This window comes from Streptomyces sp. NPDC046716 (assembly GCF_040645755.1).
Classification (GTDB): Bacteria; Actinomycetota; Actinomycetes; order Streptomycetales; family Streptomycetaceae; genus Streptomyces.
The window spans coordinates 1-219565 of sequence record NZ_JBEYYU010000006.1 but is presented as its reverse complement, the minus strand read 5'-3'; the positions used below and the strand labels follow the sequence as shown (position 1 = coordinate 219565).

Sequence of the window (219565 nt, the reverse complement as noted above, 5' to 3'; positions counted from 1 at the left end):
GGGCGGCCGCCACGGCCGCCGCGACCTCGTCCTGGATCTCGCTGTTGCACAGGGCCAGGTGCTTCAGGGCCGGCAGCCGACCGCCCGTCAGAAGGGGCTCGACGTCGGCGACCGTGGAGTCGCCGCCGTAGTCCGAGGTGCCCAGCCACAGGGTCAACCGGGTCAGGGCGGGCAGGTCGCTCGCCGCGATGCCGCGCACCACCTCGGCGGGCAGACCGCCCGTCTCCACGGTGAGGGACCGCAGCCTCTCGTGGCGCACCGCCGGGAACGCCAGGCTGGTCCCGCCGCGCACCGCGAACTCCGTCAGCTCCGGGAAGCCGTCCAGCAGCGGGGTCACGTCGCCCTGCGTGATCCAGGAGATCTCGCACTCCTCGAAGACGATGTCGCCCAGGAACAGCGCGCGCAGCGCCGTCAGCCGGTCCCTCGCCTCCAGCAGCGCTTCGATGACCGGCTCCGGCCCGTTCTCGTACGGGTCGCTCCACGAGCCGACCACGATCGCCTTGACGTGGCCGAGGTCCACGGCCTTCGCGAACCGGGCGAACGCCTCCGGCCACGACTCCTCGCTGTCGTACGACTCGACGGAGATCCGCCACGCGACGGCATCGGCGGAGGGCAGCGCCGCCGCCGGCTCCGCGTCCAACGCCGGGAAGTCGAAGGTGGGCAGGCCGTGCAGCTCCTGCAGGTGGTTTCCGATGGCCATGTCCGCCCCGTTCCCGATCTGTTCGCGCCGTCCGCGATCTCCGCTGGAACTGAAGTTGTACCAACCGGCACTGACAACGGCTGCCGCGGGGCGCCCGGCCGCCGTTGTCAGACCCTGCCTCTACCGTCGGAATCGACGCGGCCGCACTCGGCGGACCGTGGGACGGGAGAGTCATGTTCCGGCAGGGAGACGTGCTGATCGTGCCGCTCGCGGAGGGCGCGGTGCCTCCGCACGTCGCGGACGCCCCGGACGAACCGCGGGACGCCCGCGGGCGGTTGGTGCTCGCGCTGGGCGAGGTCACGGGCCACGCCCACGCTGTCGTCGGTCCCGGTCGGCTGGTCCGCGAGCCGGGCCCGTTCGGACCGCTGCTGCTCCAACTGCCCGACGGCGGGCGGGTGGTGCACGAGGAGCATGCGGCGATCCCGCTGCCCAAGGGCTGGTACCGGGTGATCCGGCAGCGCGAGTACGTGCCGGGCTCGGTGCGGATCGTGGCGGACTGAGCGGGCGGGACGCGGGGGAGCGGGCCGGGAGGAGGACGACGAGTGAGCGCGGGGACGAGGGAGACGCGGGGGATGAGCGACATGATGAGGGCGCAGCAGATGACGGCAACGACGGGGACGGAAGCATCGGTCGGGGTGGGTGCCCAGGAGGACGGGGGGAGCGCCGCGGCGGACCTGGCGCACTGGCGATCGGTCGCCGCCGCCACCGGACCCGCCGACCGGGAAGCGGCCGAGGCCGGTGTGCGGCTCGCCTACCGCGGCGCCGGGCTCGCCGAGCCCGCGCGCATCCTGTGGGCGGACTCGCCGCGCGCCGCCGTGACGTTGCTCGTACGGCTCGCCGAGGCGAAAGAACTGGGCGCTTCCGTAAGGGATGCGGTGCGCAACCGGCCATGGGCACAGGCCCGTGAGCGGCTGCACGCGCGGCTCGGCCCGGGCGGCTGGGGCGCGCACTGGAACGCCACGGGAGGCCGCCTGTGGGACACCACTCAGATGCTGGTCGACCGGATCAGAACGGGCATCGTGGAGGAACTGGCGGCGCCGTCCCGCACGGTCGCGGGCGCACGGGACCGCAGGAGCGAGACGGCGATCCGGCTCCTGCTCCTGGACGCCGTGCTGGGCCAGCACGAGGCAGCCTGGCTGAGTGCTTTCGGGTCGTCCGGCGAGGAGTCGGACTCCCGGCTGGACGGGTTGGCGCAGATCGCCCGATCGGCCGGCTGGTGGTGGCCGTACGAGCGAGTGGCCGTGGTGTGCGAGCGGCCCGGCGAACTGCACCGCGACGAGGCCGGCCGCCTCGACAGCGCCATCGGACCCGCCCTGGCCTTCCCCGACGGGTTCGCGCTGCACGCCTGGCGCGGCATGCCGGTGCCCGCCGACTTCCTGGCCGGGCTCGCCGGGCTGACTCCGCAGCGCATCCGCGACGAGGAGAACGCGGAACTGCGCCGCGTGATGCTGGAGCACTTCGGCTACGACCGCTATCTCACGGAGTCCGGTGCGGAGCCCGTGCACCGGGACGCGACCGGCGTCCTGTGGCGCGTCCAGCTCTCCGGCGATGAGGACGTGGTGATGGTCGAGGTCGTCAACTCCACCCCGGAGCCCGACGGCACGCACCGCACCTACTGGCTGCGGGTGCCGCCGCGCACGAGAACCGCGCGCGAGGGCGTCGCATGGACGTTCGGCCTGCAGGCCGACGCGTACGAGCCGCATCGCGAGACGTGAGCGGCGGGTGAACGAGGGGCCGTTCGCACCGTTCACCGACAGCATCTGACGGGCGGTGTGCCCGGAGCGGGGAAGGAGGCCCGCCCGCCGGCCTCCGCAGGGGGAGCCCCCGGCACCGTACGGGGCCGGCGCACCGGTACGGCAGGGGAAAGCCGGCTGGGGCGATTTTCTCTCCGCTGGTGGGACGGTCGCTGACCGTCGGCTTCGGGGGTCGGAGAGGCGTGGCCGTTACTCCGCCCGTGGGCGCAGCGCGTCGACGATCAGGTCGAGCGCGCGGCCGGTCTGCTCCGATGACCTGCCGGACGCCGCGGCCAGCGAGACGCCGAGGAGCAGGGTGGTCACGTCGTCGGGGTCGACGTCCGCGCGCAGGGAGCCGTCGCGGGCTCCCGCCGCGAGCAGCTCGCCGACCGCGGAGGCGATCCGCTCGCGGGTCGGAAGCGTGGGCACGGACGTGGGGGCGGGGCCGGAGCGCAGCATGTCGATCATGCCGTGCTTGGTCGCCGCGAACGCGGTGTAGCGGTCCAGCCACGCCCGCAGCGCCGGGACCGGCGACAGTTCGCCGAGGAGCTCGGGCGCGGCGGCGGCGAGTGCGTCGAGCTCGGCGGCGTAGACCGCTTCGACGAGTGCCTCCCGGGTCGGGAAGTGGCGGTAGAGCGTGCCGATGCCGACCCCTGCCGCGCGTGCGACGGCTTCGAGCGTGACCGGCCCTTCGGTGGCCGCGCCGAACACGGACCGGGCGGCCGTGAGCAGCTTCTCGCGGTTGCGCCGGGCGTCGGAGCGGCCCGCCCGGCCCGTGCCGGCGGGGCGGCCCGTACGGGCGCCGGACGTGTCGCCCCCGGGGTGGTCCGGTGTGGGCGGTTCGAGTGCGGTCAAAGCGGAGGCTCCTCCGGTTTGTGCTACGGTTGTTTTAACGGAGGCTCCTCCGTTTCACCTCGATCATCTCACGAGGACAGGACTCCCATGGCTTCTCCCACCTCTTCTCGCTCCGAGTCCGCGATCGGCTCCGAGGTCACGGCTTCCGGTGCCCCGCGCGCCGGAGGCGCCGGACGGTTCGCCGGGCGCACCGTCTCTCGCGTCGGCTTCGGTGCCATGCAGCTGCCGCGGCTGGCCGAGGACCGCAAGGCCGCCCTCGGCGTGCTGCGCCGCGCGGTCGAGCTCGGCGTCGACCACATCGACACCGCCCAGTTCTACGGCAACGGCTTCTCCAACGATCTGATCCGTGAGGCGATCCGCCCCGAGGACGACGTGCTCGTCGTCAGCAAGGTCGGCGCCACGCCCGACGACGGCCCGATCCACCTCCGCCTCGCCCAGCGTCCCGAGGAGCTGCGCGCGAGTGTCGAGGACAACCTCGCCAGCCTCGGCGTCGAGCAGGTCCCCGTGGTCAACCTGCGCCGCGCCGACCACGGTCCCGGTCTGCGCGCCGAGGGCGACCAGGACGTCGACCTCGACGACCAGCTCGCCGTCATGACCGCTCTGCGCGACGAGGGCAAGATCGGTGCGATCGGCCTCAGCAGCACCACCATCGACGTCCTGCGCCGCGCGCTGCCCGCGGGCATCGTCTGCGTGCAGAACGCCTACAGCATCGTGTCCCGCGAGGACGAGGACATGGTCGAGCTGTGCCGCGCCGAAGACATCGCCTGGGTGCCGTACTTCCCGCTCGGCAGCGCCTTCCCCGGCCTTCCCAAGGCGACCGAGGAGCCCGCCGTCCTCGCCGCCGCCGAACGGCTGGACGCCTCGCCCGCGCAGATCGCCCTCGCCTGGCTGCTCCACCACACCCCCAACACGCTGCTGATCCCCGGCACCGCCGACGCCGACCACCTCGCGGCCAACGTCGCCGCGGGCGCGATCCGGCTCGACGAGGCGACCCTCGCCACGCTCGACGCGATCCCGTCCCGCACGGGCGACATCGAGATGCGCTGACGTCCCTACGGGGCCCCTGGGCTGTCCCTCCTCCGGACCGGGCCGCCTCGGGGACGACTCCGCCGGACTCCCCACCACCCCGCCCGACGAGAGCGCCGCATGTCACTGAACGCCGAAGAACGCCGCCGCACCGGCGAGGAGCTCAGGGGCAACCTTGCCCTGACCGGCCTCGCCGAGCGGCAGGTCGCGGCCGACCTGGAGTGGACGCCAGGCCGGCTCGCGAACGCCCTCGACGTGGCGGACGCCGACCCCGTGGACGTGTGGCAACTGCGCGACTACCTCGCGCAGGCCGTGCGTGACGCGGGACGCGATCCCGTCCCGTTCACCGTCCTGACCGACCGGTCCCGGACGATGGCCCGCGCGTGGTTCGGGCTGCGCGCGGCGCCGCGCCACGACTTCGGGCCGACGGGCTGAGACACCGCGGGTCGTCGTCGACGTGGCCTGGGCGGGCGAACGGCCGCGATCGCCTGGCCGTGATCGGAATCAGACGGCAGGCGGGGTGTCGCTCCACGCTGTGACCGAGAGACGGCCGTTGTCGACGTCCTGCTCGAAGGGGACGACGCTGTGCGCGTTGCTGCCCGTCGGCGATATCTGGAGGTAGTGGGCCGCGGCGGTGTCGGCTCCGGTGTGCGTCCACACCAGATCCGCGTAGGCCGAGTCGTCGGCCTGCAGGGTCACGGTGTGGCTGCCCGGGTCCTGGGCGAAGTAGGTGTTGCCGTGGTCGGGGTGTGTCGTCAGGGCGGTGTGGCCGCTGCCTTCGAGGGCGAGCCCCGCGTAGCCGGAGACGGTGCAGGTGGCGTCGCCGGTGTTGGTGACCTTCAGGAACGTCCCGGCGTGGTTCATGCCCGCCTGTTCGGTGCCGAGCTGCGTCGTGGTCGCCTTCAGAGTGCCCGGCTGGCATTCCTGCGTGGACCGGGTCGAGTCCGATGCGGCACTCGACGCGAGGGCCGTCCCCGTTCCCGCAGCGGCGAAAGCGAGTGCGGCGGCGGTGACTGCGATGGTGGCGCGGGTGATTGCCATGTCGTTCCTCCTTGCAGTTCGTGCTCACGTGCAGAGGCGGACGCGGCTGCCTCTGCACAGACGCCTTGCCCTCCACCGCGCCCTCAATGTCACCAAACAGTCACAAGTGATCAGAGGTGACATTGTTCCGCTGGTGGCCACCTCCCCGCACGGCGTCCCTGCGGACCGCCCCGCCCCACCCTCGTACGTGCGTTGTCCACTGTCGTGTCGTGGCGTAGAGCCCCCGGGGTCAGAGGCCGACGATGAGCTGGATGCAGACGATCTTTACGAGGATGGCGAGGGCGAAGAGAGTGGAGTACCCGGCGTTGACGCGGCTGTCGGTGGCCCGGCCGTTGGCGTACGCGAGGATCGCGGGGTTGCCGACGTAGCCGGAGAGCAGCCCCATGGTGCGTTCCCGGCTCTGGCCCAGGAGACGGGCGACGAGGATCATCAGGGCGTAGCTGACGACGGCTCCGATGGCGAGAACCGCGAGCAGTTTCAGCCCGAAGACGGAGAAGGCGTTCTGGCGGAAGGAGTATCCCGAGGTCAGGCCGACGACCGCGAGGAAGAGCAGCAGACCGATCTGCCTCAGGGTGAGGTTGGCGCGGGTGGGGAGGGTCCACACGAGGGGGCCGGTGCGACGGCGCCAGCCGAGGACCATGCCCATCACGAGCGGTCCGGCGCCGGTGCCGAGGGCCAGGGTGGTGCTGCCGAGGGTCAGGGACGGGATGCCGATGAGGAAACCGAGGGCGAGACCGAGTCCGAGGCTGACCGCGTTGACCTCGCTGACCTTGGTCTCGGTGTCGCCGAGGTAGTTGCTGACGGCGGAGGACTGCTCGCGGGGCATGACGACCCTGAGCCGGTCGTCGAGCTGGAGGACCAGATCGTCGTGGGCCAGCATGTCGAAGTCGCCGCGCCGGACCCTGCTGACGAGGGCGCCGTAGCGCTTCTCGAGATCCAGCTCGGCAACGGTGTGGCCCGCGAGAGCGGGGTCCGTCAGCAGGATGCGGCGGTAGTCGACCGTGTGCCGGTCCTCCAGAAGGTCGCTGGCGGCGGGGACGCCGAGGTGTGTCGTGGCGGCCTGGAGGTCGTCCTCGCCTCCGACCAGGACGACCTGGTCGCCCGGGACCAGTCGGTCGAGGGCGTGGGCGACGGCGGTCTCGCCGCCTGCCGGGCGGTACTCGGTCGCCAGTACGCGCCCGTCGGCGATTCCCGGCACGTCGGCCCAGCGGGCCTCGCGGGTCACCTGCACCGTGCGAGTGACGAGTTTCGACGGGAGGCCGGAGTCGGGGTCGCGGCGGGCTCTCCATGTGCGACGGGCGGCGATCGCCGCGACGAACACGATGGTGATGACGACGGCCAAGGGATAGCCGATGGCATAGCCGACCGCCGGCTGCGCGGGGTCGTCGGAGGCAGCTTGGGCGGCGGCGAGACCCGGAGTGGTGGTTCCGATGCCGGCATAGCCGCCGGCGAGGAAGGGACCGCTGATCCCGAAGCCCTGGTGGCCGACGAGTCCGACGACGGCCGCGGTGAGGGCGAGGGCGACGATCGCACCGGCCATCACCGCGAGCTGGCCGCGCAGTTCGCGGAAGAACGCCGGGCCCGACTCGAGGCCGACCGTGTAGACGTACAGGGCGAGCCCGAGTGCGGAGACGCCCGCAGGGACGGCCGGGCCGATGTCAGGGTCGAGCGCGCCGACGAAGAGGCCCACGAACAGCACTCCTGCCGCGCCCAGTTTCACCGGGCCGAACCTGACCATGCCCAGGAGCGCGCCTGCTGTGATCACGGCGAAGACGGTTACCCACGGATTGTCCGCGAAGAACTGCCACACGGCTGGGCCCTTCCCCTGCTGTGACGTACATGTGCCTGACATGATCTTCCAGACCTGGAAGGGCCGCCATTCGGGCCGCGGAGATGCTGAGCGCGGCTGACCAGGCGACCCCGATCAAGATGTGCACACGTGTCGCGTGGTTCCAAGGTGAGAACTCACCCCATGGGCGCCTTGCGCCTTCTCCGTGGCGCACGCGACCCCTAGGGGCGTGTGCGACCCAAGGCATACAGCGAAACGCCTCAAAGTATGACGATCAAGGATTGATGGGGCACGAGAATAGAAGCAAGCACGAAGAGATCGGCATTCTCGCGTGGAGTCACGTGAGGGCGAAGGTGAACGGGAGAGAACATGCGTGGCGTACTTCTAGTCGTCGTGGGGGCCGTGGCAGTGGTCGGGGTCGCGGCCGCGGTGGCCGTGCCCGAGGCCAAGCAGTGGTACGACGGGCGCCATGAGCAGACTGCCTCCTACGCCACGGGCAAGGAGGCCAAGGAGGAGCGTGAGTCCGTGCCCCGCTGGCTGCCGGACGATGCCGCGTCGGTGGACTATGCGATGAGGACCACCGGAGGTGAACGCATCCTGAAGGCGACACTCAGCGACGGCCGACTGCCCGCGCAATGCGAGCCGCTCGACGGCAGGACCGCGCCTGCTCCCGAGATCAGCGCGGCGTGGTTCCCCTCGGACGCTGCGGGCGGTGCGGAGGGGCGCTGCGGTTCCTACTACGTCTCGCTGGACCACGACACCCTGTATGCCTGGCAGACGAACAAGGACTGGCTGGAGGAGAACCGCCGATCCGGGGAGTAGCCACCGTCCGCGCCGCCCCCGCCGCATCCCCGTTCCCCCTCCGCCCGCTCCGCGCCGACCCCCCGCGGCCGACACACCCGAGGTACTCCGTGCTTGCTTTCGCTCCGCCGGCCGCCTTCCTGCTCTGGTTCTGCTGGGGTGTACGGCAGGACCGCCGTCAGTTCCGCAACGCCGTTCTGCTCGGCCTGACCGTGCTGAGCCTCTCGGTCGCCCTGCTCACCCAGGTGGACCGGCTGCCGGAGAATCTGGCCGTCTTGGTGTACTCGCTGGTCTTCCTCCTGCCCGCACTCGCCATCATGGTTCTCGGAGGCTTTCTCATCGCCAACGGCCTCACCATGATCCGCAAGGAAGGCCGCAGACCCGCGAACCTCCTGTCCGGCCTGGCCGGGGTGGGCATCTTCGCCATCCTCGCCCTCGTTGCCACGGCCGACTACTTCGGCGACTCGAAGGCCTACCGGTCCTTCATCCTGGCCGTTGTGCTGGTCACCGGCTACATCGCGTTTCTCTTCCTGTGCTTCCTCGCCTACGCCTTTCTGTACGGGCGTATCCGGGTGCGTGGCGACGTGGACTTCGTGGTGATGCTGGGTTCGGGGCTCATCGGCGGTGAACGTGTGCCTCCGTTGCTCGCCTCACGCCTGCGGGCCGGACTGAGCATCCACGATCAGCAGGTGGCCCGAGGCGCCGACGCTCCGGTGCTGCTGGTCTCCGGCGGTCAGGGCCCGGACGAACGGCTGCCGGAGGCCGAGGCGATGGGCCGCTGGCTGATCGCCGAGGGCGCCGACCCGGCCCTCATCATGGAAGAGCCCCGCTCCCGTACGACGTCGGAGAATCTGCGCTTCAGCCGCACGATGATGGAGGAGGCCGACGAGCGTTACGTGTGCGTGGTGGTGACCAACAACTTCCATGCGTTCCGCGCGGCGATGACCGCGCGCCGGGAGGGCGTGCGCGGTCAGGTGCTCGGCTCTCCCACCGCTTCGTACTTCTGGCCGAGCGCCACGATCCGTGAATTCGTCGCGGTGTTCTGGGAGCACCGCAAGGCCAACGTCGTCCTGTGCGTGCTGCTGGTGGCACTCGCCGTGGTGCTGGGGATGGGCCTGTGACGTGCCCGATCCCGAGCGGCAAAGGGGAGCCGGCTGATGTCTGCCGCTGAACCGACAGTGCTAGAACACCTCCATGACATACAGGTTCACGGCGCTGATTGCGTGCGGACTCGATGATCCAGAGACGGACGACTGCCTGATGGCAGGTGTGGCGGAGTCGGACGACGAGGACGGATTCTCACTGCTGTTCATGTGCGACTTCGACGATCCCGATGCACAGGAGGTCTCCCTGGGCATGGACACGTACTGTCTCGTCACTCCTGGCCAGGGCACTGCCTACGGCTGTGCACGTGAAGTACTGCTGGACGACGACGTGCTGCGGGTGACCTTGGATCCTGAATCGCTGGACGATCTCGGCCTGACCGACCCTGTTGTCGAGGCGCTGCTTCGGGCCCCAGCAGAGGACTTGGCACGCATGCGTGAAGTCCTTCCGCGCATCCTTCAATACGGACGGCCAGCGGCCTGGCCCACGCGACGATAGCCACCACGACGGGTTTCAAGACGGTCGCGCGCCCTGCTGCGAGTCCTCGCGGACACCTCCGTGGAGCCCCCACTGGTCAAGGCCGGAGTAGATCAACGCGGTGCGCGCGGCCGGAAAGGACACGCATCGGGCCTCGCCCGTATAGATCGCGACCAGCGAATCCGACCCGCGCCACCAGGTGTCAGCGAGCCCTTGTACCTCTGAGACCGGCTCCATCGCGTCGAGTTCGAGGCCGTCGACGTCGTCGCCCGTGATCTTCGTGATCTGCTGGGCCCACATCGACGCGTGATGAGTCAGTGCCAGCGACTCGACCCACCCTTCAACGGTCGCGTGCAACGGCGCCCAATGATCTGCGTGGATCCCGAACTCACCGGCCGGGCCGATCATGAATGCGTAGGGAACGGCGGTCCGTTGCATGCCGGCCTCGAACCACCAGCCTTCGGCGGACGTTCCTTCGGGGCAGCCGGCGTCGAAGTACTTCGGCCCTCCGTCGTACTTGACGGCCGGAGGCAGGAGCAGGCCGCCCCAGTGCTCCTGATAGGACGTCATACGGTCAACGACATCCGCCGGGATTTCCTGGTCGAGCCAGCACTGCCGGAACTGCTCTACTGGCTGAGTATCGACCCTGATGCCGTGCACAGCGACAAAGTTGCGAGCCCTCGGAGTCAGAGCGGCGGGCGCATCGTTGATGAGGTTGAGATCCACCGGGTGGACGCTACCCGTACAGCAGCGGCGTACGGATACCTCCAGCGACCACCATCGTTCTGCCGTGGTCGATATGGCCTCAACTTCCGTCTCTCCTAAGCTTCAGAGCGCCACGGCCAGCGCAGCGAGTCCCGGTCCTTCGAGGTCGTCCAGTGCCACTCGACGGCGAGAGACGGCCAGGAGCAGGGAGAGCGCGGGCCCGCTCACCTGCGGACCGTTGCCGATCGACACGTCGGCGTCCGTAGCCGTCAGCCGCGCGCGAGCTACGAGACCCTTGGCTCCGCCGAAGAAGTCTGAGGTCCGAGCCTGCAGACGGAGCGATCTGACGACAGCCTCCTCTGCGTAGGAGTGGGAGATCCCCAACGGCCGACGGATGTCCTCGCCGTGCACGATCTCCTCGACAAGCCGACTGTCGAGAGGCGCCGGCGGGGTCGACCTGCGCGACGTCACCTGCCGAAGCCGCTCCAGCGTCTCCTGTGGCGAGGCGCCGCGTTCGCGCTCGACACCGAGGGTGTTCTGGCGGTCGAAGTCGAACCGTGCCCGGGCGAGGCCGGCCAGGAAGCCCAGGCGCGTTGTCCGAGCTGTGTCGGACAGGTGGGCAACCACGTCGTGCACGGTCCACTCTGCGCAGAGCGACGGCTCTTCCCACTGCTCGGCATCCAGATGTTCAAGGTCATCGAGGAGTGCCGCACGCTCCTCGTGGACCATCGGCCAGACATCTCCCATGGCTTCCTCCAACGGCTGATCACAGCATCTGCCAGGGAAGACTCGCCGAGCCCGCGGAACTCATCGGCCACGCTGGTCGGTGACCCGCTCGACGATGATCCGCGCGCCGCGTTTGTCGTAGCGAGTGGCTGCCACCTGGGACTGCCTCAGCCGGTTGATCGGCCGCTCGACGGTGTTGCGCTTCTTGCGCGTGATACGTCGTGACTACTTCAGGCTTTCTGTCGTGGTCGTCCTGCTTCCTCGCTTTTGGAGGGCCCCAAGGCAGACGGGATGGAGACTCTCTCGTTGACGGCATCCCTGGAGTGGGCATGATGCAAGTCCGTTCACTGCAGGGGCACTTGGGGGCGAAGCGTGTTCGACAGATTCAGGAGGGGTCACCGGCGGAGACGGCTCGGCCGGGATTGGTTGTGGGAGGACGTCGTCGACGCGGTGCTCGACTTCGTGCGGTCCCGTTCGGTGTGGGTGGTCGTGGGCAATACGGGCTCGTGGACCTGTGCGGTGACGGGGGTGGTGTATTGCTGGTCGCGCCCTCCTTCGTTCGCGCAGTATGCCGTGGTGCAACTCGCCTGCCTGGTCTTCCAGGCGGTTGCCCTGATTCCGGTCGGATGGCCGGGGCGGTCGGCGACCGGACGGGACATCGAAGGTTTCTCCGATCTCCACGAGGGCCTCACGTTGATGAACGTGTGCGGTTCCTGGATCTTCGGGGTGCTTCCCGCTGTGGGGCTCTTCATCATTTTCGACGTGGACACGGAGAGTCCGCCGTGGTCGGCTGTGTTCTTCTCCGGGACCGCTCTCATGCTGGCGTGCGTGGCCGGCCTGATCACCGGGGTCTTCGTCTCCGACAAGGTGCGCACGCGGCACCGCGAGGCGGCGGGGCCGCCGGGTGTGTCCGGCCTGGGGGACAGCGCAGACGGCGGGGACAGCACGGACGGTGTCGACGTGGACTCGGGTGGCTTCGACGGCGACTGAGCTGCGGTCCGTCCTACGCCTGGGCGGGTGGCCCGACCGCGCCGAACATGTACGACGACCCGGCCATGGCGCCGGCAGGCCCGGGCCGTGTCACAGCCCACGACAGCGAACCCCGAGGACATGCGCTCCAGCGCCGAGGCCGGCGACGAGACTGCGCGGCGCGTCGCAGTCCGGCGTCCCCGGGGAGCAGCTGTCAGGACGGACGGTTCGTGTCCGGGATGCTGATGGCGATCGGCTTGGCCTCGCCGAGGAAGAGCAGGACGAACTGGCGGATCGCCTCTTCCAGCGTCCAGGCGACGGAGGGGATGACGGGGAAGGAGATCAGTCCCTCGCGGAAGGCGACCAGCAGGGGCCAGGCGGCTGCGATCAGCGGCTTCAGGACGGGCTCCTTGGACAGCCCGATCATGTCCCCGACCCGGTCGCCGAGCGTATACCTGGCAAACGCGCTGATCAGGGGACGGGTGAGGCCGAGGTCCAGCTCGGCCACGATGTCGAGGAGCACTTCGGTCAGCGCCACCCCCTCGTCACTCGCGGCCAGGATCGGGTCGAGGACCTGAGCGGACTGGGCGTTGGCCGCCTCCCACGTGGCGGGGATGTACTCCTGCCGTACGCCGAGCATGGCGGCGCTGACCTGCCACACATGCAGGTAGGCGTCCGAGTCGGCGGTACTGATCCGCACGCGCCAGTCCTTGAGCCTCTGCATGACGAAGGTGGCCAGACTGTGCCAGGTGACGAGGATGTCCGCCTGGCTGATCGGAATGGTCTGGCCACCGCTCGTCTGCGTCCACCCCGGAGACTGCGGCAGCAGGTGCCGTACGGCGGCGTGCACCATGCGGGTCTTCACGCAGGTCACGATCATCGAGCCCGTCGGCTGGTAGGCGTCCAGGTCCCCGATGTCGTAGCCGAGTCGCGCGGTCTTGGCGATGCGGTCCTTCATGTCGGCGCCGCCCTTTGAGTAGTACACCGCGCGCGCCTCGCGGGGTATGGCGGTACTCATCAGGCCGCTGCCGAGGCCGTACAGCGCCCCGACGTAGATCCCCTTCGTCTTGCTGAACCGGGATCCGCGGTCGAGCTTCGTGCGGTCGGTCCAGGCCGGGAGTTTGCGGGCCTGCTCCATGAAGTCGCGTACGTCCGTGGGGAGTTCGGCGGGCAGCGGTTGGTCGTTGCGGGTCCACTTCGCCAGCGCGGTATTGACCCTGGCCACGTCGCCCCGGTCGATGACGGCCGCCAGGACCGGATCGGCCTCGTCGTCCCACACCCACTCGGGGTCCAGGCCCGCGCCGGTGCCCGCCACGGAGCTGGTCGGCGGCCAGGTCCACAGGGGTCGGGCGGCGGCCGGTGAGGCCATGCTCAGCGCTCCGGCGGCGCCCAGGGCTCCGCCCGTCAATAACATCTTCCGTCTGCTCAACCCGTCCATTTGCTCGAGCTCCTTGTCTGATGCTGGTGGGAACCGAGGAGCGGATCGCTGAGGCGGTGACAGGACGATCCGGCCCACCGCCGCACGTGGCGTCCGCTGAGATTCTCGATTGACTTACTGAATCCTGAGTAGAGCTGATTTGGCCGCAACTACCCCTACAGGTAGCGATATTGCCAGCCGTGATCACTTGAGAGTTCGGCGGCGCATGTGATTTCTCGTTAACATAGCGAGCGCCTCCGCTCTCGACAATGGTGGCGACGGTGCTCGGTTTTTCGAGCGGCGAGGTCGGCGCCGGGCCGTCGCTTGACGGGCTCACCGCTGATTAACGATATCTATGGCGATTGTCGTTTTGCTGCTACGTTGTGCGGCCATGGCGAGCGAGCAGGCGACCCGGAAAGCCTCGACGGGTATGGACGGCTGGATCCACAGGATCACCGCCGACCTTGCCGACTCCGCCGATACCCGCCTCGCGCCCGCCGGTTCCGCCCGCAGCATCGACGCGGCGACCGCGCGACTGGGCGCCGGGCCCGTGGCCTGGGCCGTCAGCGTCGGGAACGGACTCGCCGAGGCCGTCATCCGCGAGGTGCCCGAACTGGGCGGGGGGACGGCCCCGTTCGAGATCCTGCGCATGGGTACCGAGGCCGTGACGCTCAGCGCTCTCTGCCTGCTCGCCGATCCCGACGCCGAGCGGGACATCCCGGAGGAGTCCCTGCTCGGCGACCGGGAGTTCGCCCGGCGGCGCCTCGGTCTGGACAAAGTGCTGCGCGGCATCCGCGTCGCGCACGCCGCCCTGGCGCAGGCACTGATGAGCGCGTGCGCGAAGCTCGCCGAACCGGTGGAGCGCGCCGAGCACTTCCGGCGCATCTCGGAGCTGCTCCTCGGCTTCGTCGACGCGTTCTCCTCGCGGATGACGGACGAGTACCAGGCCGAGCACGACCGCTGGCTGACCAGCGGCGACGCGGCGAGGGAAGACACCGTGCGGGCTCTTCTCGAGGGCCGGCCCGTCCGGGAGGACACGGTGCGTGAAGTGCTCAACTACCGGCTGCGCGGCCGTCACCTGGCCGTCGTCGCCTGGTGCGACGGGCCACCTGCGGAGGCCGCCGACGACCCCCGGCAGGCCGCCGCCGAACTGCTGCGCCGGCGTGGCTGCACCTCCACCCTCGTCCTCCCGCTCGGCCGGACGGGCGCCTGGGCCTGGGGCGAGCCGGGCACCGAGGCGCCGCCGGCCGCCGACGTCGCCGACCTCCCGTGCACCGGAAACATCCGGATGGCCTGCGGATCGGTGCGCTCCGGGCCGCGGGGGTTCCGCCAATCGCACGAGGACGCCCAGCGCACCGCTCGCGTCATGCGGCTCAATCCGGTCGGCACCGGGCCCGTCGCCGACCATCGGGACATGGAGCTGGCGACGCTGCTCGCAGCCGACCTGCCCGCTCTGCGCCGCTTCGTCGGCGGTGAGCTGGGCGCCCTCGCGGCGGACACCCGGCACGCGGAGCAGCTGCGTCGGACCCTGCACCTCTACCTGCGCAACGAACGCAGCCTCACGGTCGCGGCGGCGGGGTTGCACGTGGCGCGCAACACCATCACGTACCGCGTCAAACGGGCCCAGCAGCTCATCGGACACGACGTGGCGCACCGACTGCCGGAGATCCTGACGGCTCTGGAAGCCGCCAGAACCCTCGGGCCCGCCGTGCTGCGCACCGAGGACGGCAACGCCCCCGACACCACGTGACGACACCGAGCAGCGCGCGGGGACCGACGCCGGACGTCCGTGGGCAGCGGTCAGATCAGCGGAGTCACCTGCTCCTCGACACCCAGCAACGCCCGCCCGTACAACTCGCCCGCGATCGCCGGGTTGATCACCGCGTGCCGGCTGCCCGTCTCCTGGTCCCGCCAGATCCGCTGCAGCGGGTTCGCCTCGGCGAAGCTGCCGGCGCCCTGCACGCTCAGCAGGAGATCGAGTGCCTCGCGGGAACGGCGCGCCACGTACCCCGTGTCCATCCGCACCCGCGCCCGTGTCCCGAAGGGCATCTGCTCGCCGCGCGCCGCCCAGCCGTCGATGTCGTCGGCCGCCCGCAGCAGGTGCAGCCGCGCCGTGTCGATCAGCTGCGCCGCCTCGGCCACCTGGATCTGCGTCGACGGAGCCTCACTGGCCCGCTCGTAGAAGGTGTACGAGATGCCCTTGCCCTTGGCCAGCGATGCCGAGACCACGTCCATCCCGGCCTGCGCCAGACCGACTTGGGGGCCCGCGAGGACCAGCGCGAGCACCGGTACGAGCGCGGAGCGGTACAGCGGCTCGTCCTTCCGCTCCGTCCCGTAGTCGCCCTGCACGCCGCGCGTCACCGACAGGACGCGGTACTCGGGCACGAACACATCGTCGGCGACCAGGGTGTTGCTCCCCGTGCCGCGCATGCCGGCCACGTGCCAGGTGTCCTCGACGGTCAGGTCCGCCATCGGGATCAGCGCGGCGCCCTGATCCACCTGCCGTCCGGTGGCGTCGACCACGGGGATGCCGACCGACGCCCACTGCGCGTGCAGGCTGCCCGACGCGAATCCCCACCGGCCGGTGACGACGAACCCTCCCTCGACGCTGCGACTGGTCGCGCTCGGCGCCAGCACGCCGCACACCCGCGCGTCCGGGGTCTCGCCCCAGACCTCCTCTTGCACCCGCTCCGGGTACAGGCCGACCATCCAGTTGCAGACGTTGATCAGGGTGGCCACCCAGGCCGTCGAACCGCATCCGCGCGCGAGCTCGGACGTGACCTCCAGGAACGTACGGAAATTCGCTTCGTGGCCGCCGAACCGGTGCGGCACGGTCAGCCGGAAGAGTCCTGCCTCGGTCAGTGCCGCGATGTTCTCCTCGGTCACCTTGCGGTCCGCCTCGGTGCGGGCCGCGTTCTCCCGCAGCAGGGGGATCAGCGCCGTCGCGTTCTCCCTGAGGGCGGCTGAGGGCGGGGGCGTGTTCTCGGTCTGGAACGTGGTCTTGGTCGTGGTCATGAGGATGCTGCTTCCTTCCGGCGGCTCGGACGGCGCCTCGCCCGGCGAGGTGCCGCTGCCGGAATTGCACGCCGTTCACGTACCGCTGTCCTGTGGCCGGGACCGCAAAGCCGACCGGATCGACTGGGCCCGTGGACCGGTTCCGGGGCGTTGTGCGCCGCGGGCTCATGAACCGCGCCCAGGTTTGGGCGCCCGGCCCAGTGCTCCGGCCCGAGACCGTGATTTCACTGGGCGCACCCCGTGTCCCGGACGGCACAGGGGACGAATGCCGCTCTCTGGAGGTCGCTGTGCCCCCGTCTCCCCTCGCCACGACGAGCCTGCCCGCCACCACCGCCGACCCGGCCGGGTTCCGCCGCGTTCTCGGGCAGGTGCCGACGTCCGTGTGTGTGGTGGCCGCCACGACACCGCACGGACCGGCCGGTGTCACGGTGGGCAGCTTCACCTCCGTGTCCCTGGAACCGCCGCTCATCGTCTTCTACTGCGGCCGGCGCTCGGCCAGCGCCCGCGCGATCGTCGAGACCGGCGCCTTCTGCGTGAACGTCCTCGCGGAGGACCAGCAACAGGTGTGCGCCGCGTTCGCCGGACGCCCGGACGACCGCTTCGCGACGGGGGAGTGGGACACGAGCGGAGCCGCCGGCCCGCGGCTCGCCGGGGCCGCCGCCTGGATCGAGTGCGACGTCGAGGACAGCTTTCCCGCCGGTGACCATGTGGCTGTGCTGGGCCGGGTACGGGCGCTGGCCGCCTCCGACGAAGGCCGTGGGCCCCTCGTTTTCCACCGCGGGCGTCTGACCCGCCTCGCCCCCGCCTCCGGCGCCCACGTGCCGACCCGCTCCTTCAGCTGGTGGGGCGTGTGAGGGGCGGAGTCGTAGCGGGACGCGCGCTGTCCGTGGTCACTCCGAAAGGCGCCGCGAGACCGCCCGCGCCGTCGCACGCACCGCCGGACCGTATCCGGGATCCGAGCCGCCCGTGCCCGGCGCGACGACCGACAGGGCCGCCACGACCTCGTCACCGTCGCGCACGGGTGCGGCCACCGTGCTTCGGGGCCAGGGGCGGTTCTGGTGACCGCGGGCGAAATCGGCGCGACGCACCTCGGCGAGGACACGTCGCAGCTCTTCGCCGGAGCGGATGTCCTCGCCGGGCCCGGGCTCGTAGGCGGCGATGACCCGTTCCTGCACCGCCGCCGGTGCGAAGGCGAGCAGGACCAGGCCCACCCCGGTGGACGCCAGCGGCAACCGCCCTCCCACGCGGTAGCGCACGGGACTGGCGTCCAGCGCCGACAGCCGCTCGACGAGAAGCGCCTCGGCGTCCTCCCGCACCGCGAGCAGCACGTGCTGCCGCGTCACATGGAAGAGGTCCTCCATGAACGGCATGGCCACCGCACGCAACCCGTGCCCGCGCGGCGCGAGTGACGCCGTCTCCAGCAGGCGCAGCCCCACCACGAAACGCCCGTCGTCGAGCCGCTCCAGGGCGCCCACGTGGACGAGCGAACGGGCGAGCCGCAGCGCGCTGCTGCGAGGTGTGCCGCTGCGCCGAGCGAGGTCCGCCAAGGACAGCGCGCGGTGATCACTGTCGAACGCGCCGAGCAGCGCGAACGCCCGCTCGATGACGGGCTGCCCCTCGGCCGGCCGGCCGCCGCGCCGCTGTTTCCCGCCCTTTGGCTTCGGCGTTTCATTCATCGGAATCACCAGTGCCACTCTACGGGCACCCTTCTTACGGTGGACACATCGGCATCGCCGAACGCAACGACCATCGGGAGACACGTATGACCCGTCCGACCGGCATGACCGGCACAGCCCAGACGACCGCCGCCACGGCCCGCACGTCTCCGACCGGACTCGTCGATGTCCACGCGCACTTCGTCACCGACCGCTACGTCGCCGCTGCCCGAGTCGCGGGCATCGCCCACCCCGACGGCATGCCCGGCTGGCCGGCCTGGAGCGTCGACCAGCACCTCGACGTGATGGACCGCTCGGGCATCGACAAGTCCTACCTGTCGATCTCCTCGCCGGGGGTGCATTTCGGCGACGACAAGGCCGCCCGCGCACTGGCCCGCGAGGTCAACGAGTTCGGCGCCGGGGTCCGCGGCGAGCGTCCCGAGCGGTTCGGGCACTTCGCCGCCCTGCCCCTGCCCGACGTCGACGGCGCCCTCGCCGAGACGGCCCACGCGCTGGACGTGCTCGGCGCCGACGGGGTCGCGGTGGAGACCAACCATCACGGTCTCTACCTCGGCGCCCCCCGGCTCGAACCGCTGTGGCAGGAACTGGACCGCCGGGGCGCCCTCGTCTTCGTCCACCCCACCTCGCCGCCTCGGGCCGACGAGGTCGACCTGGGCCGGCCGCGTCCGATGCTGGAGTTCCTCTTCGACTCCGCCCGCGCCGCGAGCGACCTCCTCCTGCGCGGCGTGCTCGCCCGCCATGCCCGGATCCGCTGGGTGCTCACCCACGGTGGCGGCGCCCTCCCGCTGCTCGCCGACCGCATGGAACTGTTCCGCGCGCTCCTGAGCGCGGACACCGACGGCCGTAGTGCCGACGGGTCCGCCGTGGAACAGCTCAGCCGCCTCTGGTACGACATGGCGGGCACCCCCTTTCCGCGGCAGGTCCCGGCCCTTCGCGCCGCGTTCGGCACCGAGCGCCTCCTGTACGGCAGCGACTACTGCTGGACCCCCGCGGCATCGGTCGTCGAGCAGGTCGCCTCCGTCGACGCCGCGGAACAACCGGCCGACGGCGGCACCTGGCGGGACCTCACCACGCGCAACGCGCACCGCCTCTTCACGCCGGACCCGGCCTGACCGCACCATCCAGTCCGCCTGCCGCGCCCACGAACCCTCAGGACCGAGAGACCGCCCATGGCCCCCGCTTCCTCGCCCGCCCAAGCCCTGCTCCTGCGCGGCGCCACCGTCGTCGACACACGCGACGGCGCGCTGAGCCGTGACACCGACGTACTCGTCCGAGGCGGCGCCATCACCGCCGTCGGCCCCCGCCTGACCGCGCCGGACGGAGCGCAGGTGGTGGACGCCGCCGGCCTGTACGTCGTGCCGGGATACAACGACATGCACGCCCACCCGCTCGGGCGCGGCGGTGACGTCGAGGCCGCCCTCGCGCTGATGCTCGCCCATGGCATCACCGGCTACCGGCAGATGTCCGGGGACCTCGACCTGCTGCGCTCCCGAGCCCGTGGCACGCTGCGCTTCCCCGAAACCGCACCCGAACTGCTCGCGCTGCCGGGCCCGTTGCTGACCATGCTGAACACCGGTACGGCCGCCGAGGCCGCGGCGACGGTGCGGGAACAGGTGGCCGCCGGTGCCGACTTCGTGAAGTCCGCGGCCATGACCAAGGAACGCTTCTTCGACGCCCAGGCGGAAGCGCTGCGGCTCGGGGTGCCGATCGTCGGCCATCTGCCCGCGGGCATCGACGTCCTCAAGGCGTCGGCCCTCGGCATGAAGTCCATCGAACACTTCGGATCCGGGCTCGGCGTCCTCGCCTGCTGCTCCACCGACGAGCACGATCTCCAACGGGCCTCGGGCGCCCGGCAGCGGCTCACCCTGCCGAGGATCCGGCTGCCGTTCATGGACCGCGTGGTGAACGCCGTGCTGCGGCGCGTGGTCCTCAACCCCGTCACCCTCAACAAGGCCGAGGACGTCGACATCCTCGACCACGCCGTGAGGACCTACGACGAGAGGCGCACCCTCGAACTCGCCGAGAGGTTCGCGGCGGACGGGACATGGCACGTGCCCACCCTGATCCGGCAGCGGACCAGCAAACTCTGCGACGATCCCGCTCTCGCCGCGGACGAGGATCTGCGCTACATGTCACCCGCCACCGTGCGCACCTGGCAGGGCGCGGCGCGCAGGTTCCGCAAGCGGTTCACCCCGCGGCAGCGCGCCACGTTCGCCGCCTCCCACCGCCTGGAGTACGACATGGCCGGAGTCTTCGACCGGGCGGGCGTCAGGATGCTCGTCGGCACCGACTCCTCGGGCGCGGTCTGGGTCGTACCAGGCGCCGCGCTCCACGACGAGATCGACCTGCTGGCCGAAGCCGGCATCGGAGCGCTGCGTCTGCTGCGGATGCTGACGCTGTCCGCCGCCGAGTTCCTGGGGACCACGGACACGATGGGGACCGTGGAGGCCGGACGCCGCGCCGACCTCGTCCTGCTCGACGCCGATCCTGTCGCGAGCGTGGCCCATCTGCACCGCGTCGTCGGTGTGGTGCGGGCCGGACGGTACTACGACGCGCCGGCCCTCGCCGCGCTCAAGGAACGGCTGGCCACGGCCCGCCGTGTCGACTGAGCCGGCACCGCTCGCATGACCCCCCTCACGACCCCCCTCATGTGCAGGAGCACTTCATGACGGACATCGACGAGGTCGCGCAGACGGTGTTGCGGGAGCGTCAGGGACGCGACCGTGGCTGGTGGGAGCAGATGCGGTCCTGCTACTGGCCCGACTCCACCGTGCGTCTCAGCTGGTACCGGGGCGACGGACCGGGGTTCGTGACCGCGTCCGCCGCCATGGCCGGCCGCGGGGACTCCAGCGTCCACCGACTCTCCCCGCCGGTCGTCCGGATCGCCGGGGACCGGGCGTTCGCCGAGACACCCGCGGCGATCGAAGTGCGCACCGAGATGGACGGTGTGTCCGTGGACCTGGTCTCGTACACCCGCATCGTGAACCGTCTCGAACGTCGCGACGGACGCTGGGGCATCCTGGCGCTCACCTGTGTCTACGAGCGGGACACGGTCGCCCCCGTCGTCCCCGGTGAGCCGATCGCCCTGGCACCGGGAGACCTGGCCGGTTTCCGCGCCCCGTACGCGATCCTCGCGCGGCATCTGTCCCGGCGCGGCTACGAGGTGGCCGACGACCTGCTCGGCGACGATCAGCCGGAGCGTACGGCGGCGTTCTACGCGGAGACGTTCCGGTGGTTGCGGGGGTGACGCGGCAGCGGGGAGCGGGCGCCGTCACGCTGCGGGTTCGGCCCCATCCTCGACGACCGCGCGCAGCGCGGCGGCGGTGCGGTCGAGGTGGGCGGCGAGCAGAGCGGCCGCCGTGTCGGCGTCGCGGGCCAGCGCCGCGTCCATGAGGGCCCGGTGCTCGCCGGCGACATCCCGTGTCACGTCGTGGGCGACCGGCACCGACCAGCGGCGGTAGACGGTCGCGGCGTCGCGCAGGGACATCGCGACGGCCAGGAGCCGGTCGTTGCCGCAGCCTTCGAGCAGCGCCTGGTGGAAGCGCTCATGGGCGGCGAACCAGTCGTCGTTCTGCAGACCGTCCGCGCGCACGGGCGGGGTCGCGCCGAGCCGGTGATGGGCCGCGACGACCTCGGACTCCCAGTGGATGTCGCCCCGGACGACCGAGCGGCGCAGGACGAGGGACTCGATCTCGATCCGGGCGTCGGTGAGTTCGTCGAGGTGGGCGCGCGAAAGGGTGACGACGCGGAAGCCCTGCTGCGGCGCGGCCACCACCAGGTCCTGTTCGGACAGGCGGGTGAGCGCCTCGCGCACGACGGACTGACTGACGCCGAAGCGCGCCGCGAGCTCGACCAGACGCAGCCGCTGCCCGGGGGTGAGCGTCCCCTGGAAGATCTCCTCGCGGATCGCCGCGTAGACCGCCCCTGCCCGTGTCTGTTTCGTCTGCGCCATGACCACGGAGGGTAGCAGCTTGGCGCCAACTTGAAAAAATATCGTTAATCTCTTGCTCTGCCGAGAAAACAGCTTGAGACTGACGGCGGACCCACCCGCTCACCCATGAGGAGACTCCATGCGCCTGGCCAACATCGACGGACGACTCGTAGTGCGCGCCCCGGACGGTCCCGTCGACGTCGCGGAGGCGAGCGCGGGCCGTTTCGGGCCCGCGCCGCAGACGGTCTACGCGCAGTGGGACGCGTTCACCGTGTGGGCGGGGGAGAAGGGGCTCGGCGGGCCGGCCCCTGCCGCGCCGCCCGCGACGGACGGCGCGGTGTGGGGGGCGCCGTCGCCGCATCCGGCGCAGGTCTTCGCGATCGGCCTCAACTACCGCGATCACGCGGCCGAGTCGGGGTTCGGCGAGCCGGACTCCGCGACGGTCTTCACCAAGTTCGCCACCTCCGTCACCGGGCACGACACCCCGGTGGCCCTGCCCGAGGGCAAGGTCGACTGGGAGGCCGAACTGGTCGTCGTGATCGGCCGCCACTGCCACCGGGCCGCCCGCGAGGAGGCGTGGTCGTACGTCGCCGGACTCACCGTCGGTCAGGACCTGTCCGAGCGGGAGCTCCAACTCGCAGGTCCCGCCCCGCAGTTCTCGCTCGGAAAGTCGTACCCGGGCTTCGCTCCGACCGGACCCGAGCTGGTCACCCCCGACGAGTTCGCCGACCCCGACGATCTGGAGATCGCCTGCGCGCTGGAGAGCGGCGACGTCCTGCAGAAGAGCCGTACGTCCAACATGATCTTCGGTGTGCCCGAGCTGATCGCCCAGCTCTCGGCCGTCTGCCCGCTCCTGCCCGGTGACCTGATCTTCACCGGCACTCCGGCCGGGGTCGGCATGGCCCGCACGCCCCAGCGCTTCCTGTCACCGGGCGACGTGCTGCTGACCACCGTCGAAGGCATCGGCACCCTGCGGACGCCGCTCACCGCCTGAGCCGTCCGCCGCCGCTCATCGGTCCGCGCCCCCCACGCAAGCACACGAGCAAGAACACCCCGCAGTCCGCCGTTTCTCGACGAAGAGAGCCGCACACATGTCACTGCACCGTCTGACCCAGATCGTCATGGGTGTCCCCGACCCCGCGGGTACCGCCGCGTACTACGAGGAGTTCGGGCTCACGCCGTCCGGCGTACAGGGCTCCGCACACACGCTGTCCACCGTCGACGGCGGCGAACAGCTGCGGATCGCACCGGCGCAGCGGCGCCGCCTGCTGGAACTCGGCGTCGGCGCCGACGACCCCGACGACCTGGACCGTGTCGCCGCCCACCTCACCCGGCTCGGCTTCGCCCCGCAGCGCGGCGAGGGCTCCGTCAGCGCCGTCGACCCCGGAACCGAGGTGCTGGTCCGGGTCGAGGTCGCCCCGCGCTACGCGCAGGCACCGGCCAGGCCGGGCCCGTACAACGCTCCAGGATCGGTCGAGCGGACCGGCCTGCGCGCCCCGGGCATCCTGCGCGAGGAACGGGTCCGCCCGCGCAAACTGGGACACGTGGTGCTGGGCTCGACCGACCAGGAACGCTCTCAGCGGTTCTTCCAGGACGGGATCGGCTTCAAGGTCAGCGACACCGTCCCCGGGCTCGCCGCGTTCATGCGCTGCTCCACCGACCACCACAACATCCTGGTGCAGCAGGCGCCCGTGGCCTTCCTCCACCACACGTCCTGGCAGGTGGACGACGTCGACGAGATCGGCCGCGGCGCGACCGCCATGCTCGAGGCCGACCCGGAACGCCACACGTGGGGCCTCGGCCGTCACTTCATCGGCTCCAACTTCTTCTGGTACCTCAAGGACCCGGCGGGCAACTTCTCGGAGTACTACTCCGATCTCGACTGCATCGTGGACGACGAGCTGTGGCAGCCCGGCGTCTGGGAAGGGGCCCGCGCCCTGTACTCCTGGGGCCCGCCCCCGCCGCCCTCCTTCCTCGCCCCCGAGGACCTGGCCGGCCTGATGACGGGCGCGCACAGCGCCCCCGCCAACTAGGGGCCCGGCATGGAAAGTTCGCTCCCCGGGCGCGACACGTCGCTCCCCGAAGGTGAAGATTCCCTCCCCGACCGCGACGTGCTCGTCGTCGGAGCCGGACCCGTAGGACTGGCCCTGGCTCTCTTCCTGGCCCGCGACGGCGTGCGCACCACCGTCGTCGAACGCTGGCCCGGCCCCTACCGGCTGCCGCGCGCGGTCCACTTCGACGACGAGATCGCCCGGCTGCTCGCCGGGGCCGGGGCGGGCGCGTACGCCGCCGAAGGGGTGGTCGCCGCCGACACGTATGAATGGCGCAACGGTTCGGGTACGCCGCTGCTGCGCTTCGACTGGTCCGGCACCGGACCGTCCGGGTGGCCGACCGCTTCCATGTTCCACCAGCCGGAACTGGAGCAGGCGCTGGAGGACGCGGCACGTCGCCGCCCCGAGATCACGCTGATGCGGGGTGCCGAGGCGGTCTCCGTCCACCAGGACGCCGACGCCGACTCCGCCGTCCTGACCGTTCGCGTCGCCGACGGCACCGAGCGGCGACTGAGCGCCCCGTGGCTGGTCGGCTGCGACGGCGCCAACAGCTTCGTACGCACGGCGTTGGACACCACCGTGACCGACCTCGGGTTCTTCTACGACTGGCTGATCGTGGACGTGCTGCCGCACGAGGAGCGGACGTGGTCGCCGATGAACATCCAGGTGTGCGACCCCGACCGGCCCACCACGGCGGTGTCCGCCGGACCGGGCCGACGCCGGTGGGAGTTCATGCGGATGCCCGGCGAGAGCCGCGAGGACCTCGACACCGAGGCCACCGCCTGGAAACTGCTCAGCCCCTGGGGTGTCACCCCGGACAACGCGACGCTGGAACGCCACGTCCTCTACACCTTCCAGGCCCGCTGGTGCGACCGGTGGCGCCACGGCCGACTGCTCCTCGCCGGAGACGCGGCCCACCAGATGCCGCCCTTCGCCGGGCAAGGCATGTGCTCGGGCATCAGGGACGCCGCCAACCTCGCCTGGAAGCTGTCCCTCGTCACCCGCGGCCACGCGGACAGCGGCCTGCTCGACACCTACACCTCCGAACGCTCCGGGCACGTGCGCCACGCGATCGGCATGTCCGTGGAACTGGGCAAGGTCATCTGTGTCCCGGACCCGGCCGCGGCCGCCGCCCGCGACGCCGCCCTGCTCGGGGCGGAGTGCGATCCCGCGCGAGCGCTGCCCCCGGTACCACCGCCCACGCTCGGCGACGGCCTCGTCCACCACGGCCCCGACGGTACGCCGATGGGCGCGGCCGGGGCCCTGAGCCCGCAGGGACGCGTGCGACACCGCGGAGTCACCGGCCTGCTGGACCAGGCCGTCGGACACGGGTTCCTGGTCTGCGCGGCCGAGGACCCGCGGGCCGCCCTCGACGCCGAGGACCTGGCCTTCCTCAACGCCATCGGTGCCCACACGATCCGCTTCACCCCCTCACACGCTCCGGAGGACGGCGAGCACGACGCGGTGGACATCGACGACTTCTACCTCCCGCACCTGGCGGCCACCGGACACCTGGGCGCGGTGATCCGCCCCGACCACTACGTCTACGGCTCCTTCACGGACACCGACGGACTGCGCGCCGTCGTCGCCGCGCTCCGCGCGGACCTCGCCGGCGCGACCACCCCCACGACCGCCACGACTTCCGCAGGTGACGCATGAGCGCCCCCGACCCGGCTCGGACCGCCGCCGTCCGAGTCGACCCCGTCTGGGTCCCCGCACGAGAAGCCGTCGAGGCCTCCCGGCTGGCCGCCTTCACCGCACACGCCGCCCGCCGCACGTCCGCCGCTCCGCACGATCCGTACGACTACGCCGCGCTGCACGCGTGGTCGGTGTCGGACCTGGCCGGATTCTGGTCGGCCGTCTGGGAATTCTTCGAGGTCCGCTCGGCGACCCCGTACACCGCGGTGCTGGAAGGAGCGATGCCGGACACCCGATGGTTCCCCGGTGCCCGCCTCAACTACGCCGAGCACGCGCTGCGCCACCCCGGTGGGGGCGACCCCGCGCTCATCGTCGACGGAGAGGACGGCACCGTACGCGAGGTGAGCTGGGACGCACTGCGCCGGCAGGTCGCGGCGCTCGGCGCATGGCTGCGGCAGCGCGGAGTGCGGCCCGGCGACCGGGTGGCGGGCTACCTGCCGCACACCGAGCACGCTGTCATCGCCTTCCTGGCAGCGGCATCCGTGGGCGCGGTCTGGTCCGTGTGCGCGCCCGACTACGGCGCGGCCGGGGCCGCGTCCCGCCTCGGCCAGCTCGAACCGGTCGTCCTGTTCACCACCGACGGCTACCACTGGAACGGTCGCCACCACGACAGACGAGCGGAGTCCGAGCAGCTGCGCGCGGCTCTGCCGTCGGTACGGGACACGGTGCGCGTCCCCGGCCCCGACACGGCTCCTGGTGCGCCTTCGCGGGACGCAGACACCGGAAGCGTGCGGACCTGGGCGGAGGTGACGTCCTCGGCGGCGCCGGCTGAGCCGATCTACGAACAACTGCCCTTCGACGCACCCCTGTGGATCCTCTTCTCCTCCGGCACCACCGGGGTACCGAAGGGCATCGTGCACGGCCACGGCGGCGTCCTCCTCGACCACCTGAAGGTCCTGGGACTCCACATGGACCTCAGGCCGGGCGAACGCTTCTGCTGGTACACGACACCGAACTGGATGATGTGGAACCTCCTCGTCTCCGGCCTCCTGCACGGAGCGACACTCGTCCTGTGCGACGGGGCGCCGTCCAGCCCCGGCCCGGACCGGCTGTGGGAGGTCGCCGCTCGACACCGCGTCTCGGTCCTGGGGACCAGCCCCGGCTACCTGCTCGCCTGTGAGAAGGCGGGTGTGGAACCCGGCCGTGACTTCGCCCTCGACGCCCTGCGCGTGGTCGGCTCGACGGGCGCGCCGCTGCCGGCGAGCGCGTACGCGTGGACACGTGACCACGTCGGACCGCGGATCCAGCTCGCCTCCACCAGCGGAGGCACCGACGTGGTGAGCGGATTCGCGGGCAGCGCGCCGGCCCTCCCCGTGTGGCCGGGCGAGATCTCCGCGCCCTTGCTGGGCGTGGATCTGCAGGCATGGGACGCCGACGGCCGTGCCGTCACGGACGACGTGGGGGAACTGGTCGTCACACGGCCGATGCCGTCGATGCCGCTGCGGTTCTGGAACGACCCGGACGGCGAGCGGTACCGCGCCGCCTACTTCACACCCTGGCCCGATGTGTGGCGGCACGGCGACTGGACCACCGTCACCGCACGCGGCAGTGTCGTGGTGAGCGGCCGCTCGGACTCCACGCTCAACCGGCACGGAGTCCGGCTCGGCAGCGCCGACGTCTACGCCGTTGTCGACGAAATCCCTTACGTGAGCGAGTCGTTGGTCATCGGAGCCGAACTGCCCGACGGCGGCTACTGGATGCCGCTGTTCGTGGTGACGGCCCCCGGCACCACCCTCACCGACGCACATCGCGAAGAGATCCGTACCGCCCTGCGCACCCACGCCTCGCCGCGGCACGTCCCCGACGACGTGATCGAGGTGCCCGCCCTGCCCCACACCCGTACGGGCAAGAAACTGGAGGTCCCCGTCAAACGCATCCTGCAGGGCGGCGATCCGGCACGGGTCGCCGGGCGGGAAGCGGTCGACGACTTCGCGGCGCTCGCCTACTTCGCGCGTTTCGCTCCGGGAGCGGTCGGGCGTGCACCGCGGCCGGCCACCGCACCGGTCCATCCGTAGCCCACGTCAGTCGGGCACTGCGGTGCGATGTCACGGATCTTCCGTGGCCGGGGTCCATGAGGGACGGCACGGGCCCGACCTCCGGGAGAGGAAGCCGGGCCCGTGCCTTCCCGCGACGCGAGAGGGCTTGGCTCAGGCGATGCGCGTGTGCACGACGGCCGTGTTGTTGCCGGAGGTGCGCTCGGGACTGTCGGTGGTGACCGAGGTGGAGAGCCGGACCGTCCCACCGCCGTAGGAGGGCGCGCGGCCGGCTATCTCGAGGCGGACCGTGTGGCCGGGAGCCAGATCGCCGATGGCGAGCACGATGCGGCCGTCGCCGGTGAGCGTCTCGGAGGCGGGCCCCTCACTGATGCGGTGCGCCAGGTACCGGATGCCGCCCGGCATCGTGGTGCTGGAGCGGACGTTCTCGGCCGTGGCCGAGCCCTTGTTGGTGAACTCGACGACCCAGCGCTGCTCCTGGTGGTGATCGAGGTGGCGGGGGCCGGAGGCAGTCACGGTCACGTCGGCGAGCCGCTGCTTGTCCGTGACGCCGCCGCCCCACGGCTTCCCGTAGTCCTTGTCGTATCGGTAGTTGTCGGTCCAGCCCCTGCCGTAGTCGCCGTCGTAGCCGCCGTACGCCGCACCGGCTCGGGGGGCCGGGTGGCCGTCGCCCGAGGCGGCCGACGCGGAGCCCGCGACCGCGAGCGTCGCGGTGACCGTGGCGGTCAGCAGTGTCGCGACGAGGGTCGTGCGCCGGGCACGGAAACGGGTGGTGCCATGGGACATGGGTGTCTTGCCTCTCGCTTCTGTGGTGAGGGTGAGGGTGTGCGGGTGTGCCGTCGTCAGGGCCTGAGCGAGGCGTACAGAATGATGTTGTCCGCGCGGTGGCCGTCGACGATCGGGCCGCCGCAGGTGATGAGCCGCAATTGGGGGGTGCTGGTCGCGCCGTACACCTTCCGCGTCGGGAAGCGGTCCTTGGCGACCTGCTGGATCTCCTGGACCGCGAAGGTGGCCGTGCGGCCGTCGGCACGGGGTACGGCTATCTCGTCGCCCACACGGACGCGCGCCACGTCACGCAGGAGCGCGGGACCGTTCGCGGTGTCGTAGTGCGCGACGATCACGGCCGCCCCCTTCTGACCGGGCGTCACCGAACCGGTCCACCAGCCGGGCTCCCGCGCCTTGTCGACGGGCGGCACCTCCAGGTCACGATCGGGTCCGAGTCCGAGCCGCAGCATGGACGAGGCGTCGACACCGGCCGACGGGATGCGCAGGCCGACCGGGAGCGACCTCGGCAGCGGGGCCGCGGCGTGCTGGGCGTGGGAGACCGAACGGTTTGGCACCTGCACGTCGTCGGCGACCGGATGAGCCGTCGAGCAGGCCGTCACACCGGACAGGCCGACGGTCAGGGCCAGTGCGACGCCGGCCGCCCACCGCATCGTGCGGCGCGGCGCGCGTCGGCCGTCGCCGTCGGCCCCCGGCACACGGGGCGTTGTCATCGTCACGGGAATTCCCGGAGGACGAGGTGGGCCGGCTCAGGACTCTTCGCGGCGGGCGCGACGGACACCGAGGTAGCCGACTCCGGCACCGGCCAGGGCGAGACCACCGCCGGCCGCGACGATGAGCGGGGTTGCGAAGCCGTGCGAGGAGACGCCTTCGGCGCCGGCCCGCACGCCGCCCTGCGGCAGCCGTCCCTCGCGTCCGCCGGCCACGGCGGCCGACGTGCCCTTGTCGTGCGTGGTGCGCTCCGCGGAGCCGTGCTGCACGGTCCGCTGGTCACGGGAGTCCTGGTGGGGCTTCGGGTGGACCTTCTGGTGATGGTCCGGGTGCGTCTTCTGGTGGGCCGGGTCCGCCTGGTCCTGCTCGCTGTGCCACCCGTCGGGGTGGACGACGCCCACGAAGCCGTTGGCCTGGTTGAGGACGTAGCGGTACCCGTTCACCGTGCTGCTCCCGCTGCCGGAGCTCAGGTTCGCGACCCGCTGCCCCTTGACCGTGATCCAGGCCATGTACGACCCGTCGGGCAGGGCGTACACGTGCGCCTGGGCGCCGTTGCTCAGGGAGTAGTGCTGCTCCCCGCCCTGGTCCGACGCGGACTGCGAGGGGTCGGGGGAGGCCGAGGAAGTGGTCTGCGGGTCGGACTGCGGCGCGGCGGAGTCCGCGAACGCGGCGGCGGCCGGGACGGTGAGGCCGATGACGAGGCCGGAGACGGCCGCGGTCTGCACTACACGACGAGAAATCGACATATCGATTACTTCCTTGCTCCGCTTCGGGTGAGATGTCGTTGTTGCGACATTTGAGAACTTACGGAGCAGCTGTGTGCACTTCCCATCGGGCAGGTAACAGCAACCTCACAGCGCCACGGAATGGCGCAGATGGCGACTTTGGTCCCGGGCGCCCAGGGACCACCGCCCCGGACCGTACGTCCCTCCCAAACGATCGATACGGTCAACTCGGGGAGAAATATTGAGCGTTACGACGGATCGCGCTACAACGGTGCGCGAGTCGATCGAAAAGGTGACCCCATGTACCGCACCCCACTGCGTGCCTGGTTCTGCGCAGCAGCCGCCACCGCCTGCGCCACCGTGCTGGCCGCGTCCCCCGCCCAGGCGTCCGTGATCTGGGACGCGGACGCCTCGCAGGGCGTCAGCGTCTTCGCGACCACCCTCTGCGACAGCCCGGGGAGCGTCACCACGGGCGACTGGGGCGACGGCCACGGCCCCTTCTTCAAGTTCAACAAGCCCATCGGAACGCCGCGTTGCGAAGCGCACAGCGTCCGCACCGCCTCGGGCGAGTACACCTTCCGGGACGACAGCACGTACTGGTTCGGCTGGGACTCCATGACCAAGACGGGCAACGCGCAGACCGTCTTCCAGTGGAAGTCCAACGGCACCAACGACCAGAACAGCCAGAACTACCCGGTGCTGATGAAGGTCGAAGACGATCGGCTCAAGGTCTGGTACGTGGCGCCCGGCGAGAGCTGGATCTCCATCGGCAGCACCCCCTGGACGGCCGGCGAGTGGCACTCCATCCAGCTCGGCATCACCACCGACGCGGGTGGCGCGGGCACGCTGTCCGTCTACAAGGACGGCGCCCTCGTCGCTTCCCGCACCGGCGCGCGCACCTGGGACGATCTCGGCAACAAACCGCGTTGGGGGACCTACTTCGGCACCGACGACACGACAGCCTCCATCAACTGGGTCGCCGGCCTCTCCCTGGGCACCTCCCGCTCCGACGTGGACTGACCGATCGTCCCGGGGCGATGAATGGGGTCGGTTCGCACGCGGCCCGGTACGGCGAAGGCGGGGCGGCACCAGAGTGCCGCCCCGCCTCGTCGGTCGCCGCCGCTAGGACTGCGGACGGCTGCCGTGGTTCGCGCCGTTCTTGCGGCGGGCCTTCTTCTTGCGACGTCGCTTCGACGACACAGGAGCCTCCCAGGGGGTTGTTGCGGTCGTTCTCCCTGGGTGTCCCAGGCGAGCTCCTGATCGCCTGCCCGGCCGAACGGGATCGCATGGTGTGACCTGTGCCACAACGTCGTGGGTGGTCCTGGTCACTGGCTGTAGACCGCCCATCGGCGCGCCTGGGTGTCGTACGTGTAGCGGGGCAGGCCCTCGATGGCGCTGGTGCGGAACGGGCGGCCGTCGTCGTCGATCCGCACGGTGCCCCTGCGGCCCTGGGAGGACCAGTCCAGCTCCAGGAACCAGCGGCAGTCGCACGAGCTGGTCTCCGCGGTGACCAGCAGGACCTCGGGGTCCTTCGCCGAGACGCGGTAGGGCATGCGCACGGCCGGGATCGGGGTGCCGGAGTCGTTGCCGGGGACGGCGCGCGCGAGGGGGCGGTCCTTGTCGAGGTCCACGGCGAAGTACCGGGGAGTGATCGCGCCGCCGCAGCCGTGGTCCATGGCGTAGGCGTTGCCCTCGGCCGGCGCCGTACGGCCGACCACACGCACGCGCAGCGCCTCCAGCACGACGGCCGTGTCGCTGCGCCCCTGCACCGACAGGGCGACGAGGGTCTCGCCGCCGTGCACCGCGCTCTGCGTCACCGCCCAGGGCGCCGCGTCCTGCGGGACGGGGGGAGGGGGAACCTGCCCCGGCGGCTTGGCGATGACGTAGTCGTGGCCGCAACCGAGCTTCCAGGCCTGCGAGTTGACGGACCAGGCGAGCGGCGGTCCGGCGGGCCGTTCATCACGGGGCGGGGCGGATGTCGCGCCGGGCGGGGGAGAGCTGCCCGGCTTCTCCTTCGGGGTGGCGGAGCCGGAAGGCCGCTCGGAGGTGGGGGAGACGCTCGCGCCGGGTGAGGTGCCCGGTAGTTCGGACGTCCTGGCCTCCGCCGTACCGGCGATCCGGGCAGGATCGTCGGCGGGCGCACGCCGCGCGTCCGGCAGCGCGGAGAAGGCCCCGAGCGTCGCGAGGACGGCACAGGCGCAGCCCAGCCCGACCATCAGCCGTCCGCGGCGGTACCAGGGGCGGCCCGGGAGCGGGGGCCTGGATGCGCCGGGCGGTCCGGGCGCGGGGTCCGCCGCGACGACCGGGCCGCCGTCGGCATTGGGCGCCGCGTCCGGTCCGGTGATGTCCTCCACCACTGTGTCCGGTCCGTCCGCCGCGTCGTTCACGGCTTCGGCCGATGGGGTGCTTGTCGTCCGCGGCCTGCGGCGGGCTGCCACTGCCAGCAGCCAACGGCGGTGGAGCTCCAGGCGTTGGTCCGCGCTCGCCCCGCACAGAGCCGCGAAGCGTTCCACGGGAGCGAAGTCGAGCGGCACCGCGTCGCCCGCGCAGTAGCGGTGCAGCGTCGAGGTGTTCATGCCCAGACGGCGGGCCAATGAGCCATAGCTCCGGTCTGTGCGCTCCTTCAGCGACCGCAGCAGCGCCGCGAACTCGGCCACCTCGTCGATGCCGTCGCCGTCGTCCTGTGCCGACACAGGCCACCCCGTCCCCGTACGAGCCCACCCGGCCCGGGACGGTATCCCAGGCACCCCATATACCTGCACGTCAGACGGGCTGGGATGGTTCCACCGTGCCCGATCGGCTGTCGGCTGTTGCGCCCGGCCGCCGTGACCGCTGATGCTCTTGGTGTCGCACCGACCAGGCCTGGGCCGACCAGCCGGCCCCGCCGCGGCATCCATGCCCACACACTCATCCACGGGGGAACACCCATGTCCCTGCACATCCGAACGACCGCTTGCACCGCAATCACCGTCGCCGCCCTCGCGGCAGGCACGGTCCTCATGGCACCGGCCGCCGGCGCGGCGTCGAAGGCCGCCGTGCCCAAGTTCCTGTCGGCCTCGCAGCTGCCGCCGCACCCGACGTCGTCCTGGACCGCCGGCCCGGTCACCGAAGGGTTCCCCGAGGCGCTCGGGGGCTGTGTGAGCACGGAGGGCGTGCTCGACTACGACTACCGGCACCGGGAGTTCCGGACCGACCTGGACACGGGCGCGGTGCAGTTGACCGTCGTGACGGACACCGCCGCCCACGCCAAAGCGCTGGCGAAGCACTACGACGACCTGATCCGCACCTGCGCCGACCGCATCGAGGAGTCCTCGCCCGACGTCGAGGCCGAGGGCCGGGACTACGGCACGCTGCCGGTCGAGGAGGGCGCCCGCGTGCGCGGGCTGCACACCGAGACGTCCTGGGGCGCCACCGACATCGCACTGCTGTCGGTCGGACGGGACGGCAGGACCGTCACCGTCGTGAAGTGGGGACAGATGGGCGACTTCGCGAACGCGCCCGTGGCCGCCTTCAAGACGACCACGAGGACGGCCGTCAACAAGCTGTACTGACCGCACCACCACCACGGAAAGCAGGGGCCGTCCTCACGCCACGGGGGTCGGGAGGACGGCCCCGTTCCGGTCCTGCCCCGGGGCGCTGCGGCGGCGCTGGGCGGAGGAGCCTCAACCGCCCTCCTGCCCGTAGGCGAGACGGCGACGCCACCACAGGTCGGAGCGCCACTGCCGATGGCGGGCGAAGGGATCGGGCAGGGTGCGCTTGAGGTACGCGGAGTCCAGGGACGCCACTTGGCGTCTCAACTCCACGCGCGCTCGGGCAGGCAGCGCTTGCAGGATCTGTTCCAGCACGTCGCGTGCGTGGCGCACGTCGTCGAAGGAACAGCCACGGCACGAGCACCACGCGTATCGCGGATAGAGAGGGCCACGTCCCTGCGGTGCCAAGAACTCTTGATACCGCCGCAACGCGCGTTCAGTGGCACCGGGGTAGATGTAGTAGTCGCCGGACAGCAACTCCAGCCGCTGTATGGCAAGGCTGGTGGGGACGGAGAGCCCGTGGATCCGGTCCAGGGACAGGGCCTCCCAGATACGAGTGCCACATTGTTCGGCGCGCAGGGCGCCCGGCCGCCTACGCGGCATCGGCCTTTCGATAGGCAGTCATGGACGTCATCATGCCAGCCCGCATGCCCCTGCCGGCGGCCCGGTCCGAGGAGCGGGGCAAGTCCTGAGGCAGCTCGTGGCGCACCAGCGCCCGCGCGAACGGCTCACCGGTCCTTCGCGCGTAGGCCATCCGCTCGCGCACCTCGCTGAGTGTGCGCGGACGGTAGCCAGGGCCGCCACAGCAACTCTTGTGGAAGCGGACACCGGCATTCAAAAGAACCGACAGAGTCCGCCATGCGGCGGCGTCGCGCCGCCGCGGCGGCGCGAAGGCGGAACCCACATGGATCATCGGCTCGGCACAGCGTGGGCAGAGCCGGGCGTGGTCACCGAGGTAGGGCTGCTTGTAGGAGGCCCTGCAGGGCAGACAGACATAAGAGGTCTTCGCGTGGGCCATGCCGGCCAGCGTACGGTCCATCGGGAGCGAACTCGACTGCATTTCCGTGACTCCCACAGCTACGTCAGGGCGGCTACCGCGGACCGTTGTCCCGCCGCTCGGCCCCGACACCCGGCTTCTGGTGCGCTAATGTCTGCTTTATGCGCATTCGTGTTGTTGATGCATTTGCCGACCGGCCCTTTACCGGCAACCCGGCGGGAGTCGTCCTGCTGGACGGGTTCCTCGACGACGCATGGCTTCAAAGCGTTGCCCTCGAGGTCAATCACTCCGAGACGGCGTTCGCCCATCCACTGCCCGCAGGCATGGACGCGGACTGGAACCTGCGGTGGTTCACGCCCACGACCGAGGTCGATCTGTGCGGGCATGCCACCCTGGCCGCCGCCCACGTGCTCTTCTCCACGGGTCGGGCGTCCGGCCCCATCCGCTTCAACACGGCAAGCGGCATTCTGAGCGCCTCGGTCGCCCCTGACGGCACGATCACGCTCGACTTCCCCACCGCTCAGCTCACCGAGGCCGAAGCGGTGCCCGAACTTGCCGCAGCCATCGGAGCGACCCCCGAGGCCACCTATCGGACCGGAGTGGTCGGCGACCTGCTCGTACTCCTGCCCGATGAGGCATCGGTGCGCAGTCTCGCTCCGGACTTCAAGGCCCTGGCCGAGATCGCGGAGCGCGGGGTGGTCGTGACCGCTCCGGCCGCGGATCCGTCCGGCGACCACGATTTCGTCTCGCGTTGCTTCTTCCCTCGCGTAGGTGTGAACGAGGACCCGGTCACGGGAAGTGCTCACACGGCTCTCGCCCCACTGTGGAGCGAGCGACTCGGCCGAACGGATCTGACGGGGTTGCAGGTGTCACGCCGCACCGGGCGGGTCGGAGTCGCGCTGCGTGGCGATCGGACGCTGCTGACGGGCAAGGCGATCACCGTCATCGACGGCGAGTTGATGGCGTGACGCCCTCTCGCCGCACGCGAACGTGCCTGTGCGGCCCCATGCGCAGGCCGCGCCTCTGATCGACCTTGCGTTGAGCCGTCTTTTTGCGTTCACGCAGGGTCTTTTTTGCGGAGAACTCAACGCCTCTTGCATTCCCGTGTTCACGTCAATACGCTCGCTGACGCACCATCCCCTCGTTGCCGTCGCCACTGCCAACAGGCTTGCCTGGACGCGGAGTTGGCGATTCGTCCTTCAAGGAGAACCAGATGGTCGTCTCGCGTCGTACGCTCCTGCAGGCCGTCACCACCGCAGGGGTCGCCGGAGCCGTCGGCCTGGGCCAGTCCGCGCTCGCCGCCCCGGCTTCGGCGGCCAGCGCACCCGGCGACGTGGTCGGGAAGGTCACCGTCGGCTACCAGGGATGGTTCGCGTGCGCCGGTGACGGCGCTCCGATCAACGGCTGGTGGCACTGGGCCCAGAACTGGGGCCAGACTCCGTCGGCGGCCAACAAGGCCATCGTGGCCTGGCCCGATGTCCGCGACTATCCGACCACCTATCGAACCGCCTTCGGTGATCTGGGCAACGGGCGGCCCGCCTCGCTGTTCTCCTCCTACGACCAGTCGACCGTCGACGTGCATTTCCGCTGGATGAAGCAGTACGGCATCGACACCGCGGCACTCCAGCGCTTCAACCCCACCGGCGGCGAGGGGCCGACCCGCGACGCGATGGCGGGCAAGGTGCGCAGCGCGGCCGAGTCTCAGGGCGTCAAGTTCTACGTGATGTACGACGTCTCCGACTGGACGACCATGCAGACGGACATCAAGGCCGACTGGACGAACAAGATGCGTGGTCACACGTCTTCGTCCGCCTACGCCCGGCAGAACGGCAAGCCGGTGGTGTGCGTCTGGGGCTTCGGGTTCGACGACGCCCAACGCCCCTTCACTCCGGACGCGTGCCTGGACGTCGTCAACTGGTTCAAGGCGCAAGGCTGTTACGTCATCGGCGGGGTGCCGACCTGGTGGCGGACCGGTGACCGCGACTCCCGCCCCGGATTCTCCGGCGTCTACCACGCGTTCGACATGCTCTCGCCGTGGATGGTCGGCCGGATCGGCACCATCGCGGATGCCGACAACTTCTACAACGTGGCGACGGTGCCCGACCTCGCCGAGTGCTCCGCGCACGGCATCGACTACCAGCCGTGCGTCCTGCCGGGCGGCGTCGGCGATCGGCAGCGCGCCCACGGCGACTTCATGTGGCGACAGTTCTACAACATGGGCCGTGCCGGAGTGCCGAACGTCTACATCTCGATGTTCGACGAGTACAACGAGGGCAACCAGATCGCCAAGACCGCCGAATCCCAGGCCTGGGTGCCGACCGGATCGGGCTTCCTCGCACTCGACGAGGACGGCACCGCCTGCTCCTCCGACTACTACCTGCGCCTCACCGGCGACGGCGGCAGAATGCTGAAGGGCCAGATCGCACTCACAGCGACCCGACCCACCCCGCCGACAGTCGCCGGCGGCGACACCACGGCACCGACCGCGCCCGGAAACGTGCGGGTCACCGGCAAGACCGGAACCACCGTGACGCTCGCCTGGGCCGTGTCCACCGACAACATAGGTGTGACGAATCACCGGATCCGGCGGATCACCGGCGACGCCGCCACCCCGATCGGCACCGCCGACGCGGACGCCACCTCGTTCACGGTGACCGGGCTCAGCCCGTCGACGTCCTACACCTTCGACGTACAGGCACTGGACGCGGCGGGGAACGTATCCCCGCCGTCGAACCGAGTCACCGCGACCACCACGGCCGGTTCCACCACCGACAACCTTGCCCTGAACCGGCCGACCGCCGAGAGCGGGCACACCCAGAACTACAGCTCGGCCAACGCCGTCGACGGTGACCCGGGCACGTACTGGGAAAGCACCAACCACTCCTTCCCTCAATGGCTCCAAGTCGACCTGGGCAGCGCCACCGGCGTCGGCCGCATCGTCCTCGCCCTGCCCCCGGCCGACGCCTGGGCCACCCGCACCCAGACCATCGCCGTACAGGCCAGCGCCGACGGTGCATCGTTCAGCACCCTTCGATCCGCCACGGCCTGCACCTTCGACCCGGCCGCCGGAAACACCACCACGCTGCCCCTGCCCGCCGGCACCACCACCCGCCACCTGAGACTCGTCTTCACCGCCAACACCGGCTGGCCCGCCGGCCAGGTCTCCGAGTTCCGGGTGTTCGGCGCCTGATGCCTGTAGTGCGCGAAGCTCGCCCCGGATGCGGCGCGGGCGTTCGTGCCGGGCGACCGTAGGATCTTGAGCCCAAGCACGGATGTCGGAGGGCGACGATGGAAGATCCGGGGATACGCCTGGGCAGTGATGAGGTGTGGCTGGAACTGGCTCGGATCGATGGCGACAACTGGCAGGTCACCGCAGACTGGTGCTCGTCGCTGACAGCAGATTTCACCGTGGACCTCAGCGCTGGGGAGGTCACGGACTTCGCGGCCCGTATGCTGTCCCACCTGCGCGCGCCGTCGGGTCCGCGCTTTTCGGAGGCGGTCACTCCCGGTCGCAATAATCCGCTGACGTTGAAGGCCGAGCCCGTCGGGGACGGATTCGCCTTCTTCGTGCGGCTGACTCCCAACGGAGACGACGACGTGTGCCATCTGCAGATGGAGATCGATCCGATCACCACGTTCGAACTTCGTGAAGCATTCAGCGCCCTGCGTGCGGCGTCAGCCACCCGGGTCCCGCCCTCCTAGAGCGGGACCCGGGCCTGCCTCAGTAGGTGTCGATCGACTGAGGCAGGCCGGAGAGCTCATCTCACTACGACGTTGTCCCCGGCCGAGGTCGACGGCCCGGTCGTGGTGTTCCCGTAGTAGACCCAGCGCCACGTGCCCGTCTTCGACGCCTTCACGGTCGTCTTGAGATTGCCCGAGCCGTTCGCGTAGACCTTCTTCACCGTGGTGTACGAGGCGGTGCCGGTGGGCTTGAACTGGAGGCTCACCAGGCGGCCTTCGTAGGAGACGTACTTCCTCGTCTCCCAGTTGGCACGTGTGACCTTTCCGGTCACGGTGATGGTCTTGCCCTTGGACACCGGCTCGGGCGAAGCGTTCACGGTCAGGCGGGAGTTGCGCTTGACGTAGGCCGTGAGGCCCTCGTCGTCGGTGTCACCGCCGCCACCCTGGAAGTACACCTCGGCGGCGACCTTCCAGGCTCCGGCCTCGCTGTTGCGCATGTCCCACACGCTCGGGTCGAAAAACATCGTCTCGTCGAAGTCGCAGACGCCCGAGCTCACCTTGTCGCAGTCGCTCGTCTCGATGGCGTGCCACAGTTTGTTGCCCGTGCTGCCGCGATACAGGAACACCGCCGGCCACTTCCACTTGTGGGTGGTCGCCATCCGGAAGGAGGTGGGCACCGCGACCTCCTTCGACACCCCGATCACGATCGGCTTGCCGCCGTTCACCTGGACACGGGTGAACGAGACCCCGCCCTCGGCCGCCCCGGCCGGCACCGCGGCCACGGCCGTGAAGACCGCCGCCGCACCACCGGCCACGACAGCTCTCCGAACCTTCTTCCCCACCTGATCCCCGATCTCTGTACATCAAGGCGCCGGAGGCTCATCCTCCGGCGCCTTTCAGACAGCCGGGACCCATACGGGGTTGTACGCCCGTGGATCACAATCGGGCTTCGGCCGAGGTGCTAGACGGCCGTCAGGTGGTACGTGGTGTCCACCCAGAACCCCTGGCCCGTGTCGGCCTTGATCTCCAGCACGTACTGGCCGGGAACGAGTGGCTCCACCGCGCCCCACAGGCCCCACGCGTGCCGCCGGGTGAACCCGGTGCGGAAGGAGCCGGCGAACTGCGACAGAACCAGCTCCACCCCGTTCAGGTGGGCGGTCGCCTCAGCCACCGGCATGGTCAACGGCGTCGCGGAGTGGCTGTGCGTGTGCTGGATGTTGATCACCGGGAAGAAGAGCGGGCGCCCGGCCGGTATCTCGCAGGTGCGCACCACCTTGCCGCCGTACGTCCCCGCCAGGAACCACAGATCGCGTGGCTGCTTCCACCCTGCGTGCTCACCGGTCTTGTCCCGGACGGGACTGAGTTCCTTCGGCGCCGACAGCGCCCACTTCCACCAGCGCCCCGCCAGCTTCCCGCCCTCGTCGTCCGTCAGCTGCCACGTCGTCCCGGCCAGCGGCTCGGTCATCGTTTCCCCACCCCTCGCACGAGGGCCCCGACATCCGGGGCCCTTGATCAAGGGCGGACTCTATCCGGGCCCCTGGTGAGCCGGTGCGTCAGGCTACCGGCCGGACGGTTCCGACCCTCACGGGCTGCACCAGAACCGAAGCCAACAAGCGAGCCGACTGCCGGACCGCCATCGAGAACGGAGGCACGAGGACCAACCGCCCGGACGCCTGCAGGGACCTGACCGAGGACGACTACCAGTCCCTGGGCTTTCTCGACCAAGACGGCAACATCGACCTGGACAAGGTGTTCGGCGACGACTGACGGCAAGGTGATACCCGTCAATGGGCGGTCGGGCTGTCCGCCCCATCAAGACCAGGCCATCGGCATTCTCAAACGCGGAGCTGTCCACGCGCGACAGGTGAGAACGGCCCCTGAGACGTCACCTTCTATGGTGGGCTGTGGCGGTGAGGGATGGTGATCGGTTGGTCGGAAGCGACTGTGCTGGTCAGCGGGCCATGCCACGTCCCAGTTCTTGTGCCCTCGCGCGCAGGCCCGCAGCCCAGGCTGTGGCTTCCGCGGGGGCGGACATCCCCGTGACGGCGGAAACCTGTACGTCTTGGAAGGGGGCTTCCGGGGTGCCTTCGTGTCGTGGCCAGTCCACCTCGATCGCGGCGCGTTCCGCGAGGACGAGCACGGTGGCAGTGAAGCCTTCAGAGAGCGCGAGATAGACGGCGTGGCTCGTTCTTCGGTGCTTCGCCACGAGGGCGTCGACGAAGGTTGCGAAAGTGTGTGGGTTGATCTGACACTCGTCGTTCTCCATCGTCCCGATGCCCGATGGGAGTCCCAACTCCGCCTCGAAAAGCGCCACCTGGCGCTGGAACAGGCGAGAAGCTCCGTTGGACGGGTTCCACAGTGTCTCGTCGCCGAAGTCGAAGTACTGGCTCATCGCGGCGCCTTTCAGCTGGTCATGACAGGCCACCGTATCCAGCCGGATCGTTGCAGTCATCAGCGTTACGTCTCGACCGGGCGCAGGCGGCAGTCGACCAGCCGGGGCCTGACCACCCTGGCGTGCCGTCTTCGAGAGACCGGGGGGCGACTGACCTTCACCGGACGGTGTGGTTCACCTCCGTGGCAGAACCGGCCGTACGGCTGGGCTGCCACGGAGGGTCTCGTGTGCGGCTGGGTCAGCGGACGGGCCGGCTCAGCAGCTGAGGTTGCTGCCCGCGGGGACGCCGAGGATCGAGGTGAAGCTCTGATAGGCGTTGATCCGGCTCTGGACCTGGGCGGGGTTGCCGCCGTTGCATTCGATGCTGCCGTTGATGGAGCGGATGGTCTCGCCGAAACCGGAGCCGTTGACCATGGCGTTGTGCCCGGTCATGGTGCCGGGGCCGGTCTGGGTGTTCCAGTACCAGAGGCCGGTCTTCCAGGCGATCGCCGGATCGGTCTGCACGAGGTTGGGGTTGTTGAGCAGGTCGATGCCGAGAGCGTCGCCCGCCGCCTTGTAGTTGAAGTTCCAGCTGAGCTGGATGGGACCGCGACCGTAGTAGGCGGACTGGCCCGCCGGGCAGCCGTAGGAGCGGGAAGTGTCGCAGTAGTGGGAGTAGTTGGCGGTGTTCTGCTCGACGATGTAGACGAGGCCGCCGGTCTCGTGGCTGACGTTGGCGAGGAAGGCCGCGGCCTCCTGCTTCTTGACGGTGTCGCTGCCGGTGGTGGCGAAGCCGGGGTAGGCGCTGAGCGCGGCGGTCAGGCCGCTGTAGGTGTAGAAGGAACTCCGGTTCGGGAACATCTGGTTGAACTGGGCCTCGCTCACGACGAACGAGCCGTTGGACGGGGGTGTCGTGCCACCGCCGTCGCCGGAGCAGCTGTACGGGTCCCAGTACCAGGTGCTGATCGTCGGGTCGTAGCCCGGGTTGTCGTGCGACGCCTTGTAGTAGTTCCCGTTGGTGTACTTGACGATGTCGCCGGTGACATACGCGCGGCCGGCGACCCACGCCGGGTAGTTGCAGGTGCTTCCGCCGCCGCTGCCACCTGAACCGCCGGTGCAGGAGCCCTGGTCGGACCAGACGCCGGAGCCGCCGGTCGACGGCGTTTCGCCCTGGGTCCACCACTTGGCCTGCCAGTTGTGCCCGTTGTAGGACGCCGTCGAGCCACCGGTGTAGACCGAGGACGAGTTCCAGCCCGCCGCGCAGGTGGCGGCGGACGCGGTGGTTGTCATCGGCCCCAGGAGGGCGATTCCCACCGCGACGGCGAGGGCGGTGAGGAACGCGAGGAGGCGCTGTCTGGACATTGACCACTCCTTGAAGGGGTGAGTGTGACCGTTGGACCCGACTCAAACGGAATGGTATGGACCTGTCAAGGTCTAGACCAAGTGCTGTTGCAGAGTCGGCGTATCCCGCGCGTAGCCGCTTCGCGCTCCTCGTACCGAGGCCACCGCTGAGCCTGCCGCCGTTACGCGACGGGCTCTCCCACGTGAGCTGCAGCCGTTCGCCAGGCCATGGTCACGGCGGCCCGTGCCCGCGCCGTCCGTACCGTGCGGACGCCCGACGTCGACACCGGCGCACCCACATGGACATGGAGTGCGGGTCGGCGCAGGGGCGCGGTCGCGAGGCCTGCGACCTGCTTGAGGGTGTTGCCCGAGGTGATCCGGCGGGCGCCGGCTTGGCCCACCGGCACGATGGGCGCACCCGTGCGCTCGGCCAGCCGGGCCAGGCCGCTGCGAAAGTTCCGGGGCGCCGCTTCGGCCGCGTCCTGACGGCGCGGCAACCCGCCCTCGGCGTAGATGAGGACCAGACGCCCCTGGCCGAGGGCGTCGGCAGCCCTGTCCAACGCGTCCGCTGCGCGGCGGTCTCCGCGGACGACGGGTATGTGCCCTTCGTGGGCGAGCAACCTCCCCAGGAGCGGGACACGCCACAGTCCGGCCGCCGCCATGATGACCGGCTCGACTCCGAGGCGGCGCAAGGCCGCGACGACGATGGCGGGATCGGCGAGGGAGGTGTGGTTCGCTGCGACGATGCTGCCCGGCTCGAGGTCGACATGTGGGTCTGTGGTCACCGCCAAGCGGCCGACAGCGGGCACGAGAAGGTCGGCGATTCGGCTGAGCATGAGCGTTCCCCCGGTCTCGGCGATGTGTGTCTTCATCGTCGATGGCGGCACCCGGCCGCACCTGAGTCGCCGTACTCACCTTCCCCGCGCAACCGAGTAGGTGCTGTCAGTGGCGACGGCTACGGTGCCCGCGTGATGACAGGAACTGAAGAGACCCGGCTCGTGGTGGTGCGAGGGAACTCGGCGTCGGGCAAGTCGTCGGTGGCGCAAGGGATCCGGGACCGGTTCGGCCGCGGCCTGGCCGTGGTCGCACAGGACAACCTGCGCAGGATCGTCCTGCGCGAGCGTGATGTGCCGGGCGGCAAGAACGTCGGGCTGATCGACACCGTGGCCCGCTACGCACTCGATGCCGGATACCACGCCGTGGTCGAAGGGATCTTGTACGCGGACCGGTACGGCGACATGCTCGCCCGCCTGGTCGACGACCACCGTGGTGTGTCCCGCTGTTACTACCTGGACATCGCTCTGGAGGAGACGTTCGTACGGCATGCGTCGAAGGGCGATGCGCGGTATCGCGCGCAGGTGAGCGAGGAGCATCTGCGGGAGTGGTATCGCGAGCGTGACCTGCTGCCCGCGGCCCTCGAGACGGTCATCGGGGCCGGCAGCGCCCTGGAGGCCACGGTCACCCGCATCATGGAAGAGACCGGCCTGGACGACCTCGGTCCATCGGCCGAGGAGTTGTGATCGAACGCTGCTTGTCCGCCGTGAAGGCTGCGCAACGAGACCGGTTCATGGGCCTGGGCTGGACAGTTGGCCTGACCTGGGAGTTAGCCTCAGCGGATGATTCCTGCGCCGACACCGAAGGTCATCACGCGCCACCGCGACGGTCGGATCCACGCCTATGCCCTGGACTCCGGTGCCTTCGGGACGCTGAAGCCCTCCGCGGTTTTCCCGCCGCGAGCCGGGGACGAGGTCGTGGAATCGGTGGTCCGGCACGACCTGGAGCAGGTCGTGTACACGACGCTGAACAGCGTCGTCTGCCTCACACGCGGCGGCGACCTGGTGTGGGCTTCCGACTTCGAACCGCACTCGGACGTACGCCATGGACACCGGCCTGGGTGTGCGCTGTCATGGGACGGTCGGACGGTGTGGGTCTACCGGCCCGACGCGATGGCGGGACGCGGCGGCGGAGACCAGTGGGTGGTGCACGACGCCGAGAGCGGTGCGATCCTCGCCCGCCGGGAGCTGGAGACGGTCGGGCACGGCGGCGGCCACCACGTGCACCCCGCGGACGGGAGCGTCTACCTCGACATCGGTGAGGGCCAGGACGGCTCGGTCGTTCTTCGGGGTACGGCCCGGGCCGGCGGAGAGCCGGAGTTCGAGTTCGTGACGTACCCGTGGTCGGACCGCTGTCTGATCGACCTGGCGCCGTCGGGGCGGCAGTTCATGACCGTCGACCACGATCAGGCAGACGTGGCCTTCCACCAGCACCCCGGCGGGGACGTGCTCTTCAGCCTCCCGGTCGAGGCCTTCGGGTACGACCCGGAGGAGTCTTTCGTGGAATGGAGCGGCGGCTATCTCACCGACGACACCGCCGTCGTCGTCCTGGGCGGGGAGAGTCCGGACGAGGAGGAGTGGTTCCGCTGCCACCTGGTCGACGTGCGTACCGGCACGCCCAGTGGTGAGCTCACCGTCGAGGCGACCAACCCCTACGAGCCGGTGCCGCTGGGCGATGGTTCCTGGCTCACCCGCGACGCCGACGGCCATCCCGTCCGTTGGTCTCGCGCTCCTCAGTCGTCGGTACCACCGCACTCGGCAGGTTGAGGGACGTGTCCCTCTTGTGACCGGTCCGCGGGGGGCCGCCTTCCGTCTCCGGAAAGCGGCCGCGCACGGGGCTCAGCCGGTCGCGCGTTCCTGAGCCACCGTCTCGGCCAGCTTCTGGAACTCGCCGAGGTCGTAGTTGGCCAGCACCGAATCGAGGTTGGTCAGCGCGCCCAGGTGTTCCAGGAAACCGTGGGGGTCGTACTCGACCTGCAGGGTCACGCGGCTCGTCGTCGGACTGAGGCGGTGGAAGGTGACGACTCCCGCGTGGTTCACGCCGTCGACGGTGCGCCAGGCGATCCGGTCCTCGGCCGTCACCTCGGTCAGCTCGGCGACGAAGTTCTTGTCGGCGCCCGGCAGTTCGAGCTGCCAGGCGAACCGGCGTTCGTCCAGCGGTTCCACGAGCCGGACGTGGCTCAGGAACGCGGGCCACCGCGTCACGTCGCTCCACAACTCCCAGGCGACAGCGACAGGTGCGTCGAGATCGACGGTCTCCAACAGCGACGCGGACATACGAGTCTCTCTTTCCGGTCTCGCCGGCCGACCACGGTCTTCTCCGGGCCGCAGCGGCTTGAGGCTTCGGTACCCCGTCGACGCGGGGGCACGCACGGGGTGGCAGTGGGGGCGGGTCTCCGCCGGGCACCGGGAGGCCGATGGCCGCGGTGGCTGCGCGGTGACGGTGTGATCGCTGCCGAGGATGGTCACTGCCTGGTGCCGAAGGTGGCCTGGGGTCAAGAAGGGGCGACGACCGAGGGGCACGATCCCTCGGCCGTCTCAGGCAGCCGGCGCCGCGTCCGACCGCGTCATCGTGTTCGATCCCGTAGGAGCGGTACGAGCGGGGGAAACAGCGGGGACGACCTCGTGGTCCACATCGCCCTGGGGAACGCGCTGAACGCTGTCGGCCAGGACGGAGTCGTCTTGAGGGCGGGCTCCCGGAAGCTGGTGGCGTGCGGCGACGAGTGCGCTGTCGATGTCCCGGGTGCCGGTGGTGACGCACAGGGTGTAAGTAATGTCCTCCATACGCCGTTGCGCCTCGGGGGATCCTTCCTGAGCGTTCAACGCGAGCAAGGTCGCGTACTGCTCAAGAAGCCGAGTCAGGACCGCGGGATGCGCCAGAAGCATTGCGCGACTGCCAATCTGATCAGGGGCTGACCGCCCGACATGATGATGCGCGGTCCAAGTGCCCGGCCGAAGCGCATGCATGCACCTCTCATTTGTTGCGGTCCTCTCCCAGCCCGTCACCACCCGGAGGACCGGGAACCCAGGGCGTGGGTGTGTGGCCGGCGATGTGGGGGAAACCGGAGCGAGGCGGGAGACGTCAGCAGCCATCGCGTCCGGAGGCGGAAGGAAGCAGAGCCACCATGAGCGTTGCCGACAAACAAGAGAAGTCGTGCGTCAGCAGCGCCGACGCCAGGTCTCAGCTCCGTTCGGTGCTGACGGAGGTGTGCTGTGGTCTGCTGCGGCCTGAGGTTCGGCGACTGCGTGACGATGCGTTGCTGGTGGTCAGCGAGCTCATAGCGAACGCGCTGAAGCATGCCGGAGGCGTGACCGGCTTCAGCATCCACGTGAACAGCGATGAGCTTCAGCTGCGCGTGAGCGACGCGAGCCGTACCGAGCCTCGCCCACTGCCCGTTCTGGAGGGCCTTCCGGGTGGCTACGGCTGGAATATGGTTCACCGCCTGTGCAGTCGCCTCCACGTCACGATGGATCCGGTCGGAAAGACCGTCACCGCCGCACTGGCGCTGCCACGCGAGTCGGCGCTCGTGACGGCCGGCTGAACCACAGGGGACGACGCCACAGCGGGACACGCGCACGAGCCGTCTCGGCGTCCCGCTCTCCTCCGGTCCGGAGGCCCTGTGTGCATCGTCACCCTCGTTTCGCTGTGCGTCTCAGCACGCGGCCCGGTACTCGCCGCGTCTGTGTCTCCCGCGGGCCTCCCTGAGATCGACCCCGTTCTGGCCGTCGACTCTGTCCTCGTGGATGGCTTGCGCGGCCGCGGAGTCGCCGGCGACGAGGTCGACCATGACGGACCCGGCCGGAGCCTGTGCGGACAGTTCGGTCAGCTGCGCCACCAGGCGGCGAGCCTCGTCGATCGTCCGCGCGCCCGTACGGTCAAGTCCTTCTGGGGCACCGTGAATCAGCACCTCGAAGGGCACCCCCTGTCCTTTGCACGTGGTGACTATGGCCTCGACCCGCATGGCGTCTCCTGGAGCGATGGGTTCCTGCACGACTGAGCCCCCATACCCCCGGCCGCCCTCACAATCCGTGCGACTTCGGCACAGGCCCACCAGATGCCGTCGGCGAGCGAGCGCCGCAGCCTGCGCGTTAAACCGGACGCTTCATGGGTAACCGGCTCGGCGCGGGGAGACAGTGTGTTCTTTTGGGATGAGAATTGAGGAGTCAGTCACATGTCCGGCACGACGGTGCAGCAGGCGAAACGGATAGCAGTCGACGCGGAGCTGGTCGAGCGGGCCTACGCGGATCCGTTGTCGATAGCCCCTCGCGATGCCCGGGAGCTGGGTGCGCACTTCTTCGAACGGCTCAACGTGCTCGAAGAAGGCACACGCGAGTACCAGTACGCCAGAAACACGCTCATCGAGATGAACCTGTCCCTCGTCCAGTACGCGGCCTCGCGGTTCAAGTACCGCGGTGACGAGCAGCGTGACGACATCATCCAGGTCGGAACCATCGGGCTGATCAAGGCGATCGACCGGTTCGACCTGTCCCGCGAGGTCGAGTTCACCTCGTTCGCCGTCCCCTACATCGTGGGGGAGATGAAGCGGTTCTTCCGCGACACCTCGTGGGCCGTGCACGTGCCGCGAAGGCTTCAGGAAGCCCGCGTCGAGCTGACCCGCGCCACCGAGGAGCTGCGGAGCCGGCTGGGCCGCGAGCCGAGCACCACGGAGCTTGCGGAGCTCATGCAGCTCGACCCCGCCGAGGTCGCCGAGGCGCAGCAGGCGTCCAACGGCTACAACTCCGTTTCCCTGGACGCGACGGTCGGCGGCGGGGACGACGACTCCGAGACCCTCCTGGCCGCCTTCGTCGGACGCGAGGACGAGCGCTTCGAACTCGTCGAGAACTTCCATTCCCTCGCACCGCTCATCGCCGGTCTCGACGACCGGGAGCGACTTCTGATCCACCTCCGATTCGTGGAGGAGCGCACACAGCAGCAGATCGCGGAGCAGATCGGGTGCTCGCAGATGCACGTCTCGCGCCTGCTCGGCCGACTGGTGGTCAAGCTGCGGAGCGGCCTCATGGCGGAGAGCGACCTGAACAGCTGACCTCGGCGGGGAAATTCCGGGGAGGCGCAGGCCGAGGTTTATGCCGAAGCGCATCGGCCATGCGGAGGGTGCGCAGACATTGACGATATCCAGGGAGCGTGAGCGATATGACCGCCAGCGAAAAGGCCAAGGCGAAGACCGAGCAGGTCACCGGCGCCGCCAAGGAAGCCACCGGTCGCGCGGTGGGAAATGAGCGGCTCACGGCCGAGGGCCGGGCCGATCAGATGAAGGGTGACGCTCGCGCGGCCAAGGAGAAGACCAAGGACATCGGCAAGCACTGAGCGCCACCTGACTCACCGGCACGCCCATAGAGGGGCGGCTCCCGGAATTCCCGGGAGCCGCCCCTCTCGGCGTGGTCAACAAGCGCTGGAGAGACGGAGTCGCCGCCGTTTTTGGCGTACCGCGGCCATGTTCTTTTCACGAACCTGTTTCAGTCGCACCGTCGCGGCCAGACGGAGTGTATGGCTGAAACTGCGAAGACCGAAGAAAGCACCAAGCCCACCACGGCGGCCCGTTCGACAGGCCGGTCTGCCGTGTCGAAGGCCTCCGCCGCGGCCAAGAAGACCAAGTCGGCCGCCGCCGGAGCCGGACACGAGAGCGCCGGTCACGCGGTCGCTCTCGCCTCGAAGGCGAAGGCGGGCGGCGAGTTCCTGTCCACCGTTCCGGCCAAGTCCGTGCACGTGGCCACGACCGTGTGGGGCTTCGTCAAGCACCGCAGGGCGATAGCGATCGGCGCGGGCAGCGGAGTCGTCGCCGGGCTGGCGGGCGCCTTCGCCCTCGGCCGGGGGAGCGCCCGGCGTGGTCAGGGCCCCATCACCCGGTGGACCGGCGGACGCTTCTGATCTGAGCGGACGCGGGAGCCCGCGGCACACACGGATGAGGGGCCTGCCACCACTGAGGTGGCAGGCCCCTCATCTGCGTCGGGCGACCGTCACCGGCAACGGTCGGGGGCGGCGCTGGCCGTCGCCGCCCCCGACCGCGGTGGCGTCTCAGCTCGCCTGTTCCTCGTCGCGCTCGTCCCAGGCCCGGGTGTCCCGCGGCTCGATGAAGGGCTCGGCGTCCTCCGGGTGACCGGCGACCATTGCGCGCTGGCGGGTGATCTCGGCGTCGAACTCCAGCCCCAGGAGCAGGGCGAGGTTCGTGATCCACAACCAGACCAGGAAGACGATGACACCCGCCATCGTCCCGTACGTCTTGTTGTACGAGGAGAAGCCGGACACGTAGACGGAGAAGCCCGCCGATGCCACGAGCCAGATGAGGAGCGCGACGAATCCGCCCGGCGTGACCCAACGCCACCCCCGCCCCTTGACGTTGGGCGTGGCCCAGAACAGGAGGGCCATCATCAGCACCACGAGGACGGCGAGGACCGGCCACTTGGCCACCGACCACACCGCGAGCGCGGTGTCTCCCGCACCGACCATGCCGCCGGCCCGCTTGGCTATCCCTCCGGTGAACACGACGATCACGGCACTCGCCATCGCCAGGGCCATCAGAGCGACGGTCAGACCGAGACGCAGCGGAAGGATCTTCCAGAACGGCCTGCCCTCCGGGACGTCGTAGACCTTGTTGGCCGTCCGGACGAACGCACCCACGTAGCCCGAAGCCGACCACACGGCGAGCACGATTCCGACGACGGCCATGACCGAGCCGGTTCCGGCGTTGCCCTGGAGCTGGGAGACGGTTTTGGTGAGGATGTCCCGGACGGGCCCCGGCGCCAGTGTCTCGAGATTCGTCAGGATCCGCTGGGTGGCGCTCTCCCCGATCACACCGAGAACCGCCACCAGGACCAGGAGCGCCGGGAAGATCGACAGGACGCCGTAATAGGTCAACGCCGCGGCCCGGTCCAGGAGTTCGTCCTCCTGGAACTCGCGAACGCTCCGCTTGAGGGCTTCTTTCCATGCCTGCTTGGGAAGATCGGTGGGTGAGTCGGGCGCTCGCCGCTCGACAGATCCCGACGGACCGTAGGCTTCTGTTTCGTTTTCGCCGGGCCCAATTGGGGAACCCGTGGCGCGCTCGTCCTCGCTGTTCATCATCCACTCCGCATGTCCCGCCACGCGCGGCGAAATCGCGCCACAGCCAAAAACGTTGCCGCCCGGGACCCGTAATCCGATAGGGGTGGGGCAATCGGCCCGCTGACTTCCGACATCATCTTCTGCGCGTACCGAACGAGCGTTGTTCGGTGATCTTTCATATACGTCCTGGACCAGGGATGACGCATCAGTCCACGGGATTTCAGGTTTAGCCGGAGATTCAAGGGCACAGGGGGGCGAGAGGTTCTCATGACCAACTCTTCATCATCGGCAGACGCCGAATCCGACGCACCCAAGAAGACAGCCACCAACAAGACCCGCAGGCCGGCGCCGGCCAAGAACACCGGCTCCGACAGCGAGACCCGAGCACCGCGGCGCCCGAAGCGGCTCCGCCCCGCCGAGGCCATTCGTGAGGCACGCGAGCAGCTCGCCGAACTCACGGGCAAGCCGGTCGACGCGGTGTCCACGTTCAACGCCACCGAGGACGGCTGGCGGCTGGAGGTCGAGGTGCTGGAGCTGGAACGTGTCCCCGACACGATGAGCCTGCTCGCGAGCTACGAGGTCACGCTCGACCGCGAGGGGATGCTCACCGGCTATCAGCGGCTCCGGCGCTACGAGCGCGGCCGCTCGGACGATCGCCGGTCCGGCTGACGCGTGGCCCCAGCCGGGCCACCGCCCCTCGACGGGTGACCGCCGCGCAGAACCTGTGCGCGGCGGTGACCCGATCACCGACAAGAAACGGAGGAAAACTGCCCATGACAGTTGCCACGACCCAGAGCGGCGGCGGAGGTGGAGGCACCAGTGGTCTCTACGACGTTCTCGAACTGGTCCTCGACCGGGGCCTGGTGATCGACGCGTTCGTCCGCGTCTCCCTGGTCGGCATCGAGATTCTGAAGATCGACGTACGCGTCGTCGTCGCCAGCGTCGACACCTATCTGCGCTTCGCCGAGGCGTGCAACCGGCTCGACCTGGAGACCGGCAGCAAGAAGCCCTCCGGCCTCACCGACATCATCGGCGACACCATGGAGTCCGGCGCCCACGGCAAGACCAAGGGCGCCCTGTCCGGGGCGGCGGAGACCATATCCGACGCGTTCAGCCAGGCCCGCGACGAGGGCAAGAGCCAGTCCCGGACCCGGCAGCGGCGCACGTCGAGCCGCAAGGAGGAGCAGGAGTGAGCACCTACGTCTACGGCATCGCCGACGCGGGCCACCCGAGCCTGCCCGAGGGCATGGAGGGCATCGGAAGCCCAGCGCTGATCACCCGCACGGTCAGCGGCGGCGGACTCCTCGCCCTGGTCAGCGACGCGCCCGAAAGTCTGCGGCCCAAGCGCCGGGACCTGCTGGCCCACCAGAACGTACTGGCCGAGGCCGGCGGCGGCGGAACGGTCCTGCCCATGCGCTTCGGCAGCGTCGCTGCCGACGACAGCGCGGTGGCCGCCGCCCTCGACGAGCGTTCGGAGCACTACCACGAGCGGTTGACGGCGCTGCGCGACCGGGTCGAGTACAACATCAAGGCCCAGCACGACGAGGAGGCCGTGCTGCACGCGGTGATGGCGGAGAACACCGAGCTGCGGGCGCTGGTCTCCCGCAACCAGGGCGCCGGTGGCGGCAGTCACGAGGACAAACTGCGGCTGGGCGAAGCGGTCGCCGCGGCGGTGCAGCACCGTGAGGGCCTGGACGCGGCGGCGGCACGGGCGACCCTCGAGCCGCACGCGGAGGCGATCAGCGCGGCGCCCGACAGCACGGGCTGGATCACCAACCTCTCCTTCCTGGTGGACCGGACCTCGTCCGAGCATCTCCTGGAGGCCGTAGAGGACTTCCGGCAGGCGAATCCGCACATGGTCCTGCGGGTCAACGGGCCCCTCCCGCCCTACAGCTTCGTCGACTCGACGCCCGCGACGGCCGGGACGGGGTGAGAACCCGTGGGCCTGCTGGGCGAGGTGCTCCTGCTCCCGCTCGCTCCGCTGCGCGGCTCCCTGTGGGTCCTCGACCAGGTCGTCGCCGACGCGGAACGCCAGTACTACGACCCCTCGGCCGTTCAGGAACAACTGGCCTCCCTGGAGCGGCAGTTGGAAGCAGGTGAGATCGATGAGGAGACGTTCGACCGGCTGGAGGACTCGCTCCTCGACCGACTGGAAGCCAGCCGCACCAGACAAACGGGCGCGTGACGTCACACCGCGCGCGGAAACGGATCACACATCATGAACAACCGAGCAACCCTCGGCCTCGCCGTAGGCGCCGGGTACTTCCTGGGCCGCACGAAGAAACTGAAGCTGGCCTTCGCCGTCGGCACCATGGTCGCCGGCAAGAAGCTCCAGCTGAGTCCGAAAATGGTGATGGACCTGGTACGCACCCAGCTGGACAACAACCCGCAGTTCAAGGAGCTGGGCGGTCAACTGCGCCAGGACTTCCGCGGCGTCGGAAAGGCCGCCACCGGCGCGATCCTCGAACGGCAGATGGAAGGGCTGGCCACCCGGCTGCAGAGCAGCACCAGCGGCGTCCGTGACCGCATAGCGGGAGTCGCCCCCGACACCGACGAGGTCGAGGACGCCGCGGACAAGGCCACCGGCGGGCTGAGCGGCAAGGTCACCAAGAGCGCCAGGAAGCGGACCGCGTCCAAGAGCCGGGAGGATGACCGCGCCCAGGACGCCGACTCGCGCGAGCAGGCGCAGGACGACGACGGCGACGCGCGGGACGAGACCGACCAGGCGGAGGACACCGGCAGGGAAGCACCCCGCAAGCGGACTCCGGCGAAGAAGACCGCGCCGTCCGGTCAGCGCAAGGCCGCGCCGCGCAAGCGCTCGCAGAGCGGCCAGACCGCGAAGAAGACCGCGTCGACGGCGCGCAAGTCCACCGGTTCCACCCGACGCGCCCCGCGCGCCGCCGGCTCGAAGGGAGAGCGCGACCATGGCTGAGGCTCCCGCCACCAACCCACTGAAGGACCTCGCCAAGAGCCAGGCCGCCGACCGTCTGAAGACCGAGGCCCAGGACTACCTGGCCGCCCAGGCGACCCGTCTGCTCACCGGCGCCGGCCGCAAGCTGGGCCAGACGACCACGAAGCTCAACGACATCGCCGAGGGCAACAGTCCCGGCTTCGCCAAGCTGGCGCTCGACGGCGGCCGCAAGCTGGCCGAGGGCAAGGGACCCGTGCGCACCGCCGTCGAGGTCGGCGCCGGACATCTCAAGGACAACCTCGTCAGCGGGGTCAAGGGGATGTTCGGCAAGGGCGGCAAGGGGAAGTCCAAATCCGGCGGCGGCAAGAAGCCGACGGTCATCCTCGAGAGCATCGACGTCGGCGTGGACGTCCGCACGGCCTACGACCAGTGGACCCAGTACCAGGAGTTCTCCACGTTCGCCCGCGGCGTGAAGAACGCCAACCGCGCGGACGACGTCACCTCCGACTGGCAGATGAAGATCTTCTGGTCCAGCCGCAGCTGGAAGGCCCACACCACCACGCAGATCCCGGACCAGCGCATCTGCTGGACGTCCGAGGGTGCCAAGGGCACCACCAAGGGTGTCATCACCTTCCACGAGCTCGGCGAGAACCTCGCACGTGTTCTGCTGATCATCGAGTACTACCCCAAGGGCCTGTTCGAGAAGACGGGCAACATCTGGCGGGCCCAGGGCCGGCGCGCCCGTCTCGACCTCAAGCACTTCGCCCGGTTCATCTCCATCAAGGGTGAGGCCACGGACGGCTGGCGGGGCGAGATCCAGGACGGCGAGGTCGTCCGCACCCACGACGACGCGGTGGCCGAGGAGGAAGAGGAGAACGCCCGTAACGAGTCCGGAGGCGAGGAGCAGGCCGACCAGGACGGCGAGGACGCCGACGACGTTCAGGAGTCCGAGGACTACGAGGACTACGCGGACGGCGAGGACCCGGACGAGTACGAGGACGAGGACGACGCCCCTTATGAGGACGGCGAACTCGAAGACGAGTACGCCGACGAAAGCGCCGAGGGCAGTGAGACCGAGGAGGGCGACGTCGCTGAAGGGGACGACGACGAGTACGAGGACGAGTACGACGACGACTACGAGGACGCGCCCGAGCACCATGACGAACACGCCGGCGCGCGAGGCCGCTGATGGGACCGGCAAGCAGCTTCCCCGACTCTCCTCTCGGCGGGGGCAACTCGGGTGCGAATCTCGCCGACATCCTCGAGCGGGTCCTCGACAAGGGCATCGTGATCGCGGGCGACATCAAGATCAACCTGCTCGACATCGAGTTGCTCACCATCAAATTGCGCCTGATCGTCGCTTCCATCGACAAGGCCAAGGAGATGGGGATCGACTGGTGGGAGCACGACCCGGCGCTCTCCTCGGGCGCCCGGCACCAGGAACTCGCCCGGGAGAACGCCGAACTGAGGCAGCGCCTCACCGCTCTGGAGAACGGCCAGCAGCGCGAGACGCTCGACCCGGTCCACGAAACGGAGACATCACGTGACTGAGTTGCGCTATGTCTACGCCGTCTGTGACCGGCTCGACGCCCCGCTCGCGGCGGACCTGACCGGCGTCGGGGGAGACCCCCCGCACCTGATCAGCCATGTCGGCCTGACGGCGGTCGTCGGTCACGTCCCGGCGGAGCAGTTCTCCGAGCGCGCGCTGCGCCGGAACCTGGAGGACCTCGACTGGCTCTCGGGGACTGCCCGCGCGCACCAGGCCGTGATCGCCTCCCTGATCTCGGTCACGAGCCCGCTGCCCCTGCGTCTGGCGACGGTGTTCCACGACGACAGCGGGGTGCGGACCATGCTGGAGGAGGAGGGCGAACGCTTCCGCGCGTCCCTGGAGCGCCTGCGCGACCGTGTCGAATGGGGCGTGAAGGTCTCCGTGGAGGCGCCCTCGTCGACCGGCGGGGGCGACGCGCCCTCCCGCGCCTCCGGTCCGTCGAACGGAGGACGGCGCGAGCGCCCTTCGCCGACCTCGCTCGCGTCCGGCTCCGGCCGCGACTACCTGCGTCGCCGACGCGCCGAGCGGACGGACCGGGACGACGCGTGGCGGCAGGCGGAGACCGTCGCGCAGAGCCTGCACGACGAGCTCGCACGGCGCGCGGACGACAACCGCATCCATCCTCCGCAGAACTCAGAGCTGAGTCGTGCGTCGGGCCGCAATGTCCTCAACTCGGCCTATCTGGTGCGCCGTTCCGAAGCGGAGTCATTCGTGGAACGGGTGAAGCTCAGTGCGGAGCGGGCTCCTGAGCTGCGGGTGGAGCTGACCGGCCCCTGGGCCGCCTACTCCTTCTCCACCCCTCCTCAGGAACGCTCCGACGCACAGCAGACGGCGGGGGAGACGCGATGACGGTGATCGAGCGGCGGGAGGTCGCCCTGGTCGATCTGCTCGACCGGCTGCTGGCGGGCGGCGTGGTCCTCGCAGGGGACGTCACCCTGCGCATCGCCGACGTGGATCTCGTGCGGATCAATCTCAACGCCCTGATCAGCTCGGTGAACGAGAATGTCCCCTCACCCTGGGAAAACCTACTGTGAACACGCACGACGACTCCGTGCCGCGGGCCGGCACCGAAGTGAGCCGCGGACGGGTCCAGATCGACCACGACACGGTGGAGCGCGACCTGATGAAACTCGTGCTCACCATCGTCGAGCTGCTGCGTCAGTTGATGGAGCGTCAGGCCCTGCGCCGCTTCGACACAGGAGACCTGAGCGAGCATCAGGAGGAGCGGGTCGGTCTCACCCTGATGCTGCTCGAGGACCGGATGGCCGAGCTACGAGACCGCTACGACCTCGAACCCGAGGACCTGAACATCGACCTGGGGCCGTTGGGGCCCCTGCTTCCCCGGTGACAGCTGTCGGTAACACCCTGTTCAAGCTGTAGTGAGGGGCTGCACCGGTGGGATGCGTGCCGTAAAGTCACCGCCCGTTCGCAGCTCAGGTCGTTGAGAAGTCAAGAGGGGAAGGGATTCATGCCCGGCGTGCGCGAGGTGTGGTGGGAACGGGCAAGGTGTCGCACGGTCGATCCGGACAGACTGTTCGCCGAAGGAGCCGCTCAGAACGACGCCAAGCGCATCTGTACATCCTGCGTGGTCAGAACCGACTGTCTTGCGCATGCCTTGGACGAGCGCATCGAGTACGGCGTCTGGGGCGGTATGACCGAACGGGAACGGCGTGCGCTCCTGCGCCGTCGCCCGACCGTCACCTCGTGGCAACGGCTCTTTCGGACCGCCCAGGCCGAGGGCAGCCTTACCTCGAACAAGCAGGCGTCCTGATGGCGAGCAGCGACGACTGCCGGGTGTCAGTTCCACGGCTGCTGGTCGGGGTCTTCACCGAGCAACTTCGCCGCGGCCACGCAGAGGTCGCGGCCTGGGCCACGGAGCGCCAGGTGAATTCTTCGTCCACGCGCCAGGCGCGGATCTGAGCGGCCTTTTCGGGCGTGATTGTCGCCGGGTCCACCATGCTCTCTGTCATTCTCCCGACCGTACGGACTGGCATGCACTTCCCCTGCTCACCGGGCCTAGGCTTGCCCCATGACGGACCTGCCTCTCACTGATACCGAGATCGTCGAGGCTGAGCGTGAACTCGGTGTGCCCTTCCCGCAGGAGTACCGCGCGTACCTGCGCGAAGTGAGCGCCGGCGGGGCGCTTTTCAGGCTTCAGCGGACCGCACGTGGTTGGTGGTGGGACGGCAACGACGTGTGGCGGCGTGAGTTGCTGGCCGTGCCCTTTCCCCATCCCGACTCCTATGCGGAGAAGGACGAAGAACTGACGGAGCGTGAGCCGCGGGCCGACACGTTTGGGGACGACGCCGCATATCAGACGGCCTGGCGTGCCTGGGCTGACGAGGTGGAGAGGTTCGAGGACCTGAAGACGGCCGGTGCGGTCGTCCTCCAGGAGCACGGTTGCGGGTTCTCGTCGCTGTTGGCGCTGACCGGTCCGCTGGCCGGCACGGTGTGGTGGGACGGGCGGGCGACATGTGATCGGATCGTCCCGCTGTCCCTGGACCACACCGCGGGTGCGCGGCCCGTCCGGTTCCAGGAGTGGTTGGGTCAGGGATCGTGGGCCCTGTTGCCGCCAGGCTGGGGAGCACACCACGCGCCGGATCCTGTGGTGCCCCGCTAGGTGTCCCGCTGACGGTGTCGTCGGCTGTGGTCGCAGCCTGCGCTGTTCTGGTCACCGTGAAGGTCTGGAACACGGAATTCGTCACGGTGGAACAGCCGCGTGTGTTCGACTGGTCGGCGTTGGAACGCCAATTTGCTGGACGGGATCCGCGGTGCGCGGAAGGACCCGGTGGCCGACGTCGTGTGTCCGGGCTCCGTACTGGTTGGGTCGCCTTCACCTGATCGACGGCTGCCCCCACCGACACCGGGCTCACACTCACCGACCAGTCGACCCCAACCCCCAAGAGCTCAGAAGCCGTTCTTGTGAACCGCGTCGGTCGAGACGTCAGTTGGAGCACCGATCAGCTGCCGCAGGTGGTGAGTGAAGTCCGGGTCCTCCAGACGGGCGTCGGTGACACGGCCGCGCACCTCGGTGAGGAGCCACTGCACCAGCTCCGCGGTGGCGTGGTACTCGCTGTAAAATCCAAAGCTCAGATCGGTGATCTCGTACTCGAACAGCACGTCGACCAACAGGTCCGCCAAGTGCGAGTCGGCGGCAGGGGTCCGGGTGGCGGTCCACATGTCCAGCCAGGGGCGCAGGTCGTCGGTGGTGACGGTGACGAGGCCCAGGGTGTCCCTGATGGACACCGGGCTGGGGTGGGTGTGCAAGGTGGCCTGCCACCACGCGGTCCAGACATTGCGGAGAGCGTCGGCCAGGGGCGCGTCCCAGGTGCTCCAGCCCGCCTCGACCAGGCGGGTGGCGACCCGCCGGGGACTCCGCCCGGGCAACAAGCGAGGATCGCAGGCTATCAGGTGGTGCCGGAGCTGATGCTGCAGTCCGAACCGTCATTACCCGACTACAACTCGAAACCTTCAGTAGCGCGAGCGCCCGTCTAACGCGGCGCCGCGAAGCTCAGCGCATGAGCGATTCCGTCCTTAGACGTTTCCCAACCGCCTCTGCTTGGAAGGGCGTTGACGAGATACGTCGCCAACGGGAGGATCGGAAGGATCGGAACTGGTCAGCGAAACGAGGCTCATGGTGAGTGAGGGCGATCGGGGGGATTCCTCAAACGCGGACATCGATCGGCAGTTCGCCGCCATCGTCCAGTTCATAGCCGCTGACATGGAGTCCGGAGACCTCGCTGGTCGCGCTGAGCACGCGGCGTCTGCGAGCGAAGCCAAGCCGATGTGGTATTTGGTTCCGCTACGAATGATATGCACGATCACGTTCTTCATGACCCTGTCCTCGTGTGTAGCGGCCTATGGCTGCGTCATGAACAACGCCCGTTGGGGTACGGCCACGCTGATCAGTTTCTGTGTGTCGGTCGGGAGCGCTGTGTGCCGGCGCGTAGCCAAGGCACGGTACGACCGACGCGACCGGGGTTCAGCGCCTACGAGTTGCCGAAGGCCCCGATAAGGGTCACGCCCCGGGGCAAGGCAGTGGCACAAGCGCGTTCCGTCGCGCCTCGGCGCCCGCGCGTCGGGTGACGGCCCAGACGATGAGTGCGCACAGGGCGAAGGAGGCGCCGAGCGTGCTGGAGCCCGCCCACCCGGCGACGGAGTACGCCACAGTGGTGCCGGTTGCTCCGACGGCTGAGCCGAGGGAGTAGAAGAGCATGTAGCCGCCGATGACCGTGCTGGTGTGTGCCGTGTATGCGGCCGTGAGCAGGTGCTGATTGCTGACGTGTACTGCCTGTACCGCGAAATCGAGAACGATCACGCCGATGACGACCAGCCAGAGCGACCAGTACGCCTGACCGGTCGCCAGCCACGAAGCGGCCAGGAGCACAAGTGCGCCGCCGGTGATGAGGCCGGCCCGGCCGGCGTCGGCCCCGCGTCCCGCTCGGGAGGCGCCCAGCGCTCCGGCGAGCCCGGCGATCCCGAAGAGGCCGATCTGGGCTGTGCTCAAGTGCCAGGGCGCGGCCGCGAGCGGCAGCGCCAGGCCGCTCCACAGCACACCGAAGGAGGCGAACAGGAAGAACGCGATCAGTCCCCGCGAGACGAACAACCGCTCGCGGAAAAGGTGGCCGAGCGAGATGAGCACCGCACCGTACGTGGTGCGGACGTCGCGCGGATCGGGCGGCAGGAGCTTGAGGACGAAGCAGGTGAGTGCGATGAGGAGCACGGCGAGTGTCACGTAGATGCTTCGCCATCCCCAGAGCGCGGCGAGGCTGCCCGCGAGCACACGTGCCCCGAGAATGCCGATGATGACCCCGGAGGTCACGACGCCGAGCGTACGACCGCGTTCTGCTGGGGCGGACAGGTCGGCGGCGAAGGCGACTGTGGTTTGAACGACGACCGCGAACAGGCCTGCGAGGCCCAGCCCGACGAGCAGGAGCCACAGTTCGGTGGCCATTGCGGCCAGAGCCGTGCCGGCGGCGGCGAGGAGGAGATGCCCGGCAATGAGCCTGCGGCGGTCGAACATGTCGCCCAGTGGCACAAGAAGAGCCAAGCCCATCAAGTAGCCGAGCTGCCCGGTGGTGACGATCCATCCCAGGCGGGCCTCCGGCAGGCCCAACTCGTCGCCGATCCGGGCCAGTACGGGCTGTGCCACGTAGATCGTCGCGACCGCGACCGCGCAGATCACGGCGAACAGCATCCGCCGTCCAAACGTAGGACTCACCGACCCACCCCTAATGAGTAGCAAATTGCAACCAAAGTGAAGGTACGGCAGAATGGTTTTGATCCGCAACTCTTCTGGGGGAGTGATGGCCCGCACGCAACCTCGTGCCGATGAGATGTCCTGGACCGACCCGGCCTGCCCGGTCGCCCGCACACTCGACCTGGTCGGAGACCGATGGAGCCTGCTGATCGTTCGCGACGCCATGGACGGTGCGCGGGCGTTCACCGACTTCCAGCACCGCACCGGAATCGCGCGAAACATCCTCACCGACCGCCTGCGACGCTTGGTCGAGCGGGGAATCCTCGACCGGGAGACCGCCGCGACCGGGAAGCGACAGAACTACGTCCTCACAGCGGCGGGCCGAGATCTCTTCACCGTCATCGTGGCCGCGCGACAGTGGGGTGAACGGCACGCCTTCACACCGGGTGAACCTCACTCGGTTCTCATCGATGAAAGCGGTCTTCCGCTCCCGGAGCTGCGCCCCACCGACGCACACGGCAGGCCTGTGGACGTCGACACGGCCGCAGTGCTGCACGAGCCGTGACGCCGCGCAGCGTGATGTCCCGGCGGGCCGTGCGATCAGGAGGTCGGGACCGCTCTCGCGGTCGCGAGTGGCAGGGGCGTAGCGGGGAACGAGTTCCGTATGAGGCTAACGAGAGTTTTGTCGAGTTCGGCGAGTGACCGTTCGAAAGCCGGTGCACTGCGTAGCTACGGTCCCGTAGGCGCCGCCGTGGTGGCCGCAGCCGCGTTGGGTTCCTTGGCCATTGATCCGCGCGATTCCTGGTACCGCTCCTTGGAGAAGCCCCCGTGGCAACCTCCGCCGGCTGCTTTCGGCGCCGTCTGGACGCCGCTGTACATCTCGATCGCGGCGGCCGGAGGACGCACCATGCAACGGGCTCCGGCAGGCGAGCGCCCACGCTGGGGGTCCGCGCTGGCGGTCAACCTGGCCCTGAACGCGGCGTTCGGCTGGTCGTTCTTCAAGGCTCGCACCCCGTACGCGGGCCTGGCCGTCACCGCGGCCACAGCGCTCTCGTCCTGGGACCTGGTACGCCGTAGCGCACGCATCGACCGAGGTGCGGCGGCAGCCCTCGTGCCGTACGCAACGTGGTGCACCTTCGCCACCGCCCTCAACGCGGAGATCGCGAGGCGCAACACATAGCCGACCAGACCGCGCTCGTGCCCTCGACTGAGGAGCAGCCAGAGCCCGCGTGGAAACGATTGGTGGCCCGTGCGCGTGCCGGCGCCCCAGGTGAAGCCCGGGGAACCAGGTCGCGCGTTCCGGCGTCTCGTACGGGACGGCGTAGCCGTCGCACAGGGACAGGGAATCGTTCGAAGGCGGGGGTGGCGCGGGCGTGTTCGTTCTGTTGATGTTCGGCGCTGTGCTCGCCGTCCCGGTCTGGGCCGTCGCCGTGCTGGTCAAGCTGGTCTCGGTCGTGCTGCCCGGCCGTCGGCCGGACTGGGTCAGGGACCTGCTGCGCTGGTGTGCCGCCATGGCGGCGGCAGCGGCCGTGCTCGCGTACCTGATCGGGCTCGGCTCGGTCCAGTGGGACGCCAACGAGGCGGAGTCCGGGGCAGGTTCGTCCCCGGCCCTGCCCTGCCGCTCGCTCGACCCCGCCACGCTGGACCACCTCGCCGGGCACGAACCGTCCTACCTGCCGCCCGGCTTCGACTGCGTCCTGGACGACGGACGTGTGGTCGCGGGCACCGGCGCCTACACCTGGCTGAACACCCTCACCGTGGCGTTCGCCCTGGCGGCCGTGGTGCTGGTGCTCGCGGTGGGGTTCCTGGACGAGTTCCGGGCGCGCGCGGAACGGAGGACGGACGGGGCGGCACCGGCATGATCCGGAGCAGCCCGCCCCGCCTGGCGGCCAGGCCGACGGAGGCCTATTTGGTGGCCCCCTGCGCGAACCCGTTGTAGATGTAGCGCTGAAGGAAGAGGAAGACGAGCAGCGTCGGGAGGATCACCAGGATCGCGCCGGCGGAGATGGCCTCCCAGTGCGCGCCGAACGGTCCCTTGAACCGGAACAGCGCGGTCGAGATCGTCCCCTTGTCCTCGGAGGGCATGTAGAGGAACGGGATGTAGAAGTCGTTGTACGTCGTGATGCCCTTGACGATGACGACGGTGGCGATCGCCGGCTTGAGCAGCGGCAGGATGATCTTCCGGTAGATGGTGAAGGTGTTCGCCCCGTCCAGGCGGGCCGCTTCGTCGAGCGAGACCGGGATGCCGCGGATGAACTGCAGGAAGATGTAGATCGAGACGATGTCCGTGCCCATGTAGAGCAGGATCGGCGCCCACCGCGTGTCCACCAGGCCGAAGCTGTTGACGACCTGGAAGGTGGCCACCTGCGTCGTCACGCCCGGCACCAGGGTCGCCACCAGGAACAGGGCCATCACGGTCTTCTTGAACCGGAACTCGAAGCGGTCGACGGCGTAGGCCGTCATGGAGCCGATGAGCACGGTGCCGGTGATGGAGAACAGCAGGATGAACGCCGTGTTCCCGAACGCCGTGAGCATGTGTCCGTCGGTGAAGGCGGTGGCGTAGTTGGACAGGTTGAACCAGTCGTCCGGAAGACTGAGCGCGCCCCCGTCGGACACTTCCCGGGAGGTCTTGAGCGAGGTGAGGAAGACGACGACGAGTGGCACGAGGACCACGAGGGAGGCGACGACGAGCGAGAGGTGACTCAGCGCCGTGCCGAGGCGGAACCGGCCGCGGGCGGTGGGCCGTTCGTCGGTGGTGAGCGTGGTCATACGAGGTCCACCTTGTCGTCGGGCACGAGCCGCCGCTGGATCCAGGTGACGGCCAGGATGATCAGGAGCAGCACGACGGCGCAGGCCGAGGCCAGGCCCGTCTTGTTGAACTGGAAGGCGAGCTTGACCGTCTGGATGACGAAGGTCGAGGTGCCGGTCGCGCCGCCGGTCATGATGTACGGGATCTCGAAGACGGCCAGCGAACCGGAGATCGCCAGGATGACGCTGAGGCTGACCACGGGCCGGATGCCGGGGGCGATGATGTGCCGGAACTGCTGCCAGCGGCTCGCCCCGTCGAGCTGCGCGGCCTCGTACAGCTCACCCGGGATCGACTGGATCGCGCCGAGGAAGAGCACGAAGTTCAGGCCGGTGAACCGCCACACGGAGACCCCGGCGAGCGCGGTGTTGGCCGACTCGGGGTCGCCGAGCCAGGCGTGGTCGCTGCCGGCTCCGAACCAGGACAGGACCGAGTCGAGGGTGCCGCCGTCCTGGAAGAAGTAGAGGAAGACGAAGCCGATGGCGACGCCGTTGATGAGGTAGGGGAAGAAGAGGATCCCCTTGAAGAAGTTGCGGAAGCGCAGGTCGAAGCTGAGGATCGTCGCGAAGTACAGGGCGATCACGATCTGCACGGCGGACGCGGCCAGGTAGTAGAAGCTGACGAAGAAGACGCGGAACAGCTCGGGGCGGGTGAACAACTGGGTGTAGTTCTCGAAGCCCGTGTAGTTCCGGTCGGGGCTGACGCCGTCCCAGTCCGTGAAGCTGTAATAGATCATGTTGCCCACGGGCACGTACGTGAACGTGATCAGCAGCGCGAGGGGCGCGAGCAGGAACAGCCACGGGGTGACCCTGCGGAGCGGATGGTCGCGCCAGGACCGTACGGGCGGGGCGCCGCGGCGGGAGCGGCCCCGGGCGGGTGCGGCGCGCGGCCCCGGTACGGGTGGCGCCTTCGATGTGGTGTCGGTCATGCGGGACGGCCCTTTCGTGGTCCGCGGCGAGCAACTGGCAGAACGGGGCCCGGCCCGGGCTGGACGGAGGGCTCGAGCCCCGTGCGCGTGCGCGGTTCTCAGTTCCCGGCGACCGCGGCCGCTTCGGCCCAGCGCTTGTCGAGTTCGGCGAAGTAGTCCTGGAGGGAGCCCTTCTGGGCGCCGCGGGCGATGTCGATCAGCTTCTGCCGGTAGTCCGGCTTCGACAGCCCGATCTCGGCGGCGTCGTCGACCGCGTTGACCTGCTCCGTCTTGGCCTCGGAGCGTTCGATGAGCTTGACATCGTTGTCCTCGAAGGGCTTGAGGACGTCGGGGAAGCTGATGGAGGTGAGCGCCGAGACGCCGCCCTCCTTGGCGGCGAAGCCGGACTTCTCGGTGAACCAGTCGATCCAGGCGCGGGCCGCCGGCTTGTGGTCCGAGTGCGTGTTCACGGCCAGCTGGTAGTCGGAGACCAGCGTGGCGCAGAAATGACCGTCCTTCTGCGCCGGGAACGGCATGAAGCCGATGTCGTCCGGGTCGGCGCCGGCCTTCGACGCGGCGCCGCGCATCTGGTTGACCGCCCAGGAGCCGAGCATCATGCTGCTGATCTTCCCCTTGGCCAACTGGGTCTTGGAGTCCTCCCAGTTGGTGGTCGTGGGGTCCTTCTCCGCCAGCTTGTCGTGGACGATGTCGTACAGGAGGGTGTCGACGACGTTCAGCTCACTGCCCGACTGCCACGGCTTGTCGGCCGAGCCCAGCGCGTCCCACGCGTCACCGTCGCAGGTGGCCGAGCCGATGTTGTTGCTCCAGGCGCCGCTGAGGGGCCAGCCGTCCTTGAAGTTGGTGTAGTACGTGGCGCCGGTCTTGTCCTTGACCCGCTTCAGGTCGTCGAGGAACTCCCTCGGGCTGGTGGGCCAGTCCTCGATGCCGGCCTTCTTCCAGACGGCCTTGTTGTAGACGAAGCCGTTGGCGGTACCGAAGTTGGCTATCCCGTACGTCTTCCCCTTGACGTCGGTCTTGCCGGTGAAGCGGTAGGTCTTCGCCATGTCCTTGGTGTCGCCGAGCGGGGCGAAGAACTCCGGGTAGTCGCCCTTGGCGATCGCGCCGGGGATCAGCAGGACGTCACCGTAGTTCTCGGTGTTCATCCGGATCTTCACCTCCCCCTCGTAGTCGGTGATGCCCTGGAACTTGACGTCGACCTTGGGGTACGTCTTCTTGAACTCGGCCGCGTACTTCTTCATCGTGCCGTCCTGCACGAGGTCGGTGCGGTTGGTGAGCACGGTGATCGTGCCCGACACCTTGGCGGGGTCGGAGGGAGAGTCGGCCGCCTCCCCCGAGGAGCTCCCTCCGCCGCCGCACCCCGCGACGGTCAGCAGTGCGGCGGCCAGCGCCATCGCGCTCAGCGGCTTCGTCCTCATGTGCCCAACTCCTTCCAAGGGTCACGGCTCAGGCCCAGCGGGCTGACGGCACTATGTCAGCCATCTATGAACCGGTAAAGCCTCGATTTCCGGCGCGATACCCAATCGTTACCCCGCTCCGGGGAGGGCTGTTGCAGGCAAGCACGTCACCAGGCCTGATGAGTGCGAGCCGTTTCGCCCAGTGATGACTAGACCGGTTTATGAACAGGGGTTAGGTTGGCGGACGTCTCATACGAACCGGGCCCGCGTCCGTCCGATTGGAGTCGCCCTATGAAGGCCACCGCCCAGCTCAGCGAGGGATGGAGTCTCGAGCACGAGGGGACGCGCATCGCCGCCCAGGTCCCCGGCTGCGTCCATGCCGACCTGCTCGCCGCCGACCTGATCCCGGACCCGTTCATCGGACGGAACGAGCAGTACATCGCCTGGGTGGGCCGCCGCGCCTGGACCTACAGCCGCGACCTGTCGGCCGAGCAGACCTCCGAAGCCGCCTTCGAACGCACGGACCTGGTCTTCGAAGGCCTGGACACCGTGGCCCATGTCGACCTGGAAGGCCGGGAGTTGGGCCGCACCCGCAACATGCACCGCGCCTACCGCTTCGACGTCACCGGCCGCTCCGGCGCCCTGAGCGTCACCTTCGACTCCGCCTACGAGGAGGCGGCCGCCGTCAAGGCGCTGACGGGGGGGCGGCCCAACGCCTATCCCGAGCCGTTCCAGTACATCCGCAAGATGGCGTGCAGCTTCGGCTGGGACTGGGGCCCGACCGTCGTCACCGCCGGCATGTGGCGGCCGGTCCGCCTCGAACGCTGGTCGACCGCCCGCATCGCCCAGGTCCGCCCCCTGGTCACCGTCGACGGAACCCGCGGACGTGTGGAGCTCCGCGTCGACCTCGAACGCACCACCACCGGCGCCGGGCGTCGCCTCGCCGCGCACGCCACGGTCGCCGGGACCACGGCGACCGCCGAGACCGACGGCGACACCGTCACCCTCGTCATCGAGGTCCCGGACGTGCAGCTGTGGTGGCCGCGCGGCCACGGTGAACAGCCGCTCTATGAAGTCGAGTTGACGCTCACCGCCGACGGGGAGCAGCTCGACACCTGGCAGCGGCGCGTCGGCTTCCGCACGATCGAGATCGACCGCGCCGCCGACGAGCAGGGCTCGGGCTTCACCTTCGTCGTCAACGGCGTTCGGATCTTCGTACGTGGCGTGAACTGGATCCCCGACGACGTGCTGCCCTCCCGCATCACCCCGGAGCGCTACCGAACCCGCCTCGAACAGACCGCCGCCGCCCACGTCGACCTGGTCCGCGTGTGGGGCGGCGGCATCTACGAGGACGAGGCCTTCTACGACACCTGCGACGAACTCGGCCTGATGGTCTGGCAGGACTTCCTCTTCGCCTGCGCCGCCTACCCCGAGGAGCAGCCGCTGCGCGGCGAGGTCGAGGCCGAGGCCCGCGACAACGTCGTACGCCTCATGCCGCATGCCAGCCTCGTGGTCTGGAACGGCAACAACGAGAACCTGTGGGGCTTCCGCGACTGGGAGTGGGAGGACGCACTCGCGGGGGACTCCTGGGGCGAGGGCTACTACCTCGGCCTCCTGCCCCGCGTCGTCGCCGAACTCGACCCCACCCGCCCCTACCTCGCGGGCAGCCCCTGGTCCGGCACCTGGGACCACCACCCCAACGACCCCGACCACGGCACCCACCACTCGTGGGAGGTGTGGAACCGGCAGGACTTCACCGAGTACCGCGCCGACGTGCCGCGCTTCGTCTCCGAGTTCGGCTGGCAGGCGCCTCCGGCCCTGGCCACCCTGCGCCGCGCCCTGCCCGGCGAGGATCTCGCGCCCGACTCGCCCGGCATGCTCCACCACCAGAAGGCCGAGGACGGCAACGGCAAGCTGAACCGCGGAGTCGCCCGCCACTTCGCCCTGCCCGAGGGCGACTTCGACCGCTGGCACTACCTCACCCAGGTCGTCCAGGCCCGCGCCGTCGCCACCGGCATCGAGCACTGGCGCGCCAACTGGCCGCGCTGCGCCGGCACGATCGTCTGGCAGATCAACGACTGCTGGCCGGTCAGCTCCTGGGCCGCGATCGACGGCGACGGCCGCCTCAAACCCCTCTACCACGAGCTGCGCCGCCTCTACGCCGACCGCATGCTCACCGTGCAGCCCGGCCCCGAAGGCCCCGAACTCGTCCTGTCCAACCAGGGCGCCACCCCGTGGAGCTGCGACGTGACGCTGCGCCTGATGCGCGCCGACGGCACCCGCGCCGCACACGTCCGCCTGGGACTGACCGCCGGGGCGCGGGAGACCGTACGGCTGCCCGTCCCGCCGGAGGTGACCCCGGCCACGGGCTCCGCCAAGGAGTACCTCGTCGCCGACGCCGACGACCTGCGCGCGCTGCACTTCGAGACCCGCGACAAGGACTTCGACTACCCGGATCCCCGATTCGACATCGCCGTCGAGACCGTCGGCCAGGAGCGGGATACAGTCGACGTCGTGGTAACCGCCCAGACTCTCGTACGCGACCTGCTCCTGCAGGCCGACCGCATCGCACCGGACGCCCGGGCCGAGCGTGGCCTGATCACCCTGCTGCCCGGTGAGTCCACCCGCATCCGTGTGCACGGCACGCGGGGCGCCGGCGCCAACACCGTCAGGGCCGCACTCTTCTGCGTGGAACCCGCGTGAGCGCACCCACGCAGCGCGTCACCATCAAGGACGTCGCGGCCGCCGCCGGAGTCTCCAAGGGCGCGGTCTCGATCGCGTTCAACCACAAACCGGGTCTGTCCGAGGCGACCCGGGAGCGGATCTTCGCGGTGGCCAGGGAGATGGGCTGGGCCCCGAACTCGTCCGCCCGCAGTCTGTCCCGACAGCACACGGACACGGTCGGCCTGGCGATCTGCCGGCCCGCCCGGCTCCTCGGCCTCGAACCGTTCTACATGGAGTTCATCTCCGGCATCGAGAGCGTCCTCGCCGAGCGCTCGTGCTCCCTGCTGCTCCGCCTGGTCAGCAGCAGGGAGGAAGAGATCGAGCTCCAGCAGAGGTGGTGGCGCGAGCGGCAGGTCGGCGGTTCCGTCCTCGTCGACTTCGACCAGGACGATCCCCGCATCGGACCACTCAAGGAGCTCGGTATGCCGGCGGTCGCCGTCGGGCATCCCGATCTGACCGGCGGCATCCCGTCCGTGTGGACCGACGACGCCACGGCCATGGGCGAGGCCGTCCGCTACCTGGCCGCCCTCGGCCACCGCAGGATCGGCAGAGTCGGCGGACCCGAGGCCCTGGGCCACAGCGCCATCCGCGAGCAAGCGTTCCGGGCGACCCTGGAGTCCCTGGGGCTCGACGGCACGCTGCAAGTGGCGTCCGGCTTCGCGGGGGAGGAAGGCGCGCGGGCCACCCGCTCGCTGCTGCTGCGCGCGGAGCGGCCCACCGCCATCGTCTACGACAACGACATCATGGCGGTGGCCGGTCTCGGCGTGGCGGCGGAGATGGGGGTGTCCGTGCCGGACGAGCTGTCGCTGTTGGCCTGGGACGACTCGCAGCTGTGCCGCCTCACGCACCCGACCCTGTCGGCGATGAGTCACGACGTGCACGGCTTCGGCGCCGACGTCACCCGTGTGCTGTTCGACCTCATCGAGGGCAGGACCATCACCTCCCACCCGGTGCCCATGCCGTCCCTCACACCCCGCGCCTCGACGGCTGCGCCTCGGCCGCGGCGCGACTGACCGGACGCGCACATGTGTGTGGCCCGTCCGCTGAGGACGGGCCACACACATGTGCGCCGGGCCGGGGTGTTACAGCTTCACCTCACCCTGATTGAGGACGCGTGGGTGGAAGTAGCCGGCCTGGAGCTCGGCGTTGGTGTTGTTCCCCCGCAGCTGCTCCGACCACATCATGAAGTAGGCCCAGCGGGTCTGGCCGTCGAGGAGCGAGGCGTTGGGGATCTTGCCCATCTCGGCGAGGGCGATCGGCTTGCCCGCCGCGATGGACTGCATCTGCGAGTAGTCGGACGAGCTGGGGAAGTTCTTGTACCAGACGTCGAGGGACACGACGTCCACGTAGCTCGCACCCGGGTAGTAGTCCGACCAGCCGCCCGCCGGGTTGTCCTGGACGTTCCACACCCAGATCAGGTTGTCCAGGCCCTTGCCGACGAGGTAGTCGTGGGTGATCTTGTAGAGCTTCGCGCTGCCGTTGGCGCCGGGACGGTGGCCCCACCAGTTCCAGGTCTCGTTCATCTCGTGCAGTGGACGGAAGAGGACGGGCACGCCCGCGCTCTTCAGTTGCTGGAGGTAGGGGACCGCCTCGTCGAGACGGCGCTTCCACGCGGTGTTCAGCGACGTCCCGTCGGTGACGATCTGGTTGAACTGGGTATCGCTGACGCTCGACTTGACACCGCCCTCGAAGGCGCAGGAGCTGCCCATGGTCGGCGGGCAGACGTGCCAGGTCAGCGCCACGAGCGAGCCGTTGTTCCACTCGGTCTTCGCCTGGTCGATCACGCGCTGGCGGTTGGCCACGTCGGCGGCGTTGAACATCAGGTCGCCGCCCCACAGGCCCGGGTACTGGCCGGTGACGTCCTTGACCTGCTGGGTGTACTGGCCGGGATTGGCGGCCGGCTCCTTGTTGTGCTGACCGGACACGATGTTCGAGCCGCTGATGGACTTCAGGTAGTCGATCACCTGCTGACGCGAGCGGCCGGGGAAGGCCTGCGCTTCGGGAGCGAGCGTGACGGCCACGAGAGCGGAGACGAGGAAGGCGACGAGCAGCGCGAGACCGCGGGCCCGCGTCAGCGGTTGTCTGGGCATGGCTGTGCTCATGGGGACGGGTTCCCTTTCCTCGGGAGGAGTGGATGAGGACCGTTCTGGCGGGACACTTTGCAGACCCTCGACATCGTTGTCTAGAAGTTGAGCAAGTTAAGTAAAGGGCCAGTTATGTAAGGGCTTTCCGCGAATTCTGTGCGACAGAACAGGAAACTGTTCAGCTCAACCGGTCTATGGTGAAGCGGCCATGAACGACCGACGGGTGACCATCAAGGACATCGCGGCCCGCGCCGGGGTCTCCCGGGCCGCCGTCTCATTGGCCTTCGGTGACAAGCCCGGCGTGTCCGACGCGACACGGGCCCGCATCCTCGAGACCGCCCGGACCATGGGCTGGAACCCGAACCGCTCGGTCACGGCGCGCAACCGGCAGGAGACGGGCACGATCGGACTCGTCATCCGGCGGCCCGCGCGCCAACTCGGCCTGGAACCCTTCTACATGGAGTTCGTCTCCGGTCTGGAGAGCGTCGTCCCCGACCACTGCGGCGCCGTTCTTCTGCGTCTGGTGAAGACCCTGGACGAGGAGATCGACCTGCAGAGCCACTGGTGGCGGACCCGGCAGATCGCGGGCTCGGTCCTGGTCGACTTCCGCGAACACGATCCGCGCGGGCCCGTCCTGGCACGGCTCGGGATCCCGGCCGTCGCGGTCGCGCACCCGGCGCTGGCACGGCCGTTCACCTCGCTGTGGACCGACGACGCCACGGCGGTCGGCGAAGCGGTGCGCTACCTGGCGGCGTTGGGGCACCGCGCCGTCGCCCGGGTGGGCGGCGCACCGGAGCTGGGGCACAGCGTCATCCGCCGCGCCGCGTTCACCAGAACCATGGCCGAACTCGGGCTCGGCCCCGGGCAGCAGCTCGACACGGACTTCTCCGGCGCGTCGGGCGCCAGGGCCACCCGCTCGCTGCTGACCGCCGCTCGCCGCCCCACCGCGATCATCTACGACAACGACGTGATGGCGGTCGCGGGCCTTTCGGTCGCCGCCGAGATGGGCCTGCGCGTCCCCGCCGACCTCTCCTTGCTGGCCTGGGACGATTCCCAGCTCTGCCGCCTCACGCACCCCGCACTCTCCGCGATGAGCCACGACGTCCACGCCATCGGGGCCGAGGCCGCCCGCACGCTCTACGCCCTCGTCCGAGGCGAACGCGTCACGGGGCACCCGGTGCAGACACCGACACTCACTCCGCGCGGCTCGACGGCCGCGCCCTCCTCGGGCACCTAGGGCCTGTCTTCGCACTCCCCTCGTCGCCCGGAGGGTGGCCCCGCGGCGTCTGGTGCGTGCTCTCAGGGGGTCCCCCCGGCCGAAGGCTGGGGGAGTGCCGGGGGCAAGGCCTCGTACTGGACGTACTCGGCCTTGTGCCCGGTGCGGCGAGAGCGCGTGCCAGGCGTCGCGGGGCAGAGGGGAGTTTGAAGACAGGCCCTAGGACAGCGTCAGCAGGTGGTCCAGCACGCCGGCGTCGGCCTTCACTCCGTCGTGGAGATGGGTTTCCGAGACCCAGGGGCGCAGGTTGCGGATCAAGGACGCGGTGGTCAGAGCCTGGTCGTGGTCGACGAACATGTCCTGGCGGTAGACCGCCGCGGCGGCCGGGACCTGATTGGCCGACAGGCGGTCCAGGTCGTAGAGGGCGGGCCAGTCCGTGCGGTGGGCGAGGGTGGCCGCCGTCGCCTTCAGGGGGGCGAGCGCCGGGTCCTCGTCGAACATCCAGGGGTACATCATCTCGCCGGTGAAGTGCAGCGGACCGGCGCCCGCCGCGTCGAACTCCGGGAACTCGTCCCGGATCCGGTGCGCCGACCAGGCCGTGGCCCGGCCGCCCTGGGCGTAGATCGCCTCGTGCAGGACCGCGTACAGGGGGCGCGGCGCCAGGGAGACCACGGCGTCGACGCCGCGCAGGAAGGGGTCGGAGAGCACGGGCCCGTGCACTCCCGGCACGAAGGCGCACTCCAGGAGGTAGTGCAGGGTGTCGAAGCCGGACGACGTGCCGAAGGTGATGCCCAGGGTCTGGAAACGGCGGACCGACAAGCGTTCGCCGGAAGGCATCCGGACGTCGTGGTCGGCGAGGTGCGCGGCGACCCGCTCGGCCAGGGCCCGGTCGGCGGGATACCGGTCGAAGTAGCGGGTGTTGGCCGTGACGGTGCGCCGGTACGCGGCGCGGTACACGTCGTCGGCGTGGGCCGTGAGGGTCGGCAGGCCGCCCGTGATCAGGGCCCGGGAGAGCCCCTCCGGAGCCAGGCTGAGATAGGTGAGCGCCGTGAAACCGCCGAAGCTCTGGCCGAGAACCGTCCAGGGGCGGTCGCCCTGGAGCCGGCGACGCACCAGTTCGGCGTCGCGGACGATGGAGTCGGCCCGGAAGTGGGTGAGGTACGTCGCCGCGTCGGGGTGCCCCGCGAGCGTGGTGCGGTCGGCGGGCGTCGAGCGGCCGGTGCCGCGCTGGTCGAGGAGGACGACGCGGAAGTCCTTCAGGGCGCGGCGCAGCCAGGCGCCCGCCGCGTTGGGGCGTTCCGCGCGCCCGCCCGGCCCGCCCTGGAGCCAGAGCAGCCGCGGCAGTTCACGGCCCGCCGTGCCCTCGACGGCCTCGGCGACGACCTCGCGGGCGAAGACGGAGATGCTCGGCCCGTCGGGGCGGGCGTGGTCGAGCGGTACGTCGAGGGTGTGGTCGGTGCAGACGAGGCCGCTGTGGCGGTACGTGATCTGGTCGTCGGTCAAGTCCGGCTCCTTGGGCGGGCGGGCGGGCGGTCGGGGCGGGGGTGCCGCGTCGGTCAGTAGCCGGCGACGCCCAGCTCACGGCAGATCGTCACCAGGTCGGGGTGGACGTACACGCCGTCCTTCTCGATGCACTCGCCGTCGAGGTAGATCGACGGGCCGAGGATCGAGCCGTCGGTGTGGGCGGCGGACACCCACGGCTCGCCGCCGATCCAGGCGCCCTTGGTGCCGATGCCCAGCTCGACGCAGCCGAAGACGCGCTCGTCCTCGACGATACGGCCGGTGGGCGCGGGCACTCCCGGGTTGAAACCGAGCGACCAGTGGGCGACGCGGTACATGTTCGGGTCGCCCCAGGACTCCATCCAGCGGCGGAAGATCTCCGCGTCCTGGCCCTCGCCGTCGATCTTCGTGACGACGCCCTTCTCGACGGTGCAGCGCACGGGGGTGCGCAGCAGGCCGAGCTGGTCCGGCGGCCACAGGGCGCCGTCGAAGACGAGGACGCCGTCCTGGGTCTCCTCCAGGGGGTTCCAGGAGATCTGGCCGGAGAGCATCACGGTCTCGCCGGGCTTCTCGGCGGGCTTGCCGCGCAGGTTGATGGGGCGGTCGCCGTTGCGTCCGGTGATGTCGGTGCCGTTGGCGGAGGTGATGCGCACCTCGTCGGCCTGCTCCAGGAGGTGGACCAGCGCCTTGCCGAGCCGGATGACGCCGTCGAAGTCGGGGCGGCCGACGGTCGCGACGAGCATGTGCACGTCCATGGCGGTCAGGTTGGTGTAGCGGCAGCCGTTGGCCATGGCCCGGCGGAACGCGTCGGAGTGCATCACGTAGGAGACGGCGAACTCGATCCACACGTCGGCGTCGGCGATGGCGCCCGCGACGGGGCGCGGCGGCTCCATCGACGAGCTGGGCATGGTCTCGGACCAGACGACGACGGGGTGCGCCCCGGCGGCGGCGACGGCCTGCGCGGTGGCGTCGACGACGCGGCGGTCGCTGCTGGTGTCGCCGGTGAGGACGACGTGCTCGCCGGGCTTGACGAGCATGACCTGCTCGACCAGCTTGCGGGCGGCGAGGGCGAGTTCGAAGCTCAGGTACTCGGCGCGGGGTTCGAGCCGGCTGAACATCTCCATGGGGATCTGTCTCCTTGTGGTGGTGCGTGTGGGAGAAGGTGGTTCGGGGGGCGGGTCAGCTCGCCTTGATGATCTGGGCGGAGTCGCCCAGAGAGCTGCCCGCGATGAGGCCGGCGCCGACCAGGTTCAGCTCCTCGTCGGCGCGCGGGCCGCGCCACTTGCGGTAGCCGACGCGCACGGCGAGCGCGGCGAGGACCATCCAGCAGGCGTTCGGGGTGAGGATCAGCAGGCCGGTGGCGAGCATGACGCCCATCTGCCGACGGGTGCCGCCGATCAGCTGGATCAGGGCGCCGGGGACGGCCCAGATGAGCAGGGTGCGCAGGACGCCGGGTTCGCCCAGGCCGTTCTTGACGGTGTCGGCGTAGACCTTGGCCACGGGCGGGATGAGGCCCTGCTTGAAGTACGACTGCCAGAGCACGGCGACGACGGCGAGCGCGGCGGCGAAGCCGATGAGGGCGGCGCGGAACTGCTCGCGGCGGCCCTCGCGCTCGTACGGGTCCCAGGGCCGGTGGTCGCGGCGCAGCAGCCATCCGGCCTTGAGGTCGTAGCCCATGTCGGCGAAGGCGGGGCCGGTGGCCGACACATAGCCGACGAGCAGCGCCAGCGGCACCGAGGGGATGCCGATGAGCAGGCCCAGGACCAGGAAGATCAGGGTGACGGCGAAGGACGGGAACCAGCCCGACTGCATCGCGGCGAGGCCGACGATCAGCTCGTGCACGAGGGCGGCGAACGCGGCGAACAGCACCCAGCCGAGCAGGCCCAGCGGGCTCATGTCGCCGATCAGACCGCCGAGGACGGCGAGCAGGACGGCGCCTGCGACGAAGAGGGCGTAGCCGCGCACGAGGGAGCGGCGCAGGGCCTTCTCGTCGACCGTGTACGCGGTCGTCTCGTCCCGCTCCGCCGGGATGGGCTGCTCCTTCTGCGCCGGGCGTCGGCGGACGAGCATGACGACGGCCTGGCCGAGGGCGACGACGCCCGCGCCGACCATCACGCCGTGCGGCACGTATCCGGCGCCGAGGTCGGTGTGGAACAGGTCGGGGCTGAACTCGCGCAGTCCGAGACCCACGCCGAACATCAGCAGGGCCCAGACGTTGCCGAGGAAGGCGACGCCGGCGGCGGACAGCGGCAGGCTGAAGAGGGTGCCGCCGAGGCCGACGAGGGTGCCCGCGCCGAGGACGAGGGCCCGCTTGCCGCCCTTGTCGCCGGCCTTGATGGTCTCCGCCGCGGCCTGCCCGGGCGGCCAGGCCGCGTCCGCGGGCAGCAGCCGGGAGCCGAAGGAGCGGTACAGCACCCAGGTGTCGATGAGCAGGCCCGCGAAGGAGCCGATGAGCATCGGCCACACCAGGTCCTTGCGCCCGAAGACGTACGGCACCGCGATCGAGGTGAGCAGGGCGTTGGCGGAGGCGAAGGTGGCGGCGGAGATGGCGCTCTGGGCGAGGTTCTGCCGGTGCACCGAGCGCATCGAGCGCAGCCCGGCGAGCGGGATGCGGCCGATGAGCATGGCGATCAGGGCGCCGACGACCGAGGTGTTGGCGGAGATGCCGAGCTTGGCGACGAGGTCCGCGCCGATGACGGCTCCGACGACGGAGAGCACGGCGAGAACGACGAACACGACGGGTTCGGTGACCCTCGGGTGACCGGCGCCGGATGAGGTGACGCCGGGTCCGGAGTCGGCGGGCGGCGGCGTGGTGGCCGACGGCGAGGTGTGGTGCGACACGGGGACACCCCTTGGTGGGTGGGCCCGCCCCGGAAGAGGGGACAGGGCGGGACTTTTCGGGCAGGCAGCGGTAAGCCGCGTACTCCGGTGCGGGTCACGTCGTACGGGCGTGCGGTCCGGCGGCCGGTGCCGCCGGGCCGGGTCAGGAGCCGAAGGCGGCCGTGGCCTCCTCGGCTCCGGACCGGACGAGTTCGGTGATGCGGTCGGCGGCGCGGGTGACGCGGTGCGCGGGGCCGATGACGGTGAGCGAGGCGGCGACGGTGCCGGCCTGGAACACCGGGGCGGACACGGCGGCGACGGCTTCGTCGTACTCGCCGTGGCTGACGCTGTGTCCCTGGGCGCGCACGTCGGCGTACCGGGCCAGGAGTGCGTCGAGGTCGGTGACGGTGTGGTCGTTGAAGCGCTGGAGCGGGGTGGCTCCGAACAGCCGCCGGAGCTCCGCCTCGGGGTAGTGGGCGAAGATGGCGTGGCCAGAGGCGCCGGCGTGGCCGGGCATCACGGCGCCGACGATCGCGGTGTAGCGGACCGGACCGGTGCCGTCGACGGCGGCGGCGCAGCGGTATCCGGCGCCCTGCGGCACGTTGAGGACGACGCTCTCGCCGGTGTCGCGCAGGAGCCCCGCGAGGATCGGCCGGACCAGCGACGGCAGCACCCCGCTGTGCTCCCCGGCGCGGGCCAGCCGGGAGACGGCGGGGCCGAGCCGATAGCGACGGGTGGTGGTGTCGCAGGTCAGGAAGGAGCGGGAGGCGAGGGTGGTGAGGATGCGCTGGGCGACCGCCTTGTCCCAGCCGTGCCGGCGCGCCATCTCGCTGACGCCCCATTCGGGGCGCCGCTCGGTGAACGACAGCAGGGCGAGCAGGGCGCGGTCGGCGCCCTGAAGGACGCCGGGCTGCGGAGGGGCGAGCGCGTCGGCCTCGTCGGGCCGGTCCGCCTGGTGGGCGGTCTCGTCGGCGGTGACGCCGTTCACCTGCGCTTCTGGCATCGCCTCGCTCCTCTCCGTCGCCTGCGTCCGGTGCGCTGAGCGCAACGCCGTTGCGCTCAGCGGCGAGAACTATGAGTTCAGTGGGGCGGGGGTGTCAAGGGTGTTCTTCGGCACGTCGGGGTGGCTGGGTGACGGCCCCGGACCTCCCGCGCCGACGGGGCCGCCGTGCGGGTCCGGGGCCGAACCGCCTCGTCAGCCGACGGTGAGGACGGCATTGCCTCGGATCCTGCGGCCGCGCAGTCCGGCGATGACGTCAGCGGTGCGGGTCCAGTCGCGCACGGTGCCGATCTCGGGGTGCAGGCGCCCGCCGGCGACGAGGCGGACCAGGGCGGCCAGGTCCTGCCCGTACGTCGCGTCCGACGCCGTGTAGTCGAAGTGCGCGATCCGGGCCTGGTTGGGGCCCTCGAAGAAGCTGAAGAAGTCCAGGGTGACGGGGGCGCGGCCCGCCTGGCCGAACCAGACCAGGAGGCCGCCGGGGGCGAGGGCTGCCAGCGCGGTGGACAGGCTGTCCCCGCCGACCGACTCCAGCACCACGTCGTACGGGCCGGACACGTCCGCCACCGAGGTGACCAGCTCGGCAGCGCCCAGTTGCATGAGCTTCGCGCCGCGTTCGGCGGTGGCGCTGACCGCGGTGAGCCGTGCGCCACCGGCGGCGGCCAGTTCGGTGACGTAGTGGCCGACTCCGCCGCTGGCGCCGGTGAGCAGCACCGTGCGGCCGGCGAGCGGTCCGGCGGCGCGCAGCAGCCGCAGGGCGGTGATCCCCGCCAGGGGAAGGGCGGCGGCGGTCACGGCGTCGACGCTGTCGGGCAGTTCGGTCAGGCTGTGGGTGGGGACGGCGACGCGTTCGGCCCAGCCGTACGCGGGCGGGTGGGCGACAACCCGGGCGCCGTCGGCCGGTCCGGAGCCGTCGGCCGCGGGCCGCAGCACGGTGCCGGCGACATCCTTGCCCGGTCGCCAGCCGGCCCGGCGGCGATCGAGGCCGCCCTCGAGCTGGAGGGTCTCGCCGCGGTTGACGGAGAACGCCTCGACCTCGATCACCGCCTCGTCGTCGGCGGGTTGCGGCTCGGCGGCCTCGCCGAGCACGACAGGTTCGTCGGTGTCGGCGGGTGAGCCGGGCAGTATCGCTTTCACGGACTCTGACTCCTTCCCTCTGTCTCTCCTGTCTCTCCTCTTGCCGTTGCGGCGGTGGGCAAGGTGGGGCAGGGCGTCGGCACGTGTGGCCTCAGGCGACCAGGGCGCGCTCCCAGTGCTGGGTGTCCGCGTACTCGCGCATGTTGGTGATCTTTCCGTCGCGGACGGTGAAGACGCCGATGTTGTTCTCGCGATAGGGGCGGCCGGTCCTGCCCGTGGCCCAGGAGTCCCACTCGACGAGGACCTGCTCGCCGGCGCCGAAGAAGTTCGTGACCTTGATTCCGATCTCCTTCGTCGGGTCGAGGTGGGCGAAGGCGGTGGCCAGGAAACCGTTGATCACCTGGTCGCGCCCCTGCCACGTGCCCGAGATCGGCAGGTCGCCGCCGTACCAGCAACTGCCTTCCTCGGCCCAGGTGTTGAAGACGGTTTCCTGGTCGTCGGCGGCCAGCGCCTCGAAGTAGCGCAGGACGACGGCAGTGGGGTCGGTGTTCGTGGTCATGGTTCTCTCCTCGTTCGCTTGGACGGGATGACGTGCGATCGCGGTGTGGCGTGCGGGCGTTTCAGGCGAAGACGACCGTCTTGGCGTGCTGGGTGTCGAAGTGCTCGCGGACGGCCGCGATCCTGCCGTCGCGGACGGTGAACACCGCGAGGCAGTGCTGGTCGTAGCGGCCGCCGGCCTTGGCCTGTGCGCGGGAGTTCCACTCGGCGAGCACCCGCTCGCCGTCCGCGATGAGCCCGTCGAAGGTGAACTCCATCGTCTCCGGCTCCAGTCGGGCCACCATCGCCGGAACAAACTCGTCCAGGATCTCCGTGGGCCCGGTCCAGGTGCCGGAGAGCGGCAGGTCTCCGGCCAGCGTCCAGGTCGACTCCGCGGTGAAGAACGTCCGCAGCGCCGCGAGGTCCCCGGCCATCAGCGTGTCCATGTAGGCCTGGACGACATCCCTGCTGGACTGGGGCAGTTGCTGCTCGTTCATGGTGTGTCCCTCGTCCCCTGCCGTGGTCGTTCCGGGTGTTCGTCCCGATGTCCTGAACGGTAGGGAGAGACCGCCCGAGAAGGGAAAGACCTCTTTCCGCTCGACTCAGAACGGGGCGGCATAAGTGCAGGCCAAGGTCGTCCGTAGGATGCGCCGCATGGCCGATCTCCGTCGCTTGCGCTACTTCCTCGCCGTCGCCGAGGAGTTGAACTTCACCCGCGCGGCCGCGCGGCTGCTCATGGCCCAGCCCGCTCTCAGCCGCCACATACGCGAACTGGAGAAGGAGTTGGGGGTGCGGCTGCTGGAGCGCACCACCCGGTCCACCTCACTCACCGAGGCCGGCCTGCTCCTGCAGGAGCGCGGGCGGGTGCTGTGCGCCGACGCCGACCGGCTGTGGCGCGATGTACGGGGCTTCGCAGCCGGCGCCGAGGGGGTTCTCGCCTTCGGCTACAGCGCCAGTACCGGCTACGAGACCGCCCCCGTGCTCCTGGAGTCGCTCGCCGACGCACACCCCGGCATCACCGTCACCACCCACCTGATGTCCAGCGCCGAGGTCGTCTCCGGCGTCGCCGACGGCACCCTCGACGCGGGACTGGTGCGCTGCCCGCCGCCCACGCCCCAACTTGTGCGCACCCTGGCCCGGTTGGAGCCGCAGGGCGTACTCATGCACGCGGCGCACCCCCTCGCGGACCACGAGACGATCGACGCCGCCGAACTCGCCGACGAGACCGTGCTCATCCATACCCGCCAGGCCAACCCCGGCCACTACGAGGCGATCACCGCCATCTTCGACGGCGCCGGCATCGCCCCCACCCTGCGCCTGCGCCAGGCGTTCGACGCCGGACACGGCCCGGTGACGCAGGGCCGTGCGGTCTCCGTGGTCGGCGCCTCGACCCTCTCGGGGCTGCCCGAGGGCCTGGTCTGGCGCCCGCTCACCCCTGCCACCGGGATCGAGATCCACCTGCTCACCCGCGGCGACACCCACCGGCCCGCACTCCCCCACCTGCTGCGCACCACCGTCGACACCGCCCGCGCCCACGGCTGGCTGCGCCTCGGCTCCACTGCTTCAGGTCCGGGTGAACGGCATTCGGCCGGCGGCCGGCCTCGCACGTCACACCTTTCCGAGGAATGTGACTGCGCCCTGTAAGAAGTGGGCGGCCGCGCGCATTCCTCTGCGTAAGGACAGACACGAGGGGACGGCGGCGCGTGACAGAAGCCCAACGCTTTCGGGAGATGTACGAGGAGTGCTATCCGCGCGTCCTCGCCTATGCCACCGGTCTGGTGGGCCGTCAGGTGGGCGAGGACATCACCAGCGAGACCTTCACGGTCGCCTGGCGGCGGGTGCGGGACGTTCCGCGGCCCGCACTGCCCTGGCTGCTCGGGGTGGCGCGCAATCTGGTGCGCGAACTGCGCCGCCGGGACAGCCGCCAGTACGCGGTGGCCGCCGAGGAGGCCCGGCGGATCGGGCGGGGCGGCGGGGCGGACACCGGTGACGTCGCGGCGGACGTGACCGACCGGGAGGCGGCGCTGCAGGCCCTGGCGGGCCTGTCCGACGCCGACCGGGAACTGCTGACGCTGCTCGCCTGGCACGGGCTGACCCCGAAGCAGGCCGCACACGTCATGGGCTGCGCCACGGCGACGCTCACCGTCCGGCTGCACCGGGCCAGGCGCCGCCTGGAGAAGGCGCTGCAGACGACATCCGTGGCGTCGCCGGACGCGCGCCCTGCCCACCTCGGTGACCACAAAGGAGCACTCACGTGAAGACGAGCAATGACCCCTCCGGGCGGCCCGACGCCCTGCGGTCCCTCGCGGCCGCGCGGCCCGACGCACTGGACCCGGCCCGCCTCGCCGGTTCGCCCCGGCAGCGCGAGGATCTGGCCCGCATCCTCTCCGAGGTCACGGACCGGGGCTCCGCGCGGTCGCCGCGCGGCCGTCGGGTGCTGAAGCCGCTCGGCGCGGTCGCCGCCCTCACCGCCGTCGCCGCGACCGCGGTGGTCGTGACGAGCCTCGACGGAGAGTCCCCGGCCGGGCGGCCCGAAGCCGGGCCGCACTCCTCCGCGACCACCGTGACCGACGCCCGCCTCGTGCTTCTCAGCGCCGCCACGAAGGCGGAGGCCGCGCCCTCGGAGGGCACGTACTGGCAGACCGAGACGCGCTCGGAGAGCGTGGACGTCGCCGGGAAGGACGGGCATCTCTTCGCCGTTCGCGACACCTCGTCGTCCCGGTGGTCGGTGGGCGTGCGCAAGGGGACGGACAGTCTGCTGGTCTCCGGCCTGAACTCCACCGTCGCGCCCCGTACGGCGGCGGACGAGGCACGCTGGCGTGACGCCGGATCGCCCACCACCGTCGAGGTCGCGGCGGGGAAGGGCGCCCACCGGGCCTACCGGCTGGGCACCGGGCACCCGACGGTCGACCGGACCGCCGTCGGCGACAAGATCTACGCACTCGGCCCGCGCAACGTCACCTACAGGGAACTGCGCCAATTGCCCACCGGTACCGCCGCGTTGCGTCGGCTCCTGGAGCGGCTGCACATCCAGGACGACACCGCCGGGCAGGGCGCCGAACGCTCGGCGTGGCTGCTGCGCGTCGCGGCCGACCTCGTCACCATGCCGGTGGAGCCGGGCGTCCGGGCCGCCGCGTACCGGGTGATGGCGGATCTGCCCGGCGTGCGGCTGAGCGACGACGTCAGCGATCCGCTGGGGCGCGAGGGCGTCGGCGTCACCTTCCCCGGAACGGATCGCACTCCGCTGGGCAGCGTGCGGGAGCGCCTCGTCGTCGACCCGTCCACCGGTGCGCTGCTCGCCGACGAGACCCTGCTCACCGAGCCGTCGGCCAGGGCCAGGGAGGCCGGACTGAAGGCGGGCACGGCCGTCAACTACTTCGCCACCACCAAGGCGACCTGGTCCGAGGAGCAGATCACGGTGCCGGAGAACGCGCGGCGCTGAACCGGACCGCTGTTCCGGGTGGGCTCCCGTGGGGGCCCACCCGGTATGTGTTCGAACGACGCGGGCAGACGGGGATCGTGTCCCTGGGCCCGGACCCCGCTCAGGGACACATCACTTCAGCGCGCAGACGACACCCACGGCGATGGTGCCGGCTGCGGCGCCGAGCATGACCAGGCGTGCGAGGCCTTCGAGGTCGCGCGGCTCGTCGTGGTCCAGCGGGCACGCGCACAAGCCGTCGGCGCAGTGCGGGGCGTCCAGCCAGTACGCGTCCGTGAGGCGCGCGTAGTCCCGGTGCGAGAAACGGTTCAGCTCGTCGTCCATGCCAAGTCCAACCTGTCCGGGCGGATCACGGCACGGGCGGTCAACGCCCCGCTCGTGGAGTCATGCATCCGTGGATCCGCGGCTCACATGGTGAACACGGCGGCCCGGCCCACCACGGTCGGGCCGCCGTGCGGCACCGGGTCCGACCCCGAGGGGATGTGAACGCCGGACCGATGCCGAGCCCGCGGCCGGCTGTGCACCACCCCGCCGTCCCCGGCGGTGAACCGCGCGCTCTCGCCGGATCAACCGGTACGGCGCCCAAGGGGTTCTTGGATGCACTCCTTACGGCTGTAAATCAGGCTCGCATGTTGACGTTCGCCCGAACGGATCGCGCCATGTCGCTCCGCGCTGTCAGCGCTCCGTACCGAGTGCGGTGACCGCGGCTTTCGCCGCGTCAGCCAGGAGCTTGTCGTCGGCCTTTCCGTCCTTCGCGCCGTCGCGGTAGGTCAGGATCGCCATCACCAGCGGCTTGCGGCCGGGGGGCCAGATCACCGCGATGTCGTCGCGCGCCCCGAAGTACGAACCGGTGCCGGTCTTGTCGCCGACGGTCCAGCCCTTCGGCACTCCGGCACGGATCGTCGTGTCCCCGGTGGTGTTGGTCCGCAGCCAGGTGGTCAGCTGACGCCGCTCGGCCCGGGGCAGGGTGTCGTCGAGGACCAGGTCGCGCAGGTCGGACGCCATCTGACGGGGTGTCGAGGTGTCGTGCCGCTCCCCCGGACTCCAGCGGCTCAGGAAGGGCTCGATGCGGTCGGTGCGGGTGATGTCGTCGCCGAGTTCCTTCTTGAGGAACGCGCCCAGACGGCCGGGGCCGCCGATGTCCTCGAACAGGACGTTGGCCGCGGTGTTGTCGCTGTAGCGGACGGCGGCGTCGCACAGCGCGCGCAGACTCATGCCGGTGTCCACGTGCTTCTCGCTGACGGGCGAGTTCTCGATGACGTCGGCGCGGTCGTAGCGCAGTACGCGGTCCATGCCGTCGCTGCCGTTCTTCTTCAGGACGGCGGCGGCCAGGAAGGACTTGACGGTCGAGTTGTAGGAGAAGCGCCGCTTGTCGTTCCAGGTGACTTCGCGCCCGGTGCCGGTGTCGACGGCGTAGAGGCCGAGGTGCGCGCCGTAGCCGCGCTCCAGACGGGCGAACGCGTCCTTCGCGGAGGCGTTCCCGGAGGCGCTTCCCGAGCGGTCGGCGGCGGCCGTCGTGGCGGTGGCCGCTCCGGTGCGGCCGTCCTGCCCGCAGCCCGTCGCGGACAGGACGGCCAGAACGGCACAGGCGGCCAGAACGGCACGGCCGGCACCGGCGGATCGGCGACGGCTCGGTCGGTGGTGCTGCATCGGTCGAGTCCCTTCGACGGGCCCCGGCCGCGGAACGTGGAGGATCCCGGGCGCAGGGTACGGACGGCCGGACACCCGAACGGGCTCCGGACGGGGCATCGGTGACGCCCCGTCGCCCACCCTCGCGGGTCGGACGGTACGGCGGCCAATACCTTCGTCCGGGTTTCCATGCCGGATCTGCATAGAGTGGCCGGGTGGATCTGCTCGGAGCATGTCGCGCCTTCGTCAGCGTCAGTGATCACAACGGGTTCACCGACGGCGCGGCGGCCGCCGGTGTCTCCCAGCCGGTCGTCAGTCGCCGGGTCGCCGCACTCGAAGAACTCCTCGGGGCGCGGCTGTTCGAGCGGACGGTGCGGCGCGCCGTCCTGACCTCCTTCGGCCGCGAGATGCTGCCGCACGCCCGCCGGCTCGTCGAGGACGCGGACGGTCTCCTGCACGAGGCGGCGGCCGCGCACCGCAGACCCTGGCGGCTGGCCGTGCCGGACATCTGCACGACGAGCGGTCTCGCCCGCCTGATCGCCGATGCCCGCGGACTCGGGATCGCCCTGGAACCGCGTACCGAACCACCGGCCCGGCGCGCCGAGCTGCTGCTCGCGGGACGGGTCCAGGCCGCGCTGCTCGCGGTGCCCGCGGCCGAGGCGGTGTGGCCGGTCCCGCTCGGCCTGGCCGCCGCCGAGGATCCCGGCGAGGGGTACCTCCATGTGGAGACGCTGCGCCTGGGGCGTACCGAGCGCGGTCCGGCCCGCCGGATCTGGCTGCAGCCGGAGGACGACGTCCCGCACGTCCGGGATCCGCTGGCCCGGCTGCGCGACGCGGTCGGGCTGCGGCCCGCGCAGCTGGCACGGGCGCAGGACCTGACCACGGCGGCGGCCGAGGTGCACGCGGCACCCGATCTCCTGCTGTGCTCCGTCGCCCAGGCCCGCGCACTGGGTCTGTACTGGCGTCCGATGGGGGAGTTCACACCGCTCCGCGGCTATGTACTGCGCACGGCGGCGCACGTCTCTCCCCCACCGGCCCTGACGCGGCTGGGTGTGCGGCTCGGCCACTGCCTCGGCGCCGACACCGCCGGCGAAGACGCGGACCACCCGGACCTCGTACCCGCCCCGGGAACAGACCCGGCCACCGAAGGAGTCGGCGCATGACCACCGAAGCTCTCCTGCGCACGCTGCGCGAGGAGCTGGCCGACGGCGGGCTGCGCGCCAGCCTCCTCGTCCGCGACCTCGGCACGGGTGACGAGATCGGCATCGACCCGGACGTGCCGCTGCCGTCCGCCTCCCTGGTGAAGCTGCCGCTGGCGCTGGCCACGGCGGACCGGATCAGGCGCGGGGAGCTGGACGGAGCGCACCCCGTCGAGGTCGCGCCGGGACGGATCACCACGCCGGGACCGACCGGTCTGAGCCGCTTTCGGCACCCGGCCCGCGTCGCCCTCGACGATCTCCTCTATCTGAGTACGTGCCTGAGCGACGGCAGGGCGGCCGACGCCCTGTTCGATCTCACCCCTCCGGACGTGGTCACGGCGCAGCTGCGCGCCTGGGAACTCACGGGGATCACCGTGCGGCACCGCACCGAGGAGCTGACCGAGACACCGCAGGAACATCTCGGACCCGGCCAGGCGCATCTCGCGCACGCGCTGGCGATCGGGGCGAGCACGGCGGGCCGCGGTCATCGCGTCCCGCAGCTCGACACCAGCCGGGCCAACACCGGTACCGCCCGCGCCTGGGCCGATCTGCTGGCGGCGCTGTGGCTGCCGTCGGCGGTGCCGGATGCCACGGCCGACCGGGTGCGGGAGCTGATGGGGCACAATCTGATCCGGCACCGCCTCGCTCCGGACTTCAGTTCGGACGCGACCGTCTGGTCCTCCAAGACCGGCACGCTGCTCAATCTGCGGCACGAGGCGGGGGTCGTCGAGCACGAGGACGGGCAGCGCTTCGCCGTCGTGGTGCTCACCGAGTCCCTGGTCCCGGCCGGTGTCCAGCCCGGCGCCGAGGCGCTGATGGGGCGGGCCGCGCGGGCCCTGCGCGACCACCTGCGACGGCGGGCCCGCGTCGCCGCGAACGGGCTTCCCGGACGGCCCGCCACCGCCCCAAAGGAAGGCCGATGGACCCCATAACCAACACTTATGAGGTCATAGAAAGGACCCGCCTATCAACTAAGGCTTGCCTTACTTTAAGATTCTCTTCGAGCACCACCCGCCCCACTCGAAGGGAACCTCACCATGCCTCGCCCTCTGCGGGTCGCCATCGTCGGCGCCGGCCCGGCCGGTATCTACGCCGCTGACGCGCTGCTGAAGTCCGCGACGGCCGTCGAACCCGGGGTGTCCATCGACCTCTTCGAGCGCATGCCGGCCCCCTTCGGCCTGATCCGCTACGGCGTGGCTCCCGACCACCCCCGGATCAAGGGCATCGTCACCGCCCTGCACCAGGTCCTCGACAAGCCGCAGATCCGTCTGTTCGGCAACGTCGACTACCCGCGTGACATCGACCTCGACACGCTGCGGTCGTTCTACGACGCGGTGATCTTCTCCACCGGCGCGACCGCCGACCGGGCGCTCGGGATTCCGGGGATCGAGCTGGACGGTTCCTACGGTGCGGCGGACTTCGTCTCCTGGTACGACGGGCACCCCGACGTGCCCAGGACCTGGCCGCTGGAGGCCGAGAAGGTCGCCGTGCTCGGCGTCGGCAACGTCGCGCTCGACGTCGCCCGCATCCTGGCCAAGACCGCCGACGAGCTGCTGCCGACCGAGATCCCGGCGAACGTGTACGACGGGCTCAAGGCCAGCCGGGCCAAGGAGATCCACGTGTTCGGGCGGCGCGGTCCCGCGCAGGCGAAGTTCAGCCCCATGGAGCTGCGCGAGCTGGACCACTCCCCCAACATCGAGGTCATCGTCAACCCCGAGGACATCGACTACGACGAGGGCTCCATCGCCACCCGGCGGGGCAACAAGCAGGCCGACATGGTCGCCAAGACGCTGGAGAACTGGGCGATCCGCGACATCGGCGAGCGGCCGCACAAGCTCTTCCTGCACTTCTTCGAGTCGCCGAGCGAGATCCTCGGCGAGGACGGCCGGGTCGTCGGTCTGCGCACGGAGCGCACGGAGCTCGACGGCACGGGCAACGTCAAGGGCACCGGCACGCACACCGACTGGGACGTCTCGGCGGTCTACCGCGCGGTCGGCTACCTCTCCGACGAACTGCCCAAGCTGCCCTGGGACGTGGCCTCGGGCACCGTCCCCGACGAGGCCGGCCGGGTCATCGAGGACAGCGGCGACCACCTGGCGTCCACGTACGTCACCGGCTGGATCCGGCGTGGCCCGATCGGCCTGATCGGTCACACCAAGGGCGACGCCAACGAGACCGTGGGCAGCCTCCTGGAGGACTTCGCCGCCGGGCGGCTGCACGCCCCGGCGTCCCCGGCGCCGGAGGCCGTCGACGCGCACCTCGGCGACCGCGGTGTCCGCTACACGACGTGGGAGGGCTGGCACCGGCTCGACGCCGCGGAGCGGGCCCTCGGCGAGCCGCAGGGCCGCGAGCGCGTGAAGCTCGTCGAGCGCCACGAGATGCTCGACGCCAGCGGCGCCTGACCGTCACCCGCGAGGAGGGGCCGCGTCGACCACGACGCGGCCCCTCCTGCTGTCCCGGCGCGCCCTGGAGGGGGGCGCAGACGCTTCGGTTCACCGGTTGCCTGAGTCAGGCATATACAGAGGGTCTGTGCCTGATCGCCGTCAGCGCCTAAAATGCTTCCTGTACCTCCGTTTCGGCGGCTACGCGCATATGCCGTACGGAGGTTGAGGCCCCCAGTCCCAGGGCCGCGCCCAGAACGGCCGGAGCGGCGTCCTACGCCGACACGCTGCCCGGCCCGCCGTCCTCGTCGACCAGCCCGGGATGTCTCCCGCACCTCCCGGCTCCGTCGAGGGCGAGGTGCGCGCCGTGCCCGGGAGGGGAGCCCCGGTGCCGCGCACGGGCGGCCGTCGCCGGCGCGGGCCCTCGGGCCCCCGGCGGCGGCCGCTGCCGAACGAAGCGAACATCCGTCTGAACCGTCGCTCGCCACGGTGCTGTTCACGCCAAACGAACCACGGTTTCCACGCATCCTCAGCTCCGCAACCTCGTGTTAACCCCACGATCGCCATTGCACAGCTAACCTGCTTCTTGACCATCAGTTGACCATCTGTTGGTATTCCCTTGATCCATAGAGAGCGGGAGCGGGAGCGCGCGTTCCGAGGTGAGGGGTCGCGTGGGGGACATACCGCCGCGCGCCGTCGCGCCGTCGCAGTCGCGGCACGCCGTCACGCACCTGTTCGCTCCCGCACACAAGTCCGAGCACAGCGGGGCACACCCTGCCCCGAGAGGCCCCCGCCCCCGACCGCGACAGAGCTGTCGCACCCTGTCCTGCAAGCCCGACGCGCTCCCCACAGCGCGCCAGGAGGAATCAACGCATGCAGCCCCTCATCGACAACGCCCGCACGTTCGGAAGGCGCCCTGAGGAGTTCGCCCGGCTCGCCGACGGCCAGTCCCCGCAGGTTCTGTTCATCACCTGCTCCGACTCGCGCGTCGTGCCCGCCCTGATCACGGGCGCCCGCCCCGGTGAGCTCTTCGAGCTCCGCACCGCGGGCAACATCGTGCCCGCCCACGCCTCCGACCGTCCGTGCGGCGAGACCGCCACCATCGAGTACGCCGTCCAGGTGCTCGGGGTCCGGGACATCGTCGTCTGCGGGCACTCGCACTGCGGCGCCGTCGGCGCCCTGGTGCGCGGCGACGACCTCGACGCCGTACCCGCCGTGCGCGACTGGCTCGCCCACGCCGCGGACGCGCCGTCCGCCGCCGACCCGGCCGACCCGACCGTCGCCGAAGCCGTGCAGCGGCACGTGCTCACCCAGCTGCTCCGGCTGCGCTCCTACCCGTGTGTCGAGCGGCGGCTCACGGAAGGGCGGCTGCGGCTGCACGGCTGGTACTACGAAGTGCACACGGGAAGGGTGCACGAACACCGCGCCGCCACCGACTCGTTCGAGGCTCTGTGAGTGCCCTGATGACCAAATACCCTCACTTCAAGCAGGACTTCACCGCCTCACTCGTCGTCTTCCTCGTCGCCCTCCCCCTGTGCGTGGGTGTGGCGGTGGCCTCCGGTGTGCCCGCCGAACTCGGCCTGGTCACGGGCATCGTCGGCGGCATCGTCACCGGCCTGATGCGCGGCAGCAGCCTCCAGGTGTCCGGCCCCGCGGCCGGGTTGACCGTGCTCGTCTACGAGGCGGTGCGGGAGTTCGGCCTTCCCGGGCTCGGGGTCGTGGTGCTCGCCACCGGGCTGCTGCAGATCGGCATGGGCGCGCTCAAGCTGGGGCGCTACTTCCGGGCCATCTCGGTCTCGGTGGTGGAAGGGATGCTGGCCGGCATCGGGCTCGTGCTCATCGCCGGTCAGCTGTACTCGATATTCGCGGCGGAGGCGCCCGAGTCGGGGATCGGCAAGGTGGCCGGGCTGCCCGGCGCGTTCGTCGACGCGCTCGGGAGCACCCGCTCGATCGCCTCACTGGCCCTGGGCGCCGGCACCGTCGCCGTCCTGGTGCTGTGGAAGCACCTGCCGCGGCGGGTGCGTGTGGTGCCCGGGCCACTGGCCGCGGTGGGCCTCGCGGTCATCGCGGTCCTCGTCCTCGACCTGCGGGTGGCCACCGTCGAGGTCAGCGGGCTCGTGGAGTCCGTGCAGCCGCCGTCCCTCGACACCTTCACCGGCATCGCCGGCCTGAGTCTGGCCGGGACCATCGTCGCGTTCACCCTGATCGCCTCCGCCGAGTCGCTGTTCAGCGCGGCGGCCGTGGACCGTATGCACGACGGCCCCCGGACCTCGTACGACAAGGAGTTGCTGGCGCAGGGCGCGGGCAACACGGTGTGCGGCGTGCTCGGCGCGCCGCCGATGACGGCGGTGATCGTGCGCAGCGCCGCCAATGTCCAGGCCGGTGCCCGCACCAAGGCGTCGCGGGTCCTGCACGGCGTGTGGCTGCTGCTGTTCGCGGCGCTGCTGCCCGCCGCGCTGGCCTACATCCCGGTCCCTGCGCTCGCGGGTGTGCTCGTGCACGCCGGGGCGAAGCTCATTCCCGTACGGACCGTGGTGGGTCTGTGGCGCGAGCAGCGCGGGGAGGTGCTGATCCTGGCGGTCACGGCGGTGTCGATCGTCTCGGTCAGCATGTTCGAGGGCGTGCTGGTGGGTGTGGCGCTGTCCGTCGTGAAGACGGCGTGGGACGCCTCCCAGGTGAAGCTGGAGGTGGTGGACAAGGGGGCGGGCCCGGTGCAGGCACACCTGTCGGGGAACGCGACGTTCCTGCGGCTGCCGAAGATCCTCGACAGCCTGGAGGCGCTCCCCCACGACCGGCCCGTCGAGGTGGATCTGTCGGGACTGCACCATCTCGACCACGCCTGCCGGACGGCGCTGGAGAGCTGGGCCCAGCGGCACAGCTCCCCCGATACGGAACCGGTGAAGGTCACGTCGGCCTGAATCGACCCGATCCGGTTCCCGGCCCGACCGCCGTGCGCCTCCACGGCGGTCGGGCCTCACCGCTGTCCGACGGCGGTGTCGGTCGGTCGTCCGGAACGGCCGCTCAGGCGTTGACGTCGAACGGAACGCCGTCGGGGAGGGCGGCGGCCAGGTGGCTCGCGAAGGAGGCGTCCTTCAGGCCGAAGGTGGCGCTGCCGAAGTCGTGGGCGCTCAGGGCGTCGCGCAGGCCGGGCGGATAGCCGTTCCAGCCGACGAGGGTGGGGTACTGCCAGGTGCCACGGTGGTTCTCCGGGGGCTCGTCGCCGACGGTCGCGGCGCGGAAGCAATGGGTGCCGATGCCGTCCTTGTGGTAGACGATCTTGGGGTGGGTGCCGTCCCAGCGGATCTGGTCGCGGGTGTGGACGACGAAGTCGCCGTGGGCGGAGGTGGCGACGTACTGGGCGGTGCCGTCCTTCACCCAGACGACGACGTGTTCCCAGTCGTGGCGGTGGCCGCCGAGGCCGCTGCCGGGCACCGCCTGGTCCTTCTCGAAGTAGAGGCCGTACATGACGGCGCACCAGCCGTTGTTGCACTTGGCGCGGGCGTAGCCGTTGGTGTTGGCGAGGTCCTCGGCGTCGCGGCACTGGCCGTTGAGGGCGCCGCTGGGGTTGAGTCCGCCGTTGAGGGTCCCGTCGGCGCCGATGGCTGGTGTCGGGTAGCAGCCGTCGGTGTCGTAGTCGAACGCGGGCTGGAACGTGGCCTCCGTGCCGTCCGCGTTGCCGGGCAGGGCGCCGGGCGGGGCGGCCACGGCGCTGCCGGCGAGGGCGAGGACCAGGGCGAGGGCGCCTCCGGTGACGACGGACGCTCTGCGCAGGGTCCGGGTGGGCTTCACCATGCTCTCCTGTCACTGCGATGGGGGGATGACGCATGCAGGGAGTGTCATGCCCCTGTCGAGTACAGGAGATTCGGGCCGTCCGCGCGGAAGTTGGCCGGGGTGCGTGCCGGGCCGGGGTCAGCCCGCGAGGCCCTGCGGCTGGGGGTGGCCGGTGAGGGCGCGGACGAAGGCGTCCTCGGCCTCCGCGCTGAAGAACCCCCGGATGCCGCGCAGGAGTTGGAGCGCGGTGCGCACCCCGGCCGGCAGCGGTCCGTACATGGCGGCCGCGAGCGCCGGATGCTTGTCGGGGGCCGTGCGCGCCGCCTCGAGGTGGAAGTGGGCCTGGGCGAGATCGCCGCTGCCCGCGTGGCGCACCGCGCAGGTCACGTCGCGGGAGGCGCTGCGCGACACTTCGAGCAGCGACTGGATCCCGCTCAGGTTGCGCTCGTCGACGGGGGCGGGGAGCGTGGCCCATTCGCGGACGGCGGCGCTGAGGTGGCCGTCGGCCCGGTCGAGGATCTTGGCTATGGCGGACAGCCGCCCCGCTTCGAGATGAGTCTGAGGTGTCATGCCGAGTCCTTTCATCCCCCCAGCGGTAGTGACGTGTCTCCAGCGGTATCACCCGGGTCGGCCGCGGCGAAGCCCCTTCAAGGGGGCGCACCGCATGCGCAGAGAGAGAGCCTCCGGCGCATGGGGGGAGAATTGAGGCACAGAGCGGCGCACGTGCGCCGCTCTGACTAGAAGGCTGCTTCGAGGAGCCCTTCGACCGAATCTGCGGTCACCGGGCGGGGGTTGGGGTGGGGCGCGGCCGCGACACGTTCGGCGATCGCGCGCAGTCCGTCGTGCGGGACGCCGAGGTCGGCGAGCGTGGTCGGGCCGTCGTAGGAGCGGGCGAGGCGGGCGACGGCCGCCACCGGGTCGGCGCCGCCGGTGGCGCGGGACAGCCGGGCGGCGGCGTGCGGGGCGGACGGCAGGTTGAAGGATAGGACGTGCGGCAGGAGCAGCGCGTGCAGGGCCGCGTGGGGCAGGTCGTAGGTGCCGCCGAGGGCGTGGGCGAGTTGATGGTGCAGGCCCATGCGGGTTCCCGCGAGGCAGAGTCCGGCGAGCCAGGCGCTCGACTGGAGGTGCCCGCGGTGGCCCGGGTGCGCGGGCGCGTCGAGCACTCGGGGCAGGGCGGTGAGCAGGCCCTCGGCGGCCTCGGTGGCCAGCGCGTCGGTCACGGGAGTGGCGTCCGGCGCCCACAGGGCCTCCACGGCGTGGGCGAGGGCGTTGAGGGCGCTGGTGAGGGTGAGGCCCGGCGGCAGGGTCAGGGTCAGTTCGGGGTCGTAGACGATCGTGCCCGGCGCGATGGCGGCCGCGCGGCGGGTGGTCTTCACGCCGTTCTCGGTCTCGCCGAGAACGGGGGTCGCCTCCGAGCCGGCGTAGGTGGTGGGGACGGCGATCTGCGGGATGCCGGTGCGTACGGAGAGGGCCTTGGCGAGGCCGACGGCGGAACCGCCGCCGAGCGCCACGACGGCGTCGGCGGACACCTCGTCCACCAGGCGCAGCGCGTCGGCCGTGACCGCGACCGGGGTGTGTGCCGCCGGACGGCCGAAGCGGGCGGCGAGGCGCGGGCCGAGGGCGTCCGCGAGTTCACCGGCGGGTGCGGCGGCGGACGGGGTGGAGACGAGCAGGACGCTCCGGGCGCCGAGGCGTTCGCACTCGTCGGGGACGCAGTGGCGGGCGCCCGCGCCGAGGAGGACGCGGGCGGGCAACGTCTCGTGGACGGTCACGTCCGGGGATTCCGCGGGGTGGTCGGTCATGGCTCCGTTCTCCGGGATGTCGTCTGTGTCGTCGGCGCGCGTGCCCCGTGGCTCCGTGGCGCGTTCGGCTGTCGGCGGGGGCGCGCACGGTGACCGGGGGCGCACGGCTGTCAGGCGTCGCGCCGGACCGTGACCGGGAAGTCGACGTGCCGGAACGGGTTCGGCAGGCCGTGCGCGGCCGCCCGCTCGGGGTCGTCGACCTCGGCGAAGTCGCGGACCAGGCTCTCCTTGACGCCGAAGACCGCGTCGGAGTCCAAGTAGGGCGACCCGGCGACGAACAGATGGGTGGTCAGGGTGCGGGTCGCGGGCGAGGTCACTGCGACGTGGATGTGGGCGGCCCGGTAGCTGTGCCGCCCGGTGGCCCGGAGCAGTCCGCCCACGGGGCCGTCGGTGGGGATCGGGTAGTGGCGCGGCACGATGGTGCGGAACCAGAACCGGCCGTCGTCGTCGGCGGTGAACAGCCCGCGCAGATTGCGGTCGGGGACCTCGCCGGGGCGCTGCACGTCGTAGTAGCCGTCGGCGTCGGCCTGCCACACGTCGACGCGTGCGCCCGCGACGGGGGTGCCGTCGGCGTCCGTGACCCGGCCGGTGACCAGGCACGCCTCGCCTCCGGCTGCCGCCTCGTCGATGGTGTCGCCGAGGGCGCGCGGCGGTGAGCCGACCATGTGGAAGGGGCCTTCCACGGTCGATTCGGTGACCTGGCCGCGGGCCGGATGGGCCAGGGTCTCCACGAGCATGGAGAGCCCGAGCACATCGGACAGCATGATGAACTCCTGCCGGGTGTCGTCGCAGGTGTGGCCGGTCTCGGTGAGGAAGCGGATTCCCGCGGCCCATTCGTCGACGGTGAGGTCCACGTCCTTGGCGAACGCGTGCAGGTGGTGCACGAGGGAATCGAGGATCTCGCGCAGCCGGGGGTCGGGGGTGCGGGCGAAGCTGTCGGCGACGATCTCGGCGGAGCGTTCCGCGCTGAACAGCGACGCGGGCGCCGGCGTGCCGGGCTGTGGGTCGCTCTGGGCGTGGGTCCCGGCGTCGGTCTGGTGGGTGGTCATGATGCTCCTGCCCGGCTCGGTCGGGTGGGTGTCACCGCCCATCACATCACCGACGGAGCCAACTCCTCGGCACTCCGACCCAGTTGGCGGAGCGCGGGGCGTCGGCCGTGGCGCCGGCGTTCAGGGCTTGAGCCAGATCCGGAGCGGGCCGACGGCCGCGAAGCCGTGGCGCAGGGCTGCCGTCAGGTCGTCGCCGTGTTCGTAGCCGACGACGGGCAGGCCCGGGCAGAGGTGGTGGGCGGCGGCCAGGGCGCACCGCCAGGCGGTGTCCGGCTCCGTGTCGCGGGAGAAGACGTTGGAGACACCGACCGCGTCGGCGCCCTCGCTGAGCACGGCGCCCGCCGACACCCGCCCGCGCGTGTCGCGTCCGGCGATCACGTGGACGCCGGGCGTGTCGAGGAGTTCGGCCCGGAAGACGTCCGCGTCGCCGTTCCCGTCGTCCCAGGCGAGGGCCCAGGCCCGCAGGGTGTCCGGGTCCCGCACCTCGTCCCAGGCCGGGGCCGGGCCCGGCGTGGGCGCGGCGGCCGGACGGTGGATCCAGCGGGCCGCGAACAGCACCTCGAACCCGGCGCCGGTCAGGTCGAGATCGCCGAAGCTGTCCTTGACGGTGGCGCCCGGCGCCGCGGTGTCGATCCGCGCCACGAGCGCGGCGGGATCCGCGCCGGGCGCCAGGGTCACCGCGTCGGGGTAGTACGGGGGCGTGCGGACCGGGGCCGCCCAGGCGTCGTCGGTGAACATGCCGGTGACTCCGTGGGTGCGGCTCATCGCGGCGCACCACAGGGCGTTGTTGCGAGCGGCCGCGTGGGCCGGTGACTGCTGCGGGACCGTCGTCATGAACGGTGATCATGGTCGGTTCGGGGCGCCGGCGCCAGTGGATTCGGACCGGCGCCGGCGCCCCTCCCGGACGCGCGTCAGGCCGTGTGCAGGGTCAGGCCGTAGCGGTTCAGGATCTCGTTGATCGGCTGGTACCAGGTCTCGCCGCCGCCGGTGCAGTTGCCCCAGCCGCCGGAGGTGACGCCCTGGGCCTGGTCACCGCTGATGAACGAGCCGCCCGAGTCGCCGGGTTCGGCGCACACGTTCGTCTTGGTCATCTGGCGCACGGCGCCCTGGCTGTAGTTGACGGTCTCGTTCTTGGCGAGAACGGTGCCGCAGTGCCAGTGCGAGGTGGAGCCGGAGCGGCAGATCGAGGCGCCGATCGGCGCCTCGTTCGAGCCGCGTACGAGCTGGTCGGAGACCGTGCCCCAGCCGAGCACCACGGGCACCGTCCACCAGCCGCTGCCGACGTTGACCCAGGCGTAGTCGTTGTCGGGGAACGACGAGCCCTGGATGTTGCCGACGTAGCTGCCGTCCCAGCCGTTGACGCCCTGTCCGGCGCCGCCGCAGTGGCCCGCCGTGACGAAGCCGCCCTGCACCGAGAAGCCTATGGAGCAGCGGACGTTGCCGGTGTAGAAGGGGTCGCCGCCGACGGTGCCCGCGGCGAGGGTGGAGGGTGCGTGGTCGGTGGTCTCGACCTTCAGGGAGCCGCCTGCTGCGCGGGCCCGTGCGAGAAAGCTCTTGACATCGTTGTCGCCCTGTCGGCCTGCGACGACGTCCACGACGACGCTGTTGGCCCGCCAGTCGACGCGCCAACTGGCCACGCCGGACGGGGCCTTGAGGTCGTCGATGCGCGCTTTGGCGGTGTCGAGCTGCCGGGCGCTGCGGGCGACGAGTTCCACGTCGGCTCCGGTGGCCCGTACGGCGTCGGCCTTGGCGCGGTCCGCCAGGGCGACGGTCAGCCGGCCGTCGCGCGCGGTGAACCAGGATCCGGCGTAGCCGGATCCGGCGGCCCGGCGCGCCTGCCGTTCGGTGGCGGCGGCCTTCTTCTCGGTGGCCAGTCGCGTCTCGGCCTGGCCACGGGTGAGGCCGAAATCGTGCTGCATGGCGGCGAGTACGCCGTCGGACGCGGGGGGCTGGGCGGTGGCGGTGGCGGCCGGGACGAATCCTGCCGTCGCACAGGCCCCCGTGACGACGAGGGCGGAGAGGACGGTGCGCAGGGAGGTGGTGCGTCGTCTCGTACGTCTCATGGTGCGACCCTTCGTTGTTCCAGTGGTGTGGGGGTGGAACCGAACGGAACAGCACGGCACGCGCTGGGAGCGCTCCCTTCGGGTGCCGGTGGCGCAGCCTAGCGAGGGATCATGGACAGGTCCATGCCAATCGAGGGGCGCGATCCGGCCATGGTCGTCGGCGCTCAGAGATGGGCGCGCAGCGCGAGGGCGATCTCGTCCGCCTGCGCCGCGGTGACCCGCTCGCGCTTCGGCCGGTGCAGCAACTCGAAGACGCCGGGCCCTCGTCGGGCCGCGGGCAGTTCCGTGGCGCGGGGCACCACGTGGAAGTGGACATGGGCGAAGCCGTCGGCCTCCGCGAACTGGGCGACGTACGTCTTGGCGCAGCCCGTGACAGCGCGCAGGGCCCGCGAGGCGCCCACCTGCCAGCCGCCCAGGGTCGCCGCCTCGGTGTCGCTGAGTTCGTGCACCGCGGTCACATGGCGCCGGGGCAGCAGGACGAGCCAGCCGGGCAGCGCGCTGGTGAAGGAGTGGGCGACGCGCCAGTGGGCGTCGTGGGCGACGAGCTCGCGCGGCGGCAGGTCGTCGAACCGGGCTTCGTTCGCGCAGGCGTAGCAGGCGGCGCGTGCGGGCGTCACGGGCGGCAGCGAGGTCATGGGGCCACGGTCCCGTATCGCGCGGATCCCGCGTAGAGGGCCTTCGAGCGTCGCCGGCCGCCCGCGGACCGCTCCGGTCAGTGCCGCGCAGGCAGACCGAGGACGGCGCGCACGGTGCGGACGACGCCGTTGTCGGTGTGCGCGGGGGCGCGGTGGCGGGCGCGGCGCAGTACGTCGGGGTGCGCGCCCTCCATCGCGTACGACCAGTCGGCGGCGTCCAGCATCTCCAGGTCGTTGAGGTAGTCGCCGAAGACCATGGTCTGGGCGGGCGTGATGCCGAGTTCGCGCTGGAGGCGGCGGACGGCGACGCCCTTGTTCGCGCTGAGGTTCATGACGTCGACCCAGTGCTCCCCGGAGACGACGACCTGGTGCGTGTCCTTGAGTGCGGCGAGGGCCGGGGCGACGGTCCGCTCCGCGAGGCCGAAGTCGAAGACGGCGACCTTGATGACGTCGTCGTCGACGGCCGTGATGTCGTCGACGACGCGGTGGTTGCGGTAGTACTTGCGCACCTCGGTCATGAAGGCCTCGTCGGAGCGCTCCACGTATGCGGACCGCTTGCCGCAGACGACGACGCCCAGGTCCGCGCCCGTGCCGCCGTCCTCGTCGACCAGTTGACGTATCGACTTGACGATCCAGGAGACCACCGCCGGGTCGAGCACGTCGGAGGTGAGTTCGGTGCCGCCGCGCACGACGTAGGTCCCGTTCTCCGCGACGTAGACCATGCCGCCGTCGTCCACGGCGGCGAACTGGGCGGCGAGCGTGGCGTACTGGCGTCCGCTGGCCGGGCAGAAGACGATGCCGCGCCGGTCCAGCTCCGCGAGGAGCGGCCACACCTCGTCCGGTACGCGCCCGTCGGCGTCGAGGAGCGTGCCGTCCATGTCGGTGACGACGAGACGGATGTCGGGCGGGGTGGCGGGACGGGCGGTCTGCTCTTGCTGCGTGGTCACGGTGGTTCCTGGTTCGAAGGGGGTGGTCAGGTGGTGAGGGCCGGGTGGGCCGAGTGGACGACGAGGGCGCGCAGGCGGTCCACGGCGTGGGCGCGGGCGCCGGTCAGTTCGGGGGCGGGCAGGCCTGCCGCGCGGACCGGGACGGGGCGTGGGCCGTGGCGGAAGCGGTCGTCAAGCGCGGGTACCAGTGCGGGGCCCCAGCCGCCGCCGACGACCACCGTGCGGGGGTCGGCGAAGGCCACGGCCGCCGCGACGACGGCGCCGATCGCGTCGGCGAGGGCCGTGCGGACGGCCCGGTCGCCGGGCGCGGTGAGCCGGGCGCGCAGTGCGGCGACGTCGATCGCCGTGGAACCCGGCCGGCGCAGGCCGAGCGCGGCGAACACTTCGGTGAGCGGCAGGGCGCCGCCGCCCGGGCCCGGGACGTACAGGTGGGCGATCTCGCCGGCGAAGCCGTGGTCGCCGCGGCGCACTTCGCCGTCGCAGACGACGGCGCCGCCGAGTCCTTCGCCGAGGTGCAGGTAGACGAAGTCGTCGACGCCCCGGGCGCAGCCCTCGGCACGCTCGGCGCGGGCCGCCCAGTTGACGTCGTTGTCGACGAGGACGGTTCCGTCGCCGCCGACGTAGGGGGCGAGGACGTCCGGCGGGTCGAGGTCGCCGACGAGGAACGGCGCGTCGGGCAGGTGCGCGAGACGGCCCGTGCCCCGGTCGACGGGGTCCGCGGCGCTGACGACGGCGGTGCGCAGCCGTCCCCCGGCGCGCCCGGCGAGGCGTCGCACGGCCGAGTCCAGGGCGTCGCCCGCGGCCTGCCGGCCCGCGTCCCGCGCGAGCGCCGTCTCCTCGCGCGCCCGCACGCGGCCGAGGGCGTCGACGGCCTCGGCGGTGACCCCGCGCGGGGTGATGCCGACGACGAGCGCGGCTCCCAGCCCGGGGGCGAGGCCGTAGTACGCGCCGACCCGGCCGCGTCCCGTGGTGCGCTCCCCCGTGTCGACGACCAGGTCCGCGGCGACGAGCCGCCGCACGCTGTCGGAGATCGTGGGCCGGGAGATGCCGGTACGGGCGGCGATCTCGGCCCGGGTGAGGCGGTGCTCGGACATCAGGCACCGCAGCACGTTCTCGTCGGTGAGCGCGCGCAGCATCTCGAGCGAGGGGCGCGGCATCGGGGGTGACGACGAGGTCATGTCACCAGTCTAGTCACTTCAGTAAGGAGTCCTTCCCAAATCGGTCCGGCCTCTTGATCGGGTGGATCGGCGCACCGTACGGTCCGGACACCCGACCCGATCAGGAGAGTGCGATGGCCCGGCTCACGGTGGACGGCGCTGTTCTGCGCCACGACGATCTCGGCCCCGGGGACGGGACGCCCGTCGTGCTCGTGCACGGGCACCCCTTCAACCGGAGCCTGTGGGCCCCCCAGGCCGGCGCCCTGACCGCCGCCGGGTTCCGGGTGCTCGTCCCTGACCTTCGCGGATACGGGGAGAGCGAGGTCGCCGAGGGCAAGGTCCTGCTGTCCCGGTTCGCCGACGACGTGCTCGCGCTGCTCGATCACGCGGGCGTGGAGCGGGCGGTGCTCGGCGGGGTCTCCATGGGCGGCCAGATCGCGATGGAGTTCCACCGGCGCCATCCGCGGCGGACGTCCGCGCTGGTGCTGTCCGACACCTCGGCGCCCGCCGAGACACCGGAGGGCAAGGAGCACCGGGCCCGGCTCGCGGACCGGCTGCTCGCCGAGGGGATGGCCGGGTACGCCGACGAGGTCATCGACAAGATGCTCGCCGCCTACAACGTCACGGCGCTGCCACGGGTCGCCGCCGATGTGCTCGCCATGATGCGGGCCACCGATCCGCGGGGCGCCGCCGCGGCGCTGCGCGGGCGCGCCGAGCGGCCCGACTACCGGGAGTCGCTGGCGGCGGCCCGGGTGCCGGCCCTGGTCGTGGTCGGCGCCGACGACGTGTACACGCCGGTCGCCGAGGCCGAGGCGATCGCCCGGCTGATCCCCGACGCGACGCTCGCGGTGATCGAGGGGGCCGGACACCTGCCGGGCGCCGAGCAGCCGGCCCGGTTCAACGCCGTGCTCCTGGACTTCCTGCGCTCCCGCGTGTCCCCGTGACGCGGACGGCGCCGGACCGGCTGCTCGACGTGCTCGGCGCGTTCGACCAGGACCATCCGGACCTCACCCTCACCGAACTGGCCCACCGCGCCGGGCTGCCGCTCGCCACCGCGCACCGGCTCGTCGGCGCGCTCGCCGGCTGGGGCGCCCTGGAGCGGGACGAGGCCGGCCGCTATCACGTGGGGCTGCGGCTGTGGGAGCTGGCGGCACTCGCCCCGCGCGGACTCGGGCTGCGGCAGGCGGCGCTGCCGTTCCTCGAGGACCTGTACGAGGCGACGCACGAGAACGTGCATCTCGCGGTCCGAGACGGCCGGGACGTCGTCTACATCGAGCGGCTGTCCGGGCGCAGCGCGGTGGGCGTCCACTCGCGGGTCGGCGCGCGCTGGCCGTTGCACGCCACGGGCGTGGGGCTCGTCCTGCTCGCGCACGGGGAGCGTGATCTTCAGGAGGGGTACGCGGCCGAGGGCCTCGCCGCGTTCACTCCGTACACGGTGACCGAGCCGGGGCGGCTGCGCGGGATGCTCGCCGAGGTGCGGCGCTCCGGGATCGCGGTGAGCGACCGTCAGATCACCGACGACGCGCTGTCGGTGGCGGCTCCGGTGCGCGGGCCGCGCGGTGACGTGGTCGCGGCGGTCTCCGTCGTGGTGCCGGTCGCGGGCGCCCGGACACCCGCGCTCGTCCCGGCGCTGCGGCTGGCCGGGCGGGGCATATCGCGTGCCCTGGGCTGGCAGCCGGACACCGGCCGCGGCCCGGCCGCGCCTCCGGCTTCCGTCTGACGGAAGGGGCGTTGTCGGGGTGTGGCCCGCGTCACCACTCTGGTGGGCGAAGCGCGGCACCGTGGCCGCGCGGTGACAGGAGGGACGCCTGCCATGACGACCGCCCGCCCGAACCCGCCGGCCGGCCCGGCCTTCGCCCGCGACCAGTGGTACGTCGCCGCCTGGTCGTCGGAGGTCGGCCGCGAGCTCCTCGGCCGCACCGTCCTCGGTGAACCCCTCGCGCTGTACCGCACGGAGGCCGGTGAGCCGGTGGTGCTCGCCGACCGGTGCGTGCACCGCCGCTTCCCGCTCTCCGCGAGCGGGCTCGACGGCGACCGGGTCGTCTGCGGGTACCACGGGTTCACGTACGACACGACCGGCACCTGCGTCTTCGTGCCGGGACAGAAACGCATCCCGCGTACCGCGCGCGTGAGTTCGTACCCGGTGACCGAGGTGGACGGCATGGTGTGGGTGTGGATCGGCGACTCCGCGCTCGCCGATCCCGGCGCCGTGCCGCGCGCCCCGCATCTGGTCGCCGACGGCTGGGTCACGGTGCGGGGCATGGAACCCATCGACGCCGACTACGGACTCCTCGTCGACAATCTCCTCGATCTCTCGCACGAGACGTATCTGCACGGCGGGTACATCGGCACGCCGGAGGTCGCCGAGACGCCCATCACGACGGAGGTGGACGAGGCCGCCGGCATCGTGCGCGTCTCACGGCACATGACGGACGCCGCCTGCCCGCCGTTCTACGCCCGGTCGACCGGGATCGAGGGGCGCATCCAGCGGCTCCAGGACATCGAGTACCACGCGCCGTGCCTGTATCTCCTGCACAGCCGCATCAGCCCGGCGGGCCAAGACTCCCCCGCCTTCCTGACCGAGATCACCTACGCGATCACCCCGTCCGCGCCAGGCAAGGTCTACGACTTCTGGGCGGTCTCCAGGAACTTCGCGGTCGACGACGAGGACGTCACCACCTTCCTGCGGGACTTCAACCACACGGTGGTCATGCAGGACGTCGACGCGCTGAACCTGCTGCAGCGCGCGCTGGACTCCGAGCCCGCCGGGTACCAGGAGTTGAGCATCAACATCGACACCGGCGGCCTCGCCGCCCGCCGCATCCTCGCCCGGCTGGCCGCCGGATGAGCGGCGAGACCGTGGCCGCCGGCGTCTACCGCGTCGACTGGCTCCCCGGCACCGACCTGCTCAGCGGCGTCTGCCACTGCGGCGCGCGTCACGAGGCCGAGGACCCGGTCGCCCTGTGGGAGTGGATGCTCGCGCACCCGGACCACCCCGGAGCCGCCGATCTCCGTACCGACACCGACAAGGACCCCGCACCGTGGACGAGTTGACCGATCTAGTCGTCGCCGAGCGCCGCCCGGAGGCCACCGGCGTCGTCTCCCTGACGCTGCGTCGCCCCGACGGCGCGGCACTGCCCGCGTGGGAGCCGGGCGCCCACATCGATCTGGTGCTGGGCGAGGGCCTGGAGCGGCAGTACTCCTTGTGCGGCGGGGACGCGTCGTCCTGGCGGATCGCGGTGCTGCGGGAACCGGCCGGTCGGGGCGGATCCGCCTACGTACACGACGAGTTGACTCCGGGTCGGCACATCCGCGCCCGTGGCCCGCGCAACCACTTCCGGCTCGAAGCGGCACCGGCGTACCGGTTCGTGGCGGGCGGCATCGGCATCACACCGATCCTGCCGATGCTGGCGGCGGCCGACGCGCCCTGGACGCTCTCCTACGGCGGCCGTTCACGCTCCTCGATGGCGTTCACCGGGGAGCTGACCGCGCGGTATCCCGCCGAGCGGGTCCGGTTCCAGGAGGGGCCGCTGGATCTGCCGCCCCTGCTCGCCGGTCTGCGGCCCGGCGAACTCGTCTACGCGTGCGGGCCCGAGTCCCTTCTCGCCGCGGTGGAAGCCCTGGTACCGGCCGGATCCCTGCGCACCGAGCGCTTCACGCCGGTGGCCGCACCGGCCGGGTACGGCGACGAGAGCTTCGAGGTCGAACTGGCCCGCTCGGGGCGTACGCTGACGGTCCCCGCGGGCCGATCGATCCTCACCACGCTGCGGGACGCCGGCGTGGACGTCCTCTACTCCTGCGCGGAGGGCACCTGCGGCACCTGCGAGACGGACGTGCTCGCGGGCGAGGTCGACCACCGCGACGGTGTGCTCACCGCGCAGGAGCGGGCCGGGAACGAGACGCTGATGGTGTGCGTGTCCCGCGCGGCGAGGGGAGGCCGGCTCACGCTCGATCTGTGAACCCCGCGCGTTGCGTGGACCGTGCGGCCCGAACCCGTCGGCCCGCGCCCCGCATCCGCGGGGCGCGGGCCGCCACCTGGTCAGTTACCCCAGTTGGAGATGCTGGTGGACAGCTGGTTCATCACGTTGGCGATGCCCTCGCCGAAGGGCGTGGGGGCGATGAGGACACCGAGGACGAGAGCGACCAGCATCACGAAGAACGTGTCGACCCGCTTTCTCGGGGCGACGGGGCGTCGCAGCAGGAAGAAGGCGATGATGCCCAGCAAGACGGCGACGTCGATCGTGATCATGTGACGGCCCTCCCCGTGTGGACTACCGAGCGCCGACCCCCTCCCCCTTGTGTAGTCCGCCTCTCCGCGCGCTGTCCCCGCCGCGGTCAGGGTTGGCCCGAAGCGGTCAGCGCGCCCTGGAGCGGGCCCCGCGTCCAACCCGACCCCGGTTGACGGGGCTCGACCGGGGCGTCGTAGGGTCCCCTTTTGTCCGTAGCGCAGGTCCTCCTGCACCCCATCCACCTGGAGTTTTCGTCGTGCCCGCACCGTCCACCGCCCCGGCCCCGATCTACGACCAGCTGGTCGACGAGCAGGGCGACGTCCTGGCCGTCGCCCGTGAAGCGGCGCAGGAGACCGAGCGCACCGCCGAGAACGTGCTCGACTTCGGCCACGCGCCCGAGGCGGCGCCGGGCGACTGAGCCGCGGGCCGGACCCACCACGCCCACCGGCCCCCGCCGCCCCTGGTCACGACCCCGTGCACACCTATTGACTCGTTTTCGAACTCGTCGGTAGCTTCAAGAGGCAGCGCGCTGAAATCCCCTGTCTCATACGGAACTTGGCCATGAGCCGATCCGGTTTCGAAGGAGCTGCAGATGGTGATTCGCGCGTTCCGGGGCGGACGTGTCGCGGCAGTGGCGGTGGCGTCCGGCGCGGCCCTCGTCGGGCTTGCCGCGCCCGCACAGGCCACTGATCAACCCCTTCCCTATGTGGCGCTCGGCGACAGCTACAGCGCGGCCTCCGGCGTCCTGCCGCTCGATCCGTCCGCGTCCCCGCTGTGCGCCCGCTCCACCAAGAACTACCCGCATGTGATCGCGGAGCGCACCGGCGCCGCGCTCAAGGACGTGACCTGCGGCGGAGCGCAGACCAAGGACTTCGCCGGCGCCCAGTACCCGGGCGTCGCGCCGCAGCTGGACGCGCTGGGCGCGGACACCCGGCTGGTGACCCTGACCATCGGCGGCAACGACAACAACACCTTCATCAGCACGATCCTCACGTGCGCCGGCGCCGGGGTGCTCTCCGCCGGTCAGGGCAGCCCGTGCAAGGACCAGAACGGCACCAGGTTCAGCGACGACATCGACGCCAAGACGTATCCGGCGGTGAAGACCGCGCTCCAGGCGGTGCGGAACAAGGCGCCGCAAGCGCGCGTCGCGATCCTCGGCTACCCGTGGATCATGCCGGCGAAGGCGCAGCCGGGCTGCTTCGCGAAGATGCCGATCGCCACCGGTGACGTGCCGTACGTGCGGGACATCCAGACCCACCTCAACACCGCGGTGCGGCGGGCCGCGGCCGAGACGGGCGCCACCTACGTCGATCTGGCCCAGGCGTCCGAGGGCCACGACGCGTGTCGGGCGAGCGGCACCCGCTGGGTCGAGCCCGCGCTGTTCGGCACCAACTTCGTACCGGTGCATCCGAACGCGCTCGGCGAATCCGCCATGGCCGATCTCACGATGGCCGCTGTCGGCCTGGGGTGATCCCGCACCCCTGAACGGCTCATTCCGCCAGGGAAGCGCCCCCGGGACCTGCCTACGGTGAGCCCTCAGGATCTCGAGGCTTCGGCAGTGCGGAGGACCCGTGGGCGACGAGCGGCAGGGCACCGGCGGGAAACGCGGTCTGTGGATCGGCGGCGCCGTGGCCGTCGTCGCCCTCGGAGCGGGTGGCTGGGCGCTCACGGCGGCGGGCGATCCGGCTCCCCGGACCGGCCCGCTGTCGGCGTCGGAGATCCGCGGCGCCGCCGACGGGTTCCTCGACGCCTGGGCCGACGGCGACGCGGAGCGGGCCGCGGACCGCACGGACGACGCGACGGCCGCCGGCCGGGCGCTGCGCGACTACCGGGACCGCGGTCACCTCACCCCCGTACGCCTCACGGCCGGCACCCCCGAGGGCGCCCGCGTCCCCTTCTCGGTGCGCGCCCGGTTCTCGTACGAGGGCGGCCGCGCACCGGTGACGTACGACTCCGGGCTCACCGTGGTGCGGCGGGCCGGGGACGGGAAGCCCGTCGTGGCCTGGCGACCGGCCGTGCTGCATCCCCGGCTGGGCGACGGCGCGCGGTTCGCGGTGCGGGAGACGAGCCCCGCGCGCGTCGAAGCCCTCGACCGGAGCGGCGAGCCCCTCGACACGCGTGCCTTCCCCTCGCTCGCCCACGTGATGGACGGGCTGCGCGGCGGCTACGTCGGCAAGGCGGGCGGCCGGCCGGGGGTCGAGCTGCGGACGGGGCCCGGCGGTCAGGTGCTGGCGTCCGTGCCGCAAGGGGCGCCCGGGCGGGTGCGGACCACGATCGACCCGCGCGTCCAGAAGGCGGCCGAGCGGGAGGTGGCGCTGCGCCCGGACGCCTCGCTGGTGGTGCTGAAGCCGTCGACCGGCGAGATCCTGGCCGTCGCGGGATCCGGCGACAAGGGCCCGGACACGGCGTTGCGCGGGCGGCTCGCGCCGGGCTCGACGATGAAGATGATCACGGCGTCGCTGCTCCTGGAGAAGAAGCTCGCCGACCCCGACAAGCCGCACCCGTGCCCGAAGAACGCTTCGTACGGCGGCTGGAAGTTCCACAACGTCGACGACTTCGACATCGTCGGCGGTACGTTCCGCAGCAGTTTCGCGGCGTCCTGCAACACCGCCTTCATCACGCAGGCGGGCAAGATCGCCGACGACGCGCTGTCCCGGCAGGCCCGGGACGTGTTCGGGATCGGGGAGCGGTGGTCGGCGGGTGTCGAAGTGTTCGCCGGAGCGGTCCCGGTCGAGCACGCCGCGTCGAAGGCGGCCTCGATGATCGGACAGGGCGAGGTGCGGATGAACCCGCTGACGATGGCGTCGGTGGTGTCCACGGCGCGGACCGGGCGGTTCCGGCAGCCCTACCTCGTCGCCCCGGACGTCGACCACCGCACGCTGGCCACGGCGCACCGTCCGCTCGATCCGGCCGCGCACGCGCAACTGCGTGATCTTCTGCACACGACGGCGACCTCCGGTTCGGCGTCCGGCTCCATGGCGGGGCTCACCGGCGACATCGGAGCGAAGACCGGGTCGGCCGAGGTCATCGGGCAGAAGAAGCCCAACGGCTGGTTCGCCGCCTGGCACGGCGATCTCGCCGCGGCCGCCGTGATGCGGCGCGGTGGGCGGGGCGGCGAGTCGTCGGGGCCGCTCGTGGCGGCCGTCCTCAAGTCCGCGCAGTAGGCCGCCGGGCATCTCGCCGGGCCCACGCTCAATTCGGCGGCGGGCCCGTCGAGTTCAGGACCGTGACCGCCGCACCCCGCCGACCTCCCGATTCCGCCGGCCCCGAGCCGGGCCGTGCGCACGTCAGAGCCGCGCGCGCGGGCTCGTATGCTCGGGGGACGAACGCCGGATCGATCTTGGAGTGACGCAGGTGGCGCGACGGCCGACCCTGACCGCGACGTGGGACCGCTTCGTGGCCTCCGACCCCGGGCTGCTGCGGCTGACGGCCGGAGTGCGCACCGTGGCGGCGATCGGGCTCACGCTCGGCGTGCTCGCCCTGCTCGGCACGGACGTGACCCACATGGTCGCGGGCGCGATGGCGTCGATGGTCGCCACCTTCGCGATCCGCGAGAAGACCGTGCGCGGGCAGGCGGCGACCCTCGCGCTCGGGCTGCCGACCGCCCTCGTGGCGATGACGCTGGGCGCGCTGCTGCACAGCCTGGTCGTCGTGGGGGACGCGTTCTTCGTCGCCCTCATCGTCGGCGCGGTCTACAGCCGCAGGTTCGGCGACCGGGGCACGGCGCTCGGCCTGATCGGTTTCCAGGTGTACTTCGTGTCCCTGTTCGTGAACGCGTCGGTGGATCAACTGCCGGTCCTCTTCGGCACTTTGGCGATCGCGTTCGCCTGCAGCGCCGTGGCCCGGTTCGCGCTGGTGCCGGAGACCCCGCAGCGGGTGCTCGGGCGGCTGCGCGACGCGTTCCGGGCACGGCTCGCGCAGCTCGTGGACGCCCAGACACAGCTGCTCGACGCGCCGCCCGGCGACCTGGACGACGTCCTCGACGATCTGCGCCGGCACACCGCGCGGCTGCACGAGACCGCGCTGATGATCCAGGGCCGGCTGGAGGACGGCACCCGCGACGACGCCGCGGCCGCGCTCATCCAGCGCCGTGTCGCCGACGCCGAGGTGGCCGCCGAACGCCTCGGCATGCTGCTGCTCACCGCCCGCAGCGCGGAGCGCGCCGACACCCTGACGCTGCATCTGCCGGGCGCCCCGGTGCCCGCCACCGGGAAGCTGCTGCGCGCCGAGGACGAGTCCACCACGCTGCTCCGCCGCGACCTGGGCGCGCTGCGCCTGATGGTGGCCCGTCCCGCCGAGGCCAACCGCGGCACGGCCGTCGCCCACGTCCGCAACCGGCTGCTCGGCTACCGCGACGAGGAGTCCATACCGCCCGGCACGACCCTCGCGGTGCAGGACGTCTTCCGCGGCATCGGTGAGGCGGCCCGCTCCGTCCTGGGTCTGCGGCTCGCGCTCGACGGACCGCAGGACGAGTCGGACGACTCCCCCGCGACGACGCGCTCGCGCGAGGAGTTCGACGCCGAGGACGTGTCCATCACGAGCGCCGAGAAGGACGAGACACCGGAGCCTTCGGGTTTCCAGCGGCCCACCACGCGGGCCGCGTTCCAGGTCGGCGTCGGTTCGGCGCTCGCCATCGTCGGCGGCGAGTTCCTGTCCTCGCAGCGCTGGTACTGGGCGGTCCTGACCTGCTGGGTCGTCTTCCTGAACACCGCGTCGACGGGCGAGATCGTCGTGAAGGGGTACCGGCGGCTGCTCGGCACCGTGCTGGGGGTCGTCGCCGGTGTGGCGCTCGCGGGCGCCGTCGGGAACCACACCTGGCTCGCGTTCGTGCTCGTCCTCGTCTGCGTGTTCGCGATGTTCTTCACCGCTCCGCTGTCGTACGCGCTCATGTCGTTCTTCGTGACGGCGATGCTGGGTCTGCTCTACACCCTGCTGAACACCTACAGCCTCGACGTGCTCGTCCTGCGCATCGAGGAGACGGCGCTGGGCGCGGCCTGCGGCATCATCGCGGCGATGCTGGTGCTTCCGGTCCGCACCGACCGGCGCACCGACGAACAGCTCGCCGCCGTCCTGGAGCGGCTCGGCGAGGTCGTGGAGGGCGCCGTGGCGCAGCTCAGCGGAGGGCCCGCCGTCGATCTGCTCGACAAGGCCCGCGACCTCGACACGGCGCTCGACGAGCTGCGGGCGGCGACCCAGCCGCTGACGCACCCGATCACACCGCTGCGCGAGCGCCGGCAGACCGCCCGCTATCTGGTGGCGCTGCTCGAGACCTCCGCGTATCACGCCCGCTCCCTGGCGGCGACGGCCGAGCTCGTCCCGTACAGCAAGCGGATCGGCGCGGATCCGCGGCTGGCGCGCGCGGCGCAGCGCATCGACCACAACATCGACGTCCTGGTCGCGCACGTGAACGAGACGGAGGACACGGGCCGCGTCGAGTCGGGCGCGAGCATCACGGCGATGCTGGAGACCGACGGCCTCGGAATGCCGGCCGCGAACACCGTCACGTTCCGCGTGCTGCGCCATCTTCAGCGGCTCGACGAGGGCATCACGGGTCTGGCCCGGCCGCTGGGCGTGCCGGTGGGTCCGCGCGCGTAGGCCACGGCCGAACGGATGTGCGTCGGAGGGCCCCGGGATGGCAGGGTTGTCCTGCGCACGTGTGCGTGCCACACCCCTCTCGACCTGGAGTTCCCCGCATGACCGTCCCCGCCACCCGCGGCTTCGTGGGGCGCCCCCGCCGACACGATCCGGGACTGCCGCCCGGCCAGTACGACGCGCGCGACGACTGGCCCGTCCTGTCCGCGGAGGTGACGCCGCGGATCGCCGAGCGGGACTGGACCTTCCGCGTCGACGGTCTGGTCGCCGAGGAGCGCACCTGGACCTGGGACGAGGCGCGCGCCCTGCCCCCGTCGGCGTACGAGGGCGACATCCACTGCGTGACCGGCTGGTCCAAGTTCGGGGTGCGCTTCGGCGGCGTCCCGCTGGACGCCTTCCTCGACGCGGTGCGCCCCGACGCCTCGGCCACGCACGTGGTCGCGTACTCCCACACCGGCTACTCGGCGAACCTGCCGCTCGCCGACGTCAGCGGCGGCAGGGCCTGGGTGGCCTTCTCATACGGCGACGAGCCACTGCCGGCCGAGCACGGCGGGCCCGCTCGTCTGCTGGTGCCGCACCTGTACTTCTGGAAGAGCGTGAAGTGGCTCGCGGGCCTGCGGCTGCTCGACCACGACGAGCCCGGCTTCTGGGAGCAGAACGGGTACCACGCGCGGGGCAACCCGTGGGAGGAGCAGCGGTACTCCGGTGACTGAGACGACCTTCACGCCGCCCACCCGGTTCGCCGTGCCCGGGCGGATCGCCGTCGGCCGGCAGACCGCGGCCGCCTGGCAGCGCGCGGAGATCACCGGGATCCGCCGCGAGACGCCCCACGTGTCGACGTTCCGGTTCGCGGTGCCGGGCTGGCAGGGACATCTGCCGGGCCAGCATCTGATCCTGCGGCTGACCGCCGAGGACGGCTACACGGCGCAGCGCCACTACTCGCTCGCCTCGCCGCCGGACGACACCGGGCACATCGAGCTCACCCTCGACCACGTCGACGACGGCGAGGTCTCCGGCCACCTCCACACCGTCGCCCGGGTCGGTGACACGGTGGAGGTCCGCGGCCCGCTCAGCGGCTTCTTCGCGTGGCCGGGCGACCGGCCCGCGCTGCTGATCGGGGCCGGGTCGGGCGTGGTCCCGCTGATGTCGATGCTGCGCCACCACCGGCTGCGGCGGCTGACCGTCCCCTTGCGCCTGTTCGTGTCCGCGCGCACGGCCGAGGACCTGATCTACGGCGCCGAGTACGGGGACGAGACGACGCCGGTGCTGACCCGCGAGGGCGATCGCCGGCGCCTGGCGGCCGACCATCTGGCGCCGTGCTTCACGCGGGGCGCGCCCGCGTGGGAGGCGTACGTGTGCGGCTCCAACGCGTTCGCCGAGCACGCCTCCCGGCTCCTGGTCGACCTCGGTCAGCCGGTGGAGCGGATCCGGATCGAGCGCTTCGGGTAGCCGTTCCGGGCCCCGAACACGGCGGAAGCCGGGAATCCACCGCGCGGTGGGTTCCCGGCTTCCGCCGTCGTGCGTCCTGGATCAGAGCTGGCCGGACTCGGCGATCGTGATCTTCGCGGCGGTGGCACCGCTGCGCGAGCCGAGCGACTCGATCTTCTTCACGAGCTCCATGCCGTCCTCGACCTCGCCGAAGACGACGTGCTTGCCGTCCAGCCAGTCGGTGACGATGGTGGTGATGAAGAACTGCGAGCCGTTCGTGTTCGGGCCGGCGTTGGCCATCGAGAGCAGGCCCGGCTTGGTGTGCTTGAGCTGGAAGTTCTCGTCGGCGAACTTCTCGCCGTAGATGCTCTTGCCACCCGTGCCGTTGCCGGCGGTGAAGTCGCCGCCCTGCAGCATGAACTGCGGGATGACGCGGTGGAAGGACGAGCCGGCGTAGCCGAAGCCCTTCTCGCCCGTGCACAGGGCACGGAAGTTCTCCGCGGTCTTCGGGACGACGTCCTCGAAGAGGTTGAACGTGATCCGCCCGGCGGGCTCGTCGTTGATCGTGATGTCGAAGTAGGTCTTGATTGCCATGGGCCCAATCCTTTCATCACGAGCCCCGAAATGCCGATTCGGGCGGGCGGCGTGGCCGCATCGGTACGGTCCGTAGTGCTCCGGGCGCGCAATGTGGCCGAGTCAGACCGCCAGCCGGTCGCGCGCCTGCACCCCGTCGCCGAGGGGGCGCACGCCGTGCGCCCTGGCGAGTCCGTGCGGGGGCATGTCGGCGTAGATCGTCTCGTAGGAGCCCGCGGGCACGACGTACGTCTCGTGCCACAGACCGACGTGACCACGGCTCCTGCGGGCGTAGCGGTTCATGCGCGCCCACCACGGCTGGTGCCGACGACTCGGTGCGGCGGCGTACGCGAGCAGCTTCTCCTTCGACTCCCAGTACTGGACGACGTAGTACGTGCGTGGGCTCGCGGTGAGGAGGACGTGGTGGAGCAGGCCGAGGCCGCGGTCCCTGCCGAGCTCCCTGAGCATCATGGGCATGGCGCAGAACACCGGGAGCCAGTGGTGCACGGCCCAGAATCGATTGATCCGCATGCCGATCAGGAAGACGACGACGTCGCCCTCCGCATCGGCCGTGGTCCGTCCCATTCGTGGCTTCACGGGCACAACTCCCCCTAGGACTCCCGGTGTTCGCGTGATTGGATAGTGGCACTTCCCAATGGAGGGCACAAGAGATGCGGCTGGCGGAGCTCAGCGAGCGCGGTGGGGTGCCGGTCGGCACGATCAAGTACTACCTGCGGGAAGGGCTGTTGCCGCCGGGGCGGCGGCTCAGCAAGACGCAGGCGGAGTACGGGGAGGCGCATCTGCGGCGGCTCAATCTGGTGCGGGCCCTGATCCAGGTCGGCCGGGTGCCGGTGGCGACCGCGAGGGAGGTGCTCCGGCACGTCGACGACGACTCGCTGGGCACGACCTTCCGGCTCGGCGCGGCGATGTGGTCGCTGCCGCAGCCGCCCGAGGCCCCCGCCGACGATCCGCTGACGGCCGAGGTCACCGAGGCGGTCGACTGGTGTCTCGGGGAGGTGGGCTGGGAGCACGCCCGTGAGATCGGCGCCCTCTCCCCCAGCTACCGCCAGCTGATCACCACCGTCGCCACGGTCGTCCGGCTGGGGTACGCGAGCGATCCCGCGATCCTCCTGGCGTACGCGCGACGGATGGACGAGGTGGCGCGGCTCGACATGGAGCGGCTGGACGACCTGGCGGGGGACGCGGAGAAGGCCGAGCTGGTGGTCGCGGCGGCCCTGCTCTTCGAGCCGGTCCTGCTGGCGCTGCGCCGCCTCGCGCAGGAAGAGCATTCCACCCGCAAGTACGGCTTGTGAGGCGGGTACCGAGGCTGCTTACGATGGCGCGAGGCCCCACGCTCGGCGGCGGCCATCGACCGGGAGGGGACCACCCATGATCATTTTCGGCACGCGCGGTTACGTGTATCAGCTCGCGATGCTCACGCTCGTCTGCGGCGGCTGCGGGAACCCGTCGGCGCACTCGCTGCGCAAGTACATCACGAAGTTCACGCTGTTCTTCGTCCCGCTGTTCCCGATCTCGACGAAGTACCGCACGCAGTGCACGTTCTGCGGCATCGAGCACCAACTGTCCAAGGAGCAGGCGGAGGGCATGCTCGCCACGGCGACGGCCCCGCAGAACCACCCGGCCCAGCAGCCGCACCACCACCAGGGCTAGAGGCGCGGGCGTCCGAGGGGGGAAGGGGCCCGCATGAACGAGACAGCGGTCGGCATATCGGCCGTCGCGTTATTGATCAGCCTGTACTCGATCTTCCGCTCGGTCAGGAACGACCGGCGGGACATCTTTCTCCGGCTGCACGAATCACTGATAGATCCTCAGCTCCAGGCGGGCCGCCGAGTGCTGCACGAGATGCGGGGAGGCGTCGAGAGCCTGACGCCCGAACAGTACGAACTCGCGAACAGGGCACTGGCCGCGCTGGACGTCGCGGGCTTCTACTGCTCCAAGAACTACGTGCGGGAGAAGGACTTCCTGGAGCTCTGGGCACCGACACTGGCCGCGCTCAAGAGGTCCGCGGGCCCCTTCGTCGCGCACCGCGATGCCCAGCGCCCCCGCGCCTTTCCCTCCTGGCCGCACTACCGGCGGCTGACGGACCGGTGCGAGGAGTACGTGCGCGCCCACGGCGAGCGACCCGCCGCCTAGGGACGGAGACCGGGACAGAGAACAGCCCCGCCGCCTCGGCAAGGGGGGAGAAGCGGAGGCGGCGGGGCTCACGCTCGAGCGCCCGGGGGGGGTGGGGCTGCAAGAGCCTGTCCGTTCTCTGGTTCCCGGGATCGGACCGAGCATGCACGCTCTTTCGCGGAAAACTTCGGATCGGCTCCGAGCGGCGGCGTCGCGGCCGCGAAAGTCTCAAAGGGCGGTTCAATGACAGGGTAGAAGGCATGAAGTTCCTTCTCGAGATCGACATGGGTGACACCGCCTTCGACGGCGACGCGGCGCGCGAACTGGGCCGCGCGCTGCGATACTGGGGCGGCAATCTCCACCACTTCACCCTCACACCGGGTGAGGGCGCGGCGATCCACGACTCCCAGTACCGGGAGGTAGGGCACTGGACCATCACGGAGAACACGTGATGTTGGCCGAAATCTCTCGCTCGGCAACGCACTGAAATCGCACGGACCGACACCTTCCGGTGATTCTCCCGGCATCAACGCACCCACTTCCACCTCGACTTCGTGGCGCATATAAGGTCGTACCGGCAGCTACCACGACCGGTAGAGGCAGGGGCGAGTTCACGACGAACTCGCCCGCCGGGAGAACTGCCCGGCTTGTCCGGTCTTCCCGTCGCGCGGCGTGACTAGCATGAGCGTTCGTACGGTCCGGAAGATCGGCGTCCTCTTCGGCGCGGACGGCCGGATCCGCCGCCGACCCGACCGGTCGAGTGGCCGCTCCCCGCACGCAACGACCGAGGGACCGCGGAATGTCAGTGCCTGCTCCACCCTCCTCTGCCCGCTCTCAGCCGAAAGCCGGGGCGGGTCGACCGTCGCTGGCCGCGCCGCTCACCGTGCTGGTGGTGGCGGCCGCCGCGGCAGGCGGCGCGGCCGCGCTCGCTCCGGCGGCCGCGCGCACCTGGGCGGTGTGGACGGCCCTGGCGGCCTGGGTCTTCGTGGCCGTCGTCGTGGCCGTGCACACGGCGACCCTCGGCCGCGCCCGGCGCGACGCGGAGACCGCTCGATCCGAACTGGCCCTGGCGAACGGCCGGTTGACCCAGCAGTCGGCCGAGACGGCCCAGCTGGTGAACGTCACCCTGCCCGGCGTGGTGCGGCATCTGCAGGACGGCCGGCTCCCGGCCCCCGCCCCGCCCTACGATCCCCAACTGGCCCGCATCCTCCAGGAGTTCACGACCTCTCTCGGTGAGGCCGTGCACCAGGCCGAGCGGACCGCCGCGGAGCGCGACGCCGCCCGCGCCGAACTCCAGCAGGCGGCGGGCGAGTTGGACCGGCTGGCCTCCGAGACGTTCCCCGCCGCGGTGGAGCGGCTGCGCGAGGGCGCCTCGGCCGACACCGTGCTCGCCGAGCCGACCTGGCCCGAGAACCCCCTGTTGAGGGTTCCGGCCGAGACGTTCCTGCGGGAACTGGCCCTCAGCGAGCGGCGTGGCGCCGCCGCCCAGGCCGCCTCGGCGAAGGCGCTCGGCCGGGTGCAGGCGAAGGCCGTGAGCATGCTCGCCGACCTGCGCGTCATGCAGGAGCGGCACGGCGAGGAGGTCTTCGGCGACCTGCTGCGCCTCGACCACGCCACCTCCCAGCTCGGACTGATGACGGACCGTCTCGCGCTGCTGATGGGCGGCCGCTCCAGCCGCGCCTGGAACCGGCCGATCGTGATGGAGAGCGTGCTGCGCGGCGCCGTCGGACGCATCGCCGCCTACCAGCGGGTGCGGCTGCACTGCGCGACGGACGCGGCCATCGCCGGCTTCGCGGCCGAGGGCGTGATGCACCTGCTCGCCGAACTCATGGACAACGCCGCGAACTTCTCGCCGCCCATCGACGAGGTGCACGTGTACGTGGAGGAGCGCTCCGCGGGCCTGGTCGTGACCATCGAGGACAGCGGCCTGAAGATGGCCGACGCGGCGATGCGGCGCGCCGAGGACGCGGTGTCCGGACAGGTCACCGACCTGGCCTCGCTCCAGGGCACCCGGCTCGGGCTCGCCGTCGTGGGCCGGCTCGCCGCCAAGTACGGCATCGCGGTGAACTACCGGCCGTCCTCGCGCGGCGGCACGGGCGTCGTCGTCCTGCTGCCGCCCCAGGTCCTCGCCCAGCAGCGCGAGCAGGCACCGCCCGTCAACATCCCGCGTCCGGCGCCCGCCGAGACGCACCAGCGCGCCGACGCCCCGGCCCCGGAGGTCGTCCCGGACAGCACGCCCGCCGCGGGTGTCCCGGCCCCCACCGACAGCATGGACACCATGAACCGCGTGGACACCACCGACCCGGTCGTGCCGGCCCCCGCCCGTGGTGTCGAGTCGACGCCGAACGGGCTGCCGGTCCGCCCGCCGGGCCGCACCATGGCCGCGGTCGAGCAGGAGCGCTCGCGCCCCGCCCCCGCCGCCGACCGCACACCGTCCCGGGACGCCGGTGCCCGCTTCGGCGCCTTCCACGCCGCACGCAGGGCGAAGGAAGCCCGCAAGCCCGACTCCCCGGACGCCGGCACCCCGGCCCCCGACCAGCCCGGCACCCCGGACTGACCCCCCGGCACTCGCCCGGCCGCTCCACCCCCGCTCCGCACCGCTCTACACCGTGAGATTGGAGGCACGGGCAGCCCTCCGGACCGCCGGACGGGCCGTCCCGACCCCGCCATGCAGACCACTGACACCAGCCTGACCTGGCTCCTGGAGAACCTGCTCGAGCGCACTCCCGGCACCCGATACGCCCTCGTCCTGTCCCGCGACGGTCTGAAGCTGTGCTGGAGCGAGCATCTGACGCTCGACCAGGCCGACCAGCTCTCGGCGATCTGCTCCGGGATCCAGGCCCTGGCCCAGGGCGCGTCCGTGGAGTTCGGCAACGGCAGCGGCGGCGTACGACACTCGATGACCGAGTTCCACGGCGGGCTGCTCTTCATCGTGGACGCGGGCGAGGGCGCGCATCTCGCGGTCGTCGCCGACGAGGACGCCGACCCGGGTGTCGTGGGCCATCAGATGTCGGAGCTGGTCGAGCAGATCGGGGAGCACCTGCGGGCCGCTCCGCGCCAGACCGGCGCGGGGGGCGGCGCCCAGTGACGCGGCGGCCGGTGGACACCGGTGCCCCGGACCGTCTCTACACGGTCACGGGGGGCCGCAGCCGCGCCGACGACGCCTCCTTCGACCTGGTGACCCTGGTGGTGAGCGAGTGCGAGCCGGCCTCCGGGATGCAGTCCGAGCACGTCCGCATTCTCGAACTGTGCCGACGGCCCACCGCCGTCGTGGAGATCGCCGCCGAGCTGCGGCTGCCGATCACGGTCGTCCGGATCCTGCTCGGCGACCTCCAGGCGGGCGGCAAGATCACCGCCCGTCATCCGGGGGCCGCCCCGTCCGTCGCCGAACTCCCCGATTCCGCCCTTCTCAAGGAGGTGCTCCATGGGCTCCGCAACCTCTGAGCTGCCCGCGCAGCGCACACCGCTCGGCGCCGGCGCGGACACCGGCCTCAAGATCGTCGTGGTCGGCGGGTTCGGGGTCGGCAAGACCACGCTGGTCCGTTCGGTCAGCGAGATCCGCCCGCTGAACACCGAAGAGGTGATGACGCAGGCGGGCGTCGGCGTCGACGAGACCTCGGCCGTGGCCTCCAAGACGACGACCACGGTCGCCTTCGACTTCGGCCGGATCAGCCTCAACGACCACATGGTGCTCTACCTGTTCGGCGCCCCCGGCCAGGAGCGGTTCTGGTTCCTGTGGGACCGGCTGTTCTCCGGCACCCTGGGCGCGGTCGTGCTCGTCGACACCCGGCGCATGGACGACTCGTGGTACGCGATCGACCGCCTGGAGCACCACGGCACCCCGTTCGTGGTGGCGGTCAACCGGTTCGACGACGAGCCGGTGCGTCATTCCCTGGACGAGATCCGCCAGGCCCTCGCGCTGCCCGCGCACATCCCCATGGTCGACTGCGACGCCCGGGTCAGGTCGTCCGGCAAGGACGTGCTGATCACCCTCGTCGACCACCTCTACGCCATCGCCATGGCCCAGGAGACGACACCGTGACGGAAACGACGCCCCCCGCCGTATCGGCCTGCCCCGCGCATGCGGGCGCCGTCCCGCTCAGCGGCCTGCAGTACCAGCAGACGCCGTCGCAGCTGTACCGCGCGCTGCGCTCGGAGCACGGCCCGGTGGCGCCCGTGCTGCTCGACGGGGACGTGCCCGCGTGGCTCGTGCTGGGCTATGCCGAGCTCGGCTATGTCACGTCGCACGACGAGCTGTTCGCGCGGGACTCCCGGCGCTGGAACCAGTGGGAGCACATCCCGGCGGACTGGCCGCTCATGCCGTTCGTCGGGTACCAGCCTTCGGTGCTGTTCACCGAGGGCGACGAGCACCGGCGCCGCGCCGGGGTGATCACGCACGCCCTGGAGCAGGTCGACCAGTTCGAGCTGGCCCGGGACTGCGCGCAGATCGCCGACCGCCTCATCGGCGCGTTCGCGGGCAGCGGGCAGGCCGAGCTGATGGCCGCGTACGCGCACGCGCTGCCGATGCGGGCCGCGGTGCAGATGATCGGGATGCCCGAACTCGCCGACGAGACCCAGGATCTGGTGGACGATCTGCGGATCTCCCTGGACGCCAACGAAGGCGACGACCCGGTGGCGGCGTACGTCCGCGTCGGTGAGCGCATCGCGCGCCTGGTGCGGGAGAAGCGGGAGCGGCCGGGCGCCGATGTCACGTCCCGGATGATCCTGGATCCGGCGGGGCTGACCGACGAGGAGATCGTGCAGGACCTGATCTCGGTGATCGCGGCGGCCCAGCAGCCGACGGCGAACTGGATCTGCAACACGCTGCGTCTGCTCCTCACCGACGAGCGCTTCGCCATCAATGTCTCGGGCGGGCGGCTCAGCGTCGGCGAGGCGCTGAACGAGGTGCTGTGGCTGGACACCCCGACGCAGAACTTCATCGGCCGCTGGGCGGTGCGCGACACCCAGCTCGGCGGCCGGCAGATCCGCGCGGGCGACTGCGTGGTGCTGGGTCTGGCCGCCGCGAACTCGGACCCGCAGATCTGGCCCGAGGGCCACGTCGGCGCGGAGAACGCGGCGCACCTGTCATTCAGCAACGGCGAGCACCGCTGCCCCTATCCCGCTCCCCTGCTCGCCGACGTCATCGCGCGCACCGCGGTGGAGACCCTGCTGGACAAGCTGCCGGATCTGGTGCTCGCGGTGGAGCCGGCCGAGCTGTCCTGGCGGCCGTCGATCTGGATGCGGGGGCTGACCTCCCTGCCGGTGAGTTTCACACCGGTCGTCCAGTAGGCCGCCCCCCGCGCCGTCAGTAGTCGGTGTGCATGGCGGCGCGCACCTCGTCGAGGGTCTGCTCGGCGAGGGCGTTGGCCGTCTCGTTCCCGGCCCGCAGCACGTCCCTGACCAGCTGCGGGTCGCGTGCGTAGGCGGCGCGGCGGGCCCGGATCGGCGCCAGGCGGGTGTTCACCGCTTCGGTGACGCGGCGCTTGAGCGCGGACCCTCCCCCGTCGCCCAGCTCCTCGGCGACCTGCCGCGGGTCGGTGCCCTCGCAGAGCGCGGCGAGCAGGACGAGGGACGAGACCTCGGGGCGGGTCTCGGGCTCGTAGGTGATGCGGCGCTCGGCATCGGTCTTCGCGCCGCGCAGCAGCCGCGCGGTCTCGTCGGCGTCGGCGGACAGCGCGATGGCGTTGCCCCGGCTCTTGCTCATCTTGGTGCCGTCGGTGCCGAGCAGCAGCGGCGCCTCGGACAGCAGGGCCTCGGGGCGCGGGAAGAGTTCCGTGCCGTGGCCGTAGCGGTCGTTGAAGCGGCGGGCGACGGTGCGGGTGATCTCCAGGTGGGGCAGCTGGTCCTGGCCGACCGGCACGAGGTTGGCCCGGACGGAGAGGATGTCGGCGGCCTGGTGCACGGGGTAGGTGAGCATGAGCCCGCTGACGGCCGACTGGCGGGAGTGGGCGATCTCGTCCTTCACGGTGGGATTGCGGTTCAGCTCGGCGACGGAGACGAGGCTGAGGAACGGCAGCAGCAGCTGGTTCAGCGCGGGTACGGCGCTGTGCGTGAAGATCGTGGAGCGGTCCGGGTCGATGCCGATGGCGAGGTGGTCCAGGACGAGTTCGGCGACGTACTCCTTGAGGTTCTCGGCGACGTCGCGGTCGGTGAGGACCTGGTAGTCGGGGACGAGGACGAAGGTCTCGACACCGAGGTCCTGGAGTCTGACGCGGTTGTGGAGCGTGCCGAAGTAGTGGCCGAGATGCAGCCGTCCGGTGGGCCGGTCGCCGGTGAGGACCCGGAAGCGTCCCGGGTCGCTGTGGACGAGCCGCTCCAGTTCGGCGCTGCGGGCCCGCGCGGCGGTGGTGCCGAGGACGTCGGCGGTGGGGTGTTCGACCGTGGTGGTCATGGTCTCTCCCTGCGGTTCGACGGGTCGTGGTCGCCCTCGGGGCGGCCCGGCCTCCGTCGGCGGAGATCCGCGGGAGGAAAGCAAGAAGGGCCGTCCGGGGACGGCCCTTGTTCGTGCATGACTGGGGTCGCCTCTAAGTGAGGCGCCACCAGTTCAGACACGTGGAACGAAGCATGTTTCCGAGGTTAACACCCGGCGGGCCCTCAGGGGGCGACCGGGGTGAACCGCACGGGCAGCGACTGCGGGCCGCGCGTGAACACGCCCTGCTCCACGGGGTCGAAGCCGTCGGCGAGGCGCAGGTCCGGCATCGCGTCGAGCAGTTGGTTCACGCCGATCTCGACCTCCGCCTTGGCGAGCAGCGCGCCGACGCAGAAGTGCCGGCCGAGCGCGAAGGCGAGGTGGTCGGCGGCGGCCGAGAAGGCCTTGGTCGAGGTGAGGTCGTCGCGGAAGATGTCGAACCGGTCGGGGTCGGCGTAGCGGTCCCCGTCGCGGTTGGCCGCGCCGATGAGGCAGGTGACGGTGGCGCCCGCCGGAACGGTGCCGCCGGACAGCTCCACGTCGGTGGCCGACTGCCGCATGATCATGTGGACCGGGGGCGTGTGCCGCAGGGTCTCCGCGAAGGCCCGCTCGATCAGCGAGCGGTCCTCCCGTACGGCCGCCAACTGCTCGGGGTTGACGAGCAGGTTGGCGAAGATGCTGGCGATCGCCTTGTCCGTGGTCTCTCCGCCGGCCGCGAGGAGCAGGCTGCAGAACGCCTTGATGTCCTCGTCGCTCATCCGTACGCCGTCGACCTCGGCGGCGCACAGCGCGGAGAGCAGGTCGTCGCCCAGGTTCTCGCGGCGGGCCTGGATGATCGGGATCATGTACTCGGCGAACTCGACGCGCGTGCGCTCCCCCGCCGCCGTGACGTCCGCGTCCCCCGCGAGGTTGCCGAGGAAGGCGATGACGGCGGTGTACCAGCCGTGGAAGCGGGCGTGGTCGGCCTTGTCGAGGCCGAGCATGTCGGCGATGACGTTGACCGGGAAGCGGGTGGCGTAGTCGCCGACGATGTCGGCGGAGCCGGTGGCGCGGAACTGGTCGATCAGGGCGCGGGAGTTGCGCTCGATGACCGGCAGGAACTTCTCCTGGAGGTCGCTGCCGCGGAAGGCCGGGGCGACCAGGGCGCGGCGCACGGCGTGCTCACGGCCGCTGAGCTGGAGGATCGTCTTGCCGTGGACGGGCTCGAGCTGCCAGTCGTAGTTGTCGGTGGTGAACTGGCCCGCCTTGTCCTTGAAGACGCGCTCCACGTCGGTGTAGCGCGAGACGATCCAGCTCTGCGTCGCCTCGTGCCAGAGGAGCGGCGCCGAATCGCGCAGCGCGCGGTAGGCGGGGTAGGGGTCGGCGGCGAACTCCGGCGACAGTATGTCGGGGATCTGCGCGGTGGACATGGCACTCCCTGAAGTGGGATGTACGGACGGTTCACCTCAGGCTATTGATCACCCGTCACCCGGAACAGACCTCTCCGCGCCGACAGTTGAATGATGAACGCATACCGTGGCCGGAATTCGACCACGGTACGCGTCTCGTGTCAGCCGTTGGGGAGGATCACCGCGCGGCCGTTGATCTTGCCGTCGTGCAGCCGCTCGTACGCCAGGGGCGCGTCGTCGAGGGAGTACGTCTCGGTGTGCACGGAGACGGCTCCGGCCCGGGCCAGGTCCAGCACCTCGATGAGCTCGCCGCGGCTGCCCCAGTAGGGCGCGGTGACGCTGACCTCGAAGTTGGTCGCACCGAAGCCGACCGGGAGCGTGCCGCCGCCGATGCCGACGATGGTCACGTCGCCCTCGACCGCGGCGATCGCGCCGGCGGTCTCGACGGTGGGCTGGACGCCGACGAAGTCGAAGACGGCCTCGGCGCCGCGTCCGCCGGTCAGCTCGCGCACCTTCGCGGCGGCCGCGCTGTCCGAAAGAATCGCCTCGTGCGCGCCGACGGTCCGGGCGAGGGCGAGCTTGTCCTCGGTCACGTCGAGCGCGATCACGCGTGCGGCGGTCATCGCGCGCAGCAGCTGGATGGCCACGTGGCCGAGCCCGCCGGTGCCGATGACGACGGCGGTGGAGCCGGGCACCAGCTTGGGCAGCGAGCGCTTGATCGCGTGGTACGGGGTGAGGCCGGCGTCGGTGAGCGGCACGGTGGCGACGGGGTCGAGACCGTCGATCGGCACGAGGTGGCGCGGGTCGTCGACGATCATGTACTCGGCCATGGAGCCGGGGGCGCCGAGTCCGGGCGGGCGGATGCCCAGCTCGTCGGCGCGCAGGCAGTAGTTCTCCTTGCCCTGCGCGCAGTTGGCACAGGAACCGCAGCCCCAGGGTCCGTAGACGGCGACCGGGTCGCCCTCCTTCAGGCCGGCCACGCCCGCTCCGAGCGCGGCGACGGTGCCGACCCCCTCGTGGCCGAGGGTCAGCGGCAGCTCATAGGGGAATCCCTCGGCGGGCCAGCTCATCACCGCGATGTCGGAGTGGCAGACGCCGGCGGCGGTCACCTTCAGGAGGACCTGTCCGGGGCCCGGCTCCGGGTCCGGGACGGTGACGACCTCGGGTGCCGCCCCGACGGTCCGGTACTGAAGTGCCTTCATGACTCGACTCCTTCGTCAATCTCACTCACCCCCGCCCTTCCACAGTAACCCCCTCGCGTCTCATTGGGACACATGTCCCAATGAGACATGCGGCACGACAAAAAAAGGACCCCGACCGTACGGGGGAGAACGGTCGGGGCCTTGGTTCAAAGTTTAACAGCGAACCAACCGTGCCCCATCCCCTCCGGCGGTTACCGCCAGGTGAGATGGGACACACCCACCCAACTTGCCGCACATGCCGCGCCCCGAATCTACCCATAAAGTGACAAAACTAGAAATCACGGCAGCTGTCACGGGAGACTTCGTGGTCGAGTCGCAGTCCGTCCTCACCCCACCCGCGAAGGCCGCGGTGTTCCTCGTGGTCACCGTCGCTCCCGGCGGCGAGAGCGTGGTGCGCGACACGCTGGAGGACCTGTCCGGACTGCTGCGCTCGGTCGCCTTCCGCTCCCCCGACGACGGCCTGACCTGTGTCGCCGGGATCGGCTCGACCGCCTGGGACCGGCTCTTCGCCGGCCCCAGGCCCCGGGAGCTGCATCCCTTTCAGGCGCTGGCCGGACCGCGCCACCTCGCCCCGGCCACCCCGGGCGATCTGCTGTTCCACTTCCGCGCCCGCCGGATGGACCTCTGCTTCGAGCTGGCCCGGCTCCTCGTCGACCGGCTCGGATCCGCCGTCACCGTCGTGGACGAGGTGCACGGCTTCAAGTACTTCGACGAGCGCGACCTGCTGGGCTTCGTCGACGGCAGCGAGAACCCCGTCGGCGGATCGGCCGCCGAGGCGGTGTACGTAGGCGACGAGGACCCGGACTTCCGCGGCTCCAGCTACGTGATCGTGCAGAAGTACCTGCACGACATGGCCGCCTGGGAGGCGCTGTCCTCCGACGAGCAGGAGCGGGTCATCGGCCGCACCAAGACCGCGAACGTCGAACTGGCCGACGACGTCAAGCCCGCGGACTCGCACGTCGCGCTGAACACGATCGTCGACGAGGACGGCACCGAGCGGCAGATCCTGCGCGAGAACATGCCGTTCGGCAGCCTGGGCCGGGGCGAGTTCGGCACGTACTTCATCGGCTACGCGCGCACCCCGGACGTCACCGAGCGGATGCTGCGCAACATGTTCCTCGGCGATCCGCCCGGCAGCCACGACCGCATCCTCGACTTCTCGACGGCGGTGACGGGGTGCCTCTTCCACGTGCCGAGCGCCGACTTTCTCGACGACCTGCCCGACCCACCGCCCACAGCCGCCGACGCCGTCGGCGGCTCGCTGCGCATCGGCAGCCTCAAAGGAGCCTGAGCATCATGAGCACCCCCACCCCCGGCACCAATCTGCACCGTGAGCTCGCGCCGATCACGCCCGCCGCCTGGGCGGAGATCGAGGAGGAGGCGCGCCGTACGTTCCAGCGCCATGTGGCGGGCCGCCGCGTCGTGGACGTCACCGGTCCCGAGGGGCCGGAGCTGGCGGCGGTCGGCACCGGTCATCTCACGGAGATCGCCCCGCCCGCGCCGGGCGTCACCGCGCGGCTGCGCGGGGCCCGGCCGCTGGTCGAGCTCAGGGTTCCCTTCGTCGTCAGCCGGGAAGCGGTCGACGACGTGGAGCGCGGGTCGCTCGACTCCGACTGGCAGCCGGTCAAGGACGCGGCGCGGTCCATGGCGTTCGCCGAGGACCAGGCGATCTTCGACGGCTACGAGGCCGCGGGCATCCCCGGACTGCGGGAGCGCACCTCGAACCCGGCCCTGAGCCTGCCCGCCGAGCCGCGCGACTACCCGGACACCATCAGCCGCGCCCTCACCGCACTGCGCCTGGCCGGCGTCGACGGCCCGTACGCGCTGCTGCTCGGCGCCGACGCGTACACGGCCGTCAGCGAGACCTCCGACCACGGCTATCCCGTCGCGGGCCACCTGAGCCGGATCCTCGACGGCGACCTGATCTGGGCCCCGGCCCTGAACGGCGCGTTCGTGATCTCCACGCGCGGGGGCGACTTCGAGCTGCGGCTCGGCCAGGACCTGGCGATCGGCTACACGGCGCACGACGCGCACGGCATCGAGCTGTACTTCCACCAGACGCTGACCTTCCTGCCCTACACCGACGAGGCCGTGGTCGCGCTCAACGCCTGAGGGACGCGTTCCCGGCCTCCGCGGACGGCCTGATTCAGGTCGCTCTCGCACCGCGATCCGGCCACCGGGAGGGCCGGATCGCGCGCACCGCCCCTCCCGTACCCGCGCTCCGGGGCGATCCCACGCCGTCTCCCCCGGTCGGCGGCGAAAGACCCCGGCCAGATACCCCGTGCGTACGAACTGGCCGGTCTTGGCGTCGACCTGATCGGTGGTAGGGGCATCAAATGACGAGGGAGCGCGGAACGGCAAGCTCCGCGCGCACGACCGAGCACTGCGAGGCGATCCGATCCATGACGGAATCCACGACGGAACCGGCCCGCCAGGCCCCCCACACCCCGCACGCCACCCACTCGTCGACCGACCCGATCCCCTTCCCCCAGGACCGCGGCTGTCCCTACCACCCGCCGGCCGCCTACGCCCCTCTGCGCGAGGAGGGCCCGCTCAGCCGCGTCACGTTCTACGACGGCAGCACGGTCTGGGCCGTCACCGGACACACCCTGGCCCGCGAACTGCTCGCGGACCCCCGCCTGTCCAGCGACCGCGAGCGGCCCGGTTTCCCGGCGCCCACCGAGCGGTTCGCGAAGGCCGGCTCGCGCCGGGTGGCGCTGCTCGGCGTCGACGACCCCGAGCACAACGCCCAGCGCCGCATGCTGATCCCCAGCTTCTCGCTCAAACGGATCACAGGGCTACGCCCCGGCATCCAGCAGACCGTGGACCGGCTGCTCGACGCGATGGAACGACAGGGGCCGCCGGCGGACCTCGTCGGCGCGTTCGCGCTGCCCGTGCCGTCGATGGTGATCTGCGCGCTGCTCGGAGTGCCGTACGCGGACCACGAGTTCTTCGAGGAGCGCTCACGTCGGCTGCTGCGCGGCCCGGCCCCCTCCGACGTTCAGCGGGCCCGGGAGGAACTGGAGGGATACCTCGGTGACCTGATCGACCGCAAGCGCGCCGATCCGGGCGACGGGCTCCTCGACGAACTCATCCACCGCGACGGGCCGGACGGGCCGCCGGACCGCGATCAGCTGATCGCGTACGCCGTGATCCTGCTCGTCGCGGGGCACGAGACGACCGCGAACATGATCTCGCTCGGCACCTTCACGCTGCTCCGCCACCCCGAGCAACTGGCCGCCCTGCGCGCGGGCCGGACCTCGACGACCGTCGCGGTGGAGGAGCTGCTGCGGTATCTGTCCATCGCGGACGGGCTGCTGCGGATCGCGACGGAGGACATGGAGGTGGCCGGGTCGACGGTCCGGGCCGGCGACGGAGTCGTGTTCTCCACGTCGCTGATCAACCGCGACGAGGGTGCCTTCACGGCGCCGGAGAGCCTCGACTGGGAGCGCAGCGCGCGCCACCATCTGGCGTTCGGATTCGGCATCCACCAGTGCCTGGGCCAGAACCTCGCGCGCGCCGAGCTGGAGATCGCCCTCGACGGTCTCCTGAAGCGGTTCCCCGCGCTGCGGCTCGCGGCCCCCGCCGAGGAGATCCCGTTCAAGCCCGGGGACACCATCCAGGGCATGCTCGAACTGCCGGTCGCGTGGTGAGCGCCGTGCGGGTCGAGGTCGACAAGGACCGGTGCGTGGGCGCGGGCATGTGCGCGCTGACCGCACCGGACGTGTTCACGCAGGACGACGACGGACTCAGCGAGGTGCTCCCCGACCGGTCCACGGTGGCCGGGGAGCACCCCCTGTTGAAGGAGGCGGTACGGGCCTGCCCGGTCGGCGCCGTGTCCCTGACCGACGAGGACAGGCGCTAGAGCACGGACGCTCAGCCGTGCGGCACCACCGCGACCGGGCACGGCGCGTGGTGCAGCACGGCGTGCGCGACGGAGCCGATGCGGGCGCCGACGGCGGTGCGCCGGGCCCGGCGTCCGACGACCAGGAGCTGGGCTCCCGAGGCCACCGACAGGAGCACCTGGCCCGCGCTGCCGATCTCGACGTGCTCGACGACGGGCACGTCCGGGAAGCGCTCCCGCCACGGGGCGAGTGCCGCGCCCAGGGCCTTCCTCTCGTACGGCTCGATGCCCCCGGACTCGTCGAGGAGCTGGAGCGAGGCGGGGCTGTAGGTGAACACCGGCGGCAGGCTCCAGGCGCGCACCGCCCGCACCGTCGCGCCGCGGGCCGCCGCGGTGCGGAAGGCGAACTCCAGGGCGGCGGCGCTGTCCTCGGCGTCGCCCTCCTGTCCGACGACGATCTCGCGCCCGGCCGCCTCGCCGCTCGCCTCGTCGCCGGCCCTGACCAGGACCACGGGCCGCTCGGTCGTGGCGACGACCTGCTGGCCGACGGAGCCGAGCAGGAACCCGACGAGGGTGCCGTACCCGCGCGAGCCGAGGACGAGGATTTCCGCGTCGCGTGCGGCGTCCGTCAGTGCCGCGGGGGCGCCGTCGTCGAGGACGTCGATGGTGACGGAGAGGCCCGGGTGGCGCTCGGCGATCTCCTGCTCGGCGTCCTCCAGCAGGTCGTGCGCCCACTGGACGCGGGCGGCCTCGTCGGCGGCCAGCGCGAGGCTCTCCGGCACGGCCTCGCTCACGTGCACGAGCCGCAGGGGAAGCTCGCGCCGTACCGCCTCGCGCGCCGCCCAGGCGGCCGCCGCCGCGCTCTCGGGTGATCCGTCCACTCCCGCGGTGATCGGCCGGGCCATGGGACCGCCTCCCTCATCCGTGCACTGCACTGTCGGTTGTCGCCCGTTCCGCACCGCCGCGGACGGGCCGCTGCCGTCGATCTTGCCCTACTGCCGGGTTTGTCCCCACCGCAGTCTCGCCGACCTGGCGGCCCGGCGCCGCCGAAGTGACTCAAGTGGCCTGGTTTCACCGTGTGTTCATCTGTGATCCGTCCCGACCCGTTCCCCGGGACGGCGCGGCGATCTACGCTCGGCGGCGCTCTGTGCCCCACCGACGAAAGGCCGACTCCGTGCCCGACAGATCCGCGGCGCCCGCGCGCCGTCTCGCCGTGCTCGGTCTGGCGACCGCTCTCGCCCTGACCGTGCCCGGCCCGCTCGCCTCGGCCGCCGCGCCACCGGTCCGCCCCACCGCCTCCGTCGACCCGCTGATCGGCTCGGCGAACGGCGGCAACACCTATCCCGGGGCCACCCGCCCGTACGGCATGATCGCCTGGTCCCCGACCAGCACCACCGGCGACCAGACCAACACCGGCGCGGCGAACGGATACGCGTACAACACCACCCGGATCCGCGGGCTCAGCCTCACGCACGTCAACGGCGCGGGCTGTCATCCGGGCGCCGCGGGCGACGTGCCGATCATGCCGTTCGTCGGCGACGTCACCTCGTCCCCCTCGGCCGACACGAAGGACGCGGTGTACGCGTCCGGCTTCTCCCACGCGAACGAGCGCGCGGTGCCGGGCCGTTACACGCTCGGCCTCGACTCCGGCGCCTCGGCCGACCTCGCGGTGAGCCGCCGGGCGGGCGTCGCCGACTTCGGCTTCCCCGCCGACAAGTCCGCCTCGCTGCTGTTCCGCACCTCCAACTCCCTCAACGGCAGCGAGGACGCGCACGTCGAGATCGACCGCGCGCACCGCAAGGTGACCGGCTGGGTGCTGACCGGGGCGTTCTGCGGACGCCGGGCCAACGGCGGCACCAACAACCGCAAGAGCTACTACAAGCTCTACTTCAGCGCCTCCTTCGACCGCGACTTCGCCTCGTACGGGACCTGGAAGGACGCCACCGTCTCCCCCGGGTCGACCAGCGCGGACGGCGGCGAGGGCTATGCGACCGGCGCCGACCGCGCGGGGCGCGGCTCCGGCGGTTGGGTCGGCTTCGACCCGTCGTCTGACAACGATGTCCACATGCGGCTCGGGATCTCGTACGTGTCCCTGAAGGGCGCCGAGACCAATCTGCGCGAGGAGATCGCGCCCCGGGCGAGCGTCGACGCGGTGGCCGCGGAGGCCTCCCGCGACTGGGACCGTGAGCTGGGCTCGGTGCGGGTCTCCGGCGGGAGCCAGGCGCAGCGCACCACGTTCTACACATCGCTCTACCACTCGCTGATGCAGCCCAACGTCGTCAGCGACACCGACGGCCGCTATCCCGGTATGGACGGCGCCCCGCACCGCCTGGCGCGCGGGCAGGGCGCGCAGTACAGCAACTTCTCGGGCTGGGACCAGTACCGCGCGCAGATCCAGTTGCTGGCGCTGCTGAAACCGAAGGTGGCCGGGGACTTCGCGCAGTCGCTGTTCAACTTCGCGCGGCAGAACGACGGCGTGTGGGACCGCTGGGTGCACGTCAACGGAGCCACGCACGTCATGACCGGCGATCCGTCCGCCGCCACACTCGCCACCTTCTACGCGATGGGCGTACGGAACTTCGACTACGAAGGCGCTTTCGACTCGCTGGCGCGGCAGGCGACCGAGCCGCGCGACGCGGGCCTGTCGGACGCCGGCTGCCCAGGGCAGTGCGAGGGCCAGCGCCCGAACCTGGCGCAGTACCTGACCTCGCACTACGCGCCGCAGGACGTGTGCCACTGCTGGGGCGGGGCCGCGGAGACGCTGGAGGACTCGGTCGCGGACGCCGCGCTCGGCTCGTGGGCGAAGCTGCTGGGCCGGGAGAAGGAGGCCGCGTACTTCACCGAGCGCGGGACCTGGTGGCGCAATGTGTTCAACCCGGAGACGGGTTACATCCAGGCGCGCAAGGCCGACGGGTCGTGGGTGACTCCGTTCAGCCCCGGCAGCGACCTGGGGTTCGCGCAGGGCACGAGCGCCACGTACACCTGGATGGTGCCGCAGGACGTGCAGGGTCTCGCGGACGCGATGGGCGGGCGGGAGACCGCCGCGAGCCGCCTCGACGGGTTCTTCCACAAGGCGGACGGCTCCTGGTCCGTCAAGGGCGGCGACGCGCTGCGCTACGACCCGACGAACGAGCCGGGCATCCACGCGCCGTGGCTCTACAACGCGCTCGGTCAGCCGTGGAAGACGCAGGCCACGGTCCGCGAGATCGTCGACACCGTGTACGGGACCGGACCCTCGGGCCTGCCCGGCAACGACGACCTCGGGACCATGTCCGCCTGGTACGTCTTCTCGGCGCTCGGCCTGTACCCGAAGGCGCCCGGCAGCGCCGATCTGCTGCTCGGCGCCCCGCTGTTCCCGCACGCTGTGGTGGACCGGCCGGGGCGCACGGACCTGGTGGTCGACGCCTCGGCGGCCGACGACGCGCACGCCTACGTCGCCGGGGTGCGGCTCGACGGCCGTGACCACGACCGGTCCTGGACGGGCGCGGGCCTGCTGCGGACCGGTGGCACCCTCTCGTACCGGCTGACGGATCGGCCGGACACGACGTGGGCCACCGGTCCGGCGGGGCTGCCGCGCTGACGTGACGCCCGGGGAGGGTCAGTCCTCGCCGACGACCTTCCCCGGGTTGAACAGGTCCAGCGGGTCGAGGGTCCGCTTCACGGCGCGCTGCAACGAGAGCACGGACGGGCCGAGTTCGTCGCGCATCCCGGCGCGCTTGAGCAGTCCCACGCCGTGCTCGCCGGTGACGGTGCCGCCCGCGGCGATCGCGGCCTGGAGCAGTTCCTCGAAGGCGGCCTGCGCGGCGACGCGGGCCGCCTCGTCGCCGGGCTCGGTGATCAGCAGGGGGTGGAGGTTTCCGTCGCCCGCGTGCGCGATGGTGGCGATGCGGACGCCGTGCCGACGGCCGATCTTCTCGATGGTCGCGAGCATCTCCGGCACGGCGGAGCGCGGCACGCACAGATCCTCGGTGAGGACCGGGCCGAGCCGTTCGAGCGCCGGATAGGCGAGGCGGCGTACGTCGAACAGGGCCTCGGCCTCGACGGCGTCGGTGGACTGCTCGGCCCACAGCGCCCCGGCCTCGCGGAACGCGGCGGCCATGGCGTCCGCCTCGGCGGCGCCCGCGTCGCCGGGGGCGTCGAGCCGGGCGAGCAGCATGGCCTCGGCGCCGGGTTCGATGCCGAGGTGCTTCCAGTCCTCGACCGCCTGCATGCAGGCACGGTCCAGGAGTTCGAGGGCGGCCGGGGCCAGGCCGCGGCTCGTGACCAGGGCGACCGCGGCGCCCGCCGCGACGAGGCTGTCGAAGGCGCCGACGACGGTGCGGGGCTCCGCCACCGGGGCGGGCCGCAGCTTCAGCGTGATCTCGGTGACGACCCCGAAGGTGCCCTCGGAGCCGACGAACAGGCTCGTCAGGTCGTACCCGGCGACGCCCTTGGTGGTGCGCCGGCCGAGCCTGACGCGGGAGCCGTACTCGCCCGCGGGGCCGCCCATGACGACCTCCATGCCGAGGACGTAGTCCCGGGTGACGCCGTACTTGAGACAGCACAGGCCGCCCGCGTTGGTCGAGACGTTGCCGCCGATCGTGGACCAGGGGGCGCTGGCCGGGTCCGGCGGGTACCAGAGGCCGTGCTCGGCGACGGCGGCCTTGAGGTCGTTGTTGACGACGCCGGGCTCGACGACGGCGATCAGGTTCTCGGTGTCGATCTCCAGGATGCGGTTCATCCGCGACACGTCGAGGACGAGGCAGCCGTCGACGGCGTTGGCGCCGCCCGACAGGCCGGTGCCCGCGCCCCGGGTGACGACGGGTATCCGCCGGGCCGCGCACTCCCTGACGACGGCCTGGACCTCGTCCGCGGACGTGGCGCGCACCGCCGCGAGGGGCTTGCCCACGGGCGCCCACTCGGCGTCGTCGCTGCCGAGCGAGGCGAGGACGTCCGCGTCCGTGACGAGGGTGCTGTCGGGGAGCGCGGTGGCGAGTTCGCGCACCGTCCCTGCTGTGTCTGCCGTGTTGATGGCGTACCTCCTGAGCAAATGTGCATGACCGGCGAGTTCGCGGGTAACTGCCGAACACCATGATGGAACAGGGTGTTGCGCCGGTTCACGGCGCGGGAGGGACGGTGGATTCCACCATGAGCGGGACGGACGTCACTGCGCAGAGGACCCGGGCCACGGTCGGTGAGGCATCCGCGTACGAGATCTCCGACCCCGGCCGGGTGGCGCCGCTGGACGCGCGGGAGCTGTCGCGCCAGTTCTTCCGGCGGCTCGCGGAGCTGGAGGAGGGCACTCCGGAGTACCAGTACACGCGCAACACGCTGATCGAGATGAACATGTCGCTGGTCCGCTTCGCGGCCGGTCGTTTCCGGCACCGCGGCGATGACATGGAGGACATCGTCCAGGTCGGCACGATCGGTCTGATCAAGGCGATCGACCGGTTCGAGATCTCGCGCGAGGTCGAGTTCACCTCGTTCGTGCTGCCCTACATCACGGGCGAGATCAAGCGTTTCTTCCGGGACACGACCTGGGCCGTGCACGTGCCGCGCCGGCTCCAGGAGATGCGGCTCGAACTGGCGAAGGCCCGCGACGAGCTGTGCAGCCGCCTGGACCGGGAGCCGAGCACCGCCGAACTGGCCACGCTGATGGACATCTCGGAGGGTCAGGTCGTGGAGGCCCAGCTGGCCTCGAACGGGTATACGTCCGCGTCCCTGGACGCGGCGCTGACCGGTGACGGCGGACAGGACGGCGAGTCGGTGCTCGCCGACTTCATCGGGGTCGAGGACGGGGCGATGGAGCTCGTCGAGGACTTCCAGTCGCTCGCTCCGCTGGTGGCCAGGCTCCCCGCCCGGGACCGGCAGCTGCTCCATCTGCGGTTCGTGGAGGAGCTGACCCAGGCGGAGATCGGTGAGCGGCTCGGGTACTCGCAGATGCATGTGTCACGCCTGATCAAGCAGCTGATCTCCCGGCTCAGGTCGGGGATGCTCGCCGAGGCGGACACCGTCTGAGGCGGACCCTCAGGAGGGCAGCGAGAGCACTGCCCGTACGCGCTTGCCGACGGGCACCCGCTCCACGGTGACCTCGGCGAGCGCGTCCACGATCTCCAGGCCGTGCCCCCCGATGCGCCCAGGATCCTTGGGAAAGCGCAGGGGCACGGCCGCGCTGCTGTCGTACACGGTGACGGCGATGTGCCGCTCCGTCCCCTCCAGCTCCAGCACGTAGGGACCCGCGCTGTGCCGGTCCGCGTTGGTGACCAGTTCACTCACGATGAGCATGACGTCACCGGTGACGTGCGCGTCCAGTCCCACGCACCACTCCTGGCGCAGCCGGGTCAGGAACGCGCCGGTGAAGGCGCGCGCGTCGGCTATGCAGCCAGGTTCACCGGTGTAGTGCGTCACCTGCCGCAGCGGCTCGACCGACGCCTCGAAGCCCGATCGGATCACTTCTCCGCCCATGCACTCGGTGTACTCGCTCATCCATGTCTCTCTCACCTGCCGGCCCGTGTGGCAAGGCCCCCGCAGCCATGCTGATACCCCGACTCGGGCCCGGCAGTCCTGATCGGCCGTCCGAGTGACCGCATCGGGTTCCGGTCGTTTGACCGTCGTCGACACGTCTCGTGGTCCGGCGCGTCGACGACCGTCAAACCACCCGAAAGGTCTGATCATGTCCGTTCTTCGAACCGGCCGTCCGATCAAGCGCACCAGGATAGCCAAGGATCACGCCGAAGCCGCACTCGTCGCGCAGTACACGGCGTTGGTGCGGCTGGCGTACCTCACTCTTCCCGCCGCTCTCTCCCGCCACCGTCGGGTGCTGCTGGCCCACGGAGCCGCGCAACGGGCGCTGCCCGGGGCGCGCGGAACGCTCGTGCCCCGCCAGCGCGGTCCGCAGGACGGCGACGCCGTCACCGGTGACGCACTGCGGGTACGGGTTCTGCGCGCGGCCCTGTCCGCCGCCCACCGGCCCACCGGCTGGCCCGGCGCGCTGCCGCCGCCCCGGACCCTCGTGCCGAGGCTGCCCGTGGTGTGGGGGCTGCGGCTGTTCCCGCACGCGGGCGGCGCGGAGGAGATCGAACTGGGGCAGGCGCTCGCCGACGCGCCTGCCCCGACGCGTGCCGCGTTCGTGCTGCGCCGGGTCGACGGGCTGCCGGACCGGCGGACCGCCGCGCTGCTGGAGGCGGCCGGTGTTTCCGACGCCGGGGCGAGTGTCCGGGCCGCCGCGAAGCTGGACAAGGCCGCCGGCCCCGCCGCCGAAGCCCTGCTGCGCTCCCAGGAGTTCGACGCCTGTTCGGTCCAGAGCCGGCCCACCGACCTGGTGCGCCGGGGCCGGCGCAAGCGGGCCGTGTGGCTCACCGGCGCGGCCGCCACCGTCGCCCTGGCGGCGGTGATCGTGCCGCAGACCACCGACGGCTCCGGGCAGGCCACGACGTCGGCCCGGGCGGCCACCCCCCGCTACCTCTCCGCCGACCGCCTGGTGCGGGTCGGCGCGGAGCAGTGGGCGGACACCTCCCGTGTCGACTTCACGGCGTGGCCGGCCCGCGGCGACCGCAAGGACGACAAGGACCTGCTGTCCCGCGCCCTCGGCACCTGGGCGGCGCCCACGACGGACGTACGCGTGACGGCGACGCCCGGCACGCCGACCGACGCGCCACCGCGCAGCCCGCAGTTGCTGTTCGCGGGTGACGTCGGCGGCCGGGGCGTTGTCCTGTTCAGCGACGGCGAGCGGCTGGCCCGGTACACCGACGCCGACGGGGACTCCCCCGCGGCGCTCGCCCTCTCCCGGGCGGACGACGCGGACGTCACCACGGCCGCCGTCGTCGTGCTGGCCCGGTCGAAGGGCTCGGCCCGCTATCTGACCGCGCCGTGGGTCGCCGAGTCGACGACCCGGGATCTGTTGCGGCCCGACAGTCCGGCCCGGCCGCTGAACGTGTCGGACGACGGGGTGACCGACGCGGTCCCGGTGGTCGCTGCGGGGAACTGCGTGCGGCGCCCGGTGCTGCAACTGCGGTCCTCCTCGCGGATCGTGGAGCACCACGCGTTCGTCGTCGCGGATCTCGGCGGGCTCTCCCCCGTGCACCTCACGTACACGCCGCTGCCGGGTCACGGCACTCCTCCGGCGCGGCAGCCCCGTGAGGCGACGAGCAGTCAGGCACTGCTCGCGTGGGCGCGCAGCGCGTGCCGGCTCGGATCGTGGGAGGGCGGCGCCGTGCGCGCCGTCAACGCCTGGGACTTCGCCGAGCAGGAGCTGCCGGAGGGCGGCGGCCACGCGGTGTGGATGTGCGCCCGTGCCACGACCTGGCAGGGCCCCGGCGACGTGGCCCTGTTCCTGCGGACGCCCACCTCGTCGCTGACCTCGCCCGCCGAGCTGGTGGGGCAGGCGCGGAACACGGCGGCGTGCAGCCGGTTCGGGCAGCACGTGGTGGCGTCGACGCGGTGGAAGTCGCCGAAGGACAACTGGTACCTGGTCGCCGCGGGCAGCCGCGCGGTCGTCGGGATCTCGGCGAGCGGTGCGGTGGACACCGACCGTCCCGGCCGCACGCTGGCGGTCCGGGCGCCCGAGGACGGCACGGTCCGGGTCACGGGACGCCTCTCCGGGGAGGCCGGTGGGGAGCGGCTCTCGGAGGTGGGCGCGGCACGGCGTTGAAAGCCCCCGGCCACGGGGCCGGGGGCTCGGTACAGGGTGGAGCGGCCCGCGCGTGCGCGGGCCGCTCCCCTGTTCAGCCGGAGTGCTCCGCGTCCCCGGTCACCACGAGGAACGCGTCCGTCTCCAGGTCCATCACCACGCGTGCGGAGCGGCCCTGGGCACGTAGTCGCGCCGCGTACTCCTCGGCCGGCCAGGACCCTCGCGGCGCTCCCGCGGAAAACCGTCGCAACACCTCTGCTCGCATCTCGCCAGCACCTCCACCCGTCGCACTCTCGCGGACCGCTCTCGCCCTGTGGCGCTCCGCCGTCCCTGTACTTCGCCTGCCCGCACTTGTTCCGTACATGCACGGCCGGTGGCCCGCCGGGACCGGGAACCCGTTCGGTCCATCGCTGCATCCAGGTTCGGCGCGGCCGGGGAAGGGCTGGAGTAGAGGTCTGTCCACCGTTTCCCCGGGAGTCGTTCGTGCGTGTCCGTGTCGTCCTGTTCACCTCCGACCTGCGGGTGCACGACCACCCGCCGCTGCGGGCCGCCCTCGACGCATCCGACGCGGTGGTGCCGCTGTTCGTCCGGGACAGCGGGATCGACGCGGCGTCCTTCACCGTGCCGAACCGGGAGGCGTTCCTCGCGGACTGTCTGCGGGATCTGGACGCGGGACTGCGCGAGCGCGGCGGCCGGCTGATCCTGCGGGACGGCGAGGTGACGGACGAGGTCGCGAAGGTGGTGTCGGAGACCGACGCGTGCGCGGTGCATCTCGCGGGCGGGGTGAGCCGGTACGCGCGGCGGCGCGAGGACGCCCTGCGTGCCGCGCTGCGGGGTCTGGGCTGCGAGGTGGTCGTGCATGACGCGGTGGTGACCTCTGTGCCGCCCGGGGAGGTGGCGCCGGCGGGCAAGGACCACTTCGCCGTGTTCACCCCCTACCACCGGCACTGGGACCAGCAGCCGGTCCGTTCCGTGGTGCGCGCGCCGCGCGCGATCACGGTGCCCGAGGGGGTCGGCTCGGCGCCGCTGCCCAAGCGGAGCAAGGTGCCGGGGGTGTCCCCGGGGCTCGCGGAGGGCGGCGAGGAGGCGGGCCGGAAGCGGCTCACGGCGTGGCTGCGGTCGGGGATCTCCGCGTACGAGGACCGCCACGACGACATGGCGGGCGACGCCACCTCGAAGCTCTCCCCGCATCTGCATTTCGGCACGATCGGTCCGGTGGAGGCGGCGACGCGGGCGCGGGCGGCGGGCGGCCCGGGCGCCGAGGCGTTCGTACGGCAGCTCGCCTGGCGGGACTTCCACCACCAGGTCCTCGCCGCGCGCCCGGCCGCGGCGCACGCCGACTACCGCTCCCAGGGCGACCGCTGGCGCACCGCCCGCTCGGCGCGCGAGGACATCGAGGCGTGGCAGGAGGGCCGTACGGGCTATCCGGTGGTGGACGCGGCGATGCGGCAGCTGGAGCACGAGGGCTGGATGCACAACCGGGCCCGGCTGATCGCGTCGTGCTTCCTCGTCAAGACGCTGTACGTCGACTGGCGGGTCGGGGCCCGGCACTTCCTGGACCTGCTGGTGGACGGGGACGTGGCGAACAATCAGCTGAACTGGCAGTGGATGGCGGGTACCGGCACCGACAGCCGGCCGAACCGGGTGCTCAATCCGCTGGCGCAGGCCGAACGGTACGACCGGGACGGCACCTATGTGCGGCGCTGGGTGCCGGAACTGGCCGGTCTGGAGGGCTCCGCCGTGCACCGGCCGTGGAAGCTGAAGGGCCTGGAGCGGGCCAAGTACGACTACCCCGATCCGATCGTCGAGCTGTCGGAGGGGCTCGCGCGGTTCAAGCGGGCGCGGGGTCTCGACTGATCTCCGGGTACAGCCGCCCGATCTGGAGCAGGGCCTCCGGCAGGGTCGTCGGGTGCAGTGCGCCCCGTACGCCGCGGCCGGCCCAGCCGGGCCCGCACAGCATCACGGCGGGTTTGCCGCGGGCGCCGCGCACGCCCCAGTGGGTCTCGGCCAGGTGGCGGGCCAGCGGCAGGCTCGCCGTGGAGCGGGCCTGCGCCCACAGCACGACGACGCGCGGACCGGTTCTGCGCACGGCGGCGGAGACCGCTTCGACGGGTACGGCGGCGCCGAACATCCTTTGCGGCACGCCGAGTTCGCCGAGGGCGGCGCTCAGCGCCTCCAGCGGCAGCACGTGCTGTTCGGCGGGCACGCAGGCCAGCACGAGCGGCGGCAGCGTGGACACGGGGGCGACGGGGACGGCCTGGTGCAGGGCGCGGGAGACGTGCCAGGACAGCAGGTGCTCGACCTCCACGTACCGGTCGCCCGCCTCCTCCCATTTGCGGCCCACCGCGTGCAGCACCGGCACCATCACGTCCTGCCAGGTGGGCACCAGGCCGTAGGTCCGCACGGCGTCGGAGAGCAGCCGGTGCACGGTGGGGGCGTCGAGCCGGGTCGCGGCGCGCGAGATGCCCCGGGTCAGGCGCTCCGGCGAGGCGGCAGTGAGGGGTCCGGCGGCGGCCAGGGGCTGTCGCGGCAGCTCCGCGGGGCCGGTCATCAGGCGTTTGCGGGCGAGGCGCGCGGCCTCCGCGGGCGGCAGGCCCGTCGTGGTGAGGCGGCACATCTCCTCGACGACCGCGACGTCGTCGTCCGTCCAGCGCCGGTGCCGCCCCTTGGACCGCTGGACGGGTCCCAGTCCGTAGCGCCGGTCCCAGCTGCGCAGCGTGGTCGGGGACACCCCGAGCCGCCGTGCGAGGGCTCCCGTGGTGACGCCGGGGCCTTCCTCCGACGGTTGCGCGTGCCGTGCGTCTCGCCCCTCGTCCATCGCCTCACGATACGACGCACAACCGATGCGGGTTGCCGGGTTGACGAAGTCGTTTCCAGGATGACCGGGCCACAGCCGGGCGTGGAGCCCGCATGCCCGGTCGTGGACGCCACGAGGTGAGTTCACGACCGTTTCCAGGAGTTGACGAGACATCGATGAGCACAGCGGTGCGGCGGCACGTACCCGATCCGCGCACGGCCTCGGATGCCGTCCTGGCGGACGGGATGGCGGCCGGTGACCCGGCGTGTCTCGCGGAGGTGTACCGGCGGTGGGGGCCGCTGGTGCACCGGCTCGCCGGACGGGCGCTCGGCGACGTCTGGGACGCCGACGACGTGGTGCAGCAGGTCTTTCTCGCCGCGTGGCGCGGACGTTCCGGCTACCGGCCCGAACTCGGCACCGCGGCCGCCTGGCTGACGGGCATCACCCGGCGCCGGATCGCGGACACGCTCGCTGCGCGCACCCGGCGCGCGGCCCTCGTCGAGCTCGCGGGCTCCCGGTACTCCGCCGAGGTGGCGTCCGTGGAGCCGGTGCTCGACCGGATCGTACTGACACAGGAACTGGCGAAGTTGCCGGTTCCCCAGCGCACCGTGCTGTGTCTGGCGTTCTACGAGGATCTGACCCAGCCGCAGATCGCCGAGCGCACCGGCTGGCCGTTGGGCACGGTCAAGAGCCACGCGCGGCGCGGTATGCAGCGGCTCAGCGTCCGCCTCGGGCTCGTCCGGGGGCAGGGCTGAGAAAAAATCGGCGAGGGAGTGCATCCGGAGACCGCGGAACCCGGGAAGTATCGGTTGCGCCTCGGAGGACTCCGGTGCCGCGCGGCCTCGGGTGGCCCGGACCCCGCCACCCAGACGGTCGCAGCGCGGCGGCCGCCGCCGGGGCCGCTCGCGTGGGCGAAAGCTCACGGCTAGGCTGGATGATCATGAATGCGCCTTCCGTCCAGTTCCGCGACGTTCCCGAGTCAGAGATCCCCCGCGCGCTGGCGCTCGCCTATCTCGTCTTCCACGAGACGCCCGAGAGCGACCAGCGGCGCCGGCACGAGAAGATGCTCGCCACCTGCCTGCGGATCGGCGCCTACGACGGTGCCGAGCTGGTGGGTTTCGCGGCCGCGCACCCCTTCGAGATGTCCGTGCCCGGCGGCGGTGAACTGGCCTGTCCCGGGCTGACGTTCGTATCGGTGGCACCGACGCACCGCCGGCGCGGGGTGCTGTCGGGAATGATCGGCGAACTCTTCACGCGCTGTGTCGCCCAGGGGGCGCCCCTCGTCGCCCTGTGGGCCTCGGAGGCGTCGATCTACGGGCGTTTCGGCTTCGGCCCCGGCACGTACGGGACGACGGTGGAGATCGACGCACGCCGTCCGCTGGCCCTGCGCATTCCGCCGGACCCCCGCCCCCTGCGCCTGGTCGACGCGGAGGCGGCGCCCGATGTGCTCGGCCCGTACTTCGAGGGGACCAGATCCCGTCGGGCGGGGCGGCTCGCGCGTACCAAGGACTGGTGGCACGAGGAGTGGCTGGCCGACAAGGACGAGGAGGACGCCGAGTTCTCGCCGGCGCGGGTGGTGGTGCTCGGCGAGCCGCCGGCCGGCTACGCGATCTACCGCACGAAGCAGGGCGACGCGGCGTCGCAGGCGAAGGGACTGGTGCGCCTGGACGAGCTGGAGGCGGACTCCCCGCAGGTCGCGGCGGCGCTGTGGACCTATCTGGCCGGGATCGACCTGACGGACCGGGTGCGGGCCTGGGGGCGTCCGGTCGACGATCCGCTGACGCTGTTCGCGGGCGATCCCGACCAGGTGCGGGTCACGGAGCAGTTCCCGGCGCTGTGGGTGCGGCTCGTCGACGTCCGTGCGGCGCTGGCCGCGCGCTCCTGGGCCGCGCCGGTGGACGTGGTGCTCGAGGTCCGCGACCCGCATCTGCCCGCCAACGAGGGGACGTTCCGGCTGATCGCGTCCCCGGACGGCTTCTCGTACGCCCCCACCGGGGACGCTCCCGACCTGACCCTCGATGCGCGCGATCTGGCGAGCGCCTTCATGCGGTCGGTGACCGTGCACGCGCTGGTGGCGGCGGGGCTGGTCACCGAGCACACGCCGGGCGCGGCGCCGATGTTCGACGCCGCGCTGTCCACCGGTTCGCTTCCGCACACGGCGGACGCGTTCTGAACTCCCGCCTCCAGGGCGGGGGTTCGGGTTCAGCGTGGGGTCAGCACTCCATTTTCCAGGTGTGCGAGTCGCCGCTGTCGTTGCCCCAGCCGTCGGAGGGGATCTCCTGGCCGGGCGCGAGACAGACCGTGCCGAGTCCGATCAGGCCCGGGTTCTCGTAGACCTGGACGTGGTCCTTGATGCCGGGTCCGGAGATACCGTGGTTGGCCCAGGAGGAGTCCTCGTCCTGGATGCCGGGCTCCCAGTCGTGGTCGTCGCCGGACCAGTTCCAGCGCATTCCGGTGTAGTTGGCGTCGGTCCAGGCGCAGAACTCGCCGCTGGGGCACTGGGCGGCGTACGCGGTGGTGGTGACGGCCGCGCCGCCGAGGGCGAGCGCGGCGGCGGCGAGCAGGGCGAGCGGATGCTTCACGGGGTTCCTCCGGTGGTGTCGGGCGTGGTGCGCAGGATGCGTGCGGACACGTCGAGCGCGTGGGTGCGCAGGTGGCGCCAGGCGGTCAGCTCGGATCGGTGCCGTTCGCGGACGGCGGTGAGGGAGCTGTGCCGGTAGGCGGCTTCGGGCTTGAGGTTGTTGACGACGGTCGAGACCCGGAACCAGCGCTTCTGATCGCCGTAGAGCGTGCGCTGGGCCGCGGCGAGGCAGCCGTCGGTGTGGGCACGGACGGGGATCCCGTTCGCCAGGGTCAGGGACAGTTCGGCGGGTGGCCGGCCGAACAGGGCGGCGGCGACCCGTTCTTCGTCGGCCGCGCTCCTCGCTCGCTGCCCGGGACGGGGCGGGGTGAGTCCCCGCTCGGTCAGACAGCGGTCGGTGAGCACCTGCTGCGCGGCTCGGACGGTGTCGTCCGGCGAGCGGTCCCGACCGCTCGGGCGGTTCGCGCAGCCGGCGAGCAGCAGGGCGCCCGTGACGAGCGCGAGCGGCCGGAGGAGGGGGCGGTGGATCATGGCCGGTTCAGCCCCGCCCACACCCCATGGTGTTGTCGCTGACGCCGTCGAATTTGCCGGCCCACTCCCAGTTCTCGGAGTAGTCGTCGCGCCGGATCTCCCGGTAGAGGCAGTTGGAAACGGTGTAACTGATCGCGTAGACGCTCTGGCCCACGCGGGATTCGAAGGACGCGGCACGGCGCTGAGTGCCGTTCTCCGCCTCCGCGTATCCGGGTGGCGCATAGCACCAGGCCTGGCCGTGCTGGCCGGGTTCGGTCCAGAAGCAGACCTGGCCGGGTCCTTTCACGGCCTGGGCGCCGGAGGCGGCCGGCAGGAGTGCGGCCGCGGCGGCGAGCAGCGCGACGGCGAATGCGGATCTGTGTTTCATGTGGGCGGCCCCGAGGTGGTCGTTCTCACTGTGCGTGACCACACTCCCCGCGCCCACCTGCCCTCACGCACGCATTCACCCGCGTCGGCGATTAGTCATTCATGTCATACCGACGCGGGTACGGGGGCCTCGGTGCGCGGCGCGAGACGGGCCATGCGCAGGGCGTCCACGGACTCGGCGAGGAGTTCGTACTCGGTGGTCTCGTCGCGGGTGGCGACCCGGACGAGGCGGCCGCCGGCCAGTTCCTCGGCGACGCGCTCCTGGTGCTCGGTGTCCGCGCACCAGGCCCGCAGCAGGGACGGCACGTCGGGGGCGTCGTCGGCGAGCGGCATCAGGGCACCCTCGGGCAGATGCGGCAGGTCGGGCCGCGGGTCGAGGCGCTCGGCGATCCAGGTGGCACGGTCGCGCAGCCACCACAGGGCGAGGGGGAGGGTCGGGGCACGGTAGGTACCGAGCGGGACACCCACGCGCTGTCCTCCGCATATTCCGTATGCGGTGACATGGCACAGGAATTCGTCGTGCACGATCTCCCCCATTGCCTGGCGCCATTGATCACTTACGCGGTGGCGCGTGATCAGTTATCGACCCGTACGACGGGAGTGGCCGGTCAATGGGTCTTCCGGCTACCTCGGCCCGCCGATTCCGCACAATGTTCAACCGTCCCACTTGTCGAGTATCGGCACTCGCCGCTCGCTGTCACCACGCTTTTCACGCCAGTCTTCCGGCATATTCGCGGGCTCCGTTGGCCGAAAGGCGCCAGGTCGACGACACTGCACACCATGCACTCACATGACCTACTCATTGACGGTTACAACCGCATTAAGGAAGAGGTCCACGGGGTCGTCGGCGGGCTTTCTCCGGAGCAGTTGCAGGCGCGTCCCGGCGAGGGGGCGAATTCCATCACCTGGCTGATCTGGCATCTCACGCGTGTGCAGGACGACCATGTCGCCGACGCGGCCGGGACCGACCAGGTGTGGCTCGCGCGGGGCTGGGCCGCGCGCTTCGATCTGCCGCTCGCGGAGACGGACACCGGGTACGGGCACACGGCGAAGGAGGTCGGCCAGGTGCGCGTCGCCTCCGGCGAGCTGCTGCTCGACTACTACGACGCGGTGCACGAGCAGACCCTGCGCTACCTCTCCGGCCTCACCGACGCCGATCTGGACCGGATCGTCGACGAGGGCTGGGATCCGCCGGTCACGCTGGGGGCACGCCTGGTGAGCGTGCTCTCGGACGATCTGCAGCACGTGGGGCAGGCGGCGTACGCCCGCGGACTGCTCTGAACGATCCACCGCCCCGGGGCCGCGAGCCCCGGTCCACGTCGGCGCCGGACCTCTCGTCCGGCGCCGTTCTCGTGGGCGGCGAACTCCTCTTGCCTCCACAGGTCTTGACAACGCGAATGGTCTGGACCAGCTTTGGCGCACGACATCGGTGGCCACCGTCGTCCACATCCGCCCTACTCCTCTCCCCCGGAGGCATTCTGTGGACCGTGCTCGTCATGGCAGACCCGGCGCGCCCAGGCGCCTTGCCGCCGCACTCGCCGTCACCTCGGCGGCGGCGCTCGGCGTGACGGCGCTCGCCGCCCCCGCGCAGGCCGCCGACGTCAACGTCGCCAAGAACGCCGGCTTCGAGTCGGACCTGAGCAACTGGACCTGTACCGCGGGCAGCGGTGCGACCGTCTCGTCCCCCGTGCACGGCGGCGCCAAGGCGCTCAAGGCCACACCGGCGGGCCAGGACACGGCCCAGTGCACGCAGACCGTCGCGGTGAAGCCCAACTCGACGTACAGCCTGAGCAGTTGGGTGCAGGGCAGCTATGTGTACCTCGGCGCGAGCGGCACCGGCACCACCGACGTGTCGACCTGGACGCCGGGCGCCTCGTCCTGGCAGCAGCTGACCACCAGCTTCAAGACCGGCGCGAACACGACGTCCGTCACGATCTACACGCACGGCTGGTACGGGCAGGGCGCCTACTACGTCGACGACGTGAACGTCTTTGGCCCCGACGGGGGCGGCGGCAGCGACCCGGTGCAGATCCCGGGCACGCCGGCCGGGCTCGCGGCGGGCGCGACCACGTCCTCCTCGGTGGACCTGTCCTGGACGCCGGTCTCCGGTGCGACCGGGTACAACGTGTACCGGGGCGGCACGAAGGTCGCCTCGACCACAGGCGCCTCGGCGACGGTCACCGGCCTGAGCGCCGACACCGCGTACAGCTTCCAGGTCAGTGCCACGAACGCGGCCGGCGAGTCCGCCAAGTCGACCGCGGTGAGCGCGCGCACCGCCACGACCGGGGGCGGGAACCCCGGCGGCGGCACCGTGCCCAAGCACGCGCTGACCGGCTACTGGCAAAACTTCGACAACGGCGCGACCGTGCAGAAGCTGCGCGACGTCTCCTCGCAGTACGACATCATCGCGGTGTCCTTCGCCGACGCGACGACCACGCCCGGCCAGATCACCTTCAACTTGGACCCGGCCGTCGGCTACTCCTCCGCGGCCGACTTCAAGGCGGACATCGCGGCCAAGCACACGGCGGGCAAGTCCGTGATCCTGTCGGTCGGCGGTGAGAAGGGCAGCATCTCGGTCAACAGCGACGCCTCCGCGACGGCGTTCGCCAACAGCGCGTACGCACTCATGCAGGAGTACGGCTTCGACGGCGTCGACATCGACCTGGAGAACGGCCTCAACTCCACCTACATGACGAAGGCGCTGCGGGCCCTCGCGGCGAAGGCGGGCTCCAAGTTCGTCCTGACGATGGCGCCGCAGACCATCGACATGCAGTCCACGTCCGGCGAGTACTTCAAGACGGCGCTGAACGTGAAGGACATCCTCACGGTCGTCAACATGCAGTACTACAACAGCGGTTCGATGCTCGGCTGCGACGGCAAGGTCTACAGCCAGGGATCGGTGGACTTCCTCACCGCGCTCGCCTGCATCCAGCTGGAGGGCGGTCTCGACCCGTCGCAGGTCGGGCTCGGCGTCCCGGCCTCCACGCGCGGGGCGGGCAGCGGCTATGTGGACCCGTCCGTGGTGAACAACGCGCTCGACTGCCTCACCCGGGGCACGGGGTGCGGCTCGTTCAAGCCCGCGAAGACCTACCCGGGGCTGCGCGGCGCGATGACCTGGTCCACGAACTGGGACGCCACGGCCGGTAACGCCTGGTCCAACTCCGTGGGACCAAAGGTGCACGGCCTGCCGTAGGCACGCTGCCGGACCAGCCCCGACAGGCCTGACACATGGGCCTGTCGGGGCTTCCGTCGTGCTCGCTCCTAGCCGCCCATGAAGAGCATCGTGCCGTCGGGTCCGAATGCCTCGAGGCGGGCCCCGTGCTCGACGGTGCGGCTGACCGTGCAGTGCTTCTCGTGGGTCAGCCGGATGCCGCGCTCCAGGGCCTCGGCCGCGGCCGTGTCGCCGTCCGGCAGCGTGATCTCGTAGGAGACCCGGAAGGTGCCGACGCGGCCGTCGTCCTCGGGGCGGGAGACGGACTCGACGGTGATGCGCAGGTCCTCGTGGGGAACGGTCCGGGCGGTGCGGTCCACGACGAGCCCCCCGCAGCCGCCGAGCGCCGCGAGGAGCAGTTCGACGGGGGTGAAGGAGGGCTGGGAGCCCGGCACGTCGGCGGGGGCCATGCGGACCTCGGCCCCCCGGTCGTTGCGCGCGGTCCAGTCGCGTTCGCCATTGCGTACGGTTTCGATGCGGTAGTCGGCCATGGCGGAACCGTAACCAGGCTCAGGGCGTCTGCACGTCGCCACGCGTGATGGAGGCGACCGTGTCGCGGTGGGCGAAGTCGCCCGGCGGAATGCCCGGGTGATGCCCCGGCAGCGGGGCGACGGGCGCCGCGACGGGCCCGAGCGTGAGCCGGGAGACGATCCGGTAGCGGTCGCCCCGGTAGAGCGAATGGACGTACTCGACGGGCCGGCCCCCGGTGTCCGAGGTGAGACGCTCGACGAGGAGCGCCGGGGACAGCTCGGGCACCTCCAGCAGATCGGCCTCGGCGCGGGTGACCACCGTGGGCTCGATGGCCTGCACCGCTTCCTGGACGTGGACGTCGTGGTGGTCGCGCAAGTGCTCGTAGAGGTCGCCGTCCTCCAGTTCCTGGGCGCTGAGGCCCGGGACGAGGTCGGCGCGGATGTGCAGGTGCTCGATGGCCATCGGCGCTCCGTCGACGAGGCGGAGCCGGGCCACGTACACGATCTGCGCGGCGGGCGACAGGCGCAGCTTGCGGCCGACGCGGGCGCCCGCCGGGATCGTGGTGAACTCCAGGAGCCGGCTCGACCAGGCGCCGGACGCCTGCGGGAGCGTCAGCCCCGTGTCCTGCGGGACGAGTTCCTGGGTGATCTTCTCCGGGGCGACGAACATGCCCCGCCCGTGTTCGCGAACGAGAAGTCCGGCGGCGACGAGCTCGTCGACGGCCGCGCGCAGCGTGGGGCGGGAGACGCCGAGACTCGCGCACAACGCCCGCTCGGACGGGATCGCGTCGCCGGGACGGTGGGACTCGATCAGTTCGAGGATGTGATCGCGCACCCGCTCCCGCTTGAGCACCGCGCCGTGCGCATCCCCCCGCGCGTCCTTCACGTTCTTCTCCCTCGCATGCATACAACCAGTTGCCTTACCAGTTGACCACGCAGGCACGGAGATCGCCAAGCAATCCCCTAACTGCCCATATTTTTCCAGGGGGTTGACGTGCTCAATGGTCTATGCCAGCTTTCTGCCTCATCAGAGGTCACCTGACCAGTTGCCAACTGGTCAGGTCCGTCCCCCAGAGGTGAACCGTGAAGCTCCGTTTCCTCGCCGGTCTGTCCGCGTTCGTCGCGGTCGCCGGGCTCAGCGCCTGCAGCAGTTCGTCCGGCTCCGACGGAGGAGACGCGGCCGGCGGGCGCACCAGGATCGACGTGTGGCTGATGCGTGACAGCGTGTCGGCCGCCTTCCAGAAGGATTTCGTCAAGGGCTTCGAGGCCGCGCATCCCGACATCGACGTACGGGTGCAGATCCAGGAGTGGGACGGCATCGGCGGGAAGATCACCGCGGCCCTCGCCAGCAACGACGCGCCCGACGTGATCGAGAGCGGCAACACGCAGGTCGCACAGTTCGCGCAGAGCGGCGGGCTGACCGACCTGAGCGGCAAGGTCGACGATCTCGGCGGCAAGGACTGGCTGAAGGGGCTCGCCGAGCCGGGCGCGTACGAGGGCAAGCAGTACGGCATCCCGTACTACGCCGCGAACCGGGTGGTCATCTACCGCAAGGACCTGTTCGAGAAGGCCGGTGTCGACGCCTCCGCGATCAAGACGCGGGACCAGTGGGTCACGGCGACCCGCAAGCTGAACAAGGGCAAGCAGCAGGGCATCTACCTGCCGGGCCAGAACTGGTACACGTACGCGGGCTTCGTCTGGGACGAGGGCGGCGACCTCGCCGAAGAGTCCGGCGGCAAGTGGCAGGGATCCCTGGACACGCCCGAGGCACAGCGGGCGATGGCCTTCTACAAGAAGCTGCAGGCGCTCGGCAAGGGCCCCAAGGACTCCGACGAGGCACAGCCCCCGCAGGCCGAGGTGATGGCGAAGGGCGAGGTCGCGCAGGTGATCTCCACGCCGGGCGGCGCGAACGTCGTCGCCCAGAACAACCCGGAGCTCAAGGACGAGCTGGGCTTCTTCCCGATCCCCGGCAAGACGGCCGACACACCGGGAGCGGTGTTCACGGGCGGCTCGGACCTGGTGATCCCGACGGTGGCCAAGCACCAGGACGAGGCGTACACGTTCGTCAAGGCGCTGACGGGTGACGCCTGGCAGAAGAAGCTCGCGGTCGCCATGAGCTACGTGCCGAACAGAACGACGCTGGCGAGTGCGGTCTCCGCCGACCCGGGGGCCTCCGCGATGGCGGTGGGCGCGGCCGTCGGGCACGCGACGCCGAACACGCCGGGCTGGGCCGCGGTCGAGGCGAAGAACCCGATCAAGGACTACCTCACGGCGGTGCTGACCGGCGGTGATCCGGCCGGTGAGGCGAAGAAGGCGTCCGAGGCGATCACGTCGGCGATGAACTCCGGTTCCTGACGCCCCTCCCCTGCCCCGGCGTCCTCGCCGCCTCCCGTCTCACCGAAAGGAGTGTGCGCCGTGTCGGTCGTCCGTGAGCGGACCGCGCCCCGCCGCCCTCTGTCCCGGCCGGCCCGGCGCCCACCGGGCCCTCCCCGCCGCCCCACCATGTCCGGCGGCTGGCCGTACCTGCTGGTCGCCCCCACCGTCCTCGGCATGCTGTATCTGCTCGTGTACCCGCTGGCCCGGACGGTCCTGATCTCCTTCCAGGACTTCGGACTGCGTCAACTCATCCTGGGTGACGCGCACTTCGTGGGCTTCGACAACTACACGACCCTGCTCACCGATCCGCGCTTCTGGACGGTGGTGCGCCGCACGTTCCTGTTCATGGCCGTCAATGTCGCGCTCATCATGGTGCTCTCGACGCTGGTGGCGCTCATGATCGAGCGGCTCGGCCGGTTCGGGCGCACCGCGGTGCTCAGCGCGCTGGTGCTGGCCTGGGCGATGCCGGTGGTGGCCGCGACGACCGTGTTCCAGTGGCTGTTCCACTCGGAGTTCGGCATCGTCAACCATGCCCTGACCGGGCTCGGGTTCACGTCCTTCGAGGGCTATCCCTGGCTGGCGCACGGCTCGGCGGCGTTCGCGATCCTGGTGACGCTGGTGGTGTGGCAGTCGGTGCCGTTCGCGGCGATCACCCTGTACTCGGCGCTGACCACCGTGCCGGCCGAACTGTACGAGGCCGCGCGGATCGACGGCGCGTCGGGACCGCGGATCTTCCGGTCGATCACGCTGCCGATCGTGCGGCCGATCTTCATGCTGGTGCTCTCCCTCGAGGTCATCTGGACGTTCAAGGCGTTCACGCAGATCTGGGTGATGACCCGGGGCGGCCCGGGCGACGCGACGACGATCCTGCCCGTGTACGCGGTGCAGACCGCGCTCGCCCAGCAGCGCTACGACCTGGGCTCCGCGGCGTCCATGGTCACCGTGCTGCTGATGTCCGGGGTGCTCGTCGCCTACTTCCGGCAGATGTTCCGACAGGAGACCGAGCTGTGAGCACGCCGCGCGCACTGCGCCGCCTCCCGCTGAACGTCGCCGCGACCGTCACGGTCGTCGTGTGCCTGTTCCCCGTGTACTGGATGGTCACCACGGCCTTCAAGCCGTCGCGTGACATCCAGTCCGACAACCCTCAGCTGCTACCGCAGAGCTGGACCCTCGACCACTTCCGGCGGGCGATCGACGCGGACGGGTTCGGGCTGTTCTGGCGCAACAGCGTGCTGGTCACGCTCGGCGCGGTGGCACTCGCGCTGCTCGTGGCGCTCGGCGCGTCGTTCGCCGTGGCGCGGATGCGCTGGCGCGGTCGGCGGCAGTTCATGCTGATGGTGTTCGTCGCGCAGATGGCGCCGTGGGAATCGCTGATCATCCCCGTGTACATCATCTCGCGGGACACCGGAATGCTGGACCGGCTGCCCACCCTGACCCTCGTCTACTTCATGATGACGCTGCCGTTCACGATCGTGGTGCTGCGCGGCTTCATCGCGACGATTCCCCAGGAGCTGGAGGAATCGGCGCAGGTCGACGGCTGTACGCGGGTCGGGGCGTTCCGCCACATCGCGTTCCCGCTGCTCGCGCCCGGCCTGATGGCGACGTCGCTGTTCGGCTACATCACGGCGTGGAACGAGTTCGCGTACGCCAACTTCCTCATCATCAAGGAGCAGGACCACCGGACGCTGCCGGTGTGGCTGTCCTCGTTCCACAACACGTTCGGCACCGACTGGGGCGCCACGATGGCCGCCTCCACCCTGTTCGCGCTGCCCGCCCTGGCGATCTTCCTGCTGCTCCAGCGGCATGTGACGTCGGGTTTCGCGGCCGGCGCCGTCAAGGGCTGACGCCCTCGCCTCGGAGGTTCCCCGTGCCCGCACCCCTGCCCGCACTCGTCCCCCTCCCCACCCAACTCACCCATCGACCGGGCCACTTCACCCTGTCGGCGGAGACCGCGGTCCGGGTCTCCCCCGGCGCCGCGGCCGCCGCCGATCTGCTCCGCACCCTCCTCGCACCCGCCACCGGACTGCCGCTGCCCGCCTCGCCCGACGGCGCGTTCGTGCTCGCGCTCGATCCGGATCTCGGCGGTCTGGGCGCCGAGGGGTACGGCCTGACGGTCGCGCCGGACGCGGTCCTGCTGCGCGCCGCGCACCTCACGGGCCTGCTGCGCGGCATCCAGACGGTACGTCAGCTGCTGCCCGTCGAAGCGCTCTCGGACACGGCTCGGCCCGGCGTCGCGTGGCGGCTGCCCTGCGTCGAGATCACGGATGTGCCCCGGCACTCCTGGCGCGGCTTCATGCTGGACGTGGCCCGGCACTTCCAGCCGGTGTCCGTCCTGCGCCGCACCGTCGATCTGCTCGCCCTGCACAAGCTCAACGTGCTGCATCTGCATCTCACCGACGATCAGGGGTGGCGGATGCCGGTCGCGGCCTATCCGCTGCTGACCGAGATCGGCGGACGCCGCGCCGGTCCCGTCCCGCACGAAGGGGCCTACACCCGCGCGGAGTTGCGGGGGCTCGTCGCGTACGCCGCCGCGCGCGGTGTCACCGTGGTCCCGGAGATCGAGATGCCGGGCCATGCGCGGGCCGCGCTCGCCGCGTATCCGGAGCTCGGCAACGTCCCCGGGCGGCGGCTCGACGTGTGGCCGCTCTGGGGCGTGTGCGACACGGTGTTCGGCGTCCACGAGCCGGTCCTCGACTTCTGCCGCACCGTCCTCGACGAGGTCGTCGACGTCTTCCCGTCGCCCTACGTCCACATCGGCGGCGACGAGTGCCCCACCGACGAGTGGGCGGCGAGCCCGGTGGCGCGGGACCGGGCCGCCGCCGAGGGGCTGGCCCACACGGACGCGCTGCGGGACTGGTTCCTCGGCCGGATCGGTGCCCATCTCCTGGAACGCGGGCGCACTCCGGTGGTGTGGGCCGAGACGGGCGAGGGGCTGCCGACGGAGTTCGCGGTGATGACCTGGCGCGACCCCGAGCACACCCGGATCGCGCTGAAGCGCGGCCATCCCGTGATCAGCTGCCAGCACCGGGCCTCGTACCTGGACTACGCGCAGACCGACTCCACCGACGAGCCGCACGCGGAGCCGGGTCTGGTCGTCGATCTGCGCACGGTGCACGCGCACGAGCCGCCGACGGACCCGGACGCCTCGGGCCGACTCCTCGGTGCGCAGGCCCAGTTGTGGACCGAGTACGCCCCCACGGTCGACCACATCGACCGCAGGATCTTCCCCCGTCTGTCCGCGCTCGCCGACCGCGCCTGGCACGGTTCCCCGTCCTGGCCGGACTTCCGCGTCCGGCTCGAGGCGCACGGCGCCCGGCTCGCCGCGCTCGGCGTGCGGCACGGACCGCTCGACCCGTACGTCCCCAACCCCCACGGTTCCGGAAGGGAACAGTCATGAGAAGGCTCCCGAAGACGAACAGGAAGAACAGGACGACCGGCTCACCCAGGGCGAGAACCGCACTCGCCTGCGCCGTCGCCGGCGCGCTCGGCTGCGTGAGCCTGCTCGCGCTCCCGCAGGGCGCGGTCGCGGCCGACGGCGCCCTGAGCGTGCAGTACCACACGGGCAGCACCGGCAGCGACCAGGCGGAACCCTGGCTGAAGGTGCGCAACACCGGCTCCTCCGCCGTCGCCCTGAGCAACGTGAAGCTCCGCTACTACTTCAAGGCCGACTCGGCGAGCGCGAGTTATCGCTTCGCCTGCTCGTGGGCGGTGAAGGGGTGCGCCCGCGTGACCGGCACCTTCGGCACCCTCGCCCACCCGACCGCGACCGCCGACCGGTACCTGGAGATCGGCTTCACGTCCGACGCGGGCACGCTCGCCGCCGGCGCCGACTCGGGCGATCTGCAACTGCGCTTCTACCGCTCCGACTGGCAGCCGCTGAACCAGGCCGACGACTACTCGTTCGGCGCCGCGCAGAGCGCGTACGGGAACTGGTCGAAGGTGACCGCGCAACTCGGCGGTGCCACGGTGTGGGGCACGGCCCCCGAGGGCAACGACCCGACGGATCCCACGGACCCGACCGACCCCACCGACCCGCCGGGCGACGGAGCGACCCTCTTCGACGACTTCTCCTACACGGCGTACAACGACCCGCGGATCGCGGCCAACGGCTGGACGGTGCGCTCCAACTCCGGCGGGCCCGGTGTGCCGGGGGCGACCTGGGCGCCGGAGAAGGTGACGTTCCCGGTCGCGTCGGGCAACACGGTGATGAACCTGGAGACGTCGACGTCGGGCACCGGCGAGAGCACGAAGCAGACCGAAGTGCTCACCAAGGCCACCAAGTTCAAGAACGGCACCTACGCGGCGCGGGTGAAGTTCGCGGACGCGCCGAAGAGCGGGCCCGACGGGGACCACCTCGTCCAGACGTTCTTCACCATCAACGACCTCAAGGCGCCGATGGCCGACGACTACGCCGAGTACGACTTCGAGTACCTGCCCAACGGCGGCTGGGGCGAGCCGTCGAACATCCTCTACACGACCTCCTGGGAGACCTACAACCCGGATCCGTGGCAGGCGGTGAACCAGCACACGGAGAGCCGGCAGAGCTACAACGGCTGGCACGACCTGGTCGTCACCATCGACAACAGCTCCATCAAGTACTACGTCGACGGGCAGCCGTTCGGCACCCATGACGCGCAGTACCTGCCGGAGCGGCCGATGTCGATCAACTTCAACCAGTGGCTGATCGACCTGGCCGGCAACACGAGCACCAGTGCGCGCGCCTACGACCAGCAGGTCGACTACGTGCTGCACGTCAAGGACCAGGTGCTCACCCCGGCACAGGTCGCGGCGAAGGTGGCCGCCTACCGCTCGGCGGGCACGGCGTTCGAGGACACCGTGCCGTCGGCATGAGCTGACCGGGGGACGGGGAGTCCGCGCGCCCCACACGCCCGGACTCCCCGGTGGTGCTCCCCCACCTCTGGCGGCCGGCCCGGGAGTCGGCTGCGGCCGCCGCGGGCCAGATTCTGCCGGGCGGCGGCCGGGATCTCATCCCGCACCCCCGGCTTTAGGTAACCTTGTGTGTTGAATCAGTGGCGAAAAGTGACGGAGGCGGGACGTCAGGACCCTTGCGGCGCACCGGAGTTGCTGTCGCGAACAGGCCTGTCTGGCGTGATCGCTCCGTCTCAACTAAGGCCGGAAGTCTGCCCCGCCTCCTGTCCGGGCAAGCGCTTGCCACAGTGCGCGCAGTAGCGCGCGGCGGCGTCGTCGGTGACCCGGCCGCACTCCTCGCAGACGCGCGGCAGCAGACAGGGCGCCTCGCCGCCCTCCGCGGCGACCGGGGCCGCGGCCCGGCGGATGGTCATGCCGGGCCGCCTGCGGTGCGCCGTGAGATAGACAAGACCGTCCTCGCCCGCGCTGACCGCGCGCTCCTCGCCACGCGGCACGAACAGCAGCGTTCCCGGCACCAGCGCCTCCTCCGCGCCCGCCCGCCACAGCGTGCCGCCGCCCTCGGCGATGTAGAGCAGCACGTCGAGGTCGGGCTCGACGTGCGGCGTGCCGCGGGTGTCCGCCGGCAGCCGGACGAGGTTGGCGTCCAGTTGCCGGGCCGCGCCGTCGAGGCGCCAGAGCGCTCCGGTGGCGCCGGGGTCCGCGGCGGCGATGACGTCGGTGAGGGTGACGTGGGCGGCGGGCATCGTGTCGTACTCCTCCGTGGGGTTCGGGCCACCCGCAGCCTACGGAGTTCGCTGCCGCGCAGCACTCCGGCCGGCCCGCGGCGGTCAAGAGCCGTCGAGGAAGGCGATCACCGGGGGTGTCGCCACGTCGGCGTACTCCTCGAAGTAGGCGTGCCGGCCGCCGGGGATCAGCAGCAGCCGGGCGCCGGGGACGCGGTCGGCCAGCAGCGGGGCGTTGGCCGTCGGGTTGAAGTCGTCGTCGGTGCCGTGCACGACGAGGGTGGGCGCGGCGATCCGGGGCAGCGCGTCCCAGGCGTCGTGCCGGGCGCTGGCGCGCAGATGGCGGCGGCGGGCGTGCGGGGGCATCGCCGGGTCGCCGAGGGTGTGGAACGGGCCGGGGTGCGTGGCGGTGTACGCGGGTGTGTACATGAGGTCGAGGAGTGCGGCGCGGGCCGCGTCCGGGTCGGGGTCGGCGAGGGCCTTGCGGACTGCGGGACCGCGCTCGACGCCGTGCGGCGCGCCCGGTGACGTGCAGCCGAGGACGAGGCGGTCGACGCGCCCGGGATGGTCGGCGGCCAGCCACTGGGCGACGCGGCCGCCCATCGACGTCCCGTAGACGTGGGCCCGGTCGACGCCGGCGGCGTCGAGGACGGCGACGGCGTCCCGCGCGAAGTTCTCCGTGCTGTACGTGTCGGTGTCCGGGGCGTCGCTGTCGCCGGTGCCGCGCCAGTCCATGGCGACGGTGGTGAAGCGTGCGGCGAAGCGGTCGCGCACGGGATCCCACCAGCGGTGATGGTTCGACTGGCCGGCCAGCAGCAACAGCGGGGCGCCGGTGCCGCGTACGTCGTAGTGGAGTGCGGCGCCGTCGGCCGCGTGTGCGTGGGGCATGGTCGTGGATTCTCCCTCATCGCAACTCCCTCTGTTCAAACGGTGGACTCCACAACATCACTCTGCAATTCTCCAACAACTGAACGCAAGAAAACGATGGTGATCCTTCACTTCACTCGCCTCATTCGCTTCACCGCGCCGGCGGGCGCGGGGACAGGGGAGTCATGATCGGACAGTTCGTGCCGAGATCCGGCAGACGCAGAGCGGGGGGTGGATGGCGTGCCTTCGCGGTGACGGTGCTCGCCCTCACCCTGGCGCTCCTCGGTCTGCCGGCTGTGTCGGCGCAGGCCGCGGGCGGGCCGAATCTCGCCGCGGGTGCCACCGCGAAGGCGAGCAGCGCCAAGGCGGACTACGGCGCGGGGAACGTCTCGGACGGCAACGCCTCGACGTACTGGGAGAGTTCGGGTTCCGGCTTCCCGCAGTGGGTGCAGGTCGACCTGGGGACGGCGGCGCGCGTCGACGAGGTGGTGCTGCGGCTGCCGGCCGCGTGGGAGAGCCGCACGCAGACGCTGTCGGTGCAGGGCAGCGCGGACGGGCAGACCTTCGACACCTTGAAGGCGTCGGCGCAGTACTCCTTCGCGCAGGGGTCGTCGAACACCGTGACGGTGTCGTTCGGCGCGACGCAGACCCGCTATGTGCGTGTCGTGGTCACGGCCAACTCGGGTTGGCAGGCTGCCCAGTTGTCGGAGCTGGAGGTGCACGGCAGCAGCGATTCCTCGGCGAATCTGGCGCGCGGCCGCACGTTCACGGCCAGCTCCGCGACGCAGACGTATCTCGCGGCGAACGCCGGTGACGGCAACGCCGCCACCTACTGGGAGAGCCAGAACAACGCGCTGCCGCAGTGGGTCCAGGTGGACCTGGGCGCGTCGGTGCAGGTGAACCGGGTGGTGCTGCGGCTGCCGTCGACGTGGGAGACCCGCTCGCAGACGCTGACGCTGCAGAGCAGCACGAACGGCAGCGACTTCTCGGACCTGGTCGCGTCGAAGGCGTACGAGTTCAACGCGGCGAACGGGCAGGCGCAGACGCTGACCTTCAACACGGTGACGACGCGCTATGTGCGGGTGAAGGTCACCGGGAACACGGTGCAACAGGCCGGTCAGCTCTCCGAGTTGGAGGTGTACGGGCCGACGAGTGGTGACACGACGGCGCCGTCCGCGCCCGGCTCCCTCGCGTACACCGAGCCCGCGACCGGGCAGATCAAGCTGACGTGGAAGGCGGCGACCGACAACGTCAAGGTCACCGGCTACGACATCTACGCCAACAACCAGCTGCGCGCCTCGGTCGACGGCGACACGCTCACGTACACGGACAACCAGCCCGCGTCGTCGACCCTCACCTACTACGTGCGGGCCAAGGACGCGGCGGGCAACCAGTCGGCGAACAGCAACTCCGTGACGCGGACCGGGGCTTCGGGCGACACCCAGGCGCCGACCGCGCCGTCGAACCTCGCCTTCACGGAGGCCACGGCGGGCCAGGTGAAGCTGGTCTGGGGCGCCTCGACCGACAACGTGAAGGTCACGGGCTACGACATCTATGCGAACGGTTCGCTGCTGAAGTCGGTGGCCGGTGACGTCACGACGTACACGGACACGCAGCCGCAGTCGGCGACGGTCACCTACACGGTGCGCGCGAAGGACGCGGCGGGCAATGCGTCGGCCGCCAGCAACTCCGTGACCCGCAACGGCTCGACGTCCAACGACGCGAACCTCGCGGTGGGCAAGCCGGTGTCGGCCTCCTCCTCGACCTTCACCTACGTCGCCGAGAACGCGGTGGACGACGACACCAGCACCTACTGGGAGGGCGCCGCCGGGGCGTATCCGGGGACGCTGACCGTCAAGCTGGGCTCCAACGCGGACCTGTCGTCGGTCGTGGTGAAGCTCAACCCGGACGCGGCCTGGTCGGCGCGGACGCAGAAGATCGAGGTGCTCGGCCGCGAGCAGAAGGCGTCGGGCTTCACGACGCTGGTGGCGGCGAAGGACTACTCCTTCTCCCCCGCGAGCGGCAACAAGGTGAGCATCCCGGTGAGCGGGCGCGTCGCGGACGTGCGCCTCTCCATCACCGCCAACTCCGGCTCCTCCGGCGGGCAGGTGGCGGAGTTCCAGGTCCTCGGCGCTCCGGCGCCCAACCCGGACCTCGTGGTCACGGGGATCACGTCGAAGCCGGACGCACCCGTCGAGTCGGACAAGATCACGCTGTCGGCGACCGTCCGCAACGCGGGCACGCAGGCCGCCGACGCCACCGACCTCGACTTCCTGCTCGGTTCGCAGAAGGTCGGCACCGCTTCCGTCGGCGCGCTCGCGGCGGGCGCCTCGGCGACCGTCAGCGCGGACATCGGGGCGCGTGACGCGGGCACGTACACGGTCGGCGCGGTCGTCGACCCGAGCGGCCTGGTGATCGAGCAGAACGAGGGCAACAACAGCTACACCAGCCCGACGTCGTTGGTCGTCAAGCCGGTGACGAGCGCGGACCTGGTGGCCTCGCCGGTGGCGTGGTCGCCGAGCGCGCCCGCGGAGGGCGACACGGTCAACTTCACCGTCGCCATCAAGAACCAGGGGAACCAGGCCAGTTCGAGCAGCGCGCACGGCGTCACGCTGACCGTGACCGACTCCGACGGCACGGTCGTCAAGACGCTCACGGGTTCGGCGAGCGGCGCGATCGCGGCCGGGAGCACCACGGACCCGGTCAAGCTGGGCAGCTGGACGGCGGGCAAGGGCAAGTTCACGGTGAAGACGGTGATCGCCGACGACGCCAACGAGCTGGCCGTCAAGCGCGCCAACAACACCTCGTCGCAGCCGCTGTTCGTGGGGCGCGGCGCCAGCATGCCGTACGACATGTACGAGGCGGAGGACGGCACCGCGGGCGGCGGCGCGAAGTCCGTCGGCCCGAACCGCACCGTCGGTGACCTGGCGGGCGAGGCGTCCGGCCGCAAGGCCGTCACCCTCGGCTCGACCGGTTCGTACGTGGAGTGGACGACGAAGGCGGCGACGAACACCCTCGTCACCCGCTTCTCGATGCCGGACTCGGCCGGTGGCGGCGGGACGAACTCGACGCTGAACGTCTACGTCGACGGCACGTTCCTCAAGGCCATCGACCTGTCGTCGAAGTACGCGTGGCTGTACGGGAACGAGACCGGGCCCGGCAACACGCCGAGCGCGGGCGGGCCGCGGCACATCTACGACGAGGCGAACCTGCTGCTCGGCACGACCGTGCCGAAGGGCAGCAAGATCCGGCTCCAGAAGGACGCCGCGAACGGGTCCACGTACACGATCGACTACGTCAACCTGGAGGAGGCCACCCAGCTGCCCAACCCGGACCCGGCGACGTACACCGTGCCGACCGGTTTCTCGCAGCAGGCCGTGCAGGACGCCCTGGACAAGGTGCGGATGGACACGACGGGCAAGCTCGTCGGCGTCTATCTGCCGGCCGGTGACTACGAGACGTCGAACAAGTTCCAGGTGTACGGCAAGGCCGTGAAGGTCGTCGGCGCGGGTCCCTGGTTCACCCGGTTCCACACGCCGTCGTCGCAGGAGAACACCGACGCGGGCTTCCGCGCGGAGGCGAGCGCCAACGGGTCGACGTTCGCGCACTTCTCCTTCTTCGGCAACTACACCTCGCGGATCGACGGTCCTGGCAAGGTCTTCGACTTCTCGAACGTCGCGGACATCACCATCGACGACATCTGGAACGAGCACACGGTGTGCCTGTACTGGGGCGCCAACACCGACCGGGTCACGATCAAGAACTCCCGGATCCGGGACACGTTCGCCGACGGCGTCAACATGACGAACGGCTCGACGGACAACCACGTCGTCAACAACGAGGCGCGGTCGACCGGTGACGACAGCTTCGCGCTGTTCTCGGCGATCGACGCGGGCGGCGCGGACGAGAAGAACAACGTGTACGAGAACCTGACGTCGCTGCTCACCTGGCGGGCCGCCGGTATCGCGGTCTACGGCGGGTACGACAACACGTTCCGCAACATCCTCATCGCGGACACCCTCGTCTACTCCGGTGTCACGATCAGCTCGCTGGACTTCGGCTACCCGATGAACGGCTTCGGCACGGGCCCGACGAAACTGGAGAACACCTCGATCGTCCGCTCCGGCGGGCACTTCTGGGGCGGGCAGACCTTCCCGGGGATCTGGATGTTCTCGGCGTCCAAGGTGTTCCAGGGCATCCGCGTCAACGACGTGGACATCCTCGACCCGACGTACAGCGGCATCATGTTCCAGACCAACTACGTGGGAGGCCAGCCGCAGTTCCCGATCAAGGACACGATCCTGACGGATGTCACGATCTCGGGCGCGCACAAGAGCGGCGACGCCTACGACGCCAAGTCCGGATTCGGACTGTGGGCGAACGAGATGCCGGAGTCCGGGCAGGGTCCGGCGGTCGGTGAAGTGACCTTCCACAACCTGAAGTTGAGCGACAACGCGGTGGACGTCCGGAACACGACGTCCACGTTCAAGATCAACCAGCTGCCGTAGCGCGGCGGCACGGCACGATGGGGTGGCCGGGCTCCTGCCCGGCCACCCTTCGCGTGTCCAGGAGCCGCCGATGCACCGCCGTCGCGCCACGTACGCCCGGATGTCCACCGCTCTCGCGCTCACCGACGACCGGCGGCTGCGCGCCCTGATCGACGGCGCGGAGCACGGCGGTACCGGGATCGGCGGGCGCTCGGGCGTCCTGGACGTCGACGGCACGCGCGTCTTCGTGAAGCGGGTGCCGCTCACGCAGCGGGAGTTGAGGCCGGAGAATCTGCGCTCCACCGCCAACCTGTTCGGCCTGCCCTCCTTCTACCAGTACGGGATCGGCTCGGCCGGGTTCGGTGCGTGGCGGGAGCTCGCGATGCACACCATGACGACGAACTGGGTGCTCGCGGAGGCGTACGACGGCTTTCCGCTGACGTATCACTGGCGGATCCTGCCGGACACGCCGCCGGAGGGGTTCCTCGACGGCCTGGGCGGGATCGAAGGGGCCGTCGCGTACTGGGAGCACTCCCCCGCCGTCCGCGTCCGGCTCGAGGAGCTGTCCACCGCCCGGCACAGTCTCGCGCTGTTCCTGGAGTACGTGCCCACGACGCTCGCGGAGCATCTCGCCGACCGCCCCGACACCGCGGCTCTGCGCCGGATCGTGCGGGAGCTGGAGCGGGGTACCGCCTTCCTGCGCGCCCAGGGCGTCGTGCACTTCGACGCGCACCTGCGCAATCTGCTCACGGACGGCGAGCGCGTCCTCTTCGCGGACTTCGGCCTCGCGCTGAGCTCGCGGTTCCGGCTGACCGGCGACGAGGCCCGGTTCCTCACCGGGCACCTGCCGTCGTTCGACCTGTGCTGGGCGCTGCGCCAGGTGCGGCGGCACCACGACGGGGTCGACGCGCTGCTCGCTCCCTACTCGGCCGCCCTGGAGGTCGTCGACGGCTTCGTGCAGCGGCTGACCGAAGAGGGCAAGCGGGCCCCGTACCCCGCCGAGGCCGCGACGGCTGCACTCCCATGACCTAAAGGAACCAGGGTTCCATTACTTCGCCCTCCCGTGCTAGCTTTGCGTCACGCCTTAACGGAACGGCAGAACCTTTAACGTGGAGGGGTCGACATGGAGTACCGACAGCTGGGGTCGTCCGGCCTGAAGGTTCCGGCGCTGAGCTTCGGAGCGGGAACCTTCGGTGGGCGCGGACCGCTCTTCTCCGCCTGGGGCGACGCGGGGATCGACGAGGCACGACGGATGGTGGACCTCAGCCTGGAGGCCGGCGTCACCATGTTCGACACGGCCGACGTGTACAGCGACGGAGCCTCGGAGGAGGTGCTCGGCGCGGCCCTGAAGGGACGCCGCGACCGGGCCCTGATCTCGACGAAGGCGGCGCTGCCCACCGGCGACGGGCCGAACGAGGCCGGGGTCTCGCGCTCGCGCCTGATCGGTTCCGTCGACGCGGCGCTGCGCCGTCTGGACACCGACTACATCGACCTCTTCCAGCTGCACGCCTACGACGCGAGCACTCCCGTGGAGGAAGTGCTGGCCACGCTGGACGACCTCGTGAGGGCGGGCAAGATCCGCTACACCGGTGTCTCCAACTACTCCGGCTGGCAGCTGATGAAGGGGCTCGGGGAGGCGGAGAAGCACGGGCGGCCGCGGTTCGCCGCGCACCAGGTGTACTACTCGCTCGTCGGCCGCGACTACGAGTGGGAGCTGATGCCGCTCGGCCTGGACCAGGGCGTCGGCGCGGTGGTGTGGAGCCCCCTCGGGTGGGGCCGGCTCACCGGGAAGATCCGGCGCGGGGAGCCGCTGCCCGCGAACAGCCGACTGCACCGGACGGCCCAGTTCGGGCCGCCGATCGAGGACGAGCACCTGTACCGGGTGGTCGACGCGCTCGACGACATCGCCGAGGAGACCGGGAAGGCGATTCCGCAGATCGCCATCAACTGGCTGTTGCGCAGGCCCACCGTCTCCTCCGTGCTCATCGGGGCCCGCAACGAGGAGCAGCTCCGGCAGAATCTCGGCGCCGTGGGCTGGGAGCTCACCGCGGAGCAGGTGGCGAAGCTGGACGCGGCGAGCGAGGCGAAGGTCCCGTACCCCTACTACCCGTACCGGACACAGGCCGGGTTCGCCCGGCTCAACCCGCCCGCCGTCTGACACGCCCGCCCGGCCCCGCCGTCTACGCGAGCGCGAGCATCGCCGCGGCGACCTCGTCGACCGCCGCGGCGGGGATCGCCGTGGCGGCCTCCTCCAGGACGAGCAGCCTCGCACCGGGGATCTCGCGCGCGAGCGCCTCGCCGTTGCCGACGGGGAAGAACGTGTCGCGACGGCCGTGGACGACGAGCGCCGGGACGTCGATCCCGGGCAGGCGCTCGCGCCAGCGGGGTGCGCAGTCGAGGCGGGCGAACACCGTGCCCAGCTGGTTGGCCGTCTGGAGCGCGGGCGCGGTGCCGGGTGTGCGGTCCCAGACGCGCGCGGCGACCTCGCGTGCGGCGACGGGATCGTCGCCCAGGATCTCCGCGCCGGTGGCCGCGAAGTCGGCCACCGCCTCGCGGTCGGCCCAGTCGGGCATCGGATGCCCGAACAGCCGGCCCATCGTCGCCCCGTCGTGGTCGGGGAGATCGTCGTCGGTCGGTCCGGGTGCGACCGCGCGGGTGCCGACCAGGGTGAGCGCCGAGAACGCGCCCGGATGGTCGAGCGCCGCCACCTGGGCGACCATTCCGCCGACGCCGATCCCGGCGAGGTGCGCGGGCCCGCAGCCGAGCGCCTTGGGCAGGGCCGCCGCGTCGGCGGCGAGATCGCGCAGGGTGTAGGCGGGCGCCTCCGGGTCCTCCGTCGTCGACTCGCCGCTGTCGCGCAGGTCGTAGCGGACCACACGGCGACCACCGGCGGCGAGCCGCTCGCACAGGGCGTCGGGCCAGGAGAGCATCGTCGTCCCGCCCACGAGCAGGACGAGCGGCGCGTCGTCGTCGCCGAACGACTCGACGCCCAGAGCGATTTCGTGGACATGGACTGTGGTCATGCGGATCACCGGAGGATGTCGTAGGTCAGATGGGTCGCGGTCGTTGTCGGGGTCACGCTCCGCCGGATCAGCTCGTGCGGCGCCGCGCCTCTGAACAGGGGCGTTCCCGCGCCCAGCACGACGGGGGCGAGGTGCAGTACGAGGACGTCGACCAGGCCGGAGTCGAGGGCGGAGCGGACGGTGGCGCCGCCGCCCATGAGGACGACGTCGAGATCCCTGCCGCTGTCCGAGGACGCCACCCGGGCCCTCTCGCGCGCGACGGTGACGGCGTCGGGCAGGCCGGTGGTGACGAAGGTCCAGTCGAGGTCGGTGAGGCGCACCGACGCGGGCGGCGAGCTCGTCACGACGACGAACGCGGGCGTGCCCGCCTCACCGGCGCCGTAGCCGGTCCTGTCGTCCCAGCCGTCCGGCCCGTCGACCACGTCGAAGAGGTGGCGGCCGAGGACGACGGCGCCCGAGCGCGCGGTCGCCTCGCGCAGAATCCCGCGGTCGTCGGGGTCGTCGGAGAAGGCCCAGGTGTGCAGGGCCTCGCCACCGGTACCCAGGCCGTTGGCCGGGCCGGGGTCGGGCCCGGTGACGAACCCGTCGAGGGAGACCGAGATGTCGGCGATGATGCGCGTCATGCCAGGGCAGACCCGATCCGCCACCCGGACTCATCGCTCACGCCCGGAGTATTCGGTTCCCGGGCGCTTCGAGGCACCCGTCAGGGGGTGTCAACTGAAGGTTGACACCCCCTGACTGTCAACCTAGGGTTGCCTCATGACGAATCCATCGGATGCCGCCAACCCCGCGGGCATGACCCCGTCCGTCCGCCTCGACGACCTCATCGACGCCATCAAGAAGGTCCACACCGACGCCCTCGACCAGCTGCAGGACGCGGTGATCGCGGCGGACCACCTCGGCGACATCGCCGACCACCTCATCGGCCATTTCGTGGACCAGGCCCGCCGCTCCGGCGCATCCTGGACCGACATCGGCAAGAGCATGGGCGTCACGCGCCAGGCCGCCCAGAAGCGCTTCGTACCGAAGGGCTCGGAGAACGACCTCGACCCGAGCCAGGGCTTCAACCGCTACACGCCGCGCGCCCGGAACGTGGTGGTGTCCGCGCAGACCGAGTCGCACGCCGCGAAGAACACCACCATCGGCACCGCGCACCTGATCCTCGGGCTGCTGCACGAGCCGGACAGCCTCGGCGCCAAGGCGATCCGCGCGCAGGACGTGCTCCTCGACACCGTGCGCCAGGCGGCCACGGCCAAGCTCCCGGCGGCCGCCGAGGAGTCCCCGGCCCTCATCCCGTTCGACGCGGAGGCGAAGAAGGCCCTGGAGCTGACGTTCCGCGAGGCGCTGCGCCTGGGCCACAACTACATCGGCACCGAGCACATCCTGCTGGCGCTGCTGGAGCAGGAGAACGGAACGGGGGTGCTCTCGGAGCTCGGCATCACCAAGGAGGCGTCCGAGGCGGACATCACCGCGGCCCTCGCCCGACTGACCGAGGAAGCCTGAACCCACAGGAAAAACCGAGGTGGTCCGGCCGGGCCCCATGGACACGAGTGGGAAACTGCTTCCATGACTGACCGCTCAGGAACCCCCGCCCGGCCGGACGACCTCGTCGACATCGACGCCCTCGTCGACGCGTATTACACGAGGGAGCCCGACGTCACGCGCCCCGAGCAGCGTGTCGTCTTCGGCACGAGTGGCCACCGCGGCTCCAGCCTCGACGGCGCCTTCAACGAGAAGCACATCGCCGCGATCACCCAGGCCATCGTGGAGCACCGCACGGCCGAGGGCATCACCGGCCCGCTGTTCATCGGCCCCGACACGCACGCCCTGTCCGGGCCCGCCCTCAAGACGGCGCTCGGCGTGCTCGCGGCGCACGGTGTGCGCGTCATGGCCGACGCGAACGGCGACTTCGTGCCGACGCCGGCGCTCAGCCACGCGATCCTGCGCTGGAACCGCACCGCGGGCAGCGGCCCGGACCGCGCCGACGGCATCGTGATCACGCCGAGCCACAATCCGCCGCGTGACGGCGGCTTCAAGTACAACCCGCCGCACGGCGGTCCCGCCGACTCGACGACCACCGCCTGGATCGCAGAGCGCGCCAACGAGCTGCTCGAGGAAGCCGGTTGGCGGGCGGCCTCCGGGGACGCGTCCGCCTGGGAGCCGTACGACTTCCGCGAGGCCTACGTCGAGGACCTGAAGGACATCATCGACGTGGACGCCATCCGGTCCGCGGGCGTGCGCGTCGGCGCCGATCCGCTGGGCGGGGCGAGCGTCCACTACTGGTCGCGCATCGCCGAGATGTACGGCCTCGACCTGACGGTGGTCAACCCGAAGACCGACCCCACCTGGCGGTTCATGACGCTGGACTGGGACGGCAAGATCCGGATGGACCCGTCGTCGGCGCCCGCCATGGCCTCCGTCCTCGCGCGCCGCCACGACTTCGACCTGCTGACCGGGAACGACGCCGACGCGGACCGGCACGGCATCGTCACGCCCGACGCCGGCCTGATGAACCCGAACCACTACCTCGCCGTCGCCATCCACTACCTGTTCAGCCACCGGCCGCACTGGTCGGCGTCCGCGGCGATCGGCAAGACCCTCGTGTCGAGCGCCGTCATCGACCGGATCGCCGCCTCGCTCGGCCGTCGTCTGGTCGAAGTCCCGGTCGGGTTCAAGTGGTTCGTGCCCGGGCTCGTCGACGGGTCGGTGGCCTTCGGCGGCGAGGAGAGCGCCGGGGCGAGCTTCGTCCGCACGGACGGCAGCGTGTGGACCACCGACAAGGACGGCATCCTGCTCGCGCTGCTCGCCGCCGAGATCCTCGCCGTGACGGGGAAGACGCCGTCGGTGTACTACGCCGAACTCGCCGCCGAGCACGGGGCGTCGGGCGCCGCCTACGCGCGGATCGACGCCAAGGCGACCAAGGAGCAGAAGGCCCGGCTGGCGAAGCTCACCGGCGACGCGATCACGGCGGACACCCTTGCGGGCGAGCCGATCACGGCCCGGCTCTCCGAGGCGCCGGGCAACGGCGCGGCGATCGGCGGGGTGAAGGTGACCACCGAGAACGCGTGGTTCGCGGCGCGGCCCAGCGGCACGGAGGACGTGTACAAGATCTACGCCGAGTCGTTCCGCGGGCCTGAGCACCTCGCCCAGGTGCAGAGCGAGGCGCAGGCGATCGTCGACGCGGCGCTCAGCTAGCGGCCTCGGGCAGGCCCGGGACGTCCGCGACGCTGTTCACCACGTAGGTGTGCGGGTGGGCCTCGAGCTGCTCACGGGTCAGCTGGCCCGTGAGCACGCCCACGACCACACCCGCGCCCGCGTGCGTCCCGGCCTCCAGGTCGACGGCCGTGTCACCGGCGACGAGCACGGAGCGCACGTCGAGGATCCCGCACTTCTCCATCGCGCGGTGGATCATGTACGGGGCGGGGCGACCCCGGCGCACCTCGTCGGCGGTGACGACGGCGTCAAGGGTGCCGCCCTCCCCGACGGACCAGCCGAGCGAAGCGAGCAGCGGCAGCGCCACGTCGGCGCTGAAGCCGGTGGTCAGCGCGATCCTGACGCCGCGGGCGCGCAGCTCCTCGAATGCCTTGTCGGCGTGGGCGATCGGCTCCGGCGGCACCTCCTCGTACCGCTCCTTGAGGAAGGTACGGAAGACCTCGTACTGGCGCTCCACCAGCTCCGCGTCGGGGGTGCCGCCGCCGATGCGGACGAGCGCGGCGATGGCCTCCCGCTTGTCGGTGCCCATCCAGGTCTGCAGGTCGGCGGGGGCGACGGTGACGCCGGTCGCCTCGACGGCGTGGCGCAGCGCCTCGTAGACGGCGCCGTGCTCCTCGATCGTCGTTCCTGCCATGTCGAAGACGGCGAGTTCTATCACTGGGTGTCCTTAGGCGTGGGGTGGGGCGAGCGTGGGGTGGGGCGATGTGTCGTCGGAGCCTTCTCTGGCCGCGACGGTGCGGCCCCCGACGGTGTTCTCGATGGTGAAGGTGGCCATCGAGGGCAGATAGCGGTCGTCCGCGTACTCGACGGGTGTGCCGTCGCGGGTGAACGCCAACCGCCGTACGCGCAGCAGGGGTTGACCGGGGTCGATGCCAAGGAGGTCGGCGTCCTGCGGCCCCGCGGCGATCGCGTCGATGGTGTGGCGGGCGTGGTGCAGGTCGACGCCCCGGGCGATGAGGGCCTCGTAGACGGAGCCCGCGTCGGGGTCGACGGCGAACAGGTGGACGCCCGCGTCCAGCAGGAACGTCGAACGCTCCACCATCGCCGGTACGCCGTCCAGCTTGCGCAGCCGGATCAGGTCGACGACCGGCTCGCCCTCGTCGAGACCGAGCCGGGCCGCCGCCTCCGCTCCCGCCCGGCGGCGGGCGACCTCGACGGTGAACTGGCCCGGAGCGCGTCCGATGGAGCGCGCCCACTGGGTGAACGACATGAGCGAGGCGAACGGCTGGGAGGGGGTGACCCTGCGGGCCACGGGCGGCTTGCCGCGGCCGCCCACAAGATGGCCCTCCGCGCGCAACTGGGCCAGCGCCTGACGCACCGGCCCCCGCGAGGTGCCGAACTCCTCGCACAGCTGGGCCTCGCTGGGCACGGGCTGCCCCTCGGGCCACTCCCCCGCCTCGATCCGGCGCCGGAACTCGGCGCCGAGCCGCTGGTGCAGCGGCCCGCTCTCCGCACTTGTCTTCACAAGTCGAGTCTTACAGTTCCGCCTCGAGCAGGACAAGGCCCCACTTGATCTCCGGCTGGTAAACACTCGGGAAACTTGTATAGACAGCTCTTGCTGTCGGCGCCCGGACCTCCGCAGGCTGGGCGGCATGAGCATCGCAACAGCACCATCCCCCGCCGCGGACCTGCCGCGCGGCCGCAGCGACCTCGTCGTGGTCGGCGCCGGCATCGTCGGTCTCGCCCATGCCGTCGAGGCGGTGCGGCGCGGCCTGAGCGTCACGGTCGTCGAGCGCGACAGGCGTCCGGTGGGAGCGTCCGTGCGGAACTTCGGCCACTGCTGCGTCACCGCGCAGGAGGGCGAGCTGCTCGGGCTCGCGGAGCGCTCGCGCACCGGCTGGCTGGACGCCGCGGGGCGGGCGGGGCTGTGGGCACCGGAGGCGGGCGCCCTGGTGGTGGCCCGGTCGGCGACGGAACTGGCGGTCCTGGAGGAGTTGCGCGACGCGCGCGGCGCGGACGCGGTGCGGCTGCGCACCAGGGACGAGGTCGGGGACGCGCTGGGCCGGGCCGAGGACGCGCGCGACGACCTGGTGGGCGGCGCCCTGCTCCCGGCCGACCTGCGGGTGAACCCGCGCGAGGCGGCGCCCCGGCTCGCGGCCTGGCTGGCGGAGCAGCCCGGGGCGACGGTGGTGTGGGGCACGAACGTCACGGGGGTCGGGGAAGGCACCGTGCGCACCGCCCGCGGCGACGTCCACGGCGAGCGGATCCTGCTCTGCGTCGGCCACGACCTGGACCGGCTGCACCCGGCCGAGGCGGAGGCGCACGGGATCGAGCGGTGCCGTCTTTCGATGGCACGGATCGAGGCGCCGGAGGCGTTCCGCACGGACGCGGCGGTGCTGACGGCGACCTCGATGCTGCGCTACGACGCGTTCACGGCGACGCCGTCCGCGGCCGCACTGCGGGCCGAAGTGACCGCGCACAGCCCCGAGTTGCTGGACGTGGTCGCCAACGTGATGTTCACGCGGCTCCCCGACGGCACGGTCCTGGTCGGCGACTCGCACGCGTACGACACGACGGAGATCCCCTTCCAGGACGAGGCGACCTCGGCGCTGCTGCTGCGTGAGGCGGCCCGGGTGCTCGGCGTGCGCGAGGTGCGGGTCACCGAGCGCTGGCAGGGCGTGTACGCGAGCAGCCCGCGCGGACCGCTGCTCGTCCGCGACGTCGCGGAGGGCGTGCGGGCGATCTCGGTCACCTCGGGCGTCGGAATGACCCTGTCCTTCGGCCTGGCGGCGGCAACCTTCGACGGAGATCTCAAGACCACGGACTGAGGCAGGACTCGGGGGCCCGGGGAGGACGCCCTCCCCGGGCCCCCTTCGCGCGGGTGCCACAGGATCCGAGGGTTGATCAAATCTTTGCCGATGGCCGGATCTACCCGGTCGCCCCAGGCAACCATCACCCACACCTGCGCACACTGCGGATTTGCGAAGGGAATCGACCGCTTTACCTTTTTGACGCACGGCCGAAACCGACGGGGTGACCCCGTTCGCCGCGTTACGGGCACATTGACCCGCCCCACCGCCATGTCACACGCTCGACATATAGATGCCGTGTACAACCGATTCGGTCCCGGTGGCGCTCCCCCCTGCTTTCCCGCAGGTCACACCGGCCGCACCGGAACGACACGGCGGAACGGCAAAGCGGGAGGAAGCATATGTGCGGCATCACCGGCTGGGTCTCCTTCGACCGTGACCTGCGGACCTCGCACCACACATTGGATGCGATGACGGCGACCATGGAATGCCGTGGCCCGGACGACCGCGGCACCTGGATCGACGGCCCCGCGGCGCTCGGCCACCGCAGGCTCGCCATCATCGACCTGCCGGGCGGACGGCAGCCCATGACCGTGGAGACACCCGGCGGCACGGTCGCGATGGTGTACTCGGGCGAGACCTACAACTACACCGAGCTGCGCGCCGAACTGGCCTCCAAGGGCCACGAGTTCAGGACCGACTCGGACACCGAGGTCGTACTGCGCGGCTATCTGGAGTGGGGCGAGGAGCTGCCCGGCCGGCTCAACGGCATGTACGCGTTCGCCGTCTGGGACGGCCGCGTCGACAAGCTGGTCATGGTCCGCGACCGGATGGGCATCAAGCCCTTCTACTTCTACGAGACCCCCGACGGCGTGCTGTTCGGATCCGAGCCCAAGGCGATCCTCGCCAACCCGCTCGCCCGGGGCCGGGTCTCCCTGGAGGGACTGCGCGAGCTCTTCACGTTCGTGAAGACTCCGGGACAGGCCGTGTGGGACGGCATGCACGAGGTCGAGCCCGGCACCGTCGTGACCGTGGACCGGTCCGGGCTGCGGGCCCGCGCCTACTGGACGCTGGAGACGAGGGCGCACACCGACGACCGGGACACCACCATCGCCACGGTCCGCGAACTGCTCGACGACATCGTGCGCCGCCAGCTCGTCTCGGACGTGCCGCGCTGCACGCTGCTCTCGGGCGGCCTGGACTCCTCGGCGATGACGGCGATCGCCGCCCGGCAGCTGGCCGGGCGGGGCGAGACCGTGCGCAGCTTCGCCGTCGACTTCCTCGGGCAGGCCGAGAACTTCGTCGCCGACGAGCTGCGCGGCACACCCGACACCCCCTTCGTGCACGACGTGGCGAAGGCGTCCGGCACCGATCACCGCGACATCGTGCTCGACTCGCACGCGCTGGCCGACCCCGAGGTACGCGCCCGGGTCATCCGGGCCCGCGACCTGCCGGCCGGCTTCGGCGACCTGGACGCCTCGCTGTACCTGCTGTTCAAGGCGATCCGCGAGCACTCGACCGTCGCGCTGTCCGGCGAGTCCGCGGACGAGGTGTTCGGCGGCTACCTCCAGTTCTTCGACGAGGAGGCGCGCAACGCGAACACCTTCCCGTGGCTGGTGAACATGGGCCGGCACATGGGAGACGACGCGGACGTGCTCCGCCCCGACCTCGCGAACCGTCTCGACCTCGGCGGCTACGTCGCCGACAACTACGCGGGCGCCGTGCGCGGCATCCAGCGCCTCGACGGCGAGAGCGACTTCGAGTACCGGATGCGGCGGATCTGCCATCTGCACCTGACCCGCTTCGTGCGGGTGCTGCTGGACCGCAAGGACCGGGCGAGCATGGCGGTGGGCCTGGAGGTGCGGGTGCCGTTCTGCGACCACCGGCTCGTCGAGTACGTGTACAACACCCCCTGGGCCCTGAAGTCCTTCGACGGCCGGGAGAAGTCCCTGCTGCGGGAGGCGACGGCGGACGTGCTGCCGAAGTCGGTGTACGACCGGGTGAAGAGCCCGTACCCGTCCACCCAGGACCCGAAGTACGCGGTCGCGCTCCAGGACCACACCAAGGACCTGCTGGCACGCCCCTCGCACCGGGTCTTCGACCTCGTCGACCGCGACCGGGTGCACCGGGCCGCGCACCGCGAGGCCCCACAGATCACCCAGGGGTCGCGGCGCGGCCTGGAGCGCACGCTCGACCTGGCGCTCTGGCTGGACATGTACAACCCCGAACTGGCCCTGGACTGACCGGAGCGGCCCATCGGTGGCCGGGCGCGCCCGGATGTGCCTATACTCCCGGCCGCATCGCGTGCCGGTCACCGACCGGGTGAGGCATGGAGGTGCCGGAGTTGCCTTCTGGAGGCAATCCACCATGTCCGTCCAGCTCAATCACACCATCGTCCACTCCCGGGACAACCGGGAGTCGGCCGAGTTCCTGGCCCACATCCTCGGTCTCGAGGTGGGGGCCGAGTGGGGCCCGTTCATCGCCCTCGAACTCAGCAACGGCGTCACACTCGACTTCGCGTCGATCCCGGCCGAGTCCATCGTGACGCAGCACTACGCCTTCCTCGTCACCGAGGAGGAGTTCGACGGCATCTTCCGGCGCATCGAGGACGCCGGAATCACCTACTACGCCGATCCGCACGGCAAGCAGCCGGGCGAGATCAACCACAACGACGGCGGCCGTGGCGTGTACTTCATGGATCCCGTGCGCCACGGCATGGAGGTCATCACCCGCCCCTACGGGGGCGGCGACGCCTGACACCGCCTGCGCCACCCCCTCCGGGCCGTCCTCGTGCGGCGGCCCGGAGGGGCTCAGCGGAAGTCCGTGACGGCGAACACCATCAGCACCGTCCCGACCACGACCGCCGACACCGCCAGCGCCCCGAGGCCCAGCGCCATGCGCCGGGCCGGGCGACAGACGAGTTCGGCATCCTCCTGGCGCACCGTCGCCGAACACGGCAACATCGCCAGACCGTAGGTCACCAGGCCCGCCACACCGACCGTCAGGCCCAGTCCCAGCCACGTCACACCCGCGGACATAAAGGACATGTATCTGATTCTGGGCCCTGTGTGACGATCCCGCTACGCCAGGCTCCGGCCAAGGCCCTCACCCCGCGTAGACGTCCTCCACGTACCGCCCCTCGGCCACCAGTCCGGCCAGCCACTCCTCGGCCGCTTTCTCGTCCGCGCCGGGGGTCCGCTCCCGGTACAGCGAGCGGAACGCGGCCCGCACTCCGGGCGCCATGCGGGCGCCGTCCCCGCAGACGTAGACCCGTGCTCCGGCGTCCAGCAGCCGGCCCACCTCGGCGGCCTCGGCGGCGATGCGGTGCTGCACGAACGCCTGGTCGTCGACCGGGGCCTCGCTGAAGACGGGCCGCAGCGAGACGGTCCCCGCGGCATCGGCGGCGCGCAGTTCGTCGGCGTGCAGGAAGTCGCGGTCGGGGTGGTCGCAGCCGAAGTAGACCAGGGCGGGCGGCAGGCCGGCGGCGCGTTCGGCGACGGCGCCGCGGAAGGGGGCAAGACCCGTACCGGCCGCGACCATGATGACCGGTTCCGGCGCGTCGGGCCGGATGCGGAACGCGTCGCGGCACGGTTGTACACGCCCGAGGACCGTCTCGCCGGGCCGCAGTCCGGCCAGATGGGTGGAGCCGGTGCCCCGGTGACGGCCGCGGCCTGATGCGGCCGGTGCGTCGAGGACGGACACCATCAGGTCGATGTGTCCGGGTTCGCCCGTCACCGGGCTGGACGAGATCGAGTAGTGGCGCGGGCGCAGCGGCGGGAGCACGTCCAGGAGCGCGGGCCAGGTGAGCGCGCCGCGCAGTGCCGGGTGGTCCTCGACCAGTTCGACGAAGGTGCGCGGGTCGTCGGCCGGGAGCGCCTTGAGGGCGGCAGCCTCGGGCGGGCACGGGTTGGCGGCGGCCAGCACGGCCACCGCGTCGGGGGTGGGCCGGTGCCGCAACTCGACGTGCAGGGTGAGGAGTTCGCGCACGGTCAGCGGGCGGTCGACGGCGAGAGCGGTCCGCCCGGGCCGGTTGTCGCGCAGGTCGAGCAGGGTGTCGGGATCGAGGCCGAGCGCCGCCACGGCCCGCTCCACGAGGGCGGGTTCCTGGGCGGGGAGCACGGCGAGGTGGTCGCCGGTGCGGTACGTCGTCCCCTCGGGCAGGGCGAGCCGAAGGAAGCGCTTGGCGCGGGGGTGTCCGGGCGCCGTGAGGTCGTAGGACTCCGTGACGGTCAGTTCGCCGAGTCCGTGCCGGGCCGCGGCTGCGGCGAGCGGCCCGCCGGTGAGCTCGCGGATCTCGTACACCGCCGAGGAGGCGGGGGCGGCGCCGGTGGCGTCGGGGTCGCCGTAGCGCTCCAGGAGAGCGGTGCGCAGCCGCGCGGTGAAGGTGCGCACGGTGCCGTTCAGGTCGCCGGAGGCGTCGGCGGCTGCGCGCTCGCACAGCCGGTCGGCGCCCGCGGCGGCGAGCCGGTCGTCGATGCGGGTCGGGACGTGCTGGTAGGTGGCGGCCCAGTTGCGGTCGCCGACACCGAGGACCGCGTACACGACCCCGTCGGGGATGTCGTCGAGTGCGGCGGCGAACTGCTGCGCGTCGTCGGTGGGCCGGCCGTTGTACGAGGCGGCGACCACGATCACGGGGCGGTCCGTGGGCAGGGCGCCCGCGTAGGCGTCCAGCGGCGCGACCTCGGTCTCGCAGCCGAGTGCTCCGGCCTCGTCGGCGAGCTGCTCGGCGAGGCCGGAGCAGGTGCCGTAGTTGCTGCCGTGCAGGAACAGGGCGCCGGTGCCGGGGCGTACGCGCACCGGCAACCCGGCGGTGTCGGCGGCCCGTTCGGTCCCGGTGGCGGCGCCCTGGCCGGGCAGCGGGCCGTGGCGGCGGTCGGCCGGGGTGCGCGGGGCGAGGGTGAGGGTGAAGCCGTCCGGTTTCATGGTGAGGGTCTCCTTCACCGTGAGCCGGTAGTCGGCGTGGTCGCGCAGCCGGTAGCGGTGCACCAGCATCGCGAGCAGCATGGTGGCCTCGTGGAGCGCGAACTGCCGTCCGATGCAGGCGCGTTCGCCGGTACCGAAGGGCTTGAAGGCGTGCACGGAGCGGGCGGCCTCGGCCTCGGGGGTGAACCGGGCGGGGTCGAAGCGCTCGGGATTGTCGCCCCAGACGGGCTGCCGGTGCAGCATCGGCGCGAGGACGGTGACGCCCTGTCCGGCGCGCAGCGGGATGCGTCCGCCGAGGAGGGTGTCCTCGCGGGCCTGCCGGCTGAAGGCGGCGGCGGTGGGCCACAGGCGCAGCGCCTCGTTGAGCACCTGCCGGGTGTAGGTGAGGCGGCCGACGTCGTCGAAGCCGGGCTCGGGGTCGGCGGTGTCGCCCCACAGCTCGTCGACCTCGCGGCGTACGAGGTCGAGGGCGGCGGGGTTCTTGGCGAGGTAGTACAGCGCGAAGGACATCGCGCCGGACGTCGTCTCGTGTCCGGCGATGAGGAAGGTGATGACCTGGTTGCGGATGTTCGCCGCGTCCAGCGTGGAGCCGTCCCGGGGGTGTTCGGCGTTCAGCATGAGGCCGAGCAGATCGTCGCCGGCCGCCTCCGTGCCGCGTACGCGGGCGGCGATGACGTCGTCGACGACCTGTGCGAGATGGTCGGCGTCGGTGCGGAACGCCGCGTCGACGGCCGTGTGGTCGCCGCCGGGGACGCGGGCGAGGCGCTTCATGCTCCATTCCAGGCAGCGCACCATCGACTCGACGAAGGGGTGGGGCCCGTCGCTGTCGAAGGATCCGAAGTCGTAGCCGAATCCGGCGAGTCCGATGGTGTCGAGGGTCATCCGGGTCATGTCGCCCGGTACGTCGACGGGGCTGCCGTCGCGGGCCGCGCGGTCCCAGCTGTCGAGGACGCGGCGGGCCACGCGGTACATGACCGGGTGGTACGTGCGCATCGAGCCGAGCGCGAAGGCGGGCATCAGGATGTCGTGGGCGCGGGCCCAGTTCGGCTCGTCGTCGTAGGCGGTGAACAGGCCGTCGGCGGCGAACTCCCGGACGTTCTGCAGGGCCGGGCCGATGTGTTTGGCGAAACGGTCCTCGTCGGCGAGTTCGGTGACCAGGTCGAGGTCGGCGACGAAGAGGGCGTCGCGGCCGTGCAGCCGGCGCACGAGGGCCGGACCGTGCTGCCGCATCAGGCCCATGACCTGCTGGAGCGGGGCCGGTCCCGGGCCGGTGGCGGAGATGTCGATGAGCGGAAGGCCGTCGGTGGGGGGCGGCGGGAGCAGCGCGTTGTGCGGCATGGTGCGACAACTGCCTTTCGCGGAGCGGTGGATCGGAGCTTCCAGCTTGGCTCCGCTCCCCCGCCGGTCGTCGCAGGTGCGCTACATGATTGTGTAGTGGCCGGCGGCGCGCCGGGGTTGTGCCGGACGCCGGTCCGTGACATGCCCGTCGGAAGGGGAGGGCGCCGTGGACGCGGTGGTGTGGCGCAATCGCGCGATGGTGCTGTTCGACCGGATCCCGATGCCGGTCGCGGTGTGCGACCCGTACGGCACGGTGCGTCTGGCGAACGCGGCGCTGGCCGCCGAGTGGGGCACGACGCCGGGCCGGCTCAGGGGCCGGGACATGCTGGATCTGTTCCCGCCGCTGGACGCCGCCCAGGTGGAGCGGATCGCCGAGGCCCTGAAGCTGCGCCGGCGGTCCCGGTACACGGTGTCGGTGACCTGGCGGGACACGCACGGCGCGCGGCGGCAGGGCGAGCTGATCGTCGACCCGGTGAGCGACGCCCCCCACGCGCTGCCGGATCTGCTGGTCATGCTGCGCACGGCCGCCGCGTCCCCCGCGGATCCGGTCGCGCCCGCACCGGCGGCGGAGGCGCTGCACCCGAACGAGGAGCGGATCCTGGCGCTGCTGGCGGCGGGCGCGACGACCGCGCGGGCGGCGCGGGAGACGGGCCTGACGACGGACGGCGTCACGTACCACCTGCGGCGGCTGTCCCGCCGGTGGGGCGCGGCGAACCGTACGGAGCTGGTCGCCCGCGCCTACGCGTCGGGGGTGCTGGTGTCCGGGGTGTGGCCGCCCCGGGTGGCGTCGTCCGAGCCGGGGACCGGCGCGCCCGATGGGAACTCCGCCGCGACGTAGGCGTCGTACAGCTCCTTCCAGGCGGGGGTAGACGACGCCTCCGCCTCGCCCCGGTCGGCGGCGTCGAGGGCGTTCAGGCAGACCTCCCAGCCCGCCGCGTTGCGGGCGGCGGTGTCGGCGCTCTCCAGCACGTTCGTCAGGGTGAGCCGGGTGGAGCCGTCGCCGAGCGCTGTGACGTCGAGGCGCATTTCGTCGGCGCCCCAGGTGTAGGAGAGGTGGTGCGGGGCGTCGGCGGCGAGGACGGTGCCGGTGGACTCCGGCATCTGAGGGTCGTCGAAGAAGCGGATGGTGGCTCCGGGGCGCAGCTCGGCGGCCTCGAACGTCGAGGGGAACCAGCGGGCCAGCGCGGCGGGGTCGCTCGCGTAGCTCCAGACCTGTTCGACCGGGCGGCGGTAGGCGCGGGTGAGGCGGACGGCGGGGCGGCCGTCGTCCAGGGTCAGGAAGTCACCGGTGAGGATCGTCATGCGCGCACACCTTCCACGGTCCGAAGGGCCCTGGGCGCTGGATCTCCCGGAGCGTCCCATGGACCGTATTCAGCCTCTCACCGCGCACGGGACGCCGCCTCCCGCACCAGCGGTGGTACGTCCCGCGTTTCCCGGGCAGGCTCGTGGACGTCCGTATCCGGTTCTCCAGGGAGATGTGTCATGGACGGCAACGCCTCGCTCGGCAAGAAGGCCTTCAAGCGCTCCCGCAGTCACTTCGCCGACCGGATCACGGCCGACGGGCGGGACGGCTGGCCCGTCGAGGCGGGCCGCTACCGGCTCGTCGTCAGTCTGGCCTGCCCCTGGGCGAGCCGCGCGCTGGTGGTGCGGCGGCTGCTCGGCCTGGAGGACGCCCTGCCGCTCGCGGTCACCGACCCGATCCAGGACGACCGCAGCTGGCGGTTCACGCTCGACCCGGACGGCCGTGACCCGGTGCTCGGCATCCGCTATCTCAGCGAGGCGTACGACGCCCGCGAGAAGGACTATCCGGGCGGGGTGAGCGTGCCGGCGATCGTCGACGTGCCCTCCGGGCGGCTCGTGACGAACGACTACCAGCAGATCACCCTCGACCTGGAGACCGAGTGGACGGCACTGCACCGTCCCGGCGCCCCCGATCTGTATCCGGAGCCGCTGCGCGACGAGATCGACGAGGTCGCGGAGGGGATCTACCGCGACGTCAACAACGGCGTGTACCGCGCCGGGTTCGCGACCGGGCAGAGCGAGTACGAGGCCGCGTACGGCGATGTGTTCGGCCGGCTCGACACGGTGTCGCGGCGGCTGTCCGGGCAGCGGTACCTGGTCGGCGACACGATCACGGAGGCGGACGTCCGGCTCTTCACGACGCTGGTGCGGTTCGACGCCGTCTACCACGGTCACTTCAAGTGCAATCGCAACAAGCTGACCGAGGATCCGGTGCTGTGGGCCTACGCGCGGGATCTGTTCCAGACGCCGGGCTTCGGCGACACCGTCGACTTCGACCACATCAAGCGGCACTACTACCAGGTGCACGCCGGGCTCAATCCGACCCGGATCGTGCCGCTCGGCCCCGACCTGGCGGGCTGGTCCGCCCCGCACGGGCGGGAGCGGCTCGGCGGGCGGCCCTTCGGTGACGGCACCCCGCCGGCTCCTCGGTAGGGTCGGCGGGTACGTCCTTCCCGGTCACGGAGTCGCCATGCCCCGCCCTCATGTGCTGTTGTCCGCCGCCGTCTCGCTCGACGGGTGCCTCGACGACACGGGAGAGGGGCGACTGCTGCTCTCCGGTGCGGAGGACTTCGACCGCGTCGACGCCATCCGTGCGGCGAGCGACGCGATCCTGGTCGGCGCGGGAACGCTGCGCTCCGACCGGCCCCGGCTGCTGGTCAACTCCGCGGCGCGCCGCGCCGGGCGGGTCGCCGACGGGCGGCCCGCGTATCCGCTGAAGGTGACGGTCAGCGGGTCGGGCGAGCTCGATCCCGGCGATCCGTTCTGGACGACGGGCGGCGAGCGTCTCGTCTACAGCACGGACCGGGGCGCGGCCGTCGCCCGGGCCCGGCTCGGCGCGGCGGCGCGGGTGGTGGCGCTCGGGGCGGCCGTCGACTGGGCGGCGCTCCTGGACGACCTGGGCGGGCGCGGCGTGCGGCGGCTGATGGTCGAGGGCGGGGCACGGGTGCACACGCAGCTGCTGCGGTCGGGGCTGGCGGACGAACTGCGGCTCGCCGTCGCCCCGTTGGTGGTCGGGGAGCCGGACGCACCCCGCCTGTTCGGGCCGGGCGACTATCCGGGCGGGTCGCGCAGCCGGATGCGGGTCCTGGAAACGGAACAGGTCGGCGATGTGATCGTGACCCGGTACGCGCCGACCGTGCCCGGCACCGCGGACACGGCCACGGCGGCGGACCGGCACTGGCTGCGGCTCGCCTGCGACCTGGCGGCCGACTGCCCGCCGTCGGAGACGGCGTTCAGCGTGGGCGCGGTGGTGGTCGCGGCGGACGGCACGGAGCTGGCGCGGGGGCACTCCCGGGAGGGCGGCGACCCGGTCGTGCACGCCGAGGAGGCCGCGCTCGCGAAGCTCCCCGGCGACGATCCGCGGCTGGCGACGGCCACCGTGTACAGCAGCCTGGAACCGTGCGCCCACCGCGCCTCACGGCCGAAGCCGTGCGCGCGGCTGATCGTCGACGCGGGGGTGCGGCGGGTGGTGACGGCCTGGCGCGAGCCGGACACGTTCGTGCCGGGCGCCGACGGGATCGGCGTCCTGGCCGGGGCGGGTGTCGTCGTGGCCGAGATCCCGGAGCTCGCCGAGGCCGCGATCCTCCCCAACCGTCACCTCGTCGCGCCCGCGGGTTCCTAGCCGTACGACGACCACGGCGGCGAGACCGAGCGCCAGGCCCAGGGCCGTGCGCAGCCCGAAGGGCTCGCCGAACATGAGGGCGCCCCACACGGCGGTGACGGGCGCCATCAGGAACATCAGGGTGTTCACGCGGGTCAGGCCGTCGCGGCGCAGCACGACCCAGTACAGGCCGTAGCCGCCGAAGGTGGACAGGCAGACGAGCCAGACGAGGGAGAGCCAGAAGGACGGCGCGGCGGGCGGCGTCGCGTTCCCGGTGGCCAGGGCGAGGCCCGTGAAGACGACGGCGCTCGTCGCGCAGTGCACGCCGAGTCCGACCATCGGCTCGACGCGGGTGGTCGAGCGGCTCTCCACGAAGGTGGCCGCGACCAGCGACATCATGCCGAGGAACGGGATCCCGTACGCCCACGGGGGCACGCCCGTCACGGCGGTCGCGTCGGCCGTGGTGACGACGAGGACGCCGGCGAGACCGAGGCAGAGGCCGGCCCACTGGCGCGCGGTGACGTACTGGCGCAGCAGCGGTCCGGCGAGGGCGCCCGCGACCAGGGGCTGGGTGCCGTCGATCAGGGCGGTGGTGCCACTGGAGACGCCGAGCTGGATGGCGTAGTAGACGGTCAGCAGATAGCCGCTCTGCGAGAGGGCGCCGACGACGGCCTGCCGTGCGAGGCCGCGCGCGGTCAGCTCGCGGACCGCACGGCGCCCCACCACGGCGGCGAGCACGAGCGCCAACGGCAGGAACCGCCACATGAGCGTGGTCACGGCGCTCGCGTCGGCGGCGCCGAGTTTGGCCCCGATGAAACCGGAGCTCCAGGTGAGGACGAAGCCGATGGACAGCAACACGTTCACGGTGCGGACACCACCTCGTGGACGACATCGGAGGGACAGACGGCACGGGTAAACAGATCTGTTTACCCACCATCGTTCCCCGACTATACAGATCGGTATAGTCTTGCGGCATGGCCCCTCCTTCCGCCCCGCAGGTCTCCCCCGCCGTCGAGCCGGACCGACCCGATCTCACGCCCGCCGCGCTCCGGGTCCTGGACACCGCGTCGCGGCTGTTCTACGAGCGCGGGATCCACGCCGTGGGCGTCGATCTGATCGCCGCCGAGGCGGGGGTCACGAAGAAGACGCTCTACGACCGGTTCGGGTCCAAGGAGCAGCTCGTCGTCGACTACCTGGCCACCCGGGACGCCCGCTGGCGCGACTTCCTGGCCGGGCACCACGATCCGGCCGATCTCGGCCCCGCTGAGCGGATCCTCGCGGTGTTCGACGCGTCCCAGGAGTGGATGGCCGCGCACAGCGGCAAGGGGTGCAGCATGGTCAACGCGCACGCCGAGATCAGCGACCCGGCCCACCCCGCGTACGCCGTCATCACCGGGCAGAAGCGGTGGATGCTGGAGCTGTTCACCCGGCTCGCGCACGATGTGTCGCCGGACGCCTCACGGGAGTTGGGGCGTTCTCTGATGCTGCTGCACGAGGGTGCGCTCGTCTCGGACGGACTCGACGTGTTCCCCGACGCGTTCGGGCGGGCCCGCAGGCTGGCGGCGTTCCTGCTCTCGGCCGCGCGGGAGGCGCGATGACCTGGACCCCGGACGCGCCGGGCGTCCTTCGGCTTCCCTCGGGGCGGCTCGTACGAGGACGGGGGCTGCGCGCGCCACTGCCACCGGGCCCGCGTCCCGCCTATGCGGTCTATCTGCTGGGAAGGCAACCCCCGCCAGTGGACTGGGAGTTCACCTGGCTGCGCTGGCCGGACTTCCGGCTGCCGGCGGACCGGCCGCGGGCCCGCGAGGTGCTGGCCGACGTGTGGCGGCGCAGCGCGGACGAGCGGGTGGAGGTGGCGTGCGCGGGCGGGCGCGGCAGGACCGGGACGGCGCTCGCGTGCCTCGCGGTGCTCGACGGCGTCCCCGCGGCCGAGGCGGTGGCATACGTGCGGCGGCACTACGAACCGCACGCGGTGGAGACCCCGTGGCAGAAGCGGTACGTGCGCCGGTTCGGGCCGCCGGGAAAATGAGTTGCGCGGACCCCCGGCCCGGTGAGCAGGATGGCCCGGTCACAGCCCTCATCTGAGCAGGAGAACGGAATGCGCCGATTCCTCGAAGCAGTTCAGCGCCCCCGCCGGACGATTCTCGAGGACTCGACCTTCCATGCAGACCCCGCAGGTTCGCACCACCCTGAACATCGGCATTCTCGCCCACGTCGACGCCGGTAAGACCAGCCTCACCGAGCGGCTGCTGTTCGACTCCGGGGCCATCGCCCGGCTCGGCAGCGTCGACGCCGGTGACACCCGTACCGACACCGGCGCGATCGAGCGGCGGCGCGGCATCACGATCCGCTCGGCCGTCGCCGCGTTCACCGTCGGCGACACCCAGATCAATCTCATCGACACCCCGGGCCACAGCGACTTCATCGCCGAGGTGGAGCGCGCCCTCGACGTGCTCGACGGGGCCGTCCTGCTGATCTCCGCGGTCGAGGGCGTACAGGCGCAGACGCGCGTGCTGCTCAAGACGCTGCGGCGGCTCGGGCTGCCCACGCTCGTGTTCGTCAACAAGATCGACCGGGCGGGCGCACGGACCGGCCCGCTGCTCGACGACATCCGTCGCAGGCTCACCCCGTACGTGGTCCCCCTGTCCCGGGTCCGCCACGCGGGCACTCCCCGGGCGACGGTCACCGCCCGCGCCCTGGACGACACGGCGGCCCGGACGCTCGCGGAGGTGGACGACGCGGTCCTCGCCGCGCTGGTCGACGGGGCGCCGCCGACCGCCGGTGCGCTGCGCCGGGCACTGGTCGCGCGGACGGCCGAGGGGCTGGCGCATCCCGTGCTGTTCGGGTCCGCGCTCGGCGGTCAGGGAGTGCGTCAACTCGTCGACGCACTGGTGGAGTTCCTGCCCGCGGCGGGCAAGGGGGACGCGTCGGCGCCGCCCGCCGCGACCGTGTTCGCGGTGCGGCGCGGGCCCGCCGGTGAACGGGTCGGCAGTCTGCGGATGTACGACGGTGAGCTGCGGGCCCGGCAGAAGGTGACGTTCCTGCGCCGGGACGCGGAGGGCGGCACCGTGGCGGTGCCGGCGCGCATCACCGGGCTGCGGGTGGCCGGGACCGGCGGGGACGTCGCCGGGCCGGGCCGGATCGCCGAGGTGCGGGGCGTCGCGGGCATCCGGGTCGGTGACCGGCTCGGCGGGACCGACGGCGGGCGCTCCCGGTTCGCGCCGCCCACCCTGGAGACCGTCGCCCGCGCCGTGCAGCCGGGACTGGGGGCCGCGCTGCGCACGGCCCTGCTCGACCTCGCCGACCAGGACCCGCTGATCCATGCCCGTCCGGCCCCCGGCGGCGCGACGGCGCTCCTGCTGTACGGGGAGGTGCAGAAGGAGGTCCTGGGGGCCACGCTGGCCGAGGAGTTCGGCATCGAGGCGGTGTTCGAGCCGAGCCGGATCCGGTGCGTGGAGCGCCCGGTGGGCACCGGCGAGGACGTCGAGGAGATGGGGCACCGCAGTACGACCGGGCTGCCCGCGACCGTCGGCCTGCGCGTCGCGCCGGGGCCGCCCGGCTCCGGCCGCGTCTTCACGTACAAGACCGAACTGGGCGCCCTGCCCCGGGCGTTCCACCAGGCCGTCGAGGACACGGTGCGGGGCACGCTCGCCGCGGGTGGGCTCCGCGGCTGGCCGGTGACGGACTGTCATGTCACCCTGATCCGCTCGGGGTTCGACTCCCCGGTGAGTGTGGCCGGGGACTTCCGCACGGTGACGGCGCTCGTGGTGCGGCGGGCCCTTGAGCGGGCCCGCACCCGGGTCCACGAGCCCGTGCACACCTTCGAGGCGGAGATCCCCCTCGACGCGCTCGCCCCGGTGAGCGCACAGCTCGCCTCCCTGGGCGCCGAGTTCGGGCGGACCACGGGCGGCGAGACGTCCTGGCTGATCACCGGGGAGCTGACGGCGCGCAGGGTGCGGGAGATGGAGCTGGCTCTGCCGGGGCTGACGCGCGGCGAGGGCGTGTGGTGGTCACGGGTGTCGGGCGATCGGCCGGTGCGGGGAACCGTGTGACGCGTCGTCGGGTGCGGGTGGGTGGGGGCCGGTCGCGCAGTTCCCCGCGCCCCTTCGACGGAGAACACGCGTGACCACCCTCACCACCCCCTACGGATTCGCCGGAACTGCTCCGGCGGTAGGACTGCCCGGGGAAGGCTGCACCGCGACAGGCGTGATCTGCGCCCGCGGCGGGAACTCGGGCTCCATGGGAAGGAGGTTTCCCTCATGAAGCCGAGGGCTGTTGCTGCGCTCCCCCCGTGGGCGAAGGCCGTCATCGTGGTCGTCGTCGTGGTGGCGCTGGTCGCCACCGGACTGCGCCTGATGAACCGTCTCGACGGTTTGTTCGGCACCGAGACCCACGACCGGTCGGGCCCCGCGCTGCTCAAGTCGGTGCAGGATCTGAGCCGATACGACGCCGCGTCCGGGAACTTCCAGGTCGTCGTCGATCTGGAGAAGGACACGAAGTACCTGCCGGACGCGATCCGCGGGACCCGCACCCTCTACATCGGGGCGGGCACCGTCGAGGCGTACGTCGATCTCGGAAAGGTGGACCCCGGTGATGTCCGGGTGAACAAGGACCGCACGTCGGCGACGCTGCATCTGCCGCACGCCCAGCTCGGCAAGCCCGCCCTGGACACGGACCGCTCGTACGCGGTGTCGAAGCAGCGCGGTCTCCTCGACCGGCTCGGTGATCTGTTCTCGGACAATCCCAACGACGAGCGGGCGGTGCGCAAGCTGGCCGCCCGGCACATCGGTGACGCCGCGAAGGACAGCGGTCTCACGGGCCGCGCCGAGGGCAACACCACCGACATGCTGAAGGGGCTGCTCCACTCGCTGGGGTTCGAGAAGGTGCGGGTCTCGTACGGGACCTGACCGCTCGGGCGCGGACGTGAGGCGCCTCGCCTCCACACCGTGGTCCCGGTGCCCGGATCGCTCCGGGCACCGGGGCCACTGCGTTGTGCGGAGCCCGCCTCAGTTGGCCGGACGGGTGCCGACGACGACCGTGGCGTACAGGTCGTCGTCCTCGACCTGACGCGCCGTGAGGCCGGCGGCGCGCACCGCCGCCAGCGCGGTGTCCGCCTGCCGTTCGCTGGTCTCGACGAAGAGCCGGCCGCCCGGTGCGAGCCAGCGCGGCGCCTGCTCCGCCACCCGGCGCAGCACGTCGAGGCCGTCCTTGCCGCCGTCGAGGGCGATCTGCCGCTCGTGGTCCCGGGCCTCGGTCGGCAGCAGCGGCAGATCACCGGTGGGGACGTAGGGGCCGTTGGCGATGAGGACATCGACCCGGCCCGCCAGCTCCGCGGGGAGCGGGTCGTACAGGTCGCCCTCGTGGACCTCGGCGCCCAGCGGGGCGAGGTTGCGGCGGGCGCAGGCCACGGCGGCCGGGTCCAGGTCGGCGGCGTGCAAGCGACCCGGGGCGCGTGCGGCGAGGACGGCGGCGACGGCGCCGGTGCCGCAGCACAGGTCGACGACGGTGGCGCCGGGTTGGGTGACCGCGAGGGCCTGGCGGGCCAGGAACTCGGTGCGGCGGCGCGGCACGAAGACCCCGGGGTCGACGGCGATCCGCAGCCCGCAGAACTCGGCCCAGCCGACGACGTGCTCCAGCGGGAGTCCGGCGGCCCGCCGCTCGACCATCGAGGTCAGCTCGGCGTGGTCGCGGGCGGAGGCGTGCAGGACCAGGGCCTCGTCCTCGGCGAAGACACAGCCGGCGGCGCGCAGCGCGGCGACGAGGAAGGCGGGTGGCGGCGGTTGGGGTGACGGGGGGAGCGACATGGGTGTGGTGTGACCTCTCGGGACGCCGACGGGGCTCCCGGCCGTCGCGCTGCCGCGGTCCGGCTCAGCGCGAGCGGTCGTGGCGTGCGGTGCGAGCAGGGAGCTCCTGACCTGGTACAGCGAAGATCGGGCTCACCTCCTCGTTCCCTCGTGGCGCTGTGGGGCCCGGTCACACTACCGCACCGGTCCCGCCGATCCCCGCTAGCCTGACGCGTCACGGGACGGCGACACGGGGAGCGACACATGAACACCGCGGACACCGAGGGCACCGCGGACGCCGCGCGACGCTTCGTCGGCGTGTGGCAGGACGGTTGGGCGCGGCACAACGTGGAGGCACTGCTCGCCCTGTACGCGCCGGACTGCGTGCACCGGTCGATGCCGTTCCGGGAGCCGCATCGCGGGCGGGACGCGCTCGCCGCGTATCTGCGCTGGTCGTTCGCGCAGGAGAGGCCGGTGGACGTGCGGTTCGCGGAACCGGTGGTGGGTCCGGGGCCGGTCGCGGTGGCCGAGTTCCGGGTGCTCGCCGAGGAGGACGGCAGGCCCACGACGCTGGCCGGGTGCGTGTTCGTACGGTTTCGCGCGGACGGTCTCGCGGTGGAGACGCGCGACTACTGGCATCAGGCCGACGGCCACCAGGAGCCGGCGGGCGACCTCTTCTTCTCCCGGTGACGGATGCCGGGACGGCGCGGCTCAGTGCTGTCTGCGCAGCGCCCGGTCCGTCACGGTCAGGGCGACGAGGAGGACGCCGAGCACGGCGGAGACCGTCGCCATGAGGTGCAGTCCGGCGTCGTCGGCGCGCTGTCCGTAGGCGAGCGCGATCAGGCTCGACGCGGTGATGGCGCCGATGTACTGGGCGGTTCGCTGGAGGCCCGCCGCGGCGCCGATGTCGGCGGCGGGCGCGTACTCCTGGACCGCCGCCTGGTTGCTGGTGCCGATGAGGCCCTGCGGGATGCCGAAGCAGGCGCCCGCGAGGAGCAGCACGGCCAGCGGTGTGGAGCCGGAGACGAAGGCGAGCAGGGCCGCGCCCCCGGTCAGCAGCGCGCTCGCGACGATCAGCGGGGCGCGGATGCCCTTGGTGCGGGCGCCGACCAGGGAGCAGACCAGGGCGGCGAGGGACATGGGGAGCATCAGCAGTCCGGTGTGCCCGGAGGAGTAGCCGCGGCCCTCCTCCAGCCACTGGGTGAAGCCGTACATCACGCAGTAGATGAGCAGATAGCTCAGCCCGTGCCGGAGGTAGGTGCGGGCCAGCGGGCCGTTCCCGGCGAGCATCCGGACGTCGATGAAGGGCGTACGGCAGCGCAGTTGCCACCACAGCAGGGCGGCGGTGAGCACGGCGAACGGGGCGAGCAGCCACCACAGGGGGTGGGACAGGTCGAGGAGGAAGAAGACCAGGACGGTCAGGGCCGTGGAGAACAAGCCGATGCCGAGCGGGTCGAGGGCCGGCCTCGGGGCGGGTTCGCCGGCCGTGCCGCGGGGCGGGTCGGCCGGGATCCAGAGCACGGCGCAGCAGAACGCGATCACGGACACCGGGACGTTGACGGCGAAGATGCCGCGCCAGCCGACGACGGTGACGAGCAGTCCGCCGAGCGTGGGGCCGACGGCGGCGCTGCCGAGCGCCGCGAAGGAGAGCCGGGCCATGACGGGCCGCGGCGGGCGGCGGCCGATCCGGCGGCCCTCGTCGCGCAGGACGGCCATCGCGGCGGGATACGCGGCCGAGGTGCCGATGCCGAGGAGCAGCCGGGAGACGATGAGCCAGCCGAAGGCGGAGGCGAACATCCCGACGAGTCCGGAGGCACAGACCACGACGAGTCCGGTGAGGAACACCCGGCGCGGGCCGAGCGCGTCGGCCAGCTTGCCGAGCACGGGCTGGGCGACGGCGCTGGCGAGGTAGAGCACGGAGATGAGCCAGGCGGTGTCGGCGGCGCCCACGCCGAAGTGGTGCCCGATCGCCACCAGGCCGGTGGAGATCATCGTGGTGTTGAGCGGGTTGAGGACCGAACCCAGCAGGAGGGGTGCGGTGAGGCGGGCCCGGAATCCGCCGTCGGCGGGGGCGGGTGCGGTGGTGACCGTCTCGGTTATGTCACCGCTCACCGCTCCACCAGCCGTCCGAGCAGCACGGTCGCCTCGGCGACGAGGCGGCGCTCGGCGGGGTCGAACTCGGCGTCGAGGGCCTGGGCGAGCCAGCTGTGCTTGGCCGCGCGGACGGCGACGAGGGTGGCGCGGCCGTCGTCGGTGATGGAGACGACGGACTGCCGCCCGTCGTTCGGGTCCGGGGTGCGGGCGACGAAGCCGCGCTCCTCCAGGGCGCCGAGCGTGAGCCGCATCGACTGCGGCTTCACGTACTCGGAGCGGGCGAGCGCCGCCGTGGTGGCGGGGCCCTCCGTGTCGAGGCGGGCGAGCACGGTGCGCTGGGTCGGGGTGAGCAGACTGTCCGGCGACGCGGTGCGCAGCCTCCGTGAGAGCAGGCCGACGATGGTGGCGAGGTCGGCGGCGACGCGCTCGCCGGGCGGCTCGGAGGCTGCGGATCCCTGCGTTCCAGACATGGCTCCACCGTAAGAGATAGACAGGAAGCCTTGCAAGTTTTCCTTACGACCTGATGCGGCACCTCCCCTACGGCTACCCGGCGAGCGCCCCCAGGAGTGCCCGCGCGCACAGGTCGCGCACCTGTTCACGGGTGAGCTCCGGCTCGTCGAGCCAGTCCAGGCAGACGGCGACGAGGAAGGCGAGCCAGCCGCGCACGGCGAGGCGCAGCGCGGCCGGTTCCGGGAGCGTGGCGGTGATCTCGGGGTCGGCGGCGAGGGCGGCCAGGATCTGCTGCTCCTGGGCGGCGAGGCCGTCGCGGTAGACGGCACGCACGGTGGGATCGCCCGCGGACTCGGCGCGATGGAAGGCACGGAAGCCCTCGGCGTGCGCGGCGACGTAGCCGAGGAAGGTGTCGAGGCCCGCACCGAGCTGTTCACGCACCGGAATGCCGGGGACCGCGGCGGTCAGCCGCAACATCCGCTCGCTCTCGCGGCGCACGACCGCGGAGAAGAAGTCCCGTTTGTTCGGAAAGTAGTGGTACAGGAGCCCGCGCGAGACACCCGCGATCTCGGCGACCCGCTCGATCCACACATCGTCGTACGGGCTCTGCGCGAACAACTTGGCACCCACGGACAGCAGTTGCTCCCTGCGCTGCTCCGTGCTCATTCTGCGCCGGGTCGTCCGCTCTGCCGTCATGGCCGCACCCTACTGGACGGACACCGCCTTACTTGACGTGAGTTCAATAACAGCCGCACACTGAGGCGCATTATTGAATCCACGTCTAACAAGCTGCCTACGGTGCCTCAATCCATCGGTGGCGCAAGGGAGATGGGCTCGATGGCTCAGATGACACAGGCGGCCGGTGCCACGCTGCCCCGGGGCTTTCGCAGTGCCGAGCAGGGCTGGACGCGTCTGGACCGGATCCCGCACCCGCCGCGCCGGGTTCCGCTGATCGGTGATGTCGTGGGCGCCAACGTCCGTACGCCGTTGCAGGACTCCATGAAGATCGCCGCCGAGCTGGGACCGATCTTCCGGCGCAAGGCGTTCGGCAAGGAGATCGTGTTCGTGTGGGGGGCCGAACTCGCGGCGGAGCTGGCCGACGAGTCGCGGTTCGCCAAGCACGTCGGGCTCGGCGTCGCCAATCTGCGCCCGGTCGCCGGGGACGGTCTGTTCACCGCGTACAACCACGAGCCCAACTGGCAGCTGGCGCACGACATCCTGGCGCCCGGGTTCAGCCGTGAGGCGATGGAGGGCTATCACCCGCTGATGCTCGACGTGGCGGGGCAGCTGACCGACGCGTGGGACGCGAGCGAGGCGGCGGGCCGTTCGGTGGACGTCCCCGGCGACATGACCAAGCTGACCCTGGAGACCATCGCGCGCACCGGATTCGGGCACGATTTCGGGTCCTTCGAGCGGGAGCGGCTGCATCCGTTCGTGACGGCCATGGTGGGCGCGCTGTCGTTCGCGCAGCGGCGGAACGTGGTGCCGCCGGTCCTCGCCGCGCTCCAGCGCGGCGCCGAGAAGCGGAACGCGGCGGACCGCGCCTATCTGAACCGCACCGTCGACGACGTGGTCACCGCGCGCCGTGCCTCCGGCGGCGGCCCCGGTGATCTGCTCGACCGGATGCTGGAGGTGGCGCACCCGGAGACGGGCGAGCGGCTCGCGCCGGAGAACATCCGCCGGCAGGTCATCACGTTCCTGGTCGCCGGGCACGAGACGACGTCCGGCGCGCTCTCCTTCGCCCTGCACTATCTCGCCCAGAACCCCGCCGTACTGGCGAAGGCGCGGGAGGAGGTCGACCGGGTGTGGGGCGACGTGGGCGTCCCCGCGTACGAGCAGGTCGCCAAGTTGCGGTATCTGCGGCGGGTCCTGGACGAGTCGCTGCGCCTGTGGCCGACGGCTCCCGCCTTCGCGCGGGAGGCGGTGACCGATACGACGCTCGGCGGCAGGCACCCGATGCGGCGCGGCGCCTGGGCGCTCGTCCTGACGACGATGCTGCACCGCGATCCGGCGGCGTGGGGCGACGATCCGGAGTCCTTCGACCCGGACCGGTTCGCGCCGCAGGCGGTGCGGGCCCGCCCGGGACACGTCTTCAAGCCGTTCGGGACGGGGGCGCGCGCCTGCATCGGGCGGCAGTTCGCGCTGCACGAGGCCACCCTGGTGCTCGGCCTGCTGCTGCGCCGCTACGACCTGCGGCCCGAGCCCGACTACCGCCTGAAGGTGACGGAGCGGCTGACGCTGATGCCGCAGGGACTGCGGCTGAACCTCACCAGGCGGTGACCCGGGGGGACAGATCCTTCGCCCACCGGGCGCACACCGCGCACGACGAACTGGTCGCGGCCGACGGGGCGTACGCGGCGCTGTGGCGCTCTTGGCACGGGCGGCCCTGACCGGTCGGCTCCTCCTTCGCTTCCGGCGCGAGCCCCGCTATTCGTCCGCGGCCGTCTCCAGCGACGCCACGTCGAGCACTCCGTCCAGCTCGGCGAGGACCGCGACGAGGGCCGGCACCTCCGCCGCGCCCTCGATCTCCATCCGGACGGCGATGGTGCCGCGCCGGCCCGACCCGCCGTCCCAGTCGGTGCGGTCGGTGCGCACTTCGAGGACGCGGAACCCCCGACCCGTGCACTCCTCGAGCACACGTGTCAGGACGCTGCTGCCCACCTCGTACGCGAGATGCAGTCCTGTGCGGCGCTCGGTGGCCAGGGCGGGGACCCGGCGGCTCACCCAGGGATAGCCGCGGACCACGAGGAAGTGACAGGCCGTCGCGGCGATCGCGAGCAGCGGCAGTCCGCCGCCGCAGGCCATTCCTATGGCGCAGACCAGCCAGACGGTCGCGGCCGTGGTGAGGCCGCGGACGGCGTCGCGCCGGACGAAGATCAGGCCGCCGCCGATGAATCCGATGCCCGACACGATCTGCGCGGCGACCCGGGAGGGGTCGAGGGCGACGCCGTCGAGACCCAGCATCGAGTTGAAACCGTGCTGGGAGACCTCCATGAACAGGGCGCTGCCCACGCCGACGAGGGTGTGCGTGCGCAGACCGGCGCTCTTCTGCTGCACGGCGCGCTCGGCGCCGATCAGCGTCGACAGGACGAGCGCGAGCCCCAACTCGGCGAACTGCCGAGCGCCTTGCCCCGCCGCGGGATCGAACAGCGGCAGTGCGTGCGATGACACGAGTGCGTTCCTCCTTGTCCTCGATGGACCCTTCAACCACACACGAGCCTAGCTCCGGTCCATTGGCGGGGAATTGTCAGACCCGTGCGCAAGAGTGGGGGCATGCAGGGAACCTGGAATCTCGACACACACGACCGATCGACGCAGCAGCACGAGCTGGCGGCGGCGCAGGCCTGTCTGCGGCTGCTGCACACGGCGCGCGCCGCGCTCTCCGGCACGGAGCCACCGGCGACCGCGTCGGTCCTCGCCGTGCCGATCGCCGAAGCGGACGAGGCGCTGCGCAGAGCGGGCCTGGCGGGGAACGAGGCGTGGCTGCTGGAGCGGATCTACGACCTGGACCCTGACGACACCTCCCCTTGACGTCAGGGCGCGCCGCGGCGGGCGTCCGCCACACTGGCCCCATGGATCACAGCCGGGCCGAGGCCTATCTGCACCGCATCGGGGCCGAGCGCCCCGCCGCGCCGACCGCCGAGGCGCTGCGCGTGCTGCACCGGGCGCATCTGCGGTCGGTGCCGTTCGAGAATCTGTCGGTGCACCTGGGTGAGGAGGTCGTGCTCGAGCCGGCGGCGCTCGTCGCCAAGGTGGTCGACCGGCGCCGCGGCGGCTTCTGCTACGAACTGAACGGCGCGTTCGCGGCGCTCCTCGGCGCCCTGGGCTTCGAGGTGACGGTGCTCCAGGCGCGCGTGGTCGGCAAGGACGGCCTGCCCGGCATCCCCTACGACCACATGGCGCTGCGGGTGCGCACGGCGGACGGCGGGGACCGGCTCGCGGACGTCGGCTTCGGCGCGTTCTGCGCCGAGCCGCTGGTGTACGACGAGCGCGGCGAGCAGCGGGATCCCGGCGGTGTCTTCCGCATCGAGGACGCCCCGCACGGCGATCTGCTCGTGCTCCAGGACGGCGCCCCGCAGTACCTCCTCGACCAGCGGCCGCGCGAGCTGCGGGACTTCGAGGCGGGCTCCTGGTACCACCGCACCTCGCCCGCCTCGCACTTCACCCAGTCCCTGGTCTGCTCACGTCCCACGGAGGACGGACGGATCACCTTGAGCGGTCATACGCTCACGACGACGGCCGCCGGGCAGCGCGCGCAGCGCACCCTCGACACCGATGGCGCCGTACTCGCCGCGTACGACCAGCACTTCGGCATCGTTCTCGACACGCTCCCACCGGAACCGGGAACCGCCGAAGACTGACCTCGCCCGCGATCCGCTGGTTATGCTGCCGCCGAACCGTTCAGGGAAACGCTCAAACGAACAGCGGGTTGCGAGGGGGCCATCAGCATGCGCGAACCGGTCGATCTCAGGCGGCAACGGATTCTCGCCGTGGTGCAGTCGCGCGGCGCGACACGGGTCAGCGATCTCGCCGCGGAACTCGCGGTGTCGGTGGTGACGCTCCGCCGCGACGTGGAGGAGCTCGCCCGTGAGGGCAAGTTGCGCCGCGGGCACGGAGTCGCGCGCCCGATGCTGTCGGAGACCGAGCAGGCCGCCCCGCCCGCCGACCCGCTGCCCGACGGCGGTCCGGTCGCGGTGGTGGTGCCGGAGCGGCACGCCTATCTGTACGAGATGCTGCACGGCGCCCGGAAGACGTTCGAGGAGGCCGGCATCCGGATCGGCCTGCACATCGCGCCGCCCGTCGCGGGCGCCGAACAGCCCATCGTGGAGCGGGCGTTGGCCGACGGCGCGCGCGGCCTGCTGATCGCCCCGCGCTGGCGCAGCAGGGCCACGGAGGAGGCCGACTACACCTGGCTGGCCCGGCTGTCCGTGCCGGCGGTCCTGATGGAGCGCCGGCCCCGGGCGGGCAGCGCGCTGCATGCCGTCGACACGGTGTGCACGGACCACTGGTACGGCGTGCATCTCGCGCTCGACCACCTCACCGGGCTCGGCCACCGGCGCATCGTGCTGGCCGCGCGCGACGACAGCCCGACGGCGCGCGCCCTGCGCTCGGCGTTCACCGAGATCGCCGCCGCGCATCCGGACATCGACCGGTGGGACGTCGCGCTCAGCGCCCCCGGGGCGGCCCCCGATCCGGAGGCGGCCGCCGCCGAACAGCCCGTGGATCTCCCCTCGCTGCTCGCCGAGTTGGGTGCGACGGCGGCGCTGCTGCACGGTGACGTGGACGCGCTGATGCTCGTACAGAAGTTGCGGGACAGCGGGGTGCGGGTGCCGGAGGACTGTTCGGCGATCGCGTACGACGACGTGGTCGCCGGGCTCGGCAGTACGCCGCTGACGGCGGTGTCGCCGCCCAAGGCGGAGGTCGGCCGTGCGGCGGCCGAGCTGCTGCTGCGGCGCCTGGAGCGGGGGGCCTCGTCGGGTCCCGCCCGGCGCATGGAGGTGCTGCCCGACCTGAAGGTGCGCGGCTCCACCCAGAAGGCCCCCGTCTCGCCCGCCTCCGAGGCACCGCTCAACTGACCCCGCACCATGAGCGTTTGACCGTTTAATTTTCTTCTGATCGATCTATTGACCGAGACCGCTCAGCCGATCAGGATTCCCGTGACTCGAACACGCAGGAGCCGCGGGAGGCGCCCATGCCTGGTCGACAGAGCCGTCGATCCATGCTCGCCGCGATCACCGCGCTGCCGCTGACGGGCGCCCTCGGCGCCTGCAGCGGATCGGACAGCGCGTCGCCGCAGAGCAGCAGCAAGACCGGTAGCAAAGGCAGCAGAGGCACGACCACCATCACGTTCTGGTCCGCGTTGCGCGGCAGCCAGGAGGTGGTGGACGAGTTCAACAAGACCCACGACCACATCCAGGTCCGCTTCGAGCAGATACCCTCCGGCAACGCGGGCGGCTATCTCAAGCTGAGCAACGCCGCGCGGGCGGGGAACGCGCCCGACGTCGCCACCATCGAGTACCCGCAGGTCCCGGGGTTCGCGATCGACGGCGTCGCCCGCGACATCACGTCGCTGATCAGCGACGGTCTGCGGAAGAAGCTGTTGCCGCAGGCGCTCAACCAGACCACGTTCGAGGGCCGCACGTTCAGCGTGCCGCTCGACGTCGAGCCGACCGTCCTGCACTACCGCAAGGACCTGTTCGACAAGTACGGCTTCGAGGTGCCGGCCACCTGGGACGCGTACGCCGACCTCGCCCGCGCCGTGCGCCGCACCGGCGGCAAGCGCAAGGTGTGCGTCTTCCCCCTCGACATGGGCCTGTACTCCGGACTGTGCTGGCAGGCGGGCGCCCAGTGGTTCGACACCTCGAAGGGCGCCTGGAACGTCTCGCTGGTCGACGCCCCCACCCGGCGCGTGTCGAAGTACTGGCAGCGCCTCATCGACGAGGACCTCGTCTACGCCAACAACCCCAACAGCCGCGCCAACGACGCCCAGATCGGCAACGGCCTGGTCCTCACCCGGCACAGCGGCGCCTGGGACGCGGGCGCGCAGATGAACGCCCGCCCCGAGCAGAAGGGCCTGTGGCGCATCGCCCCGCAGCCCCAGTGGGACCCGGACCGGCCCGCCCTCGGCACCAACGGCGGCTCGACGTTCGCCGTCACCAAGGACAGCGCCCACCCCGAGGCCGCCATGGAGTTCATCGAGTGGCAGGTCTCCAGCCCCGACGCGCTCAAGGCCCGGCTCTCCAGCGGCGCCAGCAGCCAGTACCCGGCCGTCTCCGAGCTGATCCCGGTCGGCCGCGCCGCGTTCGACCGCACGTACTACGGCGGCCAGGACATCTACGCCCTCTTCGAGCAGGAGGCCCACAAGATCCGGGACGGCTGGGTGTGGGGACCGCGGATGACCGCGACGGCCTCGGTCATGCAGGACGCCTTCACCCGGGCCGCGGCCGGCTCCGGCACCCTCGAATCGTCGATGCGCGCGACCCAGGACGGCACCATGCCCGACCTGAAGGCGCTCGGCCTCAAGACCACCCAGCACACCACATGAACGCCCGCACTCCGAAAGGCAGGTGACTCCCATGACCGCGACCACCCATGCCCCCGCGACGGCGTCCGCGCCGCCCCGCGACCAGGACGCCTCCGGGCGCCGGGCGCGGCGTTCGGCGGGCCGCCGCCGAGGCGGCGCCGCGGGCGTCCTGATGGCCCCCTTCTTCGTCCTGCTCGTCCTGGTCTTCCTGGTCCCGGTGGCCACGGCGGTGTGGCTGAGCTTCTTCAGCGACGACCAGCCGGGCCTCGGCTTCGGCCCGGAGCGCACGGTCTTCGTGGGGCTGCGCAGTTACGCGGCCGTGCTCACCGACCCGTCGTTCCTGACCGGGCTCGGCACCGTCGGCCTGTACTGCCTGATCTACATCCCGCTGATGGTGATCGGCTCACTCGCGCTGGCACTGCTGCTCGACTCGGGCGTCGTCCGGCTGCGGGCCTGGGCCCAGCTGGGCCTGTTCCTGCCGCACGCGGTACCCGGCATCATCGCGGCCCTGATCTGGCTGTACCTGTACACGCCGGGGATCAGCCCGATCATCGAGGCGTTCGCCAAGGGCGACATCACCGTCGACTTCCTGGGCCTGCACACCACGGTCCCGTCGATCGTGAACATCGCCCTGTGGTCCAACCTCGGTTACAACATGGTCGTCTTCTACGCGGCCCTGCAGGCCGTCCCCCGTGAGGTCCTGGAGGCGTCGGTCGTCGACGGGGCGGGGCCGGTGCGCACCGCGCTCCAGGTCAAGACGCCGCTGGTGCGGTCCTCGATCGTCATGGTCGCGATGTTCACCCTGATCTGGGCCCTGCAGCTGTTCACCGAACCGGCGCTGCTGCACCAGTCGTCGGCGATGGTCGGCGCCCGGTTCTCACCGAGCATGTACATCTACGACGCGGCCTTCAGCCGGAACAACTACTCGCTCGCGGCGGCCGCCTCGGTGATCCTCCTCGTCATCACGATCGCCGTGTCCTACGGCGTCACCCGCTGGACCAACCGTATCGAGGCCGCAGAGGAGAACGCCCGATGAGCGCCGCCGAGTTGAGCAACTCCTCCCTGCTTCGTCCGCGCTTCCTCGGCCGCGCCGTGGTCAACGCCGTCGTCGCGATCTCCGTGCTGTACACCGTGCTGCCGGCGCTGTGGCTGGTCCTCGCCTCGACCAAGACGCGTGACGCGCTCTTCCAGAGCAGCATCTTCTCCCTCAGCGACTTCTCCCTGGTCCAGAACCTCAAGGACCTGTTCGCGATGGACGGCGGCCTGTACAGCCGCTGGTACGGCAACAGCCTGCTGTACGCGGTGCTCGGCGCGGCCATCGGCTCGATGATCTCCGTCGCCTGCGGCTACGCCTTCGACAAGTACCACTTCCGGCACAAGGAGAAGCTGTTCGGGCTCGTCCTCGCGGCGGTCATGGTGCCGCAGACCGTCCTCGCGCTGCCGCTCTACCTGATCGCGTCCGAGGCCGGCGTCGTGAACACCTTCTGGTCGGTCTTCATCCCGGTCCTGTTCAATCCGTTCGGCGTGTACCTGGGCCGCATCTTCTCCCAGGGCTATGTGCCGAACGAGGTCCTGGAGGCGGCCCGCGTCGACGGCGCGGGCGAGCTGACCACCTATGCGCGGGTCTCCCTGCGGATGCTGGCCCCGGGCCTGATCACGGTCTTCCTCTTCCAGCTCACCGCGATCTGGAACAACTTCTTCCTGCCGATGGTGATGCTGTCCAATCAGAATCTGTACCCCGTCAGCCTCGGGCTGTTCCAGTGGAACAGCCAGGCGACCGTCTCTCCCGAGTACTACCCGGTGGTGATCATGGGCTCGCTCCTCGCGGTGCTCCCCCTTGTCCTCGCGTTCATCCTCCTCCAGCGGTTCTGGAAGGCCGGCCTGACGGCGGGGGCGGTCAAGTGACGCTCCCCCGCGTGGCGTTGGCCATGTCCCCCCAGGCCGCGGCGGCCGTCTTCACGCCGCGGTCGCTGGCCGCGCTCACCGAGGTCGGCGACGTCGCGCCGCTGCCCGCCCTGTCCGATCTGTCGACCGCGCGGGCGACGGAGGTGCTGGCCGACGCCGAGATCCTCGTCACCGGCTGGGGCTGCCCGAAGCTGGACACGGACGTGCTCGCACGGGCGCCCCGGCTCAAGGCGGTGGTGCACGCGGCCGGTTCGGTGCGCGCCCACGTCACCGACGCCTGCTGGGAGCGGGGCATCGCGGTGTCGTCCGCGGCGGCGGCGAACGCGCTGCCGGTCGCCGAGTACACCCTCGCGATGATCCTGCTGCACGGCAAACACGTCCTGGAGCGGGCCCGCGACTTCCGCACGAACCGTGCCCGCGACAACTGGCTGCTCACGACGGGCCACGTCGGCAACTACCGCCGCACCGTGGGCATCCTGTCCGCGTCCCTGGTCGGACGCCGGGTCGTCGAGCTGCTGAAGCCGTTCGACTTCGAGGTGCTGCTGCACGACCCGTACGTGTCCCCCGCCGAGGCCGCCGAACTGGGTGTCACCTGGGTCGAGCTGCCCGAACTGTTCTCCCGCAGCGACGTGTTGAGCGTGCACACGCCGCTGCTCCCGGCCACGCGCGGGCTCGTCGACCGCCCCCTGCTCGACGCGCTGCGCCAGGACGCCGTTCTGATCAACACCGCGCGCGGCGCCGTCATCGACCAGGACGCGCTCACCGACGTGGTGTGCGCGGGCCGCATCCGTGCGGTCCTCGACGTGACGGACCCCGAGGTGCTGCCCCCGGAGCATCCCCTCTGGGACTGCCCGAACGCCCTGATCACCCCACACCTCGCCGGTTCCCAGGGCAGTGAGTGGGAGCGGCTGGCCGACACGGCCGTGGCCGAGGTGGCGCGTTTCGCCGCGGGCGACGGTTTCGCCCATCCCGTACGACGCGAGAGGCTGGCGTTCCTGGCATGACCATTCCGTTCGAACTGCCCGAAGAGAACCGCGAGCTGAGCCCGTTCACCGGCTGCACCCGGGCGCACTGGGAGGCGGTCGCGGACGGTCTGCTCGGCGCCGCCTGGCGCTGGGCGACCCCCAGGGGCGCCTTCCTCGACCTGCCGGGCCGGCCCTCGGCGTCCGGGGTCCGCTCGGACGGCCTGGAGGGGTACGCGCGGACTTTCCTCGCGGCCGGTTTCCGGGTCGCGGGCGCCGAAGGCAAGGACCCGCACAACTGGCTGGAGCGGTACGCCGGCGGTCTGACCGCGGGCACCCGCACGCCCGGCCGGGACGACGCGGAGTCCTGGCCGCTGATCCTCGACCACCATGTGCAGGGCCAGCCGATGGTGGAGTCGGCGTCCGTGGCGCTCGGTCTGAAGCTGACCCGGCCGTGGCTGTGGGACCGGCTCGACGACGCGGTGCAGGACCGGGCGGAGAAGTGGCTGCGCGGCGCGATCAACCACACGCCCGCCCCGAACAACTGGTACCTCTTCCCCTTCATGGTGGCGTCGTTCCTCGAGGAGGTCGGCCGCGGCGACGCGGCGACGACCCGGGCCATGGACCGGGCCCTGGAGCTGATGGAGACCTGGTACCGGGGCGACGGCTGGTACGCGGACGGCGACGGCCGGGCCTTCGACCACTACAACGGCTGGGCGCTGCACCTGTATCCGCTGCTGCACGCCCATCTGTCGGGCGACGCGGCACTGTCGGCGCGCTTCGGCCCGCGGCTGCGCGAGCACCTGGAGGGCTTCTCCCTGCTGTTCGGCGGGGACGGCGCACCGATCCACTTCGGGCGCTCGCTCAGCTACCGCTTCGCCGCTTCCGCGGCGGTCGGCGTCGGCGCGGTGACGGGGCACACGCCGCTGTCGCCGGGCGCGTCACGGCGTCTCATCAGCGGCAACCTGCGCTACTTCCTGGAGCGCGGAGCGGTCACGGACGAAGGGCTGCTCAGCCTGGGCTGGCACGGCCCGCACGACGCCACGCTCCAGCCCTACTCGGGCCCGGCGTCGCCGTACTGGGCGTCGAAGGGCTTCGTGGCACTCCTCGCCCCGGAGGGAGATCCGCTGTGGACGGCGACGGAGGAGCCCGCGCCGAGCGAGGGCCCCGACCGGGTGCTCGCGCTGCCCGCGCCGGGTCTGCTCGTGCAGTCCACGCAGGCCGACGGGATCGTGCGGCTGCACAACCACGGCAGCGACCACGTCCGGCCGCACGAGGGCGAGTTCGCCGCCCAGGACGACGCGCACTACGGCCGTCAGGCGTACTCCACGCACACCGGCCCGACGTCCCTCACGAACATCGCCGACAACCACCTCTGCGTCGAGGTCGGCGGGGTCGCCAGCGTGCGCCGGCGCCTGCACCCGCTCGGCGCCGGGCACGGTGACGGCTGGGGCTGGGCGGCGTCCTGGTACCGGCCGACGTTCGCCTCGGGGCCGCCGATGCATCCGGGGCTGCGCGTCGAGAGCGTGACCGTGGCACGGGGCGCCCACGAGCTGCGGGTGCACCGGGTCGTCGGCGCGCCTCATGGGTCACGGGTGTCGCTGACCGGCTGGGCGACGGAGGCGCTCCGCTCGGAGCTGACCGGGCTGCACGGATGGGGTGCGGCGGACCGGGTCCGGGCGCCCGAGGGCACGGCGTACGAGCCCTGGGTACGGGTGCCCCGGCTGTCGGCGCAGGTCGAGGGGACGGCGGTGTTCGCGGCGCTGGCCCTGCTCGGCGCGGCCGGCTCCACCAATGACCTCGCCGGGGCCGTGGCCGGCACCACCGTGACGGACGACGAGCTGACGGTGCGGTGGGCCGACGGGTTCGAGACCGTGGTGACGTTCGGCGAGTCGCTGAGCGTGCGCTGCGGCTGACGACGCGCTCTAGCCGACCAGCTGCGCCTCGACCGCCGGGGCGTAGCGGTCCACGACCGCCTCGATGTCCGCGGCCCGCACCTGCGGGCCGCGGGCGATGCCGTACATCACGCCGAGGCCGAGCAGCAGCGACACGGCGAGTTCCGCGCGCAGTCCGGCGTCGGCGCCGGTCAGCCGGGCCGCGAGGCGTTCGCTGACCTGCGTACGGAAGTTGGCGCGCAGGATGTCGCCCTGCGCGCCGTGCAGCGGGGCGAACACGATGCGCAGGATCGGGTCGGCGCCGCGCTCGGACTGGCCGCTCAGCACGCAGCGGACCATGTGGCGGCCCAGATCCTCCAGAGGTGCGTCGAGGAGGACGTCGACGTCGGCCTCGAAGTCCATGACGCTCGAGAACAGGGCGTCCTTGTTGCCGAAGTACTTGAGGATCAGCGGTGGGCTGACACCGGCCCGTTCGGCGATCGCCCTGAGCGTGATGTCGCCGTGCGCGTGCCGGGCCAGCAGATGCCGGGCCGCCTTCACGATGGCGGCCTTGCTCGCCTCCGCGTCGCGCCGGACGGCGGGCTGCGCCGTGGTCATCGCCTCAAGCTCCCTTCGCCGTCGCCAGCGGGACCGCAGCGCCCGCGCCGGTCGCCTCGCCCCCTCTGTCGGACGGTACGCACAGGGCGACGGCGGCGGCCACCAGGGCGACCGTACCGGCCATGACGAAGGCGAGCCGGTAGCCGTGCAGCGTCGACACGTCGGTGCCGCCGACGCGCATCGTGTGGTGGACGAGGACGGCGGTGACGGCGGCGCTGGAGACGGCCTGTCCGATGGTGCGCATCAGTACGTTGACGCCGTTGGCGGAGGCGGTGGCGGTGGCCGGCACGGCCCGCAGGATCAGGGTGGGCAGGGCGGAGTACGCGAGGGTGGTGCCGGTGGAGACGACGGCGGCGCCGACGAGGATCACCCACAGGTCGGTGCTGTCGACGACCCGGATCGCGTAGCCGAGGGCGAGGACGACGCCGCCGACGGCGAGGGTGACGCGGGGGCCGCGGGCGGCGGAGATGCGGGCCGACACCGGGGAGAAGAACAGCATGATGACGCCGCTGGGCAGCATGCACAGACCGGTCGCCACGATCGACAGGCCGAGGCCGTAGCCGGTCTCCACGGGCGCCTGGACGAGCTGCGCGGTGACCAGCGAGTTGGCGTAGAACGCGAAGCCGGTGAGCAGGGCCGCGACGTGCGGCAGGCCGACCCGGCGGCCGGCGGCGAGCCGCAGGTCCACCAGGGGGCCCGCGGAGCGCAGCTGATGCCAGGACCACAGGGCGAGGACCAGGACGGCGCCCGCGAACAGGCCGATGATCCGGGTGCTGCCCCAGCCCCACTGCCCGCCCTGCGAGACGCCGAGCAGCAGACAGACCAGGCCGACGGCGAGGCCCAGGGTGCCGAGGACGTCGAAGCGGCCGGGATTGCGCACCGGCGACTCGCGCACCGCCCACCAGGCTGCGGCGAGGCCGAGGGCGCCGAGCGCGGCGGTCGCCCAGAACATCACGTGCCAGTTGGCGTACTGGACGATGAGCGCGGCGAGCGGCAGGCCCAGGGCGGCGCCGATGCCGACGGTGGAGCTCATCAGGGCGACGGCGGATCCGGTGCGGTGGGGCGGGAGTTCGTCGCGCAGGATGCTGATGGACAGCGGCACGACGGCCGCGGCGGCGCCCTGGAGCGCGCGGGCCGCGATGAGGACGCGGATGTCGGAGGTGAGCGCGCAGAGCACGGAGCCGGTGGTCATCAGGGCGAGGGCGATGAGCAGCACGCGGCGCTTGCCGTACATGTCGCCGGCCCGGCCGAGCACGGGCGTGAGGACGGCGCCCGCCAGCAGGGTGGCGGTGACCATCCAGGAGACGGCTGCCGGGGACGCGCCGGTGAGTTCCGGCAGGTCGGGCAGGAGCGGGACGACGACCGTCTGCATGACGGCCATGAGGATGCCGCCGAAGGCGAGGACGGGGATGGTGAGCCGTTCCCGCAGGCGGGGCCGGACGGCCTGCTCGGGCAGCGTCGGTATCGGGACGTGGTCCATGGGACTCCTGCGGGGTGCGCGGGCGCGGCGCGTCGGGTGCGACGCCGGGCCGACGGTCCGGGTGAATGACCATTCACCCGGGTGGTGAATCAGTATTCACCAACGCGTGCCCGTCTGTCGCCACCCCGTGCCCCGCGCGGATCGGGCCCGGCCGCGCGATACTGCCGCAATGACCTCACCAGACGTCCTGCGCTGCGGACTTGTCGGCACCGGCTCCTGGGCCGGCCGGACTCATGCCCCGGCTCTGCGGGACCACAAGCACACGGAATTCGTCGGCGTCTGGGGGCGCCGGCCAGAAGCCGCGGCTGCCCTCGCCGCCGCGCAGGGGACCACGGCGTACGACGACGTGGACGCGTTGTTCGCGGCGTGCGACGCGGTGGCGTTCGCCGTGCCGCCGGACGTCCAGGCGCCGTTGGCGGCGCGGGCCGCCGCGGCGGGCTGCCATCTCCTGCTCGACAAGCCCCTCGCCACGGAGCCGGTGGCGGCGCGCGCGGTCGTCGACGCCGTGGCCGCCTCGGGGGTGGCGTCCGTGGTGTTCTGCACCATGCGCTACTCCCCCGCCACGGCGGCCTGGATCGCCGAACAGGCCTCCGTGGACGGCTGGTTCACCGGTCGCGCCGACTGGTACGGGGCGCTGTACACCCCGGGTGACGACGCGGAGATCCGGGCGACGACGCCGTGGCGGGCGGAGCGGGGCGCCCTGTGGGACGTGGGACCGCACGCCCTGTCGGTACTGCTGCCGCTGCTCGGCGACGTGACGTCGGTGACGGCCGGGCGGGGCCCGGGCGACACGGTGCATCTGCTGCTGCGGCACGCGTCCGGCGCGTCGAGCACCGCGGCGCTGAGCCTGACCGCTCCCCCGGAGGCGGCCGGGGTCACGGTCGAACTGCGGGGCACGGCGGGAGTGTCGGCGATGCCGTCCGGTCGCGGGAACGCGCAGGAGTCCTTCGCCGTGGCGCTCGACGTCCTCCTGGAGTCGGCGCGCACCGGGATCCCGGCCCCCTGCGACGCGCGGTTCGGGCTGCGTCTCACGGAGATCCTGAGCGCCGCCGAACGCGCGCTGCCGTCAGCCGGTCCCGAACCAGACCTCGGCGAGTGACGCGAGGTCGCGCACGCCGTCGGGCGGCGGCAGCTCCCGCAGGTACCAGGGGAGGTTGCTGTACACGTGCAGCAGTGTGTACGCCATGACGGTGCGCGGGTCGGGCGTGCGGCCGTACGTCTTCGTGAAGCACGTCATGAGGCGTCGGTCGCCGCGGGTCACGAAGAGTCCGACGGCCACGAAGTCGTAGTCCGGGTCGCCGGTCATCGCGGGTTCGAAGTCGAGCAGTCCGCCGAGCCGGGCCCGGCCCGCGCCGTCGTGGTCGACGAGCAGGTGCTGCCGCATGAACTCCGTGTGCAGCAGCGCCCGCCGCTCCCCCGCCCGCGGCGCGGCCGCGTCGAGGAACCCGTCGATCTGCGCGGACCACTCCCGGGCGAGGCCGCGCTCGTCCTGCCGCCGCACGGCCCCGGTGCGCTGGGCGGCGACGAAACGGTCCCAGTCGCCGGGCCCGAGGTCGTCCGCGAGCGTCCCCGGGTCGAGGGCGTGCAGCTCCGCGAGCACCTCGCCCGCGGTCTCGACGAGCCGCTCCCGGTCGGCGGGCGGCAGGTCGGGCCAGGCGACGGCGAGGTCCCGGCCGGGCAGCCGGGACATGAGGACGTACGTCCAGCCGTCCTCGTACGTGCCCGAGGCGAGCGGCCGCGGCGTGGCGACGGGCAGGCGGCCGTGCAGGAACTCCAGCGTCCTGGTCTCGCGGAGCCCGTCGCGCGCCGCCATGGCCGGGAACAGCTTCAGGACGTGCCCGGCGTCGATCGCGTAGACGGGCTGGCTGCCCTCGGGGAAGCGCGCCGGGTCCGCGCCGGCGAACCCGAGCCGGGAGCAGAGGTCGAGCACGCCGGGGCGCAGCAGGGCGTCGTCCGGGACGACACGGCGCCAGGCCTCGTCGGTGTCCACGCGGGGCAGCATGATCGGCAGCGTAGGCCGCCCGGGCATGATGGCCAACCGACTTTAATACCCTGTGCGCATGCCGCTCGAGATCAGCGCCACCAACCCCGAGCACCCGGTGCTCCTGCTCGCCCTGCCCTGGCACATTCCCCTGGAGAAATGGCCGGAGGAGTACCTTGTGCCGCTTCCGCGCGGCATCTCCCGGCACGTGGTGCGCTACGCCCGCGCCGGTGACGAGGTCGTCGCCGTGAAGGAGCTCGCCGAGCGGCCGGCGCTGCGCGAGTACGAGATGCTGCGCACGCTGGACCGGCTCGGGATACCCGCGGTGGACCCGCTGGCGGTGGTCACCGGCCGGGAGCAGCCGGACGGCTCGCCGCTCGAGCCCGTGCTGATCACCCGGCACCTGGGCGGCTCGCAGCCCTACCGTTCGATGTTCGAGACGACGATGCGTCCGACGACGGTGCACCGGCTGATGGACGCGCTGGCGGTGCTCCTGGTCCGGCTCCACCTCTCCGGTTTCGCCTGGGGCGACTGTTCCCTGTCCAACACGCTCTTCCGCCGGGACGCGGGCGCGTACGCCGCCTATCTCGTGGACGCCGAGACGGGCGAGCTGCACCCGAGGCTGAGCCAGGGGCAGCGGGAGTACGACATCGAGCTGGCCCGGGTGAACATCAGCGGCGAGATGCTCGACCTGGAGGCCTCGGGCGCGCTGCACCCCTCGATCGACCCGATCGAGTTCGGCGCGGAGATCGAGCAGCGCTATACGAACCTGTGGAGCGAGCTGACCCGCACCTCGGTGTACCCGGCGGGCAAGCACCACTACATGGAGCGGCGCATCCGGCGGCTGAACGATCTCGGGTTCGACGTGGCCGAGATGCAGATCTCGCGCTCCCCGCGCGGCGACGAGGTGACGTTCGTGCCCAAGGTGGTGGACGCGGGGCACCATCAGCGTCAGCTGTTGCGGCTGACCGGGATGGACGCGGAGGAGAACCAGGCGCGGCGGCTCCTCAGCGACCTGGAGAGCTGGATGGCGACCCAGGACGACGCTCCCGACGCGCGGCCCGAGGTGCTGGCCCACCGCTGGGTGCGCGACGTGTTCCGGCCGACGGTCCGCGCGATCCGGGACCGGCTGCCCACTCCCATGGATCCGGCCGAGCTGTACCACGAAGTCCTGGAGCACCGCTGGTACTTGTCCGAGCGGGCGCAGCACGACATCGGCCTGGACGCGGCGGCGGAGGACTACGTGCGGCACGTCGGCAAGCCGGAGGCGTGAGGCGGGGGCGTGAGGCGGGGCCGAAAAGTGCCGGGATGACCGGGCGCGGCCGGTGCCGTGGCCGCTACGTAATGGCGAGTGACGGCACCGGCCGCAGCCAGTGACCTCCGGATCCACCGGGGATCGAGCGCGGGACGTGCGTCGTGCAACGCATTTTCCGGCCACATCCAGCGAAATAAGTGGCCCGGTCCAGCTCTCTCTTCCTCAGTCGGCCCGGAGGCTCGCGGGTTACTCTCCGCCAGGAAATTTCGGCCAATTTCGAGCCGCCCGGCACAGGTGCCGCATCACTGTGTCTACCTGCACACAGTCGATGAAACCGCCAGGTGAGCAACCCTGCACGATCCATCATGACGGACCGTCTGATCGTTTTCTTCGGGCAATGTTTATTACCAAAGGTGATGGGAGTATTTAGACTGCTGACGCTCAACTCAGCGTGTACGAAGAGGGATTACCCACATGAACAAGAAGGCGCTCCGCGCCCTGCTCCGCGAACGGCGCGCCCTCATAGCCCCCGAGTCCCACGGCTTCACCCGCCCCACGGGCCAGGGCCGCCGCGCACCGGGCCTCTCCCAGCACCAGGTCGACCAGTTGCTGCACCGGACGCTCGGGACGTACCACCGGCTGGAATCGGGGAGTTACCCGAATCCGCCCACCGTTCTGCTGCGCGACGTCGCCCTGCTCTTCGGCCTGGACGAGCAGGAGTGGGTCTCCCTGTGCCGCTACGCCCTGCTCCAGGACCCGCCCGGACCGCTGCACCAGTCGTCGGGCAAGGAGATCCCGGGCTTCTGGCAGGACGCGCTGGACAGCATGAACCACATGGCGTACATCTCGGACGCCTCCTGGGACCTCATCGCCTACAACAGCGCGTTCGCCGCGCTGTTCCCCGACCTTCGCGTACCGAGCAACACCATGCGATGGATGCTCCTCGAGCCCCAGGGGCGGGAGTTGCTGATCGACTGGGACAACGCGTGGGCACCGTGGGTACTGCCCCAGCTTCGCGCGGCCCTCGCCACGCGGCCCAACGACGAGACGCTGCTGCAGATCGAGAAGGAGGTCCTCGCCGATCCGGAGACCTCGGCGACCTACGAGACGGGGGCGACCCTCATCCACGCGGACGGCCACGAGCGGCCGATCCAGCATGCGACCAAGGGGCCGGGCTGGGTGTCGATCTGCGCGGCGCAGCCCATGACCGCGCCGGGATCGCGGCTTTTCATCCTGGTGTTCCGGCCGGGGTACCAACGTCCCGTCCACCACCGGCAACTGCTGCGCGCTCCCGCCTCGGCGATGGACGGCCCCGACCACTAGACGCACAACGCCGGGCGTCAAGTACCTTGAGCGCACCCCCCGCACTCCGCCCGGCACAGTGGGAGCAGTCGCATGCCCGCCTACGTTTCACCACCTCGTTCCGTCCTCGGCGCCTACAAGGTCACGACGGAGGAGATAGCAGACGACATACGGGCTCATCATCGCGACCATCCCCGCCTCGGAGCCTTCCTGCGAGTCGTCGACAACTGCGGTGTGCGCACGCGGTATTTCAGCCGGCCGCTCGACTCGCCCACCGTCTCAGGGGAAGCCGATGTGCACGCCCGCACCCAAGCGGCCTTCGACGATGCCGTCGACATGGCCGAGCGGGCAGCGATCGCCGCACTCGAGGCGGTGAAGCTCGCTCCCGGTGACATCGACGCCATCGTCACGACCCACGCGACCGGCTACGCGGTCCCGAACCTGGACGTGCACCTCATGCACCGACTGGGACTGCGCCCCACCACCCGCCGCATCGCCCTCACCACCATGGCGTGCGCGGGCGGGGCGCACGCCCTTCTCCGCGCAGCCGACATGGTGGCGCTCCGTCCGGACGAGAAGGTCCTGGTCGTGGCCGCGGAGGTGCTGTCGACCGCGTACAACCACACCGCGGCGACCATCGAGGCCATGATCTACAAGGCGCTCTTCGCCGACGCGGCCGCGGCCACCGTGGTCAGCGCCGCCCCTCTCGGCCCCGGCCTCGCCATCGAGGACACCCTCGAGTACACGCTGCCCGGGAGCTTCGACCGGTACCGGGGACGCCTGGACGCCCACGGCATGCACTTCGATTCCACGAAGCAGGCCCCGAAGGCGCCGGCGGCGACCTTTCCCGCTCTGATCCAATGGCTCGACGGACGCCGCGTCGACTTCGCCGCGATCCATCCGGGCAGCCCTCGCATGGTCGGCGACACGGCAGACGCCCTGGAACTCGGCACGGAACACACGCGGCACTCGATGGACACCTTGGCCGACGAAGGGAACATCGGCGGAGTCAGCGTCCTTCGCGTCCTCGAACGCACGCACGCGGCGCCGCCGGCCCCGGGAAGCCACGGTGTCGTCGTCGCCTACGGCCCCGGCTTCACCACCGCCGCCCTCCACGGCCACTGGCACGGCTGACCCCCGGCATCCAAAAATGTCCCCCTGAGACTCATGTCCCATCGGGACACAAAGGTGTATCCTCGGAGGCATGAAGGCGAACGAGACCGGCACCCCGGCGCCCGCGGACCGTCGGCAGCTGAAAGCCCGGCGGACGCGCGAGGCGCTCGCCGAGGCCGCCGTGGCCCTGGTCCTCGAGCGGGGCCTCGCCGAGGTCACCGTCGAGGCGATCGCCGAGCGCGCCGACGTCACGCGCCGCACCTTCAGCAGGCACTTCTCCGGCAAGGAGGACGCGGCGCTCGACTTCACCCGCGCGGACGGCGCCCGGATCAACGCGGCGCTGCGCGAGCGCCCCGCCGCCGAGCCCCCGCTGCTCGCCTACCGCAGGGCGGTCGCCGACTGGCTCGCCGACCGGGCGGCCCCCGGCTGGCACCACCGGCCCGAGCAGCGGCTGCTGTACGCGGCCGTGGACCGCGAGCCCGCCCTGTTCGCCGCGTACGAGCGGATCCGGGTCGACGCCCAGGACGAGTCCGTACGCATCATCGCCGACCGGCTCGGCACCGATCCGGCCCGGGACCTGCGCCCCGAGGTCGTGGTCGGCGCCGCGGCCGGCGTGCTGACCGCCGCGCTCCGCACCTGGGCGCGCGACGACGGCACGGACGCCGAAGACCTCGCCGACCTGGTGGCGGGGGCCTACGACGCCCTCATTGGGGAGGCCGCCCGATCGGCGGCGACCTCCGAGGAAGCAACAAGAGAGTGACACGCACCATGAGCACCACCCCCGCCCCCGCATCGACCGACTACGCCACCGAGTTCGCCGGGAAGACCGCCCTGGTCACCGGCTCCGCCTCGGGCATCGGCCTGGCCACCGCCCGCCGTCTGGGCCGTGGCGGCGCCAAGGTCGTCATCGCCGACTACAACGAGCAGGGCGCCAAGGAGGCCGCGGAGACGCTGGCCGCCGAGGGCATCGAGGCCGCCGCCGTCGCCCTCGACGTGACGCAGGCCGCGTCCGTCGAGGCCGCCGTGAAGTTCACCGTCGACACCTTCGGCGGACTCGACCTGGCCGTGAACAACGCCGGCATCGGCGGCCCGAGCACCCCCACGGGCGCGTACGACATCGACGCGTACAACCGCGTGATCCGCACCAACCTGGACGGCGTCTTCTACTCCCTGCGCTACGAGCTGCCCGTCATCGAGGCGGCCGGCAAGGGCGGCGCGATCGTGAACGTCGCGTCGATCCTCGGCTCGGTCGGTTTCGCCGGCTCCCCCGCGTACGTGGCGGCGAAGCACGGTGTCGTGGGGCTGACGAAGACGGCCGCGGCCGAGTACTCCGCCAAGGGCATCCGGGTCAACGCGGTGGGCCCCGGCTTCATCGACACCCCGCTGCTCCAGCAGATGGACAAGGCCGCCTACGACGGACTGGTCGCGCTGCACCCGGCGGGCCGCCTGGGCACGTCCGAGGAGGTCGCCGAGCTGATCGTGTTCCTGCTGTCGGACCGCGCCTCGTTCATCGCGGGCAGCTACCACCTGGTCGACGGCGCCTACACCGCCGTCTGATCCCGCGGCACCACCCCCGAGCCGGGCCCTCGGCGAGCGACGTTTCCTTCGCTCACCGAGGGCCCTTTCCACGTTCCGGCCGTTTCGAGTCATGGAACGGTCCCGACGGGGCAGGCGGGGGGTTTGACCCACGCAGCAGGAGGGGCGCGGCACCGCGATGCGACAGCAGGCAGCACAGGCCACAGCCACCGGCGGCAAGGCACGCGAGTCGTACTTCGACAACGTGAAGTTCCTGACGATCGTGCTCGTCGCCTGCGGGCACGCCTGGGAACCCCTGACCTACGGCTCCCGCGCGGTGACGGCGCTCTACCTCACCGTGTACGCCTTCCACATGCCGGCGTTCGCCCTGATATCCGGGTACTTCTCGCGCAGCTTCGACATGGCGCCCCGGCGTCTGAAGCGGCTGATCACCGGCGTCGCCGTGCCGTACGTCGTGTTCGAGGTGGCGTACACGCTGTTCTACCGGTGGGCGCAGGACGATCCCGGGTATCCGATCAGCCTGCTGGATCCCTGGTACGTGATGTGGTTCCTGGCCGCGCTGTTCATCTGGCGGCTGTCCACGCCGCTCTGGTTCCAGCTGCGTCATCCGGTGCTGGTCTCACTGGCCGTGGGGACGGCCGTGTCGATGTGGCCGGGTGCGGGCGGGGATCTGGCGCTGCAACGGGTGCTGCAGTTCCTGCCGTTCTTCGTGGTGGGTCTGGTGCTGCGGCCCGAGCACTTCTCCTGGGTGCGCACCTGGCGGTTCCGGCTGGCGGCCCTGCCGGTGATGCTCGCGGCCGTCGTGGCGGCGTACTGGGTGGCTCCCTGGTTCGACGCGGGCTGGTTCTACCACCGCGGCAGCGTGGTGGGGCGCGGGGTGCCGGCGTGGGCGGGCCTGTGGGCGACGCCCGCCCTGTTCGTGCTCGCGCTCGTGCTCACCGCCTGCTTCCTGTCCTGGGTGCCGGGCCGCAGGCTGTGGTTCACGGCGCTCGGCACCGGGACGATCTACGCGTATCTGCTGCACGGATTCGTCATCAAGGCCTCCCGGTTCGACGGCTGGTACGCCCACCCGTGGCTGCACGGCCCGGCGGGTGAGCTGGCCGTCACCGCGGCGGCCGTCGCCCTGATCACCGTGCTGTGCACGGAGCCGGTGCGGCGGGTGTTCCGTCCGGTGGTCGAGCCGCGCATGGAATGGGCGTTCCGCAGGCCACGGACGAAGCCGCGGCCCGGTCAGGAGGTCCCGCGCGAGGAGAGGGTCACCTCATCCGGCGGGTGACGGACTGCGCGGAGGCGAGCAGGCAGTGCATGCGCTCGGTGAGCGAGCCCAGGTCGTCGGCGGGGGTGTGGAAGGGGATGCGGACGTCGGCCTGGCCGCGCGTGCGCTCCAGACGCAGTGTCAGTCCGTGCCGGTCGACGGCGAGGGGCTGGACGCGGACGACGCCGTGCAGGCTGTCGGGCGTGATGAGCCGGGTGAGCTGCTCGACGGCCTCCGGGTGGGCCTCGGCGAGATGGGTGAGCAGCCGCGGCTCGGCGAGGGCGAGGGGGTCGGGTGCGGTCGTGGCGAGGTCGTCGAGGTCGATGCCGATGCGCTCGGAGCGGGTCTGGAGCACCGCCCGTTCGGGGATCAGCAGCAGCTCCTCGCCGTCGGGGACCAGCTCGCCGGAGAGCCAGAGGCGGGCGCGGACCCGGTCGCGGACCGGGACGGGCGCCGCGTCGGCGAACTCCAGGAGGGTCGTGGGCCGTCCGTGCGGCGCGCACAGCACGGCCGCGGCGAGCACACTGTCCGGCGGCGGGCTGATGCGCACCGTGCCGTCGTCCGCGGCGACGCGATGGGCGCCGACGAGGTCGTCCTGTCCCACGTCGGTGGTGACACCGCACGTCCACGCGGCGGCGAGCACGGAGCGCGCGCGGGCCGCCGCGGTGGGCACGGCGGTAGCGATCTGTCGGACACCCATCCGAACCTCCCTTAGGTAAGCCTCACCTAACTTAGCGGAGATCGTCGCCGAGGGTCCACCCCACCGCGCTGTGTCGGCGCGGCCGGATCGGCGCCGCGTGCGTTTGACTCGGACCGTGCGCCGTTACCTCGTGTTCGTCCTCGTCACCGCCGCGGCGGCCGGGGCACTGGCCCTGTCGCTGCTCGTCTCCCCCTGGTGGTGGTGCGCGGCGGGCCCCCTGCTCGCGCTCACCGCGCTGGGTGTGTGGGACCTCGTCCAGACGCGCCACTCCGTCCTGCGCAACTATCCGCTCCTCGGACATCTCCGCTTCCTGATGGAGGCGCTGCGGCCGGAGATGCAGCAGTACTTCATCGAGCGCAACTACGACGGGCGCCCCTACGACCGGGACGTGCGCGACATCGTCTACCAGCGGGCGAAGTACGCCGAGAACCGCTCGGCCGAGGAACCGTTCGGCACCGAGCGCGACGTGTACGAGCAGGGATACGAGTTCCTGGTGCCGTCGCTGCGCCCCGTCGACCCGCCCGAGCGTCCGCCGACGGTGCGGATCGGCGGGCCCGACTGCTCGCGCCCGTACGACATGGCGCTCCTGAACGTCTCGGCGATGAGCTTCGGCGCCCTGTCGGCGCCCGCGATCCGCGCGCTCAACAAGGGGGCGGCACTGGGCGGTTTCGCGCACGACACCGGTGAGGGCGGTCTGTCCGAGCACCATCTCGTCCACGGCGGCGACCTGGTGTGGGAGATCGGCACCGGCTACTTCGGGTGCCGTACCGGCGACGGCGGCTTCGACCGCGGCGAGTTCGCCGAGAAGGCCGCGCGCGAGCAGATCAAGTGCGTGTCCGTGAAACTGTCGCAGGGGGCGAAGCCGGGCATCGGCGGGGTGCTGCCGGGCAGCAAGGTGAACGCGGAGATCGCCCGCGTACGCGAGGTGCCCGAGGGGGAGACGGTGGTGTCGCCGCCCTACCACCGCACGTTCGACACGCCACGCCACGCCAACTGGTGCTTTTCCTCGCCGAGTTGCGGACACTCGCGGGCGGCAAGCCGGTCGGGTTCAAGCTGTGCGTGGGCTCCCGCACGCAGTTCCTCGCGGTCTGCAGGGCGATGCTCGCCGAGGGGGTCGCCCCGGACTTCGTGATCGTGGACGGCGCGGAGGGCGGCACGGGCGCGGCGCCGCTGGAGTTCGCCGACCACCTCGGGATGCCGCTCACCGAGGGCCTGATCACCGTGCACAACGCCCTCGTCGGCGCCGGGCTGCGCGACCGGATCCGGATCGGCGCGAGCGGCAAGGTCGCCACGGGCGCCGACATCGTCAAACGCCTGCTCCAGGGCGCGGACTTCACGAACGCGGCCCGCGCCATGATGTTCGCGGTCGGCTGCATCCAGGCCCAGCGCTGCCACACCAACACCTGCCCGGTCGGCGTCGCGACCCAGGACCCCCGCCGGGCACGGGCGCTCGACGTGCCGGACAAGGCGGAGCGCGTCCACCGCTTCCAGCGGGCCACGGTGCGCAGCGCGGGCCAGATCATGGCCGCGATGGGTGTGCACGACCCGCGCGAGCTGGGCCCGCACCAGCTGATCCGGCGCATCGCGCCCCACGAACTGCTCCCCTACGCGGGCCTGTACGACTGGCTGGAACCTGGTGAACTGACCGCCGGACCGCGCCCCACCTGGGCGGCCGACTGGGCGGCCGCCGATCCCGACCGGTTCTGATCCCGCGCGCCACCGACATGCACCAACTCCACGCGAACGGGGGGTGAATATGCCATCCGCCCACGCGGCCGGAACCTGAGGGGCATCATGCGGCCCATGGACGGTACCGCGCTCCTGCGGGAGCTCTTCACGCCCGACGAGTACGACGCGGTCCGCAGACACGCGGACCACCTGGGTGTGACAGTCATCGAGTACGTTCGCCGCTCGGCCGCGGAACGGGCCCTGGAGCGGCTGCATCTGACCGAGGCCATCGAGACACAGGCCCTCCACCCGGGCAAACCGTCGATCCCACAGGTGGAGCGGGCCCGCTGCCGCGACGGCGCGTCCTCACCGGCCCTGGAGCGTTTCCTGGACGCCCTGGCCCACCCCACGGAGGACGACTGACGCCGTCTGATTCCGCGGGATGCGGGCAGTGGACGTACATGGCAACGGCGACAACACGACGCAGCAAGCAGCAGGCGGGCCGATGGTGGCGGGTGGGTGTCCGCGCATTGATGGCCGTCGTCGCCTTCCTCGCCCTGGTGGCGTTCTCCGCGGTGCTCGCCCGGCTGACGCTCACCCCGTCCCCCGCGTCCGACGGGATCGCGGGGTCGAATCTGCGGCCGGGCGCGAGCCTTCGGCAGTACGCGGACTCGTACAGCTTCCCGGCAGCCTGTAAGCAGGTCGGCGGAAACCTGCTCCTCGGCGCGCCGTTCGGTCTGCTGCTGCCGGTCCTGGTGGAACGCCGGATGCGGATGCTGCGGGTGCTCGTCGTCACGGCGCTGGTGATGGTGCTGGTGGAGCTGGCGCAGGGCGCGCTGGTGGAGGGCCGCGCCTTCGACGTGGACGACGTTCTGCTCAACACGGCGGGCGCCATGATCGCGTACGCACTGATCGGCCGGCTCATCGGCCGCCGCTACCACACCTTGGCCGAACCCTCGAAACGAACCCGCATGGGAATCAAGTTCCGTGGGAATGGGCCTCTTTACCGGAGCAGGACGCAACGCAGCAAGACCCCGGCAGGACAGAAGAAGACCCAGAGGAAACCCCAGAAGACGACTCAGAAGAGGACTCAGAAGAAGCCGCGGACGGGCCCGCAGAAAAGGCCACAGAAGAAGACATAGCGGCTCATGGGGACTCGCAGAGAAGGGAGTGATCGTCATGCGTGCGCTCACGGACGCCCAGGGGCGTACCGCACGCGTGGAGTACCTGATGCCACAGGGGTCGGGGGCCCCTCGTCTGGCCCGCCGGCTGACCCGGTCGTTCCTGGCCGGACGCACCGGCGACACGGCGGCGGACGCGGAACTGGTGGTGTCGGAACTGGTCACCAACGCCACTCGGGCGTCCGGCGGCTGCTGCCGGATGAGCCTGCGGATCGACGCGGACGAGCTGACGGTGGCGGTGCACGACGACGGGCCGGGGCTGCCCCGCCCGAAGCCCGCGTCGCAGTCCGCCGAGGGAGGCCGCGGCATCACGCTGGTGCGCGCGCTGGCGCGGCGCTGGAGCGTGGAGCCGCATCCGCAGGGCGGCAAGACGGTGCGGGCGGTACTCGCACCCTGCTGAGCACCGCCCGCACCGCGGCACGGGCCGCTCAGTGACCTCGCGTGATCCAGTCGTCGAGGTCGGGCGCCTCCGCCCCGATCGTCGTGCTGTCACCGTGTCCGGTGCGGACGACGGTCTCGGGCGGCAGCGTGAGCAGCCGCTCGCGGATCGAGTCGACGATCGTCGGGAAGTCGCTGAACGTACGGCCCGTCGCTCCCGGTCCGCCCTTGAAGAGGGTGTCTCCGGTGAAGACGGTGCCGAGCGCCGGCGCGTACAGGCTGACCGCGCCGTGGCAGTGCCCCGGAGTGTGCAGCACGGTCAGCTCGACACCCGCCACGGTCAGCTTCTGCCCGTCGGCGAGTTCACCGTCGGGACCGCGGTCCGGGTGCGTGCGCTTCCACAGCTCGGTGTCCGCGGGGTGCAGCAGGATCGGCGCGCCGGTCCGCTCGGCCAGCGCGGGCGCGGCGTCGATGTGGTCGTCGTGGGCGTGCGTGCACACGACGGCGACGAGCCGGCGGTCGCCGACGGCGGCGGCGATGGCGTCGGCGTCGTGCGCGGCGTCGATGACGACGACCTCTTCGTCGTCACCCACGAGCCATACGTTGTTGTCGACGTCCCAGGTGCCGCCGTCCAGGGAGAACGTCCCGGAGGTGACCAGGTGCTCGATGCGCGCGGTGTTGTCGTCAGCCATCAGAACACCACCACCGAACGCAGCACGTCGCCGTGGTGCATCCGCTCGAACGCCTTCTCCACGTCCTCGAGCGCGATCGTCTCGGTGACGAACGCGTCCAGGTCGAGGCGGCCCTGCCGGTACAGGTCGATGAGCATCGGGAAGTCGCGCGAGGGCAGGCAGTCGCCGTACCAGGACGACTTGAGCGCGCCGCCGCGGCCGAACACGTCGAGCAGCGGCAGGTCGATGCGCATCTCGGGCGTGGGCACGCCGACGAGGACGACGGTGCCCGCGAGGTCGCGCGCGTAGAAGGCCTGCTCGTACGTCTCGGGACGGCCGACGGCCTCGATGACGACGTCCGCGCCGAAGCCGCCGGTCAGCTGCCGGATGGCCTCGACCGGGTCGGTGGTGCGCGAGTTGACGGTGTGCGTGGCGCCGAGCGTACGGGCCGTCTCCAGCTTCTTGTCGTCGACGTCGACGGCGATGATCTTCGAGGCGCCGGCCAGGAGGGAGCCGACCACCGCCGCGTTGCCCACGCCGCCGCAGCCGATGACGGCGACGGAGTCACCGCGGCCGACCTCGCCGGTGTTGATCGCGGCGCCGATGCCGGCCATCACGCCGCAGCCGAGCAGTCCGGCCGCGGCGGGCGAGGCGGCGGGGTCGACCTTGGTGCACTGGCCGGCGGCGACCAGGGTCTTCTCGGCGAAGGCGCCGATGCCGAGCGCCGGGCTGAGCTCGGTGCCGTCCGCAAGGGTCATCTTCTGCTTCGCGTTGTGGGTGTCGAAGCAGTACTGCGGGCGGCCGCGCAGACAGGCCCGGCACTGCCCGCACACCGCACGCCAGTTGAGGATCACGAAGTCACCGGGCTCGACCTCGGTGACGCCCTCCCCCACCGATTCGACGACGCCCGCCGCCTCGTGCCCCAGCAGGAACGGGAAGTCGTCGTTGATCCCGCCCTCCCGGTAGTGCAGATCGGTGTGGCAGACCCCGCACGCCTGGACCTTCACCACGGCCTCGCCCGGGCCGGGGTCCGGCACGGTGATCGTCTCGATCGTCACCGGAGCACCCTTCGCCCGTGCGATCACGCCCTGCACCTGCTGCGCCATGACGGTCAGCCTTCTTTCTCTTCACGGTTGCCGCACACGTTCTTACGTCCCCCATCCTCGCCCATGATCATGATCCGGCACAGTTCCGGTGGGCGGGCACGGTCGTTCTAGGGTGCCTGACGTGCCTGCTTCCGCCGTCGCCGCGTCCACGCTGCTGCCCGTCAACGCCACCCTGGCGGCGGTCCTCGTCGCCCTGTTGCTGGTGGCCGCCGCGGTCGCGGCCGTCTTCCGGCTCGCGCCCGACGCCTCGTGGCGCCGCGCGCGGGACATCGTGGTGGCGGGGGTGCGGGCCGCGCTGCAACTGGCGGTGGTCTCACTGGTGATCGGCTGGGTGGTCGGACACGGGGCGGCGCTGCTCGGGTTCGTTCTGCTCATGTTCGCGGTGGCGGCGCGCACGGCGGGCCGCCGGATCACTCCTGGGCGCGGCTGGGCCTGGGCGGCGCTGCCGATCGCGGTGCCGGTGGCGCCGGTCGTCGGCACCCTGGTGGGCTGTGGTCTGGTACCCGTGCAAGGCATCGCCCTGATCCCGATCACCGGCATTCTCATCGGCGGCGCGCTCACGGCGACGGTGCTGGCCGGACGCCGCGCTCTCGACGAGCTCACGGCGCGGCGGGGTGAGGTGGAGGCGTGCCTGGCCATCGGCCTGCTCCCGCACGAGGCGCGCCTGGAGATAGCCCGCCCGGCGGCGTCGGACGCGCTGCTGCCCGGTCTCGACCAGACCCGCACGGTGGGCCTGGTCACGCTTCCCGGGGCGTTCGTCGGCATGCTGCTGGGCGGCGCGTCGCCGGTGATGGCGGGCGCGGTGCAGCTCTTCGTCCTGGTCGCCCTGCTGGCGGTGCAGGCGATCGCGGTGGCGACGACGGTGGAGCTCGTCGCGCGCGGCCACCTGCGCCGTCCGCCCGCGGGCGCGTGAACCGGCCCCGGAATGCACTGGCCGCCGGTGCCCGGCGCGCCCTACGTTCTGGCTCATGACCGACGACTGCTACGCACATCCCCGGCTCGCGGCGATCTACGACGCGCTGGACCCCGACCGGAGCGACCTCGCGCTCTACCTCGGGATGGCGCAGGAGTTCGGCGTGGGCCGGGTGCTCGACATCGGCTGCGGCACGGGCGTGTTCGCGCTGCTGCTGGCCGAGCGCGGGATCGATGTCGTCGGGGTGGATCCCGCCGCGGGCTCCCTCGACGTGGCCCGGGCCAAGCCGGGCGGCGAGCGCGTGCACTGGATCCTCGGCGACGCGACGGCACTGCCCGCGCTGCGTGTGGACCTCGCGACGATGACGGCGAACGTCGCCCAGGGCATCGTCGATCCGCCGGCCTGGCGGACGACGCTGCGAGCGGCCTTCGACGCGCTGCGCCCCGGGGGCCGCCTGGCCTTCGAGACCCGGGTGCCGGCCGCCCGGGCCTGGGAGCGGTGGACCCGCGAGCACTCCCACCGTGAGACGGCCGTTCCCGGGGTGGGCACGGTCACGTCCTGGGTGGAGGTCCTCGACGTGAGCCCGCCCATGGTGACGTTCCGCTGGACCTACCGCTTCGCGGCCGACGGCCGGACGCTCACCTCGGATTCGACGCTGCGCTTCCGGGAGCGGGAGGAGGTGGAGCAGGACCTGGTCAGCCACGGCTATGTGCTGGAGGAGGTACGGGACGCTCCCGACCGTCCGGGCAGGGAGTTCGTGTTCGTGGCGCGGCGCCCCTGAGGTCGGGACCGGTGGCGGCCCGTCACACCGCCCCGTACTCGTGCGCGGGCCCGCCGCGCCACTGGATGGCCGGGGAGTCCCCGTGCACGAGCTGATCGGCGTCGTCGAGCCCGGCGCGCCGCAGGAACTCGATCACGTCGCTGTCGCTGTGCGCGAGCCCGAGCCGCACGGCACCGACGGTGACCCGGCGGCCTCCGCCCGGCGCGGGACGGTGCACGACTATCTCGGGGAATCCGCCGTCCGCCGAACCGCCGCCGAGGCTGCCGGCTCCCACGCCCGTCATGAGCGACCGGACCCCTGGCGCGCCCTGCGCCGCAGCTCGGCCTGCTCCCCCGGGCTGAGCCGCTCGCCGGCCAGCACCCGGGACAGGTGCAGCAAGCGCCGCCGCAACGCGGTACGGCCGGGCTCCCGCGCGAGCCGCTCGTAGGTCTCGGTCCACTCCCGCTGTGTCTGGACAAGGTCATCGGTGACGGAGTTCCGCATGCCCTCAATAGAGCACGTGTTCGATTTTCAGTGCAAGCGGACACCCGGGGTGCCCGTGCGGCGGCTCAGCTCTCCGGCGCCAAAGTGCGCAGCACACAGAACTCGTTGCCCTCGGGGTCGGCCATGACCACCCAGCTCCGGCCCGAGCCCTGCCCCACATCGGCCTTGGTGGCGCCGAGGCCGAGCAGTCTGGTCACCTCGTCGTCGGTGCTGCGGTCGATGGGGCTGACGTCCAGGTGAAGGCGGTTCTTCGCGGCCTTGCCCTCGGGCACCCGGACGAAGAACACGGTCGGCGGCATCTGGCGCGCCCGTACCGCCTCGGCCGTCGGCACCCACGAGCCGATCTCGACCTTGCCCTCGCTCCGGTCGATCACCTCGAAGCCGAGGACCGCGCACCAGAAGGCCGCGAGCCTCTCCGGGTCGTGGCAGTCGACGGCCAGTTCCGTGAACCTGCTGGTCATGTCACTCCTGGGTGGTGCGCGCGGGCAAAGGGCGCGCCGCCATCGGCCGCTCCCCCTTTGCGGATCGGGACAAGCAAGCCCCAGCTGACCCGCACGGCGCAAGCAGGATCGATACATCGGCCCACGCCCGAGTGACGTCGGGCATCACCGGGCCGACCCCCGGGGAGGGCGCGACAGACAGCAATCAGCAATCAGCAATCAGCAAGAAATGGGTGTCATGCGCCTTCGCCACACCGCTGCCGCCGCACTCGGCGCGCTCGCTCTCGTCTGCACGCAATCGGCGTCCGCGAGCGCCGCCACCGGCGACTTCTCGTACAGGTTCGTCAGCCTCGACGGCTCGTCGCAGTCGATCACGCTGCACGACCCGAAGAGCCCCGGCTGCATCACCCTGCCGGAGGCGGCGGACCCGAGCTCCTCCGAGCCCGCTTTCGCCCCGCACAACGACACCGACACCTGGGTCATGGTCTTCACCGAGCCCGACTGCACCGGCGACTCGTGGACCCTGCGCCCGCACGGAAACCCGGCCACGGACCGGCTCGAACTCCGCTCGGTGTACCTGACCGACCGCACCGGCTGACACCCACCCGACGCCGCCTCGCCAAGAGCCCTGGCACGACTGCTTACCGCGGATCTCTCGCGGACCCGATCACGGCGTACGCTCCGGATCATGTCTGTCTACGAGAGCATCCAGATCGCTTCGCTCCAGGGCGGCGACGCCGACCTCGCCCAGTACGAGGGTCAGGCCGTCCTGATCGTCAATGTCGCTTCCAAGTGCGGCCTCACCCCGCAGTACACCGCGCTCGAGGAACTCCAGAAGCAGTACGCGGCGCGGGGCTTCACCGTGCTGGGCGTGCCCTGCAATCAGTTCATGGGGCAGGAGCCCGGCAGCGCCGACGAGATCGCCGAGTTCTGCTCGGCCACGTACGGCGTCACGTTCCCGATGACGGAGAAGGTCGACGTCAACGGCGCCGACCGGCACCCGCTCTACGCGAACCTCGTGCAGACCGCGGACGCCGAGGGACACAGCGGTGACATCCGCTGGAACTTCGAGAAGTTCCTCGTCGGCCGGTCCGGCGACGTCGTGGCCCGATTCTCGCCCCAGACCGTCCCGGACGCGCCCGAGGTCGTCGCCGCCGTCGAGAAGGAACTCGGCACCGCCTGAGCAGCACGTCCGGGCCGTGGCCGTGTCAGCCGGCGACCCGGCCGCCGTCGGGCCCGAAGAACGCCCTGAGCGTGCGGTGGACCTGATCCGTCAGGTCCTCGTCACCGGACGCCACGAGCGCGTACGTGCGCCGCAGGAACCGTCGCAGGGGCGAGGTGCCGAACTGGACGACCGCCAGGCCGCCCGGCGCGTGCAGTTCGACGATGGTGCGGGACCGGCCGCACGGCCAGACATGCACGTCACCGGCGCCCGCGGGCGTGCGCAGGCCCTCGTCGAGGAGCGAGCGGGCGAAGGCCCAGATCACCTCGGTGCCGGTGAGGGTGGCCTCCGCCGGGAACACCAGGCTGATCGCCAGCGGGTCGGCCGAGGCGTAGCGCAGGGCGACGGTGAGGCCGCGCTCCGGCGCGGTGTTCCCGGCGCTGACGAGCCGGGCGCGAGTCGGTTGTTCCAGCGTGACGGGGAGTGTGGTCGGCATGGCTGGCTCCCTTTCTGCTGCTGCGCTGCGGCGTACCGATGCCGGTTCGACGCGGCGGCCGGGGGACGCGTTACGGCGTTCGGCAAAAAGCCGGTGTGACCTGTGCCACTCACCCATCCATCATCCGGCATAAGTCGCGAAACCGTCCAAATTCCCCCTACCGCCGGACCACGCTCCCGTCACGACCGGCCATGCGCCACCGCACCCCCCGTTGCACGATGGCTCCATGCTCTTCGCCCGGCTCGCTCAGGTGTCCCAGGACGTCGCCGCCACCTCGGCCCGCACGCGAAAGATCGCGCTGCTCGCCGAGCTGTTCCGGGACGCCTCGCCCGACGACGTCCCGATCGTCATCCCCTATCTGGCGGGACGCCTCCCCCAGGGACGGCTCGGCATCGGCTGGCGGGTGCTCGGCGACCCGGTCGCACCCGCCGACCGGCCACGGCTCAGCGTGCAGGACGTGGACGCCGCGCTGAGCGCCATCGGGGATGTCTCGGGCGCCGGATCACAGGCGGAACGCAAGCGGCTGGTGGCGGAGTTGATGGGCGCCGCCACCGCGGACGAGCAGCGGTTCCTCGTCGGTCTGGTCACCGGCGAGGTGCGCCAGGGCGCCCTGGACGCGGTGGCGCTCGAAGGTCTCGCCCGGGCGACGGACGCGCCCCCGGCCGACGTGCGGCGCGCGGTGATGCTCGCGGGCGGGCTGCAACCGGTGGCGCAGGCGCTGCTCGCGGACGGACCCGGCGCCCTCGACGCGTTCCGGCTGACCGTGGGCCGCCCGGTGCTGCCGATGCTGGCGCACAGCGCGGCGACGGTCGGTGCCGCGCTCGACAAGCTCGGAACATGCGTGGTCGAGGAGAAGCTCGACGGCATCCGGGTCCAGGTGCACCGGGACGGGGACGAGGTCCGCGTCTACACCCGCACGCTCGACGACATCACCGAGCGGCTGCCCGAAGTGACGTCAGCGGTACGGGAGTTCGCGGGTGAGCGGTTCATTCTCGACGGCGAGGTCATCGCCCTCGACGACAGCGGCAGGCCGCGCGCGTTCCAGGAGGTGGCCGGGCGGGTCGGCTCACGGGTCGACGTGGCCCGCGCCGCCGAGGCGCTCCCCCTCTCCCCCGTCTTCTTCGACGTGCTCTACGCGGAAGCGGAGGACGACGGCACAGGCGAAGGCCCGGGGGGCGCACAGGACGGGGCGGGCGGGCCCGATCTGCTGGACCTGCCGTTCGGCGAGCGGCACGCGCACCTCGTGCGGCTGGTGCCGGAGCCGATGCGGGTGCGCCGGTACGTCGTCGAGGACGGCTCCGACGAAGGGCGGCGCGCCGCGGCCGAGCGGTTCTTCGCCGACACCCTCGCCCGCGGGCACGAGGGCGTCGTCGTCAAAGAGGTGGGAGCGCCGTACAGCGCGGGCCGCCGGGGCGCGTCCTGGCTGAAGGTGAAGCCGGTGCACACCCTGGACCTGGTGGTGCTCGCCGCCGAGTGGGGGCACGGGCGGCGCACCGGCAAACTGTCCAACCTGCACCTCGGGGCCCGGCGCGAGGACGGCTCGTACGCGATGCTCGGCAAGACCTTCAAAGGTCTGACCGACGCGCTGCTGACCTGGCAGACCGCGCGGCTGGGGGAACTGGCCGTCGAGGACGACGGGCACGTGGTCACCGTCCGCCCGCAACTGGTCGTCGAAATCGCCTACGACGGGCTGCAGCGGTCGACGCGCTATCCGGCGGGTGTCACCCTGCGGTTCGCGCGTGTCGTGCGGTACCGCGACGACAAGACGGCCGTGCAGGCCGACACGGTCGACACGGTGCTGGCCGCGCACCCGCACCTGTTCGGCACGGACGGCGACGCGGGCGCGGACGCCTGACTTTTTCTTTGCCAAAAGATGAGCCGTATAAGGTGACTGCGACATTGAAAGATGCATTCGCCAATTAACGGGCTCCGGGCCCTCAGCCCGAGCGGCCCTCACACGATGCACGCACGGACAAGGGGAGAGACGTGCCCGCTTCACGGCTCAGCAGGACACCACTGCCAGGGATCGGCCATCGCTACGACCTCACCACCCGCGAACAGCGCCGTCTATCGGTCGTCGCGCACCGGGACGGAGGCCGGACGCTCAGCGCGTACCAGGCCGACGACCCGGACGCGTGCGCCCTGTCGATGAAGCTGACCTCGGGTGAGGCGGCCTATCTCATCGATGCGCTGATGCCCTCGCACCACAGCCCGAACCTGCTCCACACCACCGACCTGGGCCTGGTCGCCGAACGGATCGAGATACCGGGGGCCTCGCACTGGAACGGCCGGCTGCTCGGCGAGACGGCGATGCGCACCGAGACCGGTGCCTCCATCGTCGCCGTGCTGCGCCGCGCCGAGGCGATACCGTCACCGGCGCCGGACTTCCGGCTCGCGGGCGGGGACACCGTCATCGTGATCGGTACCCGTGAGGGCGTCGAGGCGGCGGCCGCGATCCTGGGTCGGGAGTGATCGGATGCATTCCGCTGTCTTCCTCATCGAGTTCGGTGCGATCATCCTGGCCCTCGGGCTGCTCGGGAGGCTCGCCGGTCGGCTGAGCTTCTCGCCGATCCCGCTCTATCTGCTGGCCGGTCTCGCGTTCGGCGAGGGCGGGCTGCTGCCGCTCGGCGCGAGCGAGGAGTTCGTGGAGATCGGCTCCGAGATCGGGGTCATCCTGCTGCTGCTGATGCTCGGGCTCGAGTACACGGCGAGCGATCTCGTCAACAACCTCAAGACGCAGTACCCGGCGGGGCTCGTCGACATGACGTTCAACGCCCTGCCCGGCGCGGCCGCCGCGCTGCTCATGGGCTGGGGCCCGGTCGCGGCCGTGGTGCTGGCGGGTGTCACCTGGATCTCGTCGAGCGGCGTCATCGCCAAGGTGCTCGGCGATCTCGGACGGCTCGGCAACCGTGAGACCCCGGTCATCCTGAGCATCCTCGTGCTCGAGGACCTGGCCATGGCCGTGTATCTGCCGATCATCACGGCCCTGCTGGCCGGAGTCGGCTGGGCGGCCGGCGGTCTCACCCTCGCGATCGCCCTCGGCGCGGCGGGCGTGGTGCTGTTCTGCGCCGTCCGGTTCGGGCGGCAGATATCGCGGTTCGTGTCGAGCGACGATCCGGAGAAGCTGCTCCTGGTGGTGCTCGGCCTGACGATTCTCGTGGCCGGTCTCGCCCAGCAGCTGCAGGTCTCCGCCGCCGTCGGCGCGTTCCTCGTCGGCATCGCGCTCTCCGGTGAAGTGGCCGAGGGCGCGCATCAGTTGCTGCTGCCGCTGCGCGATCTGTTCGCGGCCGTCTTCTTCGTGTTCTTCGGACTGCACACCGATCCGGCGAGCATTCCGCCGGTGCTGCTGCCCGCGCTGCTGCTGGCCGTGGTGACGGCCTGCACGAAGATCTTCACCGGGTACTGGGCCGCGCGGCGGGCCGGTATCTCGGTGAAGGGCCGGTGGCGGGCCGGCGGCGCGCTCGTGGCGCGCGGCGAGTTCTCCATCGTCATCGCCGGCCTCGCCGTGACCTCGGGCATCGAGCCCCGGCTCGGCCCGCTGGCGACGGCGTACGTGCTGATCCTCGTCATCGTCGGACCGCTCACCGCGCGGTACACGCAGCCGATCGCCCAGCGGTTCTTCCGGACCAAGACTCCGGAGCCGGTGGCCGTGCCGGCGCCGCGGACCGCCGAGGAGACCGCACAGGTCGACGAGCAGATCCGCTGACACCGTCCCGCACGGACGGCGACCGGGGAGAGAACGGGAACCCCCTCCCCGTGGTGGGCTCCGAGGAGCCCCGGTGCGTCAGCCGGTGAACTTCACATCCGTGATGGCCTGCTTGTAGCCGGC

At 71.4% G+C, this 219565-nt stretch carries 223 protein-coding genes and 3 pseudogenes (1 of these 226 cut by a window edge); 136 read left to right on the top strand and 90 right to left on the bottom strand.

The features are described from left to right. Positions 1 to 700 carry the 5' portion of an STM4015 family protein gene (locus tag ABZ930_RS07270; protein WP_361542864.1) on the bottom strand. 260 nt of this gene lie to the left of the window's left edge, so 700 of the gene's 960 nt are visible here — the first part of the coding sequence; the start codon lies at positions 698 to 700; the stop codon falls past the left edge of the window. Between the two features lie 173 nt (positions 701 to 873). On the opposite strand from ABZ930_RS07270, the gene ABZ930_RS07265 reads away from it, so the two are divergent. Together ABZ930_RS07265 and ABZ930_RS07260 are read left to right on the top strand one after the other, a co-directional pair. Next, a complete protein-coding gene (locus tag ABZ930_RS07265; RefSeq protein WP_361542861.1) occupies positions 874 to 1200 on the top strand; it encodes a hypothetical protein in 327 nt (108 codons plus the stop codon). A 72-nt stretch (positions 1201 to 1272) separates the two neighbouring features. Next, the gene (locus ABZ930_RS07260; RefSeq protein WP_361542858.1) at positions 1273 to 2415 is read left to right on the top strand and encodes a DUF6745 domain-containing protein; all 1143 of its coding nucleotides are present in this window, start codon (positions 1273 to 1275) and stop codon (positions 2413 to 2415) included. Between the two features lie 228 nt (positions 2416 to 2643). Here ABZ930_RS07260 and ABZ930_RS07255 read toward each other — a convergent pair whose 3' ends face one another. Further along, positions 2644 to 3288, bottom strand: coding sequence for a helix-turn-helix domain-containing protein (locus tag ABZ930_RS07255; RefSeq protein WP_361542855.1), 645 nt, complete (start codon positions 3286 to 3288; stop codon positions 2644 to 2646). 87 nt (positions 3289 to 3375) lie between these two features. Here ABZ930_RS07255 and ABZ930_RS07250 point away from each other — a divergent pair, with 87 nt between their 5' ends. Then, the gene (locus tag ABZ930_RS07250) at positions 3376 to 4335 is read left to right on the top strand and encodes an aldo/keto reductase (protein ID WP_361542852.1); all 960 of its coding nucleotides are present in this window, start codon (positions 3376 to 3378) and stop codon (positions 4333 to 4335) included. A 99-nt stretch (positions 4336 to 4434) separates the two neighbouring features. Continuing rightward, a complete protein-coding gene (locus ABZ930_RS07245) occupies positions 4435 to 4749 on the top strand; it encodes a DUF2316 family protein (RefSeq protein WP_361542849.1) in 315 nt (104 codons plus the stop codon). A 69-nt stretch (positions 4750 to 4818) separates the two neighbouring features. Here the strand turns inward: ABZ930_RS07245 and ABZ930_RS07240 are convergent, their stop codons facing one another. Both ABZ930_RS07240 and ABZ930_RS07235 read right to left on the bottom strand, forming a co-directional pair. Beyond that, complete coding sequence (locus tag ABZ930_RS07240; RefSeq protein ID WP_361542846.1) at positions 4819 to 5355, bottom strand: DUF4232 domain-containing protein; 537 nt, start codon at positions 5353 to 5355, stop codon at positions 4819 to 4821. A gap of 229 nt (positions 5356 to 5584) precedes the next feature. Beyond that, entirely contained in the window at positions 5585 to 7120 is a 1536-nt protein-coding gene (locus tag ABZ930_RS07235) for a TrkA C-terminal domain-containing protein (protein WP_361542844.1), read from the bottom strand. A 393-nt stretch (positions 7121 to 7513) separates the two neighbouring features. Between ABZ930_RS07235 and ABZ930_RS07230 the strand changes: the two genes are divergently transcribed. From ABZ930_RS07230 to ABZ930_RS07220, 3 genes are all read left to right on the top strand, one after another. Next, positions 7514 to 7966: a hypothetical protein gene (locus tag ABZ930_RS07230; RefSeq protein ID WP_361542842.1), complete on the top strand. Its 453-nt coding sequence runs from the start codon at positions 7514 to 7516 to the stop codon at positions 7964 to 7966. Positions 7967 to 8055: 89 nt separating this feature from the next. Continuing rightward, positions 8056 to 9066 carry a YdcF family protein gene (locus ABZ930_RS07225; RefSeq protein ID WP_361542839.1) on the top strand — a complete coding sequence of 337 codons (1011 nt, stop codon included), beginning with the start codon at positions 8056 to 8058 and terminating at the stop codon, positions 9064 to 9066. A 73-nt stretch (positions 9067 to 9139) separates the two neighbouring features. After that, positions 9140 to 9547, top strand: coding sequence for an Imm10 family immunity protein (locus tag ABZ930_RS07220; RefSeq protein WP_361542836.1), 408 nt, complete (start codon positions 9140 to 9142; stop codon positions 9545 to 9547). Positions 9548 to 9562: 15 nt separating this feature from the next. Here ABZ930_RS07220 and ABZ930_RS07215 read toward each other — a convergent pair whose 3' ends face one another. Both ABZ930_RS07215 and ABZ930_RS07210 read right to left on the bottom strand, forming a co-directional pair. Then, positions 9563 to 10252, bottom strand: a complete 690-nt coding sequence (locus ABZ930_RS07215; RefSeq protein WP_361542833.1) for a hypothetical protein — start codon at positions 10250 to 10252, stop codon at positions 9563 to 9565. A gap of 102 nt (positions 10253 to 10354) precedes the next feature. Then, positions 10355 to 10978, bottom strand: coding sequence for a maleylpyruvate isomerase family mycothiol-dependent enzyme (locus tag ABZ930_RS07210; protein ID WP_361542830.1), 624 nt, complete (start codon positions 10976 to 10978; stop codon positions 10355 to 10357). Between the two features lie 351 nt (positions 10979 to 11329). Here ABZ930_RS07210 and ABZ930_RS07205 point away from each other — a divergent pair, with 351 nt between their 5' ends. Further along, positions 11330 to 11947: a hypothetical protein gene (locus tag ABZ930_RS07205; RefSeq protein ID WP_361542828.1), complete on the top strand. Its 618-nt coding sequence runs from the start codon at positions 11330 to 11332 to the stop codon at positions 11945 to 11947. A gap of 193 nt (positions 11948 to 12140) precedes the next feature. Here ABZ930_RS07205 and ABZ930_RS07200 read toward each other — a convergent pair whose 3' ends face one another. Beyond that, positions 12141 to 13364 (bottom strand): oxygenase MpaB family protein, encoded by a 1224-nt coding sequence (locus ABZ930_RS07200; protein ID WP_361542825.1) that lies wholly within the window; start codon positions 13362 to 13364, stop codon positions 12141 to 12143. Between the two features lie 370 nt (positions 13365 to 13734). Between ABZ930_RS07200 and ABZ930_RS07195 the strand changes: the two genes are divergently transcribed. Then, positions 13735 to 15093: a helix-turn-helix domain-containing protein gene (locus ABZ930_RS07195; protein WP_361542822.1), complete on the top strand. Its 1359-nt coding sequence runs from the start codon at positions 13735 to 13737 to the stop codon at positions 15091 to 15093. A 50-nt stretch (positions 15094 to 15143) separates the two neighbouring features. Here the strand turns inward: ABZ930_RS07195 and ABZ930_RS07190 are convergent, their stop codons facing one another. Beyond that, positions 15144 to 16358, bottom strand: coding sequence for an acyl-CoA dehydrogenase family protein (locus ABZ930_RS07190; RefSeq protein ID WP_361542819.1), 1215 nt, complete (start codon positions 16356 to 16358; stop codon positions 15144 to 15146). Positions 16359 to 16645: 287 nt separating this feature from the next. Between ABZ930_RS07190 and ABZ930_RS07185 the strand changes: the two genes are divergently transcribed. Further along, a complete protein-coding gene (locus ABZ930_RS07185; RefSeq protein ID WP_361542816.1) occupies positions 16646 to 17212 on the top strand; it encodes a flavin reductase family protein in 567 nt (188 codons plus the stop codon). A gap of 36 nt (positions 17213 to 17248) precedes the next feature. Here ABZ930_RS07185 and ABZ930_RS07180 read toward each other — a convergent pair whose 3' ends face one another. Next, the gene (locus ABZ930_RS07180) at positions 17249 to 18034 is read right to left on the bottom strand and encodes an IclR family transcriptional regulator (RefSeq protein ID WP_361542813.1); all 786 of its coding nucleotides are present in this window, start codon (positions 18032 to 18034) and stop codon (positions 17249 to 17251) included. Positions 18035 to 18120: 86 nt separating this feature from the next. Between ABZ930_RS07180 and ABZ930_RS07175 the strand changes: the two genes are divergently transcribed. From ABZ930_RS07175 to ABZ930_RS07165, 3 genes are read left to right on the top strand one after another with little or no spacing between them, the layout of a single operon-like run. Then, a complete protein-coding gene (locus tag ABZ930_RS07175; RefSeq protein ID WP_361542810.1) occupies positions 18121 to 19146 on the top strand; it encodes an amidohydrolase family protein in 1026 nt (341 codons plus the stop codon). Between the two features lie 57 nt (positions 19147 to 19203). Further along, positions 19204 to 20643, top strand: a complete 1440-nt coding sequence (locus tag ABZ930_RS07170) for an amidohydrolase family protein (protein ID WP_361542807.1) — start codon at positions 19204 to 19206, stop codon at positions 20641 to 20643. Positions 20644 to 20699: 56 nt separating this feature from the next. Then, positions 20700 to 21281: a nuclear transport factor 2 family protein gene (locus tag ABZ930_RS07165; protein ID WP_361542804.1), complete on the top strand. Its 582-nt coding sequence runs from the start codon at positions 20700 to 20702 to the stop codon at positions 21279 to 21281. A gap of 24 nt (positions 21282 to 21305) precedes the next feature. On the opposite strand, the gene ABZ930_RS07160 is transcribed toward ABZ930_RS07165, so the two are convergent. Next, positions 21306 to 21986: a GntR family transcriptional regulator gene (locus ABZ930_RS07160; protein ID WP_361542801.1), complete on the bottom strand. Its 681-nt coding sequence runs from the start codon at positions 21984 to 21986 to the stop codon at positions 21306 to 21308. A gap of 118 nt (positions 21987 to 22104) precedes the next feature. On the opposite strand from ABZ930_RS07160, the gene ABZ930_RS07155 reads away from it, so the two are divergent. The 4 genes from ABZ930_RS07155 to ABZ930_RS07140 all read left to right on the top strand — a co-directional run bounded on the left by ABZ930_RS07155 (position 22105) and on the right by ABZ930_RS07140 (position 27729). Beyond that, positions 22105 to 22959 (top strand): fumarylacetoacetate hydrolase family protein, encoded by an 855-nt coding sequence (locus ABZ930_RS07155; RefSeq protein ID WP_361542799.1) that lies wholly within the window; start codon positions 22105 to 22107, stop codon positions 22957 to 22959. Between the two features lie 97 nt (positions 22960 to 23056). After that, the gene (locus tag ABZ930_RS07150; protein ID WP_361542796.1) at positions 23057 to 23998 is read left to right on the top strand and encodes a VOC family protein; all 942 of its coding nucleotides are present in this window, start codon (positions 23057 to 23059) and stop codon (positions 23996 to 23998) included. 9 nt (positions 23999 to 24007) lie between these two features. Next, entirely contained in the window at positions 24008 to 25675 is a 1668-nt protein-coding gene (locus ABZ930_RS07145) for a bifunctional 3-(3-hydroxy-phenyl)propionate/3-hydroxycinnamic acid hydroxylase (RefSeq protein WP_361542793.1), read from the top strand. Further along, complete coding sequence (locus tag ABZ930_RS07140) at positions 25672 to 27729, top strand: acetoacetate--CoA ligase (protein ID WP_361542791.1); 2058 nt, start codon at positions 25672 to 25674, stop codon at positions 27727 to 27729. Before ABZ930_RS07145 ends, ABZ930_RS07140 begins: the two co-directional genes overlap by 4 nt. A gap of 132 nt (positions 27730 to 27861) precedes the next feature. Here the strand turns inward: ABZ930_RS07140 and ABZ930_RS07135 are convergent, their stop codons facing one another. The 3 genes from ABZ930_RS07135 to ABZ930_RS07125 are packed head-to-tail and all read right to left on the bottom strand — an operon-like array spanning position 27862 to position 29948. After that, a complete protein-coding gene (locus ABZ930_RS07135) occupies positions 27862 to 28494 on the bottom strand; it encodes a hypothetical protein (protein ID WP_361542788.1) in 633 nt (210 codons plus the stop codon). A 56-nt stretch (positions 28495 to 28550) separates the two neighbouring features. Beyond that, entirely contained in the window at positions 28551 to 29204 is a 654-nt protein-coding gene (locus ABZ930_RS07130) for a class F sortase (RefSeq protein ID WP_361542785.1), read from the bottom strand. Positions 29205 to 29240: 36 nt separating this feature from the next. After that, positions 29241 to 29948: a hypothetical protein gene (locus tag ABZ930_RS07125; protein WP_361542782.1), complete on the bottom strand. Its 708-nt coding sequence runs from the start codon at positions 29946 to 29948 to the stop codon at positions 29241 to 29243. 279 nt (positions 29949 to 30227) lie between these two features. Here ABZ930_RS07125 and ABZ930_RS07120 point away from each other — a divergent pair, with 279 nt between their 5' ends. Further along, on the top strand, positions 30228 to 30947 hold the full coding sequence (locus ABZ930_RS07120; RefSeq protein WP_361542779.1) for a heparin lyase I family protein: 720 nt from the start codon (positions 30228 to 30230) through the stop codon (positions 30945 to 30947). A gap of 305 nt (positions 30948 to 31252) precedes the next feature. Here the strand turns inward: ABZ930_RS07120 and ABZ930_RS07115 are convergent, their stop codons facing one another. Next, the gene (locus ABZ930_RS07115) at positions 31253 to 32620 is read right to left on the bottom strand and encodes a helix-turn-helix domain-containing protein (RefSeq protein WP_361542776.1); all 1368 of its coding nucleotides are present in this window, start codon (positions 32618 to 32620) and stop codon (positions 31253 to 31255) included. 234 nt (positions 32621 to 32854) lie between these two features. Between ABZ930_RS07115 and ABZ930_RS07110 the strand changes: the two genes are divergently transcribed. Beyond that, positions 32855 to 33478, top strand: a complete 624-nt coding sequence (locus tag ABZ930_RS07110) for a hypothetical protein (protein ID WP_361542773.1) — start codon at positions 32855 to 32857, stop codon at positions 33476 to 33478. Positions 33479 to 33589: 111 nt separating this feature from the next. On the opposite strand, the gene ABZ930_RS07105 is transcribed toward ABZ930_RS07110, so the two are convergent. After that, positions 33590 to 33790: a hypothetical protein gene (locus ABZ930_RS07105; RefSeq protein WP_361542770.1), complete on the bottom strand. Its 201-nt coding sequence runs from the start codon at positions 33788 to 33790 to the stop codon at positions 33590 to 33592. A 259-nt stretch (positions 33791 to 34049) separates the two neighbouring features. Then, positions 34050 to 34475, bottom strand: a complete 426-nt coding sequence (locus ABZ930_RS07100; protein ID WP_361542767.1) for a deoxyxylulose-5-phosphate synthase — start codon at positions 34473 to 34475, stop codon at positions 34050 to 34052. 140 nt (positions 34476 to 34615) lie between these two features. On the opposite strand from ABZ930_RS07100, the gene ABZ930_RS07095 reads away from it, so the two are divergent. From ABZ930_RS07095 to ABZ930_RS07085, 3 genes are all read left to right on the top strand, one after another. Further along, entirely contained in the window at positions 34616 to 35422 is an 807-nt protein-coding gene (locus tag ABZ930_RS07095; RefSeq protein ID WP_361542764.1) for a PhzF family phenazine biosynthesis isomerase, read from the top strand. Positions 35423 to 35667: 245 nt separating this feature from the next. Beyond that, positions 35668 to 37644: a discoidin domain-containing protein gene (locus ABZ930_RS07090; protein WP_361542761.1), complete on the top strand. Its 1977-nt coding sequence runs from the start codon at positions 35668 to 35670 to the stop codon at positions 37642 to 37644. A gap of 98 nt (positions 37645 to 37742) precedes the next feature. Continuing rightward, a complete protein-coding gene (locus tag ABZ930_RS07085) occupies positions 37743 to 38156 on the top strand; it encodes a hypothetical protein (RefSeq protein ID WP_361542758.1) in 414 nt (137 codons plus the stop codon). Between the two features lie 56 nt (positions 38157 to 38212). Here the strand turns inward: ABZ930_RS07085 and ABZ930_RS07080 are convergent, their stop codons facing one another. After that, on the bottom strand, positions 38213 to 38977 hold the full coding sequence (locus tag ABZ930_RS07080) for a hypothetical protein (protein ID WP_361542755.1): 765 nt from the start codon (positions 38975 to 38977) through the stop codon (positions 38213 to 38215). 119 nt (positions 38978 to 39096) lie between these two features. Then, positions 39097 to 39600: a hypothetical protein gene (locus ABZ930_RS07075; RefSeq protein ID WP_361542752.1), complete on the bottom strand. Its 504-nt coding sequence runs from the start codon at positions 39598 to 39600 to the stop codon at positions 39097 to 39099. An 83-nt stretch (positions 39601 to 39683) separates the two neighbouring features. Here ABZ930_RS07075 and ABZ930_RS07070 point away from each other — a divergent pair, with 83 nt between their 5' ends. Continuing rightward, a complete protein-coding gene (locus ABZ930_RS07070) occupies positions 39684 to 39902 on the top strand; it encodes a hypothetical protein (protein ID WP_361542749.1) in 219 nt (72 codons plus the stop codon). Positions 39903 to 40086: 184 nt separating this feature from the next. Here ABZ930_RS07070 and ABZ930_RS07065 read toward each other — a convergent pair whose 3' ends face one another. The 3 genes from ABZ930_RS07065 to ABZ930_RS07055 all read right to left on the bottom strand — a co-directional run bounded on the left by ABZ930_RS07065 (position 40087) and on the right by ABZ930_RS07055 (position 42683). Next, the gene (locus tag ABZ930_RS07065) at positions 40087 to 40527 is read right to left on the bottom strand and encodes a DUF6086 family protein (protein ID WP_361542894.1); all 441 of its coding nucleotides are present in this window, start codon (positions 40525 to 40527) and stop codon (positions 40087 to 40089) included. A 255-nt stretch (positions 40528 to 40782) separates the two neighbouring features. Beyond that, positions 40783 to 41868: a glycoside hydrolase family 19 protein gene (locus ABZ930_RS07060; protein WP_361542746.1), complete on the bottom strand. Its 1086-nt coding sequence runs from the start codon at positions 41866 to 41868 to the stop codon at positions 40783 to 40785. A 161-nt stretch (positions 41869 to 42029) separates the two neighbouring features. Further along, positions 42030 to 42683: a lysophospholipid acyltransferase family protein gene (locus ABZ930_RS07055; RefSeq protein ID WP_361542891.1), complete on the bottom strand. Its 654-nt coding sequence runs from the start codon at positions 42681 to 42683 to the stop codon at positions 42030 to 42032. Positions 42684 to 42818: 135 nt separating this feature from the next. Here ABZ930_RS07055 and ABZ930_RS07050 point away from each other — a divergent pair, with 135 nt between their 5' ends. After that, the gene (locus ABZ930_RS07050) at positions 42819 to 43367 is read left to right on the top strand and encodes an AAA family ATPase (protein WP_361542743.1); all 549 of its coding nucleotides are present in this window, start codon (positions 42819 to 42821) and stop codon (positions 43365 to 43367) included. A 96-nt stretch (positions 43368 to 43463) separates the two neighbouring features. Further along, on the top strand, positions 43464 to 44447 hold the full coding sequence (locus tag ABZ930_RS07045) for a hypothetical protein (protein ID WP_361542740.1): 984 nt from the start codon (positions 43464 to 43466) through the stop codon (positions 44445 to 44447). Positions 44448 to 44519: 72 nt separating this feature from the next. Here ABZ930_RS07045 and ABZ930_RS07040 read toward each other — a convergent pair whose 3' ends face one another. Together ABZ930_RS07040 and ABZ930_RS07035 are read right to left on the bottom strand one after the other, a co-directional pair. Continuing rightward, positions 44520 to 44957 (bottom strand): SRPBCC family protein, encoded by a 438-nt coding sequence (locus ABZ930_RS07040; RefSeq protein WP_361542737.1) that lies wholly within the window; start codon positions 44955 to 44957, stop codon positions 44520 to 44522. Positions 44958 to 45344: 387 nt separating this feature from the next. Continuing rightward, positions 45345 to 45566 (bottom strand): annotated as a pseudogene (locus tag ABZ930_RS07035) (DUF5133 domain-containing protein); the annotation flags it as partial. Between the two features lie 239 nt (positions 45567 to 45805). Here ABZ930_RS07035 and ABZ930_RS07030 point away from each other — a divergent pair. The 5 genes from ABZ930_RS07030 to ABZ930_RS07010 all read left to right on the top strand — a co-directional run bounded on the left by ABZ930_RS07030 (position 45806) and on the right by ABZ930_RS07010 (position 48567). Next, entirely contained in the window at positions 45806 to 46222 is a 417-nt protein-coding gene (locus ABZ930_RS07030) for an ATP-binding protein (RefSeq protein ID WP_361542734.1), read from the top strand. Between the two features lie 198 nt (positions 46223 to 46420). After that, entirely contained in the window at positions 46421 to 46678 is a 258-nt protein-coding gene (locus tag ABZ930_RS07025) for a hypothetical protein (RefSeq protein WP_361542731.1), read from the top strand. A gap of 174 nt (positions 46679 to 46852) precedes the next feature. Further along, entirely contained in the window at positions 46853 to 47725 is an 873-nt protein-coding gene (locus ABZ930_RS07020; protein WP_361542728.1) for a SigB/SigF/SigG family RNA polymerase sigma factor, read from the top strand. A gap of 107 nt (positions 47726 to 47832) precedes the next feature. Continuing rightward, a complete protein-coding gene (locus ABZ930_RS07015; protein WP_361542725.1) occupies positions 47833 to 48006 on the top strand; it encodes a CsbD family protein in 174 nt (57 codons plus the stop codon). A gap of 180 nt (positions 48007 to 48186) precedes the next feature. Continuing rightward, positions 48187 to 48567: a hypothetical protein gene (locus ABZ930_RS07010; protein WP_361542722.1), complete on the top strand. Its 381-nt coding sequence runs from the start codon at positions 48187 to 48189 to the stop codon at positions 48565 to 48567. Positions 48568 to 48714: 147 nt separating this feature from the next. Here the strand turns inward: ABZ930_RS07010 and ABZ930_RS07005 are convergent, their stop codons facing one another. Next, a complete protein-coding gene (locus ABZ930_RS07005; RefSeq protein ID WP_361542719.1) occupies positions 48715 to 49755 on the bottom strand; it encodes a YihY/virulence factor BrkB family protein in 1041 nt (346 codons plus the stop codon). A 249-nt stretch (positions 49756 to 50004) separates the two neighbouring features. Here ABZ930_RS07005 and ABZ930_RS07000 point away from each other — a divergent pair, with 249 nt between their 5' ends. The 12 genes from ABZ930_RS07000 to ABZ930_RS06945 all read left to right on the top strand — a co-directional run bounded on the left by ABZ930_RS07000 (position 50005) and on the right by ABZ930_RS06945 (position 56817). Continuing rightward, positions 50005 to 50406 (top strand): gas vesicle protein, encoded by a 402-nt coding sequence (locus ABZ930_RS07000; protein ID WP_361542716.1) that lies wholly within the window; start codon positions 50005 to 50007, stop codon positions 50404 to 50406. Between the two features lie 104 nt (positions 50407 to 50510). Further along, a complete protein-coding gene (locus ABZ930_RS06995; protein ID WP_361542713.1) occupies positions 50511 to 50930 on the top strand; it encodes a gas vesicle structural protein GvpA in 420 nt (139 codons plus the stop codon). Further along, complete coding sequence (locus tag ABZ930_RS06990; protein WP_361542710.1) at positions 50927 to 51670, top strand: GvpL/GvpF family gas vesicle protein; 744 nt, start codon at positions 50927 to 50929, stop codon at positions 51668 to 51670. Before ABZ930_RS06995 ends, ABZ930_RS06990 begins: the two co-directional genes overlap by 4 nt. Before the next feature lie 6 nt (positions 51671 to 51676). After that, a complete protein-coding gene (locus tag ABZ930_RS06985) occupies positions 51677 to 51922 on the top strand; it encodes a gas vesicle protein GvpG (protein ID WP_361542707.1) in 246 nt (81 codons plus the stop codon). 33 nt (positions 51923 to 51955) lie between these two features. Then, a complete protein-coding gene (locus ABZ930_RS06980; RefSeq protein WP_361542705.1) occupies positions 51956 to 52669 on the top strand; it encodes a DNA primase in 714 nt (237 codons plus the stop codon). Then, on the top strand, positions 52662 to 53837 hold the full coding sequence (locus tag ABZ930_RS06975) for an SRPBCC family protein (protein WP_361542702.1): 1176 nt from the start codon (positions 52662 to 52664) through the stop codon (positions 53835 to 53837). Before ABZ930_RS06980 ends, ABZ930_RS06975 begins: the two co-directional genes overlap by 8 nt. Then, on the top strand, positions 53837 to 54199 hold the full coding sequence (locus ABZ930_RS06970; RefSeq protein WP_361542699.1) for a gas vesicle protein: 363 nt from the start codon (positions 53837 to 53839) through the stop codon (positions 54197 to 54199). Before ABZ930_RS06975 ends, ABZ930_RS06970 begins: the two co-directional genes overlap by 1 nt. Next, on the top strand, positions 54192 to 55046 hold the full coding sequence (locus tag ABZ930_RS06965) for a GvpL/GvpF family gas vesicle protein (RefSeq protein ID WP_361542696.1): 855 nt from the start codon (positions 54192 to 54194) through the stop codon (positions 55044 to 55046). The genes ABZ930_RS06970 and ABZ930_RS06965 overlap by 8 nt, the downstream gene beginning before the upstream one ends. After that, positions 55043 to 55231, top strand: coding sequence for a gas vesicle protein (locus ABZ930_RS06960; protein ID WP_361542693.1), 189 nt, complete (start codon positions 55043 to 55045; stop codon positions 55229 to 55231). The genes ABZ930_RS06965 and ABZ930_RS06960 overlap by 4 nt, the downstream gene beginning before the upstream one ends. Then, complete coding sequence (locus ABZ930_RS06955) at positions 55228 to 55545, top strand: gas vesicle protein K (protein ID WP_361542689.1); 318 nt, start codon at positions 55228 to 55230, stop codon at positions 55543 to 55545. Before ABZ930_RS06960 ends, ABZ930_RS06955 begins: the two co-directional genes overlap by 4 nt. A 120-nt stretch (positions 55546 to 55665) precedes the next feature. Beyond that, entirely contained in the window at positions 55666 to 55968 is a 303-nt protein-coding gene (locus tag ABZ930_RS06950) for a WhiB family transcriptional regulator (protein ID WP_361542686.1), read from the top strand. 258 nt (positions 55969 to 56226) lie between these two features. Next, complete coding sequence (locus ABZ930_RS06945) at positions 56227 to 56817, top strand: SMI1/KNR4 family protein (RefSeq protein WP_361542683.1); 591 nt, start codon at positions 56227 to 56229, stop codon at positions 56815 to 56817. Between the two features lie 287 nt (positions 56818 to 57104). Here the strand turns inward: ABZ930_RS06945 and ABZ930_RS06940 are convergent, their stop codons facing one another. Both ABZ930_RS06940 and ABZ930_RS06935 read right to left on the bottom strand, forming a co-directional pair. Next, entirely contained in the window at positions 57105 to 57584 is a 480-nt protein-coding gene (locus ABZ930_RS06940; RefSeq protein WP_361542680.1) for a hypothetical protein, read from the bottom strand. A 631-nt stretch (positions 57585 to 58215) separates the two neighbouring features. Next, positions 58216 to 59394 carry an MFS transporter gene (locus ABZ930_RS06935; RefSeq protein ID WP_361542677.1) on the bottom strand — a complete coding sequence of 393 codons (1179 nt, stop codon included), beginning with the start codon at positions 59392 to 59394 and terminating at the stop codon, positions 58216 to 58218. 109 nt (positions 59395 to 59503) lie between these two features. Here ABZ930_RS06935 and ABZ930_RS06930 point away from each other — a divergent pair, with 109 nt between their 5' ends. From ABZ930_RS06930 to ABZ930_RS06920, 3 genes are all read left to right on the top strand, one after another. Next, positions 59504 to 59962 (top strand): helix-turn-helix domain-containing protein, encoded by a 459-nt coding sequence (locus ABZ930_RS06930; RefSeq protein ID WP_361542888.1) that lies wholly within the window; start codon positions 59504 to 59506, stop codon positions 59960 to 59962. Positions 59963 to 60061: 99 nt separating this feature from the next. Beyond that, entirely contained in the window at positions 60062 to 60577 is a 516-nt protein-coding gene (locus tag ABZ930_RS06925; protein WP_361542674.1) for a TspO/MBR family protein, read from the top strand. A 193-nt stretch (positions 60578 to 60770) separates the two neighbouring features. Continuing rightward, positions 60771 to 61259: a hypothetical protein gene (locus tag ABZ930_RS06920; RefSeq protein ID WP_361542671.1), complete on the top strand. Its 489-nt coding sequence runs from the start codon at positions 60771 to 60773 to the stop codon at positions 61257 to 61259. Between the two features lie 43 nt (positions 61260 to 61302). On the opposite strand, the gene ABZ930_RS06915 is transcribed toward ABZ930_RS06920, so the two are convergent. The 3 genes from ABZ930_RS06915 to ABZ930_RS06905 all read right to left on the bottom strand — a co-directional run bounded on the left by ABZ930_RS06915 (position 61303) and on the right by ABZ930_RS06905 (position 64546). After that, a complete protein-coding gene (locus ABZ930_RS06915; protein ID WP_361542668.1) occupies positions 61303 to 62166 on the bottom strand; it encodes a carbohydrate ABC transporter permease in 864 nt (287 codons plus the stop codon). After that, complete coding sequence (locus ABZ930_RS06910; protein WP_361542665.1) at positions 62163 to 63131, bottom strand: sugar ABC transporter permease; 969 nt, start codon at positions 63129 to 63131, stop codon at positions 62163 to 62165. Before ABZ930_RS06910 ends, ABZ930_RS06915 begins: the two co-directional genes overlap by 4 nt. A gap of 98 nt (positions 63132 to 63229) precedes the next feature. Next, on the bottom strand, positions 63230 to 64546 hold the full coding sequence (locus ABZ930_RS06905) for an ABC transporter substrate-binding protein (RefSeq protein WP_361542662.1): 1317 nt from the start codon (positions 64544 to 64546) through the stop codon (positions 63230 to 63232). A gap of 270 nt (positions 64547 to 64816) precedes the next feature. Between ABZ930_RS06905 and ABZ930_RS06900 the strand changes: the two genes are divergently transcribed. After that, the gene (locus tag ABZ930_RS06900) at positions 64817 to 67228 is read left to right on the top strand and encodes a glycoside hydrolase family 2 protein (RefSeq protein ID WP_361542659.1); all 2412 of its coding nucleotides are present in this window, start codon (positions 64817 to 64819) and stop codon (positions 67226 to 67228) included. Further along, positions 67225 to 68262, top strand: a complete 1038-nt coding sequence (locus ABZ930_RS06895; RefSeq protein ID WP_361542656.1) for a LacI family DNA-binding transcriptional regulator — start codon at positions 67225 to 67227, stop codon at positions 68260 to 68262. The genes ABZ930_RS06900 and ABZ930_RS06895 overlap by 4 nt, the downstream gene beginning before the upstream one ends. A 69-nt stretch (positions 68263 to 68331) precedes the next feature. On the opposite strand, the gene ABZ930_RS06890 is transcribed toward ABZ930_RS06895, so the two are convergent. Beyond that, positions 68332 to 69351, bottom strand: coding sequence for a glycosyl hydrolase (locus ABZ930_RS06890; RefSeq protein ID WP_361542653.1), 1020 nt, complete (start codon positions 69349 to 69351; stop codon positions 68332 to 68334). Positions 69352 to 69541: 190 nt separating this feature from the next. Between ABZ930_RS06890 and ABZ930_RS06885 the strand changes: the two genes are divergently transcribed. After that, positions 69542 to 70570: a LacI family DNA-binding transcriptional regulator gene (locus ABZ930_RS06885; RefSeq protein ID WP_361542650.1), complete on the top strand. Its 1029-nt coding sequence runs from the start codon at positions 69542 to 69544 to the stop codon at positions 70568 to 70570. A 198-nt stretch (positions 70571 to 70768) separates the two neighbouring features. Here ABZ930_RS06885 and ABZ930_RS06880 read toward each other — a convergent pair whose 3' ends face one another. The 7 genes from ABZ930_RS06880 to ABZ930_RS06850 form a co-directional block, all read right to left on the bottom strand. After that, on the bottom strand, positions 70769 to 72052 hold the full coding sequence (locus ABZ930_RS06880; RefSeq protein WP_361542647.1) for an alpha/beta fold hydrolase: 1284 nt from the start codon (positions 72050 to 72052) through the stop codon (positions 70769 to 70771). 53 nt (positions 72053 to 72105) lie between these two features. Further along, positions 72106 to 73173, bottom strand: coding sequence for a hypothetical protein (locus ABZ930_RS06875; RefSeq protein WP_361542644.1), 1068 nt, complete (start codon positions 73171 to 73173; stop codon positions 72106 to 72108). Between the two features lie 55 nt (positions 73174 to 73228). After that, on the bottom strand, positions 73229 to 74890 hold the full coding sequence (locus ABZ930_RS06870; protein ID WP_361542641.1) for an OPT/YSL family transporter: 1662 nt from the start codon (positions 74888 to 74890) through the stop codon (positions 73229 to 73231). 142 nt (positions 74891 to 75032) lie between these two features. Further along, complete coding sequence (locus ABZ930_RS06865; RefSeq protein ID WP_361542638.1) at positions 75033 to 75872, bottom strand: IclR family transcriptional regulator; 840 nt, start codon at positions 75870 to 75872, stop codon at positions 75033 to 75035. Positions 75873 to 76064: 192 nt separating this feature from the next. Further along, positions 76065 to 77003: a zinc-binding dehydrogenase gene (locus ABZ930_RS06860; protein WP_361542635.1), complete on the bottom strand. Its 939-nt coding sequence runs from the start codon at positions 77001 to 77003 to the stop codon at positions 76065 to 76067. 91 nt (positions 77004 to 77094) lie between these two features. Continuing rightward, on the bottom strand, positions 77095 to 77502 hold the full coding sequence (locus ABZ930_RS06855) for a nuclear transport factor 2 family protein (protein WP_361542632.1): 408 nt from the start codon (positions 77500 to 77502) through the stop codon (positions 77095 to 77097). 61 nt (positions 77503 to 77563) lie between these two features. Then, positions 77564 to 77977 carry a nuclear transport factor 2 family protein gene (locus ABZ930_RS06850; protein WP_361542630.1) on the bottom strand — a complete coding sequence of 138 codons (414 nt, stop codon included), beginning with the start codon at positions 77975 to 77977 and terminating at the stop codon, positions 77564 to 77566. Between the two features lie 157 nt (positions 77978 to 78134). On the opposite strand from ABZ930_RS06850, the gene ABZ930_RS06845 reads away from it, so the two are divergent. Genes ABZ930_RS06845 through ABZ930_RS06835 form a run of 3 tightly spaced genes read left to right on the top strand, consistent with a single transcriptional unit; the run spans position 78135 to position 80922 of the window. Beyond that, entirely contained in the window at positions 78135 to 79124 is a 990-nt protein-coding gene (locus ABZ930_RS06845; RefSeq protein WP_361542627.1) for a LysR substrate-binding domain-containing protein, read from the top strand. Between the two features lie 59 nt (positions 79125 to 79183). After that, on the top strand, positions 79184 to 79738 hold the full coding sequence (locus ABZ930_RS06840; RefSeq protein WP_361542624.1) for a sigma-70 family RNA polymerase sigma factor: 555 nt from the start codon (positions 79184 to 79186) through the stop codon (positions 79736 to 79738). Further along, positions 79735 to 80922 (top strand): CU044_5270 family protein, encoded by a 1188-nt coding sequence (locus tag ABZ930_RS06835; RefSeq protein ID WP_361542621.1) that lies wholly within the window; start codon positions 79735 to 79737, stop codon positions 80920 to 80922. Before ABZ930_RS06840 ends, ABZ930_RS06835 begins: the two co-directional genes overlap by 4 nt. Before the next feature lie 111 nt (positions 80923 to 81033). On the opposite strand, the gene ABZ930_RS06830 is transcribed toward ABZ930_RS06835, so the two are convergent. Further along, positions 81034 to 81243: a hypothetical protein gene (locus ABZ930_RS06830; protein WP_361542618.1), complete on the bottom strand. Its 210-nt coding sequence runs from the start codon at positions 81241 to 81243 to the stop codon at positions 81034 to 81036. Between the two features lie 351 nt (positions 81244 to 81594). Continuing rightward, on the bottom strand, positions 81595 to 82569 hold the full coding sequence (gene bla / locus ABZ930_RS06825) for a class A beta-lactamase (RefSeq protein WP_361542615.1): 975 nt from the start codon (positions 82567 to 82569) through the stop codon (positions 81595 to 81597). A gap of 194 nt (positions 82570 to 82763) precedes the next feature. Between bla and ABZ930_RS06820 the strand changes: the two genes are divergently transcribed. The 5 genes from ABZ930_RS06820 to ABZ930_RS06800 all read left to right on the top strand — a co-directional run bounded on the left by ABZ930_RS06820 (position 82764) and on the right by ABZ930_RS06800 (position 89046). Beyond that, the gene (locus ABZ930_RS06820; protein WP_361542612.1) at positions 82764 to 83711 is read left to right on the top strand and encodes a LysR family transcriptional regulator; all 948 of its coding nucleotides are present in this window, start codon (positions 82764 to 82766) and stop codon (positions 83709 to 83711) included. Then, positions 83708 to 84679, top strand: coding sequence for a serine hydrolase (locus ABZ930_RS06815; RefSeq protein WP_361542609.1), 972 nt, complete (start codon positions 83708 to 83710; stop codon positions 84677 to 84679). Before ABZ930_RS06820 ends, ABZ930_RS06815 begins: the two co-directional genes overlap by 4 nt. 105 nt (positions 84680 to 84784) lie before the next feature. Further along, complete coding sequence (locus tag ABZ930_RS06810; RefSeq protein WP_361542606.1) at positions 84785 to 86149, top strand: FAD-dependent oxidoreductase; 1365 nt, start codon at positions 84785 to 84787, stop codon at positions 86147 to 86149. An 852-nt stretch (positions 86150 to 87001) separates the two neighbouring features. Then, complete coding sequence (locus tag ABZ930_RS06805) at positions 87002 to 87583, top strand: carbonic anhydrase (protein WP_361542603.1); 582 nt, start codon at positions 87002 to 87004, stop codon at positions 87581 to 87583. Positions 87584 to 87591: 8 nt separating this feature from the next. After that, positions 87592 to 89046: a SulP family inorganic anion transporter gene (locus ABZ930_RS06800; RefSeq protein WP_361542600.1), complete on the top strand. Its 1455-nt coding sequence runs from the start codon at positions 87592 to 87594 to the stop codon at positions 89044 to 89046. 103 nt (positions 89047 to 89149) lie between these two features. On the opposite strand, the gene ABZ930_RS06795 is transcribed toward ABZ930_RS06800, so the two are convergent. From ABZ930_RS06795 to ABZ930_RS06755, 9 genes are all read right to left on the bottom strand, one after another. After that, positions 89150 to 89920 carry an NPP1 family protein gene (locus tag ABZ930_RS06795; RefSeq protein WP_361542597.1) on the bottom strand — a complete coding sequence of 257 codons (771 nt, stop codon included), beginning with the start codon at positions 89918 to 89920 and terminating at the stop codon, positions 89150 to 89152. 117 nt (positions 89921 to 90037) lie between these two features. After that, entirely contained in the window at positions 90038 to 90469 is a 432-nt protein-coding gene (locus tag ABZ930_RS06790) for a hypothetical protein (protein WP_361542594.1), read from the bottom strand. A gap of 167 nt (positions 90470 to 90636) precedes the next feature. Continuing rightward, complete coding sequence (locus ABZ930_RS06785; protein WP_361542591.1) at positions 90637 to 91701, bottom strand: maleylacetate reductase; 1065 nt, start codon at positions 91699 to 91701, stop codon at positions 90637 to 90639. 110 nt (positions 91702 to 91811) lie between these two features. Then, entirely contained in the window at positions 91812 to 92750 is a 939-nt protein-coding gene (locus ABZ930_RS06780) for a dioxygenase (RefSeq protein ID WP_361542588.1), read from the bottom strand. Between the two features lie 120 nt (positions 92751 to 92870). Beyond that, a complete protein-coding gene (locus tag ABZ930_RS06775) occupies positions 92871 to 93584 on the bottom strand; it encodes a hypothetical protein (RefSeq protein ID WP_361542585.1) in 714 nt (237 codons plus the stop codon). Positions 93585 to 93661: 77 nt separating this feature from the next. Beyond that, positions 93662 to 94813: a S1 family peptidase gene (locus ABZ930_RS06770; RefSeq protein ID WP_361542582.1), complete on the bottom strand. Its 1152-nt coding sequence runs from the start codon at positions 94811 to 94813 to the stop codon at positions 93662 to 93664. 164 nt (positions 94814 to 94977) lie between these two features. Then, positions 94978 to 95448 (bottom strand): HIT domain-containing protein, encoded by a 471-nt coding sequence (locus ABZ930_RS06765; RefSeq protein ID WP_361542579.1) that lies wholly within the window; start codon positions 95446 to 95448, stop codon positions 94978 to 94980. A 77-nt stretch (positions 95449 to 95525) separates the two neighbouring features. Continuing rightward, positions 95526 to 96395, bottom strand: coding sequence for a Cof-type HAD-IIB family hydrolase (locus ABZ930_RS06760; protein ID WP_361542576.1), 870 nt, complete (start codon positions 96393 to 96395; stop codon positions 95526 to 95528). Positions 96396 to 96421: 26 nt separating this feature from the next. Then, the gene (locus tag ABZ930_RS06755; protein WP_361542574.1) at positions 96422 to 97573 is read right to left on the bottom strand and encodes an ROK family transcriptional regulator; all 1152 of its coding nucleotides are present in this window, start codon (positions 97571 to 97573) and stop codon (positions 96422 to 96424) included. A 113-nt stretch (positions 97574 to 97686) separates the two neighbouring features. Between ABZ930_RS06755 and ABZ930_RS06750 the strand changes: the two genes are divergently transcribed. The 5 genes from ABZ930_RS06750 (at position 97687) to ABZ930_RS06730 (ending at position 101511) form a co-directional block, all read left to right on the top strand. Then, on the top strand, positions 97687 to 98496 hold the full coding sequence (locus tag ABZ930_RS06750; RefSeq protein WP_361542571.1) for an alpha/beta fold hydrolase: 810 nt from the start codon (positions 97687 to 97689) through the stop codon (positions 98494 to 98496). After that, positions 98493 to 99272 carry an IclR family transcriptional regulator gene (locus ABZ930_RS06745; RefSeq protein ID WP_361542568.1) on the top strand — a complete coding sequence of 260 codons (780 nt, stop codon included), beginning with the start codon at positions 98493 to 98495 and terminating at the stop codon, positions 99270 to 99272. Before ABZ930_RS06750 ends, ABZ930_RS06745 begins: the two co-directional genes overlap by 4 nt. Positions 99273 to 99365: 93 nt before the next feature. Next, complete coding sequence (locus ABZ930_RS06740; protein WP_361542564.1) at positions 99366 to 100400, top strand: aromatic ring-hydroxylating dioxygenase subunit alpha; 1035 nt, start codon at positions 99366 to 99368, stop codon at positions 100398 to 100400. Continuing rightward, on the top strand, positions 100397 to 100606 hold the full coding sequence (locus ABZ930_RS06735) for a hypothetical protein (protein WP_361542561.1): 210 nt from the start codon (positions 100397 to 100399) through the stop codon (positions 100604 to 100606). Before ABZ930_RS06740 ends, ABZ930_RS06735 begins: the two co-directional genes overlap by 4 nt. Further along, the gene (locus tag ABZ930_RS06730; protein WP_361542558.1) at positions 100594 to 101511 is read left to right on the top strand and encodes a PDR/VanB family oxidoreductase; all 918 of its coding nucleotides are present in this window, start codon (positions 100594 to 100596) and stop codon (positions 101509 to 101511) included. Before ABZ930_RS06735 ends, ABZ930_RS06730 begins: the two co-directional genes overlap by 13 nt. An 80-nt stretch (positions 101512 to 101591) precedes the next feature. Here ABZ930_RS06730 and ABZ930_RS06725 read toward each other — a convergent pair whose 3' ends face one another. Next, positions 101592 to 101801, bottom strand: coding sequence for a hypothetical protein (locus tag ABZ930_RS06725; protein WP_361542555.1), 210 nt, complete (start codon positions 101799 to 101801; stop codon positions 101592 to 101594). Between the two features lie 236 nt (positions 101802 to 102037). On the opposite strand from ABZ930_RS06725, the gene ABZ930_RS06720 reads away from it, so the two are divergent. The 6 genes from ABZ930_RS06720 to ABZ930_RS06695 all read left to right on the top strand — a co-directional run bounded on the left by ABZ930_RS06720 (position 102038) and on the right by ABZ930_RS06695 (position 108822). Next, complete coding sequence (locus ABZ930_RS06720) at positions 102038 to 102199, top strand: hypothetical protein (protein ID WP_361542553.1); 162 nt, start codon at positions 102038 to 102040, stop codon at positions 102197 to 102199. 174 nt (positions 102200 to 102373) lie between these two features. After that, positions 102374 to 103252, top strand: coding sequence for an SGNH/GDSL hydrolase family protein (locus tag ABZ930_RS06715; protein WP_361542551.1), 879 nt, complete (start codon positions 102374 to 102376; stop codon positions 103250 to 103252). Positions 103253 to 103352: 100 nt separating this feature from the next. Continuing rightward, positions 103353 to 104945 (top strand): penicillin-binding transpeptidase domain-containing protein, encoded by a 1593-nt coding sequence (locus tag ABZ930_RS06710; protein WP_361542548.1) that lies wholly within the window; start codon positions 103353 to 103355, stop codon positions 104943 to 104945. 190 nt (positions 104946 to 105135) lie between these two features. Then, the gene (locus ABZ930_RS06705) at positions 105136 to 107376 is read left to right on the top strand and encodes an FUSC family protein (RefSeq protein WP_361542545.1); all 2241 of its coding nucleotides are present in this window, start codon (positions 105136 to 105138) and stop codon (positions 107374 to 107376) included. Positions 107377 to 107474: 98 nt separating this feature from the next. After that, positions 107475 to 108086, top strand: a complete 612-nt coding sequence (locus ABZ930_RS06700; RefSeq protein ID WP_361542542.1) for a sulfite oxidase-like oxidoreductase — start codon at positions 107475 to 107477, stop codon at positions 108084 to 108086. Further along, positions 108079 to 108822: a ferredoxin reductase gene (locus tag ABZ930_RS06695; RefSeq protein WP_361542539.1), complete on the top strand. Its 744-nt coding sequence runs from the start codon at positions 108079 to 108081 to the stop codon at positions 108820 to 108822. Before ABZ930_RS06700 ends, ABZ930_RS06695 begins: the two co-directional genes overlap by 8 nt. Before the next feature lie 81 nt (positions 108823 to 108903). Here the strand turns inward: ABZ930_RS06695 and ABZ930_RS06690 are convergent, their stop codons facing one another. Both ABZ930_RS06690 and ABZ930_RS06685 read right to left on the bottom strand, forming a co-directional pair. Next, positions 108904 to 109395, bottom strand: coding sequence for a peptidylprolyl isomerase (locus ABZ930_RS06690; RefSeq protein WP_111664444.1), 492 nt, complete (start codon positions 109393 to 109395; stop codon positions 108904 to 108906). 102 nt (positions 109396 to 109497) lie between these two features. After that, positions 109498 to 109959, bottom strand: coding sequence for a DUF4188 domain-containing protein (locus ABZ930_RS06685; protein ID WP_361542535.1), 462 nt, complete (start codon positions 109957 to 109959; stop codon positions 109498 to 109500). Between the two features lie 86 nt (positions 109960 to 110045). Here ABZ930_RS06685 and ABZ930_RS06680 point away from each other — a divergent pair, with 86 nt between their 5' ends. The 9 genes from ABZ930_RS06680 (at position 110046) to ABZ930_RS06640 (ending at position 116796) form a co-directional block, all read left to right on the top strand. Then, positions 110046 to 110687 (top strand): MerR family transcriptional regulator, encoded by a 642-nt coding sequence (locus ABZ930_RS06680; protein WP_361542532.1) that lies wholly within the window; start codon positions 110046 to 110048, stop codon positions 110685 to 110687. Between the two features lie 76 nt (positions 110688 to 110763). Continuing rightward, positions 110764 to 111045 carry a zinc-ribbon domain-containing protein gene (locus tag ABZ930_RS06675; protein ID WP_361542529.1) on the top strand — a complete coding sequence of 94 codons (282 nt, stop codon included), beginning with the start codon at positions 110764 to 110766 and terminating at the stop codon, positions 111043 to 111045. Positions 111046 to 111078: 33 nt separating this feature from the next. After that, the gene (locus ABZ930_RS06670; RefSeq protein WP_361542526.1) at positions 111079 to 111528 is read left to right on the top strand and encodes a hypothetical protein; all 450 of its coding nucleotides are present in this window, start codon (positions 111079 to 111081) and stop codon (positions 111526 to 111528) included. Between the two features lie 239 nt (positions 111529 to 111767). Beyond that, a complete protein-coding gene (locus tag ABZ930_RS06665) occupies positions 111768 to 111959 on the top strand; it encodes a hypothetical protein (protein WP_361542523.1) in 192 nt (63 codons plus the stop codon). 431 nt (positions 111960 to 112390) lie between these two features. After that, positions 112391 to 114064: an ATP-binding protein gene (locus tag ABZ930_RS06660; protein WP_361542885.1), complete on the top strand. Its 1674-nt coding sequence runs from the start codon at positions 112391 to 112393 to the stop codon at positions 114062 to 114064. Between the two features lie 111 nt (positions 114065 to 114175). After that, a complete protein-coding gene (locus ABZ930_RS06655) occupies positions 114176 to 114595 on the top strand; it encodes a roadblock/LC7 domain-containing protein (RefSeq protein ID WP_361542520.1) in 420 nt (139 codons plus the stop codon). After that, positions 114592 to 114951: a DUF742 domain-containing protein gene (locus tag ABZ930_RS06650; protein WP_361542517.1), complete on the top strand. Its 360-nt coding sequence runs from the start codon at positions 114592 to 114594 to the stop codon at positions 114949 to 114951. Before ABZ930_RS06655 ends, ABZ930_RS06650 begins: the two co-directional genes overlap by 4 nt. Next, complete coding sequence (locus tag ABZ930_RS06645) at positions 114932 to 115549, top strand: ATP/GTP-binding protein (RefSeq protein ID WP_111664449.1); 618 nt, start codon at positions 114932 to 114934, stop codon at positions 115547 to 115549. Before ABZ930_RS06650 ends, ABZ930_RS06645 begins: the two co-directional genes overlap by 20 nt. Beyond that, positions 115546 to 116796, top strand: a complete 1251-nt coding sequence (locus ABZ930_RS06640; RefSeq protein WP_361542514.1) for a cytochrome P450 — start codon at positions 115546 to 115548, stop codon at positions 116794 to 116796. Before ABZ930_RS06645 ends, ABZ930_RS06640 begins: the two co-directional genes overlap by 4 nt. Positions 116797 to 116812: 16 nt before the next feature. Here ABZ930_RS06640 and trpS read toward each other — a convergent pair whose 3' ends face one another. The 3 genes from trpS to ABZ930_RS06625 form a co-directional block, all read right to left on the bottom strand. Further along, positions 116813 to 117898 carry a tryptophan--tRNA ligase gene (gene trpS / locus ABZ930_RS06635; protein WP_361542511.1) on the bottom strand — a complete coding sequence of 362 codons (1086 nt, stop codon included), beginning with the start codon at positions 117896 to 117898 and terminating at the stop codon, positions 116813 to 116815. A gap of 203 nt (positions 117899 to 118101) precedes the next feature. Beyond that, entirely contained in the window at positions 118102 to 119325 is a 1224-nt protein-coding gene (locus tag ABZ930_RS06630; protein ID WP_361542508.1) for a cytochrome P450, read from the bottom strand. Positions 119326 to 119465: 140 nt separating this feature from the next. Then, complete coding sequence (locus tag ABZ930_RS06625) at positions 119466 to 120506, bottom strand: NAD(P)-dependent alcohol dehydrogenase (protein ID WP_361542505.1); 1041 nt, start codon at positions 120504 to 120506, stop codon at positions 119466 to 119468. A 304-nt stretch (positions 120507 to 120810) separates the two neighbouring features. Between ABZ930_RS06625 and ABZ930_RS06620 the strand changes: the two genes are divergently transcribed. The 4 genes from ABZ930_RS06620 (at position 120811) to ABZ930_RS06605 (ending at position 124371) form a co-directional block, all read left to right on the top strand. Further along, positions 120811 to 121797, top strand: coding sequence for a Dyp-type peroxidase (locus tag ABZ930_RS06620; protein WP_361542502.1), 987 nt, complete (start codon positions 120811 to 120813; stop codon positions 121795 to 121797). Positions 121798 to 121802: 5 nt separating this feature from the next. After that, positions 121803 to 122618 carry a family 1 encapsulin nanocompartment shell protein gene (locus ABZ930_RS06615; protein WP_361542499.1) on the top strand — a complete coding sequence of 272 codons (816 nt, stop codon included), beginning with the start codon at positions 121803 to 121805 and terminating at the stop codon, positions 122616 to 122618. A gap of 290 nt (positions 122619 to 122908) precedes the next feature. Then, positions 122909 to 124159, top strand: coding sequence for a cytochrome P450 (locus ABZ930_RS06610; RefSeq protein WP_361542496.1), 1251 nt, complete (start codon positions 122909 to 122911; stop codon positions 124157 to 124159). Continuing rightward, positions 124156 to 124371 carry a ferredoxin gene (locus tag ABZ930_RS06605; protein ID WP_361542493.1) on the top strand — a complete coding sequence of 72 codons (216 nt, stop codon included), beginning with the start codon at positions 124156 to 124158 and terminating at the stop codon, positions 124369 to 124371. The genes ABZ930_RS06610 and ABZ930_RS06605 overlap by 4 nt, the downstream gene beginning before the upstream one ends. Before the next feature lie 11 nt (positions 124372 to 124382). Here the strand turns inward: ABZ930_RS06605 and ABZ930_RS06600 are convergent, their stop codons facing one another. Further along, positions 124383 to 125255 carry a universal stress protein gene (locus ABZ930_RS06600; RefSeq protein ID WP_361542490.1) on the bottom strand — a complete coding sequence of 291 codons (873 nt, stop codon included), beginning with the start codon at positions 125253 to 125255 and terminating at the stop codon, positions 124383 to 124385. A 269-nt stretch (positions 125256 to 125524) separates the two neighbouring features. Between ABZ930_RS06600 and ABZ930_RS06595 the strand changes: the two genes are divergently transcribed. Beyond that, on the top strand, positions 125525 to 127930 hold the full coding sequence (locus ABZ930_RS06595) for a GH92 family glycosyl hydrolase (RefSeq protein WP_361542487.1): 2406 nt from the start codon (positions 125525 to 125527) through the stop codon (positions 127928 to 127930). A gap of 18 nt (positions 127931 to 127948) precedes the next feature. On the opposite strand, the gene ABZ930_RS06590 is transcribed toward ABZ930_RS06595, so the two are convergent. Next, a complete protein-coding gene (locus ABZ930_RS06590) occupies positions 127949 to 129334 on the bottom strand; it encodes an FAD-linked oxidase C-terminal domain-containing protein (RefSeq protein ID WP_361542484.1) in 1386 nt (461 codons plus the stop codon). A gap of 143 nt (positions 129335 to 129477) precedes the next feature. Here ABZ930_RS06590 and ABZ930_RS06585 point away from each other — a divergent pair, with 143 nt between their 5' ends. Further along, positions 129478 to 130347 (top strand): SigB/SigF/SigG family RNA polymerase sigma factor, encoded by an 870-nt coding sequence (locus ABZ930_RS06585; RefSeq protein WP_361542481.1) that lies wholly within the window; start codon positions 129478 to 129480, stop codon positions 130345 to 130347. A 9-nt stretch (positions 130348 to 130356) separates the two neighbouring features. On the opposite strand, the gene ABZ930_RS06580 is transcribed toward ABZ930_RS06585, so the two are convergent. Then, on the bottom strand, positions 130357 to 130815 hold the full coding sequence (locus tag ABZ930_RS06580; protein ID WP_361542478.1) for an ATP-binding protein: 459 nt from the start codon (positions 130813 to 130815) through the stop codon (positions 130357 to 130359). A gap of 187 nt (positions 130816 to 131002) precedes the next feature. Here ABZ930_RS06580 and ABZ930_RS06575 point away from each other — a divergent pair, with 187 nt between their 5' ends. Beyond that, positions 131003 to 132979 (top strand): hypothetical protein, encoded by a 1977-nt coding sequence (locus ABZ930_RS06575; protein ID WP_361542475.1) that lies wholly within the window; start codon positions 131003 to 131005, stop codon positions 132977 to 132979. A 73-nt stretch (positions 132980 to 133052) separates the two neighbouring features. On the opposite strand, the gene ABZ930_RS06570 is transcribed toward ABZ930_RS06575, so the two are convergent. After that, positions 133053 to 133223, bottom strand: coding sequence for a hypothetical protein (locus ABZ930_RS06570; protein ID WP_361542472.1), 171 nt, complete (start codon positions 133221 to 133223; stop codon positions 133053 to 133055). Between the two features lie 218 nt (positions 133224 to 133441). Here ABZ930_RS06570 and ABZ930_RS06565 point away from each other — a divergent pair, with 218 nt between their 5' ends. Then, a complete protein-coding gene (locus ABZ930_RS06565) occupies positions 133442 to 134815 on the top strand; it encodes a deoxyribodipyrimidine photo-lyase (RefSeq protein ID WP_361542469.1) in 1374 nt (457 codons plus the stop codon). Here the strand turns inward: ABZ930_RS06565 and ABZ930_RS06560 are convergent. After that, entirely contained in the window at positions 134790 to 135776 is a 987-nt protein-coding gene (locus tag ABZ930_RS06560; protein ID WP_361542467.1) for a MerR family transcriptional regulator, read from the bottom strand. The genes ABZ930_RS06565 and ABZ930_RS06560 overlap by 26 nt on opposite strands. 224 nt (positions 135777 to 136000) lie before the next feature. Here ABZ930_RS06560 and ABZ930_RS06555 point away from each other — a divergent pair, with 224 nt between their 5' ends. Together ABZ930_RS06555 and ABZ930_RS06550 are read left to right on the top strand one after the other, a co-directional pair. Then, positions 136001 to 136510 carry a sigma-70 family RNA polymerase sigma factor gene (locus tag ABZ930_RS06555; protein ID WP_361542882.1) on the top strand — a complete coding sequence of 170 codons (510 nt, stop codon included), beginning with the start codon at positions 136001 to 136003 and terminating at the stop codon, positions 136508 to 136510. 185 nt (positions 136511 to 136695) lie between these two features. Beyond that, complete coding sequence (locus tag ABZ930_RS06550; RefSeq protein ID WP_361542464.1) at positions 136696 to 137928, top strand: GNAT family N-acetyltransferase; 1233 nt, start codon at positions 136696 to 136698, stop codon at positions 137926 to 137928. A 40-nt stretch (positions 137929 to 137968) separates the two neighbouring features. Here ABZ930_RS06550 and ABZ930_RS06545 read toward each other — a convergent pair whose 3' ends face one another. From ABZ930_RS06545 to ABZ930_RS06530, 4 genes are all read right to left on the bottom strand, one after another. Then, complete coding sequence (locus ABZ930_RS06545; RefSeq protein ID WP_361542462.1) at positions 137969 to 138337, bottom strand: peptidase inhibitor family I36 protein; 369 nt, start codon at positions 138335 to 138337, stop codon at positions 137969 to 137971. Further along, positions 138334 to 138867 (bottom strand): hypothetical protein, encoded by a 534-nt coding sequence (locus tag ABZ930_RS06540; protein WP_361542460.1) that lies wholly within the window; start codon positions 138865 to 138867, stop codon positions 138334 to 138336. Before ABZ930_RS06540 ends, ABZ930_RS06545 begins: the two co-directional genes overlap by 4 nt. 7 nt (positions 138868 to 138874) lie before the next feature. After that, positions 138875 to 139234, bottom strand: coding sequence for a hypothetical protein (locus ABZ930_RS06535; protein WP_361542457.1), 360 nt, complete (start codon positions 139232 to 139234; stop codon positions 138875 to 138877). Positions 139235 to 139338: 104 nt separating this feature from the next. Continuing rightward, positions 139339 to 139758, bottom strand: a complete 420-nt coding sequence (locus tag ABZ930_RS06530; RefSeq protein ID WP_361542454.1) for a hypothetical protein — start codon at positions 139756 to 139758, stop codon at positions 139339 to 139341. 255 nt (positions 139759 to 140013) lie between these two features. Here ABZ930_RS06530 and ABZ930_RS06525 point away from each other — a divergent pair, with 255 nt between their 5' ends. Beyond that, entirely contained in the window at positions 140014 to 140514 is a 501-nt protein-coding gene (locus ABZ930_RS06525) for a DinB family protein (protein ID WP_361542450.1), read from the top strand. Between the two features lie 199 nt (positions 140515 to 140713). Further along, a complete protein-coding gene (locus tag ABZ930_RS06520) occupies positions 140714 to 142426 on the top strand; it encodes a glycoside hydrolase family 18 protein (protein ID WP_361542447.1) in 1713 nt (570 codons plus the stop codon). A gap of 68 nt (positions 142427 to 142494) precedes the next feature. On the opposite strand, the gene ABZ930_RS06515 is transcribed toward ABZ930_RS06520, so the two are convergent. Together ABZ930_RS06515 and ABZ930_RS06510 are read right to left on the bottom strand one after the other, a co-directional pair. Continuing rightward, a complete protein-coding gene (locus ABZ930_RS06515) occupies positions 142495 to 142935 on the bottom strand; it encodes an OsmC family protein (RefSeq protein ID WP_361542444.1) in 441 nt (146 codons plus the stop codon). Positions 142936 to 142954: 19 nt separating this feature from the next. Next, positions 142955 to 143800, bottom strand: a complete 846-nt coding sequence (locus ABZ930_RS06510; protein ID WP_361542441.1) for a GntR family transcriptional regulator — start codon at positions 143798 to 143800, stop codon at positions 142955 to 142957. A gap of 197 nt (positions 143801 to 143997) precedes the next feature. Between ABZ930_RS06510 and ABZ930_RS06505 the strand changes: the two genes are divergently transcribed. From ABZ930_RS06505 to ABZ930_RS06485, 5 genes are read left to right on the top strand one after another with little or no spacing between them, the layout of a single operon-like run. Continuing rightward, positions 143998 to 145269 (top strand): extracellular solute-binding protein, encoded by a 1272-nt coding sequence (locus ABZ930_RS06505; RefSeq protein WP_361542438.1) that lies wholly within the window; start codon positions 143998 to 144000, stop codon positions 145267 to 145269. A gap of 60 nt (positions 145270 to 145329) precedes the next feature. After that, a complete protein-coding gene (locus ABZ930_RS06500) occupies positions 145330 to 146301 on the top strand; it encodes a sugar ABC transporter permease (RefSeq protein WP_361542435.1) in 972 nt (323 codons plus the stop codon). Continuing rightward, positions 146298 to 147134 (top strand): carbohydrate ABC transporter permease, encoded by an 837-nt coding sequence (locus tag ABZ930_RS06495; protein WP_361542432.1) that lies wholly within the window; start codon positions 146298 to 146300, stop codon positions 147132 to 147134. The genes ABZ930_RS06500 and ABZ930_RS06495 overlap by 4 nt, the downstream gene beginning before the upstream one ends. A gap of 23 nt (positions 147135 to 147157) precedes the next feature. Then, positions 147158 to 148687 carry a beta-N-acetylhexosaminidase gene (locus ABZ930_RS06490; protein WP_361542429.1) on the top strand — a complete coding sequence of 510 codons (1530 nt, stop codon included), beginning with the start codon at positions 147158 to 147160 and terminating at the stop codon, positions 148685 to 148687. Next, positions 148684 to 150141, top strand: a complete 1458-nt coding sequence (locus ABZ930_RS06485; RefSeq protein ID WP_361542426.1) for a cellulose binding domain-containing protein — start codon at positions 148684 to 148686, stop codon at positions 150139 to 150141. The genes ABZ930_RS06490 and ABZ930_RS06485 overlap by 4 nt, the downstream gene beginning before the upstream one ends. Positions 150142 to 150413: 272 nt before the next feature. Here ABZ930_RS06485 and ABZ930_RS06480 read toward each other — a convergent pair whose 3' ends face one another. Beyond that, complete coding sequence (locus ABZ930_RS06480) at positions 150414 to 150923, bottom strand: hypothetical protein (protein WP_361542423.1); 510 nt, start codon at positions 150921 to 150923, stop codon at positions 150414 to 150416. Between the two features lie 84 nt (positions 150924 to 151007). Further along, positions 151008 to 151790, bottom strand: coding sequence for an alpha/beta fold hydrolase (locus ABZ930_RS06475; protein WP_361542420.1), 783 nt, complete (start codon positions 151788 to 151790; stop codon positions 151008 to 151010). A 164-nt stretch (positions 151791 to 151954) separates the two neighbouring features. Between ABZ930_RS06475 and ABZ930_RS06470 the strand changes: the two genes are divergently transcribed. The 3 genes from ABZ930_RS06470 (at position 151955) to ABZ930_RS06460 (ending at position 158414) form a co-directional block, all read left to right on the top strand. Continuing rightward, positions 151955 to 156277 (top strand): discoidin domain-containing protein, encoded by a 4323-nt coding sequence (locus ABZ930_RS06470; protein WP_361542418.1) that lies wholly within the window; start codon positions 151955 to 151957, stop codon positions 156275 to 156277. Between the two features lie 70 nt (positions 156278 to 156347). Continuing rightward, positions 156348 to 157283 carry a hypothetical protein gene (locus tag ABZ930_RS06465; protein WP_361542415.1) on the top strand — a complete coding sequence of 312 codons (936 nt, stop codon included), beginning with the start codon at positions 156348 to 156350 and terminating at the stop codon, positions 157281 to 157283. Positions 157284 to 157379: 96 nt separating this feature from the next. After that, positions 157380 to 158414 carry an aldo/keto reductase gene (locus tag ABZ930_RS06460; protein WP_361542412.1) on the top strand — a complete coding sequence of 345 codons (1035 nt, stop codon included), beginning with the start codon at positions 157380 to 157382 and terminating at the stop codon, positions 158412 to 158414. Positions 158415 to 158436: 22 nt separating this feature from the next. On the opposite strand, the gene ABZ930_RS06455 is transcribed toward ABZ930_RS06460, so the two are convergent. Both ABZ930_RS06455 and ABZ930_RS06450 read right to left on the bottom strand, forming a co-directional pair. Continuing rightward, positions 158437 to 159279, bottom strand: a complete 843-nt coding sequence (locus ABZ930_RS06455) for an alpha/beta hydrolase (RefSeq protein WP_361542410.1) — start codon at positions 159277 to 159279, stop codon at positions 158437 to 158439. Positions 159280 to 159284: 5 nt separating this feature from the next. After that, positions 159285 to 159902 (bottom strand): dihydrofolate reductase family protein, encoded by a 618-nt coding sequence (locus ABZ930_RS06450; protein WP_361542407.1) that lies wholly within the window; start codon positions 159900 to 159902, stop codon positions 159285 to 159287. A 136-nt stretch (positions 159903 to 160038) separates the two neighbouring features. Between ABZ930_RS06450 and ABZ930_RS06445 the strand changes: the two genes are divergently transcribed. Next, positions 160039 to 160782, top strand: a complete 744-nt coding sequence (locus tag ABZ930_RS06445; protein ID WP_361542404.1) for a Clp protease N-terminal domain-containing protein — start codon at positions 160039 to 160041, stop codon at positions 160780 to 160782. Between the two features lie 63 nt (positions 160783 to 160845). Then, entirely contained in the window at positions 160846 to 162474 is a 1629-nt protein-coding gene (gene pgm, locus ABZ930_RS06440) for a phosphoglucomutase (alpha-D-glucose-1,6-bisphosphate-dependent) (RefSeq protein ID WP_361542401.1), read from the top strand. On the opposite strand, the gene ABZ930_RS06435 is transcribed toward pgm, so the two are convergent. Then, entirely contained in the window at positions 162467 to 163150 is a 684-nt protein-coding gene (locus ABZ930_RS06435) for a phosphonatase-like hydrolase (protein ID WP_361542398.1), read from the bottom strand. The two genes, pgm and ABZ930_RS06435, sit on opposite strands and share 8 nt — an antisense overlap. Positions 163151 to 163159: 9 nt before the next feature. After that, positions 163160 to 163957: a GntR family transcriptional regulator gene (locus ABZ930_RS06430; protein WP_361542395.1), complete on the bottom strand. Its 798-nt coding sequence runs from the start codon at positions 163955 to 163957 to the stop codon at positions 163160 to 163162. A gap of 127 nt (positions 163958 to 164084) precedes the next feature. Between ABZ930_RS06430 and ABZ930_RS06425 the strand changes: the two genes are divergently transcribed. From ABZ930_RS06425 to ABZ930_RS06415, 3 genes are all read left to right on the top strand, one after another. Continuing rightward, positions 164085 to 165260, top strand: a complete 1176-nt coding sequence (locus ABZ930_RS06425; protein ID WP_361542392.1) for a TIGR03364 family FAD-dependent oxidoreductase — start codon at positions 164085 to 164087, stop codon at positions 165258 to 165260. A 383-nt stretch (positions 165261 to 165643) separates the two neighbouring features. After that, positions 165644 to 167485 (top strand): asparagine synthase (glutamine-hydrolyzing), encoded by a 1842-nt coding sequence (gene asnB / locus ABZ930_RS06420; RefSeq protein ID WP_361542389.1) that lies wholly within the window; start codon positions 165644 to 165646, stop codon positions 167483 to 167485. 124 nt (positions 167486 to 167609) lie between these two features. Then, a complete protein-coding gene (locus ABZ930_RS06415; protein ID WP_361542386.1) occupies positions 167610 to 167999 on the top strand; it encodes a VOC family protein in 390 nt (129 codons plus the stop codon). A 53-nt stretch (positions 168000 to 168052) separates the two neighbouring features. Here ABZ930_RS06415 and ABZ930_RS06410 read toward each other — a convergent pair whose 3' ends face one another. After that, positions 168053 to 168289 (bottom strand): hypothetical protein, encoded by a 237-nt coding sequence (locus ABZ930_RS06410; RefSeq protein WP_361542383.1) that lies wholly within the window; start codon positions 168287 to 168289, stop codon positions 168053 to 168055. A gap of 58 nt (positions 168290 to 168347) precedes the next feature. Next, a complete protein-coding gene (locus tag ABZ930_RS06405; RefSeq protein ID WP_361542380.1) occupies positions 168348 to 171503 on the bottom strand; it encodes a cytochrome P450 in 3156 nt (1051 codons plus the stop codon). A gap of 196 nt (positions 171504 to 171699) precedes the next feature. Between ABZ930_RS06405 and ABZ930_RS06400 the strand changes: the two genes are divergently transcribed. Further along, a complete protein-coding gene (locus ABZ930_RS06400) occupies positions 171700 to 172341 on the top strand; it encodes a PAS domain-containing protein (protein WP_361542879.1) in 642 nt (213 codons plus the stop codon). On the opposite strand, the gene ABZ930_RS06395 is transcribed toward ABZ930_RS06400, so the two are convergent. Further along, positions 172242 to 172805 carry an SRPBCC family protein gene (locus tag ABZ930_RS06395; RefSeq protein WP_361542377.1) on the bottom strand — a complete coding sequence of 188 codons (564 nt, stop codon included), beginning with the start codon at positions 172803 to 172805 and terminating at the stop codon, positions 172242 to 172244. The genes ABZ930_RS06400 and ABZ930_RS06395 overlap by 100 nt on opposite strands. A 180-nt stretch (positions 172806 to 172985) precedes the next feature. Here ABZ930_RS06395 and ABZ930_RS06390 point away from each other — a divergent pair, with 180 nt between their 5' ends. Both ABZ930_RS06390 and ABZ930_RS06385 read left to right on the top strand, forming a co-directional pair. Continuing rightward, positions 172986 to 173957 (top strand): glutathione S-transferase C-terminal domain-containing protein, encoded by a 972-nt coding sequence (locus ABZ930_RS06390; protein ID WP_361542375.1) that lies wholly within the window; start codon positions 172986 to 172988, stop codon positions 173955 to 173957. 37 nt (positions 173958 to 173994) lie between these two features. Beyond that, on the top strand, positions 173995 to 175146 hold the full coding sequence (locus ABZ930_RS06385; protein ID WP_361542372.1) for a dihydrofolate reductase family protein: 1152 nt from the start codon (positions 173995 to 173997) through the stop codon (positions 175144 to 175146). 63 nt (positions 175147 to 175209) lie between these two features. Here the strand turns inward: ABZ930_RS06385 and ABZ930_RS06380 are convergent. Continuing rightward, a pseudogene (locus ABZ930_RS06380) lies at positions 175210 to 175983 on the bottom strand (DMT family transporter); the annotation flags it as partial. Positions 175984 to 176099: 116 nt separating this feature from the next. On the opposite strand from ABZ930_RS06380, the gene ABZ930_RS06375 reads away from it, so the two are divergent. From ABZ930_RS06375 to ABZ930_RS06360, 4 genes are all read left to right on the top strand, one after another. Then, positions 176100 to 176723, top strand: coding sequence for a TetR/AcrR family transcriptional regulator (locus tag ABZ930_RS06375; protein WP_361542369.1), 624 nt, complete (start codon positions 176100 to 176102; stop codon positions 176721 to 176723). Continuing rightward, positions 176720 to 177154 carry a protein-tyrosine phosphatase family protein gene (locus tag ABZ930_RS06370; RefSeq protein ID WP_361542366.1) on the top strand — a complete coding sequence of 145 codons (435 nt, stop codon included), beginning with the start codon at positions 176720 to 176722 and terminating at the stop codon, positions 177152 to 177154. The genes ABZ930_RS06375 and ABZ930_RS06370 overlap by 4 nt, the downstream gene beginning before the upstream one ends. Before the next feature lie 133 nt (positions 177155 to 177287). Continuing rightward, positions 177288 to 179177: a tetracycline resistance ribosomal protection protein Otr(A) gene (gene otr(A) / locus ABZ930_RS06365; RefSeq protein ID WP_361542363.1), complete on the top strand. Its 1890-nt coding sequence runs from the start codon at positions 177288 to 177290 to the stop codon at positions 179175 to 179177. Between the two features lie 207 nt (positions 179178 to 179384). Next, the gene (locus ABZ930_RS06360) at positions 179385 to 180032 is read left to right on the top strand and encodes a DUF4230 domain-containing protein (RefSeq protein ID WP_361542360.1); all 648 of its coding nucleotides are present in this window, start codon (positions 179385 to 179387) and stop codon (positions 180030 to 180032) included. A gap of 99 nt (positions 180033 to 180131) precedes the next feature. Here ABZ930_RS06360 and ABZ930_RS06355 read toward each other — a convergent pair whose 3' ends face one another. Further along, positions 180132 to 180929, bottom strand: coding sequence for a putative protein N(5)-glutamine methyltransferase (locus tag ABZ930_RS06355; protein ID WP_361542357.1), 798 nt, complete (start codon positions 180927 to 180929; stop codon positions 180132 to 180134). 243 nt (positions 180930 to 181172) lie between these two features. Here ABZ930_RS06355 and ABZ930_RS06350 point away from each other — a divergent pair, with 243 nt between their 5' ends. Then, positions 181173 to 181598 (top strand): nuclear transport factor 2 family protein, encoded by a 426-nt coding sequence (locus ABZ930_RS06350; protein WP_361542354.1) that lies wholly within the window; start codon positions 181173 to 181175, stop codon positions 181596 to 181598. Between the two features lie 21 nt (positions 181599 to 181619). On the opposite strand, the gene ABZ930_RS06345 is transcribed toward ABZ930_RS06350, so the two are convergent. The 3 genes from ABZ930_RS06345 to ABZ930_RS06335 all read right to left on the bottom strand — a co-directional run bounded on the left by ABZ930_RS06345 (position 181620) and on the right by ABZ930_RS06335 (position 184148). Beyond that, on the bottom strand, positions 181620 to 183020 hold the full coding sequence (locus ABZ930_RS06345) for an MFS transporter (RefSeq protein ID WP_361542351.1): 1401 nt from the start codon (positions 183018 to 183020) through the stop codon (positions 181620 to 181622). Then, positions 183017 to 183472 (bottom strand): MarR family transcriptional regulator, encoded by a 456-nt coding sequence (locus ABZ930_RS06340; protein ID WP_361542348.1) that lies wholly within the window; start codon positions 183470 to 183472, stop codon positions 183017 to 183019. The genes ABZ930_RS06345 and ABZ930_RS06340 overlap by 4 nt, the downstream gene beginning before the upstream one ends. Positions 183473 to 183545: 73 nt before the next feature. Next, positions 183546 to 184148, bottom strand: coding sequence for a TetR/AcrR family transcriptional regulator (locus ABZ930_RS06335; RefSeq protein WP_361542346.1), 603 nt, complete (start codon positions 184146 to 184148; stop codon positions 183546 to 183548). A gap of 141 nt (positions 184149 to 184289) precedes the next feature. Between ABZ930_RS06335 and ABZ930_RS06330 the strand changes: the two genes are divergently transcribed. Further along, positions 184290 to 185732 (top strand): cytochrome P450, encoded by a 1443-nt coding sequence (locus ABZ930_RS06330; RefSeq protein WP_361542343.1) that lies wholly within the window; start codon positions 184290 to 184292, stop codon positions 185730 to 185732. Positions 185733 to 185879: 147 nt separating this feature from the next. Here ABZ930_RS06330 and ABZ930_RS06325 read toward each other — a convergent pair whose 3' ends face one another. Then, positions 185880 to 186623: an MgtC/SapB family protein gene (locus ABZ930_RS06325; RefSeq protein ID WP_361542340.1), complete on the bottom strand. Its 744-nt coding sequence runs from the start codon at positions 186621 to 186623 to the stop codon at positions 185880 to 185882. 102 nt (positions 186624 to 186725) lie between these two features. Here ABZ930_RS06325 and ABZ930_RS06320 point away from each other — a divergent pair, with 102 nt between their 5' ends. The 8 genes from ABZ930_RS06320 (at position 186726) to ABZ930_RS06285 (ending at position 195259) form a co-directional block, all read left to right on the top strand. Then, on the top strand, positions 186726 to 186983 hold the full coding sequence (locus ABZ930_RS06320) for a hypothetical protein (protein WP_361542337.1): 258 nt from the start codon (positions 186726 to 186728) through the stop codon (positions 186981 to 186983). 41 nt (positions 186984 to 187024) lie between these two features. Further along, positions 187025 to 187813 (top strand): arylamine N-acetyltransferase, encoded by a 789-nt coding sequence (locus ABZ930_RS06315; RefSeq protein WP_361542334.1) that lies wholly within the window; start codon positions 187025 to 187027, stop codon positions 187811 to 187813. A gap of 87 nt (positions 187814 to 187900) precedes the next feature. Continuing rightward, positions 187901 to 189028 (top strand): substrate-binding domain-containing protein, encoded by a 1128-nt coding sequence (locus ABZ930_RS06310; protein ID WP_361542331.1) that lies wholly within the window; start codon positions 187901 to 187903, stop codon positions 189026 to 189028. A gap of 116 nt (positions 189029 to 189144) precedes the next feature. Then, positions 189145 to 190497 carry a sugar ABC transporter substrate-binding protein gene (locus ABZ930_RS06305; protein WP_361542328.1) on the top strand — a complete coding sequence of 451 codons (1353 nt, stop codon included), beginning with the start codon at positions 189145 to 189147 and terminating at the stop codon, positions 190495 to 190497. Positions 190498 to 190528: 31 nt separating this feature from the next. Continuing rightward, positions 190529 to 191512 carry a sugar ABC transporter permease gene (locus ABZ930_RS06300; protein ID WP_361542325.1) on the top strand — a complete coding sequence of 328 codons (984 nt, stop codon included), beginning with the start codon at positions 190529 to 190531 and terminating at the stop codon, positions 191510 to 191512. Then, the gene (locus ABZ930_RS06295) at positions 191509 to 192381 is read left to right on the top strand and encodes a carbohydrate ABC transporter permease (RefSeq protein ID WP_361542322.1); all 873 of its coding nucleotides are present in this window, start codon (positions 191509 to 191511) and stop codon (positions 192379 to 192381) included. Before ABZ930_RS06300 ends, ABZ930_RS06295 begins: the two co-directional genes overlap by 4 nt. Before the next feature lie 23 nt (positions 192382 to 192404). Continuing rightward, on the top strand, positions 192405 to 193385 hold the full coding sequence (locus ABZ930_RS06290) for a hydroxyacid dehydrogenase (protein WP_361542876.1): 981 nt from the start codon (positions 192405 to 192407) through the stop codon (positions 193383 to 193385). Continuing rightward, positions 193382 to 195259, top strand: coding sequence for a DUF2264 domain-containing protein (locus ABZ930_RS06285; protein WP_361542319.1), 1878 nt, complete (start codon positions 193382 to 193384; stop codon positions 195257 to 195259). Before ABZ930_RS06290 ends, ABZ930_RS06285 begins: the two co-directional genes overlap by 4 nt. 9 nt (positions 195260 to 195268) lie before the next feature. On the opposite strand, the gene ABZ930_RS06280 is transcribed toward ABZ930_RS06285, so the two are convergent. Continuing rightward, positions 195269 to 195835 (bottom strand): TetR family transcriptional regulator, encoded by a 567-nt coding sequence (locus ABZ930_RS06280; RefSeq protein WP_361542316.1) that lies wholly within the window; start codon positions 195833 to 195835, stop codon positions 195269 to 195271. Between the two features lie 4 nt (positions 195836 to 195839). After that, positions 195840 to 197315, bottom strand: coding sequence for an MFS transporter (locus ABZ930_RS06275; protein WP_361542313.1), 1476 nt, complete (start codon positions 197313 to 197315; stop codon positions 195840 to 195842). A gap of 169 nt (positions 197316 to 197484) precedes the next feature. On the opposite strand from ABZ930_RS06275, the gene ABZ930_RS06270 reads away from it, so the two are divergent. Further along, complete coding sequence (locus tag ABZ930_RS06270) at positions 197485 to 198414, top strand: Gfo/Idh/MocA family oxidoreductase (RefSeq protein ID WP_361542310.1); 930 nt, start codon at positions 197485 to 197487, stop codon at positions 198412 to 198414. Here the strand turns inward: ABZ930_RS06270 and ABZ930_RS06265 are convergent. Further along, positions 198382 to 199317, bottom strand: coding sequence for a phosphotransferase (locus tag ABZ930_RS06265; protein WP_361542307.1), 936 nt, complete (start codon positions 199315 to 199317; stop codon positions 198382 to 198384). The genes ABZ930_RS06270 and ABZ930_RS06265 overlap by 33 nt on opposite strands. Before the next feature lie 58 nt (positions 199318 to 199375). Between ABZ930_RS06265 and ABZ930_RS06260 the strand changes: the two genes are divergently transcribed. The 6 genes from ABZ930_RS06260 (at position 199376) to ABZ930_RS06235 (ending at position 205778) form a co-directional block, all read left to right on the top strand. Further along, positions 199376 to 200569 (top strand): DUF4032 domain-containing protein, encoded by a 1194-nt coding sequence (locus ABZ930_RS06260; protein WP_361542304.1) that lies wholly within the window; start codon positions 199376 to 199378, stop codon positions 200567 to 200569. Positions 200570 to 201025: 456 nt separating this feature from the next. Beyond that, entirely contained in the window at positions 201026 to 201874 is an 849-nt protein-coding gene (locus ABZ930_RS06255) for a helix-turn-helix domain-containing protein (protein ID WP_361542301.1), read from the top strand. Between the two features lie 72 nt (positions 201875 to 201946). Then, a complete protein-coding gene (locus ABZ930_RS06250) occupies positions 201947 to 202987 on the top strand; it encodes a PhlD (RefSeq protein WP_361542298.1) in 1041 nt (346 codons plus the stop codon). A 70-nt stretch (positions 202988 to 203057) separates the two neighbouring features. Next, positions 203058 to 203726, top strand: a complete 669-nt coding sequence (locus tag ABZ930_RS06245) for a TetR family transcriptional regulator (RefSeq protein WP_361542295.1) — start codon at positions 203058 to 203060, stop codon at positions 203724 to 203726. 8 nt (positions 203727 to 203734) lie between these two features. Beyond that, positions 203735 to 204523: an SDR family NAD(P)-dependent oxidoreductase gene (locus ABZ930_RS06240; RefSeq protein WP_361542292.1), complete on the top strand. Its 789-nt coding sequence runs from the start codon at positions 203735 to 203737 to the stop codon at positions 204521 to 204523. A gap of 157 nt (positions 204524 to 204680) precedes the next feature. Beyond that, positions 204681 to 205778, top strand: coding sequence for an acyltransferase family protein (locus ABZ930_RS06235; RefSeq protein ID WP_361542289.1), 1098 nt, complete (start codon positions 204681 to 204683; stop codon positions 205776 to 205778). Here the strand turns inward: ABZ930_RS06235 and ABZ930_RS06230 are convergent. Then, a complete protein-coding gene (locus tag ABZ930_RS06230) occupies positions 205759 to 206457 on the bottom strand; it encodes a DUF2470 domain-containing protein (protein WP_361542286.1) in 699 nt (232 codons plus the stop codon). The genes ABZ930_RS06235 and ABZ930_RS06230 overlap by 20 nt on opposite strands. A gap of 115 nt (positions 206458 to 206572) precedes the next feature. Between ABZ930_RS06230 and ABZ930_RS06225 the strand changes: the two are divergent. The 4 genes and pseudogenes from ABZ930_RS06225 to ABZ930_RS06210 all read left to right on the top strand — a co-directional run bounded on the left by ABZ930_RS06225 (position 206573) and on the right by ABZ930_RS06210 (position 209706). Further along, positions 206573 to 208164: pseudogene (locus ABZ930_RS06225) on the top strand (FMN-binding glutamate synthase family protein). A 96-nt stretch (positions 208165 to 208260) separates the two neighbouring features. Continuing rightward, positions 208261 to 208548 (top strand): hypothetical protein, encoded by a 288-nt coding sequence (locus tag ABZ930_RS06220; protein WP_361542283.1) that lies wholly within the window; start codon positions 208261 to 208263, stop codon positions 208546 to 208548. 110 nt (positions 208549 to 208658) lie between these two features. Then, positions 208659 to 209267 (top strand): VanZ family protein, encoded by a 609-nt coding sequence (locus ABZ930_RS06215; protein WP_361542280.1) that lies wholly within the window; start codon positions 208659 to 208661, stop codon positions 209265 to 209267. A gap of 37 nt (positions 209268 to 209304) precedes the next feature. Then, positions 209305 to 209706 (top strand): ATP-binding protein, encoded by a 402-nt coding sequence (locus ABZ930_RS06210; protein ID WP_361542277.1) that lies wholly within the window; start codon positions 209305 to 209307, stop codon positions 209704 to 209706. Positions 209707 to 209734: 28 nt separating this feature from the next. Here ABZ930_RS06210 and ABZ930_RS06205 read toward each other — a convergent pair whose 3' ends face one another. Both ABZ930_RS06205 and ABZ930_RS06200 read right to left on the bottom strand, forming a co-directional pair. After that, positions 209735 to 210376: an MBL fold metallo-hydrolase gene (locus ABZ930_RS06205; protein WP_361542274.1), complete on the bottom strand. Its 642-nt coding sequence runs from the start codon at positions 210374 to 210376 to the stop codon at positions 209735 to 209737. Further along, positions 210376 to 211461 carry an S-(hydroxymethyl)mycothiol dehydrogenase gene (locus ABZ930_RS06200; protein WP_361542271.1) on the bottom strand — a complete coding sequence of 362 codons (1086 nt, stop codon included), beginning with the start codon at positions 211459 to 211461 and terminating at the stop codon, positions 210376 to 210378. The genes ABZ930_RS06205 and ABZ930_RS06200 overlap by 1 nt, the downstream gene beginning before the upstream one ends. Positions 211462 to 211573: 112 nt before the next feature. Here ABZ930_RS06200 and ABZ930_RS06195 point away from each other — a divergent pair, with 112 nt between their 5' ends. Then, positions 211574 to 212374, top strand: coding sequence for an ABC transporter permease (locus ABZ930_RS06195; RefSeq protein WP_361542268.1), 801 nt, complete (start codon positions 211574 to 211576; stop codon positions 212372 to 212374). A 55-nt stretch (positions 212375 to 212429) separates the two neighbouring features. Further along, positions 212430 to 213155 carry a class I SAM-dependent methyltransferase gene (locus ABZ930_RS06190; RefSeq protein ID WP_361542265.1) on the top strand — a complete coding sequence of 242 codons (726 nt, stop codon included), beginning with the start codon at positions 212430 to 212432 and terminating at the stop codon, positions 213153 to 213155. A 22-nt stretch (positions 213156 to 213177) separates the two neighbouring features. On the opposite strand, the gene ABZ930_RS06185 is transcribed toward ABZ930_RS06190, so the two are convergent. The 3 genes from ABZ930_RS06185 to ABZ930_RS06175 form a co-directional block, all read right to left on the bottom strand. Next, complete coding sequence (locus tag ABZ930_RS06185) at positions 213178 to 213438, bottom strand: hypothetical protein (protein WP_361542262.1); 261 nt, start codon at positions 213436 to 213438, stop codon at positions 213178 to 213180. After that, complete coding sequence (locus tag ABZ930_RS06180) at positions 213435 to 213638, bottom strand: hypothetical protein (RefSeq protein ID WP_361542259.1); 204 nt, start codon at positions 213636 to 213638, stop codon at positions 213435 to 213437. The genes ABZ930_RS06185 and ABZ930_RS06180 overlap by 4 nt, the downstream gene beginning before the upstream one ends. A 65-nt stretch (positions 213639 to 213703) precedes the next feature. Next, a complete protein-coding gene (locus ABZ930_RS06175; protein ID WP_361542256.1) occupies positions 213704 to 214099 on the bottom strand; it encodes a VOC family protein in 396 nt (131 codons plus the stop codon). Positions 214100 to 214316: 217 nt separating this feature from the next. Between ABZ930_RS06175 and ABZ930_RS06170 the strand changes: the two genes are divergently transcribed. Together ABZ930_RS06170 and ABZ930_RS06165 are read left to right on the top strand one after the other, a co-directional pair. Continuing rightward, on the top strand, positions 214317 to 214676 hold the full coding sequence (locus ABZ930_RS06170) for a hypothetical protein (RefSeq protein ID WP_361542253.1): 360 nt from the start codon (positions 214317 to 214319) through the stop codon (positions 214674 to 214676). 90 nt (positions 214677 to 214766) lie between these two features. Continuing rightward, entirely contained in the window at positions 214767 to 215261 is a 495-nt protein-coding gene (locus tag ABZ930_RS06165; protein ID WP_361542250.1) for a glutathione peroxidase, read from the top strand. Between the two features lie 25 nt (positions 215262 to 215286). Here ABZ930_RS06165 and ABZ930_RS06160 read toward each other — a convergent pair whose 3' ends face one another. Further along, positions 215287 to 215736, bottom strand: coding sequence for an SsgA family sporulation/cell division regulator (locus ABZ930_RS06160; protein WP_361542247.1), 450 nt, complete (start codon positions 215734 to 215736; stop codon positions 215287 to 215289). 226 nt (positions 215737 to 215962) lie between these two features. Between ABZ930_RS06160 and ABZ930_RS06155 the strand changes: the two genes are divergently transcribed. The 3 genes from ABZ930_RS06155 to ABZ930_RS06145 all read left to right on the top strand — a co-directional run bounded on the left by ABZ930_RS06155 (position 215963) and on the right by ABZ930_RS06145 (position 219442). Further along, a complete protein-coding gene (locus ABZ930_RS06155) occupies positions 215963 to 217591 on the top strand; it encodes an ATP-dependent DNA ligase (RefSeq protein WP_361542244.1) in 1629 nt (542 codons plus the stop codon). Positions 217592 to 217722: 131 nt separating this feature from the next. Next, positions 217723 to 218208, top strand: coding sequence for a TrkA C-terminal domain-containing protein (locus tag ABZ930_RS06150; protein ID WP_351456253.1), 486 nt, complete (start codon positions 217723 to 217725; stop codon positions 218206 to 218208). 4 nt (positions 218209 to 218212) lie between these two features. Beyond that, positions 218213 to 219442, top strand: a complete 1230-nt coding sequence (locus ABZ930_RS06145) for a cation:proton antiporter (RefSeq protein WP_361542240.1) — start codon at positions 218213 to 218215, stop codon at positions 219440 to 219442. Positions 219443 to 219565 lie beyond the last annotated feature (123 nt).

Excerpts from the sequence above, each read along its gene's own strand:
- ABZ930_RS07265 (WP_361542861.1), top strand. The coding sequence starts at position 874 with ATGTTCCGGCAGGGAGACGTGCTGATCGTGCCGCTCGCGGAGGGCGCG.
- ABZ930_RS07260 (WP_361542858.1), top strand. The coding sequence starts at position 1,273 with ATGAGCGACATGATGAGGGCGCAGCAGATGACGGCAACGACGGGGACG.
- ABZ930_RS07250 (WP_361542852.1), top strand. The coding sequence starts at position 3,376 with ATGGCTTCTCCCACCTCTTCTCGCTCCGAGTCCGCGATCGGCTCCGAG.
- ABZ930_RS07245 (WP_361542849.1), top strand. The coding sequence starts at position 4,435 with ATGTCACTGAACGCCGAAGAACGCCGCCGCACCGGCGAGGAGCTCAGG.
- ABZ930_RS07240 (WP_361542846.1), bottom strand. The coding sequence starts at position 5,355 with ATGGCAATCACCCGCGCCACCATCGCAGTCACCGCCGCCGCACTCGCT.
- ABZ930_RS07230 (WP_361542842.1), top strand. The coding sequence starts at position 7,514 with ATGCGTGGCGTACTTCTAGTCGTCGTGGGGGCCGTGGCAGTGGTCGGG.
- ABZ930_RS07220 (WP_361542836.1), top strand. The coding sequence starts at position 9,140 with ATGACATACAGGTTCACGGCGCTGATTGCGTGCGGACTCGATGATCCA.
- ABZ930_RS07210 (WP_361542830.1), bottom strand. The coding sequence starts at position 10,978 with ATGGGAGATGTCTGGCCGATGGTCCACGAGGAGCGTGCGGCACTCCTC.
- ABZ930_RS07200 (WP_361542825.1), bottom strand. The coding sequence starts at position 13,364 with ATGGACGGGTTGAGCAGACGGAAGATGTTATTGACGGGCGGAGCCCTG.
- ABZ930_RS07195 (WP_361542822.1), top strand. The coding sequence starts at position 13,735 with ATGGCGAGCGAGCAGGCGACCCGGAAAGCCTCGACGGGTATGGACGGC.
- ABZ930_RS07190 (WP_361542819.1), bottom strand. The coding sequence starts at position 16,358 with ATGACCACGACCAAGACCACGTTCCAGACCGAGAACACGCCCCCGCCC.
- ABZ930_RS07180 (WP_361542813.1), bottom strand. The coding sequence starts at position 18,034 with ATGAATGAAACGCCGAAGCCAAAGGGCGGGAAACAGCGGCGCGGCGGC.
- ABZ930_RS07175 (WP_361542810.1), top strand. The coding sequence starts at position 18,121 with ATGACCCGTCCGACCGGCATGACCGGCACAGCCCAGACGACCGCCGCC.
- ABZ930_RS07170 (WP_361542807.1), top strand. The coding sequence starts at position 19,204 with ATGGCCCCCGCTTCCTCGCCCGCCCAAGCCCTGCTCCTGCGCGGCGCC.
- ABZ930_RS07165 (WP_361542804.1), top strand. The coding sequence starts at position 20,700 with ATGACGGACATCGACGAGGTCGCGCAGACGGTGTTGCGGGAGCGTCAG.
- ABZ930_RS07160 (WP_361542801.1), bottom strand. The coding sequence starts at position 21,986 with ATGGCGCAGACGAAACAGACACGGGCAGGGGCGGTCTACGCGGCGATC.
- ABZ930_RS07155 (WP_361542799.1), top strand. The coding sequence starts at position 22,105 with ATGCGCCTGGCCAACATCGACGGACGACTCGTAGTGCGCGCCCCGGAC.
- ABZ930_RS07150 (WP_361542796.1), top strand. The coding sequence starts at position 23,057 with ATGTCACTGCACCGTCTGACCCAGATCGTCATGGGTGTCCCCGACCCC.
- ABZ930_RS07145 (WP_361542793.1), top strand. The coding sequence starts at position 24,008 with ATGGAAAGTTCGCTCCCCGGGCGCGACACGTCGCTCCCCGAAGGTGAA.
- ABZ930_RS07140 (WP_361542791.1), top strand. The coding sequence starts at position 25,672 with ATGAGCGCCCCCGACCCGGCTCGGACCGCCGCCGTCCGAGTCGACCCC.
- ABZ930_RS07135 (WP_361542788.1), bottom strand. The coding sequence starts at position 28,494 with ATGTCCCATGGCACCACCCGTTTCCGTGCCCGGCGCACGACCCTCGTC.
- ABZ930_RS07130 (WP_361542785.1), bottom strand. The coding sequence starts at position 29,204 with ATGACAACGCCCCGTGTGCCGGGGGCCGACGGCGACGGCCGACGCGCG.
- ABZ930_RS07125 (WP_361542782.1), bottom strand. The coding sequence starts at position 29,948 with ATGTCGATTTCTCGTCGTGTAGTGCAGACCGCGGCCGTCTCCGGCCTC.
- ABZ930_RS07120 (WP_361542779.1), top strand. The coding sequence starts at position 30,228 with ATGTACCGCACCCCACTGCGTGCCTGGTTCTGCGCAGCAGCCGCCACC.
- ABZ930_RS07110 (WP_361542773.1), top strand. The coding sequence starts at position 32,855 with ATGTCCCTGCACATCCGAACGACCGCTTGCACCGCAATCACCGTCGCC.
- ABZ930_RS07100 (WP_361542767.1), bottom strand. The coding sequence starts at position 34,475 with ATGGCCCACGCGAAGACCTCTTATGTCTGTCTGCCCTGCAGGGCCTCC.
- ABZ930_RS07095 (WP_361542764.1), top strand. The coding sequence starts at position 34,616 with ATGCGCATTCGTGTTGTTGATGCATTTGCCGACCGGCCCTTTACCGGC.
- ABZ930_RS07090 (WP_361542761.1), top strand. The coding sequence starts at position 35,668 with ATGGTCGTCTCGCGTCGTACGCTCCTGCAGGCCGTCACCACCGCAGGG.
- ABZ930_RS07085 (WP_361542758.1), top strand. The coding sequence starts at position 37,743 with ATGGAAGATCCGGGGATACGCCTGGGCAGTGATGAGGTGTGGCTGGAA.
- ABZ930_RS07075 (WP_361542752.1), bottom strand. The coding sequence starts at position 39,600 with ATGACCGAGCCGCTGGCCGGGACGACGTGGCAGCTGACGGACGACGAG.
- ABZ930_RS07065 (WP_361542894.1), bottom strand. The coding sequence starts at position 40,527 with ATGAGCCAGTACTTCGACTTCGGCGACGAGACACTGTGGAACCCGTCC.
- ABZ930_RS07060 (WP_361542746.1), bottom strand. The coding sequence starts at position 41,868 with ATGTCCAGACAGCGCCTCCTCGCGTTCCTCACCGCCCTCGCCGTCGCG.
- ABZ930_RS07055 (WP_361542891.1), bottom strand. The coding sequence starts at position 42,683 with ATGCTCAGCCGAATCGCCGACCTTCTCGTGCCCGCTGTCGGCCGCTTG.
- ABZ930_RS07050 (WP_361542743.1), top strand. The coding sequence starts at position 42,819 with ATGACAGGAACTGAAGAGACCCGGCTCGTGGTGGTGCGAGGGAACTCG.
- ABZ930_RS07045 (WP_361542740.1), top strand. The coding sequence starts at position 43,464 with ATGATTCCTGCGCCGACACCGAAGGTCATCACGCGCCACCGCGACGGT.
- ABZ930_RS07040 (WP_361542737.1), bottom strand. The coding sequence starts at position 44,957 with ATGTCCGCGTCGCTGTTGGAGACCGTCGATCTCGACGCACCTGTCGCT.
- ABZ930_RS07030 (WP_361542734.1), top strand. The coding sequence starts at position 45,806 with ATGAGCGTTGCCGACAAACAAGAGAAGTCGTGCGTCAGCAGCGCCGAC.
- ABZ930_RS07020 (WP_361542728.1), top strand. The coding sequence starts at position 46,853 with ATGTCCGGCACGACGGTGCAGCAGGCGAAACGGATAGCAGTCGACGCG.
- ABZ930_RS07015 (WP_361542725.1), top strand. The coding sequence starts at position 47,833 with ATGACCGCCAGCGAAAAGGCCAAGGCGAAGACCGAGCAGGTCACCGGC.
- ABZ930_RS07010 (WP_361542722.1), top strand. The coding sequence starts at position 48,187 with ATGGCTGAAACTGCGAAGACCGAAGAAAGCACCAAGCCCACCACGGCG.
- ABZ930_RS07005 (WP_361542719.1), bottom strand. The coding sequence starts at position 49,755 with ATGAACAGCGAGGACGAGCGCGCCACGGGTTCCCCAATTGGGCCCGGC.
- ABZ930_RS07000 (WP_361542716.1), top strand. The coding sequence starts at position 50,005 with ATGACCAACTCTTCATCATCGGCAGACGCCGAATCCGACGCACCCAAG.
- ABZ930_RS06995 (WP_361542713.1), top strand. The coding sequence starts at position 50,511 with ATGACAGTTGCCACGACCCAGAGCGGCGGCGGAGGTGGAGGCACCAGT.
- ABZ930_RS06980 (WP_361542705.1), top strand. The coding sequence starts at position 51,956 with ATGAACAACCGAGCAACCCTCGGCCTCGCCGTAGGCGCCGGGTACTTC.
- ABZ930_RS06975 (WP_361542702.1), top strand. The coding sequence starts at position 52,662 with ATGGCTGAGGCTCCCGCCACCAACCCACTGAAGGACCTCGCCAAGAGC.
- ABZ930_RS06970 (WP_361542699.1), top strand. The coding sequence starts at position 53,837 with ATGGGACCGGCAAGCAGCTTCCCCGACTCTCCTCTCGGCGGGGGCAAC.
- ABZ930_RS06960 (WP_361542693.1), top strand. The coding sequence starts at position 55,043 with ATGACGGTGATCGAGCGGCGGGAGGTCGCCCTGGTCGATCTGCTCGAC.
- ABZ930_RS06950 (WP_361542686.1), top strand. The coding sequence starts at position 55,666 with ATGCCCGGCGTGCGCGAGGTGTGGTGGGAACGGGCAAGGTGTCGCACG.
- ABZ930_RS06945 (WP_361542683.1), top strand. The coding sequence starts at position 56,227 with ATGACGGACCTGCCTCTCACTGATACCGAGATCGTCGAGGCTGAGCGT.
- ABZ930_RS06935 (WP_361542677.1), bottom strand. The coding sequence starts at position 59,394 with ATGCTGTTCGCCGTGATCTGCGCGGTCGCGGTCGCGACGATCTACGTG.
- ABZ930_RS06930 (WP_361542888.1), top strand. The coding sequence starts at position 59,504 with ATGGCCCGCACGCAACCTCGTGCCGATGAGATGTCCTGGACCGACCCG.
- ABZ930_RS06925 (WP_361542674.1), top strand. The coding sequence starts at position 60,062 with ATGAGGCTAACGAGAGTTTTGTCGAGTTCGGCGAGTGACCGTTCGAAA.
- ABZ930_RS06915 (WP_361542668.1), bottom strand. The coding sequence starts at position 62,166 with ATGACCACGCTCACCACCGACGAACGGCCCACCGCCCGCGGCCGGTTC.
- ABZ930_RS06910 (WP_361542665.1), bottom strand. The coding sequence starts at position 63,131 with ATGACCGACACCACATCGAAGGCGCCACCCGTACCGGGGCCGCGCGCC.
- ABZ930_RS06905 (WP_361542662.1), bottom strand. The coding sequence starts at position 64,546 with ATGAGGACGAAGCCGCTGAGCGCGATGGCGCTGGCCGCCGCACTGCTG.
- ABZ930_RS06900 (WP_361542659.1), top strand. The coding sequence starts at position 64,817 with ATGAAGGCCACCGCCCAGCTCAGCGAGGGATGGAGTCTCGAGCACGAG.
- ABZ930_RS06890 (WP_361542653.1), bottom strand. The coding sequence starts at position 69,351 with ATGAGCACAGCCATGCCCAGACAACCGCTGACGCGGGCCCGCGGTCTC.
- ABZ930_RS06885 (WP_361542650.1), top strand. The coding sequence starts at position 69,542 with ATGAACGACCGACGGGTGACCATCAAGGACATCGCGGCCCGCGCCGGG.
- ABZ930_RS06875 (WP_361542644.1), bottom strand. The coding sequence starts at position 73,173 with ATGGAGATGTTCAGCCGGCTCGAACCCCGCGCCGAGTACCTGAGCTTC.
- ABZ930_RS06865 (WP_361542638.1), bottom strand. The coding sequence starts at position 75,872 with ATGCCAGAAGCGCAGGTGAACGGCGTCACCGCCGACGAGACCGCCCAC.
- ABZ930_RS06855 (WP_361542632.1), bottom strand. The coding sequence starts at position 77,502 with ATGACCACGAACACCGACCCCACTGCCGTCGTCCTGCGCTACTTCGAG.
- ABZ930_RS06850 (WP_361542630.1), bottom strand. The coding sequence starts at position 77,977 with ATGAACGAGCAGCAACTGCCCCAGTCCAGCAGGGATGTCGTCCAGGCC.
- ABZ930_RS06845 (WP_361542627.1), top strand. The coding sequence starts at position 78,135 with ATGGCCGATCTCCGTCGCTTGCGCTACTTCCTCGCCGTCGCCGAGGAG.
- ABZ930_RS06830 (WP_361542618.1), bottom strand. The coding sequence starts at position 81,243 with ATGGACGACGAGCTGAACCGTTTCTCGCACCGGGACTACGCGCGCCTC.
- bla (WP_361542615.1), bottom strand. The coding sequence starts at position 82,569 with ATGCAGCACCACCGACCGAGCCGTCGCCGATCCGCCGGTGCCGGCCGT.
- ABZ930_RS06815 (WP_361542609.1), top strand. The coding sequence starts at position 83,708 with ATGACCACCGAAGCTCTCCTGCGCACGCTGCGCGAGGAGCTGGCCGAC.
- ABZ930_RS06810 (WP_361542606.1), top strand. The coding sequence starts at position 84,785 with ATGCCTCGCCCTCTGCGGGTCGCCATCGTCGGCGCCGGCCCGGCCGGT.
- ABZ930_RS06805 (WP_361542603.1), top strand. The coding sequence starts at position 87,002 with ATGCAGCCCCTCATCGACAACGCCCGCACGTTCGGAAGGCGCCCTGAG.
- ABZ930_RS06800 (WP_361542600.1), top strand. The coding sequence starts at position 87,592 with ATGACCAAATACCCTCACTTCAAGCAGGACTTCACCGCCTCACTCGTC.
- ABZ930_RS06795 (WP_361542597.1), bottom strand. The coding sequence starts at position 89,920 with ATGGTGAAGCCCACCCGGACCCTGCGCAGAGCGTCCGTCGTCACCGGA.
- ABZ930_RS06790 (WP_361542594.1), bottom strand. The coding sequence starts at position 90,469 with ATGACACCTCAGACTCATCTCGAAGCGGGGCGGCTGTCCGCCATAGCC.
- ABZ930_RS06785 (WP_361542591.1), bottom strand. The coding sequence starts at position 91,701 with ATGACCGACCACCCCGCGGAATCCCCGGACGTGACCGTCCACGAGACG.
- ABZ930_RS06780 (WP_361542588.1), bottom strand. The coding sequence starts at position 92,750 with ATGACCACCCACCAGACCGACGCCGGGACCCACGCCCAGAGCGACCCA.
- ABZ930_RS06775 (WP_361542585.1), bottom strand. The coding sequence starts at position 93,584 with ATGACGACGGTCCCGCAGCAGTCACCGGCCCACGCGGCCGCTCGCAAC.
- ABZ930_RS06770 (WP_361542582.1), bottom strand. The coding sequence starts at position 94,813 with ATGAGACGTACGAGACGACGCACCACCTCCCTGCGCACCGTCCTCTCC.
- ABZ930_RS06765 (WP_361542579.1), bottom strand. The coding sequence starts at position 95,448 with ATGACCTCGCTGCCGCCCGTGACGCCCGCACGCGCCGCCTGCTACGCC.
- ABZ930_RS06755 (WP_361542574.1), bottom strand. The coding sequence starts at position 97,573 with ATGACCTCGTCGTCACCCCCGATGCCGCGCCCCTCGCTCGAGATGCTG.
- ABZ930_RS06750 (WP_361542571.1), top strand. The coding sequence starts at position 97,687 with ATGGCCCGGCTCACGGTGGACGGCGCTGTTCTGCGCCACGACGATCTC.
- ABZ930_RS06740 (WP_361542564.1), top strand. The coding sequence starts at position 99,366 with ATGACGACCGCCCGCCCGAACCCGCCGGCCGGCCCGGCCTTCGCCCGC.
- ABZ930_RS06735 (WP_361542561.1), top strand. The coding sequence starts at position 100,397 with ATGAGCGGCGAGACCGTGGCCGCCGGCGTCTACCGCGTCGACTGGCTC.
- ABZ930_RS06725 (WP_361542555.1), bottom strand. The coding sequence starts at position 101,801 with ATGATCACGATCGACGTCGCCGTCTTGCTGGGCATCATCGCCTTCTTC.
- ABZ930_RS06715 (WP_361542551.1), top strand. The coding sequence starts at position 102,374 with ATGGTGATTCGCGCGTTCCGGGGCGGACGTGTCGCGGCAGTGGCGGTG.
- ABZ930_RS06700 (WP_361542542.1), top strand. The coding sequence starts at position 107,475 with ATGACCGTCCCCGCCACCCGCGGCTTCGTGGGGCGCCCCCGCCGACAC.
- ABZ930_RS06690 (WP_111664444.1), bottom strand. The coding sequence starts at position 109,395 with ATGGCAATCAAGACCTACTTCGACATCACGATCAACGACGAGCCCGCC.
- ABZ930_RS06685 (WP_361542535.1), bottom strand. The coding sequence starts at position 109,959 with ATGGGACGGACCACGGCCGATGCGGAGGGCGACGTCGTCGTCTTCCTG.
- ABZ930_RS06680 (WP_361542532.1), top strand. The coding sequence starts at position 110,046 with ATGCGGCTGGCGGAGCTCAGCGAGCGCGGTGGGGTGCCGGTCGGCACG.
- ABZ930_RS06675 (WP_361542529.1), top strand. The coding sequence starts at position 110,764 with ATGATCATTTTCGGCACGCGCGGTTACGTGTATCAGCTCGCGATGCTC.
- ABZ930_RS06670 (WP_361542526.1), top strand. The coding sequence starts at position 111,079 with ATGAACGAGACAGCGGTCGGCATATCGGCCGTCGCGTTATTGATCAGC.
- ABZ930_RS06665 (WP_361542523.1), top strand. The coding sequence starts at position 111,768 with ATGAAGTTCCTTCTCGAGATCGACATGGGTGACACCGCCTTCGACGGC.
- ABZ930_RS06655 (WP_361542520.1), top strand. The coding sequence starts at position 114,176 with ATGCAGACCACTGACACCAGCCTGACCTGGCTCCTGGAGAACCTGCTC.
- ABZ930_RS06645 (WP_111664449.1), top strand. The coding sequence starts at position 114,932 with ATGGGCTCCGCAACCTCTGAGCTGCCCGCGCAGCGCACACCGCTCGGC.
- trpS (WP_361542511.1), bottom strand. The coding sequence starts at position 117,898 with ATGACCACCACGGTCGAACACCCCACCGCCGACGTCCTCGGCACCACC.
- ABZ930_RS06630 (WP_361542508.1), bottom strand. The coding sequence starts at position 119,325 with ATGTCCACCGCGCAGATCCCCGACATACTGTCGCCGGAGTTCGCCGCC.
- ABZ930_RS06625 (WP_361542505.1), bottom strand. The coding sequence starts at position 120,506 with ATGAAGGCACTTCAGTACCGGACCGTCGGGGCGGCACCCGAGGTCGTC.
- ABZ930_RS06615 (WP_361542499.1), top strand. The coding sequence starts at position 121,803 with ATGAGCACCCCCACCCCCGGCACCAATCTGCACCGTGAGCTCGCGCCG.
- ABZ930_RS06610 (WP_361542496.1), top strand. The coding sequence starts at position 122,909 with ATGACGGAATCCACGACGGAACCGGCCCGCCAGGCCCCCCACACCCCG.
- ABZ930_RS06600 (WP_361542490.1), bottom strand. The coding sequence starts at position 125,255 with ATGGCCCGGCCGATCACCGCGGGAGTGGACGGATCACCCGAGAGCGCG.
- ABZ930_RS06585 (WP_361542481.1), top strand. The coding sequence starts at position 129,478 with ATGAGCGGGACGGACGTCACTGCGCAGAGGACCCGGGCCACGGTCGGT.
- ABZ930_RS06580 (WP_361542478.1), bottom strand. The coding sequence starts at position 130,815 with ATGAGCGAGTACACCGAGTGCATGGGCGGAGAAGTGATCCGATCGGGC.
- ABZ930_RS06575 (WP_361542475.1), top strand. The coding sequence starts at position 131,003 with ATGTCCGTTCTTCGAACCGGCCGTCCGATCAAGCGCACCAGGATAGCC.
- ABZ930_RS06570 (WP_361542472.1), bottom strand. The coding sequence starts at position 133,223 with ATGCGAGCAGAGGTGTTGCGACGGTTTTCCGCGGGAGCGCCGCGAGGG.
- ABZ930_RS06560 (WP_361542467.1), bottom strand. The coding sequence starts at position 135,776 with ATGGACGAGGGGCGAGACGCACGGCACGCGCAACCGTCGGAGGAAGGC.
- ABZ930_RS06555 (WP_361542882.1), top strand. The coding sequence starts at position 136,001 with ATGGCGGCCGGTGACCCGGCGTGTCTCGCGGAGGTGTACCGGCGGTGG.
- ABZ930_RS06550 (WP_361542464.1), top strand. The coding sequence starts at position 136,696 with ATGAATGCGCCTTCCGTCCAGTTCCGCGACGTTCCCGAGTCAGAGATC.
- ABZ930_RS06540 (WP_361542460.1), bottom strand. The coding sequence starts at position 138,867 with ATGATCCACCGCCCCCTCCTCCGGCCGCTCGCGCTCGTCACGGGCGCC.
- ABZ930_RS06535 (WP_361542457.1), bottom strand. The coding sequence starts at position 139,234 with ATGAAACACAGATCCGCATTCGCCGTCGCGCTGCTCGCCGCCGCGGCC.
- ABZ930_RS06525 (WP_361542450.1), top strand. The coding sequence starts at position 140,014 with ATGCACTCACATGACCTACTCATTGACGGTTACAACCGCATTAAGGAA.
- ABZ930_RS06515 (WP_361542444.1), bottom strand. The coding sequence starts at position 142,935 with ATGGCCGACTACCGCATCGAAACCGTACGCAATGGCGAACGCGACTGG.
- ABZ930_RS06485 (WP_361542426.1), top strand. The coding sequence starts at position 148,684 with ATGAGAAGGCTCCCGAAGACGAACAGGAAGAACAGGACGACCGGCTCA.
- ABZ930_RS06480 (WP_361542423.1), bottom strand. The coding sequence starts at position 150,923 with ATGCCCGCCGCCCACGTCACCCTCACCGACGTCATCGCCGCCGCGGAC.
- ABZ930_RS06475 (WP_361542420.1), bottom strand. The coding sequence starts at position 151,790 with ATGCCCCACGCACACGCGGCCGACGGCGCCGCACTCCACTACGACGTA.
- ABZ930_RS06470 (WP_361542418.1), top strand. The coding sequence starts at position 151,955 with ATGATCGGACAGTTCGTGCCGAGATCCGGCAGACGCAGAGCGGGGGGT.
- ABZ930_RS06465 (WP_361542415.1), top strand. The coding sequence starts at position 156,348 with ATGCACCGCCGTCGCGCCACGTACGCCCGGATGTCCACCGCTCTCGCG.
- ABZ930_RS06460 (WP_361542412.1), top strand. The coding sequence starts at position 157,380 with ATGGAGTACCGACAGCTGGGGTCGTCCGGCCTGAAGGTTCCGGCGCTG.
- ABZ930_RS06455 (WP_361542410.1), bottom strand. The coding sequence starts at position 159,279 with ATGACCACAGTCCATGTCCACGAAATCGCTCTGGGCGTCGAGTCGTTC.
- ABZ930_RS06450 (WP_361542407.1), bottom strand. The coding sequence starts at position 159,902 with ATGACGCGCATCATCGCCGACATCTCGGTCTCCCTCGACGGGTTCGTC.
- ABZ930_RS06445 (WP_361542404.1), top strand. The coding sequence starts at position 160,039 with ATGACGAATCCATCGGATGCCGCCAACCCCGCGGGCATGACCCCGTCC.
- pgm (WP_361542401.1), top strand. The coding sequence starts at position 160,846 with ATGACTGACCGCTCAGGAACCCCCGCCCGGCCGGACGACCTCGTCGAC.
- ABZ930_RS06425 (WP_361542392.1), top strand. The coding sequence starts at position 164,085 with ATGAGCATCGCAACAGCACCATCCCCCGCCGCGGACCTGCCGCGCGGC.
- asnB (WP_361542389.1), top strand. The coding sequence starts at position 165,644 with ATGTGCGGCATCACCGGCTGGGTCTCCTTCGACCGTGACCTGCGGACC.
- ABZ930_RS06415 (WP_361542386.1), top strand. The coding sequence starts at position 167,610 with ATGTCCGTCCAGCTCAATCACACCATCGTCCACTCCCGGGACAACCGG.
- ABZ930_RS06410 (WP_361542383.1), bottom strand. The coding sequence starts at position 168,289 with ATGTCCTTTATGTCCGCGGGTGTGACGTGGCTGGGACTGGGCCTGACG.
- ABZ930_RS06405 (WP_361542380.1), bottom strand. The coding sequence starts at position 171,503 with ATGCCGCACAACGCGCTGCTCCCGCCGCCCCCCACCGACGGCCTTCCG.
- ABZ930_RS06400 (WP_361542879.1), top strand. The coding sequence starts at position 171,700 with ATGGTGCTGTTCGACCGGATCCCGATGCCGGTCGCGGTGTGCGACCCG.
- ABZ930_RS06395 (WP_361542377.1), bottom strand. The coding sequence starts at position 172,805 with ATGACGATCCTCACCGGTGACTTCCTGACCCTGGACGACGGCCGCCCC.
- ABZ930_RS06390 (WP_361542375.1), top strand. The coding sequence starts at position 172,986 with ATGGACGGCAACGCCTCGCTCGGCAAGAAGGCCTTCAAGCGCTCCCGC.
- ABZ930_RS06385 (WP_361542372.1), top strand. The coding sequence starts at position 173,995 with ATGCCCCGCCCTCATGTGCTGTTGTCCGCCGCCGTCTCGCTCGACGGG.
- ABZ930_RS06375 (WP_361542369.1), top strand. The coding sequence starts at position 176,100 with ATGGCCCCTCCTTCCGCCCCGCAGGTCTCCCCCGCCGTCGAGCCGGAC.
- ABZ930_RS06370 (WP_361542366.1), top strand. The coding sequence starts at position 176,720 with ATGACCTGGACCCCGGACGCGCCGGGCGTCCTTCGGCTTCCCTCGGGG.
- ABZ930_RS06360 (WP_361542360.1), top strand. The coding sequence starts at position 179,385 with ATGAAGCCGAGGGCTGTTGCTGCGCTCCCCCCGTGGGCGAAGGCCGTC.
- ABZ930_RS06355 (WP_361542357.1), bottom strand. The coding sequence starts at position 180,929 with ATGTCGCTCCCCCCGTCACCCCAACCGCCGCCACCCGCCTTCCTCGTC.
- ABZ930_RS06350 (WP_361542354.1), top strand. The coding sequence starts at position 181,173 with ATGAACACCGCGGACACCGAGGGCACCGCGGACGCCGCGCGACGCTTC.
- ABZ930_RS06340 (WP_361542348.1), bottom strand. The coding sequence starts at position 183,472 with ATGTCTGGAACGCAGGGATCCGCAGCCTCCGAGCCGCCCGGCGAGCGC.
- ABZ930_RS06335 (WP_361542346.1), bottom strand. The coding sequence starts at position 184,148 with ATGACGGCAGAGCGGACGACCCGGCGCAGAATGAGCACGGAGCAGCGC.
- ABZ930_RS06330 (WP_361542343.1), top strand. The coding sequence starts at position 184,290 with ATGGCTCAGATGACACAGGCGGCCGGTGCCACGCTGCCCCGGGGCTTT.
- ABZ930_RS06320 (WP_361542337.1), top strand. The coding sequence starts at position 186,726 with ATGCAGGGAACCTGGAATCTCGACACACACGACCGATCGACGCAGCAG.
- ABZ930_RS06315 (WP_361542334.1), top strand. The coding sequence starts at position 187,025 with ATGGATCACAGCCGGGCCGAGGCCTATCTGCACCGCATCGGGGCCGAG.
- ABZ930_RS06310 (WP_361542331.1), top strand. The coding sequence starts at position 187,901 with ATGCGCGAACCGGTCGATCTCAGGCGGCAACGGATTCTCGCCGTGGTG.
- ABZ930_RS06305 (WP_361542328.1), top strand. The coding sequence starts at position 189,145 with ATGCCTGGTCGACAGAGCCGTCGATCCATGCTCGCCGCGATCACCGCG.
- ABZ930_RS06300 (WP_361542325.1), top strand. The coding sequence starts at position 190,529 with ATGACCGCGACCACCCATGCCCCCGCGACGGCGTCCGCGCCGCCCCGC.
- ABZ930_RS06295 (WP_361542322.1), top strand. The coding sequence starts at position 191,509 with ATGAGCGCCGCCGAGTTGAGCAACTCCTCCCTGCTTCGTCCGCGCTTC.
- ABZ930_RS06290 (WP_361542876.1), top strand. The coding sequence starts at position 192,405 with ATGTCCCCCCAGGCCGCGGCGGCCGTCTTCACGCCGCGGTCGCTGGCC.
- ABZ930_RS06285 (WP_361542319.1), top strand. The coding sequence starts at position 193,382 with ATGACCATTCCGTTCGAACTGCCCGAAGAGAACCGCGAGCTGAGCCCG.
- ABZ930_RS06280 (WP_361542316.1), bottom strand. The coding sequence starts at position 195,835 with ATGACCACGGCGCAGCCCGCCGTCCGGCGCGACGCGGAGGCGAGCAAG.
- ABZ930_RS06275 (WP_361542313.1), bottom strand. The coding sequence starts at position 197,315 with ATGGACCACGTCCCGATACCGACGCTGCCCGAGCAGGCCGTCCGGCCC.
- ABZ930_RS06270 (WP_361542310.1), top strand. The coding sequence starts at position 197,485 with ATGACCTCACCAGACGTCCTGCGCTGCGGACTTGTCGGCACCGGCTCC.
- ABZ930_RS06265 (WP_361542307.1), bottom strand. The coding sequence starts at position 199,317 with ATGCTGCCCCGCGTGGACACCGACGAGGCCTGGCGCCGTGTCGTCCCG.
- ABZ930_RS06260 (WP_361542304.1), top strand. The coding sequence starts at position 199,376 with ATGCCGCTCGAGATCAGCGCCACCAACCCCGAGCACCCGGTGCTCCTG.
- ABZ930_RS06255 (WP_361542301.1), top strand. The coding sequence starts at position 201,026 with ATGAACAAGAAGGCGCTCCGCGCCCTGCTCCGCGAACGGCGCGCCCTC.
- ABZ930_RS06250 (WP_361542298.1), top strand. The coding sequence starts at position 201,947 with ATGCCCGCCTACGTTTCACCACCTCGTTCCGTCCTCGGCGCCTACAAG.
- ABZ930_RS06245 (WP_361542295.1), top strand. The coding sequence starts at position 203,058 with ATGAAGGCGAACGAGACCGGCACCCCGGCGCCCGCGGACCGTCGGCAG.
- ABZ930_RS06240 (WP_361542292.1), top strand. The coding sequence starts at position 203,735 with ATGAGCACCACCCCCGCCCCCGCATCGACCGACTACGCCACCGAGTTC.
- ABZ930_RS06235 (WP_361542289.1), top strand. The coding sequence starts at position 204,681 with ATGCGACAGCAGGCAGCACAGGCCACAGCCACCGGCGGCAAGGCACGC.
- ABZ930_RS06230 (WP_361542286.1), bottom strand. The coding sequence starts at position 206,457 with ATGGGTGTCCGACAGATCGCTACCGCCGTGCCCACCGCGGCGGCCCGC.
- ABZ930_RS06220 (WP_361542283.1), top strand. The coding sequence starts at position 208,261 with ATGGACGGTACCGCGCTCCTGCGGGAGCTCTTCACGCCCGACGAGTAC.
- ABZ930_RS06215 (WP_361542280.1), top strand. The coding sequence starts at position 208,659 with ATGGCCGTCGTCGCCTTCCTCGCCCTGGTGGCGTTCTCCGCGGTGCTC.
- ABZ930_RS06210 (WP_361542277.1), top strand. The coding sequence starts at position 209,305 with ATGCGTGCGCTCACGGACGCCCAGGGGCGTACCGCACGCGTGGAGTAC.
- ABZ930_RS06205 (WP_361542274.1), bottom strand. The coding sequence starts at position 210,376 with ATGGCTGACGACAACACCGCGCGCATCGAGCACCTGGTCACCTCCGGG.
- ABZ930_RS06200 (WP_361542271.1), bottom strand. The coding sequence starts at position 211,461 with ATGGCGCAGCAGGTGCAGGGCGTGATCGCACGGGCGAAGGGTGCTCCG.
- ABZ930_RS06190 (WP_361542265.1), top strand. The coding sequence starts at position 212,430 with ATGACCGACGACTGCTACGCACATCCCCGGCTCGCGGCGATCTACGAC.
- ABZ930_RS06185 (WP_361542262.1), bottom strand. The coding sequence starts at position 213,438 with ATGACGGGCGTGGGAGCCGGCAGCCTCGGCGGCGGTTCGGCGGACGGC.
- ABZ930_RS06180 (WP_361542259.1), bottom strand. The coding sequence starts at position 213,638 with ATGCGGAACTCCGTCACCGATGACCTTGTCCAGACACAGCGGGAGTGG.
- ABZ930_RS06175 (WP_361542256.1), bottom strand. The coding sequence starts at position 214,099 with ATGACCAGCAGGTTCACGGAACTGGCCGTCGACTGCCACGACCCGGAG.
- ABZ930_RS06170 (WP_361542253.1), top strand. The coding sequence starts at position 214,317 with ATGCGCCTTCGCCACACCGCTGCCGCCGCACTCGGCGCGCTCGCTCTC.
- ABZ930_RS06165 (WP_361542250.1), top strand. The coding sequence starts at position 214,767 with ATGTCTGTCTACGAGAGCATCCAGATCGCTTCGCTCCAGGGCGGCGAC.
- ABZ930_RS06160 (WP_361542247.1), bottom strand. The coding sequence starts at position 215,736 with ATGCCGACCACACTCCCCGTCACGCTGGAACAACCGACTCGCGCCCGG.
- ABZ930_RS06155 (WP_361542244.1), top strand. The coding sequence starts at position 215,963 with ATGCTCTTCGCCCGGCTCGCTCAGGTGTCCCAGGACGTCGCCGCCACC.
- ABZ930_RS06145 (WP_361542240.1), top strand. The coding sequence starts at position 218,213 with ATGCATTCCGCTGTCTTCCTCATCGAGTTCGGTGCGATCATCCTGGCC.